The 222,797-nt window shown below is 64.2% G+C and carries 225 protein-coding genes, 5 tRNA genes and 1 pseudogene (2 of these 231 only partly in view); 125 read left to right on the plus strand and 106 right to left on the minus strand.

The window, feature by feature from the left end; translation table 11 throughout:
• Window positions 1-1,101, plus strand: partial view of an AI-2E family transporter gene (locus tag VFG17_RS15340; protein ID WP_325030240.1) — the 3' portion only. Its footprint begins 99 nt before the window's first position; only the last 1,101 of its 1,200 coding nucleotides appear in the window; its start codon lies beyond the left edge, outside the window; it ends in the stop codon at window positions 1,099-1,101.
• 43 nt (window positions 1,102-1,144) lie between these two features.
• Window positions 1,145-1,221: transfer RNA gene (locus VFG17_RS15345), tRNA-Asp, on the plus strand.
• 78 nt (window positions 1,222-1,299) lie between these two features.
• Here VFG17_RS15345 and VFG17_RS15350 read toward each other — a convergent pair.
• From VFG17_RS15350 to VFG17_RS15365, 4 genes are all read right to left on the minus strand, one after another.
• Window positions 1,300-1,530 (minus strand): DUF2842 domain-containing protein, encoded by a 231-nt coding sequence (locus VFG17_RS15350; RefSeq protein WP_325030241.1) that lies wholly within the window; start codon window positions 1,528-1,530, stop codon window positions 1,300-1,302.
• Entirely contained in the window at window positions 1,527-2,120 is a 594-nt protein-coding gene (locus VFG17_RS15355; protein WP_325030242.1) for a 5-formyltetrahydrofolate cyclo-ligase, read from the minus strand. The genes VFG17_RS15350 and VFG17_RS15355 overlap by 4 nt, the downstream gene beginning before the upstream one ends.
• A 219-nt stretch (window positions 2,121-2,339) precedes the next feature.
• On the minus strand, window positions 2,340-2,786 hold the full coding sequence (locus tag VFG17_RS15360; RefSeq protein WP_325030243.1) for a cell division protein ZapA: 447 nt from the start codon (window positions 2,784-2,786) through the stop codon (window positions 2,340-2,342).
• Window positions 2,779-2,985 (minus strand): hypothetical protein, encoded by a 207-nt coding sequence (locus tag VFG17_RS15365; protein WP_325030244.1) that lies wholly within the window; start codon window positions 2,983-2,985, stop codon window positions 2,779-2,781. The genes VFG17_RS15360 and VFG17_RS15365 overlap by 8 nt, the downstream gene beginning before the upstream one ends.
• 156 nt (window positions 2,986-3,141) lie before the next feature.
• On the opposite strand from VFG17_RS15365, the gene tkt reads away from it, so the two are divergent.
• From tkt to VFG17_RS15390, 5 genes are all read left to right on the plus strand, one after another.
• Window positions 3,142-5,109: a transketolase gene (gene tkt, locus VFG17_RS15370; RefSeq protein WP_325030245.1), complete on the plus strand. Its 1,968-nt coding sequence runs from the start codon at window positions 3,142-3,144 to the stop codon at window positions 5,107-5,109.
• 37 nt (window positions 5,110-5,146) lie between these two features.
• Entirely contained in the window at window positions 5,147-6,154 is a 1,008-nt protein-coding gene (gap, locus tag VFG17_RS15375) for a type I glyceraldehyde-3-phosphate dehydrogenase (RefSeq protein WP_325030246.1), read from the plus strand.
• Between the two features lie 135 nt (window positions 6,155-6,289).
• Window positions 6,290-7,486 carry a phosphoglycerate kinase gene (locus tag VFG17_RS15380; RefSeq protein ID WP_325030247.1) on the plus strand — a complete coding sequence of 399 codons (1,197 nt, stop codon included), beginning with the start codon at window positions 6,290-6,292 and terminating at the stop codon, window positions 7,484-7,486.
• 100 nt (window positions 7,487-7,586) lie between these two features.
• Window positions 7,587-8,456, plus strand: coding sequence for a fructose bisphosphate aldolase (locus VFG17_RS15385; RefSeq protein ID WP_325030736.1), 870 nt, complete (start codon window positions 7,587-7,589; stop codon window positions 8,454-8,456).
• Window positions 8,457-8,460: 4 nt separating this feature from the next.
• On the plus strand, window positions 8,461-9,117 hold the full coding sequence (locus tag VFG17_RS15390; RefSeq protein ID WP_325030248.1) for an O-methyltransferase: 657 nt from the start codon (window positions 8,461-8,463) through the stop codon (window positions 9,115-9,117).
• Here VFG17_RS15390 and VFG17_RS15395 read toward each other — a convergent pair.
• Entirely contained in the window at window positions 9,114-9,512 is a 399-nt protein-coding gene (locus tag VFG17_RS15395) for a hypothetical protein (protein WP_325030249.1), read from the minus strand. The two genes, VFG17_RS15390 and VFG17_RS15395, sit on opposite strands and share 4 nt — an antisense overlap.
• Before the next feature lie 35 nt (window positions 9,513-9,547).
• Here VFG17_RS15395 and thiE point away from each other — a divergent pair, with 35 nt between their 5' ends.
• The 4 genes from thiE to VFG17_RS15415 all read left to right on the plus strand — a co-directional run bounded on the left by thiE (window position 9,548) and on the right by VFG17_RS15415 (window position 14,068).
• The gene (thiE, locus tag VFG17_RS15400; protein WP_325030250.1) at window positions 9,548-10,186 is read left to right on the plus strand and encodes a thiamine phosphate synthase; all 639 of its coding nucleotides are present in this window, start codon (window positions 9,548-9,550) and stop codon (window positions 10,184-10,186) included.
• 320 nt (window positions 10,187-10,506) lie between these two features.
• Window positions 10,507-12,462, plus strand: a complete 1,956-nt coding sequence (locus VFG17_RS15405) for an OPT family oligopeptide transporter (RefSeq protein ID WP_325030251.1) — start codon at window positions 10,507-10,509, stop codon at window positions 12,460-12,462.
• Between the two features lie 107 nt (window positions 12,463-12,569).
• Window positions 12,570-13,133, plus strand: a complete 564-nt coding sequence (efp, locus tag VFG17_RS15410; protein WP_295318780.1) for an elongation factor P — start codon at window positions 12,570-12,572, stop codon at window positions 13,131-13,133.
• Between the two features lie 116 nt (window positions 13,134-13,249).
• Window positions 13,250-14,068 (plus strand): inositol monophosphatase family protein, encoded by an 819-nt coding sequence (locus VFG17_RS15415; RefSeq protein WP_325030252.1) that lies wholly within the window; start codon window positions 13,250-13,252, stop codon window positions 14,066-14,068.
• A gap of 23 nt (window positions 14,069-14,091) precedes the next feature.
• Here VFG17_RS15415 and VFG17_RS15420 read toward each other — a convergent pair whose 3' ends face one another.
• Both VFG17_RS15420 and VFG17_RS15425 read right to left on the minus strand, forming a co-directional pair.
• The gene (locus tag VFG17_RS15420) at window positions 14,092-14,403 is read right to left on the minus strand and encodes a hypothetical protein (protein ID WP_325030253.1); all 312 of its coding nucleotides are present in this window, start codon (window positions 14,401-14,403) and stop codon (window positions 14,092-14,094) included.
• Window positions 14,400-14,882 (minus strand): YbjN domain-containing protein, encoded by a 483-nt coding sequence (locus VFG17_RS15425; RefSeq protein WP_325030254.1) that lies wholly within the window; start codon window positions 14,880-14,882, stop codon window positions 14,400-14,402. Before VFG17_RS15425 ends, VFG17_RS15420 begins: the two co-directional genes overlap by 4 nt.
• Before the next feature lie 233 nt (window positions 14,883-15,115).
• Here VFG17_RS15425 and VFG17_RS15430 point away from each other — a divergent pair, with 233 nt between their 5' ends.
• The 20 genes from VFG17_RS15430 to VFG17_RS15525 are packed head-to-tail and all read left to right on the plus strand — an operon-like array spanning window position 15,116 to window position 33,923.
• Window positions 15,116-15,490, plus strand: coding sequence for an NADH-quinone oxidoreductase subunit A (locus VFG17_RS15430; protein WP_167921043.1), 375 nt, complete (start codon window positions 15,116-15,118; stop codon window positions 15,488-15,490).
• Entirely contained in the window at window positions 15,487-16,041 is a 555-nt protein-coding gene (locus VFG17_RS15435; protein WP_037553873.1) for a NuoB/complex I 20 kDa subunit family protein, read from the plus strand. The genes VFG17_RS15430 and VFG17_RS15435 overlap by 4 nt, the downstream gene beginning before the upstream one ends.
• Window positions 16,041-16,934: an NADH-quinone oxidoreductase subunit C gene (locus VFG17_RS15440; RefSeq protein WP_325030255.1), complete on the plus strand. Its 894-nt coding sequence runs from the start codon at window positions 16,041-16,043 to the stop codon at window positions 16,932-16,934. The genes VFG17_RS15435 and VFG17_RS15440 overlap by 1 nt, the downstream gene beginning before the upstream one ends.
• 50 nt (window positions 16,935-16,984) lie before the next feature.
• Complete coding sequence (locus tag VFG17_RS15445; protein WP_325030737.1) at window positions 16,985-18,202, plus strand: NADH-quinone oxidoreductase subunit D; 1,218 nt, start codon at window positions 16,985-16,987, stop codon at window positions 18,200-18,202.
• Window positions 18,202-18,870 carry an NAD(P)H-dependent oxidoreductase subunit E gene (locus tag VFG17_RS15450; protein ID WP_325030256.1) on the plus strand — a complete coding sequence of 223 codons (669 nt, stop codon included), beginning with the start codon at window positions 18,202-18,204 and terminating at the stop codon, window positions 18,868-18,870. The genes VFG17_RS15445 and VFG17_RS15450 overlap by 1 nt, the downstream gene beginning before the upstream one ends.
• A 3-nt stretch (window positions 18,871-18,873) precedes the next feature.
• Window positions 18,874-20,163, plus strand: coding sequence for an NADH-quinone oxidoreductase subunit NuoF (gene nuoF / locus VFG17_RS15455; RefSeq protein ID WP_325030257.1), 1,290 nt, complete (start codon window positions 18,874-18,876; stop codon window positions 20,161-20,163).
• Window positions 20,160-20,870 carry a hypothetical protein gene (locus VFG17_RS15460; RefSeq protein ID WP_325030258.1) on the plus strand — a complete coding sequence of 237 codons (711 nt, stop codon included), beginning with the start codon at window positions 20,160-20,162 and terminating at the stop codon, window positions 20,868-20,870. The genes nuoF and VFG17_RS15460 overlap by 4 nt, the downstream gene beginning before the upstream one ends.
• Complete coding sequence (gene nuoG, locus VFG17_RS15465) at window positions 20,870-22,882, plus strand: NADH-quinone oxidoreductase subunit NuoG (protein WP_325030259.1); 2,013 nt, start codon at window positions 20,870-20,872, stop codon at window positions 22,880-22,882. Before VFG17_RS15460 ends, nuoG begins: the two co-directional genes overlap by 1 nt.
• Window positions 22,879-23,019 (plus strand): hypothetical protein, encoded by a 141-nt coding sequence (locus tag VFG17_RS15470; protein ID WP_325030260.1) that lies wholly within the window; start codon window positions 22,879-22,881, stop codon window positions 23,017-23,019. Before nuoG ends, VFG17_RS15470 begins: the two co-directional genes overlap by 4 nt.
• Window positions 23,016-24,059, plus strand: coding sequence for an NADH-quinone oxidoreductase subunit NuoH (gene nuoH, locus VFG17_RS15475; RefSeq protein ID WP_325030261.1), 1,044 nt, complete (start codon window positions 23,016-23,018; stop codon window positions 24,057-24,059). Before VFG17_RS15470 ends, nuoH begins: the two co-directional genes overlap by 4 nt.
• Window positions 24,056-24,544, plus strand: coding sequence for an NADH-quinone oxidoreductase subunit NuoI (gene nuoI / locus VFG17_RS15480; protein ID WP_093511087.1), 489 nt, complete (start codon window positions 24,056-24,058; stop codon window positions 24,542-24,544). Before nuoH ends, nuoI begins: the two co-directional genes overlap by 4 nt.
• A 12-nt stretch (window positions 24,545-24,556) precedes the next feature.
• Entirely contained in the window at window positions 24,557-25,168 is a 612-nt protein-coding gene (locus tag VFG17_RS15485) for an NADH-quinone oxidoreductase subunit J (protein WP_037553862.1), read from the plus strand.
• Window positions 25,165-25,470 (plus strand): NADH-quinone oxidoreductase subunit NuoK, encoded by a 306-nt coding sequence (nuoK, locus tag VFG17_RS15490; protein WP_003051614.1) that lies wholly within the window; start codon window positions 25,165-25,167, stop codon window positions 25,468-25,470. Before VFG17_RS15485 ends, nuoK begins: the two co-directional genes overlap by 4 nt.
• A 4-nt stretch (window positions 25,471-25,474) precedes the next feature.
• Window positions 25,475-27,523 carry an NADH-quinone oxidoreductase subunit L gene (gene nuoL / locus VFG17_RS15495; protein ID WP_325030262.1) on the plus strand — a complete coding sequence of 683 codons (2,049 nt, stop codon included), beginning with the start codon at window positions 25,475-25,477 and terminating at the stop codon, window positions 27,521-27,523.
• A complete protein-coding gene (locus tag VFG17_RS15500) occupies window positions 27,520-29,073 on the plus strand; it encodes an NADH-quinone oxidoreductase subunit M (protein WP_325030263.1) in 1,554 nt (517 codons plus the stop codon). Before nuoL ends, VFG17_RS15500 begins: the two co-directional genes overlap by 4 nt.
• Window positions 29,070-30,503, plus strand: coding sequence for an NADH-quinone oxidoreductase subunit NuoN (gene nuoN, locus VFG17_RS15505; RefSeq protein ID WP_325030264.1), 1,434 nt, complete (start codon window positions 29,070-29,072; stop codon window positions 30,501-30,503). The genes VFG17_RS15500 and nuoN overlap by 4 nt, the downstream gene beginning before the upstream one ends.
• 17 nt (window positions 30,504-30,520) lie before the next feature.
• The gene (locus tag VFG17_RS15510; protein WP_325030738.1) at window positions 30,521-31,219 is read left to right on the plus strand and encodes a biotin--[acetyl-CoA-carboxylase] ligase; all 699 of its coding nucleotides are present in this window, start codon (window positions 30,521-30,523) and stop codon (window positions 31,217-31,219) included.
• Window positions 31,220-31,229: 10 nt separating this feature from the next.
• The gene (locus tag VFG17_RS15515; RefSeq protein WP_325030265.1) at window positions 31,230-32,015 is read left to right on the plus strand and encodes a type III pantothenate kinase; all 786 of its coding nucleotides are present in this window, start codon (window positions 31,230-31,232) and stop codon (window positions 32,013-32,015) included.
• Entirely contained in the window at window positions 32,012-33,646 is a 1,635-nt protein-coding gene (locus VFG17_RS15520; RefSeq protein ID WP_325030266.1) for a ribonuclease J, read from the plus strand. The genes VFG17_RS15515 and VFG17_RS15520 overlap by 4 nt, the downstream gene beginning before the upstream one ends.
• 16 nt (window positions 33,647-33,662) lie before the next feature.
• Window positions 33,663-33,923, plus strand: coding sequence for a DUF1467 family protein (locus VFG17_RS15525; protein ID WP_325030267.1), 261 nt, complete (start codon window positions 33,663-33,665; stop codon window positions 33,921-33,923).
• A 379-nt stretch (window positions 33,924-34,302) separates the two neighbouring features.
• Here the strand turns inward: VFG17_RS15525 and VFG17_RS15530 are convergent, their stop codons facing one another.
• Window positions 34,303-36,657: a hypothetical protein gene (locus VFG17_RS15530; RefSeq protein WP_325030268.1), complete on the minus strand. Its 2,355-nt coding sequence runs from the start codon at window positions 36,655-36,657 to the stop codon at window positions 34,303-34,305.
• A 68-nt stretch (window positions 36,658-36,725) separates the two neighbouring features.
• On the opposite strand from VFG17_RS15530, the gene VFG17_RS15535 reads away from it, so the two are divergent.
• On the plus strand, window positions 36,726-37,022 hold the full coding sequence (locus VFG17_RS15535) for an Hpt domain-containing protein (RefSeq protein ID WP_325030269.1): 297 nt from the start codon (window positions 36,726-36,728) through the stop codon (window positions 37,020-37,022).
• A 44-nt stretch (window positions 37,023-37,066) separates the two neighbouring features.
• On the opposite strand, the gene VFG17_RS15540 is transcribed toward VFG17_RS15535, so the two are convergent.
• Window positions 37,067-37,225 carry a hypothetical protein gene (locus VFG17_RS15540; protein ID WP_325030270.1) on the minus strand — a complete coding sequence of 53 codons (159 nt, stop codon included), beginning with the start codon at window positions 37,223-37,225 and terminating at the stop codon, window positions 37,067-37,069.
• Here VFG17_RS15540 and VFG17_RS15545 point away from each other — a divergent pair.
• Complete coding sequence (locus VFG17_RS15545; RefSeq protein ID WP_325030271.1) at window positions 37,218-38,537, plus strand: tetratricopeptide repeat protein; 1,320 nt, start codon at window positions 37,218-37,220, stop codon at window positions 38,535-38,537. The genes VFG17_RS15540 and VFG17_RS15545 overlap by 8 nt on opposite strands.
• 66 nt (window positions 38,538-38,603) lie before the next feature.
• Here the strand turns inward: VFG17_RS15545 and VFG17_RS15550 are convergent, their stop codons facing one another.
• Window positions 38,604-39,077, minus strand: coding sequence for an Lrp/AsnC family transcriptional regulator (locus VFG17_RS15550; RefSeq protein WP_037558177.1), 474 nt, complete (start codon window positions 39,075-39,077; stop codon window positions 38,604-38,606).
• A gap of 169 nt (window positions 39,078-39,246) precedes the next feature.
• Here VFG17_RS15550 and VFG17_RS15555 point away from each other — a divergent pair, with 169 nt between their 5' ends.
• The 5 genes from VFG17_RS15555 (at window position 39,247) to VFG17_RS15575 (ending at window position 44,024) form a co-directional block, all read left to right on the plus strand.
• A complete protein-coding gene (locus tag VFG17_RS15555; RefSeq protein WP_325030272.1) occupies window positions 39,247-40,896 on the plus strand; it encodes a histidine kinase dimerization/phospho-acceptor domain-containing protein in 1,650 nt (549 codons plus the stop codon).
• A gap of 35 nt (window positions 40,897-40,931) precedes the next feature.
• Window positions 40,932-41,954, plus strand: a complete 1,023-nt coding sequence (locus VFG17_RS15560) for a polysaccharide deacetylase family protein (RefSeq protein WP_325030273.1) — start codon at window positions 40,932-40,934, stop codon at window positions 41,952-41,954.
• Between the two features lie 69 nt (window positions 41,955-42,023).
• A tRNA-Ile gene (locus VFG17_RS15565) sits at window positions 42,024-42,099 on the plus strand.
• Window positions 42,100-42,168: 69 nt separating this feature from the next.
• Window positions 42,169-43,644 carry a M20 family peptidase gene (locus tag VFG17_RS15570; RefSeq protein ID WP_325030274.1) on the plus strand — a complete coding sequence of 492 codons (1,476 nt, stop codon included), beginning with the start codon at window positions 42,169-42,171 and terminating at the stop codon, window positions 43,642-43,644.
• A gap of 303 nt (window positions 43,645-43,947) precedes the next feature.
• Window positions 43,948-44,024: transfer RNA gene (locus tag VFG17_RS15575), tRNA-Pro, on the plus strand.
• Between the two features lies 1 nt (window position 44,025).
• Here the strand turns inward: VFG17_RS15575 and VFG17_RS15580 are convergent.
• From VFG17_RS15580 to VFG17_RS15590, 3 genes are all read right to left on the minus strand, one after another.
• Window positions 44,026-45,246, minus strand: a complete 1,221-nt coding sequence (locus VFG17_RS15580; RefSeq protein WP_325030275.1) for a DUF2235 domain-containing protein — start codon at window positions 45,244-45,246, stop codon at window positions 44,026-44,028.
• Between the two features lie 162 nt (window positions 45,247-45,408).
• Window positions 45,409-45,693, minus strand: coding sequence for a hypothetical protein (locus VFG17_RS15585; RefSeq protein WP_037558172.1), 285 nt, complete (start codon window positions 45,691-45,693; stop codon window positions 45,409-45,411).
• 147 nt (window positions 45,694-45,840) lie between these two features.
• Window positions 45,841-47,238 (minus strand): M28 family peptidase, encoded by a 1,398-nt coding sequence (locus tag VFG17_RS15590; RefSeq protein WP_325030276.1) that lies wholly within the window; start codon window positions 47,236-47,238, stop codon window positions 45,841-45,843.
• A gap of 129 nt (window positions 47,239-47,367) precedes the next feature.
• Between VFG17_RS15590 and ettA the strand changes: the two genes are divergently transcribed.
• Complete coding sequence (gene ettA, locus VFG17_RS15595) at window positions 47,368-49,047, plus strand: energy-dependent translational throttle protein EttA (RefSeq protein WP_325030277.1); 1,680 nt, start codon at window positions 47,368-47,370, stop codon at window positions 49,045-49,047.
• A 26-nt stretch (window positions 49,048-49,073) separates the two neighbouring features.
• Entirely contained in the window at window positions 49,074-49,499 is a 426-nt protein-coding gene (locus VFG17_RS15600; protein ID WP_325030278.1) for a PaaI family thioesterase, read from the plus strand.
• A gap of 98 nt (window positions 49,500-49,597) precedes the next feature.
• Here VFG17_RS15600 and VFG17_RS15605 read toward each other — a convergent pair whose 3' ends face one another.
• From VFG17_RS15605 to VFG17_RS15620, 4 genes are all read right to left on the minus strand, one after another.
• Complete coding sequence (locus tag VFG17_RS15605) at window positions 49,598-50,749, minus strand: cell wall hydrolase (protein WP_325030279.1); 1,152 nt, start codon at window positions 50,747-50,749, stop codon at window positions 49,598-49,600.
• A 9-nt stretch (window positions 50,750-50,758) separates the two neighbouring features.
• Complete coding sequence (gene cysK, locus VFG17_RS15610) at window positions 50,759-51,679, minus strand: cysteine synthase A (RefSeq protein WP_325030280.1); 921 nt, start codon at window positions 51,677-51,679, stop codon at window positions 50,759-50,761.
• The gene (locus tag VFG17_RS15615) at window positions 51,676-52,344 is read right to left on the minus strand and encodes an alpha/beta hydrolase (RefSeq protein WP_325030281.1); all 669 of its coding nucleotides are present in this window, start codon (window positions 52,342-52,344) and stop codon (window positions 51,676-51,678) included. The genes cysK and VFG17_RS15615 overlap by 4 nt, the downstream gene beginning before the upstream one ends.
• 125 nt (window positions 52,345-52,469) lie before the next feature.
• A complete protein-coding gene (locus tag VFG17_RS15620; protein WP_325030282.1) occupies window positions 52,470-53,783 on the minus strand; it encodes an MFS transporter in 1,314 nt (437 codons plus the stop codon).
• Window positions 53,784-53,911: 128 nt separating this feature from the next.
• Here VFG17_RS15620 and VFG17_RS15625 point away from each other — a divergent pair, with 128 nt between their 5' ends.
• Window positions 53,912-55,633 (plus strand): DUF885 domain-containing protein, encoded by a 1,722-nt coding sequence (locus tag VFG17_RS15625; protein WP_325030283.1) that lies wholly within the window; start codon window positions 53,912-53,914, stop codon window positions 55,631-55,633.
• A 54-nt stretch (window positions 55,634-55,687) separates the two neighbouring features.
• Here VFG17_RS15625 and VFG17_RS15630 read toward each other — a convergent pair whose 3' ends face one another.
• A complete protein-coding gene (locus VFG17_RS15630) occupies window positions 55,688-56,989 on the minus strand; it encodes an RsmB/NOP family class I SAM-dependent RNA methyltransferase (RefSeq protein ID WP_325030284.1) in 1,302 nt (433 codons plus the stop codon).
• On the opposite strand from VFG17_RS15630, the gene VFG17_RS15635 reads away from it, so the two are divergent.
• Entirely contained in the window at window positions 56,988-57,254 is a 267-nt protein-coding gene (locus VFG17_RS15635) for a DUF1674 domain-containing protein (RefSeq protein WP_325030285.1), read from the plus strand. The genes VFG17_RS15630 and VFG17_RS15635 overlap by 2 nt on opposite strands.
• A 90-nt stretch (window positions 57,255-57,344) precedes the next feature.
• Here the strand turns inward: VFG17_RS15635 and VFG17_RS15640 are convergent, their stop codons facing one another.
• Both VFG17_RS15640 and VFG17_RS15645 read right to left on the minus strand, forming a co-directional pair.
• The gene (locus VFG17_RS15640) at window positions 57,345-58,124 is read right to left on the minus strand and encodes a SapC family protein (RefSeq protein WP_325030286.1); all 780 of its coding nucleotides are present in this window, start codon (window positions 58,122-58,124) and stop codon (window positions 57,345-57,347) included.
• Between the two features lie 113 nt (window positions 58,125-58,237).
• Entirely contained in the window at window positions 58,238-59,662 is a 1,425-nt protein-coding gene (locus tag VFG17_RS15645) for an FAD-binding oxidoreductase (protein WP_325030287.1), read from the minus strand.
• Window positions 59,663-59,848: 186 nt separating this feature from the next.
• On the opposite strand from VFG17_RS15645, the gene VFG17_RS15650 reads away from it, so the two are divergent.
• Both VFG17_RS15650 and VFG17_RS15655 read left to right on the plus strand, forming a co-directional pair.
• Window positions 59,849-60,379 (plus strand): hypothetical protein, encoded by a 531-nt coding sequence (locus tag VFG17_RS15650; protein ID WP_325030288.1) that lies wholly within the window; start codon window positions 59,849-59,851, stop codon window positions 60,377-60,379.
• Between the two features lie 113 nt (window positions 60,380-60,492).
• Window positions 60,493-61,860: a DEAD/DEAH box helicase gene (locus VFG17_RS15655; protein ID WP_325030289.1), complete on the plus strand. Its 1,368-nt coding sequence runs from the start codon at window positions 60,493-60,495 to the stop codon at window positions 61,858-61,860.
• Between the two features lie 18 nt (window positions 61,861-61,878).
• Here the strand turns inward: VFG17_RS15655 and VFG17_RS15660 are convergent, their stop codons facing one another.
• From VFG17_RS15660 to VFG17_RS15670, 3 genes are read right to left on the minus strand one after another with little or no spacing between them, the layout of a single operon-like run.
• Entirely contained in the window at window positions 61,879-62,445 is a 567-nt protein-coding gene (locus tag VFG17_RS15660; RefSeq protein ID WP_325030290.1) for a GNAT family N-acetyltransferase, read from the minus strand.
• Window positions 62,446-62,482: 37 nt separating this feature from the next.
• Window positions 62,483-63,436: an AraC family transcriptional regulator gene (locus tag VFG17_RS15665; RefSeq protein WP_325030291.1), complete on the minus strand. Its 954-nt coding sequence runs from the start codon at window positions 63,434-63,436 to the stop codon at window positions 62,483-62,485.
• On the minus strand, window positions 63,378-64,394 hold the full coding sequence (locus tag VFG17_RS15670; RefSeq protein ID WP_325030292.1) for an NADP-dependent oxidoreductase: 1,017 nt from the start codon (window positions 64,392-64,394) through the stop codon (window positions 63,378-63,380). The genes VFG17_RS15665 and VFG17_RS15670 overlap by 59 nt, the downstream gene beginning before the upstream one ends.
• A gap of 98 nt (window positions 64,395-64,492) precedes the next feature.
• Here VFG17_RS15670 and VFG17_RS15675 point away from each other — a divergent pair.
• Window positions 64,493-64,568 (plus strand) — tRNA-Ala (locus VFG17_RS15675).
• Window positions 64,569-64,585: 17 nt separating this feature from the next.
• On the opposite strand, the gene VFG17_RS15680 is transcribed toward VFG17_RS15675, so the two are convergent.
• From VFG17_RS15680 to VFG17_RS15700, 5 genes are all read right to left on the minus strand, one after another.
• Window positions 64,586-65,749 (minus strand): acyl-CoA dehydrogenase family protein, encoded by a 1,164-nt coding sequence (locus tag VFG17_RS15680; RefSeq protein WP_325030293.1) that lies wholly within the window; start codon window positions 65,747-65,749, stop codon window positions 64,586-64,588.
• Between the two features lie 18 nt (window positions 65,750-65,767).
• Window positions 65,768-66,817: an aspartyl/asparaginyl beta-hydroxylase domain-containing protein gene (locus VFG17_RS15685; protein WP_325030294.1), complete on the minus strand. Its 1,050-nt coding sequence runs from the start codon at window positions 66,815-66,817 to the stop codon at window positions 65,768-65,770.
• Between the two features lie 50 nt (window positions 66,818-66,867).
• Window positions 66,868-67,797 (minus strand): DUF4349 domain-containing protein, encoded by a 930-nt coding sequence (locus VFG17_RS15690; RefSeq protein ID WP_325030295.1) that lies wholly within the window; start codon window positions 67,795-67,797, stop codon window positions 66,868-66,870.
• 72 nt (window positions 67,798-67,869) lie between these two features.
• Window positions 67,870-70,176, minus strand: coding sequence for an ATP-dependent helicase (locus VFG17_RS15695; protein ID WP_325030739.1), 2,307 nt, complete (start codon window positions 70,174-70,176; stop codon window positions 67,870-67,872).
• 16 nt (window positions 70,177-70,192) lie between these two features.
• Window positions 70,193-71,074, minus strand: a complete 882-nt coding sequence (locus tag VFG17_RS15700; RefSeq protein ID WP_325030296.1) for a Rossmann-like and DUF2520 domain-containing protein — start codon at window positions 71,072-71,074, stop codon at window positions 70,193-70,195.
• A gap of 265 nt (window positions 71,075-71,339) precedes the next feature.
• Between VFG17_RS15700 and VFG17_RS15705 the strand changes: the two genes are divergently transcribed.
• Both VFG17_RS15705 and VFG17_RS15710 read left to right on the plus strand, forming a co-directional pair.
• The gene (locus tag VFG17_RS15705; protein ID WP_325030297.1) at window positions 71,340-71,873 is read left to right on the plus strand and encodes a septal ring lytic transglycosylase RlpA family protein; all 534 of its coding nucleotides are present in this window, start codon (window positions 71,340-71,342) and stop codon (window positions 71,871-71,873) included.
• Window positions 71,874-71,956: 83 nt separating this feature from the next.
• Entirely contained in the window at window positions 71,957-73,222 is a 1,266-nt protein-coding gene (locus VFG17_RS15710) for an MFS transporter (protein WP_325030740.1), read from the plus strand.
• Here VFG17_RS15710 and rsmD read toward each other — a convergent pair.
• Together rsmD and VFG17_RS15720 are read right to left on the minus strand one after the other, a co-directional pair.
• Window positions 73,206-73,751: a 16S rRNA (guanine(966)-N(2))-methyltransferase RsmD gene (gene rsmD, locus VFG17_RS15715; RefSeq protein ID WP_325030298.1), complete on the minus strand. Its 546-nt coding sequence runs from the start codon at window positions 73,749-73,751 to the stop codon at window positions 73,206-73,208. The genes VFG17_RS15710 and rsmD overlap by 17 nt on opposite strands.
• Entirely contained in the window at window positions 73,751-74,611 is an 861-nt protein-coding gene (locus VFG17_RS15720; RefSeq protein WP_325030299.1) for a pseudouridine synthase, read from the minus strand. Before VFG17_RS15720 ends, rsmD begins: the two co-directional genes overlap by 1 nt.
• A gap of 153 nt (window positions 74,612-74,764) precedes the next feature.
• Between VFG17_RS15720 and VFG17_RS15725 the strand changes: the two genes are divergently transcribed.
• Together VFG17_RS15725 and VFG17_RS15730 are read left to right on the plus strand one after the other, a co-directional pair.
• Window positions 74,765-75,202, plus strand: a complete 438-nt coding sequence (locus VFG17_RS15725) for a response regulator (RefSeq protein ID WP_325030300.1) — start codon at window positions 74,765-74,767, stop codon at window positions 75,200-75,202.
• Window positions 75,203-75,304: 102 nt separating this feature from the next.
• On the plus strand, window positions 75,305-76,687 hold the full coding sequence (locus VFG17_RS15730) for an MFS transporter (protein ID WP_325030301.1): 1,383 nt from the start codon (window positions 75,305-75,307) through the stop codon (window positions 76,685-76,687).
• A 64-nt stretch (window positions 76,688-76,751) separates the two neighbouring features.
• Here the strand turns inward: VFG17_RS15730 and VFG17_RS15735 are convergent, their stop codons facing one another.
• From VFG17_RS15735 to VFG17_RS15755, 5 genes are all read right to left on the minus strand, one after another.
• Window positions 76,752-78,092, minus strand: coding sequence for a folylpolyglutamate synthase/dihydrofolate synthase family protein (locus VFG17_RS15735; RefSeq protein ID WP_325030302.1), 1,341 nt, complete (start codon window positions 78,090-78,092; stop codon window positions 76,752-76,754).
• Between the two features lie 150 nt (window positions 78,093-78,242).
• Complete coding sequence (gene accD, locus VFG17_RS15740; protein ID WP_325030303.1) at window positions 78,243-79,094, minus strand: acetyl-CoA carboxylase, carboxyltransferase subunit beta; 852 nt, start codon at window positions 79,092-79,094, stop codon at window positions 78,243-78,245.
• Window positions 79,091-79,882 (minus strand): tryptophan synthase subunit alpha, encoded by a 792-nt coding sequence (trpA, locus tag VFG17_RS15745; protein WP_325030304.1) that lies wholly within the window; start codon window positions 79,880-79,882, stop codon window positions 79,091-79,093. Before trpA ends, accD begins: the two co-directional genes overlap by 4 nt.
• Window positions 79,879-81,090: a tryptophan synthase subunit beta gene (gene trpB / locus VFG17_RS15750; RefSeq protein WP_325030305.1), complete on the minus strand. Its 1,212-nt coding sequence runs from the start codon at window positions 81,088-81,090 to the stop codon at window positions 79,879-79,881. Before trpB ends, trpA begins: the two co-directional genes overlap by 4 nt.
• Complete coding sequence (locus VFG17_RS15755; protein ID WP_325030306.1) at window positions 81,087-81,716, minus strand: phosphoribosylanthranilate isomerase; 630 nt, start codon at window positions 81,714-81,716, stop codon at window positions 81,087-81,089. Before VFG17_RS15755 ends, trpB begins: the two co-directional genes overlap by 4 nt.
• Window positions 81,717-81,818: 102 nt before the next feature.
• Between VFG17_RS15755 and VFG17_RS15760 the strand changes: the two genes are divergently transcribed.
• Window positions 81,819-82,235: a hypothetical protein gene (locus VFG17_RS15760; protein WP_325030307.1), complete on the plus strand. Its 417-nt coding sequence runs from the start codon at window positions 81,819-81,821 to the stop codon at window positions 82,233-82,235.
• A gap of 10 nt (window positions 82,236-82,245) precedes the next feature.
• Here the strand turns inward: VFG17_RS15760 and pyrF are convergent, their stop codons facing one another.
• The 3 genes from pyrF to purB all read right to left on the minus strand — a co-directional run bounded on the left by pyrF (window position 82,246) and on the right by purB (window position 84,646).
• Window positions 82,246-82,920 carry an orotidine-5'-phosphate decarboxylase gene (gene pyrF, locus VFG17_RS15765; protein ID WP_325030308.1) on the minus strand — a complete coding sequence of 225 codons (675 nt, stop codon included), beginning with the start codon at window positions 82,918-82,920 and terminating at the stop codon, window positions 82,246-82,248.
• Window positions 82,917-83,261, minus strand: coding sequence for a LapA family protein (locus VFG17_RS15770; RefSeq protein ID WP_325030309.1), 345 nt, complete (start codon window positions 83,259-83,261; stop codon window positions 82,917-82,919). The genes pyrF and VFG17_RS15770 overlap by 4 nt, the downstream gene beginning before the upstream one ends.
• Before the next feature lie 68 nt (window positions 83,262-83,329).
• Window positions 83,330-84,646 (minus strand): adenylosuccinate lyase, encoded by a 1,317-nt coding sequence (purB, locus tag VFG17_RS15775; RefSeq protein ID WP_325030310.1) that lies wholly within the window; start codon window positions 84,644-84,646, stop codon window positions 83,330-83,332.
• A gap of 193 nt (window positions 84,647-84,839) precedes the next feature.
• On the opposite strand from purB, the gene VFG17_RS15780 reads away from it, so the two are divergent.
• Both VFG17_RS15780 and VFG17_RS15785 read left to right on the plus strand, forming a co-directional pair.
• A complete protein-coding gene (locus VFG17_RS15780; RefSeq protein WP_325030311.1) occupies window positions 84,840-85,133 on the plus strand; it encodes a hypothetical protein in 294 nt (97 codons plus the stop codon).
• Between the two features lie 22 nt (window positions 85,134-85,155).
• Window positions 85,156-85,629 (plus strand): calcium-binding protein, encoded by a 474-nt coding sequence (locus tag VFG17_RS15785; protein ID WP_325030312.1) that lies wholly within the window; start codon window positions 85,156-85,158, stop codon window positions 85,627-85,629.
• Between the two features lie 55 nt (window positions 85,630-85,684).
• On the opposite strand, the gene rnk is transcribed toward VFG17_RS15785, so the two are convergent.
• Together rnk and radC are read right to left on the minus strand one after the other, a co-directional pair.
• Window positions 85,685-86,101: a nucleoside diphosphate kinase regulator gene (rnk, locus tag VFG17_RS15790; RefSeq protein WP_325030313.1), complete on the minus strand. Its 417-nt coding sequence runs from the start codon at window positions 86,099-86,101 to the stop codon at window positions 85,685-85,687.
• A 204-nt stretch (window positions 86,102-86,305) separates the two neighbouring features.
• Window positions 86,306-86,989, minus strand: a complete 684-nt coding sequence (gene radC / locus VFG17_RS15795) for a RadC family protein (protein ID WP_325030314.1) — start codon at window positions 86,987-86,989, stop codon at window positions 86,306-86,308.
• A gap of 169 nt (window positions 86,990-87,158) precedes the next feature.
• Here radC and VFG17_RS15800 point away from each other — a divergent pair, with 169 nt between their 5' ends.
• The 12 genes from VFG17_RS15800 (at window position 87,159) to VFG17_RS15855 (ending at window position 97,470) form a co-directional block, all read left to right on the plus strand.
• The gene (locus VFG17_RS15800; protein ID WP_325030315.1) at window positions 87,159-90,326 is read left to right on the plus strand and encodes a YdbH domain-containing protein; all 3,168 of its coding nucleotides are present in this window, start codon (window positions 87,159-87,161) and stop codon (window positions 90,324-90,326) included.
• On the plus strand, window positions 90,323-90,550 hold the full coding sequence (locus tag VFG17_RS15805; RefSeq protein WP_325030316.1) for a YnbE family lipoprotein: 228 nt from the start codon (window positions 90,323-90,325) through the stop codon (window positions 90,548-90,550). Before VFG17_RS15800 ends, VFG17_RS15805 begins: the two co-directional genes overlap by 4 nt.
• Before the next feature lie 20 nt (window positions 90,551-90,570).
• The gene (locus tag VFG17_RS15810) at window positions 90,571-90,966 is read left to right on the plus strand and encodes a YdbL family protein (protein ID WP_414712967.1); all 396 of its coding nucleotides are present in this window, start codon (window positions 90,571-90,573) and stop codon (window positions 90,964-90,966) included.
• A gap of 210 nt (window positions 90,967-91,176) precedes the next feature.
• Complete coding sequence (locus tag VFG17_RS15815) at window positions 91,177-91,506, plus strand: AtpZ/AtpI family protein (protein ID WP_325030318.1); 330 nt, start codon at window positions 91,177-91,179, stop codon at window positions 91,504-91,506.
• A 50-nt stretch (window positions 91,507-91,556) separates the two neighbouring features.
• Window positions 91,557-92,309 carry a F0F1 ATP synthase subunit A gene (locus tag VFG17_RS15820; RefSeq protein WP_325030741.1) on the plus strand — a complete coding sequence of 251 codons (753 nt, stop codon included), beginning with the start codon at window positions 91,557-91,559 and terminating at the stop codon, window positions 92,307-92,309.
• Window positions 92,310-92,351: 42 nt separating this feature from the next.
• The gene (locus VFG17_RS15825) at window positions 92,352-92,582 is read left to right on the plus strand and encodes a F0F1 ATP synthase subunit C (protein WP_037515205.1); all 231 of its coding nucleotides are present in this window, start codon (window positions 92,352-92,354) and stop codon (window positions 92,580-92,582) included.
• A 70-nt stretch (window positions 92,583-92,652) separates the two neighbouring features.
• Window positions 92,653-93,150 carry an ATPase gene (locus VFG17_RS15830; RefSeq protein ID WP_325030319.1) on the plus strand — a complete coding sequence of 166 codons (498 nt, stop codon included), beginning with the start codon at window positions 92,653-92,655 and terminating at the stop codon, window positions 93,148-93,150.
• Entirely contained in the window at window positions 93,143-93,673 is a 531-nt protein-coding gene (locus VFG17_RS15835) for a F0F1 ATP synthase subunit B (RefSeq protein ID WP_325030320.1), read from the plus strand. Before VFG17_RS15830 ends, VFG17_RS15835 begins: the two co-directional genes overlap by 8 nt.
• A gap of 168 nt (window positions 93,674-93,841) precedes the next feature.
• Window positions 93,842-94,204: a hypothetical protein gene (locus VFG17_RS15840; protein ID WP_325030321.1), complete on the plus strand. Its 363-nt coding sequence runs from the start codon at window positions 93,842-93,844 to the stop codon at window positions 94,202-94,204.
• Window positions 94,205-94,291: 87 nt separating this feature from the next.
• Window positions 94,292-95,032: a gamma-glutamyl-gamma-aminobutyrate hydrolase family protein gene (locus VFG17_RS15845; RefSeq protein WP_325030322.1), complete on the plus strand. Its 741-nt coding sequence runs from the start codon at window positions 94,292-94,294 to the stop codon at window positions 95,030-95,032.
• 105 nt (window positions 95,033-95,137) lie between these two features.
• The gene (locus VFG17_RS15850) at window positions 95,138-96,511 is read left to right on the plus strand and encodes an aspartate aminotransferase family protein (RefSeq protein ID WP_325030323.1); all 1,374 of its coding nucleotides are present in this window, start codon (window positions 95,138-95,140) and stop codon (window positions 96,509-96,511) included.
• A 20-nt stretch (window positions 96,512-96,531) separates the two neighbouring features.
• A complete protein-coding gene (locus tag VFG17_RS15855) occupies window positions 96,532-97,470 on the plus strand; it encodes a DUF808 domain-containing protein (protein ID WP_325030324.1) in 939 nt (312 codons plus the stop codon).
• 5 nt (window positions 97,471-97,475) lie between these two features.
• On the opposite strand, the gene VFG17_RS15860 is transcribed toward VFG17_RS15855, so the two are convergent.
• From VFG17_RS15860 to VFG17_RS15890, 7 genes are all read right to left on the minus strand, one after another.
• Window positions 97,476-98,606 (minus strand): ABC transporter ATP-binding protein, encoded by a 1,131-nt coding sequence (locus tag VFG17_RS15860; protein ID WP_325030325.1) that lies wholly within the window; start codon window positions 98,604-98,606, stop codon window positions 97,476-97,478.
• 2 nt (window positions 98,607-98,608) lie between these two features.
• Complete coding sequence (locus VFG17_RS15865) at window positions 98,609-99,451, minus strand: ABC transporter permease (protein ID WP_325030326.1); 843 nt, start codon at window positions 99,449-99,451, stop codon at window positions 98,609-98,611.
• Window positions 99,451-100,356 (minus strand): ABC transporter permease, encoded by a 906-nt coding sequence (locus tag VFG17_RS15870; RefSeq protein ID WP_325030327.1) that lies wholly within the window; start codon window positions 100,354-100,356, stop codon window positions 99,451-99,453. The genes VFG17_RS15865 and VFG17_RS15870 overlap by 1 nt, the downstream gene beginning before the upstream one ends.
• A 23-nt stretch (window positions 100,357-100,379) precedes the next feature.
• Window positions 100,380-101,486: a spermidine/putrescine ABC transporter substrate-binding protein gene (locus VFG17_RS15875; RefSeq protein ID WP_325030328.1), complete on the minus strand. Its 1,107-nt coding sequence runs from the start codon at window positions 101,484-101,486 to the stop codon at window positions 100,380-100,382.
• 91 nt (window positions 101,487-101,577) lie between these two features.
• On the minus strand, window positions 101,578-102,969 hold the full coding sequence (locus tag VFG17_RS15880; RefSeq protein WP_325030329.1) for a glutamine synthetase family protein: 1,392 nt from the start codon (window positions 102,967-102,969) through the stop codon (window positions 101,578-101,580).
• Between the two features lie 12 nt (window positions 102,970-102,981).
• Window positions 102,982-104,253, minus strand: coding sequence for an FAD-binding oxidoreductase (locus VFG17_RS15885; protein WP_325030330.1), 1,272 nt, complete (start codon window positions 104,251-104,253; stop codon window positions 102,982-102,984).
• Between the two features lie 14 nt (window positions 104,254-104,267).
• The gene (locus VFG17_RS15890; RefSeq protein WP_325030331.1) at window positions 104,268-105,614 is read right to left on the minus strand and encodes a glutamine synthetase family protein; all 1,347 of its coding nucleotides are present in this window, start codon (window positions 105,612-105,614) and stop codon (window positions 104,268-104,270) included.
• A 150-nt stretch (window positions 105,615-105,764) separates the two neighbouring features.
• On the opposite strand from VFG17_RS15890, the gene VFG17_RS15895 reads away from it, so the two are divergent.
• Window positions 105,765-107,081: an aspartate aminotransferase family protein gene (locus VFG17_RS15895; RefSeq protein ID WP_325030332.1), complete on the plus strand. Its 1,317-nt coding sequence runs from the start codon at window positions 105,765-105,767 to the stop codon at window positions 107,079-107,081.
• Here the strand turns inward: VFG17_RS15895 and VFG17_RS15900 are convergent.
• Window positions 107,078-108,298, minus strand: a complete 1,221-nt coding sequence (locus VFG17_RS15900) for an ATP-binding protein (protein WP_325030333.1) — start codon at window positions 108,296-108,298, stop codon at window positions 107,078-107,080. The genes VFG17_RS15895 and VFG17_RS15900 overlap by 4 nt on opposite strands.
• 149 nt (window positions 108,299-108,447) lie before the next feature.
• Between VFG17_RS15900 and VFG17_RS15905 the strand changes: the two genes are divergently transcribed.
• Together VFG17_RS15905 and VFG17_RS15910 are read left to right on the plus strand one after the other, a co-directional pair.
• Window positions 108,448-108,861, plus strand: a complete 414-nt coding sequence (locus tag VFG17_RS15905) for a hypothetical protein (RefSeq protein ID WP_325030334.1) — start codon at window positions 108,448-108,450, stop codon at window positions 108,859-108,861.
• Window positions 108,862-108,920: 59 nt separating this feature from the next.
• Window positions 108,921-109,922 carry a fumarylacetoacetate hydrolase family protein gene (locus VFG17_RS15910; RefSeq protein WP_325030335.1) on the plus strand — a complete coding sequence of 334 codons (1,002 nt, stop codon included), beginning with the start codon at window positions 108,921-108,923 and terminating at the stop codon, window positions 109,920-109,922.
• A 52-nt stretch (window positions 109,923-109,974) separates the two neighbouring features.
• On the opposite strand, the gene VFG17_RS15915 is transcribed toward VFG17_RS15910, so the two are convergent.
• The 7 genes from VFG17_RS15915 to VFG17_RS15945 are packed head-to-tail and all read right to left on the minus strand — an operon-like array spanning window position 109,975 to window position 117,047.
• Window positions 109,975-111,012: a type II secretion system F family protein gene (locus VFG17_RS15915; RefSeq protein WP_325030336.1), complete on the minus strand. Its 1,038-nt coding sequence runs from the start codon at window positions 111,010-111,012 to the stop codon at window positions 109,975-109,977.
• Between the two features lie 13 nt (window positions 111,013-111,025).
• Window positions 111,026-111,994 carry a type II secretion system F family protein gene (locus VFG17_RS15920; protein WP_325030337.1) on the minus strand — a complete coding sequence of 323 codons (969 nt, stop codon included), beginning with the start codon at window positions 111,992-111,994 and terminating at the stop codon, window positions 111,026-111,028.
• A 57-nt stretch (window positions 111,995-112,051) separates the two neighbouring features.
• Window positions 112,052-113,323 carry a pilus assembly protein CpaE gene (locus VFG17_RS15925; RefSeq protein WP_325030338.1) on the minus strand — a complete coding sequence of 424 codons (1,272 nt, stop codon included), beginning with the start codon at window positions 113,321-113,323 and terminating at the stop codon, window positions 112,052-112,054.
• Window positions 113,320-113,961 carry a CpaD family pilus assembly protein gene (locus VFG17_RS15930; protein WP_325030339.1) on the minus strand — a complete coding sequence of 214 codons (642 nt, stop codon included), beginning with the start codon at window positions 113,959-113,961 and terminating at the stop codon, window positions 113,320-113,322. Before VFG17_RS15930 ends, VFG17_RS15925 begins: the two co-directional genes overlap by 4 nt.
• A gap of 25 nt (window positions 113,962-113,986) precedes the next feature.
• Window positions 113,987-115,468 carry a type II and III secretion system protein family protein gene (locus VFG17_RS15935; RefSeq protein WP_325030340.1) on the minus strand — a complete coding sequence of 494 codons (1,482 nt, stop codon included), beginning with the start codon at window positions 115,466-115,468 and terminating at the stop codon, window positions 113,987-113,989.
• A gap of 1 nt (window position 115,469) precedes the next feature.
• Window positions 115,470-116,510 carry a Flp pilus assembly protein CpaB gene (cpaB, locus tag VFG17_RS15940; RefSeq protein WP_325030341.1) on the minus strand — a complete coding sequence of 347 codons (1,041 nt, stop codon included), beginning with the start codon at window positions 116,508-116,510 and terminating at the stop codon, window positions 115,470-115,472.
• 54 nt (window positions 116,511-116,564) lie between these two features.
• Window positions 116,565-117,047 carry an A24 family peptidase gene (locus VFG17_RS15945; protein WP_325030342.1) on the minus strand — a complete coding sequence of 161 codons (483 nt, stop codon included), beginning with the start codon at window positions 117,045-117,047 and terminating at the stop codon, window positions 116,565-116,567.
• Window positions 117,048-117,141: 94 nt separating this feature from the next.
• On the opposite strand from VFG17_RS15945, the gene VFG17_RS15950 reads away from it, so the two are divergent.
• Together VFG17_RS15950 and VFG17_RS15955 are read left to right on the plus strand one after the other, a co-directional pair.
• Window positions 117,142-118,272, plus strand: a complete 1,131-nt coding sequence (locus VFG17_RS15950) for an FAD-dependent oxidoreductase (protein WP_325030343.1) — start codon at window positions 117,142-117,144, stop codon at window positions 118,270-118,272.
• 87 nt (window positions 118,273-118,359) lie between these two features.
• On the plus strand, window positions 118,360-118,536 hold the full coding sequence (locus VFG17_RS15955) for a YegP family protein (protein WP_081933099.1): 177 nt from the start codon (window positions 118,360-118,362) through the stop codon (window positions 118,534-118,536).
• Between the two features lie 10 nt (window positions 118,537-118,546).
• Here VFG17_RS15955 and rnhA read toward each other — a convergent pair whose 3' ends face one another.
• The 3 genes from rnhA to ispH form a co-directional block, all read right to left on the minus strand.
• Window positions 118,547-119,020: a ribonuclease HI gene (gene rnhA, locus VFG17_RS15960; RefSeq protein ID WP_325030344.1), complete on the minus strand. Its 474-nt coding sequence runs from the start codon at window positions 119,018-119,020 to the stop codon at window positions 118,547-118,549.
• The gene (gene thrB, locus VFG17_RS15965; RefSeq protein WP_325030345.1) at window positions 119,017-119,979 is read right to left on the minus strand and encodes a homoserine kinase; all 963 of its coding nucleotides are present in this window, start codon (window positions 119,977-119,979) and stop codon (window positions 119,017-119,019) included. The genes rnhA and thrB overlap by 4 nt, the downstream gene beginning before the upstream one ends.
• A 267-nt stretch (window positions 119,980-120,246) precedes the next feature.
• Window positions 120,247-121,227 (minus strand): 4-hydroxy-3-methylbut-2-enyl diphosphate reductase, encoded by a 981-nt coding sequence (gene ispH / locus VFG17_RS15970; protein WP_325030346.1) that lies wholly within the window; start codon window positions 121,225-121,227, stop codon window positions 120,247-120,249.
• 172 nt (window positions 121,228-121,399) lie between these two features.
• On the opposite strand from ispH, the gene VFG17_RS15975 reads away from it, so the two are divergent.
• The 9 genes from VFG17_RS15975 to tatC all read left to right on the plus strand — a co-directional run bounded on the left by VFG17_RS15975 (window position 121,400) and on the right by tatC (window position 128,645).
• Window positions 121,400-122,071, plus strand: a complete 672-nt coding sequence (locus VFG17_RS15975) for a hypothetical protein (protein WP_325030347.1) — start codon at window positions 121,400-121,402, stop codon at window positions 122,069-122,071.
• A 134-nt stretch (window positions 122,072-122,205) separates the two neighbouring features.
• Entirely contained in the window at window positions 122,206-123,933 is a 1,728-nt protein-coding gene (gene argS, locus VFG17_RS15980) for an arginine--tRNA ligase (protein ID WP_325030348.1), read from the plus strand.
• Window positions 123,933-124,673 carry an SPOR domain-containing protein gene (locus tag VFG17_RS15985; RefSeq protein WP_325030349.1) on the plus strand — a complete coding sequence of 247 codons (741 nt, stop codon included), beginning with the start codon at window positions 123,933-123,935 and terminating at the stop codon, window positions 124,671-124,673. Before argS ends, VFG17_RS15985 begins: the two co-directional genes overlap by 1 nt.
• Before the next feature lie 107 nt (window positions 124,674-124,780).
• Window positions 124,781-125,788: a beta-N-acetylhexosaminidase gene (nagZ, locus tag VFG17_RS15990; protein WP_325030350.1), complete on the plus strand. Its 1,008-nt coding sequence runs from the start codon at window positions 124,781-124,783 to the stop codon at window positions 125,786-125,788.
• 6 nt (window positions 125,789-125,794) lie between these two features.
• Complete coding sequence (locus VFG17_RS15995; protein ID WP_325030351.1) at window positions 125,795-126,568, plus strand: ScpA family protein; 774 nt, start codon at window positions 125,795-125,797, stop codon at window positions 126,566-126,568.
• Entirely contained in the window at window positions 126,565-127,158 is a 594-nt protein-coding gene (gene scpB / locus VFG17_RS16000; RefSeq protein WP_325030352.1) for an SMC-Scp complex subunit ScpB, read from the plus strand. The genes VFG17_RS15995 and scpB overlap by 4 nt, the downstream gene beginning before the upstream one ends.
• 25 nt (window positions 127,159-127,183) lie before the next feature.
• Window positions 127,184-127,417, plus strand: a complete 234-nt coding sequence (locus VFG17_RS16005) for a twin-arginine translocase TatA/TatE family subunit (RefSeq protein WP_325030353.1) — start codon at window positions 127,184-127,186, stop codon at window positions 127,415-127,417.
• A 32-nt stretch (window positions 127,418-127,449) separates the two neighbouring features.
• Window positions 127,450-127,839 carry a Sec-independent protein translocase protein TatB gene (gene tatB, locus VFG17_RS16010; RefSeq protein WP_325030354.1) on the plus strand — a complete coding sequence of 130 codons (390 nt, stop codon included), beginning with the start codon at window positions 127,450-127,452 and terminating at the stop codon, window positions 127,837-127,839.
• Window positions 127,836-128,645 carry a twin-arginine translocase subunit TatC gene (tatC, locus tag VFG17_RS16015; protein ID WP_325030355.1) on the plus strand — a complete coding sequence of 270 codons (810 nt, stop codon included), beginning with the start codon at window positions 127,836-127,838 and terminating at the stop codon, window positions 128,643-128,645. Before tatB ends, tatC begins: the two co-directional genes overlap by 4 nt.
• A gap of 20 nt (window positions 128,646-128,665) precedes the next feature.
• Here the strand turns inward: tatC and VFG17_RS16020 are convergent, their stop codons facing one another.
• The gene (locus tag VFG17_RS16020) at window positions 128,666-128,794 is read right to left on the minus strand and encodes an entericidin A/B family lipoprotein (protein WP_325030356.1); all 129 of its coding nucleotides are present in this window, start codon (window positions 128,792-128,794) and stop codon (window positions 128,666-128,668) included.
• Between the two features lie 220 nt (window positions 128,795-129,014).
• The gene (gene mgtE / locus VFG17_RS16025; protein WP_325030357.1) at window positions 129,015-130,460 is read right to left on the minus strand and encodes a magnesium transporter; all 1,446 of its coding nucleotides are present in this window, start codon (window positions 130,458-130,460) and stop codon (window positions 129,015-129,017) included.
• Window positions 130,461-130,616: 156 nt separating this feature from the next.
• Here mgtE and VFG17_RS16030 point away from each other — a divergent pair, with 156 nt between their 5' ends.
• Window positions 130,617-131,063: a peptidylprolyl isomerase gene (locus tag VFG17_RS16030; RefSeq protein WP_325030358.1), complete on the plus strand. Its 447-nt coding sequence runs from the start codon at window positions 130,617-130,619 to the stop codon at window positions 131,061-131,063.
• Between the two features lie 32 nt (window positions 131,064-131,095).
• Here VFG17_RS16030 and VFG17_RS16035 read toward each other — a convergent pair whose 3' ends face one another.
• The gene (locus VFG17_RS16035; RefSeq protein WP_325030359.1) at window positions 131,096-132,232 is read right to left on the minus strand and encodes a nitronate monooxygenase; all 1,137 of its coding nucleotides are present in this window, start codon (window positions 132,230-132,232) and stop codon (window positions 131,096-131,098) included.
• Window positions 132,233-132,337: 105 nt separating this feature from the next.
• Here VFG17_RS16035 and nadC point away from each other — a divergent pair, with 105 nt between their 5' ends.
• The 3 genes from nadC (at window position 132,338) to VFG17_RS16050 (ending at window position 134,206) form a co-directional block, all read left to right on the plus strand.
• The gene (gene nadC, locus VFG17_RS16040) at window positions 132,338-133,186 is read left to right on the plus strand and encodes a carboxylating nicotinate-nucleotide diphosphorylase (RefSeq protein ID WP_325030360.1); all 849 of its coding nucleotides are present in this window, start codon (window positions 132,338-132,340) and stop codon (window positions 133,184-133,186) included.
• Window positions 133,173-133,889: a ribonuclease T2 family protein gene (locus tag VFG17_RS16045; RefSeq protein WP_325030361.1), complete on the plus strand. Its 717-nt coding sequence runs from the start codon at window positions 133,173-133,175 to the stop codon at window positions 133,887-133,889. The genes nadC and VFG17_RS16045 overlap by 14 nt, the downstream gene beginning before the upstream one ends.
• A gap of 92 nt (window positions 133,890-133,981) precedes the next feature.
• The gene (locus VFG17_RS16050) at window positions 133,982-134,206 is read left to right on the plus strand and encodes a hypothetical protein (RefSeq protein WP_325030362.1); all 225 of its coding nucleotides are present in this window, start codon (window positions 133,982-133,984) and stop codon (window positions 134,204-134,206) included.
• 195 nt (window positions 134,207-134,401) lie between these two features.
• On the opposite strand, the gene VFG17_RS16055 is transcribed toward VFG17_RS16050, so the two are convergent.
• Complete coding sequence (locus tag VFG17_RS16055; protein WP_325030363.1) at window positions 134,402-134,980, minus strand: hypothetical protein; 579 nt, start codon at window positions 134,978-134,980, stop codon at window positions 134,402-134,404.
• 13 nt (window positions 134,981-134,993) lie between these two features.
• Window positions 134,994-135,632 carry a carbonic anhydrase gene (locus tag VFG17_RS16060; protein WP_325030364.1) on the minus strand — a complete coding sequence of 213 codons (639 nt, stop codon included), beginning with the start codon at window positions 135,630-135,632 and terminating at the stop codon, window positions 134,994-134,996.
• Window positions 135,633-135,694: 62 nt separating this feature from the next.
• On the opposite strand from VFG17_RS16060, the gene lipA reads away from it, so the two are divergent.
• Both lipA and VFG17_RS16070 read left to right on the plus strand, forming a co-directional pair.
• Window positions 135,695-136,630: a lipoyl synthase gene (gene lipA, locus VFG17_RS16065; protein ID WP_325030742.1), complete on the plus strand. Its 936-nt coding sequence runs from the start codon at window positions 135,695-135,697 to the stop codon at window positions 136,628-136,630.
• Entirely contained in the window at window positions 136,631-137,110 is a 480-nt protein-coding gene (locus VFG17_RS16070; protein ID WP_325030365.1) for a type II toxin-antitoxin system RatA family toxin, read from the plus strand.
• Here VFG17_RS16070 and VFG17_RS16075 read toward each other — a convergent pair.
• Both VFG17_RS16075 and VFG17_RS16080 read right to left on the minus strand, forming a co-directional pair.
• The gene (locus tag VFG17_RS16075; RefSeq protein ID WP_325030366.1) at window positions 137,053-137,610 is read right to left on the minus strand and encodes a CinA family protein; all 558 of its coding nucleotides are present in this window, start codon (window positions 137,608-137,610) and stop codon (window positions 137,053-137,055) included. The genes VFG17_RS16070 and VFG17_RS16075 overlap by 58 nt on opposite strands.
• A 2-nt stretch (window positions 137,611-137,612) precedes the next feature.
• A complete protein-coding gene (locus VFG17_RS16080; protein WP_325030367.1) occupies window positions 137,613-138,791 on the minus strand; it encodes a bifunctional 2-C-methyl-D-erythritol 4-phosphate cytidylyltransferase/2-C-methyl-D-erythritol 2,4-cyclodiphosphate synthase in 1,179 nt (392 codons plus the stop codon).
• A gap of 95 nt (window positions 138,792-138,886) precedes the next feature.
• Between VFG17_RS16080 and dusB the strand changes: the two genes are divergently transcribed.
• The 7 genes from dusB to hflX all read left to right on the plus strand — a co-directional run bounded on the left by dusB (window position 138,887) and on the right by hflX (window position 148,115).
• Window positions 138,887-139,885 (plus strand): tRNA dihydrouridine synthase DusB, encoded by a 999-nt coding sequence (gene dusB, locus VFG17_RS16085; protein ID WP_325030368.1) that lies wholly within the window; start codon window positions 138,887-138,889, stop codon window positions 139,883-139,885.
• A complete protein-coding gene (locus tag VFG17_RS16090; RefSeq protein WP_325030369.1) occupies window positions 139,882-140,973 on the plus strand; it encodes a two-component system sensor histidine kinase NtrB in 1,092 nt (363 codons plus the stop codon). The genes dusB and VFG17_RS16090 overlap by 4 nt, the downstream gene beginning before the upstream one ends.
• Complete coding sequence (locus VFG17_RS16095) at window positions 140,970-142,388, plus strand: sigma-54 dependent transcriptional regulator (protein ID WP_325030370.1); 1,419 nt, start codon at window positions 140,970-140,972, stop codon at window positions 142,386-142,388. Before VFG17_RS16090 ends, VFG17_RS16095 begins: the two co-directional genes overlap by 4 nt.
• A 121-nt stretch (window positions 142,389-142,509) precedes the next feature.
• Window positions 142,510-144,771: a sensor histidine kinase gene (locus VFG17_RS16100; RefSeq protein ID WP_325030371.1), complete on the plus strand. Its 2,262-nt coding sequence runs from the start codon at window positions 142,510-142,512 to the stop codon at window positions 144,769-144,771.
• Entirely contained in the window at window positions 144,761-146,140 is a 1,380-nt protein-coding gene (locus tag VFG17_RS16105) for a sigma-54 dependent transcriptional regulator (protein ID WP_325030372.1), read from the plus strand. Before VFG17_RS16100 ends, VFG17_RS16105 begins: the two co-directional genes overlap by 11 nt.
• A 56-nt stretch (window positions 146,141-146,196) precedes the next feature.
• On the plus strand, window positions 146,197-146,763 hold the full coding sequence (gene hfq, locus VFG17_RS16110) for an RNA chaperone Hfq (protein WP_414712960.1): 567 nt from the start codon (window positions 146,197-146,199) through the stop codon (window positions 146,761-146,763).
• Window positions 146,760-148,115, plus strand: a complete 1,356-nt coding sequence (hflX, locus tag VFG17_RS16115; protein ID WP_414712968.1) for a GTPase HflX — start codon at window positions 146,760-146,762, stop codon at window positions 148,113-148,115. The genes hfq and hflX overlap by 4 nt, the downstream gene beginning before the upstream one ends.
• Here the strand turns inward: hflX and mazG are convergent.
• The 3 genes from mazG to VFG17_RS16130 all read right to left on the minus strand — a co-directional run bounded on the left by mazG (window position 148,093) and on the right by VFG17_RS16130 (window position 150,236).
• On the minus strand, window positions 148,093-148,866 hold the full coding sequence (gene mazG, locus VFG17_RS16120; RefSeq protein ID WP_325030374.1) for a nucleoside triphosphate pyrophosphohydrolase: 774 nt from the start codon (window positions 148,864-148,866) through the stop codon (window positions 148,093-148,095). The genes hflX and mazG overlap by 23 nt on opposite strands.
• Before the next feature lie 180 nt (window positions 148,867-149,046).
• Entirely contained in the window at window positions 149,047-149,751 is a 705-nt protein-coding gene (locus tag VFG17_RS16125) for an anti-sigma factor (protein ID WP_325030375.1), read from the minus strand.
• Window positions 149,748-150,236, minus strand: coding sequence for an RNA polymerase sigma factor (locus VFG17_RS16130; protein ID WP_325030376.1), 489 nt, complete (start codon window positions 150,234-150,236; stop codon window positions 149,748-149,750). Before VFG17_RS16130 ends, VFG17_RS16125 begins: the two co-directional genes overlap by 4 nt.
• Window positions 150,237-150,360: 124 nt before the next feature.
• Here VFG17_RS16130 and VFG17_RS16135 point away from each other — a divergent pair, with 124 nt between their 5' ends.
• Window positions 150,361-151,629: a S8 family serine peptidase gene (locus tag VFG17_RS16135; RefSeq protein ID WP_325030377.1), complete on the plus strand. Its 1,269-nt coding sequence runs from the start codon at window positions 150,361-150,363 to the stop codon at window positions 151,627-151,629.
• Window positions 151,630-151,721: 92 nt separating this feature from the next.
• Window positions 151,722-152,570 (plus strand): hypothetical protein, encoded by an 849-nt coding sequence (locus VFG17_RS16140; protein WP_325030378.1) that lies wholly within the window; start codon window positions 151,722-151,724, stop codon window positions 152,568-152,570.
• Window positions 152,571-152,645: 75 nt separating this feature from the next.
• Here the strand turns inward: VFG17_RS16140 and VFG17_RS16145 are convergent, their stop codons facing one another.
• The 9 genes from VFG17_RS16145 to VFG17_RS16185 all read right to left on the minus strand — a co-directional run bounded on the left by VFG17_RS16145 (window position 152,646) and on the right by VFG17_RS16185 (window position 160,680).
• Window positions 152,646-152,822 (minus strand): hypothetical protein, encoded by a 177-nt coding sequence (locus VFG17_RS16145; protein WP_325030379.1) that lies wholly within the window; start codon window positions 152,820-152,822, stop codon window positions 152,646-152,648.
• Window positions 152,819-153,583, minus strand: a complete 765-nt coding sequence (locus VFG17_RS16150; RefSeq protein WP_325030380.1) for an MBL fold metallo-hydrolase — start codon at window positions 153,581-153,583, stop codon at window positions 152,819-152,821. The genes VFG17_RS16145 and VFG17_RS16150 overlap by 4 nt, the downstream gene beginning before the upstream one ends.
• A 13-nt stretch (window positions 153,584-153,596) precedes the next feature.
• The gene (locus tag VFG17_RS16155) at window positions 153,597-154,373 is read right to left on the minus strand and encodes a TatD family hydrolase (protein ID WP_325030381.1); all 777 of its coding nucleotides are present in this window, start codon (window positions 154,371-154,373) and stop codon (window positions 153,597-153,599) included.
• Window positions 154,373-155,956: a methionine--tRNA ligase gene (gene metG, locus VFG17_RS16160; protein WP_325030382.1), complete on the minus strand. Its 1,584-nt coding sequence runs from the start codon at window positions 155,954-155,956 to the stop codon at window positions 154,373-154,375. The genes VFG17_RS16155 and metG overlap by 1 nt, the downstream gene beginning before the upstream one ends.
• Before the next feature lie 38 nt (window positions 155,957-155,994).
• Window positions 155,995-156,975, minus strand: coding sequence for a DNA polymerase III subunit delta' (locus tag VFG17_RS16165; RefSeq protein WP_325030383.1), 981 nt, complete (start codon window positions 156,973-156,975; stop codon window positions 155,995-155,997).
• Window positions 156,972-157,595 (minus strand): dTMP kinase, encoded by a 624-nt coding sequence (gene tmk, locus VFG17_RS16170; RefSeq protein ID WP_325030384.1) that lies wholly within the window; start codon window positions 157,593-157,595, stop codon window positions 156,972-156,974. The genes VFG17_RS16165 and tmk overlap by 4 nt, the downstream gene beginning before the upstream one ends.
• A 75-nt stretch (window positions 157,596-157,670) precedes the next feature.
• A complete protein-coding gene (locus VFG17_RS16175) occupies window positions 157,671-158,621 on the minus strand; it encodes a D-alanyl-D-alanine carboxypeptidase family protein (protein ID WP_325030385.1) in 951 nt (316 codons plus the stop codon).
• Window positions 158,622-158,630: 9 nt separating this feature from the next.
• Window positions 158,631-159,632 (minus strand): septal ring lytic transglycosylase RlpA family protein, encoded by a 1,002-nt coding sequence (locus tag VFG17_RS16180; protein WP_414712961.1) that lies wholly within the window; start codon window positions 159,630-159,632, stop codon window positions 158,631-158,633.
• Complete coding sequence (locus VFG17_RS16185; RefSeq protein ID WP_414712962.1) at window positions 159,616-160,680, minus strand: lytic murein transglycosylase; 1,065 nt, start codon at window positions 160,678-160,680, stop codon at window positions 159,616-159,618. Before VFG17_RS16185 ends, VFG17_RS16180 begins: the two co-directional genes overlap by 17 nt.
• 144 nt (window positions 160,681-160,824) lie before the next feature.
• Between VFG17_RS16185 and VFG17_RS16190 the strand changes: the two genes are divergently transcribed.
• Together VFG17_RS16190 and VFG17_RS16195 are read left to right on the plus strand one after the other, a co-directional pair.
• Window positions 160,825-160,914: transfer RNA gene (locus VFG17_RS16190), tRNA-Ser, on the plus strand.
• Window positions 160,915-161,265: 351 nt separating this feature from the next.
• Window positions 161,266-162,561, plus strand: a complete 1,296-nt coding sequence (locus VFG17_RS16195) for a tyrosine-type recombinase/integrase (protein WP_325030387.1) — start codon at window positions 161,266-161,268, stop codon at window positions 162,559-162,561.
• 8 nt (window positions 162,562-162,569) lie between these two features.
• Here VFG17_RS16195 and VFG17_RS16200 read toward each other — a convergent pair whose 3' ends face one another.
• The 4 genes from VFG17_RS16200 to VFG17_RS16215 form a co-directional block, all read right to left on the minus strand.
• Window positions 162,570-162,767 (minus strand): AlpA family phage regulatory protein, encoded by a 198-nt coding sequence (locus VFG17_RS16200; protein WP_325030388.1) that lies wholly within the window; start codon window positions 162,765-162,767, stop codon window positions 162,570-162,572.
• 93 nt (window positions 162,768-162,860) lie between these two features.
• Window positions 162,861-163,850: a hypothetical protein gene (locus tag VFG17_RS16205; RefSeq protein ID WP_325030389.1), complete on the minus strand. Its 990-nt coding sequence runs from the start codon at window positions 163,848-163,850 to the stop codon at window positions 162,861-162,863.
• Between the two features lie 40 nt (window positions 163,851-163,890).
• Window positions 163,891-164,694, minus strand: coding sequence for a hypothetical protein (locus VFG17_RS16210; RefSeq protein ID WP_325030390.1), 804 nt, complete (start codon window positions 164,692-164,694; stop codon window positions 163,891-163,893).
• A 118-nt stretch (window positions 164,695-164,812) separates the two neighbouring features.
• The gene (locus tag VFG17_RS16215) at window positions 164,813-165,184 is read right to left on the minus strand and encodes a hypothetical protein (protein WP_325030391.1); all 372 of its coding nucleotides are present in this window, start codon (window positions 165,182-165,184) and stop codon (window positions 164,813-164,815) included.
• Between the two features lie 1,000 nt (window positions 165,185-166,184).
• On the opposite strand from VFG17_RS16215, the gene VFG17_RS16220 reads away from it, so the two are divergent.
• Together VFG17_RS16220 and VFG17_RS16225 are read left to right on the plus strand one after the other, a co-directional pair.
• Window positions 166,185-166,487 carry a hypothetical protein gene (locus tag VFG17_RS16220; RefSeq protein ID WP_325030392.1) on the plus strand — a complete coding sequence of 101 codons (303 nt, stop codon included), beginning with the start codon at window positions 166,185-166,187 and terminating at the stop codon, window positions 166,485-166,487.
• The gene (locus VFG17_RS16225) at window positions 166,484-168,709 is read left to right on the plus strand and encodes a relaxase/mobilization nuclease domain-containing protein (protein WP_325030393.1); all 2,226 of its coding nucleotides are present in this window, start codon (window positions 166,484-166,486) and stop codon (window positions 168,707-168,709) included. The genes VFG17_RS16220 and VFG17_RS16225 overlap by 4 nt, the downstream gene beginning before the upstream one ends.
• A gap of 421 nt (window positions 168,710-169,130) precedes the next feature.
• Here the strand turns inward: VFG17_RS16225 and VFG17_RS16230 are convergent, their stop codons facing one another.
• Window positions 169,131-169,334, minus strand: coding sequence for a hypothetical protein (locus VFG17_RS16230; protein WP_325030394.1), 204 nt, complete (start codon window positions 169,332-169,334; stop codon window positions 169,131-169,133).
• 411 nt (window positions 169,335-169,745) lie between these two features.
• On the minus strand, window positions 169,746-170,288 hold the full coding sequence (locus VFG17_RS16235) for a hypothetical protein (protein ID WP_325030395.1): 543 nt from the start codon (window positions 170,286-170,288) through the stop codon (window positions 169,746-169,748).
• 516 nt (window positions 170,289-170,804) lie between these two features.
• On the opposite strand from VFG17_RS16235, the gene VFG17_RS16240 reads away from it, so the two are divergent.
• Window positions 170,805-171,452 (plus strand): helix-turn-helix transcriptional regulator, encoded by a 648-nt coding sequence (locus VFG17_RS16240; protein ID WP_325030396.1) that lies wholly within the window; start codon window positions 170,805-170,807, stop codon window positions 171,450-171,452.
• Window positions 171,453-171,531: 79 nt separating this feature from the next.
• Window positions 171,532-172,698 carry an acyltransferase gene (locus VFG17_RS16245; RefSeq protein ID WP_325030397.1) on the plus strand — a complete coding sequence of 389 codons (1,167 nt, stop codon included), beginning with the start codon at window positions 171,532-171,534 and terminating at the stop codon, window positions 172,696-172,698.
• A gap of 28 nt (window positions 172,699-172,726) precedes the next feature.
• Here VFG17_RS16245 and VFG17_RS16250 read toward each other — a convergent pair whose 3' ends face one another.
• Window positions 172,727-173,518 (minus strand): helix-turn-helix domain-containing protein, encoded by a 792-nt coding sequence (locus VFG17_RS16250; protein ID WP_325030398.1) that lies wholly within the window; start codon window positions 173,516-173,518, stop codon window positions 172,727-172,729.
• 492 nt (window positions 173,519-174,010) lie between these two features.
• Between VFG17_RS16250 and VFG17_RS16255 the strand changes: the two genes are divergently transcribed.
• From VFG17_RS16255 to VFG17_RS16265, 3 genes are read left to right on the plus strand one after another with little or no spacing between them, the layout of a single operon-like run.
• Window positions 174,011-174,580: a PEP-CTERM sorting domain-containing protein gene (locus VFG17_RS16255; RefSeq protein ID WP_325030399.1), complete on the plus strand. Its 570-nt coding sequence runs from the start codon at window positions 174,011-174,013 to the stop codon at window positions 174,578-174,580.
• Window positions 174,565-175,233 carry a L,D-transpeptidase gene (locus VFG17_RS16260; protein ID WP_325030400.1) on the plus strand — a complete coding sequence of 223 codons (669 nt, stop codon included), beginning with the start codon at window positions 174,565-174,567 and terminating at the stop codon, window positions 175,231-175,233. The genes VFG17_RS16255 and VFG17_RS16260 overlap by 16 nt, the downstream gene beginning before the upstream one ends.
• The gene (locus tag VFG17_RS16265; RefSeq protein WP_325030401.1) at window positions 175,230-176,006 is read left to right on the plus strand and encodes a WecB/TagA/CpsF family glycosyltransferase; all 777 of its coding nucleotides are present in this window, start codon (window positions 175,230-175,232) and stop codon (window positions 176,004-176,006) included. Before VFG17_RS16260 ends, VFG17_RS16265 begins: the two co-directional genes overlap by 4 nt.
• On the opposite strand, the gene VFG17_RS16270 is transcribed toward VFG17_RS16265, so the two are convergent.
• The gene (locus VFG17_RS16270) at window positions 175,981-177,156 is read right to left on the minus strand and encodes a glycosyltransferase family 2 protein (RefSeq protein ID WP_325030402.1); all 1,176 of its coding nucleotides are present in this window, start codon (window positions 177,154-177,156) and stop codon (window positions 175,981-175,983) included. The genes VFG17_RS16265 and VFG17_RS16270 overlap by 26 nt on opposite strands.
• A gap of 147 nt (window positions 177,157-177,303) precedes the next feature.
• Here VFG17_RS16270 and VFG17_RS16275 point away from each other — a divergent pair, with 147 nt between their 5' ends.
• A complete protein-coding gene (locus VFG17_RS16275; RefSeq protein ID WP_325030403.1) occupies window positions 177,304-178,260 on the plus strand; it encodes a UDP-glucuronic acid decarboxylase family protein in 957 nt (318 codons plus the stop codon).
• Here the strand turns inward: VFG17_RS16275 and VFG17_RS16280 are convergent.
• Both VFG17_RS16280 and VFG17_RS16285 read right to left on the minus strand, forming a co-directional pair.
• Window positions 178,249-179,343, minus strand: a complete 1,095-nt coding sequence (locus tag VFG17_RS16280; protein WP_325030404.1) for a glycosyltransferase family 4 protein — start codon at window positions 179,341-179,343, stop codon at window positions 178,249-178,251. The two genes, VFG17_RS16275 and VFG17_RS16280, sit on opposite strands and share 12 nt — an antisense overlap.
• Window positions 179,340-179,822: a hypothetical protein gene (locus VFG17_RS16285; protein WP_325030405.1), complete on the minus strand. Its 483-nt coding sequence runs from the start codon at window positions 179,820-179,822 to the stop codon at window positions 179,340-179,342. The genes VFG17_RS16280 and VFG17_RS16285 overlap by 4 nt, the downstream gene beginning before the upstream one ends.
• A 49-nt stretch (window positions 179,823-179,871) precedes the next feature.
• Between VFG17_RS16285 and VFG17_RS16290 the strand changes: the two genes are divergently transcribed.
• The gene (locus VFG17_RS16290) at window positions 179,872-181,212 is read left to right on the plus strand and encodes a hypothetical protein (protein WP_325030406.1); all 1,341 of its coding nucleotides are present in this window, start codon (window positions 179,872-179,874) and stop codon (window positions 181,210-181,212) included.
• Between the two features lie 28 nt (window positions 181,213-181,240).
• Here the strand turns inward: VFG17_RS16290 and VFG17_RS16295 are convergent, their stop codons facing one another.
• Genes VFG17_RS16295 through xrtV form a run of 3 tightly spaced genes read right to left on the minus strand, consistent with a single transcriptional unit; the run spans window position 181,241 to window position 183,709 of the window.
• Window positions 181,241-182,086: a hypothetical protein gene (locus VFG17_RS16295; protein WP_325030407.1), complete on the minus strand. Its 846-nt coding sequence runs from the start codon at window positions 182,084-182,086 to the stop codon at window positions 181,241-181,243.
• A gap of 14 nt (window positions 182,087-182,100) precedes the next feature.
• A complete protein-coding gene (epsI, locus tag VFG17_RS16300; RefSeq protein WP_325030408.1) occupies window positions 182,101-182,805 on the minus strand; it encodes an exosortase-associated protein EpsI, V-type in 705 nt (234 codons plus the stop codon).
• A complete protein-coding gene (gene xrtV / locus VFG17_RS16305) occupies window positions 182,798-183,709 on the minus strand; it encodes an exosortase V (RefSeq protein ID WP_325030409.1) in 912 nt (303 codons plus the stop codon). Before xrtV ends, epsI begins: the two co-directional genes overlap by 8 nt.
• 472 nt (window positions 183,710-184,181) lie before the next feature.
• Between xrtV and VFG17_RS16310 the strand changes: the two genes are divergently transcribed.
• Entirely contained in the window at window positions 184,182-184,898 is a 717-nt protein-coding gene (locus VFG17_RS16310; protein ID WP_325030410.1) for a cell wall hydrolase, read from the plus strand.
• A gap of 92 nt (window positions 184,899-184,990) precedes the next feature.
• Here the strand turns inward: VFG17_RS16310 and VFG17_RS16315 are convergent.
• Window positions 184,991-185,464: pseudogene (locus VFG17_RS16315) on the minus strand (CAP domain-containing protein); the annotation flags it as partial.
• Between the two features lie 78 nt (window positions 185,465-185,542).
• The gene (locus VFG17_RS16320) at window positions 185,543-186,952 is read right to left on the minus strand and encodes a tetratricopeptide repeat protein (protein WP_414712969.1); all 1,410 of its coding nucleotides are present in this window, start codon (window positions 186,950-186,952) and stop codon (window positions 185,543-185,545) included.
• A gap of 275 nt (window positions 186,953-187,227) precedes the next feature.
• Between VFG17_RS16320 and VFG17_RS16325 the strand changes: the two genes are divergently transcribed.
• The 4 genes from VFG17_RS16325 to VFG17_RS16340 are packed head-to-tail and all read left to right on the plus strand — an operon-like array spanning window position 187,228 to window position 191,378.
• Complete coding sequence (locus VFG17_RS16325) at window positions 187,228-187,875, plus strand: polysaccharide biosynthesis/export family protein (protein ID WP_325030412.1); 648 nt, start codon at window positions 187,228-187,230, stop codon at window positions 187,873-187,875.
• A gap of 20 nt (window positions 187,876-187,895) precedes the next feature.
• A complete protein-coding gene (locus VFG17_RS16330) occupies window positions 187,896-189,104 on the plus strand; it encodes a hypothetical protein (RefSeq protein WP_325030413.1) in 1,209 nt (402 codons plus the stop codon).
• A gap of 11 nt (window positions 189,105-189,115) precedes the next feature.
• Window positions 189,116-190,546: a GumC family protein gene (locus VFG17_RS16335; protein WP_325030414.1), complete on the plus strand. Its 1,431-nt coding sequence runs from the start codon at window positions 189,116-189,118 to the stop codon at window positions 190,544-190,546.
• Between the two features lie 25 nt (window positions 190,547-190,571).
• The gene (locus tag VFG17_RS16340) at window positions 190,572-191,378 is read left to right on the plus strand and encodes a CpsD/CapB family tyrosine-protein kinase (RefSeq protein ID WP_325030415.1); all 807 of its coding nucleotides are present in this window, start codon (window positions 190,572-190,574) and stop codon (window positions 191,376-191,378) included.
• On the opposite strand, the gene VFG17_RS16345 is transcribed toward VFG17_RS16340, so the two are convergent.
• Window positions 191,375-192,067: a hypothetical protein gene (locus VFG17_RS16345; protein WP_325030416.1), complete on the minus strand. Its 693-nt coding sequence runs from the start codon at window positions 192,065-192,067 to the stop codon at window positions 191,375-191,377. The two genes, VFG17_RS16340 and VFG17_RS16345, sit on opposite strands and share 4 nt — an antisense overlap.
• A 270-nt stretch (window positions 192,068-192,337) precedes the next feature.
• Here VFG17_RS16345 and VFG17_RS16350 point away from each other — a divergent pair, with 270 nt between their 5' ends.
• Window positions 192,338-193,168 (plus strand): hypothetical protein, encoded by an 831-nt coding sequence (locus VFG17_RS16350; protein WP_325030417.1) that lies wholly within the window; start codon window positions 192,338-192,340, stop codon window positions 193,166-193,168.
• A 12-nt stretch (window positions 193,169-193,180) separates the two neighbouring features.
• On the plus strand, window positions 193,181-194,200 hold the full coding sequence (locus VFG17_RS16355) for a glycosyltransferase family 2 protein (protein WP_325030418.1): 1,020 nt from the start codon (window positions 193,181-193,183) through the stop codon (window positions 194,198-194,200).
• Window positions 194,201-194,206: 6 nt separating this feature from the next.
• Here VFG17_RS16355 and VFG17_RS16360 read toward each other — a convergent pair whose 3' ends face one another.
• From VFG17_RS16360 to VFG17_RS16395, 8 genes are all read right to left on the minus strand, one after another.
• Complete coding sequence (locus VFG17_RS16360) at window positions 194,207-194,851, minus strand: hypothetical protein (RefSeq protein WP_325030419.1); 645 nt, start codon at window positions 194,849-194,851, stop codon at window positions 194,207-194,209.
• Window positions 194,848-195,939 carry a glycosyltransferase family 4 protein gene (locus VFG17_RS16365; protein ID WP_325030420.1) on the minus strand — a complete coding sequence of 364 codons (1,092 nt, stop codon included), beginning with the start codon at window positions 195,937-195,939 and terminating at the stop codon, window positions 194,848-194,850. The genes VFG17_RS16360 and VFG17_RS16365 overlap by 4 nt, the downstream gene beginning before the upstream one ends.
• Window positions 195,940-196,025: 86 nt before the next feature.
• Window positions 196,026-196,994, minus strand: coding sequence for a glycosyltransferase (locus VFG17_RS16370; RefSeq protein WP_325030421.1), 969 nt, complete (start codon window positions 196,992-196,994; stop codon window positions 196,026-196,028).
• Window positions 196,987-198,420 carry an oligosaccharide flippase family protein gene (locus tag VFG17_RS16375; protein ID WP_325030422.1) on the minus strand — a complete coding sequence of 478 codons (1,434 nt, stop codon included), beginning with the start codon at window positions 198,418-198,420 and terminating at the stop codon, window positions 196,987-196,989. Before VFG17_RS16375 ends, VFG17_RS16370 begins: the two co-directional genes overlap by 8 nt.
• Window positions 198,421-198,528: 108 nt before the next feature.
• Complete coding sequence (locus VFG17_RS16380) at window positions 198,529-199,884, minus strand: O-antigen ligase family protein (protein ID WP_325030423.1); 1,356 nt, start codon at window positions 199,882-199,884, stop codon at window positions 198,529-198,531.
• A gap of 133 nt (window positions 199,885-200,017) precedes the next feature.
• Window positions 200,018-201,532, minus strand: a complete 1,515-nt coding sequence (locus tag VFG17_RS16385) for a sugar transferase (RefSeq protein ID WP_325030745.1) — start codon at window positions 201,530-201,532, stop codon at window positions 200,018-200,020.
• Window positions 201,423-203,726 carry a hypothetical protein gene (locus VFG17_RS16390; RefSeq protein ID WP_325030424.1) on the minus strand — a complete coding sequence of 768 codons (2,304 nt, stop codon included), beginning with the start codon at window positions 203,724-203,726 and terminating at the stop codon, window positions 201,423-201,425. Before VFG17_RS16390 ends, VFG17_RS16385 begins: the two co-directional genes overlap by 110 nt.
• 284 nt (window positions 203,727-204,010) lie before the next feature.
• Complete coding sequence (locus tag VFG17_RS16395; RefSeq protein WP_325030425.1) at window positions 204,011-204,259, minus strand: XrtV sorting system accessory protein; 249 nt, start codon at window positions 204,257-204,259, stop codon at window positions 204,011-204,013.
• A 253-nt stretch (window positions 204,260-204,512) separates the two neighbouring features.
• On the opposite strand from VFG17_RS16395, the gene galU reads away from it, so the two are divergent.
• Window positions 204,513-205,376 carry a UTP--glucose-1-phosphate uridylyltransferase GalU gene (gene galU / locus VFG17_RS16400; RefSeq protein ID WP_325030426.1) on the plus strand — a complete coding sequence of 288 codons (864 nt, stop codon included), beginning with the start codon at window positions 204,513-204,515 and terminating at the stop codon, window positions 205,374-205,376.
• 33 nt (window positions 205,377-205,409) lie between these two features.
• Here the strand turns inward: galU and VFG17_RS16405 are convergent, their stop codons facing one another.
• Entirely contained in the window at window positions 205,410-205,604 is a 195-nt protein-coding gene (locus VFG17_RS16405; RefSeq protein ID WP_325030427.1) for a hypothetical protein, read from the minus strand.
• 241 nt (window positions 205,605-205,845) lie between these two features.
• Here VFG17_RS16405 and VFG17_RS16410 point away from each other — a divergent pair, with 241 nt between their 5' ends.
• Window positions 205,846-206,484, plus strand: coding sequence for a PEPxxWA-CTERM sorting domain-containing protein (locus VFG17_RS16410; protein WP_325030428.1), 639 nt, complete (start codon window positions 205,846-205,848; stop codon window positions 206,482-206,484).
• 654 nt (window positions 206,485-207,138) lie between these two features.
• Here the strand turns inward: VFG17_RS16410 and VFG17_RS16415 are convergent.
• The 4 genes from VFG17_RS16415 to VFG17_RS16430 form a co-directional block, all read right to left on the minus strand.
• Entirely contained in the window at window positions 207,139-207,801 is a 663-nt protein-coding gene (locus VFG17_RS16415) for a PEPxxWA-CTERM sorting domain-containing protein (RefSeq protein WP_325030429.1), read from the minus strand.
• 584 nt (window positions 207,802-208,385) lie between these two features.
• Window positions 208,386-209,579 (minus strand): O-antigen ligase family protein, encoded by a 1,194-nt coding sequence (locus VFG17_RS16420; protein ID WP_325030430.1) that lies wholly within the window; start codon window positions 209,577-209,579, stop codon window positions 208,386-208,388.
• Window positions 209,576-210,610, minus strand: a complete 1,035-nt coding sequence (locus VFG17_RS16425) for a phosphatase PAP2 family protein (RefSeq protein WP_325030431.1) — start codon at window positions 210,608-210,610, stop codon at window positions 209,576-209,578. The genes VFG17_RS16420 and VFG17_RS16425 overlap by 4 nt, the downstream gene beginning before the upstream one ends.
• Before the next feature lie 35 nt (window positions 210,611-210,645).
• Window positions 210,646-211,440: a DUF2569 domain-containing protein gene (locus VFG17_RS16430; protein ID WP_325030432.1), complete on the minus strand. Its 795-nt coding sequence runs from the start codon at window positions 211,438-211,440 to the stop codon at window positions 210,646-210,648.
• 550 nt (window positions 211,441-211,990) lie between these two features.
• On the opposite strand from VFG17_RS16430, the gene VFG17_RS16435 reads away from it, so the two are divergent.
• The 12 genes from VFG17_RS16435 to VFG17_RS16490 form a co-directional block, all read left to right on the plus strand.
• On the plus strand, window positions 211,991-212,188 hold the full coding sequence (locus tag VFG17_RS16435; RefSeq protein ID WP_325030433.1) for a Flp family type IVb pilin: 198 nt from the start codon (window positions 211,991-211,993) through the stop codon (window positions 212,186-212,188).
• A 77-nt stretch (window positions 212,189-212,265) separates the two neighbouring features.
• Window positions 212,266-213,216, plus strand: coding sequence for a Flp pilus assembly protein CpaB (gene cpaB, locus VFG17_RS16440; RefSeq protein ID WP_325030434.1), 951 nt, complete (start codon window positions 212,266-212,268; stop codon window positions 213,214-213,216).
• Entirely contained in the window at window positions 213,206-214,684 is a 1,479-nt protein-coding gene (locus tag VFG17_RS16445) for a type II and III secretion system protein family protein (protein ID WP_325030435.1), read from the plus strand. Before cpaB (VFG17_RS16440) ends, VFG17_RS16445 begins: the two co-directional genes overlap by 11 nt.
• The gene (locus VFG17_RS16450) at window positions 214,674-214,937 is read left to right on the plus strand and encodes a hypothetical protein (RefSeq protein WP_325030436.1); all 264 of its coding nucleotides are present in this window, start codon (window positions 214,674-214,676) and stop codon (window positions 214,935-214,937) included. The genes VFG17_RS16445 and VFG17_RS16450 overlap by 11 nt, the downstream gene beginning before the upstream one ends.
• Before the next feature lie 27 nt (window positions 214,938-214,964).
• Window positions 214,965-216,524, plus strand: a complete 1,560-nt coding sequence (locus tag VFG17_RS16455) for a pilus assembly protein TadG-related protein (protein ID WP_325030437.1) — start codon at window positions 214,965-214,967, stop codon at window positions 216,522-216,524.
• A 4-nt stretch (window positions 216,525-216,528) separates the two neighbouring features.
• The gene (locus VFG17_RS16460; RefSeq protein ID WP_325030438.1) at window positions 216,529-217,035 is read left to right on the plus strand and encodes a TadE/TadG family type IV pilus assembly protein; all 507 of its coding nucleotides are present in this window, start codon (window positions 216,529-216,531) and stop codon (window positions 217,033-217,035) included.
• Window positions 217,032-217,652, plus strand: coding sequence for a TadE/TadG family type IV pilus assembly protein (locus tag VFG17_RS16465; RefSeq protein ID WP_325030439.1), 621 nt, complete (start codon window positions 217,032-217,034; stop codon window positions 217,650-217,652). The genes VFG17_RS16460 and VFG17_RS16465 overlap by 4 nt, the downstream gene beginning before the upstream one ends.
• Before the next feature lie 11 nt (window positions 217,653-217,663).
• Entirely contained in the window at window positions 217,664-218,857 is a 1,194-nt protein-coding gene (locus VFG17_RS16470; protein WP_325030440.1) for an AAA family ATPase, read from the plus strand.
• Between the two features lie 7 nt (window positions 218,858-218,864).
• Window positions 218,865-220,238: a CpaF family protein gene (locus tag VFG17_RS16475; protein ID WP_325030441.1), complete on the plus strand. Its 1,374-nt coding sequence runs from the start codon at window positions 218,865-218,867 to the stop codon at window positions 220,236-220,238.
• Window position 220,239: 1 nt separating this feature from the next.
• Window positions 220,240-221,241, plus strand: coding sequence for a type II secretion system F family protein (locus VFG17_RS16480; RefSeq protein WP_325030442.1), 1,002 nt, complete (start codon window positions 220,240-220,242; stop codon window positions 221,239-221,241).
• Between the two features lies 1 nt (window position 221,242).
• Window positions 221,243-222,223, plus strand: a complete 981-nt coding sequence (locus VFG17_RS16485) for a type II secretion system F family protein (protein ID WP_325030443.1) — start codon at window positions 221,243-221,245, stop codon at window positions 222,221-222,223.
• 1 nt (window position 222,224) lies between these two features.
• A protein-coding gene (locus VFG17_RS16490) for a tetratricopeptide repeat protein (RefSeq protein ID WP_325030444.1) crosses the window boundary here: on the plus strand, window positions 222,225-222,797 show its 5' portion. 342 nt of this gene lie beyond the right edge of the window; only the first 573 of its 915 coding nucleotides appear in the window; the start codon lies at window positions 222,225-222,227; the stop codon falls past the right edge of the window.

Consider the following 222,797-nt stretch of genomic DNA (forward strand, 5'->3'; position numbering starts at 1 on the left):
GCGCTCGCGCTGATCCTCGGCGCGGCATTCTGCCTGGGATTGCCTTTTGCCCTGCAAGCCGGCGCCGAATTCTTCCTTCCGCTCACCGCGGCGATCGTCATCGCGATCGCGCTCGTGCCGCTGCTCGAATGGCTCGAACGGCGCGGCCTGCCGTCGGCGCTTGCGGCGTTCCTGGCGCTCGCGACCTTCCTCGCGATCATCAACGCGGCGCTCGCGATCATCGTCGTGCCGGCGACGGGCTGGTTCGCGCGCATTCCCGAATCGATTCCGCGCATCCAGAGCAATCTGGCGCCGCTGATCGACTTTTATTCGACTCTGCAACGCTTCGTCGACCGCACGCTGATGTCGGTGGCGAGCGGGACCGAAGCGACCGCACAGGCCGTCGCCGCGACGGCTCCGACCTCGGTGGTCGATTATTTCATCTCGTCGGCGCCCTCGGCGGCGATCCAGCTGTTCTTCGCGGTGCTCGTCATCTTCTTCTTCCTCGCGGGCTGGACGCGGCTGCGCAAAGGCACGATTCGCCGGCGCGGCAGCTTCGACGGCGCGATGCAGACCGCGCGTGTTATCCAGAATGTCGTCGATGCGACCGCCGACTATCTGGCGACGATCACGATGATCAACGCGATTCTGGGCCTTTCGGTCGCGCTGCTACTGTGGGCGCTCGGCATGCCGTCGCCCTTCATGTGGGGCGGAATCGTCAGCATCTGCAATTTCGTGCCCTATCTGGGGCCGATCGTCGCCGCGGTGCTGTTGGGGTTCGGCGGGCTGATGACCTTCGACGCTGTCGGGCTCGCGCTTTTGCCCGCGCTGATCTTCATCGGCGTCCACCTCGTCGAGGCGAATCTGATCACGCCTTTGGTGCTCGGCAAGCGGCTCACGATCAATCCGCTCCTCATTCTCGTGTCATTGAGCTTCTGGGGATGGGTGTGGGGGACGCCGGGCGCCTTGCTCGCGGTTCCGCTGCTGCTGATTTTGCAGACCGTGCTCGCGTCGACGGGGACGCCCGATCTTGCGGGTTTCCTGTTCGAACATGGCACGCTGACCACCACCGACGAGGTGCGCGATCGATTAAATCGCACACAGGATGCAAGCGACGGTTGACAGGCCGGAGCGAGGGCCATATTGGCGCGGCTCCCAAGCACACGCGGGTGTAGCTCAGTTGGTTAGAGTGCCGGCCTGTCACGCCGGAGGTCGCGGGTTCGAGCCCCGTCACTCGCGCCATTTCTCGTCTTTAGGGACGGAATGGCCACCGCAGCTTGGGACTTTCCATCACTGGAAATATGGGATTGGCGCCGCTCTTTAGCGGCGCCAAGTCCCCAGTTCCATCCAGCGCAGCAGCGGCTTCAAGGGCGCGATCCATATGATCCCCGCCACGAGATAGAAGATCGCCTGCACCAGCACCGGCCAGGTGCCTACCCACGGCGAGAGGCTGACGACGATCGCGGTCCATCCTGCGATCAGCGCAAGGATCAGGAACATGCCCGCGGGCTTGCGCCAGCTTGGCTGGGGGTTGGCCGGATCATGATTCACAAACGATCTCCGCAAAGGATGAATTCCTGTTCGGTCAATATCGCGTCGAGCGCGACGTCGGTCGATTCGCGCGGCGTAGCGTCGATTTCCTGCACCGACCAGCCGATACCGATGCGCAGCGCGCCGGGATGCGCGGCAAAATAGCGGTCGTAATGGCCGCCGCCCTGACCGATCCGGCCGCCCCGGCGATCGAAGCCGACGAGCGGACAGAAAATGAGATTCGGCGTCGCCAATGGCGCATCGTCGGCGGGCTGGCGGGTGCCCCACGGCCCTTTCGCCAGCGATTCACCGGGCCGCCACAAGCGAAAATCCATTTCCGCGATGCGTCCGGCGTGATGGGGCAGGGCAAGCGCGCCCGCCTGCGCAAGATCCGCGAACATCGGCAGGATGTCGGGCTCGTCGCCCCATGCGGCATAAGCGCCGACGATGGCATGGCCGGCGAGAAGCTCGGAAAGCGGCGCAGGGAGCGCGCGGAAAGCGGCCAACTGCGCCATGCCGTCGAGATTCGCGGCGAAATGCCGCCGCCGGAAGCGCAGCCGCTCGCGCAGTTTTTGCTTTTGAGCGGTGAGGTCGGCGGACAGGTCGGTCATCGCCTCCTCGGGAGCTTGGCGGGCAGGTTGGCGGGACCGCCGAGGTCGTTTGCTGGAAAGTCCTCTGACGCCAGTAACGTCAGGTGGGGACCATGTACGTCGGACCAGGGTCCGGGCAGGGACAGCCCCCTAGGATGATGTATCGCCTCAGGGATTTTCGCAAAAGCTCGTGCCGGGCAGTACCCGCCGCCCCCTATGTAAGGGCGCGGACGCGCGTGCTCAAGGGAGTTGCTCGACTTTTCCCGCGAGGGCTTCGATCCGGTCGGCGATCTGCAGCAGCGCGCGGTCGTTTGACGGATTGGTGGAAGGCGCCGTGGTCGCCGAATTTTGCCGCGCAGTCTCCAGCGCCTTGATCGCGTCTTGTTCGCGCGCGATGGCCGCCTTCAATTCGTCGCGCGTCTGCGCCTCGCGGCTCTCGGCGAGCGCGACCGCCGCGCGCAGCGAATCGGACTGCGGTTCGGTCTTTTCAACCTTGCCGCGGGCTTCCTGCATCTCGTCGGCGAGCATGAGCGCCGCGAACAGCAATTGCCGCACCTCGGTTCCGCCCGGCATCGTCCGGACCTTTTCATCGATGACCGATGCCAGTTGGGCCAACTGCGCTTCCTGTCCGTCGGCGCAGTGGACGTCGTAGGGACGGCCCCCGATGGTCAGTTTGACGTCAGCCACGATCCGCCTCCGCGATCAGCCGGTCGAGTTCGCCGATGACGGCGGCAACCTCGGCCTTTAGTGCCGATTGATCGGCGGCGGGGGCTGCAATGACGGGCGCGGGGCGGTTCGCCCGGTCGGCCAAGGCCTTTTCGATGCGGCTCAGTGCGCGTTCGATGCGGCCGATGGCCAGGCTGGATTCGTCGAGATCGAGTTCCATGACCAAGGGTTAGCAGCGCGGGGGGAGGGGCGCAATCGCCTCTCCGCGCCGAAATGCGCCACAATTTGTCCACAGGCGGTTGACTCCTGACCCCGCCCCCGCAAAGGGCTGTCCCCACCGAATCCGGTCACCTTCACATCCTTTCCCGGGGGACTCATGACACTGCCCGAACGTCAGCTCGCCAACGCGATCCGCGCGCTTGCGATGGACGCCGTACAGGCCGCAAACAGCGGCCATCCCGGGATGCCGATGGGCATGGCCGACGTCGCCACCGTGCTTTATTCGGACTATCTGAAGTTCGACCCGAGCGATCCGAAATGGGCCGACCGCGACCGATTCGTCCTCTCGGCGGGTCACGGCTCGATGCTCGCTTACGCGACGCTCAACCTCGCGGGCTATGCGCGGCCGACGATCGACGACATCCGCAATTTCCGCCAGCTCAACAGCCCTTGCGCGGGGCATCCCGAGAATTTCGAGCTAGAAGGCGTCGAGACGACGACCGGGCCGCTGGGGCAGGGGCTTGCGACCGCGGTTGGCATGGCGATCGCCGAGCGGCATCTGAACGCGATCTATGGCGACGATCTGGTCGATCATCGCACATATGTGATCGCGGGCGACGGGTGCCTGATGGAAGGCATCAACCACGAAGCCATTGGTTTGGCTGGGCATTTGCAGCTCGGGCGCCTGACGGTGCTGTGGGACGACAACAAGATCACGATCGATGGGTCGACCGACCTGTCGACCAGCGAGGATATTCGGGCGCGCTATGCCGCGACCGGCTGGCATGTCGAAAGCTGCGACGGTCATGATCCCGCCGACATTCGCCGCGCGATCGACGCCGCGCTGGCCGATCCGCGCCCGTCGCTGATCGCTTGCCGTACGATCATCGGTTTCGGCGCCCCGAACAAGCAGGGGACGTCGGCGACCCACGGTGCCCCGCTCGGCGCCGACGAGATCGCGGCCGCGCGCAAGGAACTTGGCTGGAGCGCCGAGCCCTTCGTCATTCCCGGCGATGTCGCGTCGGCCTGGGCCGCCTTTGGCGAGAAGGGCAAGAAACTTCATGCCGATTGGAATGATCGCCTCGCAACCAGCGACAAGAAAAGCGATTTCGAAGCGCGGCTGAGCGGCAAGATCGTTCCGGGCGACGCGTTCAAGGCCTATCTCGACGGCCTCGTCGCCGAGCCGCCGAAGGTCGCGACGCGCAAGGCGTCGGAGAACACGCTGACCGCGCTCACCGCCGACATCGCGTCGCTGGTCGGCGGCAGCGCCGACCTGACCGGTTCGAACAATACCAAAACCTCGTCGACCAAGCCGCTGACGAAGAATGATTATTCGGGCCGCTATATCTATTATGGCATCCGTGAGTTCGGCATGGCCGCGGCGATGAACGGCATGGCGCTGCATGGCGGCGTCGTGCCCTATGGCGGCACCTTCCTCGTCTTTGCCGACTATTGCCGCGCCGCGATTCGCCTGTCGGCGCTCCAGCAGCAACGCGTCGTTTATGTGATGACGCACGACAGCATCGGGCTCGGCGAAGACGGCCCGACGCACCAGCCGATCGAGCATCTCCAGTCGCTGCGCGCGATGCCGAACCTGCTTGTGATGCGCCCCGCCGACGCGGTCGAGACCGCCGAATGTTGGGCGCTCGCGCTCGCGCAGGAGGATAGGCCGTCGCTGCTCGCGCTGACCCGCCAGAATCTTCCGCCGCTGCGTCATGACGTCACCGAAAATCTTTGCGCCAAGGGCGGTTACCGCCTGCGCGGCGCCTCGGCGGCACGCAAAGTCGTGCTCGTCGCCACCGGTTCCGAAGTCGCGCTCGCGGTCGAAGTCGCCGAGAAGCTCGAAGCCGCCGGCCATGGCGCCGACGTTATCTCGATGGTCTCGACCGAATTGTTCGACGAGCAGACGGCGGCCTATCAGGCCGATATCCTGCCCGAAGACGCGTTGATCGTCTCGATCGAGGCGGGCACGACCTTTGGCTGGGAACGCTACACCGGCCGCCACGGCCTGCGCTTCGGCATCGACAGCTTCGGCGCTTCGGCACCGATTGAAGACCTATTCAAGCATTTCGGCCTGACCGCCGATGCTATCGCACCCCAGATCCTGGCACGGCTGAACGCTTAAGGACCGGCCGCCCATTCGCAGAAAGGACTCCCCGAACATGGCAGTGAAAGTCGCAATCAACGGTTTCGGACGCATCGGCCGTCTCGTGGCGCGCGCGATCCTCGAACGCCCCGACTGCGGGCTCGAGCTCGTCGCGATCAACGACCTCGCCGACGCCAAGGCGAACGCGCTGCTGTTCAAGCGCGACAGCGTCCACGGTCCTTTCCCGGGTGAGGTGTCGGCCGAGGGCGACACGATGGTCGTCAACGGCAAGTCGATCCGCGTCACCAAGGAACGCGACCCCGCCAACCTGCCGCACGGCGAGCTCGGCGTCGACATCGCGCTCGAATGCACGGGCTTCTTCACCGACGCCGAAAGCGCGGGCAAGCACCTCGCCGCCGGCGCGAAGCGCGTGCTGATCTCGGCCCCCGCCAAGGGTGTCGACCTGACCGTCGTTTATGGCGTCAACCACGACAAGCTGACCGGCGAGCACAAGATCGTGTCGAACGCGAGCTGCACGACTAACTGCCTCGCGCCGGTCGCCAAGGTGCTGAACGACACGCTCGGCATCGAGCGCGGCCTGATGACCACGGTCCACGCCTATACCAACGACCAGAAGATCCTCGACCAGATCCACAGCGACATGCGCCGCGCGCGTGCCGCGGGCATGTCGATCATCCCCACGACGACGGGCGCCGCGCGCGCGGTCGGCGAAGTGCTGCCCGAGCTCAAGGGCAAACTCGACGGTTCGGCGATCCGCGTGCCGACCCCGAACGTCAGCCTGGTCGACCTGACCTTCACCCCGAAGCGCGACACGAGCGTCGAGGAAGTGAACAAGATCCTGAAGGACGCCTCGGAAGGCGCGCTGAAGGGCGTTCTCGCCTTTTCGGACGAGCCGCTGGTCTCGATCGATTACAACCACTGCCCGGCGAGCTCGACGATCGACAGCCTCGAAACCTCGGTGCTCGAAGGCAAGCTGGTTCGCGTCGTCAGCTGGTACGACAATGAATGGGGCTTCTCGAACCGCATGGTCGACACCGCGGGCGTGATCGCCAAGCTGCTTTAATCGGCTTGCGCCCCTGCGAAGGCAGGGGCCTATCTCCAGCCGTATCGGTATCGAACGAACGGCAGCGGAGAAGGACAGCGTAGGAGATGGGCCCCTGCCTTCGCAGGGGCACACTCCGGGAACGGAGTGAGAGAAATGACCGCCTTCAAGACCTTGGACGATATCGGTGACGTCACCGGCAAGCGCGTGCTCGTGCGCGTCGACCTCAACGTCCCGTTGTTCGAGGGGGCGGTCAGCGACGCGACCCGCATCCAGGCGGCGATGCCGACGATCCGCGAACTGTCGGACAAGGGCGCGATCGTCCTGCTGCTCGCTCATTTCGGGCGGCCGAAGGGCGCGAAGAACCCGACCCAGTCGCTGAGCCTCGTCATGGGCGGGGTCGAGGATGTGCTCGGCCATTCGGTCATGTTCATCCCCGAGGCCGTGGGCGATGGCGCGAAGGCGGGGATCGCGGTGCTTGCGCCCGGCGACGTCGCGGTGCTCGAAAACACGCGCTTCTATCCGGGCGAAGAAAAGAACGACCCCGCCTTTGCCGATGCGCTCGCCGAGATCGGCGACCTTTACGTCAACGACGCCTTTTCGGCGGCGCACCGCGCGCATGGCTCGACCGAGGGTATCGCCCACCGCCTTCCCGCCTATGCGGGCCGCGCAATGGAGGCCGAACTCAAGGCGCTCGACGCCGCGCTCGGCAGCCCTGTGCATCCCGTCGCGGCGGTGGTCGGCGGCGCCAAAGTGTCGAGCAAGATCGACGTGCTCAGGAACCTCGTCGCGCAGGTCGATCATCTGATCATCGGCGGCGGCATGGCGAACACCTTCCTCGCCGCGCGCGGGGTCGATGTCGGCAAGTCGCTGTGCGAGCATGACCTGGTCGACACCGCGAACGCGATCTTCGACGCCGCCGATGCCGCAGGCTGCACGATCCATCTGCCCTATGACGTCGTGGTGGCAAAGCAGTTCGCCCCCAACCCGCCGACGCGCACGGTCAACGTCCACGAGGTCGCCGCCGACGAAATGATCCTCGACGTTGGTCCGGCCGCAGTCGAAGCCTTGGCCGACGTGCTCAAGAATTGCCGCACGCTGGTATGGAACGGCCCGCTCGGCGCGTTCGAGACGCCGCCGTTCGACACCGCGACCGTCGCGCTGGCGAAGACCGCCGCCGCGCTGACGCGCGAAGGCTCGCTGACCTCGGTCGCGGGCGGCGGCGATACCGTCGCGGCGCTCAACCATGCCGGCGTCGCCGACGACTTCAGCTTCGTTTCGACCGCCGGCGGCGCCTTCCTCGAATGGATGGAAGGCAAGCCGTTGCCGGGCGTCGACGCGCTGAAGGCGTAGAACTTCCGCCCGCGTTGCATCCGACCACAGGGGTCGCTATTGGCACCGCCACATACGTATGCAAACAACCGGAGATCCTATGACCACCGCCAATGCCGAAATGCTCGACCAGATCAAATCGGGGCAGGGCTTTATCGCCGCGCTCGACCAGAGCGGCGGTTCGACGCCCAAGGCATTGAAGGGTTATGGCATCGAGGCGGACGCTTTCTCGAACGACGAGGAGATGTTCGGCCTGATCCACGACATGCGCAGTCGCATCGTCACCGCGCCCTGCTTCAACGGCGAGAAAGTGATCGGCGCGATCCTGTTCGAACGCACGATGGACGGCGAGGCGGGCGGCAAGCCTGTGCCCGCGCTCCTCTGGGAACGCGGCGTGGTGCCGTTCCTGAAAGTCGACAAAGGCCTCGAGGACGAAGCCGATGGCGTCCAGCTGATGAAGGCGAACCCGGGCCTCGACGATCTGTGCGAACGCGCGGTCGCGAAGGGCGCGTTCGGCACCAAGATGCGCAGCGTCGTCAACCTCGCCAATCCGGCGGGGATCAAGGCGATCGTCGATCAGCAGTTCGCCGAAGCGAAGCGCATCGCCGCGCATGGCCTCGTCCCGATCATCGAGCCCGAGGTGAATATCAAGAGCGCCGAGCGTGACGCGGCGGATCGCCTGCTGCTCAAGGAGCTGATCGCGGCGCTCGACGCCTGGACCGGCGCGCCGGTGATGCTGAAGCTGTCGCTGCCGACCGAAGCGGGCCTGTTCCAGCCGCTCGTCGATCATCCGAAGGTGCTGCGCGTCGTCGCGCTGTCGGGCGGTTTCGCGCGCCCCGAAGCCTGCGTCGAACTGGCGAAGAACCCGGGCATCATCGCGAGCTTCAGCCGCGCGCTTCTGGAGGACCTGCGCCACCAGATGAATGACGACGAGTTCAACAATTCGCTTGGCGGCGCGATCAACGAAATTCACGCGGCTTCTATAGCCTGATGTGATGGGAGAGAGGTGGCAAGCCGTCGACGATTATATCGCCGGTAAATTGCTGGGCGCGGATGACGCGCTTGCCGCCGCTCTCGCGAATAATGCCAAGCAAAGCCTGCCGCCGATCGACGTGTCGCCGGCGCAAGGCAAGATGCTGTTCCTGCTCGCGCAGGTCGCCGGGGCGAAGCGCATCCTCGAAATCGGAACGCTCGGCGGTTATTCGACGATCTGGCTGGCGCGGGCGCTGCCCGATGACGGCGAATTGGTGACGCTCGAGTTGGAGGCGCATCACGCCCGCGTGGCGCGCGAGAATCTGGAGCGGGCCGGACAGGCGGGCAAGGTCGATATCCGCGTCGGCCCCGCCGCCGACAGCCTTGCCGCGATGACGGACGAAGCGCCCTTCGATTTCGTCTTCGTCGACGCCGACAAGCAGAATAATGCGCATTATGTCGAGGAGGCGATCCGGCTCGGCCGCTCCGGTACGACGATCATCATCGACAATGTCGTGCGCGAGGGCGGTGTGCTCGATGCGGACAGCGATGACGAACGCATCATCGGCACGCGCGCATTGTTCGACATGCTTGCCACCAATCCGCGCCTCGACGCGACCGCGGTGCAGACCGTCGGCGCGAAGAAATGGGACGGTTTCGTGCTGGCGCGGGTGCGTTAAAGCCCGCCCGCGAAGCGGAACGAGAAGCGATAGTCGCTCGGCTTGATCTCGATATCGGTGCGCTTCTCCGGCCGCACCGATTCGAGCGTGAACTGGCCGTCGGCAAGCTGGGTGGGCTCACCGAGCGTGACCTCGAACGGCTGTTTTTCGCCATTGCCGCGGATCCAGACCATCTTCACCCGCACGCGCCCGGCCCAGACGCATCGCGCGTTCATCGGGCAGCGGCTGTCCTCGACCACCTCGACCGGTTGGACGATCGGGCCATCGACATAGGCGCGTTGGCCAAGCGCGACGTCGCTGCCGTCGGCGAGCGGTGCGCCGGCCGTCGTCGCGCAGGCCGAAAGGGCGAAGGCGGCGGGGAGGGCGATGGCGGCAAGGCGAACGATGTTCTGCATTTGCCCGTCTCTGGCGGCGTCGCTATGAACGCGCCATGACCACGACCCATTGCCAGCTTTACCTCATTTCCCCGCTCGATGTCGGGGGCGATTTTCCGGCGCAGCTGGAGGAAGCGCTGTCCGCCGGCCCCGTTGCCGCCTTCCAGTTTCGCGTCAAGGATATCGACCAGCATGAAGCGGCGCGGCTCGCCGAACCGTTGCAGGCGATCTGCGCCGCGCACGAGGTCGCCTTCATCGTCAACGACGATGTCGCGCTCGCGAAGCGGCTCAAAGCCGACGGCGTCCACCTGGGGCAGGGCGACGGCGATCCCAGGGAAGCGCGCCGCCTGCTCGGGCCCGACACGCAGATCGGCGTGACGTGCCACGACAGCCGCCACCTCGCGATGGAAGCGGGTGAGGCGGGCGCCGATTATGTTGCGTTCGGCGCCTTCTTCCCGACGACCACCAAGGCCGTCGAGCATCATCCCGAACCCGAAATATTGACCTGGTGGCAGGGGCTGTTCGAACTGCCGTGCGTCGCGATCGGCGGGATCACGGTCGATAATGCGCAGATTCTCGTCGACGCCGGGGCCGATTTTCTTGCGGTGTCCGGCGGCGTGTGGGCGCATCCCGAAGGTCCCGGCGCGGCGGTGCGCGCCTTTGCCGATATTCTCGAAAATCAGCCGGCGGGATAGTCGCGCCCCGGCGTTTTCGGCGCCTTTTTGGGCGCAGGCGACGTCGCCGCATCCTTGCGCCAGCCAAAGAGGCCGGCGCAAGGCGCCCCGCGCGACGAAGTTGCTGCGTTGCCGCGAGGGAACGGCGGGGTAAGCTTCGAACGATCGATATTCATCATGGGCGGGGATATGGCAGCGTCGCCGGGCGGCATATTGGATCGATGCGTCAAAAGGGTATCGGCCCGTCGCTTTTGGCGTTTCGATCCAATGGACTGCGGTTCGTGGCTTTTTGCTTGCGCTGGGCCCGGCGCCCCGCAAGACAGCGGACGGGGAGATTCTTGATGAGCGAAACCACCACGACCTCGCGCGGCCGCGAACTCACGATCCGCGCGATCCTGCTCGGCGGGCTGCTGACTTTGGCGTTCACCGCGGCGAACGTCTATCTGGGGCTGAAGGTCGGGCTGACCTTTGCGACCTCGATCCCCGCAGCGGTGATCTCGATGGCGCTGCTGCGCTATATGGCGGGTTCGACCATCCTCGAGAATAATATCGTCCAGACGATCGCGAGCGCCGCGGGCACGCTGGCGGCGATCATCTTCGTGCTGCCGGGGCTGGTGATGGTCGGGTATTGGCAGGGCTTTCCGCTGCTCGAAACGACCGCGATCACGATGCTCGGCGGGATTTTGGGGGTGCTGTTCTCGGTGCCGCTGCGCCGCGCGCTCGTCGTCGATTCGGACTTGCCCTATCCCGAAGGCCGCGCCGCCGCCGAAGTGCTGAAGGTCGGCGTGGCCAGCGCCGAGGGCGCCGAGGAGAATCGCGCGGGCCTGTCCGCGCTGATGTGGAACGCGCTCGTGGCGGCGGGCTTTACCCTGCTCACCCAGATGAAGCTCGCGGGCGCCGAGGTCGCGCGCTGGTTCGCGGTCGGCAGCGGCGCGACCGGCGTCGCGGGTGGGCTCGCCTTCGCGCTGTTCGGCGTCGGGCATCTTGTAGGCCTGTCGGTCGGCATGGCGCAGCTCGTCGGGCTGATCACCGGCTGGTGGGTGCTGCTGCCGATCCTGACGCAAGGCGGAGCGGGCGACCCCGAGACGCTGGCGAACACCGTGTTTCGCGCCGATGTGCGCTTTTTCGGCGCGGGGGTGATTGCGGTCGCGGCGATCTGGACGCTGATCAAGATCGCGGGGCCGGTGCTCGGCGGCATCCGCTCGGCGATGGCGGCGAGCCGTGCGCGACAGGGCGGACAGGCGCTGGCGATCGAGGAACAGGATATGTCGATCGGCTGGGTGTTCGGCGGGTCGCTGTTCCTGATGCTGCCGATCGGGGCGCTGCTCTGGTTCGAGCTTTCGGGCGGGCCGCTCGCGGGCGCGTCGTTCGCGCTGATCGCGGGCGCGATCCTGTTCATCATCATCGTCGGGCTGATGATCGCGTCGGTCACCGGCTATATGGCGGGCCTCATCGGCGCGTCGAACTCGCCGGTGTCGGGGATCGGCATCCTCGCGATCATCGCGTCGTCGCTGCTCCTCCTCGGCCTGCTCGGGCGCGGCGGGGGGGAGGCGGAGGTCAGCGCGATGGTCGCCTATGCGCTGATCGTCACCGGGCTGGTCTTCGGCATCGCGACGATCTCGAACGACAATCTCCAGGATTTGAAGACCGGCCAGCTCGTCGGCGCGACGCCGTGGAAACAGCAGGTCGCGCTGATCATCGGCGTGATCTTCGGTTCGCTCGTCGTGCCGCCGGTGCTCAACGTGCTCAACGAGACGCTGGGTTTCGTCGGCGCGCCGGGCGCGGGACCGAACGCGCTCGCGGCGCCGCAGGCGGGGCTGATCTCGTCGCTCGCGCAGGGTGTGCTCGGCGGCGACCTCAACTGGACGATGCTGACTTATGGCGCGATCGCGGGCGTCGGCTTCATCATCGTCGATGCGCTGCTCGGGCGCGCGGGCAAGCTGCGGTTGCCGCCGCTGGCGATCGGCATCGGCATCTATCTGCCGATGGCGGTGATCCTGCCGGTGGTGATCGGCGCGGTCGGCGGCTGGTTCTATGACCGCTGGGCGGCGAAGCGCCCGAACGCCAGCTTCGCGCACCGTATGGGCGTGCTCACCGCGACGGGGATGATCGTCGGCGAAAGCCTGTTCGGCGTGCTCTACGCGGGCATTGTCGCGGGAAGCGGCAGCGATGCGCCGCTGGCGGTGGTGGGCGACGGTTATGCGCCCTATGCGCCGTGGGTCGGCCTGCTGCTCTTCGTCGGGCTGGTGTGGCTGAGCTACAAGCGCACGCGCGCGATGGTCGTGGCGACACCCTGACACGCGGCTTGCCCTTCGGCGCGCGCGCGGCTAAAGGCGCGCACCTGATAGCGGTGCCCGGCGGGCGCGGCTTTGCTCTTTCCATTCTTGTCTAGTGAGTGTGCGCGATGAAGATCACCGGCGTTGAAATCCGTCCCGGCAATATTATCGAATATGAAGGCGGCATCTGGAAGGTCACCAAGATCCAGCACACCCAGCCGGGCAAGGGCGGCGCCTATATGCAGGTCGAAGCCAAGAACCTGATCGACGGACGCAAGCTCAACAACCGTTTCCGCAGCGCCGACACGGTCGAAAAGGTGCGCCTCGACACCAAGGATTTCCAGTTCCTCTATGCCGAGGGCGACGACCTGGTGTTCATGGACAAGGACAGCTTCGAACAGATCAACATCTCGAAAGAAGTCGTCGGCGAAGCGCATGAATTCCTGCAGGACGGCATGGACGTCGTGCTCGAGCTTTGGGAAGAGCGCCCGATCTCGGTCGAACTCCCTGAAACGATCGAAGCGACGATCGTCGAGGCCGACGCGGTGGTGAAGGGCCAGACGGCGTCGTCGTCGTACAAGCCCGCGATCCTCGACAATGGCGTGCGCGTGATGGTGCCGCCGCACATCACCAGCGGCACGAAGATCGTCGTGCATGTGTACGACCGCGAATATGTGCGGCGTGCGGACTAAATAACGTTGCCCCCGCGAAGGCGGGGGCCGCTGTCAACCTTGCGCTACGCCGATAGCGGCCCCCGCCTTCGCGGGGGCGACGTGTCGGTGAAAGTGACGCGTTGGAAGGAAGAACAATGGCCGTATCCGGCATCATCACCGTCATGGAACGCGCGGCGCGCAAGGCGGGCACGAAGCTGCGCCGCGACTTCGGCGAGATCGAGCATCTGCAGGTCTCGCAAAAGGGACCCGCCGATTTCGTGTCGAAGGCCGACCAGGCCGCCGAGCGCACCCTCTATGACGAGCTGACCCATGCGCGTCCGGGCTGGGGCTTCAAGATGGAAGAGGCGGGCGAGATCGAGGGCGATCCCGGCAAGCCGCGCTTCATCATCGACCCGCTCGACGGAACCTCGAACTTTCTCCACGCGATCCCGCATTTCGCGATCTCGATCGCGGTGCAGGAACCCAAGCCCGGCGGCGGCTGGGGCGAGGTGACGGCGGCGCTGGTGTATCAGCCCGTCACCGACGAAAGCTATTGGGCCGAGCGCGGTCGCGGTGCGTGGCTGCATGACCGGCGCCTTCGCGTCGCGTCGCGCCGCCACCTCAACGAATGCCTGATCGCGACGGGTATCCCTTACATGGGCCATGGCAATATGGCGCAGTGGAGCCGCATTTTCGGCGCGGTCGCGCCCGAAGTCGCCGGCATCCGCCGCTTCGGCGCCGCGAGCCTCGACCTCGCATGGGTCGCGGCGGGCCGTTACGACGGTTTCTGGGAAAGCGACCTGCAGGTCTGGGACGTCGCGGCGGGCATGTTGCTCGTGCGCGAAGCCGGCGGCTTCGTCAGCGATTTCCGCGGCGGCGACCGCGCGGTCGACCGCAGCGAGTTCATCGCCGGCAGCGCCGCGGTGCATTCAAAGCTTCAGAAGCTGGTCGCGGGCGCGCTGCGCAACGCGTGATCGAGGGTCGCCCCGGGGCCGCGTTACAGGATTTCGAGAACGCGCCCGGATGCGATCCGCCTCGATCCCGCATATAACCGAAATTGCTGGCCGACCGCGAGAAAGAGGTTTCCGGTAAAGGTCATAACCGAAAGCGTTATTTTTCCCGATTCTCCAAAGAATATCGGCTCATCACAGGCTTTGACGCGTCCGGGATAGAAAACTTTATCCACCAATATGCTGGGTCCCCAATCGGCGGTGATTGGTTTGTCGCGCCTTTCAACGCCCGGGTCGACGTCGAATGTGACAAGCGCGATCAGGTCATATCCCGCATCCCGATTAAAGGGTTCGCTCACTTCTCGAAAACATAGGCCCGAAAGCTGTCCATCAGCGACGCCCAGGTGTTGAAGGTTTCACCGACATTCTCGCGCGGGATGCCCTGGAAGTCGAGGTCGACGTCCATTTCGAGCACCGGGTCGCCGGCATCGTCCTTATAGGCGCGGGCGAAGCGCTTTTCCTTGTTCCACTGGTTGAGCCGGTCGAGCGTGACGTCCTTCGCGTCGCTGAAGCCCATATAATATTGCAGCGTCTTGCACCGCTCGCCCGCGTCGCAGTTCATAAAGAGCACGAGGAATTTGAGGCCGTTCCGGTTGCTCTCGATATAGGGGTCGTCGCCATCCTTGGCGACGATCGTCGCGGGCCAGCCCTGCGACTCGACGATCGCCTTGATCGTTTCCGGATTCGCCGCGTTGACCAGCTCGGCATGCGCCGGAGTCGCCGGGAAAAGCGCCAGCGGGGCGAAGGCGAGGGCGGCGCGAGCGGTGATTGGTCCCATGAAAGCTCCCTTTATCGATTTAGCGTCCGTACCGCCCCGAAAAGTGCGGTGCAGCGGCCCTTTTTCGATGGCGTATCACAGCGATAGGCCCGCTCGCCAGCGCGCAATATGTTTTTGGTTACGCAAGGAACGAAAATCCTGCCCGCGGTGCTTGCGACACGCGGCTTCGTGGCCTAAAGCGCCCCCCATAAACGGGTGCGCGACACCCCAAAACAACAGAACTGCGAGCTCCCATGGTCGATCTGACGCAATATTTGCCGATTCTGATCTTTCTGGTCATCGCCGTCGGCCTGTCCTCCGCCTTCGTGTTCCTCCCCATGGGCGTCGCGCGGCTGACCGGGGCGCACAAGCCCGATCCGGCGAAGCTGACCGAATATGAATGCGGTTTTCCCGCTTTTGAAGATGCGCGCAGCCAGTTCGACGTGCGTTTCTACCTCGTCGCCATCCTTTTCATCATCTTCGACCTCGAAGCGGCCTTCCTCTTTCCCTGGGCGGTGAGCCTCGAGGAAATCGGTTGGGCCGGCTGGGCGACGATGATGGTTTTCCTCGCCGAGCTCACGCTCGGCCTTGTGTACGCGTGGAAAAAAGGCGCGTTGGATTGGGAATGAGCACTTCCAGCATTATCATGCCCGGCCAGATGCCGGTCGCCCCGGGTACGAACCCCGATCAGGGTTTCTTCGACGACCTCAACAGCGAAGTCGGCGACAAGGGCTTTCTCGTCACCTCGACCGAGGATCTGTTCAACTGGGCGCGTACCGGTTCGCTGTGGTGGATGACCTTCGGCCTCGCATGCTGTGCGGTCGAGATGATCCACGTCAACATGCCGCGTTACGACATGGAGCGCTTCGGCGCCGCGCCGCGCGCATCACCGCGCCAGTCGGACGTGATGATCGTCGCGGGAACGCTGTGCAACAAGATGGCGCCCGCGCTGCGCCGCGTGTACGACCAGATGTCGAACCCCAAATATGTCATCTCGATGGGCAGCTGCGCCAATGGCGGCGGCTATTATCACTATAGCTATTCTGTGGTGCGCGGTTGCGACCGGATCGTGCCGGTGGACATTTACGTCCCCGGCTGCCCGCCGACCGCCGAAGCCTTGCTCTATGGCGTGATGCAGTTGCAGCGGAAGATCCGCCGCGTCGGAACGATCGAACGCTGATGGCCCATCCCGCTCCCCTCGTCGCGCCGCAGCCTTCGCTCGCGGCTTCGCTGAAGACGCTCCTCGGTGCCGACCTCGTCGCGCATATATTCACCGTCGACGAAGACAGCATCACCGTGACGCGCGAAGCCGTCGCCGGGGTGATGGTCGCGCTGCGCGACAATCTCGAATATCAGCAGCTGATGGAAATCGCCGGGGTCGACTATCCCGACCGCGCCGAGCGGTTCGAGGTCGTCTATCACCTGCTCAGCGTGACGAAGAATCACCGCCTGCGCGTGCGCGTGTCGACCGACGAGGCGACCCCGGTGCCGACGATCGTTCCCGTGTGGCCGAACGCCGGATGGCTCGAGCGCGAAGTGTTCGACATGTATGGCGTGCTGTTCAGCGGCAACCCCGACCTGCGCCGTATCCTGACCGACTATGGTTTTCAGGGGCATCCGCAGCGCAAGGATTTCCCGCTGACCGGCTATACCGAGCTGCGCTATTCCGAAGAGGACAAGCGCGTCGTTTACGAGCCCGTGCGACTGGCGCAGGACTTCCGCAATTTCGACTTCCTCTCTCCGTGGGAAGGCGCCGATTATGTGCTGCCGGGCGACGAAAAGGCCGGCGGGACGGGCGAAGCGCCGGGCAAGGGCGCGCCGACGCCGATGACCGCGGCCGAGGTCAAGAAAGCCGATGAGGCCAAGGCTCCGCCGGCGCCAACCCCGAAGACGACCGAAAACACAACGCAGACGGGAGCAGGGGCCAAGGCCAATTTGAAGGCCGCGAAGACGAGCCGCGACGGCGCCAAGGCGACGACCGCCTCTAAAGCCAAGACGCCCGCGACGGAAAAGGCCGAAAAAGCACCGGCCAAGCCGCGCGCACCGCGCAAGCCTAAAGGTGGCGACGCATGACCGACTCCACCCCCAATTATTCCGGGACGGTCAAGCACCACGGCAGCGACATGTTCGAAGGCTATCCGGTCGACACCGCCGATACGGCGGGCGATCAGGTCGTCACCAACTACACGATCAACTTCGGCCCGCAGCACCCCGCGGCGCACGGCGTGCTGCGCATGGTGATGGAACTCGACGGCGAGATCATCGAGCGGGTCGATCCGCACGTCGGCCTGCTCCACCGGGGCACCGAAAAGCTGATCGAGTACAAGACCTATCTGCAGGCTTTGCCCTATTTCGACCGGCTCGACTATTGCTCGCCGCTCGGGATGGAGCACAGCTATGTGCTCGCCATCGAGAAGCTGCTCGACCTCGAAGTGCCCGACCGCGCGCAATATCTGCGCGTCCTGTTCGCCGAGCTGACGCGCATCTGCAATCACATGCTCAACATCGGGTCGCACGTCATGGACGTCGGCGCGATGACCCCGAACCTCTGGGTGTTCGAGCTGCGCGAAGATTGCCTCAACTTCTTCGAGCGCGCGTCGGGCGCGCGTATGCACTCGGCCTATTTCCGTCCGGGCGGCGTCCATCAGGATGTGCCCGAAAAGCTGCTCTACGACATCGGCGAATGGTGCGAAAAGCGGCTGCCGAAGCTGTTCGGCGATGCGATGAGCCTCGTCATCGACAACCGCATCTTCAAGCAGCGCAACGTCGACATCGCGACGGTGTCGAAAGAAGACGCGCTGGCGTGGGGCTTTTCGGGCCCGATGATCCGCGGCAGCGGCATCGCATGGGATTTGCGCAAGTCGCAGCCCTATGACGCCTATGCCAAGATGGAATTCGAGATTCCCGTCGGCACGCGCGGCGACTGCTACGACCGTTTCATGGTGCGCGTGCAGGAAGTCTATCAGTCGGCGCGCATCATCCTCCAGTGCATCAACGCGATGCCCACGGGCCCGATCGCGAGCCTCGACCGCAAGGTCGTGCCGCCGAAGCGCGGCGAGATGAAGCAGTCGATGGAATCGCTGATCCATCACTTCAAGCTCTACACCGAAGGCTTCCACGTCCCCGCGGGCGAAGTCTATGTGGCGACCGAAAGCCCGAAGGGCGAGTTCGGCGTCTATCTGGTCAGCGACGGCACCAACAAGCCGTACCGCTGCAAGATCCGCCCGACGGCGTTTTCGCATTTGCAGGCGATGGACATGATGTCGAAGGGCCACATGCTCGCCGACACCACAGCAATTATCGGCGCCATTGACGTCGTTTTCGGAGAGTGTGACCGATAATGGCCGACGCACCCCAAATCCCAGATGAAGCCGAAACCCGCGCGCGCTGGGGCGCCTTTGCGTGGACGGCCGAAAATGCCGAGAAGGCGAAGCAGGTCATCGCGCGCTACCCCGCGGGGCGCCAGCGCTCGGCGGTGATGCCGCTGCTCGACCTCGCGCAGCGCCAGGTCGGCGCCGAGACGCAGACGCAGGGCTGGCTGCCCGTGCCGGTGATCGAATATGTCGCCGCCGCGCTCGATATGCCGTTCATCCGCGCCTATGAGGTCGCGACCTTCTACACCATGTACAACCTCGTCCCCGTCGGCCGCTATCATGTGCAGGTCTGCGGCACGACGCCGTGCCTGCTGCGCGGGTCGGACGATGTCATGGCCGCGTGCAAGAACCGCGGGATGACCAAGGGCAAGACCACGCCCGACGGGCTGTTCACGCTGACCGAGGTCGAGTGCATGGGCACCTGCACCAACGCGCCGATGGTCCAGATCAACGACGATAATTACGAAGATCTCGATTACGACAGCATGGTCCGCATTCTCGACGACCTCGCCGCGGGCAAGGCGCCCAAGGCGGGCACGCAGAACTCCAAGCGTCACACGAGCGAGCCCGAGGGCGGTCCGACGACGCTGAAGGAAATGGTGTCGTCGAACCACGACTATCGGAAGGAGTGGTAAGCCATGCTCGCCGATAAGGATCGTATCTTCACCAACCTCTATGGCTTTCAGCCGTGGAACCTGAAGTCCGCGCAAGCGCGCGGCGACTGGGACAACACCAAGGATCTGATGAAGCGCGGCCAGGACGCGATCATCGAGGAGATCAAGGCGTCGGGGCTGCGCGGCCGCGGCGGCGCGGGCTTCCCGACGGGGCTCAAGTGGAGCTTCATGCCGAAGGAGCCGCGCGCCGATCGCCCGAGCTTCCTGGTCATCAACGCCGACGAATCCGAACCCGGTTCGTGCAAGGACCGTGAAATCATCCGCCACGATCCGCACAAGCTGATCGAGGGTGCGCTGATCGCGGGCTTCGCGATGCGCGCGCGCGCGGCGTATATCTATATCCGCGGCGAGTTCATCCGCGAGGCCGAGACTTTGTTTGCAGCCGTGCAGGAAGCGTATGACGCCGGCCTGCTCGGCAAGAATGCGGCGAAGTCGGGCTATGATTTCGACGTCTTCGTCCACCGCGGCGCCGGGGCGTACATCTGCGGCGAAGAAACCGCGATGATCGAAAGCCTCGAAGGCAAGAAGGGCCAGCCGCGCCTGAAACCCCCGTTCCCGGCGGGCGCGGGCCTCTATGGCTGCCCGACGACGGTCAATAACGTGGAGTCGATCGCGGTCGTCCCGACGATCCTGCGCCGCGGCGCACCGTGGTTTGCGAGCTTCGGGCGCGAGAATAACAAGGGCACCAAGCTCTTCCAGATCTCGGGCCATGTCGAGCGCCCGTGCGTCGTCGAGGAAGAGATGGGCATCAGCTTCCGCGAGTTGATCGACAAGCATTGCGGCGGCATTCGCGGCGGCTGGGACAATCTGCTCGCCGTGATCCCCGGCGGTTCGTCGGTGCCGCTCGTCCCCGCGGCCGAAATCATGGACGCGCCGATGGATTTCGACGGGCTGAAAGCCGTGGGATCGGGGCTTGGCACCGCCGCCGCGATCGTGATGGACAAGTCGACCGACGTCGTTCAGGCGATCAGCCGCATCAGCTATTTCTACAAGCATGAAAGCTGCGGCCAGTGCACGCCATGCCGCGAAGGCACCGGCTGGATGTGGCGCGTGATGGAGCGGCTGCGCACCGGCGACGCCGACATCAGCGAAATCGACACCTTGTTCGACGTGACCAAGCAGGTCGAAGGCCACACCATCTGCGCGCTCGGCGACGCCGCGGCGTGGCCGATCCAGGGCCTGATCAAGCATTTCCGCCCCGAACTCGAACGCCGCATCCGCGAGAATGGTGGCATGGTGGAGGCGGCGGAGTGAATCTGGCGTCCAAACGACTGCTAGCCGTTGCACTGTTCGCTGGCGCCCTGAGCGCGAGCGGCAGCGCGTCGGCTGCCAAGAAGGTTTCGCCGGCTTTGCAGTTTCGTCAGGACGTGACCGAGTATGTCACTTGCCTGATCGAGAAAGAGCGTTCGGTGATGGTAACTTATGTCGCTGAACGGACGGGCGATATAGTCCGGCTGCTTCACACGAATTGCTTGTCCAGAGCAGCAGGCGGACGGTTGAATCGTCCGGGCGAGCGGATTGACACCGCTGTTTGGGTGGGCCTCGCAGCGGAGAGTTTATTGCGAGAAATCGATCTCTCCACCGTCGATACGTTACTGCCGGGCGCTCCCGCGATCGACCATGACGAACCGATGACCGTGGAAAAAATGTCGCCCAAATCCAAGCTGTCGAAGGCCGAGAAAGAGGTCTGGGTCGCGGGCGTGAATCGGAAACGTTCATTCAATATGCTTGCCGAATGTCTGGTCCGAAAGAATCCGGAGCTATCCCGGAAAGTCTTTCTTTCAGACTATGGTTCCGATGCGGAAAGCGCTGCATTGAACGAGATGATGGCGATCCGGTCCGAATGTGCCTCGATTGAATTGTCGGTCGTCAATCCCCGAAGCCTTCGTGTGTATCTTGCTTCGAACTACGCGCACTTGGCAGGTCTGGCCGATCCATCTTTCAAAGAAAAGCTGCTCTGATGCCTAAAGTTACCGTAGATGGCGTAGAACTCGACGTCCCGCAGGGCGCGACCGTTCTGCAGGCGTGCGAGATGGCGGGGAAGGAAATTCCGCGCTTCTGCTACCACGAACGCCTGTCGATCGCCGGCAATTGCCGCATGTGCCTCGTCGAAGTCGCACCCGGACCGCCGAAGCCGCAGGCGTCGTGCGCGCTGCCGACCGCCGAGGGGCAGGTGATCAAGACCGACAGCCCGATGGTGAAGAAGGCGCGCGAAGGGGTGATGGAGTTCCTGCTCATCAACCATCCGCTCGACTGTCCGATCTGCGATCAGGGCGGCGAATGCGACCTGCAGGACCAGTCGGTCGCCTATGGCCGCGGCGCGACGCGCTATGACGAGAACAAACGCGCGGTCACCGAGAAGTACATGGGTCCGATCGTCAAGACGGTGATGACCCGCTGCATCCAGTGCACGCGCTGCGTCCGCTTTGCGGAGGAAGTCGCGGGGGTCGAGGATGTCGGCGCGATCTATCGCGGCGAGAATATGCAGATCACCTCCTACCTCGAACGCGCGGTGGGTAGCGAATTGTCGGGCAATATCGTCGACCTGTGTCCCGTCGGCGCGCTCACCAGCAAACCCTATGCGTTCGAAGCGCGCCCGTGGGAGCTTTCGAAGACGCTCGGCATCGATATGATGGACGCGGTCGGGACCAATGTGCGTATCGACGCGCGCGGCCGTCAGGTCCTGCGCGTGCTGCCGCGCGTCAACGACGATGTGAACGAGGAATGGGCGAACGACAAGACGCGCCACCATGTCGACGGGCTGACCCGTCGCCGCCTCGACCAGCCTTATGTCCGCGTGAACGGCGCGCTCCAGCCCGCAAGCTGGGCCGATGCCTTTGCCGCGATCAAGGCGGTGAACGCCGGTTCGTCGGTTGCCGCGATTGCGGGCGACCTCGCCGATTGCGAGACGATGTTCGCGGCGAAGTCGCTGGTGACCGCACTTGGCAGCAACCTGCTCGAAGGACGCCAGACCGGGCTCGACTATGACGTCACCAGCCTGTCGGCTGTCAATTTCAACACCGGCATCGCCGAGGCCGAAAATGCCGACGTGATCCTGCTCGTCGGAACGAACCTGCGCTGGGAAGCGCCGTTGATCAACACTCGCATCCGCAAGGCGGTGTGGAAGAAGGGCGCCAAGGTCTTCGCGATCGGCCCCGAAACCGACCTCACCTACAAGACCGAGTGGCTCGGCGACGACGCCTCGCTCGTGACGAAGCTGCCCGCGCATGTGCTCGACGCGCTGAAGGGCGCCGAGCGGCCGATGCTGGTCTTCGGCGGCGGCGCGCTGTCGGTTCCCGGTGTCCATGGCGCGGGCCTCGCGCTCGCCAAGTCGGTGAATGCGGTCAAGGACGGCTGGAACGGTTACAACGTCGTGCATTTCTCGGCGGCGCGCATGGGTTCGCTGATGCTCGGCTATGGCCTCGCCGGCGGGATCAAGGACGTCATCGCGGCGAAGCCGAAGCTCGCCTTCTTCCTCGGCGCCGACGAGGTCGATTTCGCGGCGCTGCCCGATACGTTCAAGGTCTATGTCGGCCACCATGGCGACAAGGGCGCGCATGCCGCCGACGTCATCCTGCCGGCGGCGGCGTGGACCGAGAAGGACTTCACGACGGTCAACACCGAAGGCCGCGTCCAGCGCAGCGAGAAGGCGGTGTTCGCACCCGGCGACGCGCGCGAGGACTGGAGCATCTTCCGTGCTTTGGCGGATGCGCTTGGCGTGTCGCTCGGCTTCGACAGCTTTGCCGAATGCCGCGCCGCGATGATCGCCGCGGTGCCCGCGCTCGGCGCCGAAGGGCTCGCCGATTATGGCTGGACGGTGCCCAAGCTGCCCGCGAAGCCCGAGGCGCGCGCGATCCCGTCGCCGATCAAGGATTTCTACCTCACCAACGCCATCTGCCGCGCGTCGCCGACGATGCAGCGCTGCTCGGAAGAGCTGATCCATGGCGTCGATTTTGCGGAGGCCGCGGAATGACCCCGGTACATGCAATCGCCAGCGTGCTGCTGGCCGGGATGGGTTACGCCGTGTGGCGCGGCTTCAACCCCAAGGGCAAGTCGGAGCGGCCCGGACCGCATAATGGCTGGCGCAACCAGGACGGGACCGGCAAATGACCGAGACCTTCATTTCCTGGGGCATGGACCCGAATTGGGCGTGGGGCGTCGCGACGATAGCGGGCATCCTGCTCATCGCGCTGCCGCTGATGCTCGCGGTCGCGATGATTATCTATGCCGACCGCAAGATCTGGGCGGCGATCGCGCTGCGCCGGGGTCCGAATGTCGTCGGTCCTTTCGGCTTGCTGCAAAGCTTCGCCGACGGCCTGAAGGTGTTCCTGCAGGAAACGATCATCCCGAGCGGCGCCAACAGAGGTCTGTTCCTGATCGCACCGATCATCACCTTCACCGTCGCGCTGCTCGCGTGGGCGGTGATCCCGTTCAATTCGGGCGCGGTGCTCGCCGACATCAATGTCGGATTGCTCTACATCCTCGCGATCTCGTCGCTCGGGGTGTACGGCGTGATCCTGTCGGGCTGGGCGTCGAACTCGAAATATCCCTTCTTCTCGGCGATGCGCGCCTCGGCGCAGATGATCTCCTATGAAGTCTCGATAGGGTTCATCCTGATCGGCGTCGTGCTCTTCGCCGACAGCTTCAACATGAACGAGATCGTCAAGGCGCAGCAGGGCCACGGCCTCGGCATCGTCAACGCGTTCGGCTTCAACCTGCTGCTTTTCCCGCTTGCGGTGATGTTCCTGATTTCGTCGCTCGCCGAAACTGCGCGCGCGCCGTTCGACCTGACCGAAGCGGAGAGCGAACTCGTCGCGGGTTACCAGACCGAATATTCGTCGATGAGCTTCGCGCTCTTCTGGCTCGGCGAATATGCCAACGTCCTGTTGATGTGCACGCTCAACGCGGTGCTTTTCTGGGGCGGCTGGCTGCCCCCGATCGACTGGGCGCCGCTTTATGCCGTTCCGGGCATCATCTGGCTGTTCGCGAAGATCCTGTTCTTCTTCTTCGTCTTCAGCTGGGTGAAGGCGACCGTTCCGCGCTATCGCTACGACCAGCTGATGCGGCTGGGCTGGAAGGTCTTCCTGCCGATCTCGCTTCTCTGGATCTTCCTGATCTCCGGCTATCTGATGCTGACGAGGTATTCATGAGTACCATTGCCCACCTCATCAAAAGCTTCACCTTGTGGGAGTTTGTGAAGGCGCACGCCCTCACGCTGAAGTATTTCTTCAAGCCGAAGGCGACGATCAACTATCCGTTCGAGAAGAATCCGCTCAGCCCGCGTTTCCGCGGCGAGCATGCGCTGCGCCGTTATCCGAACGGCGAGGAACGCTGCATCGCGTGCAAGCTGTGCGAAGCGGTGTGCCCGGCGCAGGCGATCACGATCGAGGCCGAGCCGCGCGATGACGGCTCGCGCCGCACGACGCGTTACGACATCGACATGACCAAATGCATCTATTGCGGCTTCTGTCAGGAAGCGTGCCCGGTCGATGCGGTGGTCGAGGGGCCAAACTTCGAATTCGCGACCGAAACGCGCGAGGAGCTGCTCTATGACAAGGCCAAGCTGCTCGCCAATGGCGACAAATGGGAACGCGCGATCGCGGCGAATCTTGCCGCCGACGCGCCCTACCGATAAGGGCGCGCGCACATGATCCAGCTCTTCGCTTTCTACCTCTTCGCGACCATCGTCATCGCCTCGGCGGCGATGGTGATTTTCGCGCGCAATCCGGTCCACAGCGTGATGTGGCTGATCCTCGCTTTCTTCAACGCGGCGGGGCTGATGCTGCTCGCGGGGGCCGAATTCATCGCGATGCTGCTCGTCATCGTCTATGTTGGCGCGGTCGCGGTGCTGTTCCTCTTCGTCGTGATGATGCTCGACATCGATTTCGCCGAGCTGCGCGCCGGTTTCGTGCGCTATCTGCCGCTCGGCGCATTGGTTGCGATCATCCTTGCGGCCGAGCTGGTGTTCGCGGTCGGCGCCTGGCAGGCGGGCGGGGTCGACCTTGCCGCGCGCGCCGCGCCGGTCGTCAGCGACAAGAGCAATATCCAGCAGATCGGCGAGCTGCTCTACACGAAGTATATCTTCCTGTTCGAGGCGGCAGGCATCGTCCTGCTCGTCGCGATGATCGGCGCGATCGTGCTGACGCATCGCACGCGCGGCGGCGTTCGCATCCAGAATATTTCGGCGCAGAACCGGCGCCGTCCCGAAGAGGCGACGCGCCTCGTCGATCCGGGCGTCGGGCAGGGGATGGAATTGTGATTTCGGTCGGCCATTATCTCGCCGTTTCGGCGGTGCTGTTCACCTTGGGCGTGCTCGGCATCTTCATCAACCGCAAGAATATCATCGTCATCCTGATGGCGATCGAACTGATCCTGCTCGCGGTGAACATCAACCTCGTCGCGTTCAGCGCGGCGCTCGGCGATCTCGTGGGCCAGGTCTTCTCGATGTTCGTGCTGACCGTCGCGGCGGGCGAAGCCGCGATCGGTCTCGCCATTCTCGTCATTTACTTCCGCGGCCGCGGCACGATTGCCGTCGACGATGCCAACCGGATGAAGGGGTAAACCGGTGATCCAGGCGATCGTTTTCCTGCCGCTCTTGGCGGCACTCATCGCAGGCCTCGGCCAGCGCGTGATCGGCAATGTGCCGTCCAAAATCCTGACCACGGGCGCGCTGTTCATCAGCTGCGCACTCAGCTGGCCGATCTTCCTGTCGTTCGTGACGGGCAGCGGCGAAGCGAGCGTCGTGCCTGTGCTGCACTGGGTTTCGTCGGGCGCGCTCCAGTTCAACTGGGAACTGCGCGTCGATACGCTGACCGCGGTGATGCTCGTCGTGATCACGACGGTGTCGGCGCTCGTCCACCTCTATAGCTGGGGCTATATGGAGGAAGACCCGGACCAGCCGCGCTTCTTCGCCTATCTCTCGCTCTTCACCTTCGCGATGCTGATGCTCGTGACCGCGAACAACCTCGTCCAGATGTTCTTCGGTTGGGAAGGCGTCGGCCTCGCATCCTATCTGCTCATCGGTTTCTGGTACAAGAAGCCGAGCGCCAATGCCGCCGCGATCAAGGCGTTCGTCGTGAACCGTGTGGGTGACTTGGGCTTCATGCTCGGTATCTTCGGCACCTTCCTGGTGTTCGGCACCGTCTCGATCCCCGAGATTCTCGCGGCCGCTCCGGGCATGGCCGGTAGCACGATCACTTTCATGGGGATGCGCCTCGACACGATGACGATCCTCTGCCTGCTGCTGTTCATCGGCGCGATGGGCAAGTCGGCGCAGCTTGGCCTGCACACCTGGCTTCCCGACGCGATGGAGGGCCCGACCCCGGTGTCGGCGCTGATCCACGCCGCGACGATGGTTACCGCGGGCGTCTTCATGGTCTGCCGCCTGTCGCCGATGTTCGAAACCTCGGACGTCGCGCAGGGCGTCGTGATGTTCGTCGGTGCCGCGACCTGCTTCTTCGCCGCGACCGTCGCGACGACGCAGTGGGACATCAAGCGCGTCATCGCCTATTCGACCTGTTCGCAGCTCGGCTACATGTTCTTCGCGGCCGGCGCGGGTGCCTATGGCGCGGCAATGTTCCACCTGTTCACGCACGCCTTCTTCAAGGCATTGCTGTTCCTTGGCGCCGGTTCGGTCATCCATGCGATGCACCATGAACAGGACATGCGTTATTATGGCAATCTCAGGAAATCGATCCCGATCACCTATTGGGCGATGATGCTTGGCACGCTGGCGATCACCGGCGTCGGCATCGCGGGCGTCGTGGGCTTTGCCGGCTTCTATTCGAAGGACGGCATTCTCGAGGCCGCTTATGCGAGCGGCGGCGGCGGGGTCATCGCTTTCTGGGTCGGCGTCTTCGTCGCCTTCCTCACCAGCTTCTATTCGTGGCGCCTCGTCTTCCTGACCTTCTATGGCAAGGCGCGTTGGGAACAGAGCGAGCATATCCAGCACGCGGTGCATGGCGAGCATGAAGATCCCTCCGAAGAACATTCGGCCGACGATCATGCACATGCGCATCACCATGACGCGCATGGCGACGGCACCGCGGGCTATCACCCGCACGAAAGCCCGCTCTCGATGCTCATCCCGCTGGTCATATTGTCGATCGGCGCGGTGTTCGCGGGCATCGCGTTCCACCACCAGTTCATCTATCCCGAAGAGGGCATGGCGTTCTGGAAGGGCAGCCTCGCGTTCGACGAGCATCTGATGCACGCCGCGCACGAAGTCCCGCTGTGGGTGAAATGGACGCCGTTCACGGTGATGGCGATCGGCCTGTTCCTCGCGTGGAACAGCTATATCCGCAACACCAGCCTGCCGGCGCGCTTCGTGGCGCAGTTCAAGCTGCTCCACCAATTCCTGTACAACAAATGGTATTTCGACGAGCTCTACAACATCCTCTTCGTGAAGCCTGCCTTCGCGATCGGCCGCTTCTTCTGGAAGCGCGGGGATGAAGGCACCATCGACCGCTTCGGTCCCGATGGCGCCGCGGCGCTCGTCGCTGGGGGGACCCGTCTCGCGGTCCGGCTGCAATCGGGTTATGTTTATGGATATGCGTTTGTGATGCTGCTCGGTCTTGTCGGCCTCGCCAGCTGGGCCATGGTGAATTTCCTGTGAGCGGCTTTCCGATCCTTTCGCTGATGCTGGCGGTCCCCGCGGTCGCCGCCATCGCTTGCCTGTTCGTCGGCGACAAGATGTCGCGCTTCGTTGCGCTGGGCGCGACGCTTGCGACCTTCGTTCTCGGCTGCATCCTGTGGGCGAATTTCGACATCGGTGGCGCGCAGTGGCAGTTCACCGAACGCGCCGACTTGTTCGGCCGCTTCCAATATGCGCTCGGCATCGACGGCATGGCGTTGATGCTGATCATGCTCAGCGTCTTCCTGATGCCGCTTTGCATCCTTGCGAGCTGGGACGCGATCAAGAGCCGTGTCGGGCTCTACATGGCGATGTTCCTGATCATGGAAACCATCATGATCGGCGTCTTCATGGCGCAGGATTTGCTGCTCTTTTACATTTTCTTCGAAGCCGGTCTGATCCCGATGTATTTCATCATCGGCATCTGGGGCGGCGCGAACCGCAAATATGCGGCGTTCAAATTCTTCCTCTACACGCTGCTCGGGTCGGTGCTGATGCTGATCGCGATGATCGCGATGATCATGGAAGCGGGAACGACCGATATCCCGACGCTGCTGAACTACGACTTCCCGGCTGCGATGCAGACCTGGCTGTGGCTCGCCTTCTTCGCCAGCCTCGCGGTCAAGATGCCGATGTGGCCCGTCCACACCTGGCTTCCCGACGCGCACGTCCAGGCGCCGACCGCGGGGTCGATGATCCTCGCGGGCGTGCTGCTGAAGCTCGGCGCCTATGGTTTCATCCGCTTCATGATGCCGATGTTCCCCGATGCGTCCGCTCAATTGATGTGGATCGTCTTCGGCCTGTCGATGATCGCTGTGGTCTACACCAGCCTCGTCGCGCTGGCGCAGAACGACATGAAGAAGCTGATCGCTTATTCGTCGGTCGCGCATATGGCGATCGTCACCGCGGGCCTCTTCGCCTTCAACCAGCAGGGGATCGAGGGCGCGCTGATCATCATGCTCAGCCACGGTGTCGTCTCGGCCGCGCTCTTCTTCTGCGTCGGCGTGATCTATGACCGGCTCCACACGCGCGAGATCGACCGTTACGGCGGCCTCGCGGTGAACATGCCGGCCTATGCGCTGTTCTTCATGCTGTTCACCATGGCATCGATCGGTCTTCCGGGCACCAGCGGCTTCGTCGGCGAATTCCTGAGCCTGCTCGGCATTTACGAAGCGTCGAGCGTCGTCGCCTTTGTCTGCACCACCGGGATCATCCTCGGCGCCGCCTACATGCTCTATCTCTACCGCCGCGTCGTGTTCGGCGAACTCACCAAGGACGATGTGAAGGCGATGCCCGATCTCAACCCCCGCGAATGGGCGATCATGGCCCCGCTCGCCGCCGTGGCGCTGTGGATGGGCGTCTATCCCGAAAGCTTCCTCGCGCCGATGCGCGGCGACGTGACGACGGTCGTCGCGCGCCTTGCCCCGGCGAAGCCCGCGGGCGACGCGCACCTCGCCGCCGGCAAGCCCAAGCCTGCCGCCGCGCACGGAGAAGCCGCGCACGGATCGAGCCATGCGGGAGGCGTCCAATGACCGCCGATCTCGCGCTCATCTGGCCCGAGCTGATCCTGACGATCGGCGGGCTCATCACGCTGATGCTCGGCACCTTCGTCGGTGACCGGCAAGTCGGCCTCTACCAGCTCAGCGCGCTGTTGACGCTCGCTGCGGCAGCTGCTGCCGTGGTCGCGCTGTTCGGGGTCGAAACGACCGTCTTTTCAGGGACGCTCTCGGTCGACGGCTTCGGCGGCTTCGCCAAGCTGCTGATCTATGCCGCGAGCTTTATCTGCATCCTCATCGCGCCGCGTTTCTTCTGCGGCGGGATGCGCGCCGAATATCCGACGCTGATCCTGTTCGCCGCGCTCGGCATGGGCATCATGGCCTCGTCGCGCGACCTGATGACGCTTTACGTCGGGCTCGAACTCAACAGCCTTGCCGCCTATGTGCTCGCGAGCTTCATGCGCACCGACGAGCGGTCGAGCGAAGCCGGCCTCAAATATTTCGTCCTCGGCGCGCTCGCCTCGGGCATGCTCCTTTATGGCATCTCGCTGCTCTATGGCTTTTCGGGCACCACCGATTTCGCGGGTATCGCGAAGGCGATGGGCGGCGAGCTCAATATCGGGCTGATCTTCGGCATCGTCTTCGTGCTCGCGGGGCTGGGCTTCAAGATCAGCGCGGTGCCGTTCCACATGTGGACGCCCGACGTTTATGAGGGCGCACCGACCCCGGTAACGACCTTCTTCGCCACCGCGCCGAAGGTCGCGGCGATGGCGCTGATGACGCGCGTCGTGATCGACGCGATGGGCCCCGCGGCCGGCGCGTGGCAGCAGATCATCATCTTCCTCGCGCTCGCGTCGATCATCCTCGGCGCGGTTGGCGCGATCGGGCAGAAGAATATCAAGCGCCTGCTCGCCTATTCGTCGATCAACAATGTCGGCTTCATGCTCATCGGCCTCGCCGCCGGAACGCAGCAGGGGGTCGAGGGCGTTCTCACCTATCTGCTGGTCTATATGCTGACGACGCTCGGCGCTTTCCTCGTCGTGCTCCAACTGCGCGATGAGGGCGGCAATCAGGTCGAGAGCATCCCGGCGATGGCCGGCCTGTCGCAGCGCCGTCCGGGGCTTGCCGCGGCGATGGCGGTGTTCCTGTTCAGCCTGGCCGGCATCCCGCCGCTGTTCGGTTTCTGGCCGAAATATCTGGTGTTCGAGGCCGCGGTGAACGCGAACCTCGTGCCGCTGGCGGTCGCGGGTATCGTCGCTTCGGTGATCGGCGCTTTCTATTATATCGCGATCATCAAGACGATGTATTTCGACGACAAGTCGGACACCGAATTTCCGAAGGGCGGCGGCGCGATCGTCGAGGATGCGGTGATCACTGCGAGCGCCCTCTGGCTCTCGGTCATCGGCTACCTCTTCATCCCCGCGCTGGCGGTTCTTTCGGCCGGCGCGGCGGCGGTGCTCTTCTGATCCCGCCGATCGAGCGGATAGCGCAGACAGGTTCGACCAACGCCGACCTGCTGGCGCGGCTGGCAGGCGGCGAGCATGTCGGCGAGGGGCACTGGCTGGTCGCCGATCGCCAGACCGCCGGACGCGGACGCCTCGGCCGCGGCTGGAACGACGGGCTGGGCAATTTCATGGGCTCGACTGTCGTCCACCTGACGATTGGCGATCCGTCGGCGGCGACGCTCGCGCTGGTCGCTGGCGTCGCCCTCGCCAGGACGGTGACCGCGCTCGCGCCCGATGTCGACGCGCAGCTCAAATGGCCGAACGACCTGCTCGTCGGCGGCGCGAAATGCGCCGGCATATTGATGGAGCGCACGGGCAATTCGGTCGTCATCGGGATCGGCGTCAACCTCGTCGCCGCGCCCGAACTGCCCGATCGCCCGACCGCAACGCTGGCGGCGAAGGGCGCCGTCCTCGACCGCGATCATTTCGCGAACGCGCTCGGCATCGCGATGATCGACGCGTTGTGGACCTGGCGGCAGGAAGGCGTCGCGAGCATCGTTCGCGCGTGGATTCCGCAGGCGCATCCGGTCGGCACGCCGCTGCGCGTCTCGGAGCAGGGTATCGACGGCTTTTTCGACGGTCTGGCCGACGACGGCGCGCTGCGCTTGCGCCGCGAAGGCGGCGAGACCATGCTGGTCCATGCGGGCGATGTCGAACTCCGCCGCCCGGTCGCATAAGGATAACAGGATGCTGCTCGCGATCGACGTCGGCAACACCAATGCCAAATTCGCGCTGTTTCGCGGCGAGGAGCTGCTCGCGCGCTGGCGGATCGCGACCGACGACCGGCGCACCGCCGACGAATATATGGTGTGGCTTGACCAGCTGATGCGGATCGAGGGCCATGAGCGTCGCGAGGTCGACGCGGTGATCATCTCGACCGTCGTCCCGCGCGCGCTCCACAATCTCCAGCTGCTCGCGCACAAATATTTCGGCGTCGACGCGCTCATCGCGGGGCGCGATCCGGTGAGCTGGGGCATCGCGCTCAAGGTCGACGAACCGCAGTCGGTCGGTGCCGACCGCGCGTGCAACGCGATTTCGGCGCAGGCGGTCGAGCCCGGAAAGGACAAGCTCGTCATCAGCTTCGGCACCGCGACGACGCTCGACCATATCGGTCCCGACGGCGCCTATATGGGCGGGATCATCGCGCCCGGGGTCAATCTGTCATTGGAGGCATTGGTCGCGGCGGCGGCGAAACTGCCGCGCATCGCGATCGAGGCACCGGCGACCGACAGCGTTATCGGGCGGACCACCGAAAGCCAGATGCTGATCGGCGTCTATTGGGGCTATGTCGCGATGATGGAAGGGCTTATCGCGCGTATGAAGGCCGAAATCGGCAAGCCGCTCACCGTCGTCGCGACGGGCGGGCTCGCGACGCTTTTTCAGGAACAGGCGCACCTGTTCGACCGCATCGAGCCCGACCTGACGCTGAACGGGCTGATGCACCTTTATAACCAACGAAAGCCAATAATATGACGACTCCGGGCAAGGAGCTGCTTTTTCTCGCGCTGGGCGGGTCGGGCGAGATCGGCATGAACGCCAATCTGTACGGCTGCGACGGCAAGTGGATCATGGCCGATCTGGGCGTGACCTTTGGCAGCCACGATTATCCCGGCATCGACATCGTCATGCCCGACCTCGAATTTATCGAGGACCGCAAGAAGGATCTTCTCGGTATCATCCTGACGCACGGGCACGAGGATCATATCGGCGCGATCCCCTATCTCGCCGCCGAGCTTGGCGTGCCGCTCTATGCCAACCGTTTCACCGCGGGGCTGATCGCGCACAAGCTCGCCGAAGAGGGACTGGAGAAGGAAGTCGAGATCAAGGTCGTCGACATCGACGACAATTTCCAGCTCGGCCCGTTCGGCATCCAGCTGGTGCCGCTCGCGCATTCGATCCTCGAAATGAGCGCGGTGGTGATCGACACGCCCTATGGCCGCGTCTTCCACACCGGCGACTGGAAGCTCGATGAGGAGCCGATCCTTGGGCAGCCCGCAACCGCGGCGGCACTGACCGCGATCGGCGACGAGGGCGTTGACGTGCTCGTCTGCGATTCGACCAACGCGTTCAACGCCGAAGCCTCGGGCAGCGAGGGGGCGCTTCGCGAAGGACTGGAACAGGCGGTCGGCGCGGCGAAGGGCAGGGTGGTCGTCACCACCTTCGCCTCGAATGCCGCGCGGCTCGCGACGCTGGGTGCGGTCGCGAAAGCCACCGGGCGCAGCCTGTGCGTCGCGGGGCGTTCGCTCGACCGCATCCTCGGCGTCGCGCGTTCGGTCGGCTATTTGAAGGATTTCCCGCCGACGGTCGATTTCGATGAGGCGATGCGCCTGCCGCGCGACAAGGTGATGGTGATCGCCACGGGAGGCCAGGGCGAACCGCGCGCGGCGCTCGCGCGCATGGCGGCCGACATCCACCAGATCAAGCTCGAGGCGGGCGACACGGTCGTTTTCTCGTCGAAGCAGATTCCCGGCAACGAGGTCGCGATCGGGCGGATCATGAACCAGCTCGCCGCGAAGGACGTGCTGACGGTGACCGAGAAGCAGGCGCATATCCATGTCAGCGGCCATCCGGGGCAGCCCGAGCTCGCCGCGCTTTATGGCTGGCTGCGGCCGAAGCTCGTCGTGCCGGTGCATGGCGAGATCCGCCATATGCACGAACAGGCGCGCTTCGCGCTCGAAAAGGGTGTGCCCGACGCGCTGGTGCAGGAAAATGGCGATCTGGTGAAACTCGCGCCGGGACCGGCGAAGATCGTCGAGCGCGTACGTGCGGGGCGGCTGATCCTCGATGGCGACGTGATCCTGCCTGCCGACGGCGAAACGATCAACGAGCGGCGCAAACTGTCGCTCAACGGTCATATCACCGTGGCCGTGATCTTTTCAGGCAAGCGTTTCGTCGAAAGCGCGATCAGCTATCGCGGCGTGCCGGTCGAGGACGAGCGCGAAGCCTTCATCGACGAGATGCGTGAGGCGGCCGAGCAGGCGGCGACCGGCCCCGCGCGCGACGAGGACAAGCTGCGCGAGGCGATCCGCCTAGGCGTGCGCCGCGTCGCGACCGACTGGACGGGGAAAAAGCCTGTCGTCGACGTCATGCTCGTCGATATCTGAGCCGGGGAAGACTGCGATGAAATGGACTTCGGCGCTCGCCATCTATCTGCTGTTCTGGGCGTTCAGCGCCTTTTTCGTGCTGCCCTTTCACGGGCGGCGCGCGAGCGACGACGCGACGCCGCTGGTGCGCGGACAGGAGCCGGGGGCGCCCGCGACGTTCCGTCCGGGGCGCATCATGCTCCAGATGACGATCGTCGCGACGGTCGCTTTCGGGCTCTATTACATCGCTTATGTGAACGGCTGGGCCGATCCCGACGTGCTGACCGGGCGGGCCTGACCCGCCGGCGCGTAATAATCCCAAAGTTCAGGAAAGTTCAGCCTATTGCTTCCCCGATCCGGGCACCGCGGGGTGCTGGACGCACCCGGCACGCTCCGCCTTACGACCGCTTTTAGCCACGAAATGAAAGAGCGGGGCGAAGGTTGGCATAGCCGGATAATGTAGGAAAGGCCTATTTAAAGGCGATGCCGGCTTTGGGGTGGAGAGCTGCCACTGCTTTCTCCAGCTTCGTCATCCCGGGCTTGACCCAGGACCCGCCTTTTCTTCCTGACAACGGCGAAAAGGCAAGGCAGGCCCCGGGTCAAGCCCGGGGTGACGGTAAAGAGAACGTCCGCTCCCGGTCGTTAGCGGCCGTCCCGCCCAATCCTATCGAATTCGATCAGCCCCGCAGGCGGTCGATCGCCTGCGCCAGCGCGACATAGAGCTTGCCGATGTCCGACGAGAGCAGCGTCACGCTGATCGCCGATCCGTCGCGCGCGCCGATCAGCAGGCGCAGCATCGCCTCGAAATCGTGGATGAACTGGTTCACCGAGGCGTGGAAAGCATCGTCATTCTGGTAGATGCGCAGGATTTCCTTGGCTTCGCTATTTTCGACCAGCTTGACCGCGCGCCGCGCGAAGACGCCGCGGTCGCCCTTGAGATAGGCGTCCCAGGCGGTGTCGCTGACTTCGCTCGAGAGTATCTTGGTGAGGTCGATCGCGGTCGATTTCAACGCCTCGGTCAACAGGCCGGCCTGCTTGGCGAGCGAATCGCGATCGGACGCGGCGATCGCCTGTTCGGCCTCGTTCACGCGCTGCTCGACGCTCGCGCTCGTATCCATGATCGTGATCAGCTGGCGCATCAGGCGATCGGCGGCGCTGTTGGCCGCGGCGACCGCGCGCGCCGATGCTTCCTCGATCGCGTTCAATTGCGCCGTCACCTCATTCTTGAACGCCGCGTCGATCGCGCCGGTCGCGGTCGCCTGCATCGCGTCGCGCGCGCCCGACACCAGCTTTTCGAGCGTCAGCCGCGCCTCGTCGGCGGCCGAATCGGCGGTGGTGCGGACCTCGGCCAGCGTCGCGATCATCCGCGCGCCACCCTGTTCGGAGAAGTCGTCGGCGCCCTCGCGCAGCTTCGCAAGCGCGGCTTCGGCGTCGGCCAGCGCGCCGTTGATCCGGTCGGCCAGTTCCTGCTGGCTCGCCGCATGGCCCGCCATCTGCTCCTCGTTCGCCTTCAATGTCGTCTGCACGGCGTTGACGTGCGACACCGTCGACTGCGCCACCAGCTCGGAGGCGTCGAGCAGCGGGCGCAATTGCGACAAGGCGGTCTGCGTCGTCTGACCGTGCGTGGTGATGCGGTCGAGCGCGTGTGGCAGCGTCTCGTCGAGCTCGCGCGTCACCGCGTCGAGTGCGAGCAGGAGCGATTCGGCGTGGCCGATGAGCTGGTGCGCCGAGGTGTTACCGCTCTGCACTTCCTGCATGAACGCGCCGAGCTGCGCCTTGGTGTCGTCGATCGCGCGGCCGATCACGCCGGTGCTCGCGGTGACGCTCACGTCGAGAATTTCGAGCTGTCCGCCGACATCGGCGACATGCGCGGTGATGCGCGCGGCGAGCGCGTCGCTGGCGTCGGCGTGCGCGACAAGCTGCGCGCCCATCGCATCGCTGGCCTCGCGCGCCGCCGCGAGCCGGGCGTCCATCTGCGTGGCGGCGGCATCGACGCCGTCGCGGAACTGCTGCCAGCTCTTGTCGATCTCGCCCGTCATCGCGGCGACGGTCGAGGTCATCTCGCCGCGCGCCGAAACGGCCAGGCTCGTCATCTGGGCGAGCGCGGCGCCATGCGCGTCGGTGACCTGCGCCGAGACGGCGAGCAGGTCGGACTCGGTTTCCTTTGCCTGTCCCTGCAGCGCGACGATCGCCTCGAGGATGCTCGCGGTCGCGGTGTCGCTGGTTTGCGCGGTCTTGGCGGCTTCCTCGCCCAGCGCGGCGAGCCGCGCCTCGAGGTTCGCGCCCTGCTGATGCGCGACCAGCCCCGCCTCGCGGAAATTGACCGCTAGCCGCTGCGCGACGTCGTCGATCCGCGGCAGGCCGGCGAGCAGCCCGTCCATCCGCTGCAGCGCGACGTCGCCCGACCGTGCGAGCTGGTCGTGGGCGTTGGCGATCACCGAGGCGTTGCTCGCGAGCTTGTCGCTGCTTTCGGTGAGGCGCGAGACGGTATCGAGACCGAGCTGCTGGACGAGCTTCGCCTGTTCGCCGAGCTGCTTTTGCGCATCGGCGAGGTGCAGGCCGAGCGCGTGCATCGACTGGTTGAGCGCCATATTCTCTTCGCGCAGCGCCGTCGCGACGCGGGCGAAGCGGCCCTGTTCGGATCGGCTGGAGCGCAGCAGGATCATCCATAGCACCGCGAGCAAGGTCAGCGGCATCGCGATCGTCGCGATCAGCAGCGGCCAGTCGGCGAGCGCCGGCGCGCGGGCGAAACCCTCGGTCGCCGCCGCGAGCGCGAAACCCGTCCAGCCGATCGCGAGCAGGACGAGCAGGGCGGGGACGGTTCGGTCGTGCCATGCCGGCGGCGGCGCGTCCTCGGCATCGTCGGCATCGTTCAGCGAGGACATGTCGAGCCAATCCCGTTCGGCGGGCGCCGCCGCTTCGGGCGCGGCCACGGTTTCGCGTTCGGGCGCTTCCGCCGGCGTCACGCTGTCCGCTTCCTGATTTGCCGCGGAATCCCGCCACAATCCGACGATTTTCTTTTCCCCTGTCATCCCGACATCTTAGCATCAAATGCCCGCCATGAAACGGAAACTTAACCACAGGCTGCCAAAGCTGTGGAATGTCGTTCGACAGTGGCCCCCTCGATCGTTATCTGAGCGCCGCGTTCGGCGACGATCCGGCAATGGCGATGGATTTGCGTGGGGCCTTCACCGGCAGCGCCCGCGATCTGGCCGACCTGATGCGCCGCGCGCGCTGCGACGCGAACTGGGAAATGGCGGCGCTCCGCCTGAAGGGGCTCGCCGCGACCTTCGGCATCATTCCGCTGATCGAACTCGCCGAAGCGGCGATGGCGGGGGCGCCGGGCGATCCCGCCATATTGCGCCGGATCAACCAGACGATCGACGAGATCGCCTGACGACCTAAGCCCGCCAGGACCGGTGAAGCGGGTTCAATTCCCGTTCAGCCGCTTTCCCCCAGTGAAATATCGATGTCCGCTGTCTTGCCATGGCAACGCGACGCGGTTAGCCGCGTTATCGACGCGCGGCCAAGCTTGCGCGCGCCCGATTTTGCGCGCGTGGCGATGGCCGCCGAGTTCAAAGGAGAGATTTCGATGTTCAACCGTTTTCGCTCGATGTCCGCAACGGCGATGGCAGCCGTGCTGGGCTGCGCGCTGATGGCGACCGCGGCGCCGGCTTCCGCTCAGAAGAAGGAAAAGCAGAAGAAGGGCGAAGAAGCCAAGGGTGAGGGTCTGTCGGCGAGCAAGGGCTTCGCGCCCGCGCTCAAGAAAATGACCGATGCGACCACGGCGAAAGACACCGCGGCGCTCCAGGCCGCGCTGGCCGAGGGGCAGAGCACCGCCACCACGCCCGACGATAAATATCTCGCGGCCTTCTATCAGCTCCAGCTCGGCATCCTGAACAAGGACCAGACTATTCAGGCGCAGGCGCTCGACGCGATGCTCGATTCGGGCCGCACGCCGCCCGAGAATCTGGCCGTCTATAACTTCTTCTCGGGCAATTTCGCCTATGGCGCCAAGGATTATCCGAAGGCGATCAAGCGCCTCGAAGCCGCGAAGGCCGCGGGTTCGACCGAACCCAATGTGCCCGTCCTCCTGATGGACAGCTATTTGAACGCCGGGCAGGTCGAGCAGGGGCTCGCCACCGCGAAGGCCGCGATCGAAGCGAGCCGCGCCGCGGGGCAACGGCCCTCGGATGAACTCTATGTCCGCCCGATCAAGGCTTTGCAGGCCGCCAAGCGCAACAATGAGGTGCTCGACCTCATGACGCTGCGCCTTCGCGACTACAACCAGCCGACGGTCTGGCGCCAGACGCTGTTCATCGCGCTGCAGTCGAACCAGGACAAGGAAGTCGGGCTCGACATCTTCCGCCTGATGCGCGCCACCGGCGCGATGCAGGAGCGTCCCGAATATGCCGAATATGCCGCGCTCGCGACCGAAGCCGCGCTGCCGGGCGAGGTCGTCTCGCTGATCAAGGCCGGCAAGCAGAGCAATGTGATCCCCGCCAGCGACGCGAAGTTCAATGAGCTTTTGAAGAGCCAGACCGAGCGAATGGGCGACGAGGAATCGACACTCACCGCCTATGCGCAGAAGCCGTCGACGCTGTCGAACCCCAAGGTCGCCGGCGCGACGGGTGACGCGATGGTCGGTTACGGCCGCCATGCCGACGCCATTCCGCTCTACAAGGCGGCGCTGGCCGCCGGCGGCGACAAGGACCTGTGGACCTATCGTCTGGGCGTCGCACAGGCGCAGTCGGGTGATGTCGCGGGTGCAAAGGCAAGCTTTGCGCAGGTGACGGGCCCCCGCAAGCGGCTTGCCGAATTGTGGACGGTGAAGATCGACACGCCGGCAGCGGCTCCGGCGGCCGCCGCAGCGCCGGCTGCACCCGCAGCGGCTCCCGCGACGGGCGACTGAACCGGCGATCAATGAAAAAGGGCGCCACTCCGGCCCGGAGCGGCGCCCTTTTTCATGCCTGGAGAATCAGGATTCGACCGGAATGCCGGCGAGCTGCTTGGCCGTGCGAATCGTCAGCGACGTCTTGACGCTGGTGACGTTCGGTGCCGACGTCAGATGCGCGGTCAGGAACGACTGGAAGCTTTGCAGGTCGCGGGCGACCACCTTGAGCAGAAAGTCGATCTCGCCGTTCAGCATATAGCATTCGCGCACTTCGGCGAGGCCGCCGACATAATCCTCGAACGCCTTGAGGTCGGATTCGGCCTGGCTGCGCAGGCTGACCATCGCAAAGACGGTGATGCCATAGCCGAGCTTCGCCGCGTCGAGGTCGGCATGGTACGAACGGATCACGCCCGACTCCTCGAGCGCCCGCACGCGGCGGAGGCACGGCGGCGCCGTCAGCCCCACCATCTGTGCCAGTTCGACATTCGTCATCCGCCCGTTTTTCTGCAGCTCGCCCAATATCTGCAAATCAATCTGATCGAATTTCTGACTAGCCATCGTTGAAACATCCGCTTTCCAAAATTGCGGTGACCATAATATTATTTCAGACGATTGCAATTGTCCCACAATGCGACGCGGACGGTTAAGGCACTTTCATGACCACTGAATTCACGCTAGCCGGTAAACATATGCTAACCAACGACCGACGCTGTGGGGCTGATTTCGCGTGACCGCTGACTCGATGATTGCGACGATCTTGCGCCAGGCGCCTGCGGATCGTCGCGCGAGCATCACCGCGTGGCGACAACTCTCCGATATTCTGGCTCAGCGCGGCAATCAACTGGGCGATGACGATATTCGCCGCAGCCTGCACGCGCTCGCCGTATTGCGGCCCCGCGTCCCCGAAGCGGTGCGCCGCGACTGCGCGCGCGCGATCGCGCGCCACGGTCGCTTCGCGCCGCTCGTCGCGCTCTATGCCAACGATGTTCCGGCGGTATCGGCGATCATGCTGCGCGAGGTGCGGCTGGCTGAAGCCGACTGGCTCGCGCTGTTGCCCGCGACGAGCGCGATGGCGCGCTCGGTGCTCGCCGGGCGCCGCGACCTGCCGGAAAGCGTCACGCGCGCCCTGGCCAGTCTCGGCAGCGCCTCGGTAGCATTGCCGCAGCCCGCGAGCGTTGCGGTCGAAGAGCCGGTCCCGGTTCCGTCGATTGCGCCGGCTGCGGACGAATCCGTCGCGGATAGTGGCCCCAGCCAGATCAGCGAACTGGTCCGCCGGATCGACAAATATCAGTCGACCCGCGGCCAGCCCGCCACACCGCGCCCGCCGCGCGCCGCTTTCCTGTTCGAAACCGGGCCCGACGGCGTGATCCACTGGGTCGACGGCGTGACGCGGGGGGCGGTGATCGGGCTGTCGATCGCCGAGGCGGCCTTCGGCGGCGAGCCCGGCACCGACGGCCTCGCTGCCGGCGCCTTTCGCCAGCGGGCGGAAATCATCAATGCGCGCATGCTGCTGGAGGGGACGCCCGTCGAAGCCGGCGAATGGCGCTTTTCGGCGCTGCCCTGGTTCGATCCGGCAACCGGGCAGTTCCGCGGCTATCGTGCGAGCGCGCGGCGCCCGCACCGCAATGAAACGCCCTATGGCGGGACGGTTGCCGAAGATTCGGGTGATTCGATCCGCCAGTTGATCCACGAGCTGCGCAGCCCGCTCAACGCGATTTCCGGTTTTGCGCAAATCATCTCGGGACAGATGTTCGGGCCGGTGAGCCAGGGCTATCGGGGGATGGCCGACGCGATCGTAGCCGATGCCGCATCGGTCCAGGCAATCATCGACGATCTCGAAACCGCGGCGCGCAGCGATGCGGCGGCGCCGGCCCAGCCGGCCGAAGAGGTGGTCGATATCGGCGCGATCGTCACGCAGATCGAACGCGACCTCGCCGCACTGCTGGCCGATCAGCGGGTCGACCTCAGCATCTCGCGCGTTGGCGGTCCCTTTCTCGGGCTCGTCGGCGACGCCAATGTGCGGCGCATGGTCGGGCGGTTGCTGACGGCGCTCGTCGATGTGTCCGAACCGGGTGCGATTTTGGTCGGGCAGCTCGTCACCGAGTCGCGGCACGACGACATGCTCCAGCTGCGGATCGTCCGCCCCGCGGCGATCCGTTTCGCGACGGCGTCGGACCTGCTCGATCCGGGCTTCAGCCCCGAGGGCGAAGCGCCCGGTGCCGCGGTGCTTAGCCTCGGCTTTTCGCTCCGCCTCGTCGACAGCCTCGCCCGCGCGATCGGCGGACGGCTCGATATCGGGCATAACGCCTTGACCTTGCACCTGCCCTCCGCCAACTCGAAGGCCGAGGTCGAGCTGGAGGCGCAGCAGGGCGAATAGGCCTGCAGGCCGGGAAGCTGGCAAAGGGGGGCGTGGTGCAGCCTGCGGGCAGTTTCTTTGCATATCCGGCCGCGTCGGAGATGGTCACGCTCGATTCGGGTGAGAAGCCGCGTTTCTGGGTCACGATCGACACCGAGGAGGATTTCGACTGGGATGCGCCGTTCGCGCGCACCGGCTATCGCCTCGCCTCGGTCCCGGCGCTCGCCGAATGCCAGGGCTATTTCGAGCGCGCCGGGGTGAAGCCTATCTATCTGGTCGACTGGCCGATCGTCACCGACGAACGCGCCGCCGAGATCCTCGGCAGCGCGCAGCAGGCCGGGCGCTGCGAGATCGGGGCGCAGCTTCACCCCTGGGTGACGCCGCCGCACGACGAGGAAGTGGGGGCGCGGAACAGCTATGCCGGCAACCTGCCGACGGGTTTGCAACGCGCCAAGATGACCGCACTGCGCGACGCGATCCGCGATCGTTTCGGCGTTCAGCCGACCGCCTATCGCGCGGGTCGCTATGGCCTGGGCACCGAAACGGCGGCGATGCTCGCCGAACTGGGATTCCGCTGCGACACGTCGGTCCGGAGCGGTTTCGATTATCGCGCGGGCCATGGCCCGGACTATCGCGACGCGCCGCTTCATCCCTGGTGGGTCAAGGCGGGACAGGGCGCGGTGCTCGAGATTCCGGTCACGACGGTATTCGGCGGCCTCTTCGGCAACGCCGGACGCCGGGTTTATCACCGGGTCGCGCAGGGTGGCACGCACGCCGGCGCCGCGCTCGCGCGCCTCGGCCTCGTCGAGCGGATCGCGCTGACCCCCGAAGGCATTCCCGCCGAGCGCGCGTGCCGGGCGATCGACATCGCGGTCGACCTGCGTCTCCCGGTGCTGAACTTCTCCTTCCACTCGCCGTCGCTGCAGCCGGGCAACACCCCCTATGTCCGCAGCCAGGCCGACCTCGACCTCTTCTATCGCTGGTGGGACGTCGTGCTCGGCCATCTCGCGCGGCGCGGGATCGAGGCGACGACCGCGGCCGAAATATTGGCGATGGCCGAGCGCAAGGCGGCGCGCTGAGGTTGGCGCTTGCCAATGCGCCGCGCCGTCCGCTATCGCCCGCACATTCCCCGACCGGGTTTCGAGAGGGGGCCTGTAGCTCAATGGTTAGAGCTGGCCGCTCATAACGGCTAGGTTGCGGGTTCGAGTCCTGCCGGGCCCACCATTTCTTCCACCATTTTCCTTGCAAATCCGAACCGATGACGGTCCATTGCGCCGTCAGAAGGAGAGGGACATGGGGAAAGGTCGGACCATCCTGGTCGGGGGTCTTGCGGTCATCGCGATCGTGGCGGGAACGGTGGCGGTGCGCACCGCGAACTTCGCGCCAAAGGATATCGCCGACGGCGGCGGCGTCCGGCTTGCCGCGGTGCCGGCCTATGATTTGGACGCCGCGGTCGCTCATTTGAGCGCCGCGGCGCAGCTCCGCACGATCTCGCATCAGGACGCGGCCGACAACGACATCGCCGAATGGGACAAGCTGCACACCTGGCTCGCGGCGACCTATCCCGAAACGCACGACGCGATGACGCGCACGATCCTGCCCAACCGCACGCTCATTTATCACTGGCCGGGCAGCGACGCGTCGCTCGCGCCGATCATCGTCATGGCGCATCAGGATGTGGTGCCGGTGACCGAGGGGACCGAAGGCGACTGGAAATATCCGCCCTTCGCCGGGACGATCGCCGAAAAGGCCGTCTGGGGACGCGGCACCGTCGATGACAAGGGATCGCTGATCGGCCTGTTCGAGGCGATCGAGGCGCTGGCGAAGCAGGGCTTCCAGCCGAGGCGCGGCATCTATCTGGTGTCGGGGCACGACGAGGAAGCCGGCGGTTCGGGTGCGGTCGCCGCGGCCGCGAAGCTGAAAGCCGAAGGCGTTCGTGCGCTCTATACGCTCGACGAGGGCAGCGTCGTGCTGCTCGATACCCCGGTGATCGACGGCCCCGCCATCCTGATCGGCGTCGCCGAAAAAGGCTATGCGACGCTGAAAGTCACCGCCAACGCGCCGGGCGGGCACAGCTCGATGCCGCCCGCCGAAACCGGGGTGACGACGCTGGCGCGCGCGGTGCTCGCCATCACCGAAAAACCTTTCCCGATCGAAATGCGCGGACCCGGCGCGGCGATGGTCGAGGCGCTCGCCGCGCATAAGGGCGGGACGACCAAGATGGCGGTCGCCAACAAATGGTTGTTGGGATATCTTGTCAAAAATCAGCTTTCGGCGTCGCCTTCGTCGGCGGCCGCCTTTCACACGACGATCGCGCCGACGATGCTGGAGGGCAGCCCCAAGGAGAATGTCCTGCCGCAATCGGCCACCGCGCTGATCAACTATCGCATCGCGCCATGGAACAGCTCGGCCGACGTCATGGCACGCGCGAAGGCCGCCGTGGGCGACGCGCCGGTCGAACTCAGCTGGGTCAAGCCGCCGAACGAGCCGTCGCGCGTGTCGTCGACGCGTTCGCAGGGTTGGAAATATGTGGTCGCCGCCGCGCGCGCCGATGCGCCCCGCGCCGTCGTCGCGCCCTATCTGGTCGTCGCGGCGACCGACAGCCGCAGCATGGAGCCGATTTCGGAGGATGTGTACCGCTTCATGCCGATGCACTTCACGCTGAAGCAAACCGCGATGATCCATGGCACGAACGAACATATGACGATCGACAGCTTCAAACGCATGATCGATTTCTATGCGCGGCTGATTGCGACATCTGCGGGCTAGGGTCAGGACCCGTTAATTGCGCGATCGAGGCGTCGAAATGGCGAAGATATCGGGTTCGGGCGGATGCAGCGGGTAGCATCGCTACCCGCAAGGCCGCGCGAGCCTGAGGTCGAAGCCATTTCGACGTCCCTGCGGGATTTGACCGATTTTGCCCATGGCTTCGTCGGCAAGTCTTGAAATATCGACATATTCCTGCGCCTTGCCTCCTCGCCCTGAGCAAAATCGCTTCAAACCTCGATCGCGCAATTAACGGGTCCTGACCCTAGACTTGGGCGCGCCGGCTGTCTAAGGCGCCCGCAGCGTCGGGGAGTGGCGCAGCCCGGTAGCGCGCTTGCTTTGGGAGCAAGATGTCGCAGGTTCGAATCCTGTCTCCCCGACCATTCAACCCTTTTTGTTCGCCGGCTTTCCGGATCCCCGGGGGCGCCGCGGCGGCGGTGAGGTCGGCGCCTCGACCGGGACGCCCGTCCGCGCATCGACCGCCCCGTGCAGCCGCGCCGGGTAGATACCAAGGCCGGCAGCCCAGCGCGTCAGGCTCGCGGGGCGATAGGCCGCCACCTTGCGCCAGCGATCGAAGACGCTGCCGTCGATCGTTTCGTTGACGCTGAGCCATGACCCCTTGCCACCCGGAGCGGCTGGCGCGGCGATGCGGCGGTGAAAGCGCCGGCCCAGCTTGACGATGCGATAGAGCCCATAGAGAAAACTTCTGAAACTATCGTGGATTGGCGCTCCGACTTCATAGCCCGTGGGAACGACTTCTCCGCGCCAGGCGAGGCCGAGATTGCCCGCCTTCTTCATCAGCCAGGCAAGCGGCAGCTGGGGCATGTCGTCGCCTGCGATGCCGCCGCCGACATTGGCGTGCGCGCCCGCGAACCAGCGTTGTTCGACGATCGTCGGCCGGACGCGGCGTTTGCCCGGCGGATCGGGGGTGTCGGGGGTGAAGCGCGTCCAGAGCGTCGGCGCGAACGCCGCGCGATGTTCGTCGAGCGCGAGCGCTTGATAGGCATGCTCGAAAATCGCCGACAGCCGGGTGTTGTGAAAGCCGAAGCGCCGGCGGCTGATCCCGGGAATATTGCCGAACGGAATGCCGAGCGCGCCGACGGTGTCCCACACGCCGATCATTTTGATCGGGACCCGCCGCGAGTGGCGCAGCAGGCGCTTCTCCGCGGGCGGCAGGTTCTTCGTCTGGTGCAGTTCGACAAAGGAGGGCGCCCGATCGTCGAGGCGGTAGCGTTCGTAAAGCTCCTCGACCGAAAGCGGCGAGCCGGGGCGCAGCAGGCCGCAGCGCGCGATCATGCCCGCGACGCTGCGCGCGGTGAAAGCGCCGCGGCTGAAACCGAAGAGGAAGATCTGGTCGCCCCGATCATAATGACCCATCAGCCAGCGATAGGCGCCGATGACGTCGCGATCGAGGCCATAGCCGAACGCGCCGCCCCGGATGCGTTCGCCGCGCGGGGTGCCGACCCCGGCGGTGTAATAGCAAGGTTGCGGCACATCCGCGGCGTCGTGCGGCGCGACGAGCTGGCTCAGCCGCCAGACGCTCGTATTGTCTTCGAAGCTGTTCCAGGTGCCGTCGAGCAGGAGGACGAGCCTCTTGCCCGGCATGGTCACGCTCCCTTTTGCCATCGCGTACTGCTCTCCCATCGGGCCGGGGTCTGCGGAATGGTCGCAAGGCGGCGTGCGGGCACCCGGGCACAAAAAAAAGACGGCCTTCCCGAAGGAAGACCGTCCTTTTTCGTTTCAGTCAATGCCCCGAAGGGCTGCGACTTACTTCGTTTCTTCGGCCGGAGCGGCAGCGGCGTCAGCCGGAGCAGCAGCAGCGTCGGCCGGAGCGGCAGCGGCGTCGGCCGGAGCAGCGGCTTCGGCGCCAGCGGCAGCAGCGTCGGCACCAGCGGCAGCGGCTTCGGCGCCGGCAGCAGCGGCGTCGGCGCCTTCTTCAGCAACAGCTTCAGCAGCCGGAGCTTCGGTGGTGGCTTCTTCAGCAGCCTTTTCACCGCAAGCGGCGAGGGCGAACATGCTGGCAGCAACGGCGATAGCAGCAAACTTCTTCATGATGTGTGGGCTCCCTAAAATGCCTTTCCGCGTCCGGGAAAACTTCCCGTACCGCGAGCGGCGGGATTTAGCCGTTCCGCGTGAATCGTCAACAAAAATAATTGAGATGGCCGGTGCGCGCGGGAATCTGTCATTTATCCGTAACGGTCACGGAAGCTCGCTATCCTCGCTGTTCGCGAGAATCGCCAGAACCGCGCTCCAGACCACCACATTCTGCCGCAATTGGACAGGATCGATCTTGTCGAGCGTGTCGTCGGGTGTGTGGTGGAGATCAAAATAACGTGTCCCATCCTGTGCCAGATCGATCGCCGGAACGCCCGCCTGAACGAGCGCGCCGACGTCGGCGCCGCCGTTCGCGGGCTGCTTGCCGCGCACGACCCCGAACGGCATCACCGCGGCCGCGAGCCGGTCGGCGAGCGCCTTGGCGCTATCGGGCAGTTTGAAGTCGATGCGCCACACGCGATCGGCGCCGAAGTCGGATTCGAGCGCGACGGCGTGCTTTTCCTTGCCGTGCGCGTCAAAATAGGCCTGGCCGCCGAACACGCCGACTTCTTCGGCTCCCGCCCACAAGATGCGGATCGTGCGGCGCGGCTGGCCCGCGGTCATTACATGTTTGGCGGCGGCGGCGACGATCCCGCAGCCCGCCGCGTCGTCGATCGCGCCGGTGCCGAGATCCCAGCTGTCGAGGTGGCAGGCGACGATGACCGGGCTCGCGGCGGGATCGCGCCCGGGCACTTCGGCGATGACATTGCCCGACTTCTTCGTGCCGAGGTTCCGCGGGGTGAGGACGAGCTTCATGCGCAGCGGTCCGGATGCCGTGCCCGCCGTCACGCGCTTCCACTGGCGGACGAGCTGGTCGGCGTCGGGGTTCGAGATGGCGCCGGCGGGGATCGGCTTAACGCCGGGCTCGAAATTGGTGCCGCCGGTGTGCGGGTTTCGATGATCGTCGGTGCCGATCGCGCGGATGACGGTCGCGATCGCGCCCTTCTTGGCCGCGACATTGGCGCCGGTGAAGCGGCCGCGGCCGTAATAGCCATAGCCGCTGCCGTCCTGCGCGGGCGCCATCTGGTGATCGATGAAGGCGATCTTGCCCTTCACTTGGGTGTCGGGCGCCGCGACGAGCGCATCGAAACTTTCGAAATAGGCAATGTCGCCTTCGATTCCCTTCGCGCCGGTCGAGGCGCTGGTGCCGAGCGCAGTGATCGCGAGCTTCTGCGGCAGGAAGGGGCTGGTCAGCCAGGCCTCTTCTGCGCCGCGCACCCACACCGGCATGTCGAAGGGCTCGTCGCGGACGCCCGCGAAACCCATCGATTGCAGCCGCGCCACCGCCCATTTGCGCGCGGCGGCTTCGGCTTCGGTGCCGGCCATCCGTTGTCCGATCTCGGTCGTCAAATCCTCGGTGATCGACCAGGCGAGGTCGTCGCCCTGCTGCGCGAGCTCGGCCGCGCTGGGCGGCGCGGGATTCGACGCCGACAGCGGGGTAGCGAGGAGGGCGAGGCTCGCGCCGCCAAGCGCGAGAAGGCGGGCAGGAATGGGTTTCGTCATGTCCTTGTCCTAGCGGGGCAATTCGGCCCGCCGCAAGCGCCGATTGCCAACCGCGCCCCCATTCGCTAACCGGCCCCCAACTCTCCCGGCCGCAGGACCGCGGCCCAGCCAGACTTCGGAGCATATCCCATGGCCGCCCAATATAGTTTCGTAATGAAGGGTCTGAACAAGACCTACCCTGGCGCGCAAAAGCCGACGCTCAAGGATTTGAGCCTGCAATTCTATCCCGATGCCAAGATCGGCATCGTCGGTCCGAACGGCACGGGTAAATCGACGCTGATGAAGATCATGGCGGGTATCGATACCGAATTCAGCGGCGAAGCCTGGCCGGGTGAGGGGATCACCGTCGGCTATCTCGCGCAGGAGCCCGAACTCGACCCGACCAAGACGGTCAAGGAAAACGTCATGGACGGCGTGCGCGGCGTCGCCGACATGATGGAGCGGTTCAACGAGATCAGCACGCTGATGGCTGATCCGCCCGCCGATGCCGATTTCGACGCGCTGATGGAAGAAATGGGCTCGCTGCAGGAAAAGATCGACGCGGTCGACGGCTGGACGCTCGACAACCAGCTCGAAATCGCGATGGAGGCCCTCCGCTGCCCGCCGGGTGACTGGGGCGTCGAGAATCTGTCGGGCGGCGAAAAGCGCCGCATCGCGCTCACGCGCCTGCTACTCGAAAAGCCGTCGATCCTGCTGCTCGACGAACCGACCAACCATTTGGACGCCGAAAGCGTCGCGTGGCTCGAAAAGCACCTCGTCGACTATCCGGGCAACGTCATCCTCGTCACCCACGATCGCTACTTCCTCGACAATGTCGTGAACTGGATTCTCGAACTCGATCGCGGCCGCTATTTCGTCTACGAAGGCAATTATTCGACCTATCTCGAAAAGAAGGGCAAGCGCCTCGAACAGGAAGCGCGCGAGGATGCGGGTCGCCAGAAGGCGATCAAGGACGAACTCGAGTGGATCCGGCAATCTCCTAAAGCCCGTCAGGCCAAATCGAAGGCGCGTATCAAGAGCTTCGATCAGCTCGTCGAGGCGCAGGAAAAACGCATCCCCGGCAAGGCGCAGATCGTCATCCAGGTTCCCGAACGCCTTGGCGGCAAGGTCATCGAGGTCGAAGGCATTTCGAAGGCCTATGGCGACAAGCTGCTATTCGAGAATCTCAGCTTCTCGCTCCCGCCCGGCGGCATCGTCGGGGTGATCGGGCCGAACGGCGCGGGCAAGTCGACGCTGTTCAAGCTGATCACGGGGCAGGAAGCCCCCGACAATGGCAAGGTCACGATCGGCGACACCGTTCGCCTCGGCTTCGTCGACCAGAGCCGCGACGATTTGAAGCCCGACAACAATGTCTGGCAGGAAATCTCGGGCGGGCACGAGCTGATGAACATCGGCAAGCACGAGATGCAGACGCGCGCTTATGTCGGCGCTTTCAACTTCAAGGGCGTCGACCAGCAGAAGAAGGTCGGCCAGCTGTCGGGCGGCGAACGCAACCGCGTCCATATGGCGAAGATGCTGAAGAAGGGCGGCAACGTCCTGCTGCTCGACGAACCGACCAACGACCTCGACACCGAAACGCTCGCCGCGCTCGAAGAGGCGCTCGAGAATTTCGCGGGCTGCGCGGTGGTGATCAGCCACGACCGTTTCTTCCTCGATCGCCTCGCGACGCACATTCTCGCGTTCGAGGGCGACAGCCATGTCGAATGGTTCGAAGGCAATTTCGAATCCTATGAGGAGGACAAGATCCGCCGCCTCGGCGAAGGCGCGACGCGCCCACACGCGACGACCTACAAGAAGCTGTCGCGCTAAGCCCGATGGCGGGAGAGGCGGCACCGGTGTCGTCGAGCGCGATCCGTTTGGATGCGGACGCGCTCAACGCCTTCATGGCGGAGGCCTTTCCGCATTCGGAGCCGGGCTCGCGCGGCACTGTCGTCTCCGCCGCGCCCGGCCATGTGCAGGCGCGGATGGACCCGAATGACAAGGCGCTGCGCCCCGGTGGGCTGATCTCGGGCCCGACGCAGATGGGCTTTGCCGACATGGCGGCCTATGCGCTCGTCCTCGCGCATATCGGCCCAGTCGCGATGGCGGTGACGAGCGCGCTCAATTACCAGTTCTTGCGCCCGTGCCGCCCGGGGCCGCTGTTCGCTGATGCGTTCATGCTGCGGCTCGGCAAGCGGCTTGCGGTGATGGATGTGCGGATATGGACCGACGATGCCGACCGGCCGGTCGGGCAGGCGAATGTGACTTACGCGATTCCGTGAGGCTGGTGGCTCCTAACCCGTCGCCCCCGCGAAGGCGGGGGCCGTTAGAGAGGTAGCTCAAGGCCGACTGCGGCCCCCGCCTTCGCGGGGGCGACGTTCTACCGCTTCATGCACTGGCGGACATCGTCGCGCTTATATTCGCTGCAATTCCACAGCGCCTTTTCGAACCCCGCCTTGTCGTCGCGGAGGTAGGAGAAGCTCATCGCGGCGCGCTGCGTATCGTTCATCGCGTCGCTGTCGGGTTTCAGCACCGGGTTGGTCCAGCCCATGAACTTGCAATAGGGTTTGTCGCCGCAGAGCCGCAGCGCGGTGGTCACGAAGCTTTCGGGCGCCGCCTTGCGGTCGAGCTGGATATAGATGGTGTCGCGGCCCGCGCTCGCGCCGGCGCCGGGCACGATCTTCGCCTCGCCGATCGCTGCATTGGCATCGACCGGAGCACTGTCGGCGGACAGGCCCAGCGCGATCGCGTGGAGCGGGGAGATCGCCGCGAGCTTCGCCACCGGCCCGTCGCTGCCCGATACCGCGCCGCGAAAGGCGCCCGGCGTCCCCCAATAGCCCGGCCAGCGGAAGAAGAGATGCGTATCGACGATCGCGATCTTTTCGAGGCTGTCGCTCCAATAGGGGCGCACCCAGTCGGTGTGATAATGGGTGGCGAGACCGACCTTGGGATAGGTGCCGCCCGCCAGCATCAGGTCGGCATTGTCCCGCGCACGCTGCCACGCCGCGTCCGAATAGCGGCGCGCGAGCGCGCCGTCGCAGGTGAAGGTGAACTGGCAGCCGGTGACGCGCTCGGCCCCCTGGAACACGACCCCGCAGATCGATTTGGGGAAAGCGGGGTGGCGCGCGCGGTTGATCACGACCTGTCCGACCGCCTGCTGCCCTTTGGCGTCGTCGCCCGCTTCATAGAGCATCGCCGCGGCGAGGCAGTCGCGCGCGCGCGCCTTGGCGTCGCCGCCGCCGGCATAGACGAAGGGGCGCGGCGCGACGAAACCCTTGGTGATGAGCGGAATTTTCGAATTTTGCGTGCGCGCGTCGGCCTCGGTCACCGGCGCGAGTTCCATCGGCGGCGCTTCGGGCACGATGTCGGCGGGCGGCGCCACCGGGTGCGGCCGCGCCATATAGCGCGCGCCGTCTTTCGCACCATTGGCGTAGAGAACGCCGCCGATCGCCAGCGCGGCGATCAGGACGAACAGCCAGCCCGTCCAGTCGCGCCGCGGCGGCAACGCCGATTCATCGCCTTTGGGGCGCATGGCGAAGGGTCAGATTTCCGGGAGGAAATCGGGAACCGACAGATAGCGTTCGCCCGTGTCGTAGTTGAAGCCGAGTACGCGGGTGCCGGGCGGAAGCTCGGCGAGCTTCTGCGCGATCGCCGCGAGCGTCGCGCCCGACGAGATGCCGACGAGCAGACCTTCCTCGGTCGCGGCGCGGCGTGCGAAGGTCTTCGAGTCGGCGGCGTCGACCTTGATCACCCCGTCGAGCAGATCGGTGTGCAGGTTGCGCGGGATGAAGCCGGCGCCGATGCCCTGAATCGGGTGCGGCCCGGGCTGGCCGCCCGAAATGACCGGCGAGAGATCGGGCTCGACCGCAAAGACCTTCAGGTTCGGCCAATGCTCCTTCAGAAACTGCGCGCAGCCCGTGATGTGGCCGCCGGTGCCGACGCCGGTGATCAGCACGTCGATCGGCGCATCCTTGAAGTCGGCGAGGATTTCGGGGCCCGTCGTGCGGACATGGACGTCGATATTCGCCTCATTTTCAAACTGCTGCGGCATCCACGCGCCCGGCGTCGTCTCGACCAGTTCGATCGCGCGCTCGATCGCGCCCTTCATACCCTTTTCGCGCGGCGTCAGGTCGAAGGTCGCACCATAGGCGAGCATCAGCCGGCGCCGTTCGACCGACATGCTCTCGGGCATGACCAGCACGAGCTTATAGCCCTTCACCGCGGCCGCCATCGCGAGGCCGATGCCGGTGTTGCCCGACGTCGGCTCGACGATGGTGCCGCCGGCTTTCAGGCTGCCGTCCTTTTCTGCCGCCTCGATCATCGCGAGGCCGATGCGATCCTTGATCGACCCGCCGGGATTGCTGCGTTCCGACTTCACCCAGACTTCGGCGTCGGGGAACAGCTTGGCCATACGGATGTGCGGCGTGTTCCCGATGGTATCGAGGATCGAATTGGCTTTCATGATCGGTGCGCTCTTTCCTTGAATTCGAAACGCGGGTCGCGGCGGACGCGATTTGGCCAGTCCCCGGCGCGCAGCCAGAGGGCCTCGTCCGCCAGTGCCGGCGTCGGCGCGGGTTGTAACGATGCGAGGAGATACTGTCCATAAGGCCAGTCCCCGATCCCCGAGTCGGCGTTGATATGACCGAAGGGACCGGCGTTGACGAAGCGCGCGTCCCAGCGCCGCGCGAGGCGCCACACCTGGGCGGTCTTGGCATAATGATCATTGTCGCTGGCGACGACGATCATCGGCGTGAGCGATGTGAAGGTAGGCGAGTCGGCAAAGCTCAGCGTCCTATGCTTGTACCGCAGCCGGCCAAGGTCCGGCGGCGCGACGAGCAGCGCGCCCGCGATGCGCGTCCGCGTCAGCGCGCTGGCGCCGGCGAACCAATGGGCAAAGGCGTGGCAGCCGAGGCTGTGCGCGGCGACGAGCACGGGTTCGCTCTCGCCTTCGATCGCGGCGGCGATTTTCCGAACCCACTGCTCCTTGTCGGGATTGCTCCAGCTCCCGAGCTCGATTCGCTCGCTATCGGGGAATTTCCGTTCCCACAGGCTTTGCCAGTGGGTCGGGCCGCTGTTGTTGAGGCCCGGAATCGTGAGGATCTTATGACGGATCGTCGCGCTGTGCATGACGGTTTCTCCATTGAGGGGACAAGGGGAACCGCGGTGACGGGTGGGAGATAGATAACTCAACAAATTAAATTGACAATATGTTTCGGACGGACCGAGCGCGAGGGACGGCAAATGGTTTGACCCTATGGCTTGCTTTGCCTGAACTGCGGTTCGAAGGTGCGCGCACGGCGGAGTTCGGGGAAGATCCAGGCCCAGAGCGCGGTCACGCCGATCGCACCCGCGCCGCCGACGACGACCGCGCCGACCGGCCCCAGCGCCGCGGCCATCGCGCCGGCGCGCATTTCGCCCAGTTCGTTCGAGGCCGAAATCGCCAGCCCAGATGCGGCGCTGACCCGCCCGCGCATATGGTCGGGCGTGTTGAGCTGGATCAGCGTGCCGCGCACGAAGACCGAGAACATGTCGGCCGCGCCCATGATCACGAGCACGCCGAGCGACAGCAACAAGTTGGTCGAGAGCCCGAAAATCACCGTCCCGGCGCCGAATACCGCGACCGCCCACAGCATCTTCACCCCGACGTTGCGCTCGATCGGGCGGATAGCGAGGCCGACGGCGACGGCGACCGATCCGAAAGCGACGGCGGCGCGCATCAATCCCGCGCCTTCGGGCCCCGCGTGCAATATGTCGCGGGCAAAGACCGGGAACATCGCGGTCGCGCCGGCAAGCAGCACGGCGAACAGGTCGAGCGTGATCGTGCCGAGCAGGAAACGCTCGACCCACACGAATTGCAGCCCGTCGACCATCTCGCGCAGCGGGTGACGGCGGACTTCGGCGGGCGGGGGCAGAACCTGCCGCACGCGGCTCAGCGTGAAGGCCGAGATGGCGAGGAGGATGGCCGAGAAGACATAAACCGACCCCGGATGCGCGGCATAGATCAGGCCGCCCGCGGCGGGGCCGATCACCGACGCCGATTGCCACGCGATGCTGCTCATGGCGATCGCCTGCGGCAGCACCGCGGGGGGCACGATATTGGGAGCGATCGCGCTCATCGCCGGGCCCGAAAAGACGCGCGCGACGCCGTGCAGCGCGGCGAGGCCGAAGAGCAGCGGCAAGGTCAGCCCGTCGACCCAAGTGAACCAGCCGAGCGTCGCCGCGATCAGCAGGTCGATGAGGTTCGAGAAGATCGCGACGCTGCGCCGTTCGAAGCGGTCGGCCGCCCAGCCGGCGACGGGGGTCAGGATCGCGAGCGGGACGAACTGGAAGAGGCCGAGCAGCCCGAGCTGGAACGATGCCTCCTTGATTGACATGCCATAGTCGGAGCGCGCGGTGTCATAGAGCTGGTAGCCAATCACCACGACCATCGCGATCGTCGCCATCACCGCGGTGAAACGCGCGAGCCAGAAATAGCGGAAATCGGGAAAGCTGAGCGGGGAGGGGGCTTTGGGCGTTGCCTCCGGCATTACCGGTTCTTCGCCTTCGGGTGGGGGGATCGTCGCCATCGCCCTTCGCCCTAGCTCGCTTTTCGATGCTGTCCAGATGGCATGGCCGTGTCGTTCGTCGATTAGGGGGTGTCATCGGTCGGAGCGGCTGGCAGAAACGCGCGCACCGGAGTCAGGGAGATCAAGGAATGAATCGCAAATTTGCCCGCTTTGGCGGCGCCGCCATGGCTGCGACGCTGCTCGCGCTCACCGCTTGCAACGCATCGGACAACAAGTCTGCAACGGCCCAAAGCGCCAAGTCATGGACCGAGTTTCGCGACAATTTCCTCGCCGGCTATTTCCCGCTCAATCCGAATTTCGCCGTCTATCAGGGCAAGCATGAGTATGATGGGCAACTGCCCGACTGGTCGCCCGAGGGCCTCGAAAAGCAGGCCGCCTATCTCGAAAAGACGATCGCCGATGCCAAGGCGTTCGACGGCGAGATGACCGACGCCGAAAAGTTCGAGCGCGACTATCTGATCCATGTCGCGCAGGGCCAGCTCTTCTTCCTCCGCGATACCGATTTCGCGCAGAAGAACCCGGCTTTCTATACCGGCGCGCTCGACCCCAATGTCTATATCGCGCGTCCTTACGCTGACGCGACGACGCGGATGAAGGCGTTCATCGCCTATGCCGAAAAGGTCCCGGCGGCGGCGGCGCAGATCAAGGCGAACCTCAAGCTCCCGCTGCCCGCGACCTTCGTCAAATATGGCACCGCCGGCTTCGGCGGCTTCGCCGATTATTACAAGGGCGACGCCAAGGCGGCCTTCGCGTCGGTCAAGGACGCGGCGCTGCAGAAGCAGTTCGACGAGGCGGCCGAAAAGGCGGGCGCGGCGATGACCGACCTTGCCGAATATGTCGGGTCGCAGCCGGGAACCGCCGACGGCTATGCGCTGGGGGCCGAGAAGTTCGCGAAGATGATCCTGACCAACGAGGGCGTCGATACCCCGCTCGCCGAACTCGAGCGCATCGGCCGGGCGGACCTCAAGCGCAACCAGGACGCGCTGAAGGCGGCTTGCGCGACCTATGCCGCAGGGATGACGATCGCCGACTGCATGAAGAAGATGAATTCGGACAAGCCCGAGGGCGGCCCCGTCGCCGAGGCGCGGCGCCAGCTTCCGGTCCTGCGCGCCTTTCTGGTCGAGAAGGACATCGTGTCGATCCCCGGCACCGAGCAGGCGCAGGTCGAGGAATCGCCGCCCTATAACCGGCAAAACAGCGCCTATATCGATATTCCGGGACCGTATGAGAAAGGCCTGCCGTCGGTCTATTATATCTCGCCGCCCGATCCGGCGTGGGACAAGGCGACGCAGGACGCCTTCATTCCGGGCAAGAAGGATCTGCTCTTCACCTCGGTCCACGAGGTTTGGCCAGGGCATTTCCTGAACTTCCTCCATTCGAACCGCGCCGAGAGCATCTTCGGCAAGCTGTTCGTCGGCTATGCCTTTGCCGAAGGCTGGGCGCATTACACCGAGGAGATGATGTGGGAAGCGGGGCTGGGCGAAGGCGACCTCGAAACGCATATCGGCCAGCTATCAAACGCGCTGCTGCGCGATTGTCGCTATATTTCGGCGATCGGCCTCCACACGCAGGGAATGACGGTCGCGGAATCGGAAAAGCTGTTCAAGGAACAATGCTATCAGGACGAAGGGAATGCGCGGCAACAGGCGGCGCGCGGCACTTATGACCCCGCCTATCTCAACTATACGATGGGCAAGCTGATGATCCGCAAGCTGCGTGAGGATTGGACGAAGGGCGACCGGACGAAGTGGAAGGCCTTCCACGACGAATTCCTGTCCTATGGCGGCCCGCCGATCCCGATGGTCCGCGCCGCGATGATGAAGGAGGACGCGCCGAAGGCGGTGTTCTGAAGCCGATGACCCACCCGGCGGCTAGCTTCTATCGGGCTGGTCGCCGGGCTCCGCTCAGTTTGAGGGCGCGCGCAGCCGTGCGACGAAAAAGCCGTCGAGGCCGCCCGCGTCGGCGAGCAGGCCGGGAAGGGTACGGATGAACCCGGCAGCGTCGGGTGCGATCGCACCGGGCAGTTCGTCGAGGCGGACGGGGTCGACGGCCCAATTCTTGTGACGATCGAGGAACGCCGCGATCTGGTCCTCTCCCTCGGCGCGTTCGAGCGAGCAGGTGGCATAGACCAGCGTCCCGCCCGGCTTGACCCAGCGTGCCGCGCGCGCGAGCAGATCGGCCTGCAGGGCGGCCATATCGGCAATCTGCCGCGGCTCGATGCGATGGAGCACATCGGGGTGGCGGCGAAAGATTCCGGTCGCCGAGCAGGGCGCGTCGAGCAGGATCGCATCGGCCGGTGCGCCGGGTTCCCACGAGCGGATATCGCCCTGCACGATCGCGGCCGAAAGGCCCGTGCGCTCCATATTGGCGCGCAGCCGCTCGAGCCGCTTGGCGCTGGCATCGACCGCGATGACATCCCAGCCCGCGGCGGCGAGCTGCATCGTCTTGCCGCCGGGCGCGGCGCAGAGATCGAGCACCGTCCGGCCTTCGCCGGCGCCGAGCAATCTTGCGGGCAGGCTGGCGGCCAGATCCTGCACCCACCACCCGCCTTCGTTGAAGCCCGGCATCGCCTCCACCGCCTGCCCGCGCGGCAGCCGGCGATGGCGCGGCGCGAGCGTCAGCGCGTCGGGCCATTCCTCGGCGCCGGGTTCGGCGGCGAAGCTGAGGTCGATCGGCGGCGGTGCGCTCCAGCTCGCTTCGGCGGCTTCGACTATCGACAGGTCCCATTGCTCGGCCCACCGTTCGGCGGCGGGCAGGGGAAGCGTCGCGCGTTCGGGCAGCGTCCATTCGTCCTGCTGCGCGCGCGACAGGATCGCGTGGACGAGCCGCCGCGGCCCGCCGTCGACGAGCGGCAGCGCGGTCGATACGACCGCATGGCCGGGGCTTTTCAGCACCAGCAACTGCGCGAGCGCGATCCGCAGCACGGCGCGCGACTTGACGTCGTCGGGCAAGATCTGCGCCGTCGCCCCGTCGATCAACGCGTCGATGTCGACCATCCAGCGCATCGTTTCGGAGGCGATCGCGACGGCGAAAGCGCGGTCGGCGCCGGTCAGCCCCTGCGCGGCAGCGTGCATCGCGACGTCGAGCGGATCGCCGCGCCGCAGGATCGCATCGACAAGGCGGAGCGCGGCGCGGCGCGGCGCCATGCCCGGCGGATCGGCCTCGCCCGGCGACCGGCGGCGGCGCGGGGAGCGACGATCAGCCATGACCGGGAACGGCGTGGTTGGCGTGGCGCATGAAAAATCCTATATTGCGGGCATGACGAACGACAGCAGCCCGAACGCGACCATCGGCGGAACGCCGCGCGCTGTAAAGCGCCCCGCGCATGTGAAGGCGCCCGAAGGCTGGACGAACAGCGCGGTCCCGGCGCCCCGGCCGATCCATGAGGACAAGGCCGAGGATCAGCCCGGCGGGCGCAACCCGGTGCGCTATGGCGACTGGGAGCTCAAGGGCGTCGCGGTCGACTTCTGAACTGCGATGATATGCGGCCGAGCGGGGCCGCCAAAACACAAAAGGCCGCCCCCGGAACCGAACCGGGAGCGGCCTTGTGTTTATCTGCCTTTAGGCGGCCGGCAGTTCGGTGTTCAGCGGCATCTTGCCGCTCTTGACCTGTTCGGCGAACACTTCGCGCATCAGCTGCAGCGAGAAGAGGTGCGCGAAGATCAGGCCGAGGATGCCGTTCTGCATCAGCTTGCGCAGCACGTCGCCGCGCAGTTCGCGCAGCTTGTTCTCGTCGACCATCTGGAAGCCGCGATAGACAAAGGGCTTGTCATTGCCTTCCTGCTGGATCGCGACTTCGCCGTCCATCAGAAGGTCGGCCTTTTTCAGCTCGTCCATGAACATGCCGGTGCGCTGGCCGGCTTCCTCGAAATTCTTGCAGAATTCGAGCACGGCCTTGACCTGGTCCGACGGCTGGCCGTCGACGAACAGCACGTCGCCTTCGTCGAACTTGCCGAGCGCGCCCGAGGTCGGGTCGAAGCACAGCGACAATTCCTCAGAATTGGGCTGCAGCTTGGCGAGCAGGAAGGGATAGCGGCGGATATAGGCCGGGACATAGACCGGATTGATCAGCTTGCCTTCGTCGTCGACGAAGGTGTTGATGCCTTCGTTGAGACCCATCAGCGCGAGCGGAACGGGGTTGTCGCCGGCCGAAAAGACGATCGGGAAGAAGCGGCAGGCCGACACGAATTCGTCCGAGGTCAGCGGAATCGCGTGCTGGCCAACCAGGAATTCGGCGCTGTCGAGCGGACGGGCGCGGAAATCGGCGTGATCGACGCTCGAAAGCGGGACGAGGTCCTTATAGAACAACGGCAGGTTGGCAGGTGCGGGCGCAGTGGCCATGTTTCAACTCCGGTAGGTTCCCATCGGCGGGACAAAAAAGATACAGCGCCTTATTGACCTGCGCCGCGCGGCGCAAGGGGGCGATCGCGCGGAAGGCGCTCGCAGGCGGGGCGTCAGGCGATGAGCTTGCCCGGATTGAGGATGCCTGCGGGATCGAGGCCGGCCTTGACGCCGCGAAGCGCCGACAGCCGCGCCGGGCTGTCGAGTTCGGCCAATATGTCGCGCTTCATCTGGCCGATGCCATGTTCGGCCGAAATCGATCCCCCGAGTTCGACGACGTGCGAATAGACGAGCCGGCTGACCGCCGCGCCATGTTCGGCGAGCCAGGCGGCGCCATCGACCCCGGCGGGCGGTTGGACGTGATGATGGACATTGCCGTCGCCCAGATGCCCGAAGGACAGCACTCCGATGCCCGGAAAGGCGCGATCCAGCCGGTGCGGATTTTCGGCGATAAAGGCGGGCATCAGGTCGACGGGCACGCTGATGTCATGTTGCAGCGCGGGACCTTCGGCGCGTTCGGCTTCGGAAATGGAATCGCGCAGTCGCCAGAAATCGTCGCTTTCGCGTTCGTTTTTGGCAATCACGACATCGCGGATCAGGCCGGCGTCGATTGCCGCGGCGAGCTGCGGGTCAAGTGCCTCGCCCAGCGCCTCGTCGCTGTCGCCCGCCAGTTCGAGCAGCACATGCCACGGCTGCGCGGCGGAAAGCGGCGCGCGCGTCTGGGGAATATGGCGCAGCACCGCATCGAGGCAGCTTTGCGGGATCAGCTCGAAACCCTCGAGCGCATCGCCGATCGCGGCGTCGAGGCGGCGCAGCAGCACGAGCGCACTTTCAGGCGAATCGACGCCGATCCACGCGGTGCGCCGCGCCGCCGCGGCGGGGACGAGATGCAGGCAGGTGGCGGTGACGATGCCCAATGTTCCCTCGGCGCCGCATAGCAGGTGCCGCAAATCATAGCCGCGATTGTCCTTTTTGAGCGGCGCGAGCCCGTCGAAGATGCTGCCGTCGGGGAGCACCGCCTCGATCCCCGCGACCAGCGCGCGCATCGTCCCGTGGCGCAGCACCTGCGTTCCCCCCGCGTTCGTCGACACGAGCCCGCCGATCGTCGCCGATCCCTTGCCGCCGAGGGTGAGCGGAAAGCGCAGGCCGTGCGCCAGAACATCGTGATGGAAGCTTTCGAGGATCACGCCCGCCTCGGCGACGGCGAGCCGGGCGGCCTCGTCGACTTGGCGTATCCGGTTCATCCGCCGCAGGCTCAAGAGCAGCTGGTCGCCGCTGGCATCGGGGGTGGCGCCGCCGACCATGCCGCTGTTGCCGCCCTGCGGGACCAGCGCGACCTTCGCGTCGGCGCACAGCCGGACGACCGCGGCCACTTCTTCGGTCGACGCGGGCGACAGCATCGCGGCGGCACGGCCGTGGTATTTACCCCGCCAGTCGGTCAGCCAGGGCGCGATCGTGTCGGGGTCGGCGCTATAGCCTTTGGGCCCGAGCAAGGCCGCGAGGTCACGCAGCAGCGATGTCGATGGCGCCCGCGTCATAGCTTCCACTCCGTAAATTTCCCGCGCCCGATCGCGAATGAGGGGAGACAGTTCATTTGATGTTCAATCATCCTCGTTAAAGGGGGCGATGGACGAATCGCGTGTATTCGTCCAGCGGGGATGGACGCGGGAGCCGAGGGTGAGCAGCATCTTTTGTCACGACGCCAAGGGAGCGGCAGCGCAGCTGTGTTGACGGCGGCTTTCCTGTGGTTCGCCGCGGCCGTGCCGGCCGCCGACGCAGCGCCGCCCCCGGCGGCGCCCGACCCGCTGGTGGCGATTTCCACGCCGACCGTCGATCAAGCCTCGTCCTTCTGGCAGATGGTGATCGAGCAGCAACTGATCATCCGCGTTCCAGCCCGGCGGTCGCCGATCAACAATTTCGCCGCCGACCGCTCGACGCCCAGGCGGGAAATCGAATTGCCGATCGTCTGGAAAGAAAAGAAGGCGCCCAAATGCGTCGCGATGCGCAACATCATGGGGATGCAGGCGGTGCAGCGCGATAGCATCGACCTGATCACACGGCAAAAGCAGCGACTGCGCGCGCAGCTCAATCGCGGTTGCCGCGCGCTCGACTTCTATGCCGGTTTCTACATGCAGGGCAGCAAGGACGGCAAACTCTGCGAGGACCGCGACCAGATCCACGCGCGCACCGGCGCGAAGTGCGAGATCGACAAGTTTCGGCTGATGGTCCCGGTTCACGACGACGAGGACGATTGATCGCGTTTTTCGCGGCCTTTCCTTGACTTTTCTCCGCCGTTTGCCCAAGGGCCGCGGCAACGTCCGCCTGCGTGGGAGGCGGCACGCTCCTTTATTTCCGGACATATTGCCTCATGAATTTTGCCGACCTCGGCCTTTCCGACGAACTTTTGCGCGCGATCGACGAGTCGGGCTATAACGAACCGACCGCCATTCAGGCCGGCGCGATCCCCTCGGTGCTGATGATGCGCGACATGATCGGCATCGCCCAGACGGGGACGGGCAAGACGGCCTCCTTCGTGTTGCCGATGATCGACATTCTCGCGCACGGCCGCGCCCGCGCGCTGATGCCGCGTTCGCTGATCCTCGAACCGACGCGCGAACTCGCGGCGCAGGTTGCGGAAAACTTTGAAAAATACGGCAAATATCACAAGCTTTCGATGGCGCTGCTGATCGGCGGCGTGCAGATGGGCGACCAGGTGAAGGCGCTCGAAAAGGGCGTCGACGTGCTGATCGCGACCCCGGGCCGCCTGATGGACCTGTTCGAGCGCGGCAAGATCCTGCTGACCGGCTGCAACCTCCTGGTCATCGATGAAGCCGACCGCATGCTCGACATGGGCTTCATTCCCGACATCGAGAATATCTGTACCAAGCTGCCCGCGAATCGGCAGACCCTGTTGTTCTCGGCGACGATGCCGCCGCCGATCAAGAAACTCGCCGACAAATTCCTGTCGAACCCGAAGACGGTCGAGGTCGCGCGCCCCGCGAGCCGCAACGAGAATATCGAGCAGTTCCTCGTCAAGTCGTCGGAGCGCGGCAAGCGCGACACGCTGCGCGACCTGATCGAGGCCGAGGATATCGGCACCGCGATCATCTTCTGCAATCGCAAGACCACTGTGCGCGAGCTGGCGAAATCGCTGCAACGTTACGGCTATAAGGCGGGCGAGATCCATGGCGACATGGACCAGTCGAGCCGCATCGCCGAACTCGATCGCTTCAAGGCGGGCACGATCAACATCCTCGTCGCGTCCGACGTCGCGGCGCGCGGGCTCGACGTCAAGGGCGTCAGCCATGTCTTCAACTTCGACGCGCCCTGGCATCCCGACGATTATGTCCACCGCATCGGCCGCACCGGCCGCGCGGGCGCCAAGGGGCGCGCGTTCACGCTGGTGACGCCGTCGGACGACGAAGCGGTCGACAATATCCAGAAGCTAACGGGCTACAAGATTCCCGTCCACGGCGGCGGCAAGCCCGACGCGGCGCCCGCGAAGGAAGAGGCGCGCGAAGAGCGCGAACCGCGCCGCGAAAAATCCGAACGCGGTGGCCGCGGCGGCAAGGCCAAGCGCGCCGAGGCGGCCGAAAAGCCCGCCCCGAAGCCCGCGAAGAAGGCCGACGACCGTCGGGCGCCGTCGGCAAAACAGCGCCAGCAGGACGACGACGGCCCGGACGACGGCTGGAATGGCCCGATGCCAGACTTCCTGTCAGTGGGTTTCGGCAGCTAGGGATCGCGTTGCAGCGCCCTAGCTTCGCCGCTGCGATCCGCTAATCAGTTCCTCGACGGCGCCACGCGAAAGCGCCTGCGAGGCGAGGACGACCGATGTCTCGACCTGCCGCGCGGGCACATCCCAGAAGGTGCGTAGCAGCGCCGCCACATCGTCCTTCGATACGCGGACGAAGCCGTGACGCTCGTAAAATCGGATCGCCCATTCGGCCGCCTGCCACGTTCCGATCAGTATAGGCTTGTCACCGGCCCCGCAAAGATGCCCGAGCAGCCTCGAGCCGATGCCGCTGCCCTGATAGTCCGGCAGGACATAGGCGTGGCGGATCAAGTCGACCTTGCCGCGCTCCTGCACGCCCATCACGCCCACCAGGCGGCCGTCCACGACGCAGCCGCTGAAGGCCACGCCATGCGCGATTTCGGACGCCAGTTCCTCCGGCGACATATAGGGATCGTGCCAGCGATCGGCAGGGATTACGCCACGATAGGCTTCGGCCGCGCAATTGATGATCCGAAGGACCTCGCCGAAATCCGCCGGGACGATGCCGCGCATCTCGACCTTAAGTGCTGCGCCATTTCGCTCTGCCATCCTCTTCGACCTCCAAAAAACGGGAACCGGGCCCGTCCTAGTGGGAGAAGATGGCGCCGCTCTTGTATGAAATTGCAGCCCGGATGCGATGGGCGCGGGCATATTGGCCGGGCGTGTAGCCATAGCGCGCCACGAAGCCGCGGTGCATATGGCTTTGATCGGCGAAGCCCGCTTCGATGGCGGCCTCGGCCAAGGGCGTTTCGCGTCGGATCAGCCTTCGCGCCAGATCGAGCCGTCTCTGCATGGTATATGCGTGCGGGGTCAGGCCCGTCAGGCGCGAAAAGGCGCGTAGCGTCTGGAAGCGGCTGAGCCCCACGTGCGCGGCCATCGCGGACAGGCCGTGCTGTGCCGCCGGATCGTCGTCGATCGCCTCGCGGATGCGTAAAATCCGGCGGTCAACTCCGCTCGCGGACGGCGGCGGCGTGCCGATCAGGCCACCGAAGAGAGCGAGCAGTTCTTCGTCCAGATCGCGTGCCGGGTCGGCCCGAAGCGCGGCCCGCCGAGCCCGGACGAACCGGCGCGTCAGCGCGCGGTCGGCAACGACCGGCCGGTGAAGCTCGCGATTCGCCGTCCGGCCCTCGGTCAGGTCGGCCATGATCTCGCAAATCAGCGGCGCCTGGATATAGAGCATCGACCAGGACCGCTCCTCCCCGATGGGCATGCCGTCGTGGACTTCGCCCGGATTGACCGTGATCAGCTCGCCGCGGGCCGCCTCGACCGCGCCGCGTCCGCTCCACGAGCGCTGGGCCCCGCCGGTAACCAAACCGACGCCGAATTCATCGTGCGCGTGCCGCGCGAACGAGCGGTCCGAATGCGCATCGACTGCGGTGATGGCGCCGCCATGCAACGACCGGACGAGGAAGTTTCCGAAAGACATGCTGCCTATCATGCTGCGAAAATGGGGCGAGGCAATCCACGGGCTGCCGTCCCGATCAAACCCGGACCAGCATCTTCCCCATATTCGTGCCCGCGAACAGCCCCAGAAACGCATCCGGCGTCGCTTCCAATCCCTCGTGCACGGTTTCGCGCATCGTCACCGCGCCGCTGGCGATCAGCCCGCCCATGTCGGCGTAGAATTCCTCCATGCACTCGATGAACTGGTCGGTGTAGATGAAGCCTTCCATGCGGATCCGCGCCGGGATCGCGCGGATGAGATATTTCATCTCCTGCGCTTTTCCATCGTTATAGACGTCGATCATGCCGCAGATCGAGAAGCGCGCAAAGTCGTTCGCGGTCGCAAAGGCGGCGTCGAGATGCTCGCCGCCGACATTGTCGAAATAGACGTCGATCCCGGGCTTGCCGAGGCGTTCGAGCGCGGTCGCAAGCTGCGGCAGCACCGGCCCCGCCTTGTAGTCGATCACGGCATCAGCGCCGAGGTCGAGCACCCATTCGCATTTTTCCGCGCCGCCCGCCGAGCCGATCACCGTCATTTCGCGCGCCTTGGCGATCTGGACCACCGCCGATCCCACCGCGCCCGCGGCGGCCGACACGAACACCGTGTCGCCGGGCTTCGCGCTGGCGATGCGCAGCAGGCCAATCCAGGCCGTGCCGCCCGTCAGGCCCATATTGTGCAGGAAGGTCTGCGGCGTCATGCCCGCCGCCAGCGCCTCGGCGGGCAGCTTGTTCGGCATCATGTCGAGCCCAATCACGCCGCCGTCGCGCCAGCCGCCCATGTGAAGGATCAGGTCGCCGGGCGCGAAACCTTCCATTCGGCTTTCGACCACCTCGCCGATCGCGCCGCCGGTCATCGGCTGGTCGATCTGAAAGCTCGCCGCATAGCTTTTCGCGTCGTTCATGCGGCCGCGCATATAGGGGTCGACCGACAGCCAGACGTTGCGGACGCGAAGCTGATCTTTTTCGAGCGGTGCGTCGGGCAGGTCGCGGAGCGCAAAATTGTCGCGCGTCGGCAGCCCCTGCGGACGACTGGTCAAATGCCATGCCTTGGCCATCGGAATCCCCCCATTCCTCAAATTTTCACAGAACAACCGCCATGATCAGAAAAGCCGTTGCCACTGCCAGCCAGTGCCGTTAAGACCCCGCCCGTCGCGGGGCCGTAGCTCAGATGGGAGAGCGCTGCAATCGCACTGCAGAGGTCAGGGGTTCGATTCCCCTCGGCTCCACCAGCGACCCACCCGGCAGCTCATCCCGCGAAATCCCGAATCATATTCTTCGCGATCACTAGCTGCTGGATCTGCGTCGTCCCTTCATAAATGCGGTAAATGCGGCAGTCGCGATAGAAGCGTTCGGCCAGATATTCCTTGAGATAGCCGGCGCCGCCGTGAATCTGGACGACGCGGTCGGCGACGCGCCCGCACATTTCGCTGGCGAACATCTTGGTCGCCGCCGCTTCGACCAATATCTTCTCGCCGCGATCTGCGCGGGCGCAGGCGTCATTGAGCATGCAGTCGGCGGCATAGATTTCGGCCTTGCTGTCGGCGAGCATCGCCTGGATCAGCTGGAAATTGGCGATCGGCTCGCCGAACGCCTTGCGCTCCATCGCATATTGCAGGCCGGCGTCGAGCATGCGCTTGGCGTAGCCGACGCTCGCCGCAGCGACCGACAGGCGCCCGTTGTCGAGGCTCTGCATCGCGGCGCGAAAACCGATCCCTTCCTCGCCGCCGAGCAGCGCGTCGCCATCGACATGCACATCCTCGAGGATCACGTCGGCGATCTGCGATCCCGCCTGGCCCATCTTGCCGTCGGGCTTGCCGATCGACACGCCGGGCGCGTCGCGCGGGACGAGGAAGGCGCTGACATGCGCATTCTTGGGCAATGCCTCGACGTTGGTGCGCGCCATGACGAGGATGACGTCGGCGAAGGGTGCATTGGTGATATAACGCTTGGTGCCGTTCAGCACATAGCCGTTGCCGTCGCGCACCGCGCGCGTCTTCATCGCCGCGCTGTCCGACCCACTGTCGGGTTCGGTCAAACCGAAGGCCGCGATCGATCCGCCGGCAAGCTTCGGCAACCAATGCGCCTTTTGCTGCTCGGTGCCGAAGCCGATGAGCGATTTGCACACCATGCCGATATTGATCGACACGATCGAGCGATAGGCGGGCGAGGCATAGGCCAGTTCGCGGATGAAGCCGACATATTGGCTGACGTTCATGCCCGCGCCGCCATATTCTTCGGGCATCGTCACCCCGAACAGCCCCATGTCGCGCATTTCGGCAAGAATATCGTCGGGAACGCGGCCAAGCTCCTCGAGCTGGTCTTCCGCCGGGATCAGCCGCTCGCGGACATAGCGTTGCAACTGCTCGATGAAGGCGTCGTATATGTCGGCATCCATTCCCGGATTGATCATGTCTTCATGTTCCCTGGTCTATTGTTCGCCATAAGTGTCGATCGCCGCGAAGATACGCGTCAATTGCTCGCGCTCGTCGGCATCGATGTCGGGACGCCAGATTTCGAACAGCAAGATGGTGCGGTCGCTGGTCCCGCGATTCCACGCCTCATGCTCGAAACTGTCGTCGAAGATCAGAAGCTCTCCTTCGCGCCAGCTGCGCGTTTCGGCACCGACGCGCAGCCCGCAACCGTCGGGGACGATCAGCGGCAGGTGACAGATGAGCCGCGTGTTGAGCATGCCGTGGTGCGGCTGGATATGCGTGCCGGGCGTCAGGCGCGAAAAGAGCGCGAGCGGTGCGCGCCCCGGAATTACAGGCTGCGGCGCAAGCTCCAGCGCGGCGAGAGTTGCAGGACACAGTGCCGCCATCCCGTCGGCCACCGCGCCGTCCTTCCAGAGCCATGCCGCGCCCCAGTCGGGCTTGTCGAGCAGCGGGTTGTTCGGCGGCGGCCGACCGGGGGCGGCGGTGACATAGGGGCCGAACGGATCGGAGGCGCCGCCAACCATCGCCAGCAGCTCGGCGCGGATCGCGTCGGTCGCGGCCTCGACCGCTTCCGCCCAGTCGAAATCGGACCGCTCGAAAAAGGGGCGTTGAGCAAGGCCCGGGAAATAGAACATGTTCGGCTGCTGCAGATAGAGCGGCTGTTCGCCGGCGAGCATCCGCAGCGCCTCTGCGACGCGCGGCGTCGCGGTCCCGGCATCGACGCCGGCGTGCCGAAGCTGGCCGAGCAGATGATCGGCAAAGGCGCGGTCGGTGTCGGCGAGAAACTGCTCGGCGCGCTGGAGGCCGGGATGAAGCGACGGCGGAACGCTGCGGGCTTGCGCGGCGGTGCCCAGCGCGAGGCGGTAATAGCTGCCCGCCGCGCGGTCGTCGGCGAGGCGGCGCTTGAGCTCCGCCATCGCCAGCAAGGCCGGGAGATTGCCGCGGTCGGCGCGGATTGCGGCCTCGAGTGCTGCCGTTTCGGCGGCAACATCGCCGCGGTGGTGCGCGTCGCGCGCCTGATCCAGCCATGTCGTCTGACCCGTCATGGCCCTTGGCATAACGGGGCGCCGGGCCTTTGCAAGCGCGCGACCGGGCTTCAGTCCGCCGGCGGCGTCGAGGTCACGGATGATTTCGCGGCGCCGCGAAGCCATTTCCGGATCGAGCGCATCGGCGCGGTCCGCCAAAGTGCGAGCAGCAACAGGAAGAGCGCGGCCCATGGCAGGATCGCCGCACCGACGACGAGGAGGAAGGACAGCATCACACTGCCGCTACGGATCAGCATGTTCAGCGCGTCGCTGAACGGATTGCCATAACCGATGCCGGGCAAGCCGCCGGTACCGATATAGTCGAATTGCATCGGCGTCGTTGCGAGCATCGCCTCTCCGGCGCGGCGGGTATCGCGCTCGCCATCGAGCTGTCTCCGCATCGCCGAAATTTGTTGCTGGAGTTCGGTGCGCTCGCGGTCGCCGAGACCGCCTTGCCTCAGCCGCGCCTCCAGCCGGGCGATTTCGGCACCGATATCGGCGCTGCGGCGTTGCGAGTCGCTGATCTGCGTGCCGACGTCCTCGCCGCTGATCCGCGCCTCGGCGAGTACGCCTTCGGCCTTTTCGACGCTCGAAAGCGCGTCGCGCCCGAACTTGCGCGCGATCGCGGGGTCGAGCTTGAACAGCAATTGCGCCTCGACCTCATTCTCGCGGACGAGGCGATAGGTCATGCCGGTGATCCGGCAACGCGTCGTGCCGAGCGCCTCGCACGCCGCGGCATGTTCCTCCTGCACCTTGGCGATGCGATTGTCGTCGAGACGGAAAGCATAGGCATAGTTGAACGCGACCCCGGGCGCCGCGGTGACGTTGATATTGGGGCTACTCACGGCGGACGGGGCGGGAATGGCCCGGGTCGAGACCGCTTCGGAGGCGTCGACCGGTGCCATGTCATAAGCGGGGGCCTCTCTGACCGCTTCGGCGGGTTTTTCCGAACAGCCGACCAGGGCGAGCGCCATCGCGCCCGCTAAGAGCTTGGTTTTCATGAAGTCTCTCCCAATATGCGACTCGGGTCGCATGTAATGTCATATCATAATTGATTGAGTAGACAATATGGATCAGGCGAGCTTGACGAAGCTGTCGAGGACCCGTTTGCTGCCCGCCTGGTCGAATTCGACTTCGAGCTTGTTGCCATCGATATCGATGATTTCGCCGTAACCGAACTTCTCATGAAAAACGCGGATCCCGATCGCGAGGTCGGCGCGCGGTTTGGCGCCAACCGATGCTGCGGGGCCTTTCTCGCTGGGGGCGGGCGCACGCGTGACGGTCGACGACGAGGCGAGCGCGCGCTGCCAGGCGGGGCCGCGCGTCATCGTGCGCGCAGACTGGCGTTCGGCAACGTGGGCGAAGGGGTCGCCCTGCGCCGACCAGTTGGCGCGCCACAAGCTCTGGCCGCCGCCGAAACTATTCTCGCTGTCGACATGCTCGGGTGGGATTTCGCCGATGAAGCGGCTGGGGATGCTGCTCATCCACTGGCCATAGATGCGCCGGTTCGCGGCGTGATAGATGCTCGCGCGCTGGCGGGCGCGGGTGATGGCGACATAGGCGAGGCGGCGTTCCTCTTCGAGACTGGCGGTGCCGCCCTCGTCCATCGAACGCTGCGACGGAAACACGCCGTCCTCCCAGCCGGCGAGGAAGACATGATCGAATTCGAGGCCCTTCGCGGCGTGGATCGTCATGATCGTCACCGTCTCGGTCTGGTCGTCATTGTCGCGGTCCATGACGAGGCTGACATGCTCGAGAAATTCCTCGAGCGTTTCATATTCCTCCATCGCGCGGACGAGTTCGGAGAGGTTTTCGAGCCGTCCCGCAGCCTCGACGCTGCGGTCGGCCTGCAGCATCGCGGTATAGCCCGATTCGTCGAGGATGAGCTGGGTGAGTTCGGGGTGCGAGAGTTCGTTCGCCTTCGCCTGCCAACCGCGCATCTGCGCGACGAAGTTCGCGAGTTGGCGGCGCGCCTGCGGGGTCAGTTCGTCGGTTTCGGTGATCCGCGACGCGGCGTGGAACAGCGGCGCTTGCTCGGCCCGCGCGAACTGGTGGATGCGCGCGAGCGCCTTGTCGCCGAGCCCGCGCTTGGGGACGTTGACGATGCGTTCGAAAGCGAGGTCGTCGGCGCTCGACTGGACGAGGCGGAGATAGGCGAGCGCATCGCGGATTTCGGCGCGTTCGTAGAAGCGGAAGCCGCCGACGATCCGGTACGGCATGCCGATCGCGATGAAGCGATCCTCGAACTCTCGCGTCTGGAACTGCGCGCGGACGAGGATCGCGGCGCGGTCGAGCGACACGCGCTGGCGCTGCAGGCCTTCGAGCTCCTCGCCGATCCGCCGCGCTTCCTCGGGCCCGTCCCACACGCCGACGACACGCAGCTTGTCGCCGGGATCGAGCTCGGTCCAGAGCGTCTTGCCGAGGCGGCCGCTGTTCTGCGCGATCAGCGCCGAGGCGGCGGCAAGAATCTGCGGCGTCGAGCGGTAATTCTGTTCGAGGCGGATCACGGTCGCGCCGGGGAAATCCTTGTCGAAGCGGAGGATATTCGCGACTTCGGCGCCCCGCCAGCTGTACACTGACTGGTCGTCGTCACCGACGACACAGATATTCTTGCGTGCCTGCGCGAGCAGCCGGAGCCAGAGATATTGGCTGGCGTTGGTGTCCTGATATTCGTCGACGAGGATATATTTGAAGCGCGCCTGATATTGTTCGAGCACGTCGCGGTGCGTCTTCAATATCACAAGCATGTGGAGCAGCAGATCGCCGAAATCGCAGGCGTTGAGCGTCTTCAGCCGCGCCTGATAGAGCGCGTAGAAATGCTGGCCCTTGCCGTCGGCATAGGCCTCCTTGTCGGCGGCATCGAGGTCGGCGGGGGTCAGCCCGCGGTTCTTCCACTTGTCGATCAGCCCCGCGAGCTGGCGCGCGGGCCAGCGTTTCTCGTCGAGCCCCTCCGCCTGGATCAGCTGCTTCAAAACGCGGAGCTGGTCGTCGGTATCGAGGATGGTGAAATTGCTCTGCAGCCCGACGAGTTCGGCGTGGCGGCGGAGCATTTTCGCGGCGATGCTGTGGAAGGTGCCGAGCCAGGGCATGCCCTCGACCGCGTCGCCGATCATCCGCCCGATGCGTTCGCGCATCTCGCGCGCCGCCTTGTTGGTGAAGGTGACGGCGAGGATTTCGGACGGCCAGGCGCGCCGCGTCGCGATGATATGCGCGAGGCGCGCGGTGAGCGCGGCGGTCTTGCCCGTGCCGGCCCCCGCGAGCATTAGCACGGGGCCTTCGGTGGTCAGGACGGCTTGCCGCTGCGGGCCGTTGAGGCCCTGCAGATAGGGCGGGTCCGACGGGTCGGGGCGGGTCAGGTCAGGCGTCGAGGTGGGGGGCATGTTCACGCGCGAACGATTAGGGAACAGCGAGCAGGCTGTCCAGTGCGGTGAGGCGGTCGGAGGGCGTGGTTTCGCGGCGCTTGAGCTCATCGAGCGTCGCGCGTGCCATCGCGCTGTAGGCGGGCAGCAGGCTAGGGCTATGCGCCGCGAGCGTTTCAAGGTGACCGGCGATCGTCCGCGCATCGCCGCGCAACAGCGGGCCCGACAATCCGGCAAAACCATGCGCGAGACAGTTTTCGAGCGCGGCGCGGACGAGCGGGGCAAGCAATGCCGCCGGATCGTCGACCCCGGCGCGCTCCAGCCCGTGCGCCGCGCCGTCGATCAGCGTGACGAGATAGTTCGACGCGTGGCAGAGCGCGGCGTGATAGAGCGCGCGCCGATCCTCGGCGATTTCGACCGCGATCCCTCCAAGCGATGCGACGATCTGCCGCGCCCGTTCGATGGCGTCGCCGGCCGCCGCGGTGATCGCGAACCGCGCCCCCGCCATGCGACCGACCTCGCTTTCTGGATCACCGGTAAAGGTCATCGCCGGATGGATAGCGGCGACCATCGCGCCGGCCTTGCCGAGCGGTTCGAGCGCCGCCGCTCCGCTGCGTCCGCTGACGTGAAAGATGAAGCGGGCCGGGCGGGCCGGCAGCGCGGCCGCGATGCGGGACACGACATCGGTGAGGGCATCGTCGGCGACCGCGATCGCGATGATGTCGCATTCGGCGATCAGGCGACCGAGGTCCGGTTCCGTGACGGCGCCGACTCCCTCCGCCGCGCCGCGCGCCTTGTCGGAAGAGCGGCTCCATAGCATCGGCGGGGCGATCGCGTGCGGCTGTAGCGCAAGCGCCAGCGCCCGCGCAACGCGGCCCGCGCCGACGATTCCGGCCTGATGGAAGCGGATATCGGTCATGGGATCCGGATGTAATGCGCGAGAGGATATTTCGCCAATGGAACCTCGGCTTTGGGCCGGTAGCTGCCGTCGCCTCCGCGAAGGCAGGGGCGGCCGTCGGCGTTGCCCTGCTCTGGCAGCATTGACTGCCAGCGCCCCCCGCCTTCGCGGGGGCGACGAATTTTCCCAATGACCACTAACCTGCCAGCCATAAGGACTTTATCTCCCCATATCCCGCATCTACGGTCGCGCGATGCAGCGACGCTCGACCATGCAACTCGCCGGAATGTCTTTGGCCCTTCTGGCTCTCTCCGCCTGTGCCGGCGGCAATTATCGCCCCGTCGCCGACGCTCCCGTTCACATCGGGCCCGCCTATAGCATTCGCGGCACGACCTATGTGCCCGCCGCCGCGCCGGCCTATGACGCGCTCGGCTATGCGAGCTGGTATGGCAGCGAGTCGGGGAACCGCACCGCCAATGGCGAGAAATTCCGCCCCGGCTGGATCACCGCCGCGCATACGACGCTGCCGCTGCCGACCTATGTCGAGGTCACCGCGCTCGATAGCGGGCGGCGGATCATCGTCCGCGTCAACGACCGCGGCCCGTTCGCGCGCGGGCGGCTTATCGACCTGTCGCGCGGCGCGGCCGAACAGCTCGGCATGAAAGCACAGGGCCATGCACCGGTGCGCGTGCGCCGCGTCGAACCGTCGGAGAAGGATCGCGAACGGCTACGCAAGGGCAAGCCTGCGGCGTCGCTGACGCGGGTCCCCGAGCGCGAGTTGCTGCGTCTGCGCGCTCAGCTTGCCGCCGGGGGCAGCTGACGCTTCGCATTCCTGCTTGCGCCGGACACGGCGCGCGCCCAAAGCGTCGCCAACTTTGAAAGGGGAGGGCGTTGCCCGTGGATCTGGCACCCTATCGACAGCATCGGCGCATCCTGACCGCGAGCCTCGTCGGCACCGCGGTCGAATTTTATGATTTCTACATTTATGGCACCGCCGCCGCCCTGGTGTTCGGGCCGCTCTTCTTTCCCGAGAGTTCGGCCTCGGCGCAGCTGATGTACAGCTTCATGACCTTTGGGCTCGCCTTTTTCGCGCGGCCCGTCGGCGCGATCGTCTTCGGCCATTATGGCGACCGGATCGGGCGCAAGTCGACCCTCGTCGCGTCGCTGATGCTGATGGGGGCCTCGACCTTGCTGATCGCCTTCCTGCCGACCTATGCGATGGTTGGCTGGGTGGCGCCGCTGCTTCTCTGCATCCTGCGCTTTGGGCAGGGATTCGGCCTCGGCGGCGAATGGGGCGGCGCGGCGCTACTCGCGGTCGAGAATGCGCCAGCGGGATGGAAATCGCGCTTCGGCATGTTTCCCCAATTGGGCGCGCCGGTCGGCTTCATCGCGGCGAACGGCCTGTTCCTGCTGCTCGGCCTCGGTCTCAGCGACGCCGATTTCGCGGCATGGGGCTGGCGCATTCCGTTCCTGCTGTCGGCGGTGCTCGTCGGGCTGGGGCTGTGGGTGCGATTGAAGATCGGCGAGACGCCCGACTTCGCCAAAGCCGTCGCCAAGGAAGCGCCGGTCGCGGTGCCGCTCGGCGAGCTGTTCCGGCACCATCTGATCGCGACGCTCGCGGGGACCTTCGCGGTCGTCGCCTGTTTCGCGATCTTCTACCTGGCGACCAGTTTCGCGCTTGCGCACGGGACAGCGACGCTCGGCTATCCGAAGGAACAATTCCTGCTGATCCAGCTCGGCGCGATCCTGTTCATGGCCGTCGGGATCGTCGCTGCCGGCTATTGGAGTGACGCGTCGAGCGCGCAGCGCGTGCTGAGCTGGGGTTGCGGCGCGACGATCCTGATCGGCTTCCTGTTCGGGCCGTCGCTGGCGTCGGAAAGTTGGCCGCTGATCTTCCTCGGCCTCGCCGCCGCGCTGTTCGTGATGGGGCTGGTTTATGGTCCGCTCGGGAGCTGGCTGACCGGGCTGTTTCCGGTGCGGGTGCGCTATACGGGGGCGTCGGTGGCGTTCAATGCCGGCGGTATTTTGGGCGGCGCGATGGCGCCGATCATCGCGCAGGCATTGGCCGAACGCGGCGGGACCGAAACCGTGGGCTATTATCTGGCGCTCGCCGGGATCGTGAGCTGGCTCGGCCTGCTGATGGTGCGGCGAATCACACCGCCTGCCTGAGCAGCGTTAGCTTCGCCTTGCCGACCCTGCGCGTCGCATCGATTTCGAAGCCCGCGACATCGACAGCTTCCTTGTCGGCTGTCTCGATCGAGATCCAGCTATCAGGGCCGATCCAGCCGAGGCGGTTCAGCTTGTCGAGCGCGACGCTGCCCGCGCCGGTCGCATAGGGCGCGTCGAGCAACAGCAGATCATAGGTGCGGCGTGCCGGCCCCAATGCGAGAACCGATCCCGCACGAATATCGGCGCGCGCCGCTGCCCCGAATGTGGCCAGATTCCGGCGCAGCGCGTCGAGCGCGTCGCGATCCTGCTCGGCGAACAGGCATTGCTCGGCGCCGCGCGACAGCGCCTCGATCCCGAGCGCCCCCGATCCCGCGAACAGATCGGCGACATAGAGTCCTTCAAAGCTGCCGAGACGGCTCGCGAGCATCGAGAAGAGCGTTTCGCGCGTGCGATCGGCGGTGGGGCGGGTGGCGTCATTCTTCGGCGCGAGCAGCTTGCGCCCGCGCCATTCGCCGGAGATGACGCGCATCAGCCGAGACGCCGGCGGAATTTGAACAGTTCGTCGCGCGGCACGACATCGACCGCGCCCATGTCGAGCCCGGCGAGGGTGAACTCGCCGTAGCGCGTCCGGATCAAGCGGCTGACCTGCAATCCGAAATGTTCGAGCACCTTGCGGACTTCGCGATTCTTGCCCTCGGTCAGGGTCATTTCGACCCACTGGTTGCGGCCCGTGCGGCGTTCGAGATTGGCGTCGATCCGGCCGTAGCGGACGCCGTCGATCTCGATCCCCATCGCCAGCTCCTCGAGCTGCGCCTGGCTGATGTCGCCGAAGGCGCGCGCGCGGTAGGTGCGCTCGACTCCACTCGCGGGCAGTTCGAGCTGGCGCTTGAATTCGCCGTCGTTGGTGAGGAGCAGCAACCCTTCGGTATTATAGTCGAGGCGGCCGACGGGCATCAGGCGCGGCAGCCCCTTGGGCAAGAGGTCGTAGATCGTCTTGCGCCCCTTGGGGTCGCGCGCGGCGGTGAGGCAGCCGGCGGGCTTGTGGAAGCGATAGAGACGCGTCGATACGGGCTTCGCGACCGGATTGCCGTCGACCGTCAGGCCGTCGAGCGACGACAGGAGCGGCGCGGGCTGGGCGATCACCTCGCCGTTCAGCGCGATCCGTCCTTCGTCGATCATCCGCTCGACGTCGCGGCGCGAGCCGACGCCGGCGCGCGCGAGCAGCTTGGCGATGCGCTGCGGCCCGTCCTCACGCTCTTCGGCGGGCCTGGTTTTGAGCGCCGAGGCGGCGCCGCGCGCGGCGCGGCGGCCTTTCGGGGCGTCGCGGCCTGCGGGGGGGCGGTCTGCGGCGGGGCGAGGGGACGAGCGGGGCGGGCGGCGGGTCGTCATCGGAACGGATGCGGCTTTCTTGTCGTTTTCAGGGGAGAGTGTTGCGTCGTGATCACGCTCATAGCCGGAAAAGACCCGCTTCGTCGATGGCAAGCAGAAGCGATCTTGCGGGACGGCGCGGAGCGAGTCATGGCGACGTCAAAGGGAGTAACTATGCTGTTCGCGTCCCGCCCGACCTGCATCAAGCGGCTGCTGATCATCGAGGATGATCCGCTGACCGCTTTCGACAATGAGCACACGCTGAAACACGGCGGGTATCAGGTTGTCGCAACGGTCGATTCGGGCGAGGCGGCGGTGGCGGTGATGGCGGCCGAACCGGTCGACGCGGTCGTGCTCGACCTCGGGCTCGCTGGCAACATGACCGGGCGTGAGGTCGCAAGGCTGGCGCGCGACCGCGGGATCGCGGTGCTGCTGGTGACCGGACAATGCCCCGCCGACGCAAGCGAGATCGCGCTCGCCTGCCTCGGCAAGCCGCACAGTGCGTCCGCGCTCGTCGCGGCGCTGAAGGCGCTCGAAATGATGATCTGCAAGAATGAGGCGCCCCGCAAGGTGAGCGGGCTGACAACCTTTTGGCGACCCGAAGCCGCGTGAGCGCGACCAGCCGATAAATCACCGCTTCCAATTTGGGATCAAGCCTCTAGGCCTTGGTTGACGGGCATGCGGCGGCTCTGCCGCATCGGGGAGGTGCAGGTTTTGCAGCAAGATATTTCGACGCCGCCGCCGCAAAGCTGGTGGCATAGCATCCGGCCCTATCTCGAACGGGCCCCGCTGGCGGCGCTGTTGCTCGGCATTTCGTCGGGCTTCCCCTTTGCGATGATCGGCGCGACCCTGACGACGCGGCTTGCGCAAGACGGGTTCGAGAAATCGTCGATCACCGCCTTTTCGCTGGCCTTCCTCGTTTACAACCTCAAGCCTCTGTGGGCGTGGGTCGTCGATGCGGTGCGTCTGCCGGTCATAGGTCGCCTCGGCCAGCGCGTGTCATGGCTGGTGCTGGCCGCGGCGCTTGTCATATCGGCCGTCGCGAATCTGGCGATGGTCGATCCGCAGCAGGTCGGTCAGTCGCCCGTCGGGCAGTTCATGCAATGGTTCGGGCTGGGCCATGAGGGCGAGCTTGCGGCGCTGTTCGAGATGGCGGTCGGTGCTATCCTCGTCGGCCTTGCCGGCGCGACCTTCGACATCGTGATCGATGCCTACCGGATCGAGATATTGAAACCCGAACAGCTCGGGGTGGGATCGGGCATGTCGCAATATGGCTGGCGCCTGGGCTCAACCGCGGCCGGCGGGTTGGCGCTCGTCCTCGCGGCGCGTTATGGGTGGGAAGCGGCCTATTTCGCCTGCGCCATGTTCGCGCTACCGGCGGTGATCGCCGCCTTCTGGGTCGGCGAACCCGAACGCCACCGCGAGGCGATAACGCGCGAAGGACGGCCGGGCATCGTCGCCGGGATCGTCGGTCCCTTCACCGAATTCTTCAGCCGCCATGGCGCATGGCTGGCGCTGTTGTTCATCCTTTTGCACAAGATCGGCGACACGCTCGCCAACCTGACCTTGCGCCTGCTGCTCGACGATCTCGGGTTCAGCAACGACGAGATCGCCATCTATGACGTCGGCATCGGCTTCTGGGCCTATTTTATCGGCATCTTCATCGGCGGCATTCTCTACGCCCGGATGGGGATGAAAAAGTCGGTCTTGCTGAGCCTCGTGCTGATGGCTGTCAGCAACTTCAGCTTCGCCTTGCTGGCAGCGGCGGGGCACAGCAATTGGGGGCTGGCCGCGACGATCGGTTTTGAAAATATCGCCAGCGGCATCGGCGGCGTCGTCGTCGTCGCCTATTTCTCGGCGCTGTGCGACCTGCGCTTCACCGCGGCGCATTATGCGCTGATCAGCTCGGCGGCGAGCATCGTCGGCCGTTTCCTCACCGGGACGACCGCGGGCGCGATGATGGAGGAGTTCGGCAATGTGAACTTCTACCTCTTCACCGTCGCCGCCGCACTGCCGGGCATATTGCTGTTCTGGATCATGATGCGCAAAGGGCTGGTCGACCTGTCGGTCGGCACCGCGGGAACCGTGCGGGCATAGGAGCCGCGAGCCATAAAAGCCCCGTCGCCCCCGCCTTCGCGGGGGCGACGGCTAAGACCGTGTTTCAGGTCGGCCATTCGCCGTTGAGGTCGAGCACCACCCCCGCGAGATAGAGCGAGCCGCAGATCAACACGTCCGCAGCCGCGCGATGATCGGCGATGAAGCGCAGCGCGGCGGTCACATCGTCGCACGGCTGCGCATCGACGATGCCAAGACCGGACTGCACCCGGTGGCACAGCTCCTTCGGATCGTGGTGTTCGTGACCGGGGATCGGCACCGCCTGGAACGAGGCGATGCGGTCCGCGAATGGCCGCAGGAAACCGAGCGCGTCCTTGTTGCGCAGCAGACCGCAGACGATGTGGAGCGGGGCGTGCCCCTCGAGTGCCTTCGCCAACGCGATGCCCGCGTCGGGATTGTGACCGCCGTCCAGCCAGAGCTGCCGGCCTTGCGGCAGAAGCCCGGTCAGCGGTCCCACACCGAGCCGCTGCATCCGGCCCGGCCAGAAGGCATTTGCGACGCCTTCTGCGATCTCGGCATCGCTCGGTCGCGGATCGGGAGCGAGGCGCAGCATCGCGATCGCTAGCCCGGCGTTGCGCATCTGGTGCGCGCCCGCCATGCGCGGGTGCAGCAACGGCGCGACCGAGCCCAGTTTCGAGGTCCAGCGAAAGGCGTCATCTTCTTGCTGGATTGTCCAGCCGTCGCCTTCGGGAAAGAGCGTGGCGCCGACATCGGCGACCTTGGCGGCGACGGTGTCGCGCACATGCGGCGGATAGGCGAGCGTCGCGACGGGGCTCTCGGGCTTGATGATCCCGGCTTTTTCCCACGCGATCCGCATTGCCGGATCGTCGGGCGTCCCGGCTTCGGGCGCGAGGAGGAAGGCTTCGTGATCGATGCCGAGCGAGGCGATGCCGGCGACCGCGGGGGGCGGGATGATATTCGTGGCATCGAGGCGGCCGCCGAGCCCGACTTCGATGATGCAATCGTCGGCGGGGATGCGCGCGAAGGCGAGGAAGGCGGCGGCGGTGGTGACTTCGAAAAAGCTCGCCTGCAAATCCGCGGCTTCGTCGAGCACCTCTTCGAGGAGTGCGGCGAGCAGCGCGTCGTCGATCAGCTTGCCCGCGAGGCGGATGCGTTCGTTGAAGCGAACGAGGTGCGGGCTGGTATAGGCATGGACGCGGCGCCCCTGCGCTTCGAGGATCGCGCGGAGATAGGCGCAGGTCGACCCCTTGCCGTTGGTGCCCGCGACGTGGAAGGTGCGCGGGAGCAGGAGCTGCGGATTGCCGAGGCGCGCGCAGAGCTCGGCGATGCGTTCGAGCCCGAGAATGTCGCGCCCCGGCGACAGCGCGGCGAGGCGATCGAGCTGGGTCTGCACGGCGGGGTCGGAGCTGTGGGCGTGGTCGGGCATGGCTGTAGCTCGATTAGAGGAAAGCAGCCTCCCAATCATCCGTCATGCCGGGCTTGACCCGGCACCCGCCTTACCCTTCAAAAAAGGCAGGCCCCGGATCAAGTCCGGGGTGACGAGAAAGAGAGGTCGCGTTCCGTTGCGACGGTCCGTTCAGGCCGCCTTCTCAGGCGCCAGATAGCCGATCAGGCGGCCCAGCGTTTCGGGCAATTCCTTGCGATGAACGACCATGTCGATCATCCCGTGGTCGAGCAAATATTCGGCGCGCTGGAACCCCTCGGGCAGTTTTTCGCGGATCGTATTCTCGATGACGCGCTGGCCCGCGAAGCCGATCAGCGCCTTGGGCTCGCTGATCTGGATGTCGCCGAGCATCGCATAGCTGGCGGTGACGCCGCCGGTCGTCGGGTCGGTGAGCAGCACCACATAAGGAAGGCCGGCACGGCGCAGGCGCGCGAGCGCAACCGTGGCGCGCGGCATCTGCATCAGCGACAGCGTGCCTTCCTGCATGCGCGCGCCGCCCGCGGCGGTGATCGCGATATAGGGGACGCCGCGCCGGATCGCGTCCTCGACCCCCGCGACGAACGCCTCGCCGACGGCAACGCCCATCGATCCGCCCATGAAGGCGAAATCCTGCACGCCGATCACCGCGCCCTGGCCCGAGATACGGCCGAACGCGTTCTGATAGGCATCGCGGTCGCCGGTCTGCGCGCGCGCCGCCTTGATGCGGTCGACATATTTCTTGGTGTCGCGGAACTTCAGCGGATCCTCGGGCGCCGCGGGGGCGGCGATCATTTCGTGGATGCCGCCGTCGAAGAGCTGCGCGAAACGTTCCTTGGTGCCGATGCGGTCGTGATGGTCGCAGCGCGGGCAGACGTTCAGATTGTCCTGCCATTCCTTGACAAACACCATCTGCTGGCACTGGCGGCATTTGTGCCAGAGATTGTCGGCGGTGTCGCGCTTGGCCCCGAAGGGCAGCGCGTTGCGGACGCGGTCGAGCCAGCTCATGCGGCGATCTCCTTGGCGCTATGGATAGCATCGGCGAGGGTGCGGGTGAAAGCCTCGACATGCGGCGCCGCGGCGTCGCCATGTTCGGCAATGATGTCGATGAACGCCGATCCGACGACGACGCCGTCGGCGACGCGCGCAATCTGTGCGGCCTGTTCGGGGGTGCGGACGCCGAAGCCGACCGCGACGGGAAGGTCGGTCGCGGCTTTCAGACGCGCGACGGCGTCCGCGATGCTCGCCTGCGCGGCCTGCTGCTGGCCGGTGATGCCCGCAACCGAGACATAATAGAGGAAGCCGCTGGCGCCGTTCAGCACGTCGGGCAGGCGCGCGGCGTCGGTCGTCGGGGTCGCGAGGCGGATCAGGTCGACCCCCGCGGCGCGGAGCGCGGGACCGAGTTCGGCGTCCTCTTCGGACGGAATGTCGACGCAGATCACGCCATCGACGCCAGCCTTCGAACATTCGGCGGCGAACCATTCGGGACCGCGGATCGTCATCGGATTGGCATAGCCCATCAGGACCAGCGGCGTGCCGGGATGGCGCTGGCGAAAGGCGGCGGCGATGCCGAACAGGTCGGCGGTCGTCGTGCCCTTGGCGAGACTGCGCAGGTTCGCGGCCTGGATCGCGGGGCCATCGGCCATCGGATCGGTGAAGGGCATGCCGAGCTCGATCACATCGGCACCCCCCGCGACCAGCGCGTCGAGGTTCGCGGCGGTGTCGCCGTCGCCGCCGGTGATGAAGGCGACGAGCGCGGGGCGCGGCTTGGCGAAGGTGGCGGCGAAGCGGGTCATAGCTTCACCCCCAGCGCATCGGCGACGGTGAAGATGTCCTTGTCGCCGCGGCCCGAGCAGTTGACGATGATGATCTTGTCCTTGCCCAGCGTCGGCGCGATGCGTTCGGCGGCGGCGATCGCGTGGGCGCTTTCGAGCGCGGGGATGATGCCTTCGAGCCTGGTCAGCTTCTGGAAGCTGGCGAGCGCCTCGGCGTCGGTGACGGGCTCATAACGGACGCGGCCGATTTCGTGGAGCCAGCTGTGCTCGGGCCCGATACCGGGGTAATCGAGGCCCGCTGAGATGCTGTGCGCCTCGGTGATCTGGCCATCCTCGTCCTGGAGCAGATAGGTCTTGTTGCCGTGGAGAATGCCGGGGCGGCCGCCCGCGAGGCTCGCGGCATGTTTCTTGTCGAGGCCCTCGCCCGCGGCTTCGACGCCGACGATCTCAACGCCCTCGTCGTCGAGGAAGGGGTGGAACAGCCCGATCGCGTTCGATCCGCCGCCGACCGGAGCGATCAGCATGTCGGGGAGGCGGCCTTCGGCTTCGAGGATCTGCGCGCGCGCCTCGTCGCCGATCACCGACTGGAAATCGCGGACGAGTTCGGGATAGGGATGCGGGCCCGCGACGGTGCCGATGATGTAGAAAGTGTCGTGGACGTTCGCGACCCAATGGCGCAGCGCCTCGTTCATCGCATCCTTCAGCGTCTTCGCGCCGCTTTCGACCGCGACGACTTCGGCGCCGAGCAGCTTCATACGGAACACGTTGGGCTGCTGCCGCGCGACGTCGACCGCGCCCATGAAGATCGTGCAGGGCAGGCCGAAGAGCGCGGCGACGGTCGCGGTCGCGACGCCGTGTTGGCCGGCACCCGTCTCGGCGATGATCTTCGTCTTGCCCATCCGTTTGGCGAGCAGGATCTGGCCGATGCAATTGTTGATCTTGTGCGCGCCGGTGTGGTTGAGGTCCTCGCGCTTGAAGTAAATCTTCGCCCCGCCGAGGTGCTCGGTCAGCCGCTGCGCGAACCACAGCGGGCTCGGGCGGCCGACATAGTTTTTGAGCAGATTGTCGAACTCGACCTTGAACGCGTTGTCCTGCTGCGCCGCGCGATAATGGCGCTCGAGGTCGAGGATCAGCGGCATCAGCGTTTCGGCGACATAGCGGCCGCCGAACTGGCCGAAATGGCCGCGCGCGTCGGGGCCGGTGCGAAGGCTGTTGGGTAAGTCGGTCATCGACCCGCCGCTTTAAGGAAAGCCGCGATCTTGTCCACATCCTTGACGCCCGGCGCGCTTTCGACCCCCGACGACACATCGACGAGCGGCGCGCTCGTCGTCGCGATCGCTTCGCCGACATTGGCGGGGTTGAGGCCCCCGGCGATGCCCCAATCCATCGTGTGGCGATGGTTTTTGAGCAGCGACCAGTCGAACCGCGTGCCCGTGCCGCCGGGCAGGGCGGCCGCGGGGGCATCGAACAGGATGCGGTCGGCGATCCCGCGATATTTCTGAATCCGCGTGAGTGTTTCGGCGTCCTTCAGTCCGACCGCCTTCCAGATTTCCGCTGGCGCGAGCCGTTTCACGACCGCAAGCCATTCGGGCGTCTCGCTGCCGTGAAACTGGATGATATCGGGCCGCACCATGCCGAGCGCATCGCCGGTCAGCTGCTGCGAGGCGTTGACGAGCAGCAGCGCGACCTTGACATGCGGCCCCGCGCGCTTGCGCAATTCGGCCGCGGTCTTGAGGTCGACGTGGCGCGGACTCGGCTCATAATGAACAAGGCCGATATGGGTCGCGCCGTGCCGGATCGCGGCATCGACCGTTTCGGGCGTCGAAAGCCCGCAGATTTTGACGAGAGGAGGCATGGCGGCTCTTTGCTCGTCAATCGGCGTCGAGGCAACCGTCGATGTGGGGCATATTGGCAGTGCCGGCCATTCTGCTAGGGTCCGCTCAAGGGGGAGAGTGCGATGTACCGAATATTGTTGGCTTTATCGTGTCTTTGTCTCGCCGCGTGCAATCCGGCCAATGCCACCGCGGAGCTTGTCGCTTCGGAAAAGGCCGTCGCCGCTTTTCACGCGTCGGCGAATGCGGGCAAGTTCGACGACATCTATTTCGGATCGGCAGATGAAATGCAGAACTCCGCGGATATCGTGGAGTTCGAGGAGTTTCTGGCGGTCGTTCAGCGCAAACTCGGCAAAGCGGGGAAATCGACCCAGCAGGGATGGCGGGTCAATTATGGAAACGGCGCGACGCTGACCGTGCTCAATATGCGAACCAAATATGCCAAGGGCGACGCGATCGAAACCTTCACTTTCAAATCGTCGTCGAAGGGACCGATGCTTGTCGGCTACAATATCCAGTCGCAAGCACTGATCATGAATTGAGGTCGGCGCTTTAAAGCGTCGCTTCGATCTCGCGTGCGGCGAGGTCGGGGTCGGACGACTGGCTGATCGGGCGGCCGACGACGAGGATCGAGGCGCCGTCCGACATCGCCTGCGCCGGCGTCACGATGCGTTTCTGGTCGCTGGCCTTGCCGTTGGCGGGGCGGACGCCGGGAACGACGAAATAGCCGCCGGGCCACGCCTTGCGCGCGGCCTTCACTTCCTGGCCCGAGCAGACGATGCCGTCGAGCCCCGCTTCGCGCGCGAGCGCGGCGAGGCGCACGACCTGGTCGTGCGGAGTGCCGCCGACGCCGATGTCGTCGAGATCGGGCGCGTCGAGGCTGGTGAGCACGGTGACGGCGACGACCTTCGTATGGGCGCCGGCCACCGCCTTCGCCTCTTCGAGCATCGCACGGCCGCCCGCGGCGTGGACGGTCAGCACCGCGGGTTCGAGCGGGCGCAGCGCCTGGATCGCCTTCGCCACGGTGTTGGGAATATCGTGCAGCTTGAGGTCGAGGAAGATCGGCAGGCCGAGCTTCGCCATTTCATGCACGCCGTGATGGCCGTTCGCGCAAAAGAATTCGAGGCCCAGCTTCAGCCCGCCGACATGGCGCCGCACCTTCTGCGCCAGCGTCAGCGCGGCATCGAGGTGCGTGGTGTCGATGGCCAGATAGAGCGGGGAGGTCATGGCTTGTCCGTCGGGAAGAGGTCGGTGGGGGTGGGCGGGATGTCGTTCACCGGTGCCGAAGCAGGGGCGGGCGTTGCCGGACGGTTGGCGAGCGCGCGAAGATCGGCCGCCTGCCGCTCGCTCGCGTCGAGGCGGCGCTTCAGCGACCAGCGCGTGGTGCGCAGCGCGATCCACATCGGCACGCTGCCGATCAGGAACGACGCGAAGATGACCACCGGAAGCTTGGTCTCCGCTTCCCAGCCCGGCCAGATCGTGACCGTCACGACCTGCCAGTTCGCCATCGCGAAGATGACGAGAACGGCGGTCAGCGAGACCCAGATGATCGTACGCAGGATTCCCACTTCGTCTTGCTCCTCTGTCGATCCGCCGACGACCCTATGCCAGAATGCCGCGCGATTCCAGCCCGCGGCTATGCGGCGCCGAACACCCGGCCGAAGATCGTGTCGACATGTTTCATATGATAACCGAGGTCGAAAAGTTCCGTGAGCTGATCCGCCGACAGCCGCGCGGTGACATCGGCATCGGCCTTCAGCAGTTCAAGCAGCGACAGCTGGCCGTCCGATTCCCACACCTTCATCGCGTTGCGCTGGACGAGGGCATAGCTGTCCTCGCGGCTGGCGCCCGCCTGCGTCAGCGCAAGCAGCACGCGCTGCGAGTGGACGAGGCCGCCCATCCGGTCGAGATTCTTCTGCATCCGTTCGGGATAGACGAGCAATTTGTCGACGACGCCGGTCAGCCGCGCGAGCGCGAAATCGAGCGTGATCGTCGCGTCGGGGCCGATGAAGCGTTCGACCGAGGAGTGGCTGATGTCGCGCTCGTGCCACAGCGCGACATTCTCCATCGCGGGGATGGCGGCGCTGCGCACCATGCGGGCAAGGCCGGTCAGATTTTCGGTGAGCACCGGATTGCGCTTGTGCGGCATCGCCGACGAGCCCTTTTGTCCCGGCGAGAAATATTCCTCGGCTTCGAGCACTTCGGTGCGCTGGAGATGACGGACCTCGACCGACAGGCGCTCGATCGACGAGGCGATGACGCCGAGCACCGCGAAGAACATCGCGTGGCGATCGCGCGGGATGACCTGCGTCGAGACGGGCTCGATCGACAGGCCGAGCTTGGCCGCGACATGCGCCTCGACGCGCGGGTCGATGTTGGCGAACGTGCCCACCGCACCCGAAACCGCGCAAGTCGCGATTTCGGCGCGCGCGGCTTGGAGGCGCAGCTTGCAGCGCGAAAATTCGGCATAGGCCTCGGCCAGCTTCAGCCCGAAAGTGACGGGCTCAGCGTGAATGCCATGGCTGCGGCCGATCGTTGGAGTGAGCTTATGCTCATAGGCGCGGCGCTTGATCGCTTCCAAAAGCGCGTCGAGGTCGGCGAGCAGGATATCGGCCGCTTGGGCGAGCTGGACCGCGAGACAGGTGTCGAGCACGTCGGAACTGGTCATGCCCTGGTGCATGAAGCGCGCCTCGTCGCCGACATTTTCGGCAACCCACGTCAGGAAGGCGATGACGTCATGTTTGGTTACCGCTTCGATCGCGTCGATCGCGGCGACGTCGATCGTCGGGTTCGTCGCCCACCAATCCCACAATGCCTTGGCGGCGGATTTGGGAACGGTGCCGAGTTCGGCGAGGGCGTCGGTCGCGTGCGCTTCGATCTCGAACCAGATGCGAAAGCGATTCTCGGCCGACCAGATCGCGGTCATTTCCGGCCGTGCGTAACGCGGAACCATTGAATTTCCTTCCTTTTCGGGCGGCTTGTCGCGGAATCCCCGCGAAACCGGGTCGGGGCGCCCCGTAGCAGGGACGGAGCGTTTCGCCAAATGTCCGGCACCCGCAACTTTCCCGAAATCCGGCGGGTTGATCGTTCGCCCCATCAGGAAAAGGTGACCGATCAATCAAGGTCGCCGATACAGGAGAATGAATGTGTTGAAGAAAGTGCTTTTGATTGGCGCAGCGGCCATCAGCTTCCCCGCGCTGGCCCAGACCACTCCCCCGGAAAGCGAAGAGCAGGCTCCGACGACCCAGACGCCGCCGGCGCCCGCAGATACCACCGCGCCTGCGCCGGATAGCACCCCCATGGACGAAACGAAGCCTACTGACGAGGCACCGACCGAGGACGCAGTCCCCAGCGACACACCCCCCGCAGCTGAGCCGACCCCTCCGGCCGACCAGCCCGCTCCGGACGATCAGGAAGAACCCGAATCGGAACCGGAATAACCCGCTACACTGGAGATAGATCATGTTGAAACAGATGCTTTTGATCGGTGCCGCCGCCGTGAGTTTGCCGGCGTTGGCCCAGACGACCCCGCCGGCGTCGGATCCGATGAACCCCCCGACGACGACCGAGCCGGCTCCGATGCCGGACACCACGACGCCGGACACGACCACCCCGGCTCCGGCGCCTGAAGCGTCGACGCCGCCGGCCGCGACCGAGCCCGCTCCGTCGGATTCGGCAGCGGCGACGCCGACCCAGATCGCGCAGATCGTCGATCAGGAATTCCCGACCTATGACGGGGACAAGAATGGCGATCTCAACGAAGCCGAATTCGGCGCGTGGATGAAGAAGCTGCGTGCCGCGACCGACCCCGCCGCCGATGTCGAATCGGCTGAGGTAACAAGCTGGATCGGTCAGGCATTCGCATCGGCCGACGGCGACAAGTCGGGCGGTGTGAACAAGGCCGAACTCACCGGTTTCCTGTCGCGCGGCGCCTAAGCGCGCCTCGCGGGGTGGTGCGGCCGTCGGAGCGATCCGGCGGCCGCATCGCCGTTCATGCGGCGGGCACCGGTTGCTCGACCGCGACGATCGTCAGCCGGTGCTCGATGCCGCCGCGGTCGGGCCAGTTGATCGACTGGCCGACGCTGAGCCCGATCAATCCCGCGCCGACCGGCGTCAGAATCGACATTCGCCCCGCGGCGATGTCGGCTTCGGCGGGATAGACGAGGCGCACCGTGCGCTCGGCGCCGCTCTTTTCGTCGATGAAGGTGACGCTGGAGCCCATGGTGACGACGTCGGGAGGGATGTCGGCGCGGTCGCAGATCGCGGCGCGGTCGATCTCGTCGAGCAGCAATTCATGGAAAGAGATCGAATCGCGCTGGTTTTGCAGCGTGAGTTCGGTCAGCGCGTCGGCTTCGCTGTCGATCATGCGGATAAGGGGCATGGCGGCCCCGCTTTTCTTCTTGGTCATGGCGCGGACTTTCCGGCTGGCGTGCGGCGATTCGCCACGCGCGGCAATATGGAACGGAAGGTGCCCCGGGCTCGGGGCGATCGCGCCGGAACCCGGGGCTAAATGCCCGCGAGAAGCTGTCCTCCGTGGAAACGGAAGCGGAGAAGGCCGCGTCGAATCTGCATGACGCGATGATGTCCTCCGGGGCGCGATAAGTCAAATCGACTAGAGAAGTCCCATCGCGCGAAAGCTGCGATACTCCGAACCGCCGATGATGATGTGATCGTGCAGCGCGATCCCCAGTTTCGTGGCCGCGCTCGCGATCTCGCGGGTGATGGCGATATCCTGCCGGCTCGGTTCGGGGCTGCCGCTCGGATGATTGTGGACGAGAATGATCGCCGAGGCGCCGAGTTCCAGCGCGCGCTTGATCACCTCGCGGACATAGATCGCCGACTGGTCGATCGATCCCTCGCTCGCCAGTTCGTCGCGGATCAGCATGTTGCGCGAATTGAGATAAAGCACGCGGACGCGCTCGACGTCGATCGGTCCCATATCGGCGCGCAGCCAGTCGAGCAGCGCATCCCAGCTCGACAGCAGCGGTTTGTCGCGAAACTCGCCTTTCAGAAGGCGCAGGCTGGCTGCCTGGACGATCTTGAGCGCGGCGATACCGGTATCGCCCAGCCCGTCGACGCGCCGAAGCGAGTCGGGGTCGGCGCTGACGAGTTGCGCCAGCGACCCGAATTCGCGCAGCAGTGCCTTGGCGAGCGGCTTGGTGTCGCGGCGCGGGATCGCGAGCGCGAGGAGATATTCGACGATCTCATAATCGGCGAGTCCCTCGGCGTCGTCGAGCAGGCGCGTCCGCAGCCGCGCGCGATGTCCCAGATGATCCGGCGTTTCCCTGTCCCCCATGGTGCGGGAATAACCGCCTTGTGGGGCGCACTCAACGGTCATAGGAAAAGGAAGATGGCGAACCGGATCAGTTTCTTGCAGCGAAATATGATGTCCGGCGTTTCTGTCCTGCACGGGGTTCGGGCTGAGGGACGAGATTTTGCCGCCATGACGTCATCGGCCAGCTACCATGACTGACGCGGCGGACAGCGCGAAGCCGCGGTTCAAATACCGGAAGCTGCTGTTCAAGAAGCGATGGCTGACCGCCGGCGCGGTGATCATCCTCGTCGCGGGGGTCTGGATCGCGCGCGAACCGATCGCCGACGAATTTATCCGGGGCCAACTCGATGGCCGCGATGTTCCCGCGCGCTATACGATCGAGCGGATCGGCTTTCGCAGCGAGATATTGTCCGACATCGTTATCGGCGACCCGAAGCGGCCCGACCTGACGGCAAGGCGCGTCGAAGTCCTGCTCGGATACGGCTGGTCGGGGCCCTATGTGTCGGGAATCGACGCCGAGGGCGTCCGGCTTTATGGCCGCTTCGTCGATGAGCGGCTGTCGTTCGGTTCGCTCGACAAGTTTCGCGATCCCGAGAGCAAGGATCCCTTCGCCTTGCCCGATCTGTCGGTGATCCTTCGCGATGCGCGGGCGCGGGTCGCGACGCCGTGGGGCGACGTCGGCGCGGCGCTAAACGGTGGCGGCAATCTGCGCCGCGATTTTACCGGCAAGCTCGCGCTCGTCGCGCCGCGCGTCCGGGCGGCGGGGTGCAGCGGTGACGACGTCAGCTTCTATGGGACGGTTCTCGTCCGCGATGTCCGGCCGCAGCTGGTGGGGCCGCTGCGCGGCGCTTCGCTCCGCTGCGCCGACGGCAGTGTCAGCGCGGCATCGCCGCAAATCGCGCTCGACCTGTCGCTGTCGGAGGATCTGCAGAGCTGGAAAGGCAAGGCCGACGCCAGCATCGTGCGGCTGATCGCCGGACCGCTCGCCGCCGACAGGATGGGGCTGCTCGCCAGCTTCGACGGGACCGCGGTCCTGACCAAACTCGCCATCGACGCCGACATGGCGCGCCTGCGCGGACCCGATTTCGCGGCCGAGAGCGTCACTCTCGAGGCCAGGGGCAGCGTCGGCAGCGCGGCGCCGAAGTTCGACGGTCGCATCGGTTTCGCGCGCGCGAGCGGCAGCGCCGATTTGCGCCGCTCGATCGCCGAAAGCGGGCGCGGGCTGGCGGCGACGCCGGTCGGGCCGCTTGCGGCAAAGGCGATGGCCGCGCTCGGCCGCGTGCTGGCCGACGCGAGCGGCAGCGCGGGGTTCGCGCTCGCGGGCGAGGGGCCGACCGCGCGGGTCGACCTGATCGCGCCCGAACTGACGAGTGCGAGCGGCGCCCGCTTCACCGGCAGCGCCGATAGTCGCATCGGCTATCTTTATGGCGCGGACGAACCCGCGGTGATCGCGACGGGCCGCTGGAGCATCGATGGCGGCGATCTGCCATCGGGGACGCTCAGCATCGATCGCGACGAGGACGGCCGCGTCACGGGCCTTGCCAGCTTCGAGCCCTATAGCGCCGAAGGGGCGCGGCTTGCGCTTGCGCCCGTGCGCTTTTCGGGCGGCGCCGGCGGCCTGCTCCGCTTCGCGACGACGGCGGCGCTGTCGGGCCCGCTCGCGGGCGGGCGCGTCGAGCGGCTGACGGTTCCGCTGAACGGCTTTCTGGCGCCGACCGGAGACCTCGCGCTCGACGGCGGGTGCAGCCGCGTCGCCGCCGACCGGATCGCGGTCGGCGGGTTCCGGCTCGGCCGCAGCGCGCTCGACCTGTGCAGCCGTCCGGGCGCCCCGCTGCTCAGCGCCGGGCCCGGCGGGCTTCGCGGCGATATTCGCATTCCGCGCATCGCCTTGCGCGGAACGAGCGGTAGCTCGCCGCTCAGCCTGACCAGCGGCCCGGCGAACATCGATCTTGCCGCGATGCGCTGGTCGCTCGCGGGGGCCGATATCCGGATGGGCGAGGGGGAGAGCGTGACCCGCTTCGCCGCCGAGCGCCTGAGCGGACGCGCCACGCCGCAGGGCATGGCGGGCGAACTGAGCGGCGCGAGCGGCAAGATCGGCGCGGTGCCGCTCGATATGAGCGAGATCGCGGGGCAATGGCGCTACGCCGACGGTGCGCTGACGCTCGACGGCGGCCTTTTGCTCACCGACGCGGCGCCCGATGCGCGCTTCTCCCCGCTTGTCAGCGATGATGCGAACCTGCGTTTCGCCGACGGGGTGATCGAAGCGAAGGCGGGCTTCAACGAACGGAAGACCGGTACGAAGATCCTCGACACGCTGATCCGGCACAGTTTGGCCGACAGCAGCGGTTCGGCGGACCTCGTCGTCAAGGAACTCCGGTTCAACGAGGGGTTCCAGCCCGACCAGCTCACCAGCCTCGCGCTCGGCGTCGTCGCCAACGTCCGCGGCTCGGTGGTCGGCGACGGGCGGATCGAATGGACGGCGGACGGCGTCACCAGCCGTGGCACCTTCGCCACCGCCGACACCAGTCTCGCCGCGGCGTTCGGCCCGGTGACGGGGCTGACGACGACGCTCAGCTTCGACGATCTGATCGGGCTCAAGTCGGCACCGGGACAGATCGCGAAGATCAAGGAGATCAATCCGGGCATTCCCGTGGTCGACGGCGAGATCGAATATCGGCTGCTCGGCGACAACCGCGTCCGCATCGAGGGCGGGAGCTGGCCCTTCGGCGGCGGCAAGCTGCTGCTCCACCCGACAACGCTCGATTTCAACGCCGATAAAGCGCGGCGGCTCTCGTTCGACATCGTCGGCGTCGACGCCGCGGTGTTCCTGCAGAATTTCGGTTTCGACAATATCAACGCGACCGGCGTGTTCGACGGGACGCTGCCCGTCGAATTCGACGGGCTCGGCGGGCGCATCGTCGGCGGGCGGATCGATTCGCGCGCGGGCGGCGGCACGCTCGCCTATGTCGGCGAATTGTCGAACCGCAATCTCGGCACGATCGCCAATTTTGCCTTTGGCGCGCTGCGCAGCCTCAAATATGACGATCTGACGATCATCCTGAACGGGGACCTCGACGGCGAAATGGTGACCGACATCCGCTTTGGCGGCGTGGGACAGGGCGAAGGTGCGACGCGCAATTTCCTCACCAACCAGGTCGCGAAACTGCCGCTGGTCTTCAACGTGAAGATCAAGGCGCCATTCCGCCAGCTCCTCACCTCGGCGAAGGGATTTTACGATCCGTCGCTGCTGATCGAACAGAATTTACCGGCCCTGATGCGGGCCCAGGAAGAAGCCGAAGCCGCCGCGCGGGGCGAGACCGCCCCCGTTCAGCCACCAGAAAGCGAGCCTGTGCGATGAAGAGAACCAAGAGTGGAGCAAGGAGGCTGACCATTGACGTCAGGCATGTCGCGGTGATGATAGGTGCGCCCACCCTGATGGGGGCCCTTGCGGGCTGCGTGCAGATCGATACGCCCGACAAGCCGATCGAGATCAACCTGAACATCAACATCCGGCAGGAAGTGGTGTACAGGCTTGATGGCGATGCCAAAAAGCTCATCGAGCAGAATAGCGAGATATTCTGATGGGGAAGAATGTGATGCGTATGATGAATTGGAAACCGACCGGATTGGCGCTCGCCGCAGTCGTGGCGACCGCCGCCGTGGCCCTTGCCGTGCCGTCGGCTATGGCGCAGCGCGACCCGGCCTATGCCGCCGCGCGCGCCGCGGGGCAGATCGGCGAGCAGCCCGACGGTTATCTGGGCTTTGCGACGACGCCGACCCCGGCGATCCGCGCGCTGGTGCAGGATCTCAATATCAAGCGCAAGGCGGCCTATACCGCGAGTGCGCAGTCGACCGGCAGCACGGTCGAGCAGTTCGCCTTTACCAGCGGCTGCAACCTGATCGCAAAGACCAAGCCGGGCGAAAAATACCAGACCCCCGGCGGCGCATGGAAAACCCGCGACGCAAGCCCGCCCGAACGCGACGCGCGCTGCCCCTAATCGGGAATCGAACAACGGAGCCCAAAGAGGGTTCCCACATGCCGCCGCGCCCCTAAACGCGGCGGCATTTTTGTGCATGCCAGCAGAAGCATTGACTTAATCGGGCGGCGTTCCTAAACGGACCGCGCCTTAGGGGTCCCCCGAATTTTCGGGCCTTTTTTTGCAGGCGGAATCGGGAGTTTCCGGTTCCGTTTCAGGAGGATGGCGCAAATGACGGGGAATGGCAGCGATCCGGAACTTGGCTCTGAGGATTCGCGCCTGGTCTCGCTCGAAGAGCGATTGGACCGGGCCGAAGCCGCAGAAGCAAGAAGGACCGCAGCGAGTGCCGGACCGGAGACCGATGCGAATTACAAGCTCGGTAATCGCGTTCTGGCCGAGCTGCTGGGCGGGATCGGTGGCGGCGCGCTGGTCGGTTGGACGATCGACCATTTCGCCGGCACGGCACCCTGGGGCCTGTTGGCGGTGCTGTTCCTTGGAATAGTCGTCGCCTTCAGGAACATATTTCGGATTGCGAACGTCCGGCCCAAGAAGCCGGATTGATTGGATTTTAGGCGAGGTATCGCGTGGCGGATCAAGGCAAAGTGGACCCGATGCACCAGTTCGAGGTGCAGAAGATGTTCGACATGTTCCATGTCGGCAATCATGAGGTTGCCTTTACCACCAGCGCGCTGTGGATGGTAATCGCCGGCCTGCTGCTGTGGGTCTTCATGATCGGCGGGATGAAGCGCCAGCTCGTTCCCGGTCGCTGGCAGGTCGCCGTCGAGGGCTTCACCGGCTTCATCTCCAGCATGATGAACGCCAATATCGGCCCCGAAGGCCGTAAATATACGCCCTATGTCTTCTCGCTCTTCATGTTCATCCTGATGCTGAACGTGCTCGGCCTGATGCCCTTCGGCCTGTTCGGCCTGCATCCCTTCACCGTGACGAGCCATTTCGCGATCACCGGCGTGCTCGCGATCCTCAGCTTCGCGATCGTGCTGATCGTTGGTTTCTGGCGCCACGGCTTCCATTTCTTCTCGCTTTTCGTGCCGCACGGCACTCCGATCTGGCTGATGTGGCTGATCCCCGTGATCGAACTGGTGTCGTTCCTCGTTCGTCCGTTCAGCCTTGCGCTGCGACTCTTCGTCGCGATGACCGCGGGCCACGTGCTGATGAAGGTCTTCGCGTCGTTCATCATCGACGGAATCGCCGCCGGCCCCGCGATCGGGATCGGTGTCGGCCTCCCCAGCATGGCATTGATGATCGGGATCAGCGGTCTCGAACTGCTGGTGGCGGGCATCCAGGCCTATGTTTTCGCGCTGCTCACGTCGCTCTACCTGAACGACGCGATCAATCTGCACTGATTTTTCAACTGGTTAATCTACGTTTTTCCCAAGGAGTATAAAATGGACGTTCAAGCTGCTTCGCTCATCGGCGCCGGTCTGGCCGCCATCGGTGCCGGTATGGCCGCCATCGGTGTGGGCAACGTGTTCGGTAGCTTCCTCGAAAGCGCGCTGCGCAACCCCGCGGCCGCCGACGGCCAGCAGGGCCGCCTGTTCATCGGCTTCGCGGCCGCCGAACTTCTCGGCCTGCTGTCGTTCCTGATCGCGATCCTGCTGTACCTCAAGGCAGCCTGATTTCGTCTGCGGGGTCTGCTCGTTAAAGTAGGCCCCGCGACTGCTTTTCTTTTGTCGGTCGAGTATATCCATGCCTCAAATCAGCCAATTCGCTGAAAGCTGGTACGCCGCATCGCAGATTTTCTGGGTGTTGCTGACCTTTGGCTTCGTCTTTTTCGTCATCGGCCGCGGCATGCTGCCGAAGATCGAGGCGACGGTGGACGCGCGCGACCGCAAGGTGGCCGACGATCTGGCGGCGGCCAAGGCCGCGCACGCCGCGGCCGACGGCCTGGAAGAAAGCTACCGCCAGCAGAGCGACGCGAGCCGCGCCGCCGCGCAAAAGGCAGTGACCGACGCGAAGGACAAGGCCGCGAAGGACGCCGAAAAGCGTCTGGCCAAGGTCGATGCCGAACTCGCCGACAAGCTGGCGGGCGCGGAATCCGAAATCGGCGCTGCGCGCACGTCGGCGATGGCGGAAATCGAAGCGGTCGCAGCCGAAGCGGCGGGCGACCTCGTCGCCAAGCTGTCGGGTGTGAAGGTCGCCGCGGCGGATGCCAAGGCGGCGGTGAAGGCGGTGCTCCATGGCTGATTTCCTCATGATCATGGCCGAAGGGGCGGCTGAGCCGGCGTCCTTCGGTATCCTCACGGCAACCGTGTGGGTCTCGATCGCAATGGCGATCTTTATCGCGATCCTGTTGTGGAAAAAGGTGCCGGCGTTGATCGCGGGCATGCTCGACAACAAGATTGCCGAGATTTCGAAGCAGCTCAAGGAAGCCGAAGCACTGCGCCTCGACGCCGAATCGCTGAAGGCCGAATATGAGGCGAAGCTGGCCGACGCCGCCAAGGAAGCCGACGAAATGCGCGCCCGCGCCGATGCCGAGGCCGAAGCGCTCGTCGCCAAGGCCAAGGCCGACGCGACCGCGCTGATCGCGCGCCGCAAGCAGATGGCCGAAGACCGCATCGCCGCGGCCGAAGCCGGCGCCCTCGCCGAAGTCCGCACCGCGGCCGCCAAGGCGGCGACCGAAGCGGCGGCACGGCTGATCGCCGACAAGCATGACGCCGCGGCCGACAAGGCGCTGGTCGATCAGGCCATCGCGGGCGTCAAGAGCTAAGCCTTTCGACATCGCCGGATAACGAAGCGCCCGCGGTTTTCCGCGGGCGTTTTGCTGTGGGCGATGGGTTGCGGGCGGAGAAGGTTGGGGCGAAGTGGAAAGGTGCCTCCTTCGTCGTCTGGAAACGACCGGTTGCGGACGTTCGTCAAATGTGAAACCTAAATTGAAATGAGGCTTCTTCTTGCCAGCTTGATCGCGATCTTGATCGCGGCATGCTCAGAAAATGCGGAAACCCCTTACAAAAGCACGATGGATACAATCGAACGGCAGGTGCAACTTCCAATCGGAGCTGCCCCGCTGGATGAATATGCGCGCTACTATGCCGCCGATGACAATGAGATTGTCGCGATCTACATCTCGCTCGTAGATCCCGCTAACCCTTATTATGATCTACCGCGCGGGCAGCGGAGATGGCTTGCAGATCATCGGAAACTACCTCTCATCAATGACGGAGGGTGCTCGGTGGTATGCATCCGCTATAATCCCGCTACCGGGAAGACGGATATTCCCGTCTGTAACGGTGACGCCTAAGTCCGCTTTCCCACCCCTAAGCCGCCGCCAATGCCCCGCCCCATATTTCGCTGGCGCTCCGCCGCTAAAATCGGCAGCGTGGGCGCCATGTCGCAACGCCCCGTCCTCGGCATCATCGCCTGCAATCGCACCGTCGGGACCGAGATCGCGCAGACGGTGATCAACCGCTATGCGACCGCGGCGATGCGCCATGCCGACTGCGCGGCGCTGATCATTCCGTCGCTGCCCCACTACATGCGTGCTGCCGAGGTCGTCGGGCGGCTCGACGGGGTATTGCTCACCGGCACGCCATCGAACGTCGAGCCCGCGCGCTACGGCGATGCCGCCGAAGGCGAGGGGCCCTTCGACCCCGATCGCGACCGCATGATGACCGAGCTTGTCGAAGCGGTGATCGCGGCGCAGCGGCCGCTGTTCGGCATTTGCCGGGGCTTTCAGGAAATCAACGTCGCGCTCGGCGGTACCCTGCGTCGCGATACGTCGGCGAGCGCCGCATTGCTGCGCCATCATGCGCCCGACGGCGTGAGCTTCGACGCGATGTTCGACCATCATCACAAGGTCGACCTGATCGACGGCGGTTTGCTCGCCTCGGCCTATGGCGCGCCGTCGCTCGACGTGAATTCGGTCCATTATCAGGGCATCGGCGAACTCGCCGGCGGGCTGGCGGTCGAGGCGCGCGCGCCCGACGGGCTGGTCGAGGCCTATAGCGCGCGGCCGAACGGCGCGCCGCTGCTCGCGGTGCAATGGCATCCCGAATGGCGGACCGACGCAAACGACCAGAGTCAGACCTATTTTCACCTGCTCGGGCGCGCGTTAAGAGGCGAATTATGAACCGCCGCGTCACCCGTTACGACCGCTACCTCGCGCGGATCAGCTTTTCGCCCTGATTTTCCGGACCCGGTTTCTTTCGGTTTCCAGACAATCAGGAGTTTTCCCATGCCCCGCAATCACGACATCGCCGAACTGCGCCGTCTCGACATCGCGCACCATCTTCCCGCGCAGGCCGATTGGGCCGAGATCGAAGCTTTGGGCGGCAGCCGCATCATCACCCATGCCGAGGGCTGCTACATCACCGACGGCGACGGCCATCGCATCCTCGACGGCATGGCGGGCCTGTGGTGCGTCAATGTCGGTTACGGCCGCGAGGAGCTGGTCGAAGCGGCGGCGGCGCAGATGCGCGAACTGCCCTTCTACAACACCTTCTTCAAGACCGCGACGCCGCCCACGGTGACGCTCGCGGCGAAGATCGCGTCGCTGACCGGCAATCGCCTGCCGCACATTTTCTTCAACGCCTCGGGCAGCGAAGCCAATGACACGGTGTTCCGCATGGTGCGCCACTATTGGAAGCTTAAGGGCGAGCCCAAGCGCACCGTCTTTATCAGCCGCTGGAACGCCTATCACGGCTCGACCGTCGCGGGCGTGTCGCTTGGCGGAATGAAGGCGATGCACGCGCAGGGCGACCTGCCGATCCCGGGCGTCGAACATGTGCGCCAGCCCTATGCCTATGGCGAGGGGCAGGGGATGAGTGAGGAAGAGTTTTGCGACGCCTGTGTGCAGGCGATCGAGGACAAGATTCTCGAGGTCGGTCCCGAAAATTGCGCCGCCTTCATCGGTGAACCCGTGCAGGGCGCGGGCGGTGTCATCATCCCGCCCAAGGGCTACTGGCCCAAGGTCGAGGCCGTCGCCCGCAAATATGGCCTGCTCGTCGTCGCCGACGAAGTGATCTGCGGCTTCGGGCGCACCGGCCAGATGTGGGGACATGAGACGATGGGCTTCACGCCCGACCTGATGCCGATGGCGAAGGGGCTGTCGTCGGGCTATCTGCCGATCTCCGCCACCGCGGTGGCCGCGCATGTCGTCGAGACACTCAAGACCGGCGGCGATTTCGTCCATGGCTTCACTTACTCGGGGCATCCGGTCGCCGCGGCGGTCGCGCTCAAGAATATCGAGATCATCGAACGCGAAGGCCTTGTCGATCGCACCGGCAGCGTCACCGGCCCGCATCTCGCCAAGGCGCTCGCGACGCTGGACGATCATCCGCTCGTCGGCGAGACGCGCTCGATCGGGCTGCTCGGCGCGGTCGAGATCGTCGCCGACAAGGCGACGCGCGCGCGCTTCGGCGGCGCCGAGGGTACGGCGGGACCGATGGCGCGCGACGCGTGCATCGCGAACGGGCTGATGGTGCGCGGCATCCGCGACAGCCTCGTCATGTGCCCGCCGCTCATCATCACCACCGAACAGATCGACGAGATGGTTGCCATCATCCGCAAATCCTTGGATGAGGTGATGCCCAAGCTCCGCGCGCTCTGAACAGGAAAGACCAAACCCTTATGCCCTCCGGCCTTTTTGCCCTGCTCGACGACATCGCGACGATCGCCAAGGTCGCCGCCGCGAGCATCGACGATATCGGCGCCGCGGCGTCGAAGGCCGGGGTCAAGGCGGCGGGCGTCGTCGTCGACGATACCGCGGTGACGCCGCGCTACGTCACCGGCTTCACTCCCGACCGCGAGCTGCCGATCATCTGGCGGATCACCAAGGGGTCCATCTTCAACAAGCTGGTGCTGATCCTGCCCGCGCTGCTGCTGCTGTCGGCGGTCGCGCAATGGGCGATCACCCCGCTCCTGATGATCGGCGGCGCCTATCTCTGTTTCGAGGGCGCCGAAAAGGTGCTGCATTCGCTACAGAAGGACAAGACGAGCCTCGCCGAAGATGCCGCGATCGTCGCCGACCAGGACCATGAAGAGGCGATGGTGAAGGGCGCGGTGCGCACCGACTTCATCCTGTCGGCGGAGATCATGGTGATCGCGCTCAACGAAGTGCTCGACGAGCATTTCGCGATGCGCGCGGCGACGCTCGCCGTGGTTGCGATCGCGATCACCATCGCGGTCTATGGCGTCGTCGGCCTGATCGTGAAGATGGATGACATCGGGCTCCACATGGCGAAAGAAGGGAATGCCGCGCGGCGTTCGATCGGGCGCGGGCTGGTATCTTTCATGCCGAAGCTGCTCGCGGCGCTCGCGCTGATCGGCACCGCGGCGATGCTGTGGGTCGGCGGGCAGATTTTCCTCCACGGGCTCGACGAATATCATATCGGCAACATCGGCCACGGCCTCCACGATTTCGCCCATGCGGTCGCGGGCAACCTGCCCGGCGCGGGCGTGTGGGAATGGCTGATCAACGCGGCCGGCGCGGGCGTGTTCGGGCTGCTGCTCGGCGGTCTGATCGTCGGGGTGCTGCACTTCATTCCGGGGAAGAAGGCCGCTCACTGAGGTTGTCACCCCAGTAAAACGACCGGGCTGTCGGCGCGCCAGTGCATGCTGACCCTGTCGCCCCAGGTGAAATCTTCCTGGTCGCGGCGCGACAGGTTCGGGCGCGATACCCTAACGCGAGCTCCGGTTTCGAGCTCGATCTCGAACAGCGTGATGTCGCCGAGGTAGGACATGCCCTTGATCGTGCCGCGCGCGAAATTGTGACCTTCGGGCGCATCCTGCGCCGCGGCCGTGACCGCCTTGCCCGCGCCGGGGACGTGGATATAGATTTTCTCGGGCCGCAGCGCGACCCAGACGCCGGCGCCATGTGGCCCGGTAACGCCATGATTTAGATATATTTTCCCAAGGCCTGGGCAGTCGACCGCCGCCTTGTCGGGCTCGTCGAGGGTCAACTTCCCCTCGAAGATATTCACCGATCCAACAAAGTCGGCGACGAAACGGTTCGCGGGAAATTCGTAAAGATCCGAAGGCGCCGCGAGCTGCGCGACCTCGCCCTTGTTGATCACCGCGATCCGGCACGCCATCGACAGCGCCTCGTCCTGATCGTGGGTGACGGTGACGAAGGTTATGCCGACCTTTTCCTGCAAGTCCGACAGCTCGAACTGCATCTGCGCGCGCAGTTTGGCGTCGAGCGCCGAGAGCGGCTCGTCGAGCAGCAGCACCTTGGGGCGCATCACGAGGCTGCGCGCGAGCGCGACGCGCTGGCGCTGGCCGCCCGACATCTGGTCGGGCATGCGGCCCTCGAAGCCGCCGAGCTTGACGAGGTCGAGCGCTTCCGCGACGCGGTCCCTGACCTCGCCGCCCTTCACGCCGGCGATCTTCAGGCCATAGGCGACATTGTCGGCGACGCTCATATGCGGGAAGACGGCATAGCTCTGGAACACCATGTTCACCGGCCGCCTGTTCGGCGGGATTCCCGCCATATCCTGCCCATCGATCAGGATTTGGCCTTCGCTCGGCAGCTCGAACCCCGCGATCATGCGCAGCAGCGTCGTCTTGCCGCAGCCCGAGGGGCCGAGCAGTACGAAAAATTCGCCGGCGTTGATGTCGAGGCTGACATTGTCGACCGCCGTCACCTTGCCGAAGCGTTTCGAGACATTCCGGATCTGGATGATCGGTTGGGCGGGCTCGGTCATGGTCAGTGGGTTTCCGCTATCGCTTTCACGCCCTGAAGCTTCAGCGCGACGAAGGTCAGGATGACGGTGACGATGATGAGCAGGGTCGACGCCGCGTTGACTTCGGGCGTCACCGAGAAGCGGACCATCGAATAGACCTTTACCGGGAATGTGATCGTGTCGGGGCCGCTGGTGAAATAGGTGATGACGAAATCATCGAGGCTGAGCGTGAAGGATAGCAGGGCTCCCGCGACGAGCGCCGGCTTGATGTGGGGGATGAGAACGTCGCGAAACACCTGCCACTCGCTTGCGCCAAGATCCTTCGCCGCTTCTTCCTGTTCGCGGTTGAAGCTCGCGAGACGCGAACGCACGACCATCGTCACGAAAGGGAAGCAGAAGGTGATGTGCGCGATGGTGATCGCACCGAGATTGAACGGCCAGACGAGGTCGGTTGGCCAGCCGATCGCTGCGAAAAACATCAGGAAGGCGACGCCGAGGCAGATTTCGGGGACAATGATCGGCAGCGAGATCGTGCCGTCGACCGCGCCCTTCAATGGAAAGCGGAAACGCCAGAGCATCACCGCCGCGATGGCGCCGAGCATGAGACTGACGATCGTCGCGAGCGCGGCGATGGTGAGCGAGTTGAGCAGAGCCTCGACGAGTTGATCGTTGCCGAGCGCCTTCTCATAATATTTCGTCGTGAAGCCGCGCCAGACGACGTTACGCTTGCTGTCGTTGAAACTGAAGATCACGAGCACGATGAGCGGCGCGTAGAGAAACAGCATCACCACGCCGACCCAGAGGCGCATCCATAGCGTCCGGCTATATTCGAGCGGCGCGCGCGGGGTGCGGGCGAAAAGCGCCATCAGTGAACCTCCGGCACCTTTTTGCGCATCGACTGGATCGCGATCAGCGCGAACATCGCATAGATGAGCAGGAAGGAGAGCGCGGCGCCGAAGGGCCAGTCGTTCGCTTTCTTGAACTGGCGCTCGATCACATTGGCGATCATCTGGCTGTCGGTTCCGCCCATCAAATCGGGTGTGAGATAGGCGCCGAGCGCCGGGATCAGCGTGATCATCACCCCGGCGACGATGCCCGGCGCGGCGAGGGGGACGACGATCCGCATGATCGTGCGGAAATGCCCGGCGCCGAGGTCGAGGCTCGCTTCGATCAGGCTGCGGTCGAGCCGGTCGAGCGCGGCGTAGAGGGGCAGGACCATGAAAGGCAGGTGGACATAGACGAGCCCGAAGACGACCGCGAAATTATTGAAGAGTAATTGCACCGGCTCCCATGTCGGAAGCGGCTGGAGGCCGACGAGCGTCTTGAGCCAGCTTGCCCCGTCCCACAATGCGCCGAGCCCCTTGTTCGCGAAGCCTTGGGTGCCGAGCAGCATCATCAGAGCATAGGTGCGAATGAGGAGGTTGGTCCAGAAAGGCAGCATGATGGCGAGGAGCAGCCAGGGGCGCCACTTCTCGCTCGCAAAGGTGATCGCCATCGTGACGGGAAAGCCCACGATCAGGCAGATCAAGGTGACGAGCGCCGCGACCGCGAAACTCTTGCCAAAAATGGTAAGATAGAGCCATTCGGTGGCGCGCTTGTAATTGTCGAGCGTCCCCGAAATGTCGATCTCGGTGAGGCCTCGATTCTCGCCGAAGCTGTAAAGCCAGACGATCGTCATCGGCACGAGGAAGAAGAGGATCACCCACAAGAGCGTCGGCAGCGACACCGCCGCGAAGGCCCTTTTGTTGGTTTTCCAGTCCTGCTCGGCCACCCCCGCTGCCCCTCTGCGGACCCTTATGCGGCCCGAACCCGGGTGAAGGCCTCTTCGTATAGCGGCTGAAGCTCGGGGTCGAAGCGCGCATATTCGCATTTCGCCAGCGCCTCGGCGGGCGGGAAGATCACCGGATTGTTCTGGTAGCTGTCCGGCATCAGCTTGCGCGCCGCGGTGTTGGGCGTCGGATAGAGGATCGTCTCGGTGATATGCTTGTCGACATTGGCGTCGAGGATATAGTTGATGAAGGCGTGCGCATTCTTCGGATGCGGCGCGCCCTTCGGGATGCAGAGATTGTCCGAGTTGAGCTGGCTTCCCTCCTTCGGAATGACGAAATCGATGTCCTTGTCCTCGACCATCGCCTGCGCGATGTCGCCATTATATTCGAGCACGACGTCGCAGTCGCCCTTGAGCAAAAGGTCCTGCCCGTCGTCCTCGTGGAATTTCTTCACATTGGGTTTTTGCTTGATCATCATCCTTTCGATCGTCGCGATGTCGGCGGGGGTCAGCGCGTTGACCGATTTGCCGAGATATTTGCCGTAGAGCCGGAACATGTCGCCGGCCTCCGACAGCCAGGCGATGCGGCCCGCATATTCGGGGCTGTCGAACAGGACTTTCCAGCTGTCGGGCGTCGCCGACACCTTCGACTTGCGGTAGCCGATGCCGAGCGCGAGCCAGGTGTAGGGCATCGAAAACTTGCGCTGGAGGTCATATTCGACGTTGATATAGGCGGGGTCGATATTCCGCTTGTTCGGAATAAGGCTATGGTCGAGTGGCAACAGCATGCCGGCCTTCGACATGCGTTCAACGAAATCGTTCGACGGTACGATCACGTCGTAACCGGGATTGCCAGCCTTGAATTTGGCGAACAGCACGTCGTTGCTGTCGAACAGGTCCATCGTGACGTCGACGCCGGTGGCTTCCTTGAAATTATCGAGCGTATTCTCGCCGATATAGGTGTCCCAATTGTAGAAGTTGAGCTTGGCTTCCTCGCCGTTCGCGAGCGTTTTGCCGCCCTGCTTGCTGCACGCGGCGAGCCCGCCGAAACTGATCCCGACCGCCGCGGCGCCGAGCGCCTGGAGCAGCGAGCGGCGCCCGCGGGTTTGCTTGATCAGGTCGTTGAAATCCATGGCCGGCCTCCCTGTATGTGCTATCAAGCTGACTCAATAGGGACGGCTTGGAAAGAGGATTTTTGCGCTGGGCGGCGAATCTTTGAAACTTTCATGCGTTGCGGAGATACCAGTCGTAATCGAGCGTCGGTACCACGCTGAAATAATTGTCCTGTTCGACCCGCTTCACGATGCTGAACATATCGACGAACCGTTCGCCGAGATAATCGCGCATCAGTTTTGACGCATGGAAGCGGTCGACGGCCGCGAACCAGTTGGAAGGCGGCCTTTGGTCGCGACTATTGTCGCGGTCGTAGCCGTTGCCGACAACTGCCGGGCCGGGATCGCTCTGGCTCGCCATGCCGTGATGCATGCCGGCAAGAACGGCCGCGACGGCGAGATAGGGGTTGGCGTCGGCGCCGCACGCGCGATGCTCGACGTGGCGGCTGGGCGCCGGTCCGGCGGGGATGCGGAACGACACGGTGCGGTTGTTGACGCCCCACGTCGGCGCGACGGGGGCGTAGCTGTTCGCCTTGAAACGGCGGTAGCTGTTCGCATGCGGCGCGAAGATCGCGAAACCGTCGCCGACGCTGCCGATCATGCCGCCGATCGCGTGGCGCAGCGCGGGCGTGCCTTCGGGATCGTCGCTCGCGAAGATATTGTTCCCCGCCGCGTCGTCGACCGAGACGTGGATGTGCATGCCGCTGCCTGCCTGATCGGCGAAGGGCTTCGCCATGAAGGTGGCCTCAAGCCCCTGTTGCTGCGCGATGGCCTTGACGAGCCGCTTGTACATGATCGCGTCGTCGCACGCGCGCAGCGCATCGGGTTTGTGGCGCAGCGTCAGTTCGAACTGGCCTGGCGCGAATTCGGATATCGCGCTTTCCAGCGGCAGGCCCTGCGCGTCGGTCGCGGCGTAAAGCGCGTCGAAGAAGGGGCGGAAATCGTCGAGTTCGCGGAGGCCATAGACCTCGACGTTGCGCGGGGTGTCGCGGCTGTAGCCGGGGCGTGCGGGGCGGATGCGGCCGTCGCGCGCGCGGCGCGGATCGACGAGGTAGAATTCGAGTTCGACCGCGAGCACCGGGGTCAGGCCATCGGCGGTATAGCGGTCGACGACGCGGCCGAGGACATGGCGCGGGTCGAGGTCGTGCGGGGTTCCGTCGAGCTCGTAGAAGCCGACGAGGAATTGCGCGGCAGTCTCGCCGCCCCATGGCGTGCGGACGAGCGTCCCGGGGATCGGCTTCATCGAGCGGTCGGCGTCGCCATCCTCCCACACAAGACCAGTTTCGATGGTGTCCTGTCCGGTGATGTCGACGACGGTGATCGATCCCGGCATCATGCGGCCGCTTTCATAGACCGCGAGCACTTCGTGCTGGCGCAGCCGCTTGCCGCGCGGGACGCCGCCCATGTCGGTGTAGATCATCTCGATCGAATCGACGTCGGGGTTCGCCTTGAAGAAGGCCTCCGCCTCGGAGCGCGGCGCAATCACGCCCGATGACTTCGACATTCCTCTTGCTCCTTACCCCAGCCGGTCGCGCAGCGCATACCAGAGCAATCCGAGCGTGGCGAGCGGGCGGCGCAGCCATTTTCCGCCGGGAAAGGGTTGCGATGGCAGGTTCGCGAGAATGTCGAAGCGTTCGGCGGTTCCCGCCATCGCTTCGGCGATCAACTCGCCCGCGAGCGTCGTCACCAGCGCGCCATGCCCCGAAAAGCCGTGAGCGAAGAAGGTATTTCCGCGCCGCCCGATATGCGGCAGCCGGTTCATCGTCACCGCGACCGCGCCGCCCCAACCATAGTCGATCCTGGCATCGGCGATTTGCGGGAAGACTTCGGCCATGAACGGCTGCACAAACGCCGCGATGTCGCGTGGCGGGACCTGCGAATAGCGCTCGCCGCCGCCAAAGATCAGACGCTTGTCTGCCGAAAGGCGGAAATAGTTGAGCACGAAGCGGCTGTCGGCGACCGCGGCATCGCTGGGGAGCAGTTCGTCGCCGTTCGCGAGCGGTTCGGTCGCGATATTATAGTTCATGATCGGCACGGTGTAGCGGCCGAGGTCGGGTTCCAACTGGCCGATCCAGCTGTCGGTGGCGTCGATCACGTAACGCGCGCCGGCGATCGTCCGCTCGGTGAATAGCTCATTCGACCAATCGCTGAATTGGGCGATCCGACGGACAGGTTCGCCTTCCCAAATGCGAACACCTGCCGCTTCTGCCGCCTTGGCCAGCCCGATCGCATAGTTCAGCGGATGGAAATGGCCGCCCTGCGGATCGTGGACGCCGCCGTGATAGATCGGGCTGGCGATATGCCCGCCCATATCGCCTTTCGCGACGGTCTCGGTCGGATAGTCGAACCGATTTACGAGATAGTCCGCCTCACGCCGCATGGCGTCGAAGTCTTTCGGCGCCCAGGCCGCCTCCAGATGCCCGGCTTTCAGGTCGCAGTCGATGCCGTGCTTCGCGATCCGGGCCTTCACGCGATTGTCGCGCCAGCAGAGGTCGAACAGCGCATCGGCGTGCTCGCGGCCGAATTCCTCTTCGATTTCGGACGCTGTCCAGCGGAGGCCGGGAATAAGCTGCCCGCCGTTGCGCCCCGACGCGCCGAAACCGACATGCTCGGCCTCGATCAAAATGACCGAAAAGCCGCGCTCGGCGCAAGCGAGCGCGGCGCTAAGCCCGGTGAAGCCGCCGCCGATGACCGCGACGTCGCATTCAAGGTCGCCTTCGATGTCGCGTTGCGGTCGCCGCTCGTGGGCGGTCGCGGCATAATAGCTGTGGTTCAGCGGGTCGGTCATCGCCGGCGCGCAGATCAGACCCGCATCAGCAGATGTTCGCGTTCCCAGCTCGACACCACCGACTGATAATTGAACAGCTCATAATCCTTCACCGCGAAGAAGATTTCAAAGAAATCGTCGCCGAGCAGGTTGCGCACCTTCTTGCACGAGGCGAAGCGGTCGAGCGCGGCTTCCAATGTGCGCGGCAGCGTGCGGGCGCGATTATAGGCGCTGCCGCTGATCGGCTTGGGCGGGACCATGCGGTCGACCATGCCGATATAGCCGCAGACGAGCGACGCCGCGATCGCCAGATAGGGGTTGCTGTCGGCGCCGGGCAGGCGGTTTTCGACGCGGCGGTTGTGCTTGTCGGCGATGGGCACGCGAAAGCCGCAGCTCCGGTTGTCCTCGCCCCACTGAACGTTGATCGGCGCGGCGCTGTCGGGACGCATGCGGCGAAAGCTGTTCACATTGGGCGCCCACATCGGTGAGATTTGCGGCATGAAGCGGATGAGGCCGGCGATATAGCTGCGGAACGCCGCACTATCGCGGCCGTTGGCGGTCGCGAACAGGTTGCGCCCGGTTTCGGCATCGACCACCGACTGGTGGACGTGCATCGCGCTGCCCGGCTGGCCCGCCATGGGGTTCGCCATGAAGGTAGCATAGACATTGTGCTGCTTCGCGACGTTGCGCACGACGCGCTTGAACAGGAAGACCTCGTCGGCGAGGCGCAGCGGGTCGCCGTGAATGAAATTCACCTCGAGCTGCGCGGCGCCCATTTCGTGGATCATCGTGTCGATATCGAGCCCCATCAGCTCGCAATCGTCATAGATATGATCGATGATATCCTCATATTCGTTCATCGCCTCGAGCCCGTAGGGCTGACTGGCGTTCTCGCTGCGGCCCGACTGGCCAGTCGGCGGGGTCAGCGGGAAATCGGGGTCGGTGTTCTGCGAGACGAGGTAAAATTCGACCTCGGGCGCGATGATCGGTTTCCACCCCTTTTCTTCATAGAGGCCGAGAACTTTCTTGAGGATCGTGCGCGGTGCGATGTCGACTTCGGTGCCGTCGCGGTTGAACGCGTCGGCGATCACGAAAGCGGTCGGCGAGGTGAAGCCCGGCGCGACGCAGATCGTGTCGGGGTCGGCGATCAGGACCTTGTCGGGGTCCTTGTCCCAAATGTCGTCGATGTCTTCGGGATAATGGCCGTCGATCGTGCAGATGAAGACGCTGCCCGGGATGCGCAGCGACTTGTCCTTGACCGATGACAGAAACTTCTTGGCCGGCAAAACCTTACCGCGCTGAACCCCGTTGATGTCGGGGACGATACATTCGACTTCGTCGATCTTATGGTCGCTGATCCATTGTTCCAGATTGACTGACATGCGCCCCCGATTGGGCCGAGGAGCCGGCCCGCTTGTGGAAGACAAGCCTATCCCGAAGTTGAGGCCAGCGCCAGAGGGGCCGGTTTTTGACATTGCCAGTCACGTGTGCGCCCGTCAGATTGGGCCGGACAAATCAGGAGATGGTTCGCGATGCGCGGTGACAACGACCAACTTGCCTCCTTCTGGATGCCCTTCACCGCGAACCGCGCCTTCAAGCGCCATCCGCGCCAGCTCGTCTCGGCGAGCGGCATGTTCTACCGGTCGAGCGACGGGCGCGATATCCTCGACGGGACGTCGGGACTTTGGTGCAGCAACGCGGGTCATTGCCGCCCCGAGATTGTCGAGGCGATTGCGAACGCGGCCGCGACGCTCGATTTCGCGCCGACGTTTCAGCTCGGCCACCCGCTGCCGTTCGAACTGGCGCAGCGGCTTGCCGAGTTGATGCCCGAGGGGCTCGACCGCATCTTCTTCACCAACAGCGGATCGGAATCGGTCGATACCGCGCTCAAGATCGCGCTCGCTATCCAGCGCGCGAAGGGGGAGGGAGCGCGGACGCGGCTGATCGGGCGCGAGCGCGGCTATCACGGTACCGGTTTCGGCGGGATCAGCGTCGGCGGGCTCGTCAACAACCGGCGCGCGTTCGGCGGCGGGCTGCCCGGGGTCGACCATCTCCGCCACACCCACGACATCGAGCGCAACGCTTTCACGCGTGGTTTCCCGGGGCACGGCGCCGAGCTCGCCGACGATCTCCAGCGGCTCGTCGACCTGCACGGCGCCGAAACGATCGCCGCGGTGATCGTCGAGCCGATGGCGGGGTCGACCGGGGTGCTTGTGCCGCCCATTGGCTATCTCCAGCGCCTGCGCGAGATTTGCGACCGGCACGGCATTATCCTGATCTTCGACGAAGTGATCACCGCCTTCGGGCGCGTTGGCGGCGCGACGGCGTCCGGACGCTGGGGCGTGACCCCCGATATCATCACCATGGCGAAGGGGCTCACCAACGCGGCGGTGCCGATGGGCGCGGTGGCAGTGAAGCGCGAACTCCACGATGCGGTGCTGGACAGCGTAGCGGGCGGGATCGAGCTGTTCCACGGCTATACCTATTCGGGTCACCCGCTCGCAAGCGCGGCGGGGCTCGCGACGCTCGACCTCTATGCGCGCGATGGTCTGTTCGACCGCGCGAACGAACTCGCCGCTTATTGGGAGGATGCGGCGCACAGCCTGAAGGGGCGGCGCCATGTCATCGACATCCGCACGATCGGGCTCGTCGCGGGGATCGAACTCGAACCGCGGCCCGGGGCGCCGACCGCGCGCGCGATGGAGTTGTTTCACGCCTGTTTCGACAATGGGCTGCTCGTCCGCGCGACGGGCGACATCATCGCGTTGTCGCCGCCGCTGATCGTCGAAAAGTCCCAGATCGACGAGATGTTCGGACGGATCGCCGATCTGCTCGGCGCGATCGACTAACCAGCAAGCGGAAAGGTCACCGACACCTTCGTTCCCTTGCCAAGCTCGCTCTCGATGTCGAGCTGCCCCTGGTGGCGCTCGCTGATATGCTTGACGATCGCGAGGCCGAGGCCGGTGCCGCCGACCGAGCGGCTGCGCGCCTCGTCGACGCGGTAGAAACGTTCGGTCAGGCGCGGCAGATGATCGGGCGCGATGCCGTCGCCTTCGTCGCGGACCGACAGCCGCACGCGGTTTCCCTCGCGCGCGAGTTCGACCGTAACGGGGGTTCTCGCATGGCCATATTTCATCGCGTTCGAAATGATATTGTGTGCGAGCTGCCCCAGCTGCGCGCCGTCGCCGAGCATCGGCTGCGGCGCGTCGCCCAGCATCGCGACGATGTCCTTCGCGCGCGGCTGTTCGCTGTCGCGAAGCTGCGCGACCGACGTCTGGACGATCGCCGCGAGGTCGACCGGCGTCGTTGGGCGGCGAAAACGGTCGGCTTCGACGCGCGAGATCGAGAGCAGGTCGATGACGAGCTGTTGCATCCGCCCCGCCTCGCGGTGGATGATCGACAGGAAGCGGCTGCGCGTCGGCGCGTCGGTATCGCCGTTCATGTCCTGTAGCGTTTCGACATAGCCGAGGATCGCGGCGAGCGGCGTGCGCAGCTCGTGGCTCGCATTGGCGACGAAATCCGACCGCATCCGGTCGGCGGCGTCGATCGCCGAATGGTCCGACAGCATGACAATGCGCTGTCCGCCCGATAGCGCCGCGACGCGCATCGTCCAGCGCTGGCCGGGGCGGGGGAAGTCGACGAGGTTGACCGTTTCGAGCGGGCCGTCGCTGATGCGCGACAGCCACTCCGCCGCCGCCGGATGGCGGATCGCGGTCCGTATGTCGGCGCCGACGATATGGCGACCGAGCAGGCGGATCGCCGCGTCGTTCGCGATCGCGACGATATTGTCGGAGACGCCGAGGAGCGGGTCTTTTTCCTGATCGACCCAGCGTGCGAAATCGGGATGGCGGAGAAGCGAGACCGGCGGGGCTTCGGCTACCGGCGACGCGCCCGGTGCTTCGGGAAGCGGCGCGGGAAGGGCGCTGTAAACCGTGCCGGCGGCGGCGAAGCCCGCCACTGCCATCATCGCGATCGACAGCGGATCCCCCCCGGTCAGCGCGGCAAAGATCGCCGCGATGACGACCAGCGTCAGGGCGATGACAAGGCTGGACAGACGATCGAACATGCCGTGCCCGCGTCGCACGAAGCGGGGGATCAGCGCAAGCCGCTTTGCGGCTGTTAATGCTTTCGGGGAGGCTGTGCCAAAGCGGGAAGCCAGAGGGCTGCGGCGGTCTTTTGCTTTTCCCAGGCGCTTCATTGCGTTATGCGCCGGCCATGGAAAACAGCGACATTCCCGCCGGGCCGCCCGAAATGGATGGCGAAGCCGCTCCGTCGCGCCGCAAGATGCTGGCGCTTGGCGCCGTCGGCGTGTCGGCGGCGCTGACGATCCGGCCCGCTTTCGCGCAGACCGCCGTGTCGGTAATGAACTGCGAGATTCCGGTTCCGAGCCCCACGGCTGCGGGCCAATATATCGACCGCGCGGGCAAGCTGGTGCCGCCGGGAACCAAGGGCGCGTTTCCCGGGTCGCCGCGGCCGTTTACTGGCGAGGAAGTGAAGCGCGCGTTCCGCGGCCAGACGCTGCCCGGTGCGACCTACAACCAGTCGCAGGCGTATCTGCAGTATATCCGGCGCTTGCAGGCAGGGCAGAGCGGCTTTACCTGTTTCGCATCGATCACGACGTCGCGCTGATTATCGCTTCCTGAAAGGCGATGACGGTTTCAGCCGCATCGTCAGACAAGGGAGTTTTCGTGAAACTAGCATCGCTCAAAAAAGGCCGCGACGGTCGCCTGGTCGTCGTTTCGGACGATCTCGCCTGGTATGCCGACGCGGGCCAGATCGCGGCGACGATGCAGGCGGCGCTTGACAATTGGGCCTATGCCGCGCCGCGCCTCGCCGCGCTCGCCGAAGACCTCAACCATGACGCGATTCCGAAAGAGCGGTTTCACGAGCGCGACGCGGCTTCGCCGCTGCCGCGCGCCTATCAGTGGGCCGACGGCAGCGCCTATGTGAACCATGTCGCGCTCGTCCGGCAGGCGCGCGGCGCCGAGATGCCCGACAGCTTCTGGCACGACCCGCTGATGTATCAGGGCGGCAGCGACGCCTTTCTGGCCCCCCGCGATCCGATCCCGCTCGGCGATCCCGCATGGGGCTGCGACATGGAAGCCGAGGTGATCGTCGTCACCGGCGACGTGCCCGCGGGGATCGACGCCGCCGCGGCGCGCGACAAGATCCTTCTCGTCGGCCTCACCAACGATGTGTCGCTGCGCGGCCTGATCCCGGCCGAACTCGCCAAGGGTTTCGGCTTTTTCCAGTCGAAACCGTCAAGCGCGATGTCGCCGGTGTTCGTGACGCCCGAGGCGCTGGGCGATCGCTGGAAGGACGGTAAGCTGCACGGAACGCTGTCGGTCGATCTGAACGGCGAACCGCTGGGCCGCGCCGATGCCGGGGTCGACATGACCTTCGATTTCGGCGCGCTGATCGCGCACGCCGCGAAGACCCGCGACCTCGGCGCGGGCACGATCATCGGATCGGGCACCGTGTCGAACCGCGATGCTGACGGTGGCCCCGGCAAGCCGATCAGCGAGGGCGGGCTGGGCTATAGCTGCCTCGCCGAAGTGCGGACGGTTGAGACGATCCAGCTGGGAGAGCCCAAGACGCCGTTCATGAAAAAAGGCGACACCGTCCGCATCTGGATGGACGACGATCGGCACCACAGCATCTTCGGCGCGATCGAACAGCAGGTCGCATAAAAAGGGGGCGGGTTCCGCACCCGCCCCTTGCAACATTCCCAACTCGAGATGGTCAGCCGAACTTGCCGCCCGACATGGCATCCGAGAGCGAGCAGGCCGCTGGTCCAAGGATCACGATAAACAGCACCGGAAGAATGAACAGGATCAGCGGCACCGTCATGATCGCCGGCAGGCGCGCGGCTTTTTCCTCGGCGCGCATCATGCGTTCGTTACGGAATTCGGCCGAGAGCACCCGAAGCGCGGACGCGAGCGGCGTGCCGTATTTTTCGGTCTGGATCATGGTCGTGACCACGCCCTTCACCGATTCCAGATTCACGCGATAAGCGAAATTCTCGAACGCTTGCCGGCGCTCGGTCAGGAAGCCGAGTTCGATCGACGTCAGGGCGAATTCCTCGCCCAGTTCGGGATAGGCGCGCCCCAATTCCTTCGACACACGGGCGAAGGCGGAGTCGACCGTCAGGCCCGCCTCGGCGCAGATGACGAGGAGATCGAGCGCGTCGGGAAGGCCCTTGCGGATCGCGTCGGTGCGCTTCTGGCGCATATTGTCGACGAAGAGGTCCGGCGCTTTGTAGCCGAGGATCAACGCGCCCATCGTATAAGCCGAGCGTTTGAACGACGTCAGATCGGGCCACATGTCGACCCAATAGATTAGAATGAGCGCCAGGCCACCGAACAGGATCGGCAGGACCATGCGGCCGAAGATCACCGCGACGGCGAGATCCTTCGACCGAATCCCCGCCTGCGCAAGCTTTTGCTGGACTTCCTTGATCTGACCATCCTGCAGGACCTGGAGTTTGCCCAGAAAAGTGCGCATCTTGTCGGCGGTCTGGTTTTTGCGAACCAGCCGGGCGCGGCGCTTCGCCGTCGACGCGGTGATGCCGGCCTTCAACTGTTCGCGGCGATCGTTGAGCGCCTTGACGCGCTTCGTCATCGGATTGCGGACGGTCAGCGCGTTGTAGATCGCGAACAGCACGGCGAAGACGCCCACCGCCGCGAGCATGGTGCCCGCCCATACGACATCGACGCCAAGCAGGGTCGGGCCGCTTTGCGCGCCCGTGAAGGCGGACGAGAGAAGGAGGCTGCTGTTCATAGTCTCTGCCCCCTCAGATTTCGAAATTGACCATCTTGGCCATGATGCCGGCGCCAATGCTCATCCAGATCAAGCCGCCGATACCGGCAATGATGAGCCGTTGCTCGACGAAAAAGCCCGCCAGATAGCCGGGGTTCACCGTCCAGACGACGCCGAATACGAAGAAGGGCAGCGCGCCGACGATATAGGCGGACGCCTTGGCCTCCGATGACATCGCGCGGATCTTGAGCTTCATCTGGGCGCGCTTGCGCAGCACGTCCGACAGATTTGCCAGCGTTTCGGCCAGATTGCCGCCGGTTTCGCGCTGAATCTGGATCGTGATGCAGAAGAACTGGAATTCGGGCGTGCCGAGCATTTCGGCCGATTCCTGGAGCGCGGCTTCCATCGTGTTGCCGATGCGGATGCGTTCGATGACGCCCTTGAATTCCTCGCCGACCGGGCCGGGGAGTTCCTGGCTCACGACCTGAAATGTCTCGGTCACCGGCAGACCCGACTTGAGGCCGCGTACGAGCAGGTCGATCGCGTCGGGAAAGCGGCTGTTGAAGGCGGCGACGCGCCTCTTGATCGTCAGCCCGACGACGAGATAGGGCAGCGCGAGGCTGAGCAGCAACCCGACGAGTCCCGCCATCAGGAAGGGCGCGCGGACGATGAGCATCGCGCCGGTGGCGACGACGAAGACGATCATCGTCGCAAACATATATTGCGTCAGGGTCCAGCTCTTGCCGGTGCGGCGGATCCTTTTCTCGAGTTCCTCGCGGCGCGGCAGCAGATTGGCCAGTGATGAGTCGCCCGTACGGCCCGACTGGATCGTCTTGCGCATTTGCGCCGCGACAACCGCTTCGGTCGACGCCGCGTGGCGATCCTTGAGCATCGCCAGCCGCCGCGTCTTCGCCTTGCCCGCCGAAGGTCCTCCGACCAGGATCACGAGGAGGGCGAAGGCCAGGAAGGCTCCGGCGATGATAAGGATGACTGGCAGGTTCATGATCGGCTGGTGTCCGCTTCTATCACTGGGGATCGCGACGGCGCGTCAGGCGCGCCATCACGCCGCCTGCTTTGCGCCTTTTTTGGTCAGGCCGAGCTTGCCGAGCAGCGAACCGCCGGACTTGCTTTTCGCGACAGTGACCGGCGCCTCCTCGGCATCCACATCGGCGCCGTCGAGGATGAGACGCATCAGATTGTTCCAAACCTGCGCCGATTTCGTGCCCTTGCAGGTTTCGGCGTAGGATTTTCCCAGTTTCGCCGACTGGGCGACGAGTTTGGGGTCGAACGGGACCACGATGTCGATCGGCCGCTCGATCGACGATTCGAACTCCTTGCGCGACAGTTCGCCGATCGCGCTCTGGAACTTGTTGGCGACGAGCACGACGCGCGCGCCCGGAACGTTCTGCTTGAACCACGACAGAAGGCGGATCGTGTCGCGCGCCGCGGCGAGCGTCACGTCGCTGACGAGCAGGATCGTTCCCATTTCCGACACAAGGTGCGGGAAGGGGATCAGCACTTGGCGCGGGATGTCGACGATCGTCATCTCGAACGCGTTGCGTAGTTCTTCTTCCAGCTGAAAAAAGGCCGAGCCGTCGGTCATTACCGGCTGATGGATCGGCGCTTCGGCCGACAGCAGGCTGAGCTTGTCCGACGCGCGCACCATCGCCCGCTCGATGAACAGGCCGTCGATGCGGCTCGGATTGTCGATCGCGTCAATCAGGCCGCGTCCGGGTTCGAGGTCGAGTGTGAGCGCCCCCGTTCCGAAATGGACGTCGAGATCGAGCAGCGCGGTCTGACGGTCCGCCTGTTCGCTGATCGCCCAGGCGAGCGACGTCGCGACCAGCGAGGCACCGACGCCGCCGCGAACGCCGACGACACCCATCATGTGATGCGGCTTGTCGTCGTGCATATCCGCGTGTTTCGGGGCCGACAGCATGGCCTGCGCCATGGTCAGCGATTCGCGGACCTGTTCGAGCGACAGCGGCTTCAGAAGATAGTCCTGGATGCCGCTCGACAGCAGGTCGCGGTAGAGGCGCACATCGTTGACCTGCCCCGCCGCGATCACCACCGTTCCGGGCTCGCAGACTTCCGCCAGCGCATTGATATCGTTGATCGGGTCGCCCGATTCGGACATGTCGACGAACAGGATGTTCGGGCTGGCCGACACCGACAGCGACTGCACCGCGTTGCGCAGGCCGCCCTTGTTGCACTTTTCGGTCGGCCAGCCCATGTCGCCCGCCGCCGCGCGGATCAGCTCCAGCGTATCATCGTCACAGACGAAGGCATTGAAGGGATCACGCAGCGCTGCTGATTTGAAAGGAGCGTTCACTGGCCACCTCCGCTGGTGGGTGCTTTGGTCAATTCGCCGGCACCTGTCTGGGGTTTCGTCCGATAGGTCTGGATCGCGCGCGTTGCTGCGAGCGGGTCGTGTCCCGTGTCGCGCGTGCCCTTGATAAGGTCATTGGGATCGGCGACCATCGCGGCGATGTTGCTGTTGGTCGCACAGCCGTAGTTGGACGAGGTCGCATTGACCGGATTCAACGACGATTTGCTGTCCCAATTGGGACATCCCGGTACCGACGCCGACGCGCGCGTCACGACGACGCGCAGATGCCCTTCCGGAACTGCGCCGGTCGTTACCGGCACGTCACGGCTCAGCAACAGCCCGCGGCGTTCGACCATCGCGCGGACGGTCGCTTGTGCCGATGTTGAACCATATGCCGACGGGTCTTCGACCGCGATGCGGTCGCCATAGCGAACGCCCATCGCGTCGAGCCAGCCTTGCAGGCGGCCCTGCTCGCTCGGGGGCAGTTCGCCATTCGCGGTCGCGACGTCGAATTGATAGAGGCTGTTGCGCACCACCGGCTGATGCACCGATTCCAGGCTGCGGTTGCTATAGGCGGCGCCGGTGCATCCGGCGAGCGAACTCGCGCATGCCAGGACCGTCCAAGTTGCGATTTTCTTCATCACTTTGCTCCTGAAATCCAGCGCGTCACTTGATGTTGAAACCGGGCGCAGCGTTGCCGCCGCCGGTCCGCGGACGGTCGGCGTCGCCGACATTGGTATCGAGCCGCGGTTTGGGGCGGTCACCGCCGGTCACGCCGTCGCTCGTCTGGTTGAGCAGCAGCCGTTGCAGATCGTGCGTGTCCTGAAAGGCGTCGGTCGGAAGCTTGATATCGTTCGCCGATACCGGCTGGACCAGATAGGGCGTCACGACGATGACGAGTTCGGTTTCGCCGCGACGGAAACTGTCCGATTTGAACAGCGTGCCGAGCAGCGGCACATCGCCGAGGCCGGGCATCTTGTCGATCGCGCCGATCGAGCGGTTGTTCAACAGCCCCGCGATCATGAAGCTTTCGCCCGAGCCGAGCTCGACCGTCGTTTCGGCGCGGCGGATCGTCAGCGCGGGAACCTGGAAGCCCTGCATCTCGATCGCGCCTTCGGTCGACAGTTCGGACACTTCAGGGCGCACGCGCAGGCTGATCCGGCCATTCGACAGCACGGTCGGCGTATAGGCGAGGCTGACGCCATATTTGCGATATTCGATCGTCGTGCCCGCGAAATTGCCCGGGATCGGGACCGGAAATTCGCCGCCCGCCAGGAAGTCGGCGGTTTCGCCCGAAATGGCGGTCAGATTGGGCTGCGCCAGCGTCGCGACCAAACCCGATCGTTCGCCGATGTCGAGCGAGGCGATGAGGTCGAGCCCGAACAGACGGCCCGCACCGGCAAGGCTGCGCGTCCCTGCCGGCGTGTTGATCGTATAGGTGGTGTTGCCATTGGCATCGGTCGTGATCGTGCCCGCCTGACGCCCACCGAAAACGCCGCCCAAAAAGCCGTTGCCGAGCGGGCCGTCGGTGTCGCGGGTCAGTAGGTTGCCGCTGATTTCCTTGACCAGCGACCGGTTCACTTCGGCGATACGGACCTGCAGATTGACCTGCAGCGGCGTCGCGGTACGCATGCGCGAGAGCACTTTGGTTTCCTCGCCGACGAACGCCTGAACCAGCCGTTCCGCTTCGGCGGCGTCGTCGGGCGACTGGACCGTCCCGGTGAGCAGGACAAAGCCGTTCATCGGGCTCGCCACAATGCTGGCTTCGGGCATTGCGAGCGACAGCATCTGATCGATCGTCTCGATATTGTTGCCGACGCGGGCGACGGTCGAAAAGACGACCCGGCCGCCGGAATCGGTGGCATAGATGCTGGTTTCGCCGGGCTTTTTGCCAAAGACATAGAGCTGGCGGCCCGAGCGGACCTGGACGTCCGCGACCTCGTCGTTGGCGACGAAAACGTCCGTCATCGTGGCGGGAAGGCTGACCAGGCGGCCGCGCCCCACCGACAGTTCGAGGCTGCCGCTGGCGTTCTGAACGGCCTGAGCGGTGGCGGGCTGCGAAGGCGCCGCGACGAGCGTCGCTGCCACCAGGCCGATGGCCAGCGTGCGTGCCAGGGCCGCCATCTTGAAATTGGCTTTGCTGTTCATCTTACTTACCCCCCACGGGAACTTCGGTCATCTTGTCGCCGCGGGTGACGCGCACGACCGGGCCGGTCGGCACCGCCGCCTGCCGTCCAGCATTGGACGGTGCATAACCGCCGCTGTTTTCGGGTTGCTGCGGGCGCGGCGAGGTGACGCGGCCGCGCACCGGGATCCAGAAACGCGACACGTCGCCCCCGGTCGTCGCCGACGAGCGGCTGGCGGTCGGACGTGCGGCGGCTTGCGCCAGCATCTTCTTCTCGGCGGCGGTATCGGCCCCTGCGGGGACGTCGATCTCGCCCGAGGCGATCGCAGCCTCGAGTTCGCCGGCGGTTTCGGCCAGCGGGCGCAACGCGAGTGACAATTTGCCCATGTCCTGGGCGACGGCGATCTTCTCGGCGATCTCCGGCGTCGCTTCGAGCGTCACCGAGCTGAAGGTGCGCACCGGCGTCTTGCCCGTCTCATCCTCGGCATTGTAGCGCTGGTCGGTCGCGAGAACGCGAACGTTGCGGATGATCGTCTCGGCGGTGAACAATTCCTTGTCCGGGTAGGACGATGTTTCGGAATCGACCGAGATCTGTTGTGCGAGCACGACGTCGACACGGTCGCCCGGAAAGACGAAACCGCCGACTCCCTCTTCGCGCGAAACCTTGACGGTGACCGCGCGCATTCCGGGGCCAAGCGCCGCAGCGAGGAAGCCACGGTCGTCGGGATGGACCAGGGCGCCCTGCGTAAGCGGCTGTCCGGCGGTGATCGCATGACGCACGACGGTACCGACCAGCGTATTCACGTCGGTCTTGTCCTTCAGGAAATAGGCCTGTTCGACCAATTCCTTCGGCCACGGCTGAAACCGGAAGCTGTCAGGACCGATAATCGTGCCGACCGGCAGCTGCCGCGTGGCAACCAGGATCGTCGGGCCGGTAATTTCCGGCGCCGCGGCGGCTCGTGCCGACGGAGCGGCTGCGCCGCGCATCATCTTGTTGACCCCGAACGCCGCGCCGATGGCAATCACCAGCGCGCCGACGATCAGCATTATCTTTCGCGTATCCATGACGAGTTTTCGCCCTCCTGCACCCACCAGAGACGGTCGTGCTTTTCCCTCAGGTCATCCGATAGCCTGAAACTGGTTAAGATAGTGTTGGTGAAGCGCCCAGAGGCCCGCAGCCGCGATAGCGACCCCATAGGGCACCTCGACCGGCTTGTCCGAAGGTCGCAATTTCATATGGATAAGCATCAGAGCGGACAGGATGCCGCCGCCGATGGCCATGATCGTCAGCATCGACAGGAACAGCGGAAGCGGGATCCAGAGCATCACCGCACCGATCATTTTCACGTCGCCGCCGCCCATCGCGCCGACCGCGAACAATCCTGCGAAGAGAAGGAAAACGAGAAGTGCCGCTCCGAACTGGATCGCGACATCAGGCCACAGCGCGAGGCCGGAAGCGATCCAGAAGGGGATCGCGAGCAGCGCCATCGCGGCGTTGAGCTGGTTGGAAATCGTTCGCGCCCGGACGTCGCTGATCGCCGCCGCGATCATCAGCAAGCCAAGAAGGGCCATCAGGCCGAGCGAGATCGCGCCGCTATCCATCGGGTCCTTCCTACGCAACATGGCTTACCAAAGAGTAACCATGTTGCAGGCGACGTGGCTTGCATTCCGCGGTCCAGAGGATATGCGGCGGGCCATGACCGACCGGCCGCCCTCCGCCACCGATGTACTGATTGTCGGCGCCGGTATCGCCGGCGCGAGCCTGGCCGCCGCGCTCGCGCCTTGGCGCCGTGTCGTGCTGGCCGAGGCCGAAAACACGCCCGGCTATCACGCGACGGGCCGGTCCGCGGCTTTCTGGCACGAGACCTATGGCGGGGCGCACGTCCAGCCCTTGACGCTGGCCTCGCTGGAGACGCTGCTGAACCCCGACCCGGCTTTTTCGGATCATGCTTTCCTGTCACCGCGCTCGGCGCTGACGGTCGGGCGGACATCCGAAGCGGGGGCGGTCGATGCCTTCGTCGCCGAGTTCCAGGCGAAGGGCGTCGACGTCGAGCGCATGTCGGGCGTTGCCATTGCCGCGAAAATTCCGCGGCTGCGTCCCGAATGGAGCGAAGCGGCCTATGAGGCTGCGTGCCGGGATATCGACGTCGGCGGGCTCCACGCGGCGTATCTTCGCGAGGCGAAGCGTGCGGGCGCCTCGCTGGTCACCCGCGCGCCGCTGCGCGCCGCCCGCCGCATCGATGGCGGCTGGAGGGTGGAACTCGGCGAGGAGGAGATGGACGCGGCGATGATCGTCAATGCCGCGGGCGCATGGGCGGACAAGGTCGCTGCCGCTTGCGGCGTCGCGCCGATCGGAATTCAGCCGTATCGGCGGACGGTTCTGCAGGTTCGCCTCGATGTTGCGGTTCCGGCGGAACTGCCGCTGGTGATCCATGTCGGCGGTCAGTTCTATTTCAAGGGCGAAAGCGTCGGACGTGTTTGGCTGAGCCCGCACGACGAGACCCCGACCGACGCGCATGATGCCGCCCCGGACGAAATTGACGTCGCCATCGCGATCGAGCGCATGCAATCGGTCGTCGACTGGCCGGTCGCGGCGGTCGAACGAAAATGGGCGGGGCTGCGCAGCTTCGCGCCCGACCGAATCCCCGTCTTCGGCCCGGATCGCCATGAAGGCCGGTTCGTCTGGTGCGCGGGGCAGGGCGGGTTCGGTATCCAGACCGCGCCGGCGATCGCCGGGCTGCTCGCCGCGCAATTGGGGGCGCCGGTGCCGGCGGGCGCGATCGGACGGATCGACCCCTTGCCCTTCGCTCCTACACGTTTTGCCTGAGCCGATCTTGTCTTGCACGGCGAAACGAGCGAATTAACATATGTTTAGCCCGCCACCCCCGGCGCGGCGCGACATGTGGAGGATGGCATGGCCCATTATTTCGAAATCAAGAAGAACAAGGCCGGCGAATTTGTCGCCTATTTCAAATATAATAGCGAGCCGATCTTCTGGACCGAAGGCTATAGCAGCAAGGCCTCCGCGCAAAATGCCATCGACTCGATCCTGAAGAACGGTCCCGGAGCCGAAGTTCGCGAGGCCGAGTGATCTCTAGGATTTAGCGCGCGGGCGCCCTGCGCGCCCGCGCGACCTCGAGCGCCGCATCGCTGGCGAGTTGGTCGGCGAGTTCATTGTCGCCGTGGCCCGCGTGGCCCTTGACCCAGATCCATTCGACCTTGTGCCGCGCATTTTCGCTGACCAGCCGTTGCCACAGGTCGGCATTGGCGACGGGCTTTTTGGCTGCCGTTTTCCAGCCGTTCTTCTGCCAGCCGAAGACCCATTTGGTGATGCCGTCGCGGACGTAGACGCTGTCGGTCGACAACTCGACATTGCAACTGCGCTTGAGCGCGGCGAGCGCCTCGATCGCGGCCATCAGCTCCATGCGGTTATTCGTCGTATCGGGCTCGCCTCCCGACAAGGTCTTTACGACGTCGCCCCAGCGCAGCACGGCGCCCCAGCCGCCGGGGCCGGGATTGCCTTTGCACGCGCCGTCGGTGGCGACGATCACGGTCTTGCCGGTACTCGTCGTCATGCGAGCGCGAACAGGTCAGCGGCGTCGGCGGCGCGATAGCGTTGCAGGCGGGCGAGGAAGGGCGAGGGATCCTTGCGCGTGACGAGCGCGTCGGCGGGCGTATGCACCCAGTCATGCGCGCGGGTCAGCAGAAAGCGAAGCGACGCGCCGCGTGCGAGCAGGGGCAGGGCGGCGATTTCTGCGTCCGTCAACGCGATTTCACGAGCATAGCCGCGCATTAATGCGCGCCCGCGCGCCGGATCGCACGCTCTGCCGTCGGCCGAAAAGGCCCAGGACGCGTGGGTGATGACAAGATCATAGGCGCGAAAATCGCTCGCGGCGAAATAGAAGTCGATCAGCCCGGTGACGCGGTCGCCGAGCATCAGCACATTGTCGGGGAAGAGGTCGGCATGGATCACATGCGCCGGCAAATCGGTCGGCCAGTGCCTGTCGAGATGTTCCAGCTCGTCATCGACAATCGCCTGCAGCCCGGGGAGCACGACGTCGAGATTTCCCGCTCCCTCGGACACCGCGCGCCAATGGCGGTGGCCCATGCTGTTTTCGCGTGCCCCGGCATAGGCTTCGAGCGCGCGATGCATCGCGCCGAGCGCCGCGCCGGCGGCTTCACACTGGCCGGGCGTGGGCTGGGTCAGCGAGATACCCTGAAGAAACTGGATGACGCAGGCGGACCTTCCCGAAACCTGCTGGATGGCGACGCCGTCACGATCGCGGATCATCGCCGGAACCGGGCAACCGCGGCTGGCGAGATGATCGAGCAGATCGACAAAGAACGGTAAGTCGCCTTCGCTGACGCGCTTTTCGTAGAGCGTCAGGATGAAGCGCCCGCCGGTCGTTTCGAGGAGGAAATTGCTGTTCTCGACGCCCTCGGCAATGCCCTTGCACGATACGACGGTGCCGATGTCGTAACGCGCCACAAGCGCCGCAAGGTCGTCGGGCTCGACGTGGGTATAGACGGCCATCGCAGGGTCAAAACCCGCGCATGACGCGATCGAGGCGTCGAAATGGCGAAGATATCGGCTTTGCGTGACCGCCGAAGATGATGGTTTCATCTTCAAGGGCGCGCGGAGACGAGATCGAGGCCATTTCGGCGTCCCGAAGGGATTTGACCGATTTTGTCCATGGCTGCGTCAGTGAGCCTTGGAATATATTCATATGCCTACGTCTCACTTCCTTGCCCTGAACAAAATCGCTTCAAACCTCGACCGCGTCATGCGCGGGTTTTGACCCTATGCGGCTTCGAGCCCGCGCGGCAGCTTGAAGGTCATATTTTCTTCGGCGGTGACGACGATGTCTTCGATGATCGGCCGAACCGCCGCCACCGCGTCGATCACCTCGCGAACGAGCGTTTCCGGCGCGCTGGCACCGGCGGTGATGCCCAACGTCGCAATATCGTCCAGCCAGTCCGGATCGATGTCGCTGCCGCGCTGGACAAGATGCGCCGGAGTACCGAGCCGCTCGGCAACCTCGACAAGGCGCAGGCTGTTCGAACTGTTGGGCGCGCCGATCACGATCACGCGGTCGCACTGGCTGGCGATCGCCTTTACCGCGTCCTGACGGTTCGAGGTGGCATAGCAGATATCCTCACCGCGCGGCCCGCTTATCGCGGGAAATTTGTGCTGAAGCGCCGCTATGATGTCGCGCGTGTCGTCGACCGACAGCGTGGTCTGCGTCAGATAGGACAGCATTGCGGGGTCGGCGGGCGCGAGCGCGGCGACATCGTCAACCGATTCCACCAGCGTCATCGCGCCGTCGGGAAGCTGGCCCAGCGTGCCGACGACTTCGGGATGGCCCGCGTGTCCGACAAAGACGATATGCCGTCCCGCCTCGTGCGCGCGTTCGGCTTGGCGGTGCACCTTCGATACCAGGGGGCAGGTCGCGTCGATATAGTCGAGTCCGCGCAATTCGGCCTTGGCCGGAACCGCCTTTGGCACGCCATGCGCGCTGAACACGACCGGAACACCATCGGGGACCTGGTCGAGCGATTCGACGAAGATCGCCCCCTGAGCCTTCAGCGAGTCAACGACATAGCGGTTGTGCACGATCTCGTGCCGGACATAGACCGGCGCGCCATATTTCTGCAGCGCGAGTTCGACGATGCGGATCGCGCGATCGACACCCGCGCAAAAGCCGCGCGGCGCGGCGATCAAAACCTTGAGTTCCGCCGCTTCATGGCCGGGCGCGGGTGTCGTCGGGTGGGGTGCGTTCATGATGCGCGCGCTCTAGCGCAGCAAGTCCCATGGGGTAAAGCCGCTTCGTCCCGTCGATTGGTCGTTCTCTTTGTTGCGCCGCGTTCATCGCACCGATAAGAAGCGGCGCGCATGAAGCGGGATCAACTGTCCCGACGCCTGCCAAAGCGCCTGTTTGGAAAGCCCGATTATCATGATGTCCATTTCGTTCCCGTCGCGTAAGTTTCTGACAGTGCTGTGCGGCACGGCAGCCATGGCGACGGCGGCGGGTTGTGCGAAGGACAATGAAATCGCCATTGCGGGCGGCGTCGGCATCACCGCGACGCGCAGCGCCTGTCCGGCGGTCGCCGTGCCGTTGCATACGGGCGATATCACGCTGTTCGACCCCGCGACGAGCCGCGACGCGCGTGCGATCGACGTCGTCGCGGCGATCACCAATGTGACGCCGCAGTGCAATGAAACGGGTGAGAAGGTCTATCAGCTCGCGAGCTTCGATGTCGTCGCGACGCGGCGCGAGGCCGGACCGGCGCGCACCGTGACGCTGCCCTATTACGCTACGGTGCTGCAGGGCGGAACCGCGGTGGTCGCAAAGCGGCTCGGCAATGTCGCCGTGACCTTTGCCGAGGGACAGGTTCGCGGCACCGGTCGCGGTCAGGCGTCGGCCTATGTTGACCGCGCCGCCGCCACGCTTCCCGCCGATATTCAGGAACGCATCACCCGCAAGCGCAAGCCTGGGGATCAGGACGCGGCGATCGATCCGCTGAGCCTTCCCGAAGTGCGCGCTGCGGTGCAGCGCGCGAGTTTCGAACTGCTCGTCGGCTTTCAGCTGACGCAGGACCAGCTCGAATATAACGTCCGACGATAATATCGCGGCGGCGCCGTGGCGCCGTTCGCCGCTTCACGCCCTGCGCACCGCCCGGTGACGCAGGGCTTTTCGCGTGCGCCAAGCTGGGTTAGGGCGCGCGCAACAGTTTCTTCTATCCAAGATAGGCCAGTCCCGTGACCCTGTTCAGCCGTTTTTCCGATCATATCAGCGCCGCGCTCGACGCGCTTGCCGCCCAAAGTGCCCTGCCCGGTGGCCTCGATCGCGGTGCGATCAGCGTTGAGCCGCCGCGCGATCCCGCGCATGGCGATGTTGCCACCAATGCCGCCATGGTTCTCGCGAAGCCTGCGGGAATGAACCCGCGCGCGCTCGCCGACCTCCTCGTCGCCGAACTCGGCAAGCTTGACGAGGTGACCGAGGCGAGCGTCGCCGGTCCCGGCTTCATCAACTTGCGCCTCGCCGACGACAGTTGGCGCGACGAGCTGGCGCTGATCTTCAGCGAAGGCCGCGACTACGGGCGGTCGGCGATGGGGCAGGGCCGGCGCGTCAACGTCGAATATGTTTCGGCGAACCCGACCGGCCCGATGCACGTCGGCCACTGCCGTGGCGCCGTGGTCGGCGACGCGCTCGCCGCGCTGCTCGAATATGCGGGGCACGAAGTGATCCGCGAATATTATGTCAACGACGCCGGCGCGCAGGTCGACGTGCTCGCGCGTTCGGTTCACATGCGCTACCGCGAGGCGCTCGGCGAAGACGTCGGTGCGATCCCCGAGGGACTTTACCCCGGCGATTATCTGAAACCGGTCGCGGGCAAGTTGGCTGCCGAATATGGCGACCGCTTCGTCGATGCGCCCGAAAGCGCGTGGCTCGGCCTGTTCCGCGCCGAGGCGGTCAGCGCGATGATGGACATGATCCGGGCCGACCTCGCCAAGCTCGGCATCCATCACGACCTTTTCTCCTCGGAGGCCGAACTGCAGGCCGAGGGGAAACCCGCCGCCGCCGAAAAATGGCTGCGCGATCACGATCTCGTCTACGACGGATTGCTCGAAGCGCCGAAGGGCGAAACCCCCGAGGATTGGGAGCCGGTCGAACTGCCGCTGTTCCGTTCCACGCGGTTCGGCGACGATCAGGATCGTCCGATCAAGAAGTCGGACGGCAGCTGGACCTATTTCGGCGCCGATCTCGCCTATCATTACCAGAAGAGCCGGAATGCCGACGAGTTGATCGACATCTGGGGCGCCGACCACGCGGGCACGGTCAAGCGGATCAAGGCCGCTGTCGCCGCCCTGACGGACGGCAAGACCCGTTTTGACGTCAAGCTGGTGCAGATGGTCCGCCTGCTCAAGAATGGCGAGCCGTTCAAGATGTCGAAACGCGCGGGCAATTTCGTGACGCTCGCCGATGTCGTCGACGAAGTCGGCAAGGATGCCGTGCGTTTCACGATGCTGACGCGCAAGGCCGACGCGCAGATGGACTTCGACTTCGCCAAGGTGGTCGAGGCGTCGCGCGACAATCCCGTCTGGTATCTGCAATATGCCAACGCCCGGATATCGCGCCTGCGCAAGAAGGCGGCCGATGCCGGGATCGACCTGCCATCGCCGGCTCCGGCACGGCTTGGCGCGCATGAACTGGGGCTGATCAAACTGCTCGCGCAGTTCCCGCGTACCGTCGAGGCGGCGGCGTCGGCGCGCGAGCCGCACCGGATCGCTTTCTATCTGGCCGACGTCGCCGCGGCGTTCCACGCCTGGTATAATCTGGGCAACGACGACCCGTCGGCGCGGATCGTGCTCGACAATGACCCCGAACTGACCGCGACGCGCCTTTATTTGGCCGACGGAATCGGGCAGGTTATCCGTAACGGGCTCTTCCTGATGGGGGTCGAGGCGCTCGAGGAGATGAATTGATGGTCGAGGGCAAGGATGCGGGACAGGGCGACACGGGGCTGGGTCTCGACGATGAAGACCGGCTCCCCTGGCTCGAAGCGGCCGACGGGTTCGAGGAAGACGGCGAGGTTTCGCCCGTGCGCCTGCTCGTCATGGTCCTCGGCGGGCTGCTCCTGATCGGGGCGGTGCTCGGCGGCCTGTGGTGGGTCCAGAATGGCGGCGCGCGCGGCAAGGGCGAACTGATCGCCGCGCAGCAGGGCGATTACAAGGTGGCGCCCGAGACCGACGGCGCGCGGACTTTCGAGGGCGAGGGCGATGTCGCCTTCTCCGCCAGCGAGGGTGCCGAGCCCGCGGGGAAGGTCGATCCGGCGCGGATGCCCGAAGAACCGGCGGTGACGCTGGCAGAGCGTCAGGCGGCCGCCAAGAAGGCGTCCCCGGCCCCGGCCAAGGCCGCTCTCCAGGAAAAGGCGAAGCCGGTCGCGCCGGTCAAGACCGCAGAGACCAAGGCGGCGCCGCCGGCGCCGGGCTCGGCGATGATCCAGATCGGCGCCTTCAGCAGCGAGGGCGCCGCAGCCAAGGCATGGACCAACCTGTCGAAGCGCTTCGCCTATCTGGCCGAACTCAATAGATCGATTTTGCCCGCCAAGGTCGGCGACGGCACCGTCTATCGCTTGCGCGTGTCGGCAGGAACGGCGGCCAATGCATCGAATTTGTGCGGAAAATTGCGCGTTGCCGGTGAAAATTGCGTCGTCGTCCGCTGATTCGGCCCGTTTGGCCGCAGACTCCGTTGGTGCGATCTCGTCCCTATGGCATGTTCCCTTCCTGGTCGCTGCCTGAGGGGGCGGCGGCCGATGGAGGTTGATTGACGATGATACCCGCTATTTTTGGCCTGTCGGGCCCCACCCTCACCGACGATGAGCGCGCCTTTTTCCGCGACTGCGATCCCGCTGGTTACATCCTGTTCGGACGCAACATCGAAAATCGCGAGCAGTTGCGACGCCTGACCGACGAGCTTCGGACACTCGATGGCCGCGCCAATCTGCCGATCCTGATCGACCAGGAGGGCGGGCGCGTCGCGCGCATGAAATCGCCCGAATGGCCGCTTTTTCCGAGCGGCGCGGCGTTCGATGCCTTGTATGACCGCGCCCCTGCCAGCGCGATCGAGGCGGCGCGGCTCAACGCGATGGCGCTCGCCGTTATGCTTTCAGAGGTGGGCATCACCGTCGACTGCCTGCCGCTGCTCGACGTTCGCCAGCCGGGAGCCAGCGACGTCATTGGCGATCGCGCGCTCGGCAGCGAGCCGATGCGCGTGGCCGCGCTCGGCCGCGCGATCCTCGGCGGGTTGCAGGCGGGCGGTGTCGTCGGCATCGTCAAGCATATTCCCGGCCACGGCCGCGCCCTGCTCGACACCCACGAAGCGCTGCCCACCGTGACCGCGTCGGATCGCGATCTACAGACCGATCTCGCGCCGTTCGCGGCGCTGCGCGACGCGGCGATGGCGATGACCTGCCATGTCATTTTCGAAGCCTGGGACGCCGACCGGCCCGCGACCCTGTCGCCGGTCGTCATCGACAATGTCATTCGTCAGCGCATCGGGTTCCACGGTCTGTTGATGACCGACGACCTCGACATGAAAGCGCTGTCGGGTGACGTGCCGTCGCGCGCCGCCGACGCGATCGCCGCCGGCTGCGACATCGCGCTCAATTGCTGGGCGAGAATGGACGACATGATCGGGATCGCGAATGCGCTCGACCCGATCAGCACGGTCTCGCTCGCGCGGCTCGAAGGCGCGATGGACCGGATTTCGGGCGACAGCGACGGCCGCGAGTTCGGGACGCTGGTCGATCAGCGCGACGCGCTGCTGGCGACGGTCTGATCGCCGATGGAGGCGTTGCCGCTCGATTTCGAGATCGTGCCGGCAGCGCCCGAGCGCGACGATGCGTTGCAACTGTCGCTCGAAAGCTGGGAGGGGCCGCTCGATCTGCTGCTCACGCTCGCGCGCAGCCAGAAGGTTGACCTCAAGCAGATTTCGATTCTTGCGCTGGTCGAGCAATATCTGACCTTCATCGCCGAGGCGCGCGAGTTGAAGCTGGAAGTCGCGGCCGATTATCTGGTGATGGCGGCGTGGCTCGCCTACCTCAAATCGGCGCTGCTGCTGCCCAAAGACCCGCTCGAGGATCCGTCGCCCGACGAGCTGGCGCTGCGGCTGCAACTGCGCCTGCAGCGGCTCGCGGCGATGCGCGACGCGGCCGCGCGGCTGCTCGCGCGCGACCGGATCGGCCGCGACGTCTTCCTGCGCGCAAAGCCGGAGGGACTTCGCGACATCAAGGTGCGGCGGTGGGACGCGAGCCTCTATGACCTGCTTGCCGCCTATGGGCAGGTCAAGCTGCGCTCCGAACCCGTCGTGCATATGGTATCGCGTCGCCCGGTGATCACGCTCGACGCCGCGCTGCACCATCTGCAGCGGATGCTGGGGGTCAAGCTCGACTGGGCCGAACTCGCCGATTTCCTACCGCCCGACTATGACGGTCCGCTGCGCCGGTCGGCCATCGCGTCGAGTTTCGTCGCCGCGCTCGAACTGGCGCGGCAGGGGCGCGTCGAGCTGAAACAGGAAGGCGCCTTCGAACCACTTTATCTGAAAGCCGCAGGGGCATGATCGACGATCTTGAACGCGCGATAGAGGCGATGCTTTTCGCCAGCGACGAACCGCTCGATGCACGGCAAGTCGCCGGGCGCCTCGGCGACGAAATGACGCCCGGACAGGTGAAGGCGATCATCGAAACCATCGCGCAGCGCCATGCGGGCAGCGGGATCGAGCTCGTCGAGCGCGGCGGACATTGGCATTTTCAGACGCCGGCCGACCTTGCGCATCTTTTGCGCCGCGAACGCGATGACCCGCGCAAATTGTCGCGCGCCGCCGCCGAGGTGCTGGCGATCATCGCCTATCACGAACCCGTCAGTCGCGCCGAAATCGAGGCGATCCGGGGCGTTCAGACCTCGAAGGGAACGCTCGATGTGCTGATGGAGGCGGAATGGGTCATGCCAGCCGGGCGCCGCGAAGTTCCCGGGCGGCCCCTGATTTACAAGACGACCGACGCTTTCCTGCAACATTTCGGCCTCACCAGCCGCAAGGACCTGCCGGGAATCGAGGATTTGCGTGCGGCGGGACTGCTCGACCCGGTCGATCTCGCTTTCGAGGAAGCGATGGGCGAACTGGACCTAGTAAAAGACGGCGAAGAGGCTTAGATGAGCCCTTCAAGGAGAATTTGAGATGGGTAGCTTCAGCATCTGGCACTGGCTCGTGGTCGGGATTCTCGTCCTGCTGCTGTTCGGCAAGGGCCGCTTTTCCGACATGATGGGCGATGTCGCGAAGGGCATCAAAAGCTTCAAGAAGGGCATGTCGGAAGACGATACGCCGACCCCCGCGCCGAAGCAGATCGAGGGCCAGCGCGCGCCCGACGCCACCCCGGTTCCGACCCCGACGACCGAGCACGACAAGCTCTGATCGCAGTCCGCTTGCGGGGGAAGTTTTAGGTCATGTTCGATGTTGCGCCCACCGAGTTGCTGCTCGTCGTGGTGGTGGCCCTGGTCGTTATCGGCCCCAAGGACCTTCCCAAGGCGATGCGCTTCGTCGGCAAATGGATGGGGAAGGCGCGCGGGATGGCGCGCCATTTTCGCGCCGGGCTCGACACGATGATGCGCGAGGCCGAACTCGAGGAACTCGAGAAGCAGTGGCGCGAGCAGAATGACGCGATCATGCGCGAGTTTCCGCGCATCGACGATGTCAACGCATCGCCAACGCCTGCTGCGGCGCCGGCCACTGAGGCCAAGCCCGCAACAGGGACCGAAGCCGATACGGACGGGGCAGCCGCCACCAATCCTCCTGAAACGCACGCGGTACCGCCCAAGGACGGCCCGTTGCCATGACCGAGGAAACGGCGGCCACTGCCGGGGACGAGGATGGCGGCGGCGGCAAGATGCCGCTGCTCGATCACCTGATCGAACTGCGCTCGCGCCTTTTGAAATCGCTTCTGGCGATCGGTCTCGCCTTCGGGGTGTGCCTTTATTATGCGAAGCCGATCTTCGGTATTCTCGTCCAGCCGCTCGTGCGCGCGGGGCAGGGCAAGCTGATCTATACGCAGCTGTTCGAGGCCTTTTTCGTCGAGATCAAGGTCGCCCTGTTCGCGGCGATGATGATCGCCTTTCCGGTGATCGCGAACCAGCTGTGGAAATTCGTCGCGCCGGGCCTTTACCGCAAGGAAAAGCGCGCGTTGCTGCCTTTCCTGCTCGCGACGCCGGTGCTGTTCGCGATCGGTGCGAGCTTCGCCTATTTCATCACCATTCCGATCGCGCTTAAATTCCTCCTCGGATATCAGGGCGACATCGGCGGAATCACGCAGGAAGCGCTGCCGTCGGTCGGCAATTATCTGAGCTTCACGATGCAGTTCATCATGGCGTTCGGCATCGCCTTCTTGCTGCCGATCCTGTTGATGCTGATCGAACGGTCGGGGCTGGTGACGCGCGAGCAGCTGGTGTCGGCGCGCCGCTATATGATCGTGGCTGCCTTCGCGATCGCCGCGGTGTTCACGCCGCCCGACATTCTCAGCCAACTGCTCCTCGCCGTGCCGCTCGTGTTTCTGTACGAAATGTCGCTCTTTGCGATCTGGTTTACCCAGCGCCGACGCAAAACAGGCGCCGAAGAGGCGCCTGTCGAGCCTCTCGAAGAGGCTTAGGGTAAGCGGGCAAAGTCCGATTAATCGATCGCGTCGCTACCAGCCTGGCCAACGGACTCGATGTCGCGGCCGGCGCCCTTTACGGTGTTGCAGCCCGTCACCAGGACGCTTGCCAATAGGGCGAGTATGATTGCGCGGAAGCTCGTCATATATTCTTACCTCTCAGGATGTGGTGCAAAATGGCCCGGCACGCTTCGAGGGGGGGAGGGAATGCGGGCCGGGCCAATGTTGCTGAGCAGCGCTGCGGGGGGGCGATGACCGCTGCTCGAATGGGAAACGACCGATACGGGCGATAAGTTCCCAAAAAAAATCGCGGGCATGAAATTTTTTTCGCCGCTTTTGAATCGCTTGGATTTCAGCGGCTTGGCTTCAAAGCGTGGTGAGTCCGCTGAGCACGGCGAGGCCGAGAAAGGCCAGGAAACCCATGGAATCGGTGGTCATCGTGACGAATATCGAGCTTGCGACCGCGGGGTCCTGATCGAGCCGGTCGAGCAGCAAGGGGATCGCGACCCCCGCGACGCCGGCGACGAAGATGTTCACGATCATCGCCGCGGCGATCACGCCGCCGAGCATCGGATTGCCGAACCAGAGCGCCGTCGCGGTGCCGGCGATCAGCGCGATCGTGCCGCCGTTGAGCAGCGCGATCTTCATTTCGCGCCAGATCGCGCGCCAGCTGTTCGAATCGGTGAGCTGGTTCATCGCCAGCGCGCGCACCGTCACCGCCAGCGTCTGCGTCCCGGCGTTGCCGCCGACCCCCGCGACGATCGGCATCAGCGCCGCGAGCGCGACCATATGTTCGATCGCGCCGCCGAATATTCCGACGATCGTCGATGCGACGAGTGCGGTGCCCAGATTGGCGATCAACCAGCGCACACGCGCGCTATAAGTCTCGCGGATCGGCTCGTTGATGTCGCCGTCGCCGGCGCCCGACAGGCGCAAAATATCCTCGCCCGCCTCTTCCTGGATGATATGCACGATGTCGTCGACCGTGATCATGCCGACGAGGCGACCCGCCTTGTCAACGACCGCGGCCGAGATCAGCGCATATTTCTGGAAGCGTAGCGCGACCTCTTCCTGATCCATATCGACCGGGATCAGCGTCTGTTCGCGCTTCATCACATCGCCGATCGCGATGTCGCGCGGGGTGCGCAATATCCAGCTCAGCTGGCAGGTGCCGACCGGGCGGTGCATCGGATCGACGACGAAGATCTCCCAGAAATCGCTGGCAAGCTCGGTATCTTCGCGAAGGCGGTCGATGACGTCGCCGACAGTCACATGCTCGGGCACCGCGACCAGGTCGCGCTGCATCAGGCGTCCAGCGGATTCCTCGGGGAAGGAAAGGGCGTCCTCGATCGCGGCGCGATCCTCGGGCTCCATCGCCTGGAGGACGGCCTGTTGCTCGTCCTCCTCCATATCCTCGATGATCGCGACGGCGTCGTCGGTGTCGAGCTCGGAGGCGAGTTCGGCCACTTGCTCAGGCGCGAGAAGATCGATCAGTTCTTCGCGAACATAATCGTTCATTTCCGCGAGCACGTCGGCGGAAAGCATGTCGCCGAGCACCGCGGCGAGCATCGGACGTTCGTCGGTACGCGCGAGTTCGAACAGATCGGCGATGTCGGCGGGATGGAGGCGGCCGACGCGTTCACGCGCGGCCTCTCCCTCGCCGGCCTCGGCAAGTTCGATCACGTCGCGGACGAATTCGGGTTTCAGCCGATCATCCTCGTCAAGTTCGGTTTCGGGTTCGCGGCCGACGGCTTCGCGGTCGTCGGCGATCACCGCGTCGTCGGGCGGCAGGGAATCTTCGCGTTTGTCCATCGCGCGGTCCTCCCTGGTCTTGCGGCGTCCGATTTTCCCCTAGAGCCGCCATTCGCCGATGGCAACGCCGGGACAAGCCTTTTCGGCATTTAGAGCGTGGCCTTGGGAACCGCGTCCGGCTATGGCACCGCCAAACCCGACCATAGGAGTAACAATATGTCCGAAACCCTCACGCTTTCGCTGTCGACCGGCGACGTCGTCATTCGCCTGCGTCACGACCTCGCCCCGCAGCATGTCGAGCGCATCACCAGCCTTGCGAAGGAAGGCTTTTACGACGGCGTCGTGTTCCACCGCGTGATCCCCGGCTTCATGGCGCAGGGCGGCGATCCGACGGGCACCGGCATGGGCGGCAGCCAGCTTCCCGACCTGCCGCAGGAATTCAGCAGCGAACCGCACATCCGCGGGGTCTGTTCGATGGCGCGCGCGCAGAACCCGAACAGCGCGAACAGCCAGTTCTTCATCTGCTTCGACGACGCGCGCTTCCTCGACAATCAATACACCGTCTGGGGCGAAGTCACCGAAGGCATGGAAAATGTCGACGCGCTGCCCAAGGGCGAGCCGCCGCGCGAGCCCGGCAAGATCGTCAAGGCAACCGTCAGCTGATCTTTGAAAATCCCCGCTTCGGCGGGGATTTTTTATTCGCCGATAAAGCCGTTGAGTCGCTCGCAGGCCGCGACCCAGTCTTCCTTGAACGCCTGCACGACCTGTCCGGCGCCCATCGCCTCGTTCATCAGGCCGACGCCCTGGCCGACCCAATAGGTCGCGAGCGCCTTCGCCCCTTCGTGACCGCCTTCCGAGAGCTTGTCGACCTTGCGGAGCGCGGGTTCGCTGACCAGCGACTGGAGTGGCATCGGCAAGGGCTTGGGCGCGCCCTCGGCCTCCCACGCGTCGGTCCATGGCGAACGGAGCTGGCGCGACGGTTTGCCGGTGCGGCTTTTCGAGCGCACGGTGTCGCGCGCCGAGGCGGCAAGCATCTTTTCCTTCACGACCGGGTTGGTTTCGGCTTCGGCCGTCGTCAGCCATACCGATCCGCACCAGGCGCCATGCGCGCCCATCGCCATCGCCGCCGCCATCTGGCGCCCGGTGACGATGCCGCCCGCGGCGAGGATCGGCGTGCTCGCACCGATCGCCTCGACCGCTGCGGCAACCTCGGGCACGAGCACCATCGTGGCGACCTCGCCGCAATGGCCGCCCGCTTCGCCGCCCGCGACGACGAGGATGTCGACGCCCGCGCGAACCTGCGCCAGGGCGTGATCGCGCGTCCCGACGAGCGCGGCGACGGGGACATTGTGGCGCTTGCCGAGCTCGAGCATCAGCGGCGGCGGAACGCCGAGCGCGTTGGCGATCAGCCTGATCGGATGGCGGAAGGCGACTTCAAGCAGCTTCGCCGCGCCGTCTTCATGCATATTGTCGCCAAAGCTTTGGCGCGTTTCCATTGCGGCTTCGAGCCCCGCGGCGTCGACGTCGAACTTGCCGAGCAGATCGGCGGCGAACTGCAGGTGCGTTTCAGGCACTTTCGCAGCGCCCGGCAAGGGCGCGTCGCCTTTGCCCGCGAAGCTGTTGGGGACGATCAGGTCGACGCCATAGGGACGCCCGCCGATATGCTCGTCGATCCACGCCAGTTCCTCTTCGAGCCGCTCGGGCGGCAGCGCGGCGGCGCCGAAGACGCCCATGCCGCCCGCTTTCGACACCGCGACGATCACGTCGCGGCAGTGCGAGAAGGCGAGGAGGGGGAATTCGATGCCGAGCATCGCGCAGATGGGGGATTGCATGGGGCCTCTCCGAAGTTGGCAAAGTTGCCGCGTGGCGTGCATGTCAGCGCCAGTTGACGTAAACGTCAAGTTGATTTGCTGGGCAGGCGGATTATCGCGGGGGACATGACCCAGTTCACGCTCCCCGATTTCGACCTCGATGCCTTTGTTCGCGCCACTTTGGCCGAGGACCTGGGCGCGGGGGGCGACATCACTTCGATGGCGACGATTCCCGCCGATGCGCGCTTCGGCGGCGTGATGGACAGCCGCGATGCGATCATCGTCGCGGGGCTGCCGATCGCCGAGCGATTCTTTCGCGCGCTCGATCCCGGCATGGAGATCGCGATATTGGTCGAAGAGGGCGCCGAAGTTGCCGGGGGCAGCGACCTGATGCGGCTGTCGGGCAATGCGCGCGCGATGCTGACCGCCGAGCGGTCGGCGCTCAACACCGTGCAGCACCTGTCAGGCATCGCGACGATGACGCGCCAGTATGTCGATGCGCTCGCGGGAACCGGCGCGACCTTGCTCGATACGCGCAAGACGATTCCGGGTCTGCGCGTGCTCGAGAAATATGCGACGCGGATGGGCGGCGCGAAGAATCATCGCATGGGCCTGTGGGACGCGGCGATGATCAAGGACAATCATGTCGCGGTCGCGGGATCGGTCGAGGAAGCGGTTCGGCGCGCGGTCGCGGCGGGAATCGCCGACATCATCGTCGAGGTCGATCGCGTGGCGCAGGTCGAGCCCGCGCTGAACGCGGGGGCGACGCACCTGCTGCTCGACAATATGGGGCTCGACGAACTCCGCCAGTCGGTCGCGCTTGCCGGCGGCAAGGTGCCGACCGAGGCGTCGGGCGGGGTGCGGCTCGACACGATCGGCGACATCGGCGCGACGGGGGTGACCTATGTGTCGGTCGGGCGGCTGACGCAGTCGGCGCCGGCGGCGGACATCGGGCTCGACTTTGCGCTGGCTTAGCGCCGCCGCGCTGGCGCTGATGCCGGTCGCGGCGCAGGCGCAGGCGCTGTCCTGCGCGCTGCCCGACCGCATTCCCGTCCCGCGGCTCGAACAGCCCAAACGCGGCGAGCCGGTGCGCAAGCCCAAGATTACCGGCTATCTGCTGGCCATGAGCTGGTCGCCGCAGCATTGCGCCGATGTGCGCAATCCGAAGAGCGCGCGTGATGCTTTCCAATGTTCGGGTGAGAACGGGCGCTTCGGCTGGGTGCTGCACGGGCTGTGGCCCGAGACCGATGGGCCCGGCTATCCGCAATGGTGCCGCCCGGCGAAGATCGTGCCGAAGCCGGTGCTGAGGAAGCATCTGTGCATGACGCCGTCGGCGCAGCTGCTCCAGCATGAATGGGCGAAGCACGGGACGTGCATGAGCCCGCATCCCGCGGCCTATTTCCGCGCGGCGGAGATATTGTTCCGCGCGGTGCGCTTTCCCGACATGAAGGCGCTGGCCGCGAAGCCGCAGACCGCGGGCAGCGTCCGCCGCGCCTTTGCCGCCGCCAATCGCGGGGTGACGGCGCCCATGGTCGCGGTTTCGGTCGACCGGCAGGGCTGGCTCGACGAAGTGCGCCTGTGCCTGGGGCCGCGGATGAAGCCCGCGCGGTGCAAGCCGTTTCAGGCGGGCGCGAAGGACGGGCGCCGCGTGCGCGTGCGACCGATGGCTGGAAGTTAAGGCGCGAGCGGAAAGCGTCCCGCCATGGGACGACCGCGCGTTAACACTCTTTTAACCTTACCGATCCGTTAACACCGCCCTAGTTTCGGGTCATGGACTCGGACGATCATATCGACATTCGCGCGCGAGTGCGGGCACATGGCGCTCGGCAACTGGCGATCGCGCGGCTCACCGCGCCGGCGGACTGGCAGGGCGAACTGCGCGCCGCACTGGCGGCGCACCGCGAGCCGGTGACGATCTGGTCGAACAATGATTTCCGGCTGTTTCTGCAGAGTTTCGCGATTTTCTTTACCGCGACGATGATGTTTTTGATTTGAGGGCGGGTTTCGGCCGGAAGTTGCCTCTCTTTCATCGTCACCCCGGACTTGATCCGGGGTCCACAGCTACCGTCGCCCTAATGGATCCCGGATCAAGTCCGGGATGACGAAAAAGGTAAGCGACAACTCACCACCCCAAAACCGCCCTTCAGCCGGGCCAATCTGGCGACAGCTGCTGGCCAGTCCCGAACCGGACTAAACCGGCGCGACTTCCCACAGGATCAGCTTGGTCGCGTGGACATTCTCGCGCGCCTTCGCGCCTTCGAGCCGCGTCAGCTTCGCATCGCCCTTGAGCGCGCTCATTTCGAACATCGCATCGACTACCGCCACTTCGCCGGCGCCGACCTCGATCTCCATGACGCCGGCGTTCGCCATGATGCCCTTCGCCATCGCGGCGTGCAGCCGGTGCGTGCCGGGCGCCACGTCGGCCATCAGCATCTGGCCCGACTTGATCTGGCCCTTCGCATGATCGTCGAGCGTGACGTTCATCCCTTGCAGCGCGGCGACGAAGCCGCGGCGGGTGATATAGATGCGCGCCTTTCCTTCGGGCGCGCGCATCGTCCGCGCATCGGCGAGCGCGGCCGTGTCGGCCTTTTTCCCCGACTTGTTGCTCGACAGCGACCAGACGACCAGCGCCACGATCGCGACCAGGGTCACGATCGAAAAGATCATCATCGTGCCGGGCGAAAGCGACTCGGCGAGCGCGGGCCCCATCAGCGCGCCGAAAATCGCCGCGGCAATAATGACGGTGACCCAGAATGCGTTCTTGCTCATATCGCCCTCCTGCTCAGGCGGGAGAGAAATCTCCCGTCGCGTCGTCCATCAGGTGCAGCACCCCGTCGGCGATCGCGAAAAACGCGCCGCGCAGCTTCAGCGTCCCGCGCCGCTCCTTTTCCTGAATGCAGGGAAAAGTTCTGAGGTTGTCAATGCTTACGCGCACCGCCGCCATTTCCATCGCGCGGCCCGCCTCGCGATTGTCGATGTCGGCATGTTCGGAGCGCACCGTCTCGGCCGCCTCGTCGAGCACCGCGATCCAGTCGGCGATAAAGCCGCCGCGTCCGGGCTCGGCGCCCGCCATAGACCTGTGGAGCGCCGCGTGACACCCGCCGCAAAGGCCGTGGCCCATCACGACGATTTCCTCGACCTTCAGGAACTGCACGGCGAATTCGAGCGCCGCCGAAACGCCGTGGCGTCCGGGCGTCGTCTCGAACGGCGGCACCAGCGCCGCGACGTTGCGCACCACGAAGATTTCGCCGGGGTTGGTGTCGAAAATCTGCGAGGGCTCGGACCGGCTGTCCGAACAGGCGATCACCATCACCTTGGGCGATTGCCCCACTGCAAGCTGTTCCCAGCGTTCGCGTTGCTCCGCCCAACCGCCGTTACGGAAACGCCGGTAGCCCTCGATCATATCTGCAAAGTGAGTCATGGACGCGCCTTAGCATAGGTAGAGAGGTTGAGAAGAGGCGCGTGCACGACTATGTGGACGCCATGAACGCTCCCGCATCGCCCACCACCACTCCCAGTCAGCGCCAGCGCAAGCCCGACTGGATCCGCGTCAAGGCACCGACCAGCCCCGGCTATGCCGAAACGCGCAAGCTGATGCGCGAGCTCAACCTGCATACGGTGTGCGAGGAAGCGGCGTGCCCGAACATCGGCGAATGCTGGACGAAAAAGCATGCGACGGTGATGATCCTCGGCGATACCTGCACGCGCGCCTGCGCCTTTTGCAACGTCAAGACGGGCATGCCGCGCCCGGTCGACCTGCTCGAGCCCGAACATACCGCGATCGCGGCGGCGAAGATGGGGCTCAGCCATATCGTCATCACCTCGGTCGACCGCGACGACCTGCCTGACGGCGGCGCGAGCCAGTTCGTCAAGGTGATCGAGGCGCTGCGCCGCGAAACGCCGCAGACGACCATCGAAATCCTCACCCCTGATTTCCGCAACAAGCCCGAAAGCGCGGTCGCGGCGATCGTCGACGCGCGTCCCGACGTTTACAACCACAATCTCGAAACCGTGCCGCGGCTCTATCCGACGATCCGCCCCGGCGCGCGCTATTATGCGTCGCTGCGCCTGCTCGAAAGCGTCAAGCGCCGCGATCCGTCGATCTTCACCAAGTCGGGCGTCATGCTCGGGCTCGGCGAGGAGCGGATGGAGGTCCATCAGGTGATGGACGACATGCGCAGCGCCGACATCGATTTCATGACGATGGGCCAATATCTCCAGCCGACGCCGAAACATGCGAAGGTCGCCGAATTCGTGACGCCCAAGGCGTTCGACGCCTACGCCCAGATCGCGCGCGCGAAAGGCTTCCTGCAGGTCGCTTCGTCGCCTTTGACCCGCTCGAGCTATCACGCCGGCGACGATTTCGAGCGGATGCGCGTCGCGCGCGAGGCGCAACTGGCGCGCGCCAGGGCGGACTGATTGCCCCGTCACCACGAAACGCGCGAGTTGCCCTACAGCGACGAGCAGATGTTCGCGCTCGTCACCGATATTGCGCGCTATCCCGAATTCCTGCCGTGGGTCGTCGCGCTGCGCATCCGCGACGACAGCGAGCATGAAACCGTCGCCGACATGATCGTCGGCTTCAAGGGGCTGCGCGAAAGCTTCTCGTGCCGCGTCCACAAGCAGCGGCCGCACGAGGTGATCGTCAGCTATATCGACGGCCCGATGAAGCACCTCAGCAACGAATGGCATTTCCATGCCCTCGACGGCGGCGGCTGCCGCGTCGATTTCATGGTCGATTTCTCGTTCCGCAGCCGCATGTTCGAGGCGCTCGCCGGACAGATGTTCGACAAGGCGCTGCGCAAGATGATCGCGGCGTTCGAAACGCGCGCCGGCGACCTTTACGGGGCGGGGAGGGCGATATCCTCCGACGGCCGCAGCGAATCCTTGCCCGGCTGAAGCAGTTCGAGCGCGAACAAAGTCGCATGGTGGCGGATCGCGCGGCGGTCGGTCGATTCGAACTGGACGCGCTGGGTGAAATAATCGTCGGGATCCTGCCCGCGCAGAGCGCGCGCGAAGACGACCTGTCCGACGGGCTTCTTCTCCGACCCGCCGCCCGGCCCGGCGATCCCGGTGATCGCGACCGCGACGTCGGCGTCGCTGTTCGCGAGCACCCCCGCCGCCATCGCCCACGCCGTCGCGAGCGACACTTCGCCGAAGGTTTCGATGATCTCGCTGCTGACGTCGAGCTGGGTCTGTTTGGCGTGCCCCGAATAGGTGATGAAGCCAGCGGAAAACACGTCCGAACTGCCCGCAATGTCGGTCAGCGCGGCGCTGACCATGCCGCCGGTGCAGCTTTCGGCGACGGCGATCCGGCGGCCCGCGGCGCGATTGTCCGCGAGCACGGCGGTGGCAAGATCGTCGCGCGCGGCAAGGCGCGTTTCTTCGACAGACTGCAAGATCAATTCTCCGGAAGTTGTAGGGTCGCGACGGCCTGCGCAGCGATCCCCTCGCGGCGGCCAGTGAAGCCCAGCCGCTCGGTCGTTGTCGCCTTCACACTAACCCGTTCGACTGGAAGCGCAAGGATTTCGGCAATGCGCGCGCGGATCGCGGCGCGATGCGGCCCGATCTTCGGCGCTTCGGCGATGATCGTCAGGTCGATATGGTCGATGCGCCCGCCGCGCGTGCTCACCCGTTCGCCGGCGAAGGCGAGGAAGCGGTGCGATGCGGCGCCGCGCCATTGCGGATCGCTCGGCGGAAAATGGTCGCCGATGTCGCCGTCGGCGAGGCCGCCAAGGATCGCGTCGGTGATCGCATGAAGCGCGACGTCGGCATCGCTATGGCCTTCAAGTCCATGACTATGCGCGATTTCTATCCCGCCGATCCAAAGCGGCTTGCCGGTGACGAGGCGGTGGACGTCATAGCCCATGCCGACCGCGGTTCGCATCATGGCGTTCGTCCCCAAAAGCCCCGAAAGGATCGCCATATCCTCGGCATATGTCAGTTTGTGGAGCCGGGCATCGCCCGGCACTGCCACCACGACGATGCCGAGCCGGCGGACGAGCTGCGCATCGTCGGTCGCGGCCGCCTCGACCGCTTCGGCATGCGCGCGCCGCAATGTCCCCAGACGAAAGCCTTGCGGCGTTTGCACCCGCGCCAGCACGCTGCGATCGACCACGTCGCCGGCTTCGTCATGCGCCTGTTCGACGAGCGTGTCGGGGACGGGCAGGGTCGGGATTGTCGCGTCGGCGGTTCGCAGCGCAGCCAGCAGGCGATCGACGACTTCGCCGCTCACGCCCGGGCGCGCGGCGTCATGAACCAGCACCAGCGTCGCGTCATCGCGGTCGGCGAGCGCCGCGAGCGCATTGGCCACCGATTGCTGGCGTTCCGCGCCGGGATCGGCGGAAATCCAGCCATCCGGTAAGGGGCCGATCGCCGCCATGATGTCGTCATTCGCCACCAGCACGCCGCCCGCGATCGCCGGATGGGCGGCAAATGTGTCGAGGCTCCAGCGGAGGACCGGCTTGCCGCCCAGTCGTTCGAGCTGCTTCGGCTGGGCGAAACCGGCGCGCTTCCCCGTACCGCCGGCGAGCAGGATCACCGCGACAGGCGGGGCAGGAGGAAGGGCGGACTCGGTCATCGCCCGCGCGGTTAGCGCAGCCGCGCCTTGCGGGAAAGCGCCTTAGCGTGTAGGGGCTGCTCAAAATTTAGGCAATTCGACGAAAGCTCCCCGCCATGGCGCCGCTCCGGCCCATCCAGATCGGCAACATCACCATCGCGGATCCCGTGATCCTCGCGCCGATGACGGGCGTCACCGACCTGCCGTTCCGCAAGCTCGTGCGCTATTATGGCTCGGGGCTCAACGTCACCGAGATGATCGCGAGCCAGGCCGCGATCCGCGAAACGCGCCAGTCGATCCAGAAAGCGGCGTGGGATCCGGTCGAAGAGCCGGTGTCGATGCAGCTCGTCGGCTGCACCCCCTATGAAATGGGCGAGGCCGCGAAGCTCAACGAGGATCGCGGCGCGTCGATCATCGACATCAACATGGGCTGCCCGGTGCGAAAGGTGACCAACGGCGACGCCGGATCGGCGCTGATGCGCGACTTGAAGCTCGCCGCCGCGCTGATCAAATCCTGCGTCGACGCCGTCAAGGTTCCGGTGACGGTCAAGATGCGCATGGGCTGGTGCCACGACAGCCTCAACGCGCCCGAACTCGCGCATATTGCCGAGGATCTCGGCGCAAAACTCGTCACGGTTCACGGCCGCACGCGCAACCAGATGTATCGCGGCGAGGCCGACTGGGGTTTCGTGCGCTCGGTCAAGGATGCGGTGTCGATCCCGGTGATCGTCAATGGCGACATCTGCTCGGCCGACGATGCCCGCACCGCGCTCGCGCAGAGCGGCGCCGATGGCGTGATGATCGGCCGCGGCGCCTATGGCCGCCCGTGGCTGCTCGGGCAGGTCATGGCGGCGCTGCGCGGCGAGGCCGAACGGCCCGATCCCGGTCTCGACGAACAATATGACGTCATTACATCGCATTACCGTGCGATGATCGACCATTATGGAGAGATGACCGGGGTCAATATGGCGCGCAAACATCTCGGCTGGTACGTCAAGGGGCTGCACGGCTCGGCGGAGTTCCGCAACAAAGTCAACCAGATCCCCGACAGCAAGGGCGTGCTCGACGCGCTCGAGGCCTTCTATGGCCCGCATCTGACCAAGGCCGCTGCATGAGCGCTCTGACGTCGAGCATCCCGAACTTCGACCATGACGAGCTGATCCAGTCGCACCCCGTTCCCACGCTGCTCATCGATGGCGGCGGGGTCGTGCTCTTCGTCAACGCCGCTGCGGAGCAGCTTTGTAACGTCAGCCGCTCGGCGATGGTCGGGCGCGTCATCTATGACGTCATCGCGATGGACCGCAGCTATCGCCAGCGGATGAGCGACGCCGCGACGTCGGCGCTTTTCGCGCATCGCGCCGAAATCTCGGTCGGCGGACGCAAGACGGTCTTCGTCGACATGCAGATGGTTCCTTATGGCAACAGCGGCCACCGCATCCTCGCGCTCGTCCCCTCGCCAAGCGATGCCGAGCTGATGGGCGGCGCGATCGGCCGTTCGGGGCGCGCGGCGGGCGCCGCCGCCTCGATGCTCGCGCACGAGATCAAGAATCCGCTCGCGGGCATCAAGGGCGCGGCGCAGCTGCTCGCGCGCAAGACCGATGCCGGCGGGGAACGCTTCACGACGCTGATCTGCGCCGAGGTCGACCGGATCGCGACGCTGATCGACCAGATGGAGCATTTCTCGCGCGGCCAGCCGATCGACTGCGGCCCGATCAACCTCTATCAACCGATCCACCAGGCGATGGAAACCGCGCGCGCGCGCCAGTTTCCCGGCGTCCGCTTCGCCGAGGATTTCGACCCTTCGCTTCCCCTCGTCCACGGCAACCATGACGCCATGGTGCAGATATTGCTCAACCTGCTCACCAATGGCTGCGAGGCGCTCGGTGGGCGCGACGACGGCGTCGTGCGGTTGACGACCGCCTATCGGCACGGCTTGTCGATCGACAATGGCGACGGGCGCGGGCGCATCGCGCTGCCGATCGAGGTCAGCGTCAGCGACAATGGCCCCGGCGTTCCCGCCGACATCCGCGGCGACCTGTTCGACCCGTTCGTAACGACGAAGCGTGACGGGCGTGGGCTCGGGCTCGCGCTCGTCGCCAAGCTCGCACGCGACATGGGCGGCACGGTGCAGCATATCCGCGACGGCGACTGGACGCGCTTTCGCGTGCATCTGCCCGTCGCGCGGGAAGGACGCGCGACATGACCCGGGGCAAGACGATCCTGCTGGTCGAGGATGATCCGGCGATCGCGATGATCATCCGCGAAACGCTCGTCGGCGAATGCGGCCATTTCGCGTCGGTCGCCAGCCTTGCCGAACGCAACGCCTGGCTGGCCGACCATCGCCCCGACCTCGTCATCACCGACGTCGTGCTGCCCGACGGCGACGGCATCGATTCGCTGGCGCACACGGGCATCGACCCCGCGACGCCGGTGATCGTGCTGTCGGCGCAGAATACGCTCGACACCGCGGTGCGCGCGACCGGCATCGGCAGCTACGACTATCTGCCCAAGCCCTTCGATCTCGACGAACTCACCGCCAGCGTCCGCGCCGCGCTCGAACGGAGCAGCGAGCCGGCGGCACGCGACGCCGCGGCGCCGGCCGACAGCCACGGACTGGTCGGGCGCGCGCCGGCGATGCAGGCGGTCTACCGCACCATCGCACGCCTCGCGTCGAACGACCTTGCGGTCCTCATCCTCGGCGAGTCGGGCACCGGCAAGGAAGTCGTTGCGCGCGCGATCCACGCGACCGGGCTGCGCCGGGGCGGGCCTTTCGTCGCGATCAACATGGCCGCGATCCCGCGCGAGTTGATCGAAGCCGAGCTGTTCGGGCACGAAAAGGGGGCATTTACCGGCGCGCACAGCCGCAATGCGGGGCGCTTCGAGCAGGCCGCGGGCGGCACGCTCTTCCTCGACGAAATCGGCGATATGCCGCTCGAGGCGCAGACCCGGCTGCTCCGCGTGCTCCAGAGCAATGAGTATTCGACCGTCGGCGGCAGTCAGGCGCTGCGCGCCGACGTCCGCGTCATCGCCGCGACGCACCGCGACATGCGCACGCTTGTCGCTGATGGCCGTTTCCGCGAGGACCTTTTCTACCGCCTCAACGTTATTCCCGTCACGCTGCCGCCGCTCCGCGACCGCCGCAGCGACATCGCCGCGCTCGTCGGTCATTTCGTCGATGCGGGGCGCAGTTCGGGGCTTCCGCACCGCCAATTCGCGCCCGCCGCGATGCAGTGGCTCGAACGCTATGACTGGCCCGGCAATGTTCGCGAGTTGGGCAATGTCGTCCAGCGGCTCGCCGTGTTGTCGCGCGATACCGTGGTGACGGCGCGCGATGTCGAAACATTGCTCCGCGAAAACGGCGAAGGGGGCGGGGCGGTCGAGCCCGCCGCGCTGATCGCGCGTGCCGTCGATGATTGGGCGCGCGAGCAAATGGCGGGCGTGCCGAGCGACGGCGACATTCACGAACAGCTCGAGACCATTGTCGAGGCGGCGCTTTTCCGCCGCGTTCTGCGCGAAGTGCGCGGCAATCAGCTCGAGGCGGCGCGGCGACTCGGGATCAACCGCAACACGCTGCGCAAACGGCTCGGACAGCTCGACATCGATCCGGCGCATCCCTGAACGGGAAATAATCCCGAAATCGGTGCAATTGGGCGACATTTGCGCCGATTGTGTGTTTTCTATGCAACAGGATTGTCGTAACGCGGCAACAATGGCGCGATCGACTTCCCTGGCCCTCGACATGGATTCGGACGAAGAGGAAGCGCGCTCGGGCTTCTGGCGCTTCGGAACGCCCGAATATTACACGCTCGGCATCATCGTCAGCGTCGCGATCGCGACCTATATTTTCGTCACCGGCGACGCGCAGAGCGAGAGATTGCTGACCCCGGCGCTGGTGGCGGCGATCATGGTCGTCAACCTTGTGCCGGCGATGGCGCTGATCGTGCTGATCGGCAGCCGCGTCGCGCGCGCGCGCGCGGTGCGCTCGATGGCGGGCGGCAATGGCCGCCTCCACGTCCGGCTCGTCGCGCTGTTTTCGCTGATCGCGGCGGCGCCGACCTTGCTCGTCGTCATATTCGCTTCGCTGCTGTTCCAGTTCGGCGTCGACTTCTGGTTCTCCGACCGGTCGCGCGGTATGTTTGAAAATGCCGCCAGTCTCGCTGAAGGCTATTATCAGGAAAATCAGCGCCAGGTCGGCGCGAACACCTTTGCCATGGCCAACGACCTCGGCACGCGATTGTCCCGCTTCTCGATCGATAGCCCCGGTTTCACCAACTATTATCTCCAGCAGGTCGTCGTCCGCAGCCTCAATGAATCGGCGATCATCGAGATCGGCAGGGATGGCGTCGCGCGCACCGCCGCAGCGATCGACCCCGACGATCGTTCGGCCGAGAACCGGCTGAGTTCGGAGATGGTCGGCCGCCTCGACGCCGGCGAAGATGTGGTCGTGGTTCGCCAGGCCAACCGGATCGAAGCCGCGGCGCAGCTCCCCGGAACCGATCGTGCTTATGTCTATGCCTCGCGCGACACCAATGTTCCGGGGTTTCAACAGTCGGCGCGCGCGAGCGCGGTGCTGGCCGACTACAACGGCCTGTTCGAACGGTCGCAGTTGCTCCAACTCCAGTTCAACGGCGCGCTCTATCTGGGCTCGCTGCTGCTGCTCGCGCTCGCGGTGATCGCCGCGATCGTCGTCGCCGACCGCATAGTCCGGCCGCTCGGGACGCTGATCGGCGCGACGCGAACCGCCGCCGATGGCGACCTTTCGGTCCGCGTCACGCCGCCGGCGCGCGACGACGAGATCGCGGTATTGACGCGCGCCTTTAACCGGATGACCGAGCAGCTCGAGGGGCAGACCGGCGTGCTCGTCAATGTGAACGAGCAGCTCGAGGCGCGGCGCAGCTTTATCGAAGCGGTGCTCAGCGGGGTCTCGTCCGCCGTGGTTTCGGTCGATGCCGGTCGCCGCATCCTGCTGGCGAATGCCGCCGCCGAGCGGCTGATCGGGCAGTCGGCGGAAAATCTCACCGGCCAGCCGCTCGACGATGTGGCGCCCGAACTGGCGCGGCTGTTGACGGGCGAGGAGCGCGAGGGGATCGTGCAACTGTCGCGCAAGGACGCCGAACCCGCGACGCTCGCCGCCAAGGCGGTGGCGCAGGGCGACGGTTTCGTCCTCAGTTTCGAGGACATCACGCAGCAATTGCTCGATCAGCGGCGCGCCGCTTGGTCCGATGTCGCTCGACGCATCGCGCACGAAATCAAGAATCCGCTGACGCCGATCCAGCTCGCCGCGGAGCGGCTCCAGCGGCGTTTCGGCGACAAGGTCGAGGGCGATGCGGCGACCTTCCGCAAGCTCACCGACACGGTGATCCGGCAGGTTCACGACATGCGGCGCATGGTCGACGAATTTTCGAGCTTCGCACGGATGCCCAAGCCGACCTTCGGCGTCGAGGATGTGCGCGACATATTGCGCCAGGCGGTTTTCCTGTTCGAGGTCGCAAAGCCCGACATCGTCTTTTCGGTCAAGACGCCGGCCGAGATCGAGCCGCTCGTCTGCGATCGCCGCTCCATGTCGCAGGCGGTAACAAATATCGTCAAAAATGCGGTCGAAGCGATTGAGGAAAAATATAAAAACTCCGATTCCGCTGCGACAGGCCACATCAGCGCGGCGCTCGACATCGGCGCGGGCGGGGAGGTGATCATTCGCGTCACCGACGACGGAATCGGGCTGCCCGAGGCGCGCGATGCGATCGCCGAACCTTATATGACGACGCGCCAGGGCGGGACGGGCCTCGGCCTCGCAATCGTCAAGAAGATTGTCGAGCAACATTATGGCGAACTTGAATTTTCTGACAATCCGGCGGGGCAGGGGACGTGCGTGACCCTGACGCTCCATCCCGACCGGCTCCGGCCCTTGGCCGGAAAGGGCGGGGAGCAAAATATGGGGCAGAATGAAACGGTTCCGGGGCGCATCCGGAACCGGCAGGACAGAGAAGATCATGGCGCTTGATATTCTGATCGTCGACGACGAACGCGACATTTGCGACCTCGTCGCCGGGGTCATGGAAGACGAAGGTTATGAGGCGCGCACAGCGTCCGACAGCGATTCGGCGCTCGAGGCGATCCGCCAGCGGCGGCCGTCGCTCGCGCTGATCGACGTCTGGCTGCAAGGATCGCGGCTCGACGGCCTCGGCCTCGTCGAAGCGATCAAGGCGTTCGATCCGACGCTGCCGATCATCGTGATTTCGGGCCATGGCGGCCTCGACACCGCGGTCGCGGCGATCCGCCGCGGCGCGTTCGACTTCATCGAAAAGCCGTTCGAAGCGTCGCGCCTGCTCCACCTCGTCGCGCGCGCGACCGAAAGCGAGCGACTGAAATTCGAATATGAACAGCTGCGCGAAAAGGCGGGGCCATCCGACGAACTGACGGGGACGAGCGCCGCGATCAACAATGTCCGCGCGACGCTGAAGCGGGTGGCAGGGACGGGGAGCCGCGTCCTGATCACCGGCGCGCCCGGTGTCGGCAAGGAAGTCGCCGCGCGGGTGCTGCACGGGTGGAGCGGCAGGCACAATGCGCCGTTCCGCGTGATTTCGTCGGCGCGCATGGATCCCGAAACGGTCGAAACCGAATTGTTCGGGTCCGAAGCCGAAGATGGGTCGATCCGCGTCGGCCTGCTCGAACAGGCGCATGGCGGGACCTTGTTCCTCGACGAGGTGGCCGACATGCCGCTGACGACGCAGGGCAAGATCCTGCGCGTGCTCACCGATCAGAGCTTTGCCCGCGTCGGCGGCCGCACGATGATCCGCGTCGATGTCCGCATCATTTCGGGTTCGGCACGCGATTTGATGACCGAAATCGCCGAGGGCCGCTTTCGCGAGGATCTTTATTACCGGCTCAACGTCGTGCCCGTGCATATCCCGCCGCTGCGCGAGCGGCGCGACGATATCGCGAGCCTGTGCGACCATTATATCCGGCGTTACGCCGCCGACCGCCGCGTCCCGCCGCCCGAGATCAGCGCCGAGGCGATGGCGGCGCTGCAAGCACATGAATGGCCGGGCAATGTCCGCGAACTGCGCAACGTCATCGAGCGCGTGATGATCCTCGCGCCGAGCGACCGGCTGGCGCGGATCGATGCCGACATGCTTCCCGCCGAACTGGTGCGCGGCGGAACCGACATTCTGCCCAATTCGGAATCGATCACCGCGATCCCGTTGAAAGAGGCGCGCGAGAATTTCGAGCGCGAGTATCTGCGCATCCAGATCAACCGCTTTTCAGGCAATATTTCGCGTACCGCGACCTTCATCGGGATGGAGCGGTCCGCCCTGCACCGCAAACTGAAACTTTTGGGCCTTACCGAGAGTTCGGAAAGCGAAGGTTAGGCTTTGCGCTAGACGTCCCACGCGCTTTGCCGCATATTGCGTTTCAGAAGAAGGTCTTGAAAGCCGGAGGAAACCGGCACCGTACCCCGCGGTTACACCGCCAAAAACAGGAGGCAAATGTGTCCGATAAAAACCAGAATCTCCAGGATATTTTCCTCAACGCCCTCCGCAAGAGCAAGACCCCGGTGACCATGTTCCTGGTCAAGGGCGTCAAGTTGCAGGGCATCATCACCTGGTTCGACAATTTCTCGCTGCTGCTCCGCCGCGACGGACAGTCGCAGCTGGTGTACAAGCATGCGATCTCGACCGTGATGCCGTCGCACGATTTCGACCTGTCGCTGCTCGGCGACAATCTGCGCGACGCGCCGGCGAGCAAGGGCAAGGCGTTGCAGGACGTGTTTCTGAACGCCGTCCGCCGTTCGGATGAGTCGGTCACGATGTTCCTCGTCAACGGCGTGATGCTGCAGGGCGACATCGTCGCGTTCGACCTCTTCTGCATGCTGCTCGAGCGCGAACGGCAGGTGCAACTCGTCTACAAGCACGCGATTTCGACCGTTCAGCCGAACGGGCCGATCAACCTCACCGACAATGGCGAGGGTGACGGCGAAGCGGACGACGCCTGATCGACCCGATAATCGACAATGAAGACGAGGTAACGCGCGGCGCTCCCGCGCTTGTCATCGTGCCCGAATGGCATAGCCAGCGGCTCGCGCGCGACCTCGACGCGCGCGCCGAGGAGGCGCGGGGCCTTGCGCTCGCGATTGGGCTCGATGTCGTCGCCGTCCACACGCTCCGCCTGCGCCAGACGCGGGCCGCAACGCTGCTCGGCGTCGGGCAGATCGATGCGATCGCGCCCGACATAGCGGCGAAGGGCGTCCAGCTTGTGGTCGTCGACGCGGCGCTCACCCCGATCCAGCAGCGCAATCTCGAAACGGCGTTCGGCACCAAGGTGATCGATCGCACCGGCCTGATCCTCGAAATCTTCGGCGAGCGTGCGGCGACGGCCGAGGGCCGCTTGCAGGTCGAACTCGCGCATCTCGACTATCAGGCGGGGCGGCTCGTGCGCAGCTGGACCCACCTCGAGCGCCAGCGCGGCGGTTTCGGCTTCCTCGGCGGCCCCGGCGAAACGCAGATCGAGGCCGACCGCCGGATGATCCGCAACCGGATGGCGCGAATCCGGCGTAGCCTCGAGGATGCGCGCCGTACGCGCCAACTGCAGCGCTCGAAACGACAGCGTGCGCCATGGCCGGTCATCGCGCTCGTCGGCTACACCAATGCCGGAAAATCGACTTTCTTCAACAGGTTGACTGGAAGTGACGTCATGGCGGAAGATATGCTTTTCGCTACGCTCGATCCGACGATGCGCGAAATCCGGCTGCCCGGCATCGACAAGGCGATCCTGTCCGACACGGTGGGTTTCGTGTCCGACCTGCCGACCGAACTCGTCGCGGCGTTCCGGGCGACGCTGGAAGAGGTCACCACCGCCGACCTGATCGTCCATGTGCGCGACATCGTCCATCCTGACAGCGAAGCGCAATATGACGATGTGCGCGCCATCCTGAACTCGCTCGGCGCCAACGGCCCGCAGGACGGCGGGGAGGGCGATGCACCTGATGCGATCCCGCAGATCGAGATATGGAACAAGATCGACACCGCCGATGTCGATCGCCGCGCGATTATCGAAGAGATGGCGGCGCGGCGTTCCGACGTTGCGGTGATTTCGGCGGTGACGGGCGAGGGCGTCGAAGCCGCGCGCATCCTCATGGCGTCACAATTGACCGCGCGGCATCAGGTGCAACGCATCCATCTGGGCTATGAGCAGGGCGAGGCGATGGCATGGCTCCATGCGCGCGGCGAGGTCCTCGCCGACGAGCCGGAGGGTGAGGGGCATGTGCTGACCGTCCGGCTCGATCCCGCCGACCGGGCGCGCTTCGAACGGCTGTGGCCGAACCTCAGGGACGCTCCGACAGCTTGACCGCCTGCCAATGCGCTTCCTGCGCGTCGAGCGACAGGCCCGTCAGCGTTCCGCCTGCGCGGTCTTCCATGGCCGCAAAGCGGCGCGCGAACTTGGCATTGGCATCGCGCAACGCGCCTTCGGCATCGACACCCAGCTTGCGCGCGTAATTTACGACGGCAAACAACAGGTCACCCACTTCCTCATGACGCTCGCTGTCATCATTTGCGCCCGCGACCTCGGCCAGTTCCTCGGCGATCTTGTCGCGCGGTCCGTCGGTATCGGGCCAGTCGAAACCGACGCGCGCGGCACGGCCCTGCAGCTTCTGGGCGCGGAGCAAGGCCGGTAGCGACAGCGCGACGCCGGCCAGCGCGCCGCTTGGCCCTTCGGCGGCGCGTTCGTCGGCCTTGATGGCTTCCCATTGCCTGCGGACATCGTCGGTCTTGCCGTCGCCGAAGATGTGCGGATGGCGGCGTTCCATCTTGTCGCTGATCGCGTTGGCGACATCGTCGAAACCGAAAAGGCCGTCGTCGGTCGCGATCTGGCTATGGAACACGACCTGAAGCAGAAGGTCGCCGAGTTCGTCGCGGATCGCAGCGGGATCGCCGCCGGCGATCGCGTCGGAAACCTCATAGGCTTCCTCAATCGTATAAGGCGCGATCGTCGAAAAATCCTGCGCGAGATCCCATTCGCAACCGCCGTCGGGATTGCGCAACTGGCGCATGATGACGAGCAGGCGATCGATGGGGGATTGGTTCGCCGCGTTGGGCATATGTTTATCCGATAATATATATTATGTTAAATACTATTTGATTGGTACGTGAAACGGGCGGCATCCCATCCACCCTCACGGCAAATCATAGGCCCCGTCTAAAATCGCTTCATGCGACAGTAAAGCCTGAGCACTCATGGCTGAGCTGGTTGCCGCAAATGAAAGCTCTGCCGACGAATGCTATCGGCGCTGGGCCCACCCGGCGTCCCGCGCTGCCCGTTCGGCCCGAGCGTCGAGCGCGCCACGCTTCATCATGGCGGCCGCCGCTGCGGCCAGTTCGCCCGATGAGGCCTGCCGGTAATCGCCGCGCGTCTGGCCCGGCAACGTCCTTTCGATCTGCCAGCGATCTTGCTCGCGGCACCCGATGCCGTCGATCGCGCGGCTTTCGAAGCTGCGGCAATAGCGGCCGGCCTTGTCTTCGAAGCTGAGAACGATCCGCACCGCCGCATCGCCTGGCTGGCTCGAAGCGAGCTGCGTATCGAGCGCTTCGGCGAGCGGGCCCGCCGCGACCAGCGTGCCGCCGTCGATCGCGACCTCCGCCCCGGGCACCCATGGGCGCAGTCCGATCATGAGGCCGAGTATGAGCGAGGCCGCGATGGTGCCCCAATGCATGCCGCTGAAGCGTGCGCGCCGGGCGTTTCGGCGGTCGGTCAGGCTTGTATCGACCTTGTTATCGACAGCAAGCAGCGACCGGAACCGCTCTGGAACCGCCTCCTCCGCTATGGGAGCGTAGTGCGCCGTCAACCGCGTCTTGAGCGCGCGGTGGCGCGCGATCTCGGCCGCGAGCGCCGCGTCGGTGGCTGCCTCGCGCTCGATCCGGCGCGCTGTCAGGTCGTCGAGTTCGCCGTCGACGAAAGCGGCGACGGTGGCGGGATCAAAGCTCATGCCGCTTCTCCGAGATAAAACATCAATGCTTCGCGCCCACGCGCGAGGCGCGAGGTGACCGTGCCGACCGGCACATCGAGTATCTCCGCGGCTTCGCGATAGGCATAGCCTTCGACGAGTACGAGCATCACGACTTCGCGCTGTTCGTCGGGAAGTCGGGCCATGGCGCCGTCGACATCGCCGCGTAGCGCCCCGGCCTCGACTTCGGCGGCGCCTTCGCCCGCGACTTGCGTCGCCGCGTCGTCGATCGGGGCGTGAACGCCGCGCCGGCCCGCCGCGCGGCGCTCGTCGATCCAGAGATTGCGAGTGATGCGGTACATCCAACTGTCCAGTCTCGTCCCTTGTTGCCATTGGTCGCGCGATTTAAGCGCGCGCTCGATCGCTGCCTGGCACAAATCATCGGCATCGCTTTGATGACGCGTCAATCCGCGCGCGAAACGGCGCAAGCGCGGCAGTAATTCGACCAGTTCCTCTTCGAAGCGCATATTCGCCTTTTCGATCTGTTCGAGGAAGAAACGACGCCACTCTATCGTTTCTTCCGCAGCATGCTAAATTTTTCGGACGCGATTGGTCACCCTGCCTTCCCGTTCGACGATATGAGGAGATTTGATGCGCGTATTGATCGCCCTGCCCGTGATGTTCTCGCTTTTGTGCGCGGGAATCGCAGTGCGTGTTGACGCCCAGATCGCGCTGCCATCGGTCCAACTGCCCGACACGTCGCGCACCCTGCCTTCGCTGCCGGACATCGTCACCGAGCCGTTGCAGGCTGCGGGTGACACGCTCGCGCGGGTCCGGCTCGACCGGATCGACAGGCTGCTTCGCGACAATCGCGATCGGATAGAGCCTGACCGCAACGGCCAGCCCGCCGTGCGCGGCATACTCGTCGCTACGGGCGTCGACGAAGCGATGATCGCGCGCGCTGCCAAGGAAGGGTTTTGGCTGATCGACCGCGATCGCATCGAGGGCATCGATCTCGACGTCGTTCGTTTCGCCGTTCCCGACGGGCATAGCCTCGCTCGCGCGCAAAAACGTCTCGCCAAGCTGCTCCCCGATGCCGAAGTCGATGCCGACCATATCTATTTCGCGAGCGGTTCCGGCGGCGCGATGCCGGCGGCCGCATTGGCGACGGCGGCGTCGCCCGGCCAAGCCCGGCTCGGACTGATCGACGGCGGTGTTGCCGCGCATCCGTCGGTCGCGGGCCGGGTTGAGCAGCGCGGTTTCGCTGCCGGCGCGCCGCATGCGAGCCGTCATGGGACCGCCGTGGCGTCGCTGCTGATCGGCAGTGGGCGGGTGCGCGGCGCGGCTTCGGGACAGAAGCTGCTCGCCGCCGATGTTTACGGCTCCGATCCGGCGGGCGGCAATGCAAGCGCCATCGTACGCGCGCTCGGTTGGCTGGTTCAGCGCGGCGCCGCGGTGACGACGATCAGCCTCGTCGGTCCCGACAACAAATTGCTGGCGGCCGCGGTGTCGCGCGCGCAGCAGCGCGGCATGCTGATCGTCGCGGCGGTCGGCAACGACGGCCCCGCCGCCCCGCCCGCCTACCCCGCCTCCTATAAGGGCGTATTCGCCGTGACCGGGGTCGATGCCCGGAATCGCGCCTTGCCCGAGGCCGGCCGCGCGCTCCACCTCGACTTCGCCGCGCCGGGCGATGCCGTATTTGCCGCCACTGGCGTCGACGCAACCGACCGCCTGCGCGGCACCTCTTTCGCTGCGCCTTTGGTGGCCGGGCGCCTCGCCCTTCGCTACCCCGCGCCGGCGATCGACCGGATCGGACCGGCGGTTTCCGCGCTGGTCTTCGAAGCGCGAGATCTTGGCAAAAAGGGCCGCGATAAAATCTATGGCCACGGGCTGATTTGCGGGGATTGCGGCGGCCGCTGACCCGCCCGGCACAATTTTTGGAAGAAATTCGAACGCGCCGTCGTTCTTCCTTCAGGCCCTCCCCTCCGGGCCGCAGATGAAGGAGAAGGATAATGGCACATCGTATTTTCATGCCGGCGCTCGCGCTCGCCGCGTCGGCTATCGCATTTTCGACCCCCGCCGCGGCGCAGCTGCTCGGCGGAAGCGGCGGGCTGGGCGGCGGCTTGGGCGGAACGATCGGGGGCACGCTGGGCAATCCCACCGGGCCGATCGGCGGGACGCTTGGCACCGCGAGCGACATCACCGGATCGGGTCGCGGCGACGCTAATGTCGATCGCCGCTCGGGCCGCGTTCAGGGCAAGGGCCGCGCCGATGCGAACGGCAAGGGTTCGGCCGATGGCGATGCGAATCTGCTCGGCCGCACGATCGGCGGCGACGCCAGTGGTTCGGGTTCGGCATCGGGTGGCGGCAGCCTCGACGCGCAAGCCGTCGGCACCGATTTCGTCGGCCAGACCGCGCGCGGAACCGTCGGCACCGCCCGCAGTGCCGCTTCGACCGCCACCGGCACCGCGCGCGGTGCGGTCGGGACTGTCCGTGATCGGGCCGGCGGCGCGCTGTCAGACGTCTCAGGCAGTGCCAGCGGCGCCGGTTCGATCGCGGGCAGCTTCCAGGGCAGCCTCGGCCAGCTTGCGGCTTCGGGTAGCGGTGCCGCCAGCGGCAACGGCATGTTCGCGGTCGCTCCGGGCATGCCCGTCACCGACCCGCGCGGCAAGGTGATCGGCCACGTCCAGAATCTGCGCCAGACCGGTCGCGGCGTCGTGCAGGCGGTGACGGTCGAAGTGGGCGACCGGGTCGCGACGCTGCCCGCCGCGAACTTTACGGGTTCGGGCGACGTGCTCGTGACCGGCATGACGAAGGGCCAGCTCAAGGAAGCGGCCGAGCAGCAGGACGCCAGCGAGTAATCCTATGGGGCGATCGGCGATGACCCCAATGCCGCCGATCGACAACTGGGCGGGCCGCCACGCGGCCCGCCCTCTTTATGTCACCGTCTGCCACGTCCGGATCACGAGGAACACGAGGCCGAATATCGCGACCCATGCGAGCGCCATCTTGAGCCAGTCGGCCATCGGCAACCGGCGCGCGAGCAACGAACTCAGCACCAACGCGAACGCGCCGGCGAACCACAACGTCTGGACGAAGGTATCACCACTCATAGCTGGACCTCCAACCCGTCATAGCCCGGTTCGACCCCCGCGGGCAATTCGGCCGCAAGGTCTTCATAATCCATCGTATTATCCATATGGGTGATGATCGCGCGCGGATTGCCGACCTTGGCCAGCCCCTCGAGGGTCATCTGAAGGTGCGGGTGCGTCGGGTGGGGGTAGCGGCGCAGCGCGTCGATGACGAACAGGTCGACGCCCTGGAAAAAATCGACCATCTCGTCCGTAAACTTCGAAAAATCAGTGGCATATGCGATTCTGTGCGCACCGTCGCTGAAAATCAGCCCGCTCGCCTTGATCGGTCCGTGCGGCATTTCGATCGCCGAAACCTCGATCGGGCCGATCGATTGATGATCGTGGAGATCGATCGGGTCGACCGACGCCGGATAGCCTGCATTGCCAGCAAAGGCGTAGGTGAAGCGCCACTTCAATATATCGAGGACATGGTCGCGGGCGTAGACCGGAACCGCCGAGCGGCGCAGGTGCATGACTTGGCGCAGATCGTCGAGACCGTGGGTGTGATCGGCATGCTCGTGCGTCCAGATGACCGCGTCGATCTCGCCGACCCCCGCGTCGAGGAGCTGCAGCCGCATATCGGGGCTGGTGTCGACAAGGATCCGAAAGCCGCCGAGCGATACCATGATCGAAGCGCGGCTGCGCAGGTTGCGGGGATTGTCGGGATCGCACTGCCCCCAATCGTTGCCGATCCGCGGCACGCCCGACGACGTGCCGCAACCCAGAATTCTCAGCTTCATTGCGCGCGCGACGTCATGGTGCCGCCTTGTCGAAAAGCGCGTAGAAATTGGCGCTTGTCGCGGCCGCCAAGGCCTCGCGTTCCTCGCCGCGAAGGTCGGCGAGGAACGCAAGTGTGTCGGCGACGAAGGCGGGCTCGCCGGGCTTGCCGCGGTGCGGGACGGGGGCGAGGAAGGGAGAGTCGGTTTCGATCAGCAGCCGGTCCTGCGGCAACCATTTGGCGGTCGCCTGAAGATCGGCGGCATTCTTGAAGGTCACGATTCCCGAAATCGAGATGTAGAGGCCGAGATCGAGCGCCTTGCGCGCGAAATCGTCGCTCGCGGTGAAGCAGTGGATCACGCCGGGGAAGCTCGCCCGGCCCATCTCCTCGCCGAGCAGCGCCAGCGTATCGGCCTCGGCATCGCGCGTATGGACGATGATCGGAAGTCCGGTTTGCTGCGAGGCATGGATATGGCGGCGGAAACTATCCTGTTGGCGCGCCCGGTCGCTCTTGTCGTAATAATAGTCGAGCCCGGTTTCGCCGATCCCGATCACGCGCGGGTGCGCGGCGCGTTCGACGAGCTTGGCGGTATCGACGTCGGGATGATGGTCGGCGTCGTGCGGATGGATGCCCACGCTCGCCCAGACGTCCTCATTGGCTTCGGCTGCGGCGAGCACCTCGTCCCATTCGCTTTCGCGCGTCGCGATGTTGAGCATCGCGGTGACGCCTTTTGCCCGCGCGCGCGCCAGCACCTCGCCCTGCTGCTCGGCAAGCCCCTTGTAATTAAGGTGGCAGTGCGAATCGACGAGCATCAGGCCTCGCCTCCCCCTTCGCCCTCGGGCAATTCGAGGCGCGGGAAGATCGGTACAGGCTGGCCGACCGCGAAGTCGCTTGCAACCAGCTTCGCGAACCAGTCCGTGTCGCCAAGTGCAGCAAAATCGCGCGCATCCTTGGCGATGCCCATCTGATCGAGCAACTTGTCGGCCGCCGCGGGCACGACTGGACGGATCGCGATCGCCAGCGTGCGGACCGCCTGAAACAGCGTCATCAGCACCGCGCGCATGCGTTCGGGGTCGGCCTTGCGCAGCGCCCAGGGCGCCTGTGTATCGACATATTGGTTGCAGACGAAGACGGCGCGAATCCAGTCCTCGATACCGACCGAAAAGGCGAGCTGCTCGAATTCGCGCGGTAGACGCACCGCCGCCATGTCGGCGAGCTCGGCCAGCAGGTCGATATCGTCTTGATTCGGCGCGCAGTCGTCCGAAAGCTTGCCATCCAAATTCTTGAAAATCATTGATAAGCTGCGCTGCGCGAGATTACCGAAACTGTTCGCGAGATCGGCGTTCGCGGTGCGCACGATCGCTTCGGCCGAATAGCTGCCGTCCTGCCCGAAGCTGACTTCGCGGAGCAGATAATAGCGCAGCGCATCGACCCCGAATCGGTCGGCGAGCGCCATCGGATCGACGACATTGCCGAGCGACTTCGACATCTTCTCACCCCGATTGAGCAGGAAGCCGTGGCCGAACACCTGCTTCGGCAGCGGCAAATCCGCACTCATCAGGAAGGCCGGCCAGTAAACTGTATGAAAACGAACGATATCTTTGCCGATCATATGGATGTTCGCCGGCCAGAATGTGCCGAAGTCGCTGGCGGGATCGGGATAGCCGAGCGCCGAGAGATAGGTGGTCAGCGCGTCGACCCAGACATACATGACATGCCCCGGCGATCCCGGCACCGGCACGCCCCAGTCGAAGCTGGTGCGCGAGACGCTGAGGTCCTTGAGCCCGCCCTCGACGAAGCGCAGCAACTCGTTGCGGCGGCTTTCGGGGCGGATGAAATCGGGCTGCTCGTTGTAGAGCGCGAGCAGCCGGTCCTGATAGTTCGACAGGCGAAAGAACCAGCTTTCTTCGACGGTCCATTCGACCGGCGTCCCCTGCGGCGAAAGGCGAACGCCCCCTTCCCCGTCGCTCAATTCGCTTTCGTCGTAAAAGGCTTCGTCGCGAACCGAATACCAGCCTTCATAGCGGTCGAGATAGAGGTCGCCCTTCGCCTCCATCGCCTTCCAGATCGCCTGCGAGGCGGCATGGTGCGCGGCGTCCGACGTGCGCATGAAATTGTCATAGCTGATATTCAGCTTCGCATACATCTCACGGAAATATCCCGACATTTCGTCGGCGAGGTCGATCGTCGCGCGGCCCTGGTCGCGCGCCGTCTGGAACATCTTCAGCCCATGTTCGTCGGTCCCGGTGACGAGCCGGACGTCGCGGCCGCGCGCGCGCTGGAAACGCGCCATGACATCGGTGGCGATCGCTTCATAGGCGTGGCCGATATGCGGGCGGCCATTGGGGTAGCTGATCGCGGTGGTGATGTAGAAAGGTTCGTTATTTTCGGACATGCGCGCGCCTTAGCCGCTGGCGCGCGGGAGGGAAAGCGTCAGCGTGCCGCCCGATCGTTCCGCGGCGCCAATTCGGCCAGGCAGTTGCCGATTTCAAATCCGACCATCGCGCCGTCATAGGATCCGCGGACCGCATCGCGGACGGTACGCTGGACGCGGTCCCACTGGGCGAGGATCGGCGCGATCTCTGAGACGGGGCGTTCGCGCGCGATGCGCGAGAGCAGGCCGGGCACGATATCGATCACCAACTCGAGACGGGCCCGATTGCTGGTGCCGCCGACCTCGCGGGCGAGTGCTTCGCGCAGCTTATTCTCGGGATCGCCGCTCGCCGCGATCGCGAGCAACTTCTTCTCCATGGCCGCGACGTCGCTATCGACGAGCGCAAGCGCCTTGCCCGGAACCCCGCCCGATGCGGCGACAATCGCGCGCACCTCCTCCATCTCGATCATCGGGCGCAGGTCGTGCAACCATGTCGTCATGACGTCACGAGCAACGGGTTGAAAACGCAGGGTTCTGCACCGTGAGCGGATCGTCGGCAACAGGCGTCCGGGCGAGTGGCTGACGAGCAGGAAGAGGGTTTTCGGCGGCGGCTCCTCAAGCGTCTTGAGGAGCGCGTTCGCCCCGTCGGTTTCGAGGTCGTCGACCGCGTCGACGATGATCACCCGCCACTCGCCGAGCGACAAGGAGAGATGCAGGCGGCGGATCATCTGCCGCACCTGTTCGATCGTGACGTTGCGCGCGAGTTCCTTGGCCTTGTCCTTCGGCTGACGGGCGAGGCGCAGGATTTCGGGATGGTTACCCGCATCGACCAGCCGTGCTGCGGCATCGTCGCCGCGATCGTCGAGCGCGAGCGCTTCGCCTTCGCCGCCGCGCCCGTGGGTGACGAGGAAGCGTGCGACCCGCTCGGCAAAAGTCCCCTTCCCCATCCCCTGCGGCCCCGCCAGCAGCCAGGCATGATGGACGCGGCCGCCCTGCCACGCTTCTAGAAACGCCTTTTCGGCCTCCTGATGGCCGATCATGGCAGCCATTCCGTTAGATCTGCGATGATCGCGGCGGTCACCTCTTCGGCGCGCCGGTCGGCGTCGACGATCCGCCAGCGTCGGGATTCGGCCGCGGCCATTTCGACGAAGCGGGCGGCGAGGCGTGCCTGATAGTCGAGGGGCTTGTTTCCCATGCGGTCGCTGCCGCCGCGCTCGGTGAGGCGCCGCGCCGCCTCGTCGGGGCTGACGGTGAGCAGGAATGTACGATCGGGCAAGAGGCCTTCCGAACCGAAGTCGTGCAGCGCGAGCAGATCGGCATCGGTGATCCCGCCGCCGCCGCCTTGATAGGCGCGGCTCGAATCGACGAAACGGTCGCATAGCACCCAGGCGCCCCGGGCCAGCGCCGGACGGATCGTGCGCGCGACATGGTCGGCGCGCGCCGCGGCGAAGAGCAGGGCTTCGCTGCGCGCGTTCCAGCGGTCGTCGCTGCCTTCCATCAACAGCGTCCGGATCGCCTCGGCGCCCGCGCTGCCGCCGGGCTCGCGCGTCGCGACGACTTCAAGGCCTCGTCCTTCGAGCGCGGCGCTCAGCGAACGGATCTGCGTCGACTTGCCGACGCCCTCGCCGCCCTCCAGCGTGATGAAACGTCCGCGTGTCACGCCGCTAGCCCGCGAGGGATGAAAAGGGAAAGCGCGCCGTGCATGGACCGGCCGTAGCCCGACGGATCGGCTTTGTCATCTCGCCGCAGCAGCGCTTGCCCGGCCTTTCGCCGCAACCGATGTGTTGGTGGGTGCAAAGCCCCAATTCATCAGCCGTTCGGCCTCGTCGCGGCGCGCCTTTGCGCTGGACAGACCGGCCACGACCATGACCAGACGGCGTCCGTCACGCTTCGCCGAGCCGAGAAAGCAATAGCCGGCTTCCGACGTGTGTCCGGTTTTGAGCCCGTCGGCGCCGGCGAAACGGCCCAGGATCGGATTGCGGTTCGCCTGGACGATCGGCTGGCCGTCGGGCGATATACCGTGCTGGAATTTCGGGATCGAGAAATAGCGGGCATAGCCATCGGGATGATCGCGGATCAGCCGGCTGGCGAGCAGGACCATATCGCCCGCGCTGACCTTGGTGATACCGCCGTCGGGCCAACCGCTCGCGGTGCCGAATCGACTCGACGTCATGCCCATCTCTGCCGCCATCTCATTCATTCGGTGGACGAAAGCATCCTCGTTGCCGTCGATGCCGACAGCGAGAACCGATGCCGCATCATTCCCCGAAACGGTGATCAATCCCTTGATTAGATCATCGACGGACACCTTTTCGCCCGCGCGCAGGAACATGGTGGAGCCGCCTCGGCGTGCACTCCATTTCTTCCATGTCGCGTCTTCGACGGTGATGAGCTTGTCGCGCGATAATTTGCCCTTCTCGATAAGGTCGAGGACGACATAGGCGGTCATCACCTTTGCCATCGACGCGGGCGCGAAACGTTTGTCGGCGCCGCGCGAGAAGAGAATCCGGCCCGAATCCAGATCCTTGAGCATCACGATGGGCGCATCGGTCTCATAAGGCGCGCGGACGACCGGCGCGCTCTTCGGGCGAGCCTCGCCGGCCGATATCGCCGGACTGGAAAGCACAAGCGCCAAACCCGATAAAAGGATCGCGCCGGTTCGCAAAAACAGGGCTGGCTTGGTCATATCCGGTCGTCAGCGGTCGCGTTGGACCAGAGCGTCGCGGAAACCTTTGGCTTTCGCGGCGCCAAGCGCGCTGCGGGCTTCGGCGTCACTGGCAAACGGCCCCATACGCACGCGCCACAGATTTCCGGCCTTGCTGACGTGTCCTCCGACCGACTTCGCCGCGGCATTGGCGCGGCTTTCGGTGCTGAAGGCGCCGACCTGCACGACATAAGTGCCGGTGGCGGCAGGTTTCGCCGCCGGGGTCGCCGACTTGGCGGTCTGCGCGGGTTTTATGGCCGGCTCGGCGTTGGGGGCCGGCATCTTCGTGCCCGGGCCCTCGACGATGAAACGGTCCTCGCCCCCTTTTCCGGTCGCCGATGCGGTCGCGGGACTGGCGGGCGCCGACGCCGTCGCAGCCTTTGGCACCGGCAATTCCTTCGCCTTGGCGCGGAGAATCGCCAGCAGCGATTGGGGCGTGGCGATCCGTTCGCGGACCGACTGTCCGGCACGAAGCCGTGCGCGCTCGGCGGTGGGCGGGTTCGTGCGGCGTACGCGGACGGCGGTGACGCCATCGGTGATGCCCAGTTGCTCCGCCGCGCCGCGCGACAGATCGATCAGGCGGTCGGTGACCATCGGGCCGCGATCGTTGACGCGAACCAGAATCGTCCGCCCGGTGTCGAGCGCGGTCACCTCGACATAGCTCGGCAGCGGCAGAGTCTTGTGCGCCGCGCTGATCGCCGCCGGATTGAAGGTTTCGCCGTTCGCGGTCTGCTTTCCGGCGAGTTCGTCGCCATATGAGCCCGCGTAGCCGACCTCGTCATAATCGGCGACGTCGGTGGGCGTATAGGCCACCCCGCCGATCTTGTAAGGCTCGCCGATCATCACAGGCACATCGGCCACGCCCGTTGCCGTGGTCGCAGGCGCGGGACTTGCCATTGGCCCCTCCGCGCGCTGACCATTAAAACTGCCGCAACCGGAGAGCAGCAACGCCGCCCCGGCCATCAGGCCCCCGCCCCTAACGATCGATTTCATCCGCCAGCAACCCCACAGACAATGCGTAAAAATTGGAACAATTATAGTCCAATATCGCACGATAGTTACCGGTCAGCAAATAAGCGGTCCGGCCAGGGCCGTCGGGTTCGAGCAAAGTCGCCTGCACATTGCCGTCGGGCCAGCGCCCGCTGAGCGACTGGATGCCCGCCGCGCGCCATTCGGCCATCGAGCGCCAGCGGCTGTGACGGTCGAAAACGCGCGGGCATCGCGTCGGAGCCAGGCGATTGGCGACCGCGCCGCGATTGAAGCTCGCGGGGACCGTGACCGCGACGCCCCACGGCTGCCCGGCGCGCCAGCCGGCGTTGCGGAGGTATGAACCGATCGACTCGATTGCGTCGGCTTCGCTCGACCAGATGCGCGCGACGCCGTCGCCGTCGCCGTCTTCGGCGACGCGCAGATAGACCGACGGCAGGAATTGGGGGTAGCCGAAGGCGCCCGCCCAGCTGCCCTTCAGCACGCTGCGCGGCACGCCGCGTTCGACCATCACCATCGTCGCGATCAGCTCGGGTTCGAACAGGCTGCGACGGCGCCCCTCATAAGCCAATGTGGCGAGCGCCTCGGGCAAGTCGAAATTGCCGGTGACCTGGCCATAGGCCGTTTCGTGGCCATAAATGGCAATCATGATGCTCGTCGGAACGCCTGTGCGCTGTTCGATGCGCGACAGCAGCGGCAGCAACCGGTCGTGGACGCGCCGCCCGCCGCCGATGCGCGCGGCATCGACATGCTTCACCCGGTACGGCGCAAAGGCGGGGATCGGGGTATTGGGGTTTGGCGGGCTGCCCAGATTGTCGCGATCGAGCGCAACGACGCGCGGATTGTAACGCAGTCCCGCCGCGACGCGGTCAAAGGTGGTGCGCGACACGCCGCGCGCCTGCGCCTTGGGCCACAGCGACTGGACATAGCTATCGAAGCCGCCGTCGCCGCTTTGCGCATGAAGCGGTGCCGAAGCGGTGAGCATCCATGCCGACAGGAAGGCGGCGGCGATCCCGAAAAGGCGTCCGGTTCTGAAACGTATAGCGTGCATCATGTCCCCACCCATAAGCGACGTCTCGCACAGATGCGAGCGGCTTGACTAGGTCGCGGCGGGACGAGGCGAGTCATTCGCGCGACGGGTCGAGCGGGCAAGGTTTCGCTTGCCGCCGGGCACCCGCGCGCTATGGCGGCGGCACGAGGACAGGTGGCCGAGTGGTTTAAGGCAGCGGTCTTGAAAACCGCCGTGGGTGCAAGCTCACCGTGGGTTCGAATCCCACCCTGTCCGCCATTGCTGCATTCCAAACATGCTCATTCACGGTCAAGCGGCCGCACTTCCCCTTGATAATACGATATTTTCCAGAGTTTTGTCGCGCAATTTAGGTCAAGCATGATCAGCCATTTCCATCAATGCGGGGGTATGCTTGGGGGTATCGATCCAGAATTTGGGGGTATCGATGGCCGCGAACGTCTGGAGCGTTTTCTATGTCGGCGCCAAACGGCACCAATCGCTCCTTTTCAATTCAGATCCTCACCATCGTATTCCATCTTAATTCATCCATAGCACCCACCCCTACTTATAAGACTTTGATATAGCTATATTCTGGAAGGATTTTGTAGGTTCTTTCAGAGGAAAATTAGAGTGTTAACGGATGCGGATTGCAGGAGCGCCAAGGGGCGGGCCCGGGCTTACAAGCTCGCGGATTCAGGTGGTCTTTTTTTGTATGTTACCAAGAACGGCCACAGGTCGTGGCGGCTCAAGTATCGTTTCGGCGGCAAGGAGCGGTTGCGGGTCATTGGCAGCTATCCCACTCTTTCGCTGAAAGAGGCTCGCGTTCTACGCGACGATGCCAGACGAATGTTACGAGAGGGCAAGGATCCGTGCGCAGAAGCGAAACGCGCAGAGCTCGTCGCACGCCTTTCCGCCGCGGACACATTCGAACTTCTTGCTCGCGAATGGCATGGGAAGCAGAAGCGGCGCTGGAAACAGGTGCATGCTGATGATGTGATTCAGAGCCTCGAACGCGATGTTTTTCCCGATCTCGGCCCGATGTCGGTTTTGGCAATCGATGCGCCAATGATTCTGGCCACGCTAAAGAAGGTCGAGGACCGGGGCGCTATCGAAACAGCGCATCGCCTGCGTCAACGGATTTCGGCTGTTTTCGTGTACGGAATCGCCTCGGGTCGCGCCTCATCGGACCCAGCCGCGTCGCTTTCGAAGGCACTCGAGCCCAAGCCGGCCGGAAAACGCTGGCCGGCGGTCAAGTCGATCGGGGGCGCCCGAGACATCCTCGGCATAAGCGATAGCGCGGAGGTTTCGCCGACCATCAAACTTGCTTCGCGGTTTCTGGCGCTCACTGCCCAACGCCCCGGCATGGTGAGATGGCTGCGATGGGACGAACTGCACGACATCGATCTCAACGATGATATCGATTGCCCGAACGCAATCTGGTTGGTTCCGGCGGCGAAAATGAAACAAGAACTGGCGTTGAGGGAGGACGATGAGTTCGACCATCCTGTCCCGCTAGCCCCCGCCGCCATTGCGGTTCTCCGAGCGTCGTACGCAATCAACAGCGCGAGCGATTTTGTATTTCCCGGCGGGAGGTCAATCAGGAAGGCAATGTCAGAAAATGCTTTGAGTTATATGTATTTACGCGAGGGTCTTCGCGGACGTCACGTCCCCCACGGTTGGCGATCGAGCTTCTCGTCGATCATGAATGAATGGACGTTGGAAAACGGGCGGGAGAAGGACCGTCTCGTCATTGATTTGATGCTCGCGCATATTCCTGTCGGAATTTCGGCAAGCGAACTCAGGTACAACCGCGCAGCATTTTTGAAGCGTCGCCGCGAACTATCTGAGATTTGGTCAAATATGCTTATGGCTGGAGCCCCCGCCGCCGGCAGCCTTCTAGAAGGCCGGCGACGGCGAAAAAGCTGAAACGCACATCACGCTGCCCGGCGACCTCGGCGGTTCATAAACCACTCGAGCACTTCGTTCAGCAGCCAAACCTTTCGACCCGCACTAAAATAGAAGGGCTCCGGGAAATCAGAGGACGCAGCATAGCGAATTGCAGTCGATACGCTCAGGTCGAACAGGGCGGCGACCTGCTTGATGTTCACAAATCTTGGCACTTCAGGCTTCATAGATATCTCCATTGGTTAGGAGATCATAATCGCCGCGTTACGGATTCTCGTAACCATGGGAGAATTACATTTCCGTAATTCTCTGAAATATAATCATATTTTTTCAGAATTTGGCTTTCGCTGACGCCGAATATTCTCCCGCCGTTTCAGGGCGTCGCGGATCGCGTCGACCGAAGGCGTTTCAAATCGGCTATCGAACGCCTGACCTCGATCTGTGAGGATCTGATAAGTATTCACCTGCAGCTCTTTAAATACTCGTTGCACAAAACGCGTGAACGGGCTCGGCGCGCCACCGCTGGTGAATGATCCGCTGTTTGCCTTGGCCTTCCGCGAAAGCCCCCGCTCATAGATAATGGCGAGGTCTTCCAAAAATGCATCGCGATCCTTATTTGCGCGCCGCCCCTTGGCCATGGCCAATGTCCCGCTTTGCGTGCCCCCAACTTGTGATGTCCGTGAGCCAGCGCGAGCCTTTGCGCGCGCATTATACTCCATTAGAAAATTCTCGGCGCCATTCGCCAGCCATGCGCAATTCAAGAGGCCGTGCGTCATTGCCAAGCCTGTCATTTGATTGTCGGCCCGGCGAGGCAACATTTGACCAACGAAATTGCCATCTTCTTCAGAGCCGAAGGCTCCATTTAAGGCCCATGCCAGCTGCCACAGCGCGTTGAGGCGCACGCCGTCATACTCGCCGGTTTCTTCGAAGTGGATCACGGCTTGACGGGCCAACTGATTGGCAGCTTCCGCGATCTTCGTGGCGCCATCTTTGATCTGACGCACGAGGCCAACAAACGAGGGGTCATCAAGGCGATCGCCGGGAATCTCGACGGCAAGCATATAGGTGAGGCAAGCGGTCGCTAACGCTGGGCGTCCTTCATGTACGATCCAGCCTCGGATCGATTGTGAAAGCTCCGACGAGGCGCCATTTTCACACGGAGGACGCAACGCAGCCTCAAATGCAGACCTGGTGAAGGCTTGGGAGAACAGCGTCTCGGCAGCCTCCCGATCGACGTAAGCCTTTCTTATTTCATATGACGTGAGGTTTCTGCCCTCCCGCGATTTCGTGCTTGGCAATTTGGCCTCCATTCATATAGCGGCCATAAAGCATTAGAATCTAAACAGAGCCTTATGAACTCCCTTGTGTGAGGGCACGCCAAGCTTGTTGTTCTTCGCGATAGAAACGAGCCGCGCTCAATATTGCCTCATCGTCCAGGACCGGATCCAGCAATAGCATCTCGGCGATTGCAACGCGGACATTCTGCATGATCACCTTGTCTGTTGCGTGTTCCTCGCGGCGAATCGTGAAGTGAACCCTCGCCGTCTCGCCCCGCGAAAACTTCCGCAGCTTCTCCAATCCGTCCGGTCCGATTGCTTCACAAATTGCTGGCTGCTTGGCGAATGAAACGAGTCGGTCTGCCATCATCCGCGATGCCATGAGATAGCCCTCAGCGGGCGAACGTATAATATCGCTCAGTCGCGCCCGACGGGCGAGACGAACCGCTTGGACGCCGGCGGAGAGTTGACGCAAACGCACCTTCGGCTCGAGCCTGACCGAAAGTTCGTCCGAGAAGGACTCGGACCCATCTTGATTGTTACACACGATAACAACCTCGCCCAGGGCCCCATAGTTGCGGCTTATCCGTTCGATGAACGTCGACGTGGCGGCGTTGGTCGACGCGACGGCGCAGAAAATAATTCGCGCGCCCCGATCTTGAAGCAGCCGCCATGTGGTCGACAAAAATGCCAGCACGGGAAGATCCGCGCTCTCAATGCCCGCCCCGAGATCGAAAACAAGGCTGTCGACATCTCGAGCATAGCGCTCCACCCAAGCAGGAGCTTGAGCGACTGTGCTGGTCCACGGGGCGGTCTCAATCTCCGATTTCCCGACACGTCGCGCTAGACCGCGATTTCCATCATCGACATCGATCAATCGGCACGTCCGTCCGCTCAGAGTGAGGGCTGCCTCGAGAACATCGGCGACTTCTGTCTTCCCTGAACCACCTTTCGGAGTCATCGTAACGAATACGAGCGGTCCGGAGCCAATTACATTATTCGCCGTCATCGACCCAGCGCCCCTGCTGTGTGCCAAAGAGATTTGTTTGCTCTGAAGATGACCGCGCTCGATTCTTGTTTGCTGAAGTTTCGGTTTTACGAACTGGCCGCTGCCTCATCGCCGCGGTAATGCCCTTCTCTCTGCACACGCGCTTGAAGGCGCTCTCGACCGCGTCGATGCTGACAGCGTCCTTATTTTCTATTGCCTTCGCGATCTGCGCCCAGGCCATCCCTCGTCGCCGCGCATCGAGGATATCTTCAAATCTGTCTTCGACCCGTCCGATCACCGAGCCAAGGTCCCGCCTGCGCTCCACCGGCGCCGCGAGTTTTCGCACCGCGTCGTTTCTCCATTTGCCTATATCGCTCATCGATACCTCCTGAACGCTCATTTAGATGAACTGGTAGGGGATCTAAATGCCTCAATAGACAAAAGAGCTAAGTTATACGTAATCGATGATGGATGACGTCGATTGACGTAGATTGAATTCTTCGAATAAGTTGACGAGTTCGGATTGTAAAACCATTCAATACTTATGGTTCGATCCTCACCTTTCTGCACCTGGCGACTCATCGGCGAGGCAGCCGGTTTAGCATTTCCCCGACTGGTTCAGTGTCGCCGCGCTTGCCCGGCCGAGGCCGCGCGATGCCGATAATCTGGTCGGCCTGCATATCGGCTAGATGCCGGCTCCCCATCGGCCTCATACGTCATCATAGGAACGAGCTAGCGCCCCTTGGCACGGCGCGCGCGCGTCGGACTAACGACCGGACGCTGCCCCTTCTCTTTCCAAGTGAGGTTACCGAGAAATATGGCCCGCTCGACTCCGGAGCTCCGCCCTGTTGGCTACCGGACAAATTTCCGCACATCGGAGGTGATGCTTTGCGGACCTTTGACAACCGTGAGGCGGCTGGCTCGCCGGTTTCCCGAGCCCATGTATGGCCGAACGGTTTGCCGCTTAGCGATTGCTCGCCGTGCTGGACGAGAGACCGGCATCTCGCCAATGGATTTGCTGGTCTCACGAGCGCGGCTGAGGGGAATGATGACCGGAGGCCAGTTGGATATACAGCCCTCTGCGCGACGGATCAGCGGATTCCACCAAGCCCTTCTCCCGATCTGAATTCTGACCTGCAGGTGACCGTTTTCGGTGCCCTGGGCGCCTCCCATTTTCGACTGTTTAAACGCCCCCGGTCTCGACGCCTCCGCCGCAGAGAGACGGAGCGGATTCGAGGCATGAAGGTGTCGGGCGGCGCGGCTGCCGCCGTGGCCGCCTGCATGGAGGAAATAGGGGAGCAGGATGGGTCATGTGTACATGACCGTTTGTGCGCTGCTCGGCGGAGAACCTTCTCGCAGCTAAGGATTGGAGAGTAAGTATGAGCCAGAAGAAGAACCCATCAACCGAGCCCGTAACGATCCGATTGCACAAATCGCACGTCGCTCGGCTCGAAAATGAGGCGGCCGCTGCGATGATGAGTCGATCAGCCTATATCCAGGCACGGCTACTTGGCGACGAGCCCCAACCTTGTTCTCGGCTTGCGGCGCTTGCGCACCTGATATCCATACATGCCGTCGTTCAACGCACCGGCGCAATTGACGCAGGGCAGCTGGATGAACTGAAGCTCCTTGTTCTGCAGCTTACTCGATCAGCTTACGACGAGGGTCGGGCTGGCGCATGATCGGAAAATTGATCGGGATGAATCGCCGCGGCTCGAACGCGCCGACTGGCCGGATGGATCGTCTGCGCAAATCCGTGTTTGCGCTCACGCGTTACATCGTTGACGCCGACCCCCACGCACTGATTGAATCGTCGGGCCACGACATCTTGTCACTTACCGATTACGCCCTCGCAATAGAGATGCTCGGCGCACAACCGGGCGAGAAGGTCGCCGCGTTCGGCGCCCGTAACCTGATCGGCAACGACCTCGCCGATTGGCAGGTGCAGATGCTGGCGGTCGCCGCTCGCGCACCGACAGTCCAATCGCCGCTGTTGCACATCATCCTCAGCCTTCGCGAGGGCGAAGTCTGGGCGGCCGATCAACGTGACGAAGCTATCGATATCGCTTTGACCACCTTGAAACTTGAACGATGTCCGGTGGTGTGGGCCGAACATTCCAACACGCAGAATCCCCACCTCCATTTGTCAGTTGTTCGGGTCGATCCGGCGACCGGCAAAGCCGCCGGCACCGACTGGTTGATTGACGACCTTCACCAAGCCCTCGCGCTGATCGAGGAACGACAAGGCCGCACACGCGAACCCGACGCACTATATATTGCTCGCGGTGGTGCCGTGTTCGACGCTGACAGCGGTGCGATGGTGCGCGACCGCGATGGCACCTTCATCTCCGGCTGGTACAAGGGCCGCGGAACAAAGCACAAGCGATTGCCCGAGGCATTGAACCGCCGCCGCGCCGATCTGATTCATGCTGCCGCAGGCGCCCATAGCTGGGCCGATGTGCACGAAGCTTTTGCAGCCATGAATTGCGCATACGACCGCGCGGGCAGCGGCGCGCGCATCGCTTATGCGGGGCAATCGGTGAAAGCCTCGGTTCTGCATTCAAGTCTCGCGCGGACGAGTCTCGAGAAGCGGCTCGGCCCATTCGAGCCCGATATCGGTCGGCTCGATTCCGGATTTGAAGCCTACCGCCACGCGCTTGATTCCCAACTTGCGGAGCTGCGGGCGCAGCGAGATCAAGAATGTGCTCGCATCGACGCGTGGGCGCAGTCGATCATCGACACACTCCCCAGCGGTGCCGACAGCAATATTCGCGCGGCAATTCTGGCTGAAGCGCGGGCTGCACGAGACTCGCTCCAATCAGCCTTCGCCCACGCAATAGACCAATGTACGCAACAGCGGCTGGGTCAGGAAGCCTGGATCGCATCAGGCCGCCCCGCCTTTCATCGAGCACAAACCCCGGCCCTCCTTTTGCCCGGCCAAATCGACGGAGTGGAAAAGAAAGCTGCATATCCGCCTGAATTCGTAAAACGCGACGTCAACTGGTCAACGCAATACCGGGACGCGTCCGGCGATCTCATGTTTACAGACCATCGCATCTTCATCCTCGTCCACCAGTCCGGTGATGTTCGAGCTGTGGACGGAGCGTTGCGCTTGGCGGCTGCGCGGTGGCGAACAGTCAGAGTGCACGGACCGGAAGCATTTCTGTCGCTTGTTGCCGTTCGCGCCGCCGAACTTCAGATCCCAGTCATTGACAGCGATGGCTGCCCCTTGGTGGTGAAAGCGAAATTGCCGGAGACCGACATCATCGTTTCTGTAGAATCGCAACCGGTTTCGTCTTCTTGGAAGGTGCCGAGTCCGGAAGATGACATTCAACGCCGAGACCGCATCGCTTCAGCAATCCGGTTTCTCAAATCACACCCCGGCCTGCCGCTGCGCCGGATCCGAGAGTCCGACAACGATGATGCGAACGGCCGGCGTGGCCATCTCGAAATTGTGGTGGACGATGATGAACTAGACCCGATGAGCCAACAATTGCGGCGGCAAGCCGTTTTTGATCGAGATATCCGAATCCAGGCTTTTCTTGAGGATCACCGCAGCAAGATGCTGCAGGAGGTGTACAGCCAGCTTTCGACAGCAGCGGTCAATCGGCTGCCGGAGACTCGCAGCGAGATTCTCGCATTATTGCCGAAGAAGGCGCATATTCGTCGAGCCGCAGCATTGGCCATGGCTGATCATGACTTCATTTTGATGCTACAGCGCGTACGCGAGAGGCTGCTGGAACAGCAGCGGGTACGGATCTTGCGCCGCCAGAAACTGAATTTGGAAGCCAGAAAGATCGAAAGAGCTCAATCTAACAACCTAGCGACCGAACGGGAGGAAGAGATGGGCGTTGAGTTGCAGGCCTCGCATCTCAGGAAACTCGGCCTAGATAACGGCCTTTGAATGTCGCAGGGCTACCAATCATGTGGCCCGCTGCCGGTTTGATGGACACCGAAAAAAGTTCATTCAGGCTACCCCAGCTTCGCGTTCGCGGTCGAGAGGACTTGACATGACCCCCTGATTCCACCAGCTGGGATTAGAGCCCAGCAACATTGTTGCGCACGAGCGCGGTGTAAGCAATGCGGCGCAGCCGTTCGGGGTGCTGCCGACGCTGCACCAACTTCGCCACCGCCGACGAGATTCGGCTTTGCTAGCGGGGCAGCCGACGCGGACTTCCCGTACGCCGTCACAGGCCAAATTATCTGCCTGCAATGTTGCCCCGCGATCACAAGCGCGGGCATAACAAATTTCTCTTTGAGCCGCCGCCCGCGACGGAGCGTAGCGACTTCGAGCAGAATCGGCAACTCCTGCGAAAGCAGGATAATCACTCGCTGAAGAGCTTCGCCCTAAGAGTCTCGATTGCAAGGGGGCTCGTTTTTTCGCCCAAGCGACCGGTCAATATCTCTATTGTCGAGTTCAATTCGACCGCCGCCAGCCGTTCGCCGAGACCATCGAGAAAATCCAGTTCGGCCAACAATCGGTCCCGGATTTGCGCGACCTCCGCTCGGTTACAATACTCGTCTTCCATGTGTTGATGCTTCCCATCTCGAGCAGAGACCGAGGCTGGCCCGGAACAAACGAATGCTCGCTCGCGCTATTCTCCTGGCTCCGAACGTTGAAATACGGGCAGCAACTCGAACCTCCCGCTATCGGGCAGCAGGCCGATCAGGCCAGTCTCGCAGAGAAGCGCAGCGACGCGCAAGACAGTGCTCTGCGGGAGATCCGTTTGCGTTGCGATCGCGGGAACGCTACGGCAGCCATCATTAACAGCCTCAAGTATGACACGGGCCTTGAGGCCCACGCCGCCGCAAAGTCCGTACTTGCGTAATCTAAGTTCCACGACGTTCGGACCCAGGCGTGTGGCACCGTCGAGCGGGGAGCCGTTCGATAAGCGGGCCACGAAAAAACGGATGTCTCGCGCTCCGGAGGCGAACGATTCTCACCGATTGCGTCCGCAAAGTCGCGCTGCTCCGGACTGAAGCCAGAATTTGCGGTCCGCATCGAGCTGGACGAGCCGCTCATGTAGTTTGTACGCTCGCTGATTGATTCCGCTAATCATGGCGTCCGAGACCCTGTAGTTCGTCAAATACGCCTCGGTTTTACCGTTATTCGTGCGCTCATGATGAAGGATCCGGACCCGGTTGGCACTCTTCTCACCTTCGACCTGCCACAACCCCTGAACGAGCACATTGCGATCACGCAATATATCCTCAGCTTCGGCGGCAATCGCCAATATCTCCTCGATCAGTTCGAGATGGCCCACATAGACCAGCCTGCACATCCGCACCCATTGCGCAATTCGTCGATCGCTCACAGTTTCGACAGTTTTGAACTCTTCGCGACTCTGGAATTCGGGGTATTCTTCGGCCAGCCGCTGGACATCAACGGCAACCAGCCCCTCGATCCGCCCGCACCAAGTGACGACGCTCCCAGTCATGAAAATGAACTGCGGCGACAATTCGGATTCCGGATCGCCCCCCATACCGACGCCCTCCCCCCCGAGTCTGAGCGCATCATTGTGCAACCTCATGACGTTCGCCGCAAGCGACTTCGCCGGCGGCGTGTGTCCCGTTTTTGTAGGTCGGGACCTTCCGGTCCGAGTTGCGAATCGTCCCCAGCCCGGCCCAGGATATTGAGGCGAACTCGGCGACAGCCTCCCGGCGGCGGGACGAATGTCTCGCTAGCGTACGGACGCCTTGTCCAACATCCTGTATGCGATCGAGAAAAGCAGCGTCTGACGGGTCGCCCAATAACCCGCAATCGGCGGCTATCGCTTATCATGAAATTGTGGCTTACTGTTCGATACCCGTGAGTCGCAAGGAACTAGGCGGACCAAGCTGAACCATGATGAGCGCGCCTTGACTCGTCCGGTCGATCAGACATGTGTCGGTACTCTCTGCACCCGGCCGCCAAGTTTGATTTGCGAACGCCCCGAGAGGCTCGGAGACAAGCATCGGGACATTTCCCTACCTTTTTCTTTCATGGTCTTTTCAGACCGATGACGGTCTCGGCCTACCTCTCGACGATGGCTGCAAATGCCGGAGAGCCGGTTCTTATTCAGATCAGATTGGCCGATACGCGAGCAATGGCAGGCCAAACCCAGATTCTGGTGCACAATATCTCGGAATACGGCTTCATCATCGAAAGCGACGGTGAGATCACCGTCGGCCAGCGGCTCGAATTCAAATTGCCGCACGGCAGTGCGGCGCGCGGCGAGGTCGCATGGACCAGCGAGAAGCTGGCCGGATGCAATTTCGATATCCCTATCTCGCGGGTTTCCCTCGACGACGGGCGTCTTCGTGACGCCGTCGCGAAGGGAAACGACTTGAACAACCCGGCTCGGTATCTTGAGAGTTTCGGACTACGCCTACGGCGGCTCCGCCTGGCGTTGACAATGTCGCAGGGGCAACTGGCCAGACAGATGGCGGTCAGCGTTCCGGCGGTTTGCGGGTGGGAAGCCGATAGGGCCCGGCCCAAACCGCACAGGATGGATCAACTGGCCAGGATCCTCGGCGTGGATTTATCCGAACTGCTGGGACATCAGGAAACGGCAAACCTGCAACGGCAGATTGCCGAAGCGCGTCAGGCGATTGCGAAGGCGGCGCGGGTTAGCGAAGACCGGGTTAGGATCAATATCGACTTTTAGGCTTGGGTGCTCACATCGAGGATCGGATGCGCGGAATCCCACCCGGCTCCATACAATCGGTCGCTGTCGCAGATCGGGGATGACGCTGCGCGGCGCTTGCGCCTTGCAGCCGGATGGCATTCTCCTCTACGGTTTAGAAATACATCCCGGCTTCTGGCGAATGCGTGGGGGAGGCTTGGTGCGGTCAAAGTCGAATGCAGGGCTGGCATTGCCGCGACATCTAGCGCTGCTCGATGGGTGGCGGGCGTTGAGTATAATCCTGGTCCTGGCCGGACATCTATTTCCGTTGGGGCCCGGCGCCTGGGGGCTCAATGCGTCCGTGGCCGCGACGGGCATGGTGATATTCTTCACCCTCTCCGGGTTCCTGATCACCCGTTTCCTCATCGAGGACGGCAATATCCGGCGATTTCTCGTGCGTCGGCTGTTTCGAATCATACCACTGGCTTGGCTCGGCATGCTGCTGGCGTTTGTCGTCGCAGGCGACGCGAACTCCAGGCAAGTCATCGGCAATCTGCTCTTTATCGCGAACCTGCCCCCCGCTTCACTGATCCCGCCCGGCGCGCATTTCTGGAGCCTATGTCTCGAGGTCCAATTCTATCTGGCAATCGCTTTGCTCCTTGCCGCGGGGGGACGCGGCGCACTGCTAATGATTCCCGTGGGCTGCGTCGCCGTCACGCTTGCACGGGTTTACTGGCTGCAGCCCATGTCGATCGTGACATGGTTCCGGATAGACGAAATCCTTGCGGGCGCGACGTTGGCGTTGATCTGCGAAGGCAGGCTCGGCGAGCAACTCCGCAAATTCGTGGCTACGCCGAAGCTGTTCCTGATTTTTCCGTTTCTGCTGGCAAGTGCTGACCTGCGGACCGGTTTCCTGCCCTATCTGCGCCCGTATCTGGCCGCCCTCATGGTCGGTACGTCGCTGTTTAACGCACCAGAGTGGATTCGAAAACTGTGTCACCGGCGCATGGTAAGCTATGTGGCGCAGACGTCCTACGCTCTCTATGTTTTCCATGGAATCTTCGCCAACAGCTGGCTTGGAACGGGTGATACGCTGGTCAAATATCTAAAGCGTCCATTTCTGATCGCGGTTACAATCGGCTGCGCTCACCTCTCGACCTTCTACTACGAGCGGCGCTGGATTTCGCTTGGTCGGCGTCTGACGGCGCGCAGACAGCAGGGGTTCTCGAATGACGAGGGCACGGTTCGGACGGCGGCATTGGAAAACCCGGCGGGCGGCTCGAATTAATTGGTCCGCCGTGCTCCGCGGACCCCACCTAGACCTCGATGTAGATACGGATCTTGTCCGGCGACGCGCCGGTGGCGCGGGCGATGCGCTCGCGACCTTCACGCATCAGTTGATCATAGGGTTCGGCCGCAATATCGACGATCAGCTGTGCAACGGAAACATCGAGCAAGGCCGCAAGCGCCGTCATGCGGTCTGGCTTCGGCCGGGCACGTCCGCTCTCCCACCCCGAGATCGACGGCGCGCTGACATCGAGCGCCGCCGCCACGGCCGCCTGGCTGAGACCCTTTGCAATGCGCAGGCGCTTGAGATTGGCGCCAAATCGGTCAAGCATACCGTGCGTTTCGGCTGCCTCGCTATGAAGATCGGATTCTTCCGTCATCGGGGAAGCCGCGTCGCCGCGCAGCTGCGCAGCAGCCAGAGCCGCAGGAGATATGGGCGTTTCGAACTCACAACCGTAAAGCTGGCCGCTTGCCCAGACCAACTTGGTCGTAACCGTACCGGCGTGCGGAAGCTCCACATCGATCAGATCAGCGACAGCCAGCAGCGCATCGGATTCTATGAGCATGCCCGTCAAGGAGATGTTGTGAATTCGGGCCGTGACACTTGAGTCCGCATGCGCGCCCTTCACTTCAAGCAGAAGTTTGCGGCGCGCCGCGCGCCTTTTACCGGTGGATGCGTCCGGTGCCTGGAAATATGCCGAAATTACCATGAGCTCTGTATCGGCGCACTCGGTTAACAATCTCATATTTTCAAGATCAAATTGCGCCTCTCCTGGCTGCCGCGCCGCGCCGAGCGCCGTTCCGTGCGTATCTCGCGACAAGCTCCGCCCTGTCCGGCGTTCCGGACGTTTACCACCTACAACCGCGGCTTGGGCGAGCAACCCGCGCGTGCGGCCGAAGCGGCCGACTCAGCGTTGCGAGACTTGTAACCAAATATAAGAAAACATGCGCATAAGTGCATACCCATCGCATAGCGACATGCTGCCCCTCGCGGATCGGGTAGAAGCAGATCCGTAGCATAAGCCACTCGATCACAGACGAAGGCAACCTAAACAAAAATCTGTTTTCATGATGAAATTTGAGACTTTTCGTTGTGCATCGCCAATCTGGCGCGGCGAAGCCTCAGCTGCACACCCCTCGCCTTCCGGGAGGCCTGTTCCTCCACGGGACAGGTTGAGCGTGGTAACCATAACATTTTTCTTCACTCAATGTAACAACTCGGCTATTCGTCGGATGTGACGGGCATTCTATCCTTTTTTCGCTCGAAAATTCGGGTTGGAGCGGCGGCAGTTGCGATCCTCCTGCTTGCCCTCATGTCCGTCACCATTCCCGCGTTGAGTGGCGATGGCGGAAACCTATTGGCGCAGACCAGCGATGCGCTCGATCGTTTTACCGGACGCTCCCCCGGAGAGCGTGGCGAAACCGACATACTCAAAGGCAAGGTGCGCAAGCTCGCGGACAGGCTGTTCGGGCGCCGAAGCAACGGTGGCGAACCGGAACAGCGCGCCCTCGGCAAGATTTTCGACACGCCCCCCGAGGATGCGATAAAAGAATTGTCCTCTACGCCCGGCCCCCTCGCCCTCACGGCCCCGCCACCGACCGGGCTTTTGCCGCTCGGCGACACGGGCGGCACGCCGTCGGGATCGGATGGCGGTCAACCCGGATTTCCGGGAGGGATCAGCACCGTCGTTCCACCCGTCACGTCGGTCACGCCCACCGATCCGACGTCACCGGGCGTGCCGCCTCCGGTCGCTGCGGTTCCCGAGCCCGGGACCTGGGTCACAATGATGCTCGGGTTGACGCTGTGCGCTGCCGCGCTTCGGCGCCGAAGGAGACGCGGAGCGGAAGTCAATGTGGGCACGTCGCAATGCGCCTTGGCCTGATCGCTTCGCTTTTGTTCGCCGCCGCGGCCGTTGGCGGCTTCGCCATCGCGGACGATGTTTTTCCCGTTGCGATTGCCGACAGGGCGACGGGCGCGATCCCAATGCGCCCGGCGCAACTGGCGCTCGCGGGCAACTCGATACGTGAATATCTGTCGCCGGCCGAACGGAGCCGCGCGCGGCAGGGCGGCCTGTTACCAGCCGGCACAATATCCCTGCTGCGGACTTCGGGGCAAATGAGACACGGCGATTACGACTGGAACGAGGAGGGCGTCCCGCCGGGCCAAATCACCGTCTGGGTCGACTTGCGTACGCAACTTTTGTCAGTTTTTCGCGGTGGCCATGAGATCGGTACCGCGGTGATCGTTTATGGCGCGGATACGATGGAGTCGCCGCTCGGACGTTTTCCCATCCTTTTCAAGAAGCGCGATTATCATTCCCGATCTTACGACGCGCCAATGCCCTATTCACTTTTCATTACCGATACGGGTGTCGCGTTGCACGGCAGCCCGATGTCGAGCCGCCGCGCCACCCATGGATGTATCGGCCTGCCGACCGAGTTTGCGCGGCTGCTCTTCTCATCAGCAAACACCGGCGATGTGGTCCATATCGTGCGCTCGGGGACCAAGCTGGCAATGGCTCCGCGTCGCCGATGACGCAAGCCGATGCCTTACGACACGCATTCCTGGGGCTCGATTTCGACCGCCTCGATGCGCAGGCGGCAGCCAGGAAGATACTAACGCTCGCCCGCGGAAACCGCTTTTCTTATATCGTGACGCCGAACGTCGATCATGTCGTGCAACTCGATCGCTCGGGCGATCCCGAGCTGGCCGGAGCCTATCGGGGCGCCGACTTATGCCTGTGCGACAGCCGGAACCTCGCAAGGCTGGCGCGCTGGTCGGGGATCGATCTTCCGGTGGTAACCGGAAGCGACTTGACCCGCGATCTGCTCGTGACCGTGCTTCCGCGTGCCAAGCTTGCTGTCGTTGGCGGCGACGAGAGAATCCACCGAGGCCTCGAAGCGCTATTTCCGCGCTTCGAATGGAGCTTTCATACGCCGCCGATGGGAATCCGGCGCGACCCTGCTGCACGCACCGCAATTGCCGAGTTCGTGGAAACCGTAGACGCCGACGTCGTCTTCCTTGCGGTCGGCGCGCCGCAGAGCGAAATGATCTGCGCCGAAATAAGTCAGCGCGGCCGCGCGCGCGGCGTCGCCCTGTGCATCGGGGCGTCGCTCGAGTTTTTGACTGGAGCGAAATATCGTGCGCCCTTGTGGATGCAGCGCGCCGGTTTCGAATGGTTGTTTCGCTTGCTCAGCGAACCCGGGCGCCTCTGGCGCCGTTATCTTATCGATGGCCCGAGAATCTTCATTCTCTGGCAGCAGTGGAACCAGAGGCGAGACGTCAATGCCGCTCGTCTTCCCGCCTAGTCCTGTTCCATACCTTCTGGTTGTGAGTGAAGAAGCCGACATAGATCGGGATTTTCCAGAGAATGTAGACGGGAATCCGCAGCAGCGCCGCGAGCGGAAGAATGCCGCGTCCGTATTTCCACCAAGATGCGAGGAGAGCGGAGACAGCGAATCCGAACGACGCGCCCGTCAGAAGAAGCGGAGCCCAACTGCCCGAACACGCCCCCGCGGCCGCGAGCATGGCGAGTGCAGGTACCGTCAGCAGAATGAGGAGGGCGAGCGGTGGCACGAGAAGGTGCGCGCCGAGCGACAGGGCATGACGCGATGCCGTCGCGACACCGCGAAACAGCATCGGCATGGCCTGCGTGACCGCCGTCCGCAGGAAACCATGTTCCCAACGGCTACGCTGAGCATGGCTGTCGGCAAGGGGAGCAGCAGGACTCGTCACGAGGGAGCGATCATCGAGTTCGACACCGGATCCGCGATGCGCGAGCCACAAACCAAGATTAAGGTCTTCGACCGCGTCTCCGCTGGCCAGCGGAAGGGTCGCGAACATCGACCAGGGAAAAGCCATTCCGGTGCCGAAGAGCAGCGCCCCCCCACCGAGCCGAACCAGCCCGCGGGCGCGTATCAAATTTTTCACGAGCATCGCGAAGTTCGAGACCGCAACGAGCGGGGAAGCATCCAATTCGGCGGTGAGCAGGTTCGCAGCCTGTACGGCCCCTCCGCAAGCCATGGCCCGCGCCGCCAACCGATCCGCACTGCCTTTCTCCAGCCGGCAGTCGGCGTCGATGACAATCACGACGTCGGGCGGGCTGCCGGTGAGCCTTTCGCGTCCGCAGGCCAGCGCGAAGCCCTTGCCGCGGCGACCGGGATCGTTGCGCTCGACGACATCCGCGCCCGCCTGGCGTGCCCGCGCTGCGGTCGCATCGCTGCAATTGTCCGCAACGACGAGGATTTGTGCTCCGGGTGCCGCTACGACCAGTTCTTCAACCGTCGCGGCAATACCCGCGGCTTCGTTGTGCGCCGGAACCAGCACGCAGATACCGGCTGGGCCGGCGCGCGGCGGCTTCGGGGAAAGTGGACGCAATCCAAGAAAAAGTTCCACGCCAAGATAGGAGAGCGGCGCCGCAAGCGACAGGGCGATGAGCCAGGCGAAGGGTTCGAACATTGCCCCTCCAGCCTCTACCCGATCCTCAGGTTGCGGCAAGCTTGGGAGGGAGGAATGTCCCAAATTGCCACTCTCGGTATTGAACGCTTTGCAAGGATTGAAGCGCCGTTTAGGGCCGACGGTGCACATGGGGAATGGAACTGATATATGGCACGCGAATATTTCTCGGCCCGAAGGGTGATGGTGACCGGTGGTGCTGGGTTCGTCGGATCGCATTTGATCGATCGGCTGATAGCGGCGGGCGACGAGGTGCTATGTGTCGATAATCTGTTTACCGGCGCAAAGGCGAATGTTGCGCATCTGCTCGGGCACCCGCGCTTCGAGTTCCTTCGTCACGATATCTGTCTGCCACTGTTCGTCGAGATCGATGCGATATTTAACCTCGCCTGTCCGGCGTCGCCAATCCATTATCAGCATGATCCGGTGCAAACCACCAAAGTGTCGGTGATCGGGTCGATCAACATGCTTGGCCTTGCAAAGAGGGTGAAGGTCCCGATCCTGCAGGCCTCGACAAGCGAAGTGTATGGCGATCCGTCCCAACATCCGCAGACCGAAAGCTATTGGGGCAATGTCAATCCGATTGGGCTGCGCAGCTGCTACGACGAGGGCAAGCGCTGCGCCGAAACCTTGTTCTTCGACTATCATCGTCAACATGGAATCGATGTCAAAGTGGCACGCATATTCAACACCTATGGCCCGCGCATGCACCCAGCCGACGGCCGCGTTGTCTCGAATTTTATCATGCAGGCGCTCCGCAACGAGGACATAACGATCTTCGGTGACGGCTCGCAAACGCGCAGCTTCTGTTTTGTCGACGATCTGGTCGAAGGCCTTCTGCGTCTCATGGATTCGCGCGAGGGGTTCACGGGCCCGGTAAATATTGGCAACCCGGTCGAGTTCACCATCCTCGAGCTTGCCGAACTGGTGATCGAATTAACGGGCTCGCGTTCCAAGCTGGTTCGCCTGCCGCTCCCCTCGGACGATCCGACGCAGCGCAAGCCCGACATCGGCCTGGCGCGCGCTGAGCTCGGATGGGAGCCTACGATCGCGCTCCGAGAGGGGCTCGTGCGGACGATCGACTATTTTCGCGCGCTAGCCAACTGAGCCTTTGTTCGCGACCAGGCGCGCGATGAAGGCGCGATACTCGTTTGCAATCGCCGCCCAGGAATATCGTTCGATGCCGCGCACCGTGCCCGAGCGCGCCGCACCTCGCGCCAGGCCGGAACGAAGCATGCCAGCCAGCGCCTTCGGGTCTTCGGTGTCGCAGAGCAGTTGAGACTCGGCGCCAAGAATCCAGCGCAGGCGCTCGGTGTCGTGTCCGATGACAGGCAAGCCGCTAGCCCACGCTTCGATAAAGACGTTTCCGAAGGATTCGAGAAGCGACATGTGCAGAAAAACATCGGCCGAACGGTAGAGCGCTGGCATGTCGGCAGCCGAGAGACTGAGCCGCCTAAAACGTCCCGGAAGCAATTCGGCCGCCAGCGCCTCGCCATCTCCGCGAAGCGGCCCGTCGCCGGCGACCACCAGATAGGCATCCTCAAGCTGGGCGACCGACCGAATACCGTCGAGCACGCGCTTGGTCGCGATGAATGCGCTGACCATCAGGACGATCGGGCGATCATCGGGCAAGCCGAAGCGCGCGCGCTCGGGAGGGCCGGGACTGAAGCGCGCGAGATCGACGCCATTGGGAATCAAGGCGCAATTCCAGCGCGAGCTGTTTCGTTCCAGATAATCCGGATTTGTGCACACGAGACCGTCGCAGGCGAAGCTTCGATACTCCGAGTTCGACGCATAAGCTGGCCAGTCGCCGTTCTGGGTCACGAATATCTGCAGCGGCTTCCTTCGCGAGGGTCTGCGCAACGCCCAGTGCGTAAAGGGGAAGGAGCATGTCAGGACCGCATCATATTCCTTCGGCCGATAGGCCGCGAGAAGCCCGGGCACGAAGCTCGCATCCTCCCAGGCTGTTTCGCTGCGAAGCGGCGGAAAGGCTGGAAAATGTTCGAACCGCTCGCGCCGGATCGATGGGACGCCGACATAATGGTAGGCGGCGTCGGTGCGCGGGTTGCCGGATCCCATCACCGTCACGCTTTCGCCGCCGCGCGCGATGGCATCGGCGACGGAAAGGAGCGCGACCTCGGCACCGCGATCGTAGCGGTGAAAACCCGGCAAGGCGAAAAGCAGCTTCATTTACGCAAAACTCTCCTGCGTCTAACGTCCGCGAGGGCGCAGGCGACCGTCGCGCCGCCAAGCAGCAACCACAACCAGCCGATGATCAGCAAGCCGTTGGCGGGACGATAGATCAGCGCGTCCAAACCATGCAACGAAATGGTTTCCAAGAGGAAAAGCGTCGCGGTGAGAAGAGTGACCGTCGCGGCACCTGAATGTTCGCGCGCGCCCGTGCGGACTCGCGCCCGGCGAACAAAGAGTGCCGCAACACCGATCACTGCCGCGGTCATCAACAACTGGGCTGGGGTTCGGCCGGAATAGAGATCGCCCATCGCGATGACCGCCCAGTTATGAAAACCGTGGCGCCAGCCCAAGGCACATTCGGCCGCGAAGCCGGCGTTGACGAACGCCAGAAGGGGCCAGGGCCGAGAGCCGGCGACAAGGCAAACCGCGGCGGCGAGGCCGTACGAGACAATACCGGTCCATTGCGTGACGTCCATGGCTCTCATTTCCTCTTCTTTCGGCCTCGAAGCGGGTTAAACGCATTGGATGTTTGTCGTCCTTCATATCCTCTGGGCCGCGATTTCGCTCGGATTGTTCCGGACCATGCGCGGCGAAATCGCGGTCTGGCCAGTCCTGCTCGGAGGCTGGCTCTTTCTGCCCCCGGCCGGCTACGCCGCAGCCGGCGACCCTGCCATCTTGCCATTCTGGATTATCGGTAGCGCGCTACCCTCCGACCTATTTTTCTCGAAAGCCTGGATCGCGCCAGCGATCGCCGCGGCCTGCTCGTTGCTGTGCGATCGCGCCCGCTGGTATCGGCTACGATTGACGCTGGCGGATGTGCCCCTCCTCCTGTTTTGCGCCTGGCCCAGCGTCCAGGCGCTGCTGGTTCGCCCGGCCGATCCTGGCGGGACGGCAAGCACCGTTTATATTGCAGGCGTATGGGGCCTGCCCTGGCTGATCGCCAAGCTCTATCTGCGCACGGGCGAAGATGCGAGGCATCTCGCTGGCACGCTGGCACTGCTCTCGCTGGCGCTCCTCCCGGTCGCGATCGCCGAAGGAGCGACGGGGTGGCGACTTCATGCCGCGCTGCTCGGTGCGCATCCGTTCGCTTTCGACGGGATCGAACGCTACGCCGGATACCGTCCGCAAGCCTTGTTCGAGCATGGCAACCAATATGGTATCTGGTGTGCGGGTGCGGCGCTTGCCGCCTGCTGGCGCCTCGGTGCGGAGCCGGGCGGCAGGTCGCGGGCCGGATGGATCGCGGCGGCTGGCATTTTGCTGGCCATGACATTGGCCTCCCAATCCGCGGGCGCAATCCTCCTCCTCTTTGCAGGCTATGCCATGCTGGCCCTACGGGGATCCTTCGCGATGGCGCGGCAGCTGTTTCCGTATCTAGCCGCATTCCTGCTGCTGCTGGGTGCAGTCCACGTCAGCGGGATCGTCCCGCTGCGCAGCCTCGCTGAGGAGACGACCGCTGGTCAGGTGGCGCGCGACATGTTTCGCGCCGCTGGCCGGCAATCACTACCGTGGCGAATAGGCCAGGATCTCAAGTCGCTTCCGATCGTCCAGGACCGATTGCTGACCGGGCATGCGCGCTGGGACTGGTTCCGCGAGGCCGGCACCCGTCCCTGGGGCCTTCCGCTGCTGGTGCTCGGCCAGTTCGGCCTCATCGGGTTCATCGGGCTCGTCGCCGCGCTCGGCGGCGCATTTTTCCGCCATTTGCGCCGCGCCGCGCGAAACGAAGTCGCGCCCGCACGGCTTTATGCCGTTCTCCTCCTGCTGTTCGGCGCGGACGCCTTACTCAACAGTTTTCTGTTCTTACCAGCATTACTGCTGACCGGGGCGTGCGGAGCATCCCCGCGGCGCGGGACCGGCGAAGTCGGCTGATCCCGGCGATCGCGGACAATCCTGTCTTCTATTTCTTTGCCGCGCCTGCGGCCGATTTGGTTGCCGGGGGAGCGAAGCCTGGCTGATACGAAATCTCCGCCGCGGCCCTGCTCTGCTTCAGCCGTTCCTGTATCGTCGCTGCCAGCTGCTTGTTTCGCAGTGCCTGCACCGCCATTGGACGCGCATTCTCCGGCGATACCGGTTCGGCGCGCTCGCCCGTGATGACGCCGACTGTTACCACGCCGTTTTCGGGAATCACGAAGGGCTCTCCTTCGGGCAGGGCCTTGATCTGCTGCAAGCGCTGGGGTCCGAGGATCGCGGCATCGATCTGCGGATTGTCGCGACGGAATTCGATCCCCATCTGCCTGAGGCGCGCGGCGACCGCGTCCATCGAATGATCATTTTCGAGCGCCTTGATCTGGTCGGGTCGGCTGGGCAATGCAAACTGTATTCGGTCGACCGTCAGGATTGTTCGGTTGGCGAACATCAGCGGGTTATCAGTGATGAACTGATCGATTTCTTGTTGACCGGGGACCTTCAACGCGCGCTCGGCACGCTGCCCCATCATCTGGACCAGCAGCGCATCGCGCAGCTGGCGTTCGCGCAACAGATAATCGGGCGTCTTGTCCAGTTCGTCGTCGCGCGCCGCCTGCGCCAGCAGGCGCCGCTCTACAATGCGCTGCAACGCGGCCTGCTGGATCACCTTCTTGTCGACGCCTTCGGGGATCGGTTTGCTGCCGAGCTCGGCGTTTATCTCCTGAAGCGTGATCTCCTCGCCGTTCACGATGGCCGCGACCTGGCCGGTCGCCTCCTTGCCGCACGCCGAAAGCGCAAGCGCGGCAACGGCTAATGTCAAACTGATATTGCGTTTCATAGATCTATCCCTCTTTATCCCCGTCCAAGCAGAAGCCGCTGCAATCGCGGGTTGGCACTTTCAATGAACTGGCGGGAAAAATCGCTGAGCAAGGCCTGTGCTTGCGTCCGATCGATACCGAGCGCCGAAACACGCATCATCATGCCGTCGGGGATATCCCCCGCCAGGTTGGCACGCATTACGGCCAGACGCTGTTCGCTCCATTTGCGCGGATAGGAGGAGCCCAGACGCGTGAAGTAGGCGACCTGCTCAACTCTATTTGGGGCGGTCGCAGTGAAAATATTGGCGGGAACCGACTGCCCGCCCGCGTTGAACGTGATATCGCGCGTTTCGCTTAGTTCGAAACCGCCGACCGGATAGCAAAATTCGGGTCGATGCACTTGCAGTACGCCGTCCTGTGCGTTGTTGTAAGCAAGAAGCAGCATGACCGGTGGTCGATCGGCGGCCGCATAGACCCGGGTGACGAGGTTGTCGTAGAGTCGGTCGCTCAACGCATCGGGCGGTGGAAGCACCACCCCACTCTGCGATATCACGTCCCATCTGCCGAACCGTGGAGGAACCCATGCTTCGAACAGCTTTTCCGGAACGACCGGGTTGGCCACCGCCGGTTGCCGCGCGTACGCAATCCCGGCCCCCCCCGCGAGCGCGATACCAATCAGCAGGTTGCGCCGGGACAGATGGGCATGCGCCGCTTCACGTCCAATAACTTCCTCAGTCATGAGCGGACGCCTCGCCCCGCTGGACGTAGCGGTCCCATAAGGGCTTGAGCAGAAGATCAAGCCCGAAGATCGTCAACAGGGCGATCGCGAACATCAATATACCTGCGAAATTGTGCAGGAAACCCTGCGCCGCCGCTTCGCCGGCGTGATAAGTCAGCAGGATGAGGACAAGAACGCGGAAGAAGTTCGCAATTAGCGCGACCGGCACGATGAGCAGGACAAGCAGAAGCGCGTAGCGCCAATGCGCCTGGTGGCGCATGTAGATATAGAAGAGCGAAATAGCCGAAAGCGAGATGATCGAATTTATTCCCGAGCAGGCGGCCGCCACGAGTAGCTCATATTGTCCTATGTAGATCCGCACACCTTCGCCGCCGATGGGGTAGCCCAACATGTCCAGAAACCAGATCGCCGCTTCGGACAGCCATATTTTCATCGGCACGGTCACGAAAGCCACGAGCGTTTCGGGTGGCGGGAAGATGAAGGCGAGATAGAAGAGTGGGAACCAGAGGCGCTTCATGACCTCAAGGCCTACCAGGCTGTACAGGACTGCGAGCAGGCAGGCATACATTAAATAGCCTTCGATCTCGACGATTTGGGTAATCCGAGCAAAAATCTGCAGGGGGACGAGACATGCGAGTAGCGCCCACACATTGGCTGACGGGGCCGCACGCGCCAGATCCGACACCTCCTTCCAGCGGCGGAATAGTAGCCAAAGCCCCGTAACGAGCACGATCGGGCCATGCGCACCTTCCTCGCCTGTCCACGACTGACGAACCACGAAAACCATTGTGGGGATGCCGAAGAGGAGGAGACCTACGACGAGCGAAATCGTCCCGAAACGAGCACTCCGCGATAAAGGACCGGTCTGTCCCGCGGCAATTCTGGTATCGGCGGCAGTGGCCATTCAATGCCCAATGACTTGAGGGAGATCCAGCGGATAGAACAAAGAATGCTGTCTGCCAATATTTCAGTCGCAGTGCGCCGTATCGCTGTGGGACAGACTTGGGACGTAAACTGTGCCGCCGAGAGACGGAAATGACGGTTTGCAATAGCCGCAGCGGGCTGGATTTTGATATGGGGAGCCGATGGATCAATCAAAGTCACCTAGCCGACGCGCTCGGAGCAAGAGAGGGGCGGTCACCGCCGCGCTGGTGGTGACGGCAGTTGTTGCGGGTTCGGTCTGGTGGCTTGTTGCTTCCGGCGCCCGACATCCACCCGCGGCGTCCGGCGACGTTGCGCGCTCTCCGGTCCCGGCGCCGCCGCGGCTTCCGGCGTCGCTTCCCCAAGGCTTCAAGCCGCTCAGCGCGGATGTTGCGCTCGCGGAGAATGCTGCCCTACCTTTCTCGACCGCTCCCGTCGAGCAAGCGCCGCCCCTCTTGGTCCCGCTAACCGCCTCGGCTTTCGCCGGCCGCCGTTCGGCGATGGATTGCCTGACCGCGGCGATTTATTACGAGGCGGGGCAGGAATCGGAGGGCGGCAAACGCAGTGTAGCGCAAGTCGTCCTCAACCGCGCGCGCCATCCTGCCTTTCCGAACAGCATCTGCGGCGTTGTCTACCAGGGAGCGGAACGAAAGACGGGCTGCCAGTTCACTTTCACCTGCGACGGAAGCCTTGCGCGCAAGCCGTCGCGCGCGGGTTGGGACGCTGCGCGGCGGATCGCGATCGCCGCCCTGTCGGGGCGCGTCGAACCGAGCGTGGGGATGGCGACTCATTATCACGCAGATTATGTGGTGCCTTACTGGGCTACGTCGCTGGCCAAGATTGTCCAGATCGATCACCATATCTTCTATCGCTGGACGGGCGGCTGGGGTCGGCGCTCCGCCTTTACGCAGGCGGTAAGTCAGGAACAGTTTTCGAACGAACCGCAGATCACCGACACTGCCGGTCTCGATCCGGCGCCGCTCGGTCCGCCGCCATTTGATGAAAAGATACTTCCCTCCTCGGGTCTCGTCGCCGATCAACTGGCAGGAGCGCTTGATAGCCGCGCGCCTTCCTCCTCGCCTTCAAATATATTGCGGCCCTCCATCAAGGCAGACGAAGCGGCAGCGAAACCTGCCGCGGACATGGCCAGCGGCAGTTTAAGGTTGGATTGATCCGCGGCCGGGCGCCGGGCGAACGACTTCTGCCAATCCTGTGCGAATGGGTCGCGGCCCTTGACGTTTCCGGGCGCGCTGTAGCGACATACGAGAATTTCCTCGCCCCCGTCCTGTCCGAGGCCGCAGCCGACGTCTCCCGACCGCCCCCAGATCAGTTGGGTATAGTGCGAAACATCCTCAGGCCGACCGGTGCGGCTGTTGGCTGGAAAAACGCCCGGAACGAAATTCTCCTTCTCCGATATCCACAGTTCGACCATGGCCTCGGGCCGGAACACTCCGGGCGTCCCCCCCCATATATTCTCGCCTTCGGGGGCGCGACCAGCGATATTGGGAGAATGTTCGAACCGGCCAGTGCTGGCGAGGTAATCGGCCCAGTCCTGCGCGCCGCGCGCCAGTTCGTCGTTCCAGCGCAACGGAGGAACTCCCGCGAGCGCGCGCTCGCGATTATGGCTCGCAAGCAAACGAGCCTCCAGGTCGCCGAGACGCGACTGAGCCCCCGTTAGCAGCGTCGCTGCCACAGCCAGAAGGGCGATTTTCGCAGTCCTGTTAACGAGCCGCGGCATGACCTATCCCCTAATTGAGGGGATTTTTCTATCGCGCGAGCCGCTAAGGGCGGGTGGCGAAAGATGGTAAAAGCGCCGTTAAGAAGCCGAGCGCGTGACGATGCGTCCGAAGAGTCCGTTAGGGGGCGCCTGCCCGGGAAGAAGGTCAATCCCGTAAAGCGTCGAGGCGTTTTTCAGCCCCGCCTCGGCAGCGCCCAGGCAATTCTGGCCTTGCCGCGCGCAGGTATCGCGATACAGCCGCCAGCCGCCGAGCAACGCTGGAGCCGCGTGCGTCAGCCTGCGGGCCACGGCGAGCGCCTCACGCTCCTGTCCCCGGGCCGACAGCCAGGCGACATAGGCGCTCGACATCTCGGCATTCTGGGAATTTGCGCTGACCCCCTGGCGCCACATGCGGCGCGCATTTTCCGGATCGTCGCCGCGCGCATAGGCGCTCGCGGCAATCGTCCATGCCCTGGTCTGCGCGGGACACTGACTGGCGGCGAGCTGGGCCGAACGAAGCGCTTGGGCCGCCCTGCCCTTCTGCAGCTGGATCTCGGCGCGGACGGTAAGCGCGAGACAATGGGTCGCATCGCGCTTCAGAACCGCGTCGGCGAGCCGCAGCGCCTCGTCCGGGCGCTTCTCGCGCGATGCAAGGAGCGCGTCGATCGGCGACCGGACTGCGGCGTCCAGACCCTCAAGAAGGTATCGCGCCCCGACGATCTGTCCGTGCGTCGCGAGATATTCGGCCGTCGCGACCCGAGAAGTCGTCGATCCGGCAGCGACGATGGGCTTGAGATCCGCATCGCCAGTCCCCTGCGGCGCATATTCGCGCCAGACTGCAAGAGCAGCATCAATCCGGTCGGCGCGCGCCTTCGGATCGGCGAGCAGGCTCACAATCAACGCAATACCGTCGCGCGGGCGGCCGTCCTTGAAAGCGAAATCGGCCTCGTCGAGACGCAGGTCGAGATTGTCGGGCGCAAGCGTGCGCAGACGCACGAACTGCTCGCGCATTCCCGCCGCGTCACGCATAGTCCGATATATTTCGAGACGGGTCATCGCGACGCCGACTGTGTCCGGCCTCGCCTCCCCGTAGGGTGCTAGGACCCTGAGCGCGTCGCGCGGCACGCCCTTGCGTACGGCAATACGCGCCTTGAGGATGCCCCCTCCTTCGTTGCCGGGATCGCGCGCGAGAATGCGGTCGGCATATTCGTCAGCCTCGGCGAAACGGCTACGAATGACGGCGTGCAGGCCACGCATGAGGAGCGCGCCGGGTTCATCCGGCGACAGCGAGAGAATCGCGTCGGTTGCCTCGAGCGATTGGCGGAAATGGCCGGTCTGCAGCCCCAGCTGCGACACGGCCTGCAGCGCCTCCATATTGGCGGGGTCGAGCGACATGGCGTCGCTATAAGCGTCATAGGCGCCCGAAACCGAGTCCGCCGCCATCTCGATCCGCCCTCGCAATATATGATATTGCGGCTCGTCGTCGCGTGCCGTGATCGCTTCCCTGATCGCAAGGCGCGCCTCGCCGACGCGCCGCTGTTCGAGAAGCGACTGCGCGCGCGCGGCATCGGCCGCAGCGGCCTCGCCTGATCGTCCGCAACCGCCGAGCCCGATCATGCCCGCAAACAGCAGTCCGCCGGCCATAAGGCGACTAATGTGTAGGCCAACCGTCCCACGACGGGGCAGAAAGCCCCGATTTCGAGGGTTAACAAGGTAGCCAAATATCATGCCCAGCCTTATAGTAACATAACTTAAACTGTCGACCGCTCTCTAAGGTATTCTCAATGATCAAGGCCCCGCTCACCGTGGCGATAGCTGTAGCCGCGACCATGTCGTCGCCGGCACAGGCTCAGCAGGCTGAACCGCCCGTCGATGGCGGCCCCCGCCCCGTGGCGTCTGGCAAGCCTCTCGCTGGCACGGCGGATTCGACGTACCGGATAAACGCGGGCGACGAACTCGAGGTTTATGTCTGGGGCGAGGAACGGCTGCAACGAAAGGTCAAGGTTCTGCCCGACGGCACGATCGCCTTTCCGCTTGTCGGTCAGATCAAGGTTCAAGGTTATCTGCCTTCTGAAGTCGAAGCATTGATCACGAATGGGTTGAGCGCGCAATATGTCGGCGCCGTGCCGCAAGTCACGGTCTCGGTCGTGGTGCCTTCGGGGATGCAATTTTCGGTGATGGGCCGGGTCAAATCGCCGGGTACGTTCACGCCCGGACGCTACGTCAATGTGCTGGAGGCGCTGAGCATGGCAGGCGGCCCGGCCGAGTTCGCCAACCTCGACAATGTCCTGATCATTCGCAAGTCGGGCGCGCAAATCAGTGCCCTGAGTGTGCGACTGGCGCCGCTGTTCAAGCTTGGCAGCGATGCGAAAGACGTCGCCGGAGGTAATATTTTACAAATTGAAACAGGAGATACTGTGATCGTCCGCTGATGAGGAAAAGGATTCGCCTGTTGAGGAAATTTGCATCGTCTCTTGCGGTCGCCGTCATGGCCTGTTTGCCGCAGATGGCATTTGCCCAGTCGGACCCGCAAGTCTCCGTCGATGTATCGGTCGGCGGCGGCGTTGCCACGAATCCCTTTCTTTACAGCGACGGCGACACGGCCGCCTCGGTAACGGTAAGCCTGTCCCCTTCGCTGTTCGTCGAGGACGAACTGGGCCAGACCCGCATTGGCGGAGATCTGAGATTAACTCAATATTTCAGCGACTACGGAAGCGATGTTTCAGGGCGTCTTGAAGCTTCTACTACGCGCCGATTGGACGAGCGGACCGATGTTCGCGTCGATGCCTACGCCCGCACGGTTCGCTCGGCGGCGCGCGACAGCCTGCTGTTCGTCAGCGGTTCCCCCGAGCCCTCCGGCCCGCTGCTGCCGCCGGGTCCGCCGATCATCGACACGACGATCGCGGGCACACGCGCTCGCGTCACCAGCATCGGGACGAGTTTCGGTCTCTCCTATCTAATCGACGAGGTGAGCTCGCTGAACACCGGGATCACGTTGAACGGAACGTATATTGGAAACGGCATCGGGTTCGACTATCGTAGCGCCACGGCGCATATCGGATATCAGCGCAAGCTCTCCCCCCGCACGACTGTGACGCTCGATACCCAGCTCACGGCGGTCGATTATCTCGGGAGACGTACCGGCGACAGCTTTATAATGTCGCCGCGGGCCGGCCTCCGGCAACAGCTGAGTGATCGGCTAAGTCTCGTCGTCGACGCGGGCATATCCTATGTCCGCACCAAGCTGGGGAACGGCAGTCGAAGCGACCTTGTATCTTTTGCCGGAAGCATCGGCCTGTGCGATCGCTCGCCCAACCGGAGCCTGTGCGTTTCGGCCGGGCGCAGCGCGCAGCCGACGGCGCTCGGCGGCGTCTCGACCGTGACCACGGCGTCGGTGAACTACGACGCCCGTTTAAGCCGGGTCGACCGCATATCGCTGGCCGGCCGATACGGGCGCACGAATGAGGATGGAGTTGGCCTGCCTAGCGAGCGCTTGACCGACTTTCTCGGCGCTTCGGCGACATACAGCCGCGACATCAACGATCGGGTAGCGTTTACCGTAACTCCGGGCTATTCGAAGATCTTTGACGATGTGCAGCCGCGTAGCGCCAACTATTCGCTCATGGTTGGCCTGACGATCAGGTTCGGAAAGCCGCGATAGTGGACGAAAACATGTTTGATACGACTGCCGACGAAGGAGCATCGGGCGGCAGCTTCCTCCAGCAATTGCCGGCCATTCTGTGGCAGCGTAGATGGGTTATCTTGGTGCCTGCCGCTCTTGGCATCGTTGCTGCGGTCGCGGCTGCGGTGCTGATCCCGCCGAGCTATCGGTCGAATGCCATCATGCTGGTGGAATCTCCGCAACTGCCCAAGGAAGTTATCGGGCTCGATCCAGGCAATATGATCGACCGTCGGATCGCCGCAATCCGGCAACAGATCACGGCCCGACCCGACCTCATCCAGTTGATCGAACGGCACGGGCTTTATGCGAGCGAGCGCAAAAACACGCCGCTTTCCGAGATTCTCGACGCGATGCGCTCGGCTATCACGCTGACCCCCGCCGAATCCAGCACAGGGGGCGGGCCCGAAAACCGGACCATCGCGTTCGAACTGGCATTCGAGTATAGTCGACCCGAACAGACTCAGGCGGTCGCGCAGGATCTCATGGACCGCGTGCTTCAGCTCGATGCCCGCGGCAACGCCGAGCAGGCAGCGAACACCGTGCAGTTTCTGACCGACCAGTCGGCGGGACTGGAAGCCCAGATTTCCTCACTACAGTCACAGATCGCCGATATCACCGCGCGCAACGGCAGTGTCCTGGCCGGCGGCGGAATGATCGTTGGTGGCAGCGGTGGCAGCTATGATGTCCAGATCGCCGCGTTGCAGCGCGACAACCAGCTGCTGATCCAGCAGCGCAACCTGGCCCAGACGAGCGATCAGCGCGATCCCATCGTGGCAGGAGCCGAACAGCGGCTTGCCGCGGCCCGCGCGATCTATGCCGAGACGCATCCCGACGTAATTCTCGCGAAGCAGGCGCTCGCCGAAGCCAAGCGGCTGGCGAAAGACACGAGCGAGAAATTGCCGGTCCAGACGCTCGACGAACAGATTGCCTTCAACAATTCGCAGATCGCGGCGCTGCGAAGCGCCAAGGCAACGGAGACTGCCCAGCTCAGTTCACGCATGGCGGCGCAAGCCAAGGCGCCGCTCGTCCAGCAGCAGCTCGGAGAATTGCAGCAGAGGCTCGCCGCGGTGAACACGCAATATGAGCAGGTGCAGAACCAGCTCATGGGTGCACGCGCCGGCGTGCGGGCCGAAGACGAGCAGATGTCGGAACGCCTGTCGGTGGTGGAGCCCCCGGTGATTCCCGATCAGCCGAACTGGCCCAACCGGCTGCTGATCGCCGCGATCGGCGTTTTGGGCGGTCTCGGCGCAGGGATAGTTCTTGCACTCGCGGTCGAACTTTTCCTTAGGCCGATCCGCGACCCCGCAGCGCTCAAGGCGCTGCTCGGCTCGCCGCCGCTCGGAATCATTCCGGTAATCGAGGTCAAAGCCGTCCGGCGCGACGGATGGCGCCGTTTCGTTCCCACGCGCGCGCGGCGTTGATGTCCCATGCACCGAAGGTTGAATCATGGCTGAAGCCGATCTGCCCCTGTCAAGCGACGCGAGTATCTTGATGCTCTCGGACCTTGAGACCTTCACGCCGCCGGCGCGGGTCATACGCAAGCATCGAATGGTCGGTTTCGACAATCGCGACGCGCGCGCGCGTCCGTTCAACCTCCTGCGTACGAGTTTCGCAAAAAAGCTCAACGAGGACGGCCATCGCCTTGTCGGCATCACGTCGGCGACCCCGGCAGCGGGCAAATCCTTCCTGTCGATGAACCTCGCCAGCTCGCTCGCACGCGTCGTCGAGGAGCCCGTGTTCCTCGTCGATCTCGATATCAGGCGCGCATCGCTCGCCGAGGAAATAGGATTGGCCCCCGAGCGCGGCGTCGAAAGCTTTCTCGACGGCAGCATCGACGATCTTGCCGCGATCGGTCGCCGGATCGAGGGGACGACGCTCGCGGTTTTTCCTGCGGTCAGCCGCGCGCGCAACACCGCCGAACTGCTCGCCGGCGAGAGATACATGCACATGATCGAGACGCTGCGCGATAGGAGCGAGGCGTCGATCATCCTGTTCGACCTGCCCCCGGCTTTCGCGAGCGACGATGCCATGATCAGCCTAGCACAGCTGGATGGCTATGTTCTCGTGGTCGATTCTGGCAAAACCACGCGCCGGCATGTCCAGGACGTTCTTGCCATGCTGCAGCCGACCCCCTGCATTGGCTCGATCCTCAACCGCTACCGCGGCGGACTCGGCGACAGCTACGGCTACGGTTACGGCGGCCCCGATTATGGCAGATATTATGATCGCCCCGAACCCGAAGCGGGGGCCTAGCGATAGTCGCGCAAGGCGACATCGATCGCGGCGTCGAGCGCCTTGAGGTCGAGCGCCGCCGGCTCGATCCGGAACAGCGCGGCGCGGCCGATTTTCTCCGGCTTTCCTATTATAGCCTCGACGCCCCGATAATGCGGTCGCAACGAATAGTCGTCGAAGAGGATTCGCGGGCTCGCTCCCTGCTCGATTGCGGCGCGCGCCATCGCCAGGCATGAGGCCACCCGGAATCGGCCGTCGATCAGGACCAGCTCCGGAAAGACGGGGAGGCGGTGCAAAAGCGCCGGTCCGGCAAGCGGATACCGCTGCCAGCGCAAGCACGCGGCGCGGGTGGGGAATATCCAGAGGGGATAGCCCCAGGCTTCGGTTAACCCGATATCGACCGGCACGACGCGGGTGCCGAGGCCGACCGGTAACGCCTCGCTGACTTGCCGAGCATAGCGCGCATCGCTTTCGATGCTGATCGCGGCGATACCCCGGTCGGCGACAAGGAGGGTGGATGCGCCCGCACCATATTCGAGATAGGAGCGGATATGATCGAGTTGTCCGTTAAACCAGCTCCGAGTTTCGGGATCGAAGGCGGGATCACGTCCAATCGGAGCTCGCGCGGCGGGCCAGAACAAGCGCCCGGTGTAGCGCGCCAGCGCTTCTCCCTGCGCTCGAACACTACGCCATATTTCCCTCGCGGCCATGTTTGTCCCCGACTGCCGTGCTGCGGACGACATGACAGGCCGCGCGCCTCCCGGCAAGTTCCGTCGCGGCCTTTTTGCGGCACGGCCCTCAAGCCTGACAGCCACGGACGGCCCGGCGCCCCGCCTCGTGAGTTGCCGCGCCAGCGATGAGGCGGCGGCACCCCATGTTGGCCTTGGCAAAGCGGCCCGGTCATTATATCCGGTTGGGTATGGGACGCATCGCTCGCCCCGGCGTCATTCCGTCCAACCGTACCGAAGCAGAGGAATTCGATGCCGCTCGTCCATCTTCATTCACTTTGGGTCGGACCGCGACTGAACTATCTTGAGCGGCTTTGCCTCGCCTCGGCCAAGGCAACGGGCCATGACTTCACTCTGTGGAGCTATGAGCCCCGAGAGCTCGCCGGGGTACCTCCCGGAACCGATCTGCGCGATGCGGCCGAGGTCATGCCGCGCGAACGTCTCCTGCATTACCGCGACAGCGGTTCGGTCGCGCTTGGCGCCAATCTCTGGCGTATCGAATTGCTGGCCAAGGGACTGGGCTGCTGGGTCGACATGGATTTTATCTTTCTCCGTCGCCTGACCGCGGAAACTCCCTACCTGTTCGGGCTCGAGCATGAAGGCTGGATCAACAATGCAGTGGTCTGCGCACCGGCTGATTCGGCCCTCGTGCACGATCTGCAAACCATCCCTCAGCCCAATATGGTGCCGCCGTGGTGGGGACCGAAGAACCGGCTCAAATTTCTCTGGCGCCGTTGGCGCGAAGGTCCGATAGAACTTGAAGACTATCCTTGGGGAACGTTCAGCGCCGGTTTGTTAACGCATGCAATCAAGCGAAACCAGCTCATTGCGCACGCCCAACCGCCTGATGTTTTCTATCCGGTACGCTACAAGGATGCGCTGGCCCTTTACGAGCCGGCCGAGCGCGTGAACGCGATGCTGACGCCGCGCACGGTGGCGGTGCATATGTGGCACTCACGTTTGCAAGGCCTGCGCGACGCTCCCCCAGCAGCTGGCAGCTTTATCGACGCGATGTGCCAACGGTATGAGGTCGACACCGACGATGCGGGATATTTGCGGGCGTCGTCAGGGCGCACCGCCTAGGGGGCCTCGGGCTTGAAAATCGCCATTTGCATCATCGCACGGAACGAGGCCGGAACGATCGGCGCGCTGTCGGTGCAGCTTGGCGCGCAGACCTTGCTCGCGCAATCGCACCGATTCCAGCTGGTCGTCGTCGCCAATGCCTGCACCGACACCACGGCGATCGCCGCTCGCGAGGCCACGAAAACGCAACTTTCCGGCCTTCCGGTCGAGAGCCTGATTCACGAAACGCCGCTTGGGGGCAAGGCCCGGTCGTGGAACCTTGCCGTGCACGAACTGATTGCCCCCGACGCGGAGATCGGAATTTTCCTCGATGCCGACATCGAACTAACCGACGCCGATGTTCTCGCTGACCTGCTGGAGAGACTGACCTCAGAACCGGCACTGCTCGCGGTTTCGGGACACCCGGTGAAGGACATAGTGAAGAAGCCCAAGAAGACGCCGGTTGATCGCTTCTCGCTCATTATCTCGCGCCAATCACCCGCGCCGCACGCAATCAACGGGTCGCTCTACGCCGCACGAATGAACGTACTGCGCAAGATATGGCTTCCCGTCCCGACGCCCGGCGAAGACGGCCTTCTGTCCGCGATGATCCATACCGATGGCTTCTCACACCCTGCCCGAACCGAGCTCATAGCCCAGATTTCGCGGCCGACGCATTATTTCGAAGCCCATTCCATCCTGGGCTATTTTCGACACGAAACCCGCATGATCGTCGGCACCGTCGTCAACGGCTGGCTGTGTGAATTTCTCTGGGCTGGAGGCTATAAGGAAAATGCCTCGCCGCTAGTGCGCGATCGCAACGAGCAAGATCCCGGCTGGGTCGGCCGGCTCGTGCAAAGTCGAGCCGCGGGCCGTCGATGGGTGCTCCCGCCGCGAATGCTGACCTGGCGGCTCCACAATCTGCGCGGTATCGGTGCCGCGAGGATGTTCATGCGCGCCCCCTTCTCGATCGCGGCGACGGTCCTCAACCTATGGCCGGCGTATCAGGCGAACAAACGGCTCAAAAGGTGTGACGCCGCGGACTTCTGGTAGTCCATTTCAGCTGGGCCCCTTTCGCATCGCCCGCGCGAGCGCGGCGGCACCTCGAGCCAGCGGCACCCTGTCGTACCAGGCGAGCGCGGCGATATCGCTGCGCGATGACCGCTGGCCAGCGAGCGGGGGCTCCGCGAAGCAGGTCCGAACTTCTGGGCTGGCGCGGCGAAACCAGACATAGGCGGCATCGATCGGCGGATGAATCCCCTCGCAGGTCAGCTCTTCGAGATAGCGAGAGACCAAGCGTGCACCCTTGGCAGAAAAGCCCATCATATGCGCGCCCTGGATATCGCTCCCAACAAGGTCCCGCGGGTCAGAGGCGGTGTATCCGCCGTAAAAGATATCCCACCCCTTCTCGAATTCACGGTCGGCCGCCCCCGGCAGGAACAGGCAATCATCCTCGAGTATCAGCAGCGAGCGGCGGGCGGTAGCCGCCTCGCGAAGGAGGATTTTCTGGCTGAGATATACGCCTCGCGCGCCGATCGACGTGAAGCGGCCGGCATCATCGGGCCGGACCGCGCGGAAATAGGCGACCCGCGGATCGCTCGCCAGACCGACACGGGCAAGCTCGCGGTCCATCGCGCGCCGGCGATCGGTCCGGTGAGCAAGATTGATGATCCGGATCGCATCGAAATGATCGAAGATCCTCATATTATGTCCTCGTTCGCGAAAAGGCGGGCCATGCGTTCCGCTGCTTGATCGGCGCGAAACGCGGCCTCGACCTGCTTCCGCCCGGCACGGCCCATGCGCGGCCACCGGTCTCGCGCGCCGAGCAACGCCGCGAGCTGCTGCTTGAGATCCTCCCAGTCCGACGGCGTGAACAAATATCCGGTACCCTCGACGACAAGCTCGGGGACGCCGGCGACGCGGCTCGCAAGAACCGGACGGCCAAGCGCCATCGCTTCGACGAGCACAACCGGCAAGCCTTCCATCAGGCTGGGAAGGACGAGGATATCCGCGCACGCAATCTCGGTGAGCGTCTCATTTTCTGCGCAGGCGCCGGCGAAACGGATCCGGTCGAGTAGCCCTAGTTCGCGCGCATATGCATGCACCGCTGCCGACATCGGTCCGTCGCCGATAATGACCAGTTCGCTGCAGCCTGCCGACGGCTCGATCGCGGCGAGCGCGTCGAGCAAACCAAAATAGCCTTTTTCCGCCGACAGCCGGCCGACGCAGATGATTCGCGCTGGTCCTGTATCGCGATGCGGCATGGCGGCAGGCAGCGCGGCGAGATCGATGCCGCAGCGGACGACGATCATCTTGTCCCAGTGGGCGGGCGCGACCATGCGCATCGCCTGCGCACGCATGAAATAGCTAGCGCACGCGACAAAGGCGGCGCGTTCGAGCTTTTCGGCAAGGAGCAAGCCTGCAGGGTAATCGGTCTCGGATATGCCATGAAGAGTCAGACTCCAGGGCAGGCGCGCGAAATTGGCCGCCAAGAGCCCGACGGTGGCGCCGCTGTTGGCGAAATGGCAATGCAGGCGGGTCGCGCCGCCGCGCAGCAGAAGCCGAGAAATCAGCATGGCCTCGACGAAATGGAACTGCGACCAGATCAGCGCTCTGAGGCCCGGCGGTCGGTGGTGCAAGGCGAGCCGCCAGCTGGACAGGAAGCGGCCCGGCGCTTTCCAGAAAGCCCAGACGAGCGCGGCAGCATAAGCGAGCGGCGAGCGGCCGAGAATATTCTCCGCGCGGATCGCAGTATCGCCGCCCGGCTGGACGCTGAAGGCGATAATATCCATGCCGCGCGCCCGCAGACCAGCGATCTCGCGCCGGATAAAAGTGTGCGATGGCGCGTAATAATCGCTGACCAAATAGGCGATGCGGCTCATTTATAGAAGATTGCGCCCTGGGTCCTGCCGACGAGCCGACTGAGGAGGTAGCGCAGGATTCCGCCCGTTTCCGCGAGCTTTCCGGCGAGCATGTGCCAGCCCCAAGCGAGTCCGCCGCGACGGGACAGGCGCGCCAGTTGAGCGAGCCAGATGATCGGAGCGGCGAGCAGGCCAACCGGCCCGAGCAAAAGAGCCGCGACCACCCCGGCGAGGGCGACGCCGAAGGTCCAGAAAAGCGCGCTGACAAGCTGGCGAAAATAGAGCGGCTCGCCGTTCCCCTTTCGCGTCTTCTGCCAGACCTGCGCGTAACCGAAACCGCTGCGAACGGTCCGCATCCACCATTGGCGCGACCGGTGCATATCGGCATCGTGGATTGTCATGGGACTGTCGATCCGCCAGATTCGCCAGCCCCGTCCTCGCAATCGGTAGCATAGTTCGGGCTCCTCGCCGGCGATGATCGCGGGGTCATAGCCCTTCGCCTCGGCAAGTGCATCGACTCGGAACATGGCGTCGCCGCCGCAGGCCTCCGCCTCTCCGATCGGCGTATTCCATTCACCGTCGCACATCCGGTTGTAGAAGCTGCGTTCCGGATAGCGCTCGCGGCGGCGGCCGCATACCGCCGCCACGGCCGCGTCGGAGCGCAAAAAGGCCTCGGCGGTGTCAAGCCAGCCGGGTTCGAGTTCGCAATCGCCATCGACGAACTGGATATATTCAAGGTTCGGCCAGGCGCTCAGAATCGCCTCAAGGCCAGCGTTGCGGGCCCGTGCCGCGGTAAACGGCAAGGCGAGATCGAGCTCTACGACCAGCGCTCCGATCGACCGCGCGAATTCGGCGCTGCCGTCTGTCGAGGCGCTGTCCACATAGGCGATCGGCATGGTGTCCGGAACCGCGCCGAGGCAAAGCCGAAGCCGTTCGCCCTCGTTGCGCCCGATTGCGACAAGACCAAGGTTGCCCTGCCTAGGCAAACGGGCCCCCCACCTGCGCGAGCCATGAACCGACACCCTCTGTGAGGCCAGCGAGCATCGTCGCTTCGCGAAAAAGGAAGATCAGGACGAGAAAGAAAAGGGTCAAGGCGGCATCCTGCCGAAGAAACGAGAGTCCTACACCGCGTTTGCGCCACGCCAGCATCGCATATCGCACGGCGTCCGCAAGGACAAAGGTGAATAAGGCGGCATTCATGCCGTAACGCGGCAGAAGTAACGGCAAGGCAACCGCGATGACCGCCAGCTTCGCTCCATTGCTCAAGGCGACGCCGGACGGTTTCCCGACACCCATCATCATCGCGTCGGCCATCGTTGCGAGGATGCCGAACCAGCTGCCGACGAGCAGGATCGAAAGGAAAAAGCCCGCCGCGTGATATCGTTCATCATAGATCAGATAGATGAAGCGGTCGGCCAGCGCTACGGCGAGTGCAAGTCCGGTTGCCGCGACGAGCAGCGTGGCCAGTCGGATCGGGCGAATGGCGCGCTGGAGGTCGAAACCCCGTTGCTGCGACGCGGAAACCTTGGGGAATATGAGCAGGCTGCCCATTCGCTGGAACAGGAGCGTGATCGTGTCGGCGAACGTTCGCGCGATGCCGTAAACACCGAGCAGCGCGATCGGGATGGCGTCGGCAAAATAAAGCCGGTCGAAATTCATGGCGAGAAAATAGATGAGCGAAGAGAGAAACACCCATTTGCCGAAATGAAGCACGGCCCGCACGGCTTCCTTTTCCCAGCGGAGTCGGTGCGAGCGCCAGTCGATGAGGAAAAAACTCGCGGCTGCCGGCCCCGCTGTTCCGATCAGCAGCCCCCAGACAAGCGCCCAGATCGTCGGCGTATAAATTGCAAGGCCGATTTGAACCGCCGTTCCGAACAGCGCGGCGGCAAGATCGAACAGTGCGAGTTTACGCACTTCCAGCCGCTTCTGAAGCAGGAAACGAGCCGGCGATGTCAGCCCGGTAAGAATGAAAATCGGTGCGACCGCCGGCAGCAGGATCAGCAACTCGGGCTTGCCGTAAAGCCGAGCAATCGGAACCGTCAGCGCGATCGCAAGCGCGAACAGAATAAGTCCCCGGAGAATCTGGATCGTCCAAGCCGTGTTGTAGAATGCTGGCTCGTTGCCGCTTGGGTTGTTGACGATGCTTTGCCCCACACCGACATCGGTGAGCAGTTCGCCCCCGGTCCGCAGCGTATTGATTAGCAGCATCGTGCCGAGAAGTGCTGGCGCTAGGAGCCAGGCGAGCACAACGTTCGATACAAGCCGCAGTGTCTGCTGTGCGATAAATGTCGCCGACACCCACCCAGCGGCGCCGAGTAGCGAACGTCGCGAGCCGAGGGAACGGCGCAGTGCCGAACGCCACCGCGCGGTGGCAGTCAGCGGGGCCCCGGAATCACCCTCGACCTCAGCCACGCGCAGGGCACGCCTTTCCGACACGCCGTTGCGCGGACGTCCGGATGGTCGCGCGCGAGGGAAGACATACCCCGCCGCGAGAGAAATCGGATGAAGGGACGTCAGCGCTCACACAGTGCCCTGAGCGCGGCTGTCGCTCGCCGCCACCGGAGCGGCCCGGCGCCGCTTCGCCCGCGCTTTCGTAGCGACGTCGCGCCAGTGCTCTCGGATATTTCCGGCGATTATCCCCATCGAAATGGCAAAAACATATTGCGCGTGCCCGGTCACGAAAATCCATTCGACAATCCCGTGAAGAGCGGTGACGAAAATGGCAATGCTTGCACCGAGCACGACGTCCCCCCGCGGATCTTTACGATTGCGGAATGCGAAGGACAGACCGCGCAGCACCGGCCAGGCAAAAAGCAAGACTAGCGAAGCGAGGCCGATCCAGCCCAGTTCGGCACCGGTGAGAAGATACATGTTGTGGACGTTGGTCGAGCGGCTGGCGTAGCTCCAAGTCACACCCGCGCGTTCCGAATAGCCATCGGAATTGGCTGTCACGACATATTGGTTCGCGCCCACGCCCAGCGGATGATCGTTCCACATCGCCTTCGCGGCGCGTTCGAAGGCCAGCCGCTCGCCGTCGGGACCATCGTAGATCGGTCGGCTCGCAAAGCGTTCGTGGAAACTCGAAATGGTGATCGGTACGACAACGGCCATGGCCAGCACGGCGAGTCCGGTGATCTTCCATTTGTGCGGGGTCGACCGCCGAACGAGCGAGAGCAGGAAGAGCAGCGCAAGCCCGATGGCGACGAAGCCGATCGCGCCGCGCGACGCACCGAGCGCGACAGCCAAGAGCGCTGCGACGACACCCGTCATGATCAGCTTGCTTCGTTCGCCGGCGAGGAGCAGCGCAAGAAGCGGTAGCGTCACGAAGTGCAGCATCAGTCCGAGAAGGTTCTGATGCCCCATCGTTCCAGCCGCCTGGACGGCGCCCGACATGCGCTGGTCGATTGTCATGACCGCCTGGAAGGTGGCGCCGAGCGCGAGACCGAAGCACAACCATCGCACGGCGCCAGGCTGACCGGCGAAGGAGGCGACTGCGGCGAAGACGAGAAAGACGCGAACGAGTTGAAACACGTAAAAGGCTGAACTCATCGGAAGCGTCGACATTGCGACCGAGAGCATCGCGGCGAGGAGATAAAAGACAAATACCCCGGCGAGCGGCAATTTGCGAAAGGGGGCGGCATTCGTGACGAGAATGGCCATTGCCAGCGTGTCAAGTAACGAAAGGACGATGCCTTTTGCATAGCCGGGCCAGCCCGCCCAGTTGATAAGAGCCGCATCGAGATTGAGCGCGCTGACGACGAACGGGAGTAAGCCGACGCCCAGATAGGCCCATTTGCGCTGGCGCGGAAAAGTGCGCAGCAAGGCAACGAATGTCGGGATCGACAGCAGGACGAGCAGTATCCCGACAATGCGCATAAGCGATTCCTAGGAGAATAGACGACATCTGCCAATCCGCCCAATGCAGAACCGACAGAAATTCAGGCGCGCGGTCGAGGCGCGTCGGCCTCCGCGAGGCGGCCGCCGGACGGCGGAAAAGTTCGGCAGAGGTCTAATAGGCGTTCTTGTGGATCACGACGCGGATAGTCTTGATCATGATCAACACGTCTGTCCACAATGACCAGTTCGATAGATATTCAAGATCGCACCGCACGCGCCGGGCCAAATCCTCGACACATTCGGTTGCGCCGCGGTAACCTCGGATCTGCGCCAGACCTGTGATCCCCGGCTTCAAGGCATGGCGTAGCCAATATTGCTGCGAAGCGTGCCAGAACAATTCGTTACCGGCCGTCGACCCGAGCGCGTGGGGTCGCGGGCCAACCATGCTCATCTCGCCGCGGATGACGTTCAGCAGTTGCGGCAATTCGTCGATGCTGGTCCGACGAATGATGCGTCCGACCCGTGTGACGCGCGTGTCTGTCCGCGCCGTCGACTGGCTGCCGTCGGCATCGCTGCTGTCGCTCCGCATCGAGCGGAACTTGAATATTTGAAACTGGCGATTCCCCTGCCCGACCCGCATCTGCCGAAAAAGGACGGGGCCGGGGCTTTCGAGCCGGATTGCAACGGCGACAAGAAGAAGAAGCGGCGACAGAATGATGAGCGCCGCAATTCCCACGACGAGGTCGAGCGCGCGCTTCTGGATTCGGTTCATGAGGTTCAGCGGACCGCGTGAGAGTATGATGGTGTCGCGATCATCATACTGACCGATCGCGACGGCGCCGTGGATAAGGTCGCGATCCAGAAGGATTTCGCCGCCTACGTCATGCCCCTTGAGAAAGGTCGCCCATGCGGGCCGGTGATCGAAGCGGCAGGCCACGACAACGCGGTCGAAGGGCGCAATCAGGCGCGACAGGGCGTCGATCATGTCGGGACGATCGAGGTCAGGCCACAGGCCGTCAGCCGTGACATCGACGACCGCGGCATGCGGCTCGGCATGGACGGTGAGGCCGTCGAGAATGAGGATCGTCGAAACAACCGCGTCCCCCATCATCTTGTGAACGATCAGGTCGAGGAGGCTTTTGGCCGCGACAATGAAAACCGCGGCCGCGCCAAAGGTCACCGCCAGGCCAAGCCGCGAAATGTCTTCGGCCTTGAACAGAAAACCCATGCCGATGATCACGATCGCGGTCGCCCCGAGCGCTCCGAGCGAGCGCTGGATCGCGATCAGTCGATTGGCGAGCGTTTCGACATCCTGCGCTTCGCGCGCAATCTCGAACATAACGAAAATCGGCAGCGCGATGTAAATGATCGAGTGGCCTCCGGCAGCGAGCCATTGCTCGTCGCGCAATTGAAGCGCGACGACATAACCGGCGCAAAGACAAAGAATGTCGAGAAGCAGCGACAGGCAGTAGAGGAATGTCCGCTTGTCCCGCGCCGACGATAGGACGCGGCGCAGAGGCACAGTGCGAGAACCGCGCGGCCACGCGCCCTCGTCCTTTACCACCTCTGCTCGCAGATTATCCATGTTCACGCCTGCCGCCCGCGACCGCCATAGCCGGCAAAGGTGGATATTGCGTTGCGATGACATTCGGCGCGGCCGGGCGCAGGTCGGCGCGCACCCATCCATTGCCGCCAAAGCCGAGGTAGCAACGGCCGAAGCGGTTCATATCGCCAACGAGGCCCAACCCCGCGGAAACATAGTCGATGCTGCTGTTTGGAAAACGGCTGATGAGCACGGGATCGGTCGCGAACCAGTCGAAAGTGACGTAGAGTCCCTGAACCCCGTCGCACGTCCCGTAAAAGAAGACCGCGGGCCGGGCAGCGCCCGGCGCGGCCATGCCGAAGTCGAAGGCTCGCAGGCGGTAAGCTGGCAGGCCGACGATCTCGGCGCCGTCGTCTTTGAGCCACATCAGCTGATCGTGCGCGTTGCCGCCTTCGCAATTGGCATAGAGCAGTTCGCCGCTCTTACCCGGAACATACGCGAGGCGCGCCTGCCAGAACTGGCTCAATGTGTGGTGCCGCGCCCCCCGCGGCGCGATAGTGCCCTTGACGCGCTGTTCCCATTCGCCCTCGCCTCCATTGCGGCTGAGCCACAGTCCCGCGATGTCGCGTCCGATGGCATCGCGATTGCCAGCCCCCTTGTAGATGTTGTTGACGAGCGCGGCAAAAACGCCTGGGCGCGTCTTGTCCGCGGAAAGACAGTCGCGGTGGACATAATAGGCGTTAATCCATGCGGTAACGGGCGAATATCCCCCGAACGCCACCGGGTGCCAGTCCTCGGGGCGCAGACCGCCGGTCTTCGTCCACCATGCGCTGCCGCTGTTCGCCTGGGCGATGATGATGTTGTCGCGTGTCGATACAGCACAGTCACCTCCCGGCAACCAGGCCGCCTGCCCCGGCGGAGGAGCAAGAGGGGTGAAGGTTCGCCCCCAGTCCTCGGACCGGCCGTTGCTGCCGTCTTGCTGGAAAAGGCCCACGACGAAGGCCGGATCATCGGCAGCATTGTCGATGCTTCGCAGATGCGCAACGGCGCTTCGGTTGAGCGAGCGGCCTGGCAGCGGCGAATAGGCCCAGCCATCGTTGCCATCGTCGCCGACCCGCCACACGCCCTTGTCCATGACCCCGAGGAGAGCCGTCGGGTTGCCTGCAGCGGTCAGGCCGCAGGTCGCGACGAATTCCGAAATCCCGGAATTCTTGTCGTGAAATATGACGGGTTGCTCCGGGTTCGTGGGGAGGTCGCAATAATTGATGCCAACGCCTTCGGCGATCCATAGCCGTCCTTCGCGAAGCGGGTCGAACAGGATCTGCGCGGGATAGACTGCCTTGCCGCTATCCGAGAGCCACGCGCTCTCGCCGGCGCCGCGGCGTTCGTTACCGAAATCGACCGAAGTGGCACCGCCATCGCGGCTCTGCCACCATTGACCGCTATTTTCATTGACCCAGACGAGATGCTGCGGGTCGAACGGGCTGACGGCGACCTGATCGGCGTTCTTGGTGCCGGGCGCACGCCGCCATTGCCCGTTGCGCAGGATGTGCAGCGCATCGGGTATTTGTGCGGCGCTGGTACGAAATTCGCAAACGTGCACCGCGCCATCCTTGCCCACGACGAGGCACGAAGCGGTCGCCGGTCCTCCGGCGAACAAAAACTGTCCGGAGATCCCGGTTGGTGCGTGAAACAGACCGGTCCCGAACACATGGACCCAGGCGCTGCCGTCTCCTCCCCAGGACACGAGATACCGTCCCGGCGTGCCACTATAGTCCTTTCCGGTATCGGGAAGCTCCAGCCGCCGGAAGGTCGCAAAGCCGTCGTCGGAGACATAGCAGCCATCGCCATTGGTTCCCGCGATTACGCGCCCCGGGTCGCGCGGGTGCACGTCGATTGACCGGCTGAAGCGGCGCGAAGGGCCAGTATCCGATAGAAAGGCCTTGGGGGGGAGCGCAGTACGGTGAAAGGTCCGTCCAGCGTCGGTCGATCGGTAGAGAATGGCATTCCACGCCGTGTAGATGACGCGAGGATCCGAGGGCGCGATCCGGGTGCAATAGGTTCCGTTATTGGCCCCATTGCCGGCCTTCGCGCGCAGCACCGCGCGATTGTCTGGGCGCGGGTCATAATCGGCTTCGGCAAGATTGTCCTGGCGCAGCAGGTGGCGCCACTGAGCTTCACCTGCATTTCGGATATAGCCGTTGAACACGTCGGTGTTACAAACCATGAACGATGCGTCCGAAGCGATATCGAGGCCCGTAACAAAACCGCCGCCGGCGCCGATCGGCGCCGGTGCGATATGCCAGTCGCTTGCCTTATCCTTGCTGGATCCAGCCATGTCGCGTCGTGCCTCCCAGCCGAACAGGCTTCCCGCCAATTGATAACCGACCTGTCCCCACCGAGAAACAACAGTCGAGCCCGCAGACCTCACCCGCCCAGGGCGCGCTTCGATGGCGGCCGTCGATCTGCGGGTGATTGCCGGTCCCCACATATACGGACAATGGACCGTGCCGCGCGCCGGTCCAGCAAGCCATGGCAGGAATACCATGCAATTCTACAGGATTGAACCTGTTTGTTAAGTTTGTTTACATCGTTGGCGCGAAAGATCGCGATACGCCGAGACTATCGCTTGAGAAAAGGCACCGGCACGTTGAGCACCTTGAAGATATAGACGATCACGCCGACGAACAATATTGCGGCGGGCGCGTGATAACCTTCGTTGCCGATATAGTTGACGAGCGCGCAACCGACAGCGGGTGGAGCATATTGCCAGAGCTGATCGCGCGGCTCATCTTCAGCCGAACGCTGCATGAGCAGCGTCGCAAGCCCGGCAAATGCAAATACAGTTATCCAGTCCCAAATGGTTTCCACAGCCCGTTCCCTCCGACACCCCGACGCGGCCTATACGGCATGCTGATCGACCCAGCCGCTCCCGAGTAGATGCGTAGCAGGGGCACGGGTCTGCGGATAGTCGGCATTTAGCGCTCGAGTGCGAAGATCGTGCCGCGAAGCATATGGCATCTGCGGTGTTGTCCTGGATGAATGTCCGAAATCAGGACGTACCGGACCGAATTTCGCGAATGGGCGCTTTTCCCGCTTGGTCGCTCGCGCTACGCCTGCCTTGATGAAACCGATCCGCAAAGCCGTCTTTCCCGTCGCCGGCCTCGGCACGCGCTTCCTGCCCGCGACCAAGGCGATCCCGAAGGAAATGCTGCCGATCGTCGACCGGCCGCTGATCCAATATGCGGTCGACGAGGCGCGCGAGGCGGGGATCGAGCAGATGATCTTCGTCACCGGCCGCGGCAAGAGCGCGATCGAGGATCATTTCGACGTCGCCTTCGAACTCGAAAAGACGATGTCCGAACGCGGCAAGGATTTGTCGGTGCTCGAACCGACACGGCTCGGCCCCGGCAATTGCGCCTATGTCCGGCAGCAGGAACCGTTGGGGCTGGGGCATGCGATCTGGTGCGCGCGCGACATCGTCGGCGACGAGCCCTTCGCGATCTTCCTGCCCGACGAATTCATGCACGGGTCGCCCGGCTGTATGAAGCAGATGGTCGATGCTTATGCCCGGGTCGGGGGCAACCTGATCTCGGTGCTCGAAGTGCCGCACGAACAGGTGTCGAGCTATGGCGTCATCGCGCCCGGCGCGCGCGATGGTGCGCTGACCGAAGTGAAGGGCTTGGTCGAAAAGCCCGCGGTCGATGCCGCGCCCTCGAACCTCATCATCTCGGGCCGCTATATCCTCCAGCCCGAAGTGATGCGCGTGCTCGAACGCCAGGAAAAGGGCACCGGCGGTGAAATCCAGCTCACCGACGCGATGGCGACGATGATCGGCAACCAGCCCTTCCACGCCGTCACCTTCGCCGGCGCGCGCTACGATTGCGGGTCGAAGGCCGGCTATATTCAGGCTAATCTCGCGGTGGCGCTCGAACGCCCCGATATGGCGGGCGAGGTCCGCGCCTTTGCGATCGACCTGCTGAAATAGTCCGGCGGAGGCGGCGCCCCGCCAGAAGGGTGATTATTCGCCCTCGATATTCAGCTTGGGGAAGGTATCGGCGCGGAGCGACTCGTCAACGAGTTCGCCAGAGGATGCAGACGGAGGATTCGTGCCGCCATTGATAACATTCTGCTGTAACATGACGTAAAGCGAGAAATGCGAGCGATCGGAGTGGCGTAAGGCGCTTTCCGGTTCGCTGGAGGCCAACTCCGCCATCTATCCGATATCGTCCCGACGCAATCTGTTGGCGAAATGCCTGAGAGCGGCGCGTCTTGCTCAGTCTGGCTCGCGGTTGGGGGCAACCCAAACACACCGCAATCGCATGTGCCATTTGTAGACATTCGGCCTCCTCGCTGCTCATTCGCGACTCGACTCAAACGTTAATTTTATGTTACGCCGGGTTATCAAGATATCCGCAACGAATCGGGTCGCACCTATTCGAACAGGGAGCGCGACAATGCGTAGATTGCTTCAACTTACCTTTGCCGCCGCATTGTTGACCGGAGTCAGCGCTCCGGCATCCGCGGCCGTGACCATTTGTCTTGGCGGGGGCTGCTCGGCGCAACCGGACTCCAATGTCCTCGTCACAACCGGCGTGCCCGGGACGACGGTTTCGGGAACGCTCAATAACGCGCCCGGCACCGTCAGCTTCACCTCAACCGAAGACCTGATCGGTCTTGCCAGCGGTCAGGCTCGCGTCGGCGCGGTCGACCTGTCGCTCGATAATCCGCTGACTTTCACCTATAATGACGGTCTGATCAGTGCGCTCGAATTCAACATCGACGCCTTGACGAACGGCAATGTCTTCTTTTCGTTCAGCGGCGGCGACAGCGACGGCCAGGTCACGAGCCTCTACGATATCGGCAAGAACGGCAGCAACTTCTTCAACGCGTTCGATGGAACCTTCTCGAGCGTGACGATGACATTCACCGACGGAGCGACCGTCTCCGACGTCGGACAGTTCCGCCTCAATGTCGCGCCGGCCGTTGCGGCCGTCCCCGAACCCGCGACATGGGCGATGATGATCCTCGGTTTCGCGGCAATCGGTTTCTCGGTACGCCGCCGCAAGCCGGTCGTTCGCGTCCGCTACGCCTAAGTTACTTGCGGGTGAGGCGGTCGATCGAACGCCTCGGGTGAATAATGCCGCTGTAATCCCCAACGGCTGACACCCGCCCCCCCCTCTCCGGCAGCAGCGCCGCCCACCGGCGCTGCTGCCGAAGTCGCTTTAGACGGGTGGTTTTCTCTTGGCCACGTCATGGATAGGCGGGGCCGGCCGTGCACAGGCGGCGCGCGCTTCCTTCATTTTCCACGTAGAGAATAGTTTGGGCACCCGGGCACCTTTTGGGTGTCGGCACATTGCTCAACATCCATGAGCGCTTGGCCCGGAATCCGACATGCCCCCACCTCGGAAATACGCCAGGCCGCATTCAGCCCCCATGTGGGCATTCGCGCGTTGCCGCGATTTCCCAATCACTCACCGGATGCAGCCCCCCCCCTCCCCGACCGGGGGCGTGCCTGATAGCTATTCGCACCGCGATCGCACTATAATCGCGTGCGCATACCATCGTATTCATCGACGGCCCGCGCGGGGTCCGACCATCGAGCGACCGACCGCGCCTCGTCCGGTCGAGATTCAATGACAGCGGTGAGGAGATCAATCGGTCAAAACCGCAGACCAACAAGCGGCCGAACGAAAAAGAGGCGGCCATCGGCCGCCTCTCAATCGCCCAGTGGATGGGAGCCCGACAGGTCAGGCGAATTGAAGCTTCCCGACGCTCCGACGGCGACGCATGCCGAAACCGATCGCGCCGAAACCGAGCATCATCAACGCCCAGGTCGCCGGCTCGGGAACCGCGTTGATCGTGAAATTGTCGGTTTCGAAAGCATTGCTCGTCGAGCTCAACCGCAACTGCGTCAGGGCGCTCACATCGCTACCCGTCAGGTCAAAGCGTACGAGCGGGTTCAGATTCGGGTCGGTCTGGCTTCCGTTCGCCGGATTGAAAATATCGGAGCCGGTGAAAGATGCGAGCACCGCGCCGCCTGCACCGAGAAACTCGATCGTATTGTAGGCGTCAACCGAGCCCCATAGGAAGCTGATGTTGAAGATATCGCCGATCGACGAGAGGTCCATGATGCCCGGCGAACCATCGCTCGGGCCGACGGTCCAGTAATTGCCGGTGCTGCCGAATGGCTGCGCACGGATGCCATCCAACGAACCCGTGGTGACCGCACCGCCCGATACCGGCGCGGACGATTCAAAATCGTAGGTGGGCGCAGGCCCCGAGTAGGGAGTGGTGCCGGGGGTCACGGGACCCAATGTAATGGCAGCACTCGCGACCGAAGGAATGGCAAGAGCCGCAGCTGAGGCCAGCATCAATTTATACATGAAAGTTCGCATCGTCATCATCTCCATGGGTGGGTGACAGGCCGCGCGACTCGCCCTGTGCTGTTATTAGTAACTAATTATTAACCCGATTCGCCACCGCACGCGAATCAAAAATAGCTCCGACCGTCTCATTTTGAAGCGACGTCAAGTCCACATCAGAAATAAGTGAGACGCAGCCTGATCTACATAACATTCTAATATTACATGATTTAAATCGAAAATCAGCGAAGATCGATGGAGCGTCAAAGCGTGTAGCGCTTCCTCATCCCTTGCTCCCGAATGAGTAGCATCGTCCTTCGAGACCCGATTCGATGTTGTGCGGGTGTAAACTGCCCGTCGCGGAATTTTGTCCGCGCCAAGCCTAGCCACAGGTTTATGCCCTTGTAAAAATACCCACCAACGGCATTTTATTGGCGAAGGCGGGGCATTACGGTTAATCGAAGATTGCTGGCGATGCCGAGACAGTGGCCGACGACACGATCGCTGTTACCCCCGTGGCCTCGCCAGCACCAAACCGCGCATTCTGGTTGCCATCGCACTGGCAAACAAGATGGCGTACGAAAACCCGGCCACGCCGACAATGAACGCGGATTAATCGACCGGAAGGTGGATTATTCAGGCCTGGGCTCCGTTACGCTTGCGTCCGGTTCGTCGGCAGCGAGCAAGGCGACACAAAGTACAATGATCGAGACCGACTGGACGTGAAACAGGCTTCCGTCGATCAGAGAAAACGCTGCGATGTTGCATGTTGCAAATGTCAGCGGCGCGTTTTGCCGATTGGCTTTCCGACGCAGCCTGTCCGCGAATATGGCGACCAGAACGAGAACCAAACCGAAGCCGACCGCCCCCCAAGCCAATAGAATCTGCAGAACGACGTTGTGCGGTTGTCCCAAATCGGAGTGGAGCAGCGTCCCGAACTGGGCCTCACCCCAGCCGAGCCAGGGTCTTTGGCCGATCAGCGAGGCGGTCTGCCGCCAAACTTCCATCCTGCCGCTATCCGCCTGATCATTGAAGAGACGTTCCGCACTTCCTTGATCCAAAGGCCAGATCTGCGAGGCGACCAGCGCCAATAATATCGACAGCAATACCGCCCCGAGAAAACGGGGCGTCGCCCTGGCCGCGGCAGGAACGAATAGCATGGCCACGATATATCCTCCGATCACAGCGGCCAAGCTCCCCCGCGATCCCGTCCAAAGAGCGAACGCGAGCGCGAATATTGCTATGATCAGCCCTACCCTGCGGCTCTCCAGCCACCCCCCGGCGCATAAGCCAAATATGGCGGCACAATAATAGCCGAGCCACCGGATGTTATTGAACGATGGCGTGTCATGATACCAGTTGTGACTATGTTCGGAATGCAGCGCATAATAGGCAATCAGCGCCCCCCCGAACAAGACGAACGCAATCGGCATTGCGCGCAATATCTCCTGCGCGCTCAGCAGTCCGTGCCGGGCGAACTGGTATATCCCGAGGCCGAAGAGAAGGTGGTTGACCCATAGCAAGGTCATAAAAAGGCTTGTCGCCGGATCGGGCGCACGCGCGGCGCTGAAAAAGGCAACCGCGACGAGAAAGAGAAGCAGCGCTCCGGGAAGCCGCGGCACGCGCGGTAGCCGGCGCGTCTCGGCAAAGGCGACGATGGCGATCGCCAACTCGACGGCAACGATCGGCAGCGAATAGGACCGCGCAAAGCTCCGCGTCGGCGAAAGCTCGTGCCCCCAGCCGATCGCCAGGAGCAGCATAGGGGCCAGCGCAATCGACCAGACGAGATACCAGCTCGCGGGGCGCGACGCAGCAGTGGTGCTCATCGAGCGCGGCCCGGAAGCAAGCCTGACGCGGTCGGCGGCTGCGCTCCGTTCGCTGCCACCGTATGTCGGCGAAACGCTCTCCATAGTAGCAGGGTAGTGACGATCGATAGATAGCCATCGATTGCGTAGTGATATGCGAGATGGACCGAGCCGATCAGGATGACGGCGGCGTAAAGGCCAAAAAGAACGCCCATCGCGCGATTGATCCGCCGGGCCGCCAGAAAGAAGAGGAAGGCAAGCGAGACGTGCATCGACGGCATGGCGGAGATACCGCGGCCGAGCTCGGCCGATCCATTACCATGCCATTCGATGAGCTGTTGCTGGACCTCGAGCGACATGATCGGCCAATGGGCATTGGCGCGATGCAGATAATCCATCTGGTCGGCAAAATGATGGTTGCCCAGCATGGCTCCGACGAAGCACGGCCCTACCGAGGCGAACATGATCGCGAGGAGTACACCGTTCACGGTCCAGATGGCGAAAAAGGCCTTGAAGTAGCGCAAACGCAGGTCGCGGTCGCCGACGTGGAGCGCGACATAAATCGTGCCCATGTAAATGAGGAGGATCCAGACCTGATAAAGCGTCGAAATGACAAAGGTCAGGATTGGAAAGCCGAACACGGGTTGCAGCAGGCGCCAAGCATCGGTCCCGTGAATTAGCCGGTCAAGGTCGATGAAGCTTTGATCCCACCGATAATCCTGGAACAGCGGAATCGCGCTTTTCATGGCCGAAAAGGTTGGGAGGAATAGAATAGCGACGAGCAGGATGGGCCATGACTGCGTCAGCCGTGCACGATATTCGGGACCGAAATCATGCGCCCAAAGATATGCGAGCGGCTGCGCCGGACGATCGCGCAGCAAGTGCCAGCCGAGGCGAGCCGACGCCATGACAAACCATGCCGCGAGGAACAGGATGAGATTTGCCACATATCCCGCCGGCCGGAAGGGATTGATCCCGACCGAATGGAGGGCGACCGCGAGCAAGGCGACGACAAGCAGGACGGCTAGCGAAAGCCGGGTTTCCGCGCTCATCCCCCTCCCCTTAGCCGGCCGCGTGCGCCTGATCCCTACGCTGGCTGACGCCAGCGATAGGTCACATTTACCCGTTCCGACAGTATCAGATAAGGCAGCCATACAATAATGCTGATGAAGGCCTTTTTGAGATTGCCTTCGAGCAGCGGCGCAAGCGCGGCAGCGACGGCGGAGGGCAAGTGCGGCGCGCCGCCGAGATAATGCGCAATCGCCAGCTGCGATGCGACGTCGACGCACCAAGTCAGCAGCAGCAGTCGCGGGAAAAAGGGCATCCGGCGCAGCGCCATGAAAAAGCACAGAGTATAAAGAAAATTCATCACCACGATGTCGGCGGCCATCGCGAGGTAGATCATCTGCCCCCACGGCGGCGCCGCGGCGGTCATGGCTGGCACCCCCGCCATGAACTCGGCGGTTCGCAGCGGCAGGTTGAGCAACATGCCGATCAGCAACGAAGCCATAAGGCCGACCGGACCAAAGGCGCTATGCCCCCGTGCTGCGACCGGGTCGAGCGAACGCCAGCTGCCAAGGCGCGCGAGACGGATTTCGGGCTGAGCAAAGTCGACGCCGCGCGGAAACAGGCGGTTGGCGGTCCAATAACCCAAAAAGGGGCTGGCGAGGATCAACATGTGCGGCACGAAGAGCATCAGCGCCGACGTGAGACTGCCGGCCGGAAGCGAGGAAGAAAGGATCCGGCCGGCGCACAGCAGTGCGACGATGACGGTCCAGCCCAGCAGCAACTGCCGGACCCTGTCTTCCAGCGCGGCGACGAAACGTCGGCTGCGGCCGAGCAAGTCCAGTTTCAGCCGATCGAAGGTGGCATTTGCGATCATGGTCGAGACCTCTTGTAGAACCGCGTCGATGTAAAGCCTTTATGTAGAGCGTTTATGGTTAATATAATGTTCCCGGACACCCCCGGGCTGGTTCCGTCCGCCAAAATGTCCGCCGTCCAACCTGCCCGACTTGGCCGCTCATGCCTCAAACAACAACTAACCCCATAACATATAAGTGAAAATACTCGCCTATATTAGCAAGGTTGATCAAGAACGAGCAAACCGGTGCGAATCGACTCGGAATCCGCAATCAAACCGATCACGTTAACCAATTTTGTCACCTTCATAAGCAAATAGTTAACAGAATGATATTGATTAAGGCACTATAAAGACATGTTAATTTTGTGTTGACGCTTTCCCGAAAAAGGGATTGAATCATGAGGTTCCTTGCTGAGGGACCGCATTGACAGGTTGAACCGGCGCCAGCCGGAATTTCTACACCGGGTCGCGTCGGTTCCACTGCACTCCTTCAGCAGGAATGTCTGGCCGCCTCCATGGGGGGGGAAGGCAGACATTAACCGCCCTCGGTGCGGTTTAAAGGAGTCGGACCATGAAGAATTTCCTGAAGAATTTCGTGCGTGACGAAAGCGGCGCCTCGGCCGCGGAATATGCCCTGATCCTCGCGATCGTCGGCACCGGTATTGCGCTCGCCGCGTGGAACCTCGGCGGCGCCATTCGGGGCGCCATGAGCAATGCCACGGCGTGCATTCCGACGGCAGCTGGAACTCCGCCGGCCGCTAACTGCTAATAATTTGAAAGACCCTGCCGGAGCCTAGTTCCGGCAGGGTCCTCTACTTGGCCAATTCCGGGGGGGGGACGCAGGCCATGCCGTCAAATCGGACACCATATATCGTAGGGATCGCGGTCCTTCTGGGCCTGCTCGTCGTATTCCTCGCCAACCGTTATTTCAGCGGCATTGAAGAACGCCAGCAGCGGCAGGTCGAGCAACTACAACTCGTCCAGGTGCTCGTCGCGTCGCAGCCGCTAGCCTTCGGCACGGTGCTAACCGCACAGAATACCAAACTGGTTGGCTGGCCCGCCAGCTCGCTGCCGCAAGGCGCGTTCAAGACATCGATCGGGGTCGTCAACAACCCGCGGGGGCCGCGCGTCGCGCTTCGCCCGATCGCGGTGGGCGAACCGATCCTCGCTTCCAAGATTTCCGGCGACGACGGCCGCGCCAGCATCTCGGCACTGTTGCCCGAAGGGATGCGCGCCGTTGCGGTGCGCGTCGACGATGTGACCGGCGTTGCCGGCATGATCGCCCCGGGCGACATTGTCGACATCCTGCTGACGCGTCAGATGGCAGGCGAGAGCGCCGACCGCGACGACCAGGTCACCGACGTCCTGCTCGAAAAGATCCGCGTCATCGCGATCGACCAGATCGCCGACGAGAGCAAGACCGATCCCAAACTCGCCAAGACGGCGACGCTGGAAGTCGACCCGGTCAGCGCGCAAAAGCTGGCGCTTGCGCAGCGCGTCGGTGCGCTGTCGCTCGCGCTGCGCAACGTCACAAGTATCGAAGACGGCGCCAACATGTCCATCACCCAAAGCGACTTGGGCGGCGGCTGGCGTTCGGCTCCGGCGCGGCGGGCCCGGTCCCCGGCTTTAGAGGGCCTGCCGCCCGGTTTCTATTCCGAAAATCCCACCTTACCGCCGCGCGCCACGCCCGCCGGACCGCGCCCGCCGCTTCCCGCACCGCGCCCCATCGGCCCCTCGGTCGAGATCGTCCGCGGCACCGCGCCGACTGTTTATGAGGTCAAACGCCATGGCTCGTGATCTTCGACGCCGCGCCAAGTGCGCGCTTGTCGCCCCGCTGACGCTTGCCGTCGCGCTAGCGCTGGCACCCCCCGCGACCGCGCAATCCTATGCGTCGGCGGGCAACGTCCACGCCGGGCAGCTCGATGTGCCGCTGAACAAAAGCCAGACGGTGACGCTCGACCGTCCCTTCGGCCGCGCGATGGTCGGCAATGCCGAAATCGCCGACGTCATGCCGATTTCCGACCGGTCGATCTATGTGCTGGGCAAGGCGATGGGGACGACAAGCCTGAGCGTCTATGACAAGGGCGGCCGCGTCATCACCATCGTCGACATCGCAGTGGGACCCGACGTCGTGTCGCTACGCCGCCAGCTCGGCGAATTGATGCCCGGCGAAGATATCAGCGCGCGCATATCGAACGACGCCGTCGTCCTGTCGGGCGTTGTCAGCAGCGCCGCCGCGGCGCAGAACGCCGTCCAGATCGCCGGTACTTATGCGGGCGAGAAAGTCGTCAACATGATGGGCGTGGGATCCAGCCAACAGGTGATGCTGGAAGTCCGCTTCTCCGAAATCAACCGCCAGACCGGCAAGGACATCGGCGTCCGCAGCTTTTTCCGCAACGGATCGGGAAGCTGGGACGGCGCGCTCGGCAGCGGCGCATCGCTGACCCCCGACCCCGAAACCGGCGAAGGCATTCTGAAGCTGGGCGCGATCGCCGACAGTTTCGGCATCGTCCGCCACAGCTTCAACATCGGCGGGCTCAACATCCTTGGTGTGCTCGACAGCCTCGAAAGCAAGGGACTGGCCAAGACGCTGGCCGAACCGACGCTGGTCGCCCTGTCGGGCGAGAAGGCAAGCTTTCTGGCTGGCGGCGAATTTCCCATCCCCGTCGTGCAAGGCGGCACGGGCGGCGGTGGCGGTGGCGGCGGCGGGCAAGGCATCTCGATCGAGTTCAAGCCGTTCGGCGTCAGTCTTGGGTTCACGCCAACGATCCTGGCGGATGGCGTTATAAACCTGGTCGTCGAGCCCGAAGTCAGCTCGATCGATCCGACGGCGTCGATCACCCTCAACGACATCGTCATCCCCGGGCTGCAAACGCGACGCGCATCGACAACGCTGGAACTGCGCGACGGCGAATCCTTCGCTATCGCGGGGCTGATCCGGCAGGATTTCTCGACGACCGTGCGGCAAGTGCCGCTTTTGGGATCGATCCCGATCATCGGATCGCTGTTCCGTTCGTCGGGCTTCAAGCGCGGCGAAACCGAACTGCTCATCGTGGTGACCCCGCGCCTCGTGCAACCGATCAAGCCCGGGCAGGTCGCGTTGCCGACCGATCGTGTCGGCGAACCGGCTGAGGTTGACCTGTTCCTGTTGGGTCGCACCGATGGGGCGGTCCCTGCGGTTCCGCCCGTCCAGCAGCCAATGCCGGCGGAGGGGCGCGCAGGGACCACTTCAAACCTGAGGGAAGGAAGCGGCTATGAGTTTTGACACTCGCCTCGGCGCGATATTGGCGCTGGCCGTGACGGCGGCGGCCTGCACGCCTACCGACGTCACCTTCGGCAATGCGGTGCGGACAACGATGGCAGCGCAGGTCGTCGACCCGGACCCCCAATATGCGGAGCCAGTGCCCGTGACCGACGCCGCGAAGAGCGCAGCGGCCGTCGAGCGCTATCGCACCGACCGCGTGAAAAAGCCCGACAGCATCCGCACGACCGACGGTCAGAGCGGATCGCCGAAATAGACAAAGCGGCGGGTGGGGAACCGAACGATGGCACAGGAGCATGACCACTCCTTCCTAAACGACCAGCGCGGCGCGACAGCGGCGACCGTCGGCCTCGCGCTGTTCGCCCTCGTTGCGATCGGCGGCACGGGTTTCGATTATGCACGGCTGGCGGGGATGGACAGCGAGCTCCAGAACGCCGCAGACCAGGCAGCGCTGGCCGGTGCATCGCAGCTCGACGGCAAAAATGGCGCATGTCTCCGCGCTTCGGCGGCGGCAACGACGCTCGTTTCGAACCTGACCTTGCTTGCAAATGACGGCGACGGCACGGCGGTGACAATCACCCCGGCGGCCGACTGCAGCGGCAGCGCCAATATCGTCTTCTGGCAGGATGCGGGCAAAACACAAGCGGCCGATGACGATAGCAACGCCAATTTCATCGAAATATTCATCGGTTTCCGCACCGCCAACTATGCCTTTACACCGCTAGTTGCGGCAATCAGCGGAGATGCCCGCGCCGCAGCGCTGGCGGGGGTGGGATCGGCTATTTGCCGGGTGCCGCCCGTGATGTTCTGCAATCCAGCGGAGCCGCTCGGCAATACCAATGTAAATTTCGCTTTCGACGCCAATGCGCTCGCCGGGTCGGGAATGAAGCTTGTCACCGGGAACGCCACCGCACCGGGCAACTTCGGTTTCCTGGAAAGCGGCTTCGGCAGCGGCGCGTCGAATCTCGCCGCCGCACTGGGCTATAATAATGTGCCGGGCGACTGCCTGCCAATCACCGGGGTGACGACCAAGCCGGGGCTTAACGCCGTGGTCATGAACGCACTCAACACACGCTTCGATCTCGATACCAATGGCGCGAACACCTGCCCTGCCGGCGGCACCTGCTCGCCCTCGCGCAATGTTCGCAAGGATCTGGTCAAGGGCAATAATTGCGGCACGTCGGGGCAACAGGGGTGGCAGGAATCGCCCAATCCCTATCGTCCGCTGACGGCGACCAACCTGGCGTCGAACTATCCCGACATCATGGGCCACCCGCGCGATCTGTGCCATGCGATCAGCAACAGCCTTTCAGCGAGCGTGGCGGCCGGCTGCACCCTCGCCGAAGGGCGGATCGGCAACGGTGCGTGGGACCGCGATGCCTATTTCCGCGTCAACTATGGCTGGAACAGCGCGACATGGCAGTCGACGACCGGGCTGGGGTCCGATGCCAGCCGCTATGAGGTTTACCTGTGGGAGCTCGACAACACCGGCGTCAGCGACATGCAGCAATCCATGACGGGCAATAAGAATGGCTACAGCTATCCGGTCTGCCGCGGCGGCGGCGTCGTTCCTGGCGAAACCACCGTGGATCGTCGGCGGATTTCGGCGGCCGTCATTAACTGCGACGCGCTCAATCTCAGCGGCTCCGAAAGCGGCGTTCCGGTGCTCAAATGGGTCGATCTCTTCCTCGTCGAGCCCTCTTATCAGCGCCGACGGGGCAGTACCGTGGTTACTGAGGCAACCGACGTCTATGTCGAACTGATCGGTGAAACCGGCAGCGGCACGGCCGGGCAGACCGCGGGACAGGTGGTCCAGCGCAACGTCCCCTATCTGCTGGAATGATCCGATGACGGCGCGGCCACTGCCTTCTCTTTTTCGCTGCCGGTCGGGCGCGGCTGCGGCTGAAATGGCGCTGATCCTACCAATGCTGATCGCGATCATGTTCGGCGGCTTCGAAGGCGGCGCCTATCTGTGGACCGAACATAAGGTCGTGAAGGCGGTTCGCGACGGCGCGCGCTTTGCGGCGCGGCAGTCTTTTTCGGTATTCGACTGTTCAGGCATCACCGATGCGACCGTGCTGGCCACGGTGAAGAATCTGACGCGGACGGGACAGACAACTGGCGGAACGGCGAAGATCGCCGGGTGGACCAACGAACAGGTCACCGTCACCGCCGTCTGCCAGACGGGCGAAAGCTATTCCGACCAAGGCGTCTATGCGACCGAGAGCAGTGGCGCGACCCACGTTACCGTCTCGGCGACCGTTCCCTACCCCTCTCTCTTCGGCACCCTGGGTTTCGATACGACGGGCGCGACGGTCACGGCGAGCGCCAATGCGGCGGTAATGGGCATATGACCGGCCTTCTCACCCGCTTTGCCCGCAGCACGGGCGCCGGTCCGGCGGCCGAGTTCGCGCTCGTCTTACCATTGATCCTGATTTTCCTGCTCGGCATCATCGATGTCGGCCGCTTCGCCTGGGAATTGAACCGCGCCGAAAAGGCGACGCAGACCGGCGCACGCTGGGCCGCGGCGACAAACATCATCGCCAGCGGACTGGCAGGCTACAGTTTCGCAACGGGAGTCGATCAGATCCCGGCCGGCACGGCGGTTCCCACATCGGCTTTTCCGGGCATCAGCTGCTCGAGCAACGGCACGACGGCAACCTGCACCTGCCTTGGCATATGCAATTTCCCGACCACCGCTGACAATGCCGCCTTCACAGCTCTGATCGACCGGATGGCCGATATCAAGCCCGACATCACGGCCGCCAACGTCATCGTCGATTATCGCAATTCGGGGCTCGGATTTGCGGGCGACCCGAATGGGCCCGACGTGGCACCGATCATTTCGGTGCGGCTGCGCGACCTCGATTTCGTTCCCCTCACGCTCATGCTCTTCCGTGGCACCATCGATCTTCCCGACTTCAGCTATTCGCTGACGATGGAAGACGGCGCCGGCAGCTGGTCGAATTGAAGGACGAAATCATGGGCAAGAACGAAATCATCGGCTCTCCTGAACGAGATGGATCCCTGCAATTGGACTGTAAAGTCAAGCTTTTCATATCCGAGAACGAGTTCGCACGGTCGAGCTTGTCGCGCGGCGACTATTCCAGCGAAACCTTCAATCTGGTGCATGTCGCGGCAGGCGAGCCGCTATCAACCGCGCTGGTCGATGACGCCGAGCTGGTTGTGGTCGAGCTTGATGGCAGCGACCCGCGCTCAATGCAGCGGCTCACGACACTGAGGGCGCAGCGTCCCTCGCTTCCGTTGATCGTCGCAATGCAGGGCGCCGACCTTGCCACGACGCGGGCGTTGATCCGCCAGGGTGTAGACGATGTGATTGCTCTCCCGCTTGACCGCTGCGAATTTTCGGATGCGGTCACCGGCATCCTTGCGACCGCCGGGGGCACCCTTCCCAAGGCGGAGCGGCTGGCACCGGTCGTCGCGGTGGCACAGAGCGTCGGCGGGATCGGCGCGACAACGGTTGCGACCCATCTTGCCTATCATCTGGGCGAAAACGGTGGTGCGCATGGAACCTGCCTGATCGACCTCGATCTCCAGTTCGGCAACGCCGCCACCTACCTCGGCGCCAATCCTACACTCACGATGGACGATTTACTTACAGCGGGCCGGCGCGTCGACGGTCAATTGCTTCGCACAGTGGCAGCTACCTGCGGCGAAGGAGTGGCGGTCATCGCGGCGCCCGAACGCATCTCGCCACTGGAAGCGGTGGACACCGATCAGTTGCTCCGCATTCTCGAGGTTGCGCGCCAGGAATATGACCACGTCGTTCTCGACCTTCCCGGCAATTGGGCCAATTGGACACTTTCGGCAATAGACAAGGCCGACATCATTCTGCTCGTCGTCGATTTGTCGGTGGGAAGCTTGCGCCAAGCGCGGCGGCGGCTGACATTGTTCGAAGAAACCGGAATTGATCCGTCGCGGTTGCGAATTGTTGCCAATCGCGTCGAACGGCGGCTGTTTCGGACGATCAGCGTTCGCGACGCCGCCGAGACGCTCCGTTATCCTGTCATGGCCACGATCAACAACGACTATCCGGTCGTACAATCGGCTCATGACCAGGGCGTGCTGTTAAGCAGCATTGCTCGACGTAACCGGGTTGCCGCCGATCTCGTCGCGCTGGCCGCCAGTATCGCTGAACAATTGCACAAGGACTGATCTGGAAATGTGGCAGGTTCAGAAACAGAAAGGCTCTCAGAGCGGCGAAGCCGAAGCCGCTCGTCCGACAACCCAAGTGCCGCGCGGACAGGTGGATCACGACCGCCATGCGGCGCTTCTGTCATTGAAGGTTCAGGTCCATCGCGAACTCCTCGATGAAATCAATCTCGCGCAGCTTGAAAAGATGTCGCGCGCACAGGTCGAAACCGAAGCGGGCGACCTCATCGCCGACATTCTTAGTCGCCACCAGCTCGCGCTCAACGCAAGCGAGCGACGCGCGATGGTGGGGGATGTCCTTGACGAGCTGTTGGGATTGGGGCCGCTCGAACCGCTTTTGCAGGACGAGACGATCACCGATATCCTGGTCAACGGGCACGATATCGTCTTTGTAGAGCGTCGCGGCCTGCTTCAGCGGGCCGAAACGCGCTTCAAAGATGAAAAGCATCTTTTCCGCATCATCCAGAAAATTGCGAGCGCGGTTGGGCGACGCATCGACGAGTCATCGCCTTTCGTCGATGCACGGCTCGCCGACGGGTCGCGTGTCAACGCGGTCGTACCGCCGCTGGCGATCGACGGATCGCTGCTCTCGATCCGCAAATTTGCCCGAATTCCGATCGACATGGCCAAGCTCGTGGATTTCGGAAGCGTGCCGTCTGCCGTGGCCGAGGTGCTGGAAGGCATCGTCAAAGCGCGGCGAAACATATTGATTTCGGGCGGCACCGGCTCGGGCAAGACAACCCTTCTCAATGCCATATCCTCATTCATCGACGAGCGCGAACGCATCGTGACGATTGAAGATTCTGCCGAACTGCAACTGCAGCAGGAGCATGTCGCCCGCCTCGAGACACGCCCTTCCAATATTGAAGGCAAAGGCGAGATCACCCAGCGCGACCTTGTCAAGAACGCGCTGCGCATGCGCCCGGACCGGATTATCGTCGGCGAAGTGCGCGCCGGTGAAGCGTTCGACATGCTGCAGGCGATGAACACCGGTCACGACGGATCGATGACGACCGTCCATGCCAATACCGCGCGCGATGCGCTGTCGCGTGTCGAACAGATGATCGGCATGAGCGGAATCGACATGCCTGCGCGCGCGGCGCGAGCGCAGATCGCATCGGCGATAAACGTCGTGGTGCAGATCGGGCGACTTTCGGACGGCCGGCGCCGCCTGCTCAGCCTGTCGGAAATCACGGGGATGGAGGGTGACGTCGTCACGATGCAGGATATTTTCCGGTTCCGGATGACCGGACGCGATGCCAACAATATGGTGATGGGCCATTTCGAGGCGACGGGCATCAGACCGAAATTTCTGGAAACGCTGTCTTCGCACGGGATCGAGCTGTCGCCCGAACTTTTCCGGCCCGACCGGCGGATCGACTGACATGAGCGACACCGTCCTCCGCTTCCTTACGATGCTGGCGCTTTTCGCGCTGGTGGTCTTACTTGCGCAAGCCGCGATCGGGTTTGCCGTCGAACGAAGCGGAAAAAGCCGGGCCGTGAACCAACGGCTTCGTCTCATCGAATCGGGGATCGATCGCCAAGTCGTCACGTCGATGCTGCGCAAGTCGCTGCCGCGGCGCCTGGAGGGCGCCCCACCGTGGTTGTCGACCCTCTTCCAGTCTTTCCGTCGCATGTTGAATGCCGCCAATATTGCCATGTCCGAACTTCAGGTGATCGGGCTCATGTTGATGGGCGCAGCCATGGTGACCTTCTTGGTTCTGGTCGCAGCGGGGCTTTCGGGCTACCCACTGACCCTGGGCGTTGTGCAGCTGGCAGTCGCGATCGGGATCGTCGTGGCGTGTCTGTTGCCGTGGATGCTCCTGACCCGCCTGGCTGATCGTCGGCGCCGCCGCATGGAGCAGCAGTTTCCAATCGCGCTCGACATCTTCGTGCGCGGGTTGCGGTCGGGTCACCCGATACCCTCAGCCCTGCAGCTTCTGACGGTCGAGATGGAAGACCCGATCGGCACCGAGTTCGGCGTCGTGACCGACGAAATCGCTTTTGGCCTCGACCTGCGCGAAGCCCTTGCGCGCATGGCGGAGCGCTGGGGGCTTCCCGACATGCACATGTTCGTTGTGTCGGTTTCGGTTCAGATGGAAACGGGGGGCAACCTCGCCGAGATTCTGGAAAATCTGAGCAAGGTTATCCGCGACAGGGCCAGCATGTTCATGAAGGTTCGTGCACTGAGTTCGGAAGGGCGCATGACCGCCGTCATCCTCACAGCGCTGCCGATCCTTGCCTTTGTCGGCTTGTTCCTCGCAAATCCGGTTTTCTATCTCGACGTCGCGACCGATCCGATCTTCTTCCTCGGATTTGGGGGGCTGATCCTTCTCTATCTGGTCGGATTCGTTTCGATCCGGCGCATGATCGACCTGAAGGTGTAATATGGTCGAAATTCTCGCATCATCTCCCTATTTGCGGCTGGGCTTCCTCGCCCTTCTTTTTGTGACTGTCTCGTCGCTCGTATATCTTGGCGTACGACTGCTGCTGAGCCGGCGCGCCGTTCTGGGCCGCCTCGAAACGCAGGCTGTCACCGACACTCCTCGCGACGAGACCGATCGCCTGAGGGCGGCCGATGTCCGTTCGGGAGCATGGGCAAAGCTTGCCGCAGGCATCGAACGAAGCGGCTTATCACTCGGCGACTCCAATCCGCAGGGGCTGCGCCGCCGTATGCTCGCGGCAGGATATCGGTCGCCGCACGCGCCAAAGATATACACGCTGCTGCGCCTTTTGCTTATCTTTGCCCTCCCCTCCGCGCTGGTCCTGCCGCAGCTTCTTTCCGAGACACCCGTCGACCTGTTCAAGCTTTACCTCCAAGGCGCAGGCCTTGCGTTGATGGGTCTTTTCATTCCCAGCCTGTTTCTGACCGCGAAGGCCGATCGCCGCCGGCAGGAGATCTTGGACGGGTTTCCCGACTGTCTCGACCTCATGCTGGTCTGCGTGGAGGCGGGGATGGGGCTTGAGGCCGCCCTCGACCGCGTTGGCCGCGAAATGACGCTTTCGCATCCGCTTGTTGCTGAACAGATTTCGCAGACAACGCTCGAACTGCGCGCTGGCGCGAGCCGCGAGGAAGCCCTGCGCGCTCTCGCAGATCGTACCGGTGTCGATGAAATCAGGGCCTTTGCAACTTTGCTGATCCAGTCGGACAAGCTTGGCTCGAGCATCGCGACCACCCTCCGGATCTATGCCGCCGAAATGCGCGAGAAGCGTCGCATGCGCGCCGAGGAGAAGGCTCACCGTCTTCCCGTGCTGCTCTCCATCCCGCTGGTGGCCTGCATGCTGCCGGTCATGATTGGCGTACTTATGTTGCCCGCTGTCATTCGCGTGATCCGTGATGTTGCGCCGGCACTTGCTGGAGGAAACTGATTTGACCCGCTTCCCACTTCGGGCAATCCTCTTGGGCACGCTGGCCGTCGCTGGATGTTCGCTCGGCCCTCGCTTCGAGGCGTCGCTCCCACAGGTCCGCGATGTTCCGGTCGTCGCGAACCTCGCACCAAGCCAAGCACTTGCTCGTGGACGCAGCTTTCTCGGCGCCCGTCAATATGGACTGGCGATCGAACTGTTCAAAAGCGCCAGACGCGATCCTGCATTGCGAACCGAAAGCCTCAATGGGCTTGCCGTCGCCTATGACGCGCTCGGGCGCCGCGATATCGCCGAACGCTATTTCGAAGAAGCGCTCGCATCGCAGCCCGCTGACGAACGAACGCGACGCAATCTTGCGCGGTTTTACGGAGCGACGGGCCAGCTGGACAAGAAGCGGGCTATTCTCTCGGATACAACCGTTATCGCCATGGCCGAGCCTCAAGCTCCCAGGTCGGACGCGCTCGAGCAGGCGGCGCAAAATAGCAATAGCGTTACAAGCGTGCAAAAGGCGATGGCGATCGAACGTCAGAGTCCGCTCGCTCCCCTTCTGTCGCCAATGGTGGTTAGAGCAGGTCTG

Source organism: Sphingopyxis sp., assembly GCF_035686825.1.
Taxonomy (GTDB): Bacteria; Pseudomonadota; Alphaproteobacteria; order Sphingomonadales; family Sphingomonadaceae; genus Sphingopyxis.

What these genes read in the sequence shown, in the direction of transcription:
- VFG17_RS15355 (WP_325030242.1), bottom strand. Translation starts at nt 2,120, where the DNA reads ATGACCGACCTGTCCGCCGACCTCACCGCTCAAAAGCAAAAACTGCGC.
- VFG17_RS15365 (WP_325030244.1), bottom strand. Translation starts at nt 2,985, where the DNA reads ATGGAACTCGATCTCGACGAATCCAGCCTGGCCATCGGCCGCATCGAA.
- tkt (WP_325030245.1), top strand. Translation starts at nt 3,142, where the DNA reads ATGACACTGCCCGAACGTCAGCTCGCCAACGCGATCCGCGCGCTTGCG.
- gap (WP_325030246.1), top strand. Translation starts at nt 5,147, where the DNA reads ATGGCAGTGAAAGTCGCAATCAACGGTTTCGGACGCATCGGCCGTCTC.
- VFG17_RS15380 (WP_325030247.1), top strand. Translation starts at nt 6,290, where the DNA reads ATGACCGCCTTCAAGACCTTGGACGATATCGGTGACGTCACCGGCAAG.
- VFG17_RS15385 (WP_325030736.1), top strand. Translation starts at nt 7,587, where the DNA reads ATGCTCGACCAGATCAAATCGGGGCAGGGCTTTATCGCCGCGCTCGAC.
- VFG17_RS15390 (WP_325030248.1), top strand. Translation starts at nt 8,461, where the DNA reads ATGGGAGAGAGGTGGCAAGCCGTCGACGATTATATCGCCGGTAAATTG.
- VFG17_RS15395 (WP_325030249.1), bottom strand. Translation starts at nt 9,512, where the DNA reads ATGCAGAACATCGTTCGCCTTGCCGCCATCGCCCTCCCCGCCGCCTTC.
- thiE (WP_325030250.1), top strand. Translation starts at nt 9,548, where the DNA reads ATGACCACGACCCATTGCCAGCTTTACCTCATTTCCCCGCTCGATGTC.
- VFG17_RS15405 (WP_325030251.1), top strand. Translation starts at nt 10,507, where the DNA reads ATGAGCGAAACCACCACGACCTCGCGCGGCCGCGAACTCACGATCCGC.
- efp (WP_295318780.1), top strand. Translation starts at nt 12,570, where the DNA reads ATGAAGATCACCGGCGTTGAAATCCGTCCCGGCAATATTATCGAATAT.
- VFG17_RS15415 (WP_325030252.1), top strand. Translation starts at nt 13,250, where the DNA reads ATGGCCGTATCCGGCATCATCACCGTCATGGAACGCGCGGCGCGCAAG.
- VFG17_RS15425 (WP_325030254.1), bottom strand. Translation starts at nt 14,882, where the DNA reads ATGGGACCAATCACCGCTCGCGCCGCCCTCGCCTTCGCCCCGCTGGCG.
- VFG17_RS15430 (WP_167921043.1), top strand. Translation starts at nt 15,116, where the DNA reads ATGGTCGATCTGACGCAATATTTGCCGATTCTGATCTTTCTGGTCATC.
- VFG17_RS15435 (WP_037553873.1), top strand. Translation starts at nt 15,487, where the DNA reads ATGAGCACTTCCAGCATTATCATGCCCGGCCAGATGCCGGTCGCCCCG.
- VFG17_RS15440 (WP_325030255.1), top strand. Translation starts at nt 16,041, where the DNA reads ATGGCCCATCCCGCTCCCCTCGTCGCGCCGCAGCCTTCGCTCGCGGCT.
- VFG17_RS15445 (WP_325030737.1), top strand. Translation starts at nt 16,985, where the DNA reads ATGTTCGAAGGCTATCCGGTCGACACCGCCGATACGGCGGGCGATCAG.
- VFG17_RS15450 (WP_325030256.1), top strand. Translation starts at nt 18,202, where the DNA reads ATGGCCGACGCACCCCAAATCCCAGATGAAGCCGAAACCCGCGCGCGC.
- nuoF (WP_325030257.1), top strand. Translation starts at nt 18,874, where the DNA reads ATGCTCGCCGATAAGGATCGTATCTTCACCAACCTCTATGGCTTTCAG.
- nuoG (WP_325030259.1), top strand. Translation starts at nt 20,870, where the DNA reads ATGCCTAAAGTTACCGTAGATGGCGTAGAACTCGACGTCCCGCAGGGC.
- VFG17_RS15470 (WP_325030260.1), top strand. Translation starts at nt 22,879, where the DNA reads ATGACCCCGGTACATGCAATCGCCAGCGTGCTGCTGGCCGGGATGGGT.
- nuoH (WP_325030261.1), top strand. Translation starts at nt 23,016, where the DNA reads ATGACCGAGACCTTCATTTCCTGGGGCATGGACCCGAATTGGGCGTGG.
- nuoI (WP_093511087.1), top strand. Translation starts at nt 24,056, where the DNA reads ATGAGTACCATTGCCCACCTCATCAAAAGCTTCACCTTGTGGGAGTTT.
- VFG17_RS15485 (WP_037553862.1), top strand. Translation starts at nt 24,557, where the DNA reads ATGATCCAGCTCTTCGCTTTCTACCTCTTCGCGACCATCGTCATCGCC.
- nuoN (WP_325030264.1), top strand. Translation starts at nt 29,070, where the DNA reads ATGACCGCCGATCTCGCGCTCATCTGGCCCGAGCTGATCCTGACGATC.
- VFG17_RS15515 (WP_325030265.1), top strand. Translation starts at nt 31,230, where the DNA reads ATGCTGCTCGCGATCGACGTCGGCAACACCAATGCCAAATTCGCGCTG.
- VFG17_RS15520 (WP_325030266.1), top strand. Translation starts at nt 32,012, where the DNA reads ATGACGACTCCGGGCAAGGAGCTGCTTTTTCTCGCGCTGGGCGGGTCG.
- VFG17_RS15525 (WP_325030267.1), top strand. Translation starts at nt 33,663, where the DNA reads ATGAAATGGACTTCGGCGCTCGCCATCTATCTGCTGTTCTGGGCGTTC.
- VFG17_RS15530 (WP_325030268.1), bottom strand. Translation starts at nt 36,657, where the DNA reads ATGACAGGGGAAAAGAAAATCGTCGGATTGTGGCGGGATTCCGCGGCA.
- VFG17_RS15535 (WP_325030269.1), top strand. Translation starts at nt 36,726, where the DNA reads ATGTCGTTCGACAGTGGCCCCCTCGATCGTTATCTGAGCGCCGCGTTC.
- VFG17_RS15545 (WP_325030271.1), top strand. Translation starts at nt 37,218, where the DNA reads ATGTTCAACCGTTTTCGCTCGATGTCCGCAACGGCGATGGCAGCCGTG.
- VFG17_RS15550 (WP_037558177.1), bottom strand. Translation starts at nt 39,077, where the DNA reads ATGGCTAGTCAGAAATTCGATCAGATTGATTTGCAGATATTGGGCGAG.
- VFG17_RS15570 (WP_325030274.1), top strand. Translation starts at nt 42,169, where the DNA reads ATGGGGAAAGGTCGGACCATCCTGGTCGGGGGTCTTGCGGTCATCGCG.
- VFG17_RS15580 (WP_325030275.1), bottom strand. Translation starts at nt 45,246, where the DNA reads ATGCCGGGCAAGAGGCTCGTCCTCCTGCTCGACGGCACCTGGAACAGC.
- VFG17_RS15585 (WP_037558172.1), bottom strand. Translation starts at nt 45,693, where the DNA reads ATGAAGAAGTTTGCTGCTATCGCCGTTGCTGCCAGCATGTTCGCCCTC.
- VFG17_RS15590 (WP_325030276.1), bottom strand. Translation starts at nt 47,238, where the DNA reads ATGACGAAACCCATTCCTGCCCGCCTTCTCGCGCTTGGCGGCGCGAGC.
- ettA (WP_325030277.1), top strand. Translation starts at nt 47,368, where the DNA reads ATGGCCGCCCAATATAGTTTCGTAATGAAGGGTCTGAACAAGACCTAC.
- VFG17_RS15605 (WP_325030279.1), bottom strand. Translation starts at nt 50,749, where the DNA reads ATGCGCCCCAAAGGCGATGAATCGGCGTTGCCGCCGCGGCGCGACTGG.
- cysK (WP_325030280.1), bottom strand. Translation starts at nt 51,679, where the DNA reads ATGAAAGCCAATTCGATCCTCGATACCATCGGGAACACGCCGCACATC.
- VFG17_RS15615 (WP_325030281.1), bottom strand. Translation starts at nt 52,344, where the DNA reads ATGCACAGCGCGACGATCCGTCATAAGATCCTCACGATTCCGGGCCTC.
- VFG17_RS15620 (WP_325030282.1), bottom strand. Translation starts at nt 53,783, where the DNA reads ATGGCGACGATCCCCCCACCCGAAGGCGAAGAACCGGTAATGCCGGAG.
- VFG17_RS15625 (WP_325030283.1), top strand. Translation starts at nt 53,912, where the DNA reads ATGAATCGCAAATTTGCCCGCTTTGGCGGCGCCGCCATGGCTGCGACG.
- VFG17_RS15635 (WP_325030285.1), top strand. Translation starts at nt 56,988, where the DNA reads ATGACCGGGAACGGCGTGGTTGGCGTGGCGCATGAAAAATCCTATATT.
- VFG17_RS15630 (WP_325030284.1), bottom strand. Translation starts at nt 56,989, where the DNA reads ATGGCTGATCGTCGCTCCCCGCGCCGCCGCCGGTCGCCGGGCGAGGCC.
- VFG17_RS15640 (WP_325030286.1), bottom strand. Translation starts at nt 58,124, where the DNA reads ATGGCCACTGCGCCCGCACCTGCCAACCTGCCGTTGTTCTATAAGGAC.
- VFG17_RS15645 (WP_325030287.1), bottom strand. Translation starts at nt 59,662, where the DNA reads ATGACGCGGGCGCCATCGACATCGCTGCTGCGTGACCTCGCGGCCTTG.
- VFG17_RS15655 (WP_325030289.1), top strand. Translation starts at nt 60,493, where the DNA reads ATGAATTTTGCCGACCTCGGCCTTTCCGACGAACTTTTGCGCGCGATC.
- VFG17_RS15660 (WP_325030290.1), bottom strand. Translation starts at nt 62,445, where the DNA reads ATGGCAGAGCGAAATGGCGCAGCACTTAAGGTCGAGATGCGCGGCATC.
- VFG17_RS15665 (WP_325030291.1), bottom strand. Translation starts at nt 63,436, where the DNA reads ATGCGTTTCTGGGGCTGTTCGCGGGCACGAATATGGGGAAGATGCTGG.
- VFG17_RS15670 (WP_325030292.1), bottom strand. Translation starts at nt 64,394, where the DNA reads ATGGCCAAGGCATGGCATTTGACCAGTCGTCCGCAGGGGCTGCCGACG.
- VFG17_RS15680 (WP_325030293.1), bottom strand. Translation starts at nt 65,749, where the DNA reads ATGATCAATCCGGGAATGGATGCCGACATATACGACGCCTTCATCGAG.
- VFG17_RS15685 (WP_325030294.1), bottom strand. Translation starts at nt 66,817, where the DNA reads ATGACGGGTCAGACGACATGGCTGGATCAGGCGCGCGACGCGCACCAC.
- VFG17_RS15690 (WP_325030295.1), bottom strand. Translation starts at nt 67,797, where the DNA reads ATGAAAACCAAGCTCTTAGCGGGCGCGATGGCGCTCGCCCTGGTCGGC.
- VFG17_RS15695 (WP_325030739.1), bottom strand. Translation starts at nt 70,176, where the DNA reads ATGCCCCCCACCTCGACGCCTGACCTGACCCGCCCCGACCCGTCGGAC.
- VFG17_RS15700 (WP_325030296.1), bottom strand. Translation starts at nt 71,074, where the DNA reads ATGACCGATATCCGCTTCCATCAGGCCGGAATCGTCGGCGCGGGCCGC.
- VFG17_RS15705 (WP_325030297.1), top strand. Translation starts at nt 71,340, where the DNA reads ATGTCTTTGGCCCTTCTGGCTCTCTCCGCCTGTGCCGGCGGCAATTAT.
- rsmD (WP_325030298.1), bottom strand. Translation starts at nt 73,751, where the DNA reads ATGCGCGTCATCTCCGGCGAATGGCGCGGGCGCAAGCTGCTCGCGCCG.
- VFG17_RS15720 (WP_325030299.1), bottom strand. Translation starts at nt 74,611, where the DNA reads ATGACGACCCGCCGCCCGCCCCGCTCGTCCCCTCGCCCCGCCGCAGAC.
- VFG17_RS15725 (WP_325030300.1), top strand. Translation starts at nt 74,765, where the DNA reads ATGCTGTTCGCGTCCCGCCCGACCTGCATCAAGCGGCTGCTGATCATC.
- VFG17_RS15735 (WP_325030302.1), bottom strand. Translation starts at nt 78,092, where the DNA reads ATGCCCGACCACGCCCACAGCTCCGACCCCGCCGTGCAGACCCAGCTC.
- accD (WP_325030303.1), bottom strand. Translation starts at nt 79,094, where the DNA reads ATGAGCTGGCTCGACCGCGTCCGCAACGCGCTGCCCTTCGGGGCCAAG.
- trpA (WP_325030304.1), bottom strand. Translation starts at nt 79,882, where the DNA reads ATGACCCGCTTCGCCGCCACCTTCGCCAAGCCGCGCCCCGCGCTCGTC.
- trpB (WP_325030305.1), bottom strand. Translation starts at nt 81,090, where the DNA reads ATGACCGACTTACCCAACAGCCTTCGCACCGGCCCCGACGCGCGCGGC.
- VFG17_RS15755 (WP_325030306.1), bottom strand. Translation starts at nt 81,716, where the DNA reads ATGCCTCCTCTCGTCAAAATCTGCGGGCTTTCGACGCCCGAAACGGTC.
- VFG17_RS15760 (WP_325030307.1), top strand. Translation starts at nt 81,819, where the DNA reads ATGTACCGAATATTGTTGGCTTTATCGTGTCTTTGTCTCGCCGCGTGC.
- pyrF (WP_325030308.1), bottom strand. Translation starts at nt 82,920, where the DNA reads ATGACCTCCCCGCTCTATCTGGCCATCGACACCACGCACCTCGATGCC.
- purB (WP_325030310.1), bottom strand. Translation starts at nt 84,646, where the DNA reads ATGGTTCCGCGTTACGCACGGCCGGAAATGACCGCGATCTGGTCGGCC.
- VFG17_RS15785 (WP_325030312.1), top strand. Translation starts at nt 85,156, where the DNA reads ATGTTGAAACAGATGCTTTTGATCGGTGCCGCCGCCGTGAGTTTGCCG.
- rnk (WP_325030313.1), bottom strand. Translation starts at nt 86,101, where the DNA reads ATGACCAAGAAGAAAAGCGGGGCCGCCATGCCCCTTATCCGCATGATC.
- radC (WP_325030314.1), bottom strand. Translation starts at nt 86,989, where the DNA reads ATGGGGGACAGGGAAACGCCGGATCATCTGGGACATCGCGCGCGGCTG.
- VFG17_RS15800 (WP_325030315.1), top strand. Translation starts at nt 87,159, where the DNA reads ATGACTGACGCGGCGGACAGCGCGAAGCCGCGGTTCAAATACCGGAAG.
- VFG17_RS15805 (WP_325030316.1), top strand. Translation starts at nt 90,323, where the DNA reads ATGAAGAGAACCAAGAGTGGAGCAAGGAGGCTGACCATTGACGTCAGG.
- VFG17_RS15810 (WP_414712967.1), top strand. Translation starts at nt 90,571, where the DNA reads ATGATGAATTGGAAACCGACCGGATTGGCGCTCGCCGCAGTCGTGGCG.
- VFG17_RS15815 (WP_325030318.1), top strand. Translation starts at nt 91,177, where the DNA reads ATGACGGGGAATGGCAGCGATCCGGAACTTGGCTCTGAGGATTCGCGC.
- VFG17_RS15820 (WP_325030741.1), top strand. Translation starts at nt 91,557, where the DNA reads ATGCACCAGTTCGAGGTGCAGAAGATGTTCGACATGTTCCATGTCGGC.
- VFG17_RS15825 (WP_037515205.1), top strand. Translation starts at nt 92,352, where the DNA reads ATGGACGTTCAAGCTGCTTCGCTCATCGGCGCCGGTCTGGCCGCCATC.
- VFG17_RS15830 (WP_325030319.1), top strand. Translation starts at nt 92,653, where the DNA reads ATGCCTCAAATCAGCCAATTCGCTGAAAGCTGGTACGCCGCATCGCAG.
- VFG17_RS15835 (WP_325030320.1), top strand. Translation starts at nt 93,143, where the DNA reads ATGGCTGATTTCCTCATGATCATGGCCGAAGGGGCGGCTGAGCCGGCG.
- VFG17_RS15840 (WP_325030321.1), top strand. Translation starts at nt 93,842, where the DNA reads ATGAGGCTTCTTCTTGCCAGCTTGATCGCGATCTTGATCGCGGCATGC.
- VFG17_RS15845 (WP_325030322.1), top strand. Translation starts at nt 94,292, where the DNA reads ATGTCGCAACGCCCCGTCCTCGGCATCATCGCCTGCAATCGCACCGTC.
- VFG17_RS15850 (WP_325030323.1), top strand. Translation starts at nt 95,138, where the DNA reads ATGCCCCGCAATCACGACATCGCCGAACTGCGCCGTCTCGACATCGCG.
- VFG17_RS15855 (WP_325030324.1), top strand. Translation starts at nt 96,532, where the DNA reads ATGCCCTCCGGCCTTTTTGCCCTGCTCGACGACATCGCGACGATCGCC.
- VFG17_RS15860 (WP_325030325.1), bottom strand. Translation starts at nt 98,606, where the DNA reads ATGACCGAGCCCGCCCAACCGATCATCCAGATCCGGAATGTCTCGAAA.
- VFG17_RS15865 (WP_325030326.1), bottom strand. Translation starts at nt 99,451, where the DNA reads ATGGCGCTTTTCGCCCGCACCCCGCGCGCGCCGCTCGAATATAGCCGG.
- VFG17_RS15875 (WP_325030328.1), bottom strand. Translation starts at nt 101,486, where the DNA reads ATGGATTTCAACGACCTGATCAAGCAAACCCGCGGGCGCCGCTCGCTG.
- VFG17_RS15880 (WP_325030329.1), bottom strand. Translation starts at nt 102,969, where the DNA reads ATGTCGAAGTCATCGGGCGTGATTGCGCCGCGCTCCGAGGCGGAGGCC.
- VFG17_RS15885 (WP_325030330.1), bottom strand. Translation starts at nt 104,253, where the DNA reads ATGACCGACCCGCTGAACCACAGCTATTATGCCGCGACCGCCCACGAG.
- VFG17_RS15890 (WP_325030331.1), bottom strand. Translation starts at nt 105,614, where the DNA reads ATGTCAGTCAATCTGGAACAATGGATCAGCGACCATAAGATCGACGAA.
- VFG17_RS15895 (WP_325030332.1), top strand. Translation starts at nt 105,765, where the DNA reads ATGCGCGGTGACAACGACCAACTTGCCTCCTTCTGGATGCCCTTCACC.
- VFG17_RS15900 (WP_325030333.1), bottom strand. Translation starts at nt 108,298, where the DNA reads ATGTTCGATCGTCTGTCCAGCCTTGTCATCGCCCTGACGCTGGTCGTC.
- VFG17_RS15905 (WP_325030334.1), top strand. Translation starts at nt 108,448, where the DNA reads ATGGAAAACAGCGACATTCCCGCCGGGCCGCCCGAAATGGATGGCGAA.
- VFG17_RS15915 (WP_325030336.1), bottom strand. Translation starts at nt 111,012, where the DNA reads ATGAACAGCAGCCTCCTTCTCTCGTCCGCCTTCACGGGCGCGCAAAGC.
- VFG17_RS15920 (WP_325030337.1), bottom strand. Translation starts at nt 111,994, where the DNA reads ATGAACCTGCCAGTCATCCTTATCATCGCCGGAGCCTTCCTGGCCTTC.
- VFG17_RS15930 (WP_325030339.1), bottom strand. Translation starts at nt 113,961, where the DNA reads ATGAAGAAAATCGCAACTTGGACGGTCCTGGCATGCGCGAGTTCGCTC.
- VFG17_RS15935 (WP_325030340.1), bottom strand. Translation starts at nt 115,468, where the DNA reads ATGAACAGCAAAGCCAATTTCAAGATGGCGGCCCTGGCACGCACGCTG.
- cpaB (WP_325030341.1), bottom strand. Translation starts at nt 116,510, where the DNA reads ATGGATACGCGAAAGATAATGCTGATCGTCGGCGCGCTGGTGATTGCC.
- VFG17_RS15945 (WP_325030342.1), bottom strand. Translation starts at nt 117,047, where the DNA reads ATGGATAGCGGCGCGATCTCGCTCGGCCTGATGGCCCTTCTTGGCTTG.
- VFG17_RS15950 (WP_325030343.1), top strand. Translation starts at nt 117,142, where the DNA reads ATGACCGACCGGCCGCCCTCCGCCACCGATGTACTGATTGTCGGCGCC.
- VFG17_RS15955 (WP_081933099.1), top strand. Translation starts at nt 118,360, where the DNA reads ATGGCCCATTATTTCGAAATCAAGAAGAACAAGGCCGGCGAATTTGTC.
- rnhA (WP_325030344.1), bottom strand. Translation starts at nt 119,020, where the DNA reads ATGACGACGAGTACCGGCAAGACCGTGATCGTCGCCACCGACGGCGCG.
- thrB (WP_325030345.1), bottom strand. Translation starts at nt 119,979, where the DNA reads ATGGCCGTCTATACCCACGTCGAGCCCGACGACCTTGCGGCGCTTGTG.
- ispH (WP_325030346.1), bottom strand. Translation starts at nt 121,227, where the DNA reads ATGAACGCACCCCACCCGACGACACCCGCGCCCGGCCATGAAGCGGCG.
- VFG17_RS15975 (WP_325030347.1), top strand. Translation starts at nt 121,400, where the DNA reads ATGATGTCCATTTCGTTCCCGTCGCGTAAGTTTCTGACAGTGCTGTGC.
- VFG17_RS15985 (WP_325030349.1), top strand. Translation starts at nt 123,933, where the DNA reads ATGGTCGAGGGCAAGGATGCGGGACAGGGCGACACGGGGCTGGGTCTC.
- nagZ (WP_325030350.1), top strand. Translation starts at nt 124,781, where the DNA reads ATGATACCCGCTATTTTTGGCCTGTCGGGCCCCACCCTCACCGACGAT.
- VFG17_RS15995 (WP_325030351.1), top strand. Translation starts at nt 125,795, where the DNA reads ATGGAGGCGTTGCCGCTCGATTTCGAGATCGTGCCGGCAGCGCCCGAG.
- scpB (WP_325030352.1), top strand. Translation starts at nt 126,565, where the DNA reads ATGATCGACGATCTTGAACGCGCGATAGAGGCGATGCTTTTCGCCAGC.
- VFG17_RS16005 (WP_325030353.1), top strand. Translation starts at nt 127,184, where the DNA reads ATGGGTAGCTTCAGCATCTGGCACTGGCTCGTGGTCGGGATTCTCGTC.
- tatB (WP_325030354.1), top strand. Translation starts at nt 127,450, where the DNA reads ATGTTCGATGTTGCGCCCACCGAGTTGCTGCTCGTCGTGGTGGTGGCC.
- tatC (WP_325030355.1), top strand. Translation starts at nt 127,836, where the DNA reads ATGACCGAGGAAACGGCGGCCACTGCCGGGGACGAGGATGGCGGCGGC.
- VFG17_RS16020 (WP_325030356.1), bottom strand. Translation starts at nt 128,794, where the DNA reads ATGACGAGCTTCCGCGCAATCATACTCGCCCTATTGGCAAGCGTCCTG.
- mgtE (WP_325030357.1), bottom strand. Translation starts at nt 130,460, where the DNA reads ATGGACAAACGCGAAGATTCCCTGCCGCCCGACGACGCGGTGATCGCC.
- VFG17_RS16030 (WP_325030358.1), top strand. Translation starts at nt 130,617, where the DNA reads ATGTCCGAAACCCTCACGCTTTCGCTGTCGACCGGCGACGTCGTCATT.
- VFG17_RS16035 (WP_325030359.1), bottom strand. Translation starts at nt 132,232, where the DNA reads ATGCAATCCCCCATCTGCGCGATGCTCGGCATCGAATTCCCCCTCCTC.
- nadC (WP_325030360.1), top strand. Translation starts at nt 132,338, where the DNA reads ATGACCCAGTTCACGCTCCCCGATTTCGACCTCGATGCCTTTGTTCGC.
- VFG17_RS16050 (WP_325030362.1), top strand. Translation starts at nt 133,982, where the DNA reads ATGGACTCGGACGATCATATCGACATTCGCGCGCGAGTGCGGGCACAT.
- VFG17_RS16055 (WP_325030363.1), bottom strand. Translation starts at nt 134,980, where the DNA reads ATGAGCAAGAACGCATTCTGGGTCACCGTCATTATTGCCGCGGCGATT.
- VFG17_RS16060 (WP_325030364.1), bottom strand. Translation starts at nt 135,632, where the DNA reads ATGACTCACTTTGCAGATATGATCGAGGGCTACCGGCGTTTCCGTAAC.
- lipA (WP_325030742.1), top strand. Translation starts at nt 135,695, where the DNA reads ATGAACGCTCCCGCATCGCCCACCACCACTCCCAGTCAGCGCCAGCGC.
- VFG17_RS16080 (WP_325030367.1), bottom strand. Translation starts at nt 138,791, where the DNA reads ATGACCGAGTCCGCCCTTCCTCCTGCCCCGCCTGTCGCGGTGATCCTG.
- dusB (WP_325030368.1), top strand. Translation starts at nt 138,887, where the DNA reads ATGGCGCCGCTCCGGCCCATCCAGATCGGCAACATCACCATCGCGGAT.
- VFG17_RS16090 (WP_325030369.1), top strand. Translation starts at nt 139,882, where the DNA reads ATGAGCGCTCTGACGTCGAGCATCCCGAACTTCGACCATGACGAGCTG.
- VFG17_RS16095 (WP_325030370.1), top strand. Translation starts at nt 140,970, where the DNA reads ATGACCCGGGGCAAGACGATCCTGCTGGTCGAGGATGATCCGGCGATC.
- VFG17_RS16100 (WP_325030371.1), top strand. Translation starts at nt 142,510, where the DNA reads ATGGATTCGGACGAAGAGGAAGCGCGCTCGGGCTTCTGGCGCTTCGGA.
- VFG17_RS16105 (WP_325030372.1), top strand. Translation starts at nt 144,761, where the DNA reads ATGGCGCTTGATATTCTGATCGTCGACGACGAACGCGACATTTGCGAC.
- mazG (WP_325030374.1), bottom strand. Translation starts at nt 148,866, where the DNA reads ATGCCCAACGCGGCGAACCAATCCCCCATCGATCGCCTGCTCGTCATC.
- VFG17_RS16125 (WP_325030375.1), bottom strand. Translation starts at nt 149,751, where the DNA reads ATGAGCTTTGATCCCGCCACCGTCGCCGCTTTCGTCGACGGCGAACTC.
- VFG17_RS16130 (WP_325030376.1), bottom strand. Translation starts at nt 150,236, where the DNA reads ATGCGCTTCGAAGAGGAACTGGTCGAATTACTGCCGCGCTTGCGCCGT.
- VFG17_RS16135 (WP_325030377.1), top strand. Translation starts at nt 150,361, where the DNA reads ATGCGCGTATTGATCGCCCTGCCCGTGATGTTCTCGCTTTTGTGCGCG.
- VFG17_RS16140 (WP_325030378.1), top strand. Translation starts at nt 151,722, where the DNA reads ATGGCACATCGTATTTTCATGCCGGCGCTCGCGCTCGCCGCGTCGGCT.
- VFG17_RS16145 (WP_325030379.1), bottom strand. Translation starts at nt 152,822, where the DNA reads ATGAGTGGTGATACCTTCGTCCAGACGTTGTGGTTCGCCGGCGCGTTC.
- VFG17_RS16150 (WP_325030380.1), bottom strand. Translation starts at nt 153,583, where the DNA reads ATGAAGCTGAGAATTCTGGGTTGCGGCACGTCGTCGGGCGTGCCGCGG.
- VFG17_RS16155 (WP_325030381.1), bottom strand. Translation starts at nt 154,373, where the DNA reads ATGCTCGTCGATTCGCACTGCCACCTTAATTACAAGGGGCTTGCCGAG.
- metG (WP_325030382.1), bottom strand. Translation starts at nt 155,956, where the DNA reads ATGTCCGAAAATAACGAACCTTTCTACATCACCACCGCGATCAGCTAC.
- VFG17_RS16165 (WP_325030383.1), bottom strand. Translation starts at nt 156,975, where the DNA reads ATGATCGGCCATCAGGAGGCCGAAAAGGCGTTTCTAGAAGCGTGGCAG.
- VFG17_RS16175 (WP_325030385.1), bottom strand. Translation starts at nt 158,621, where the DNA reads ATGACCAAGCCAGCCCTGTTTTTGCGAACCGGCGCGATCCTTTTATCG.
- VFG17_RS16180 (WP_414712961.1), bottom strand. Translation starts at nt 159,632, where the DNA reads ATGAAATCGATCGTTAGGGGCGGGGGCCTGATGGCCGGGGCGGCGTTG.
- VFG17_RS16185 (WP_414712962.1), bottom strand. Translation starts at nt 160,680, where the DNA reads ATGATGCACGCTATACGTTTCAGAACCGGACGCCTTTTCGGGATCGCC.
- VFG17_RS16200 (WP_325030388.1), bottom strand. Translation starts at nt 162,767, where the DNA reads ATGAAGCCTGAAGTGCCAAGATTTGTGAACATCAAGCAGGTCGCCGCC.
- VFG17_RS16205 (WP_325030389.1), bottom strand. Translation starts at nt 163,850, where the DNA reads ATGGAGGCCAAATTGCCAAGCACGAAATCGCGGGAGGGCAGAAACCTC.
- VFG17_RS16215 (WP_325030391.1), bottom strand. Translation starts at nt 165,184, where the DNA reads ATGAGCGATATAGGCAAATGGAGAAACGACGCGGTGCGAAAACTCGCG.
- VFG17_RS16220 (WP_325030392.1), top strand. Translation starts at nt 166,185, where the DNA reads ATGAGCCAGAAGAAGAACCCATCAACCGAGCCCGTAACGATCCGATTG.
- VFG17_RS16225 (WP_325030393.1), top strand. Translation starts at nt 166,484, where the DNA reads ATGATCGGAAAATTGATCGGGATGAATCGCCGCGGCTCGAACGCGCCG.
- VFG17_RS16230 (WP_325030394.1), bottom strand. Translation starts at nt 169,334, where the DNA reads ATGGAAGACGAGTATTGTAACCGAGCGGAGGTCGCGCAAATCCGGGAC.
- VFG17_RS16235 (WP_325030395.1), bottom strand. Translation starts at nt 170,288, where the DNA reads ATGGGGGGCGATCCGGAATCCGAATTGTCGCCGCAGTTCATTTTCATG.
- VFG17_RS16240 (WP_325030396.1), top strand. Translation starts at nt 170,805, where the DNA reads ATGACGGTCTCGGCCTACCTCTCGACGATGGCTGCAAATGCCGGAGAG.
- VFG17_RS16245 (WP_325030397.1), top strand. Translation starts at nt 171,532, where the DNA reads ATGACGCTGCGCGGCGCTTGCGCCTTGCAGCCGGATGGCATTCTCCTC.
- VFG17_RS16255 (WP_325030399.1), top strand. Translation starts at nt 174,011, where the DNA reads ATGTCCGTCACCATTCCCGCGTTGAGTGGCGATGGCGGAAACCTATTG.
- VFG17_RS16260 (WP_325030400.1), top strand. Translation starts at nt 174,565, where the DNA reads ATGCGCCTTGGCCTGATCGCTTCGCTTTTGTTCGCCGCCGCGGCCGTT.
- VFG17_RS16265 (WP_325030401.1), top strand. Translation starts at nt 175,230, where the DNA reads ATGACGCAAGCCGATGCCTTACGACACGCATTCCTGGGGCTCGATTTC.
- VFG17_RS16270 (WP_325030402.1), bottom strand. Translation starts at nt 177,156, where the DNA reads ATGTTCGAACCCTTCGCCTGGCTCATCGCCCTGTCGCTTGCGGCGCCG.
- VFG17_RS16275 (WP_325030403.1), top strand. Translation starts at nt 177,304, where the DNA reads ATGGCACGCGAATATTTCTCGGCCCGAAGGGTGATGGTGACCGGTGGT.
- VFG17_RS16280 (WP_325030404.1), bottom strand. Translation starts at nt 179,343, where the DNA reads ATGAAGCTGCTTTTCGCCTTGCCGGGTTTTCACCGCTACGATCGCGGT.
- VFG17_RS16285 (WP_325030405.1), bottom strand. Translation starts at nt 179,822, where the DNA reads ATGGACGTCACGCAATGGACCGGTATTGTCTCGTACGGCCTCGCCGCC.
- VFG17_RS16290 (WP_325030406.1), top strand. Translation starts at nt 179,872, where the DNA reads ATGTTTGTCGTCCTTCATATCCTCTGGGCCGCGATTTCGCTCGGATTG.
- VFG17_RS16295 (WP_325030407.1), bottom strand. Translation starts at nt 182,086, where the DNA reads ATGAAACGCAATATCAGTTTGACATTAGCCGTTGCCGCGCTTGCGCTT.
- epsI (WP_325030408.1), bottom strand. Translation starts at nt 182,805, where the DNA reads ATGACTGAGGAAGTTATTGGACGTGAAGCGGCGCATGCCCATCTGTCC.
- xrtV (WP_325030409.1), bottom strand. Translation starts at nt 183,709, where the DNA reads ATGGCCACTGCCGCCGATACCAGAATTGCCGCGGGACAGACCGGTCCT.
- VFG17_RS16325 (WP_325030412.1), top strand. Translation starts at nt 187,228, where the DNA reads ATGATCAAGGCCCCGCTCACCGTGGCGATAGCTGTAGCCGCGACCATG.
- VFG17_RS16335 (WP_325030414.1), top strand. Translation starts at nt 189,116, where the DNA reads ATGTTTGATACGACTGCCGACGAAGGAGCATCGGGCGGCAGCTTCCTC.
- VFG17_RS16340 (WP_325030415.1), top strand. Translation starts at nt 190,572, where the DNA reads ATGGCTGAAGCCGATCTGCCCCTGTCAAGCGACGCGAGTATCTTGATG.
- VFG17_RS16345 (WP_325030416.1), bottom strand. Translation starts at nt 192,067, where the DNA reads ATGGCCGCGAGGGAAATATGGCGTAGTGTTCGAGCGCAGGGAGAAGCG.
- VFG17_RS16350 (WP_325030417.1), top strand. Translation starts at nt 192,338, where the DNA reads ATGCCGCTCGTCCATCTTCATTCACTTTGGGTCGGACCGCGACTGAAC.
- VFG17_RS16360 (WP_325030419.1), bottom strand. Translation starts at nt 194,851, where the DNA reads ATGAGGATCTTCGATCATTTCGATGCGATCCGGATCATCAATCTTGCT.
- VFG17_RS16365 (WP_325030420.1), bottom strand. Translation starts at nt 195,939, where the DNA reads ATGGATATTATCGCCTTCAGCGTCCAGCCGGGCGGCGATACTGCGATC.
- VFG17_RS16380 (WP_325030423.1), bottom strand. Translation starts at nt 199,884, where the DNA reads ATGCGCATTGTCGGGATACTGCTCGTCCTGCTGTCGATCCCGACATTC.
- VFG17_RS16385 (WP_325030745.1), bottom strand. Translation starts at nt 201,532, where the DNA reads ATGGATGGGTGCGCGCCGACCTGCGCCCGGCCGCGCCGAATGTCATCG.
- VFG17_RS16390 (WP_325030424.1), bottom strand. Translation starts at nt 203,726, where the DNA reads ATGGCTGGATCCAGCAAGGATAAGGCAAGCGACTGGCATATCGCACCG.
- galU (WP_325030426.1), top strand. Translation starts at nt 204,513, where the DNA reads ATGAAACCGATCCGCAAAGCCGTCTTTCCCGTCGCCGGCCTCGGCACG.
- VFG17_RS16405 (WP_325030427.1), bottom strand. Translation starts at nt 205,604, where the DNA reads ATGGCGGAGTTGGCCTCCAGCGAACCGGAAAGCGCCTTACGCCACTCC.
- VFG17_RS16410 (WP_325030428.1), top strand. Translation starts at nt 205,846, where the DNA reads ATGCGTAGATTGCTTCAACTTACCTTTGCCGCCGCATTGTTGACCGGA.
- VFG17_RS16415 (WP_325030429.1), bottom strand. Translation starts at nt 207,801, where the DNA reads ATGGAGATGATGACGATGCGAACTTTCATGTATAAATTGATGCTGGCC.
- VFG17_RS16420 (WP_325030430.1), bottom strand. Translation starts at nt 209,579, where the DNA reads ATGAGCACCACTGCTGCGTCGCGCCCCGCGAGCTGGTATCTCGTCTGG.
- VFG17_RS16425 (WP_325030431.1), bottom strand. Translation starts at nt 210,610, where the DNA reads ATGAGCGCGGAAACCCGGCTTTCGCTAGCCGTCCTGCTTGTCGTCGCC.
- VFG17_RS16430 (WP_325030432.1), bottom strand. Translation starts at nt 211,440, where the DNA reads ATGATCGCAAATGCCACCTTCGATCGGCTGAAACTGGACTTGCTCGGC.
- VFG17_RS16435 (WP_325030433.1), top strand. Translation starts at nt 211,991, where the DNA reads ATGAAGAATTTCCTGAAGAATTTCGTGCGTGACGAAAGCGGCGCCTCG.
- cpaB (WP_325030434.1), top strand. Translation starts at nt 212,266, where the DNA reads ATGCCGTCAAATCGGACACCATATATCGTAGGGATCGCGGTCCTTCTG.
- VFG17_RS16445 (WP_325030435.1), top strand. Translation starts at nt 213,206, where the DNA reads ATGGCTCGTGATCTTCGACGCCGCGCCAAGTGCGCGCTTGTCGCCCCG.
- VFG17_RS16450 (WP_325030436.1), top strand. Translation starts at nt 214,674, where the DNA reads ATGAGTTTTGACACTCGCCTCGGCGCGATATTGGCGCTGGCCGTGACG.
- VFG17_RS16455 (WP_325030437.1), top strand. Translation starts at nt 214,965, where the DNA reads ATGGCACAGGAGCATGACCACTCCTTCCTAAACGACCAGCGCGGCGCG.
- VFG17_RS16460 (WP_325030438.1), top strand. Translation starts at nt 216,529, where the DNA reads ATGACGGCGCGGCCACTGCCTTCTCTTTTTCGCTGCCGGTCGGGCGCG.
- VFG17_RS16465 (WP_325030439.1), top strand. Translation starts at nt 217,032, where the DNA reads ATGACCGGCCTTCTCACCCGCTTTGCCCGCAGCACGGGCGCCGGTCCG.
- VFG17_RS16470 (WP_325030440.1), top strand. Translation starts at nt 217,664, where the DNA reads ATGGGCAAGAACGAAATCATCGGCTCTCCTGAACGAGATGGATCCCTG.
- VFG17_RS16475 (WP_325030441.1), top strand. Translation starts at nt 218,865, where the DNA reads ATGTGGCAGGTTCAGAAACAGAAAGGCTCTCAGAGCGGCGAAGCCGAA.
- VFG17_RS16480 (WP_325030442.1), top strand. Translation starts at nt 220,240, where the DNA reads ATGAGCGACACCGTCCTCCGCTTCCTTACGATGCTGGCGCTTTTCGCG.
- VFG17_RS16485 (WP_325030443.1), top strand. Translation starts at nt 221,243, where the DNA reads ATGGTCGAAATTCTCGCATCATCTCCCTATTTGCGGCTGGGCTTCCTC.